202 protein-coding genes, 1 tRNA gene, 3 pseudogenes and 2 riboswitches (2 of these 208 only partly in view) are annotated in these 229837 nt (G+C 71.6%); of the genes and pseudogenes, 76 read left to right on the top strand and 130 right to left on the bottom strand.

The window, feature by feature from the left end; all coding sequences use genetic code 11:
- Positions 1-110 carry the end of a GNAT family N-acetyltransferase gene (locus tag J2N69_RS08365; RefSeq protein WP_230900170.1) on the top strand. Its footprint begins 352 nt before the window's first position, so 110 of the gene's 462 nt are visible here — the last part of the coding sequence; its start codon lies beyond the left edge, outside the window; the stop codon is at positions 108-110.
- Here J2N69_RS08365 and J2N69_RS08370 read toward each other — a convergent pair.
- The 4 genes from J2N69_RS08370 to J2N69_RS08385 form a co-directional block, all read right to left on the bottom strand.
- The gene (locus J2N69_RS08370) at positions 107-1105 is read right to left on the bottom strand and encodes a glycoside hydrolase family 6 protein (RefSeq protein ID WP_230900171.1); all 999 of its coding nucleotides are present in this window, start codon (positions 1103-1105) and stop codon (positions 107-109) included. The two genes, J2N69_RS08365 and J2N69_RS08370, sit on opposite strands and share 4 nt — an antisense overlap.
- Positions 1106-1317: 212 nt before the next feature.
- Positions 1318-2508: an MFS transporter gene (locus tag J2N69_RS08375; RefSeq protein ID WP_230900172.1), complete on the bottom strand. Its 1191-nt coding sequence runs from the start codon at positions 2506-2508 to the stop codon at positions 1318-1320.
- Between the two features lie 9 nt (positions 2509-2517).
- Positions 2518-3351 (bottom strand): uracil-DNA glycosylase, encoded by an 834-nt coding sequence (locus J2N69_RS08380; protein ID WP_230900173.1) that lies wholly within the window; start codon positions 3349-3351, stop codon positions 2518-2520.
- A gap of 57 nt (positions 3352-3408) precedes the next feature.
- On the bottom strand, positions 3409-4869 hold the full coding sequence (locus J2N69_RS08385) for a YfcC family protein (RefSeq protein WP_230904636.1): 1461 nt from the start codon (positions 4867-4869) through the stop codon (positions 3409-3411).
- Positions 4870-5162: 293 nt separating this feature from the next.
- Between J2N69_RS08385 and J2N69_RS08390 the strand changes: the two genes are divergently transcribed.
- On the top strand, positions 5163-5609 hold the full coding sequence (locus J2N69_RS08390) for an RNA-binding S4 domain-containing protein (RefSeq protein WP_230900174.1): 447 nt from the start codon (positions 5163-5165) through the stop codon (positions 5607-5609).
- 784 nt (positions 5610-6393) lie between these two features.
- Here J2N69_RS08390 and J2N69_RS08395 read toward each other — a convergent pair.
- Both J2N69_RS08395 and J2N69_RS08400 read right to left on the bottom strand, forming a co-directional pair.
- A complete protein-coding gene (locus J2N69_RS08395) occupies positions 6394-6819 on the bottom strand; it encodes a DoxX family protein (RefSeq protein ID WP_230900175.1) in 426 nt (141 codons plus the stop codon).
- Positions 6820-6948: 129 nt separating this feature from the next.
- Positions 6949-7653 (bottom strand): class I SAM-dependent methyltransferase, encoded by a 705-nt coding sequence (locus J2N69_RS08400; RefSeq protein WP_230904637.1) that lies wholly within the window; start codon positions 7651-7653, stop codon positions 6949-6951.
- 166 nt (positions 7654-7819) lie between these two features.
- Here J2N69_RS08400 and J2N69_RS08405 point away from each other — a divergent pair, with 166 nt between their 5' ends.
- Positions 7820-8080: a DUF6343 family protein gene (locus J2N69_RS08405; RefSeq protein WP_127912017.1), complete on the top strand. Its 261-nt coding sequence runs from the start codon at positions 7820-7822 to the stop codon at positions 8078-8080.
- Positions 8081-8121: 41 nt separating this feature from the next.
- Here J2N69_RS08405 and J2N69_RS08410 read toward each other — a convergent pair whose 3' ends face one another.
- From J2N69_RS08410 to J2N69_RS08420, 3 genes are all read right to left on the bottom strand, one after another.
- Positions 8122-8493 carry a tetratricopeptide repeat protein gene (locus J2N69_RS08410; protein WP_230900176.1) on the bottom strand — a complete coding sequence of 124 codons (372 nt, stop codon included), beginning with the start codon at positions 8491-8493 and terminating at the stop codon, positions 8122-8124.
- A 114-nt stretch (positions 8494-8607) separates the two neighbouring features.
- Positions 8608-9213, bottom strand: a complete 606-nt coding sequence (gene coaE / locus J2N69_RS08415; protein WP_230900177.1) for a dephospho-CoA kinase — start codon at positions 9211-9213, stop codon at positions 8608-8610.
- A 44-nt stretch (positions 9214-9257) separates the two neighbouring features.
- Entirely contained in the window at positions 9258-10196 is a 939-nt protein-coding gene (locus J2N69_RS08420; protein WP_230900178.1) for a PAC2 family protein, read from the bottom strand.
- 214 nt (positions 10197-10410) lie between these two features.
- On the opposite strand from J2N69_RS08420, the pseudogene J2N69_RS08425 reads away from it, so the two are divergent.
- A pseudogene (locus J2N69_RS08425) lies at positions 10411-11393 on the top strand (right-handed parallel beta-helix repeat-containing protein).
- Between the two features lie 123 nt (positions 11394-11516).
- On the opposite strand, the gene rpsA reads toward J2N69_RS08425, so the two are convergent.
- Positions 11517-13025, bottom strand: a complete 1509-nt coding sequence (gene rpsA, locus J2N69_RS08430) for a 30S ribosomal protein S1 (RefSeq protein ID WP_205040278.1) — start codon at positions 13023-13025, stop codon at positions 11517-11519.
- A gap of 342 nt (positions 13026-13367) precedes the next feature.
- Between rpsA and J2N69_RS08435 the strand changes: the two genes are divergently transcribed.
- Positions 13368-14189 carry a class I SAM-dependent methyltransferase gene (locus J2N69_RS08435; protein ID WP_230900179.1) on the top strand — a complete coding sequence of 274 codons (822 nt, stop codon included), beginning with the start codon at positions 13368-13370 and terminating at the stop codon, positions 14187-14189.
- Positions 14190-14193: 4 nt separating this feature from the next.
- Complete coding sequence (gene hrpB / locus J2N69_RS08440) at positions 14194-16734, top strand: ATP-dependent helicase HrpB (RefSeq protein WP_230900180.1); 2541 nt, start codon at positions 14194-14196, stop codon at positions 16732-16734.
- On the opposite strand, the gene J2N69_RS08445 is transcribed toward hrpB, so the two are convergent.
- The 5 genes from J2N69_RS08445 to polA all read right to left on the bottom strand — a co-directional run bounded on the left by J2N69_RS08445 (position 16731) and on the right by polA (position 24205).
- Complete coding sequence (locus J2N69_RS08445) at positions 16731-17729, bottom strand: cell envelope lipid trafficking protein PgfA (RefSeq protein ID WP_230900181.1); 999 nt, start codon at positions 17727-17729, stop codon at positions 16731-16733. The two genes, hrpB and J2N69_RS08445, sit on opposite strands and share 4 nt — an antisense overlap.
- 47 nt (positions 17730-17776) lie before the next feature.
- Positions 17777-17911: an SPW_0924 family protein gene (locus J2N69_RS08450; RefSeq protein WP_230900182.1), complete on the bottom strand. Its 135-nt coding sequence runs from the start codon at positions 17909-17911 to the stop codon at positions 17777-17779.
- A 188-nt stretch (positions 17912-18099) separates the two neighbouring features.
- Positions 18100-19875 (bottom strand): lytic transglycosylase domain-containing protein, encoded by a 1776-nt coding sequence (locus J2N69_RS08455; RefSeq protein ID WP_230900183.1) that lies wholly within the window; start codon positions 19873-19875, stop codon positions 18100-18102.
- 183 nt (positions 19876-20058) lie between these two features.
- Positions 20059-21054: a serine hydrolase gene (locus tag J2N69_RS08460; RefSeq protein WP_230900184.1), complete on the bottom strand. Its 996-nt coding sequence runs from the start codon at positions 21052-21054 to the stop codon at positions 20059-20061.
- A 487-nt stretch (positions 21055-21541) separates the two neighbouring features.
- The gene (gene polA / locus J2N69_RS08465) at positions 21542-24205 is read right to left on the bottom strand and encodes a DNA polymerase I (protein WP_230904638.1); all 2664 of its coding nucleotides are present in this window, start codon (positions 24203-24205) and stop codon (positions 21542-21544) included.
- 214 nt (positions 24206-24419) lie between these two features.
- Here polA and J2N69_RS08470 point away from each other — a divergent pair, with 214 nt between their 5' ends.
- The 8 genes from J2N69_RS08470 to J2N69_RS08505 all read left to right on the top strand — a co-directional run bounded on the left by J2N69_RS08470 (position 24420) and on the right by J2N69_RS08505 (position 34271).
- Positions 24420-26699, top strand: a complete 2280-nt coding sequence (locus J2N69_RS08470) for an FdhF/YdeP family oxidoreductase (RefSeq protein WP_230900185.1) — start codon at positions 24420-24422, stop codon at positions 26697-26699.
- An 80-nt stretch (positions 26700-26779) separates the two neighbouring features.
- The gene (locus J2N69_RS08475; protein ID WP_230900186.1) at positions 26780-27289 is read left to right on the top strand and encodes a PaaI family thioesterase; all 510 of its coding nucleotides are present in this window, start codon (positions 26780-26782) and stop codon (positions 27287-27289) included.
- Positions 27290-27446: 157 nt separating this feature from the next.
- A complete protein-coding gene (locus J2N69_RS08480; protein WP_230900187.1) occupies positions 27447-27620 on the top strand; it encodes a hypothetical protein in 174 nt (57 codons plus the stop codon).
- A gap of 911 nt (positions 27621-28531) precedes the next feature.
- A complete protein-coding gene (locus J2N69_RS08485; RefSeq protein WP_127911968.1) occupies positions 28532-29779 on the top strand; it encodes a branched-chain amino acid ABC transporter substrate-binding protein in 1248 nt (415 codons plus the stop codon).
- A gap of 171 nt (positions 29780-29950) precedes the next feature.
- A complete protein-coding gene (locus J2N69_RS08490) occupies positions 29951-30880 on the top strand; it encodes a branched-chain amino acid ABC transporter permease (protein ID WP_230900188.1) in 930 nt (309 codons plus the stop codon).
- 5 nt (positions 30881-30885) lie between these two features.
- Positions 30886-32730, top strand: a complete 1845-nt coding sequence (locus J2N69_RS08495) for a branched-chain amino acid ABC transporter permease (RefSeq protein WP_230900189.1) — start codon at positions 30886-30888, stop codon at positions 32728-32730.
- A 3-nt stretch (positions 32731-32733) separates the two neighbouring features.
- Positions 32734-33555 carry an ABC transporter ATP-binding protein gene (locus tag J2N69_RS08500; protein ID WP_230900190.1) on the top strand — a complete coding sequence of 274 codons (822 nt, stop codon included), beginning with the start codon at positions 32734-32736 and terminating at the stop codon, positions 33553-33555.
- Positions 33555-34271, top strand: coding sequence for an ABC transporter ATP-binding protein (locus J2N69_RS08505; protein ID WP_230900191.1), 717 nt, complete (start codon positions 33555-33557; stop codon positions 34269-34271). Before J2N69_RS08500 ends, J2N69_RS08505 begins: the two co-directional genes overlap by 1 nt.
- Before the next feature lie 96 nt (positions 34272-34367).
- On the opposite strand, the gene J2N69_RS08510 is transcribed toward J2N69_RS08505, so the two are convergent.
- A complete protein-coding gene (locus tag J2N69_RS08510) occupies positions 34368-35024 on the bottom strand; it encodes an ANTAR domain-containing response regulator (protein ID WP_127911964.1) in 657 nt (218 codons plus the stop codon).
- A gap of 100 nt (positions 35025-35124) precedes the next feature.
- Between J2N69_RS08510 and J2N69_RS08515 the strand changes: the two genes are divergently transcribed.
- A tRNA-Leu gene (locus J2N69_RS08515) sits at positions 35125-35199 on the top strand.
- A gap of 107 nt (positions 35200-35306) precedes the next feature.
- Positions 35307-36071, top strand: a complete 765-nt coding sequence (locus J2N69_RS08520; protein WP_230900192.1) for a transcriptional regulator — start codon at positions 35307-35309, stop codon at positions 36069-36071.
- A gap of 13 nt (positions 36072-36084) precedes the next feature.
- Here J2N69_RS08520 and pyk read toward each other — a convergent pair whose 3' ends face one another.
- Both pyk and J2N69_RS08530 read right to left on the bottom strand, forming a co-directional pair.
- Complete coding sequence (pyk, locus tag J2N69_RS08525) at positions 36085-37524, bottom strand: pyruvate kinase (RefSeq protein ID WP_230900193.1); 1440 nt, start codon at positions 37522-37524, stop codon at positions 36085-36087.
- A 131-nt stretch (positions 37525-37655) separates the two neighbouring features.
- Positions 37656-38384 (bottom strand): SIMPL domain-containing protein, encoded by a 729-nt coding sequence (locus J2N69_RS08530; RefSeq protein WP_230900194.1) that lies wholly within the window; start codon positions 38382-38384, stop codon positions 37656-37658.
- Positions 38385-38532: 148 nt separating this feature from the next.
- On the opposite strand from J2N69_RS08530, the gene J2N69_RS08535 reads away from it, so the two are divergent.
- Positions 38533-40335: a bifunctional metallophosphatase/5'-nucleotidase gene (locus tag J2N69_RS08535; RefSeq protein WP_230900195.1), complete on the top strand. Its 1803-nt coding sequence runs from the start codon at positions 38533-38535 to the stop codon at positions 40333-40335.
- 61 nt (positions 40336-40396) lie between these two features.
- Here the strand turns inward: J2N69_RS08535 and J2N69_RS08540 are convergent, their stop codons facing one another.
- The 6 genes from J2N69_RS08540 to J2N69_RS08565 form a co-directional block, all read right to left on the bottom strand.
- Positions 40397-41845, bottom strand: coding sequence for a lysine N(6)-hydroxylase/L-ornithine N(5)-oxygenase family protein (locus tag J2N69_RS08540; protein ID WP_230900196.1), 1449 nt, complete (start codon positions 41843-41845; stop codon positions 40397-40399).
- Complete coding sequence (locus J2N69_RS08545; RefSeq protein ID WP_230900197.1) at positions 41842-43398, bottom strand: pyridoxal phosphate-dependent decarboxylase family protein; 1557 nt, start codon at positions 43396-43398, stop codon at positions 41842-41844. The genes J2N69_RS08540 and J2N69_RS08545 overlap by 4 nt, the downstream gene beginning before the upstream one ends.
- Positions 43399-43606: 208 nt before the next feature.
- Positions 43607-44482: an NAD(P)H-binding protein gene (locus tag J2N69_RS08550; protein ID WP_230900198.1), complete on the bottom strand. Its 876-nt coding sequence runs from the start codon at positions 44480-44482 to the stop codon at positions 43607-43609.
- A gap of 147 nt (positions 44483-44629) precedes the next feature.
- On the bottom strand, positions 44630-47170 hold the full coding sequence (pepN, locus tag J2N69_RS08555) for an aminopeptidase N (RefSeq protein ID WP_230904639.1): 2541 nt from the start codon (positions 47168-47170) through the stop codon (positions 44630-44632).
- Between the two features lie 249 nt (positions 47171-47419).
- The gene (locus tag J2N69_RS08560) at positions 47420-47791 is read right to left on the bottom strand and encodes a chorismate mutase (RefSeq protein WP_230900199.1); all 372 of its coding nucleotides are present in this window, start codon (positions 47789-47791) and stop codon (positions 47420-47422) included.
- A 98-nt stretch (positions 47792-47889) separates the two neighbouring features.
- Complete coding sequence (locus J2N69_RS08565) at positions 47890-48792, bottom strand: helix-turn-helix domain-containing protein (RefSeq protein ID WP_230900200.1); 903 nt, start codon at positions 48790-48792, stop codon at positions 47890-47892.
- A gap of 143 nt (positions 48793-48935) precedes the next feature.
- Between J2N69_RS08565 and J2N69_RS08570 the strand changes: the two genes are divergently transcribed.
- Positions 48936-50690: a glycoside hydrolase family 35 protein gene (locus J2N69_RS08570; RefSeq protein WP_230900201.1), complete on the top strand. Its 1755-nt coding sequence runs from the start codon at positions 48936-48938 to the stop codon at positions 50688-50690.
- A gap of 27 nt (positions 50691-50717) precedes the next feature.
- Here J2N69_RS08570 and J2N69_RS08575 read toward each other — a convergent pair whose 3' ends face one another.
- Positions 50718-53813, bottom strand: a complete 3096-nt coding sequence (locus J2N69_RS08575) for an endo-alpha-N-acetylgalactosaminidase family protein (RefSeq protein WP_230900202.1) — start codon at positions 53811-53813, stop codon at positions 50718-50720.
- A 151-nt stretch (positions 53814-53964) separates the two neighbouring features.
- Complete coding sequence (locus J2N69_RS08580; RefSeq protein ID WP_230900203.1) at positions 53965-54762, bottom strand: S1 family peptidase; 798 nt, start codon at positions 54760-54762, stop codon at positions 53965-53967.
- Between the two features lie 249 nt (positions 54763-55011).
- Between J2N69_RS08580 and J2N69_RS08585 the strand changes: the two genes are divergently transcribed.
- Positions 55012-55905, top strand: coding sequence for a hypothetical protein (locus J2N69_RS08585; protein ID WP_127912903.1), 894 nt, complete (start codon positions 55012-55014; stop codon positions 55903-55905).
- 7 nt (positions 55906-55912) lie between these two features.
- Here the strand turns inward: J2N69_RS08585 and J2N69_RS08590 are convergent, their stop codons facing one another.
- The 10 genes from J2N69_RS08590 to J2N69_RS08635 form a co-directional block, all read right to left on the bottom strand.
- On the bottom strand, positions 55913-56764 hold the full coding sequence (locus J2N69_RS08590; protein ID WP_230900204.1) for a pentapeptide repeat-containing protein: 852 nt from the start codon (positions 56762-56764) through the stop codon (positions 55913-55915).
- A 116-nt stretch (positions 56765-56880) separates the two neighbouring features.
- Positions 56881-58491 (bottom strand): DEAD/DEAH box helicase, encoded by a 1611-nt coding sequence (locus J2N69_RS08595; RefSeq protein WP_230900205.1) that lies wholly within the window; start codon positions 58489-58491, stop codon positions 56881-56883.
- A 145-nt stretch (positions 58492-58636) separates the two neighbouring features.
- Positions 58637-58840: a cold-shock protein gene (locus J2N69_RS08600; RefSeq protein WP_030362889.1), complete on the bottom strand. Its 204-nt coding sequence runs from the start codon at positions 58838-58840 to the stop codon at positions 58637-58639.
- Between the two features lie 314 nt (positions 58841-59154).
- Positions 59155-59907, bottom strand: coding sequence for a VWA domain-containing protein (locus tag J2N69_RS08605; RefSeq protein WP_230900206.1), 753 nt, complete (start codon positions 59905-59907; stop codon positions 59155-59157).
- 128 nt (positions 59908-60035) lie between these two features.
- Positions 60036-60890, bottom strand: coding sequence for a carbohydrate ABC transporter permease (locus tag J2N69_RS08610; RefSeq protein ID WP_230900207.1), 855 nt, complete (start codon positions 60888-60890; stop codon positions 60036-60038).
- Positions 60887-61906 (bottom strand): carbohydrate ABC transporter permease, encoded by a 1020-nt coding sequence (locus J2N69_RS08615; RefSeq protein WP_230900208.1) that lies wholly within the window; start codon positions 61904-61906, stop codon positions 60887-60889. The genes J2N69_RS08610 and J2N69_RS08615 overlap by 4 nt, the downstream gene beginning before the upstream one ends.
- A gap of 65 nt (positions 61907-61971) precedes the next feature.
- On the bottom strand, positions 61972-63273 hold the full coding sequence (locus tag J2N69_RS08620; protein WP_230900209.1) for a sugar ABC transporter substrate-binding protein: 1302 nt from the start codon (positions 63271-63273) through the stop codon (positions 61972-61974).
- A gap of 296 nt (positions 63274-63569) precedes the next feature.
- The gene (locus J2N69_RS08625) at positions 63570-65030 is read right to left on the bottom strand and encodes a glutamate synthase subunit beta (RefSeq protein ID WP_230900210.1); all 1461 of its coding nucleotides are present in this window, start codon (positions 65028-65030) and stop codon (positions 63570-63572) included.
- Positions 65023-69591 (bottom strand): glutamate synthase large subunit, encoded by a 4569-nt coding sequence (gene gltB, locus J2N69_RS08630; RefSeq protein ID WP_230900211.1) that lies wholly within the window; start codon positions 69589-69591, stop codon positions 65023-65025. The genes J2N69_RS08625 and gltB overlap by 8 nt, the downstream gene beginning before the upstream one ends.
- A gap of 316 nt (positions 69592-69907) precedes the next feature.
- The gene (locus tag J2N69_RS08635; RefSeq protein WP_127912258.1) at positions 69908-70639 is read right to left on the bottom strand and encodes a VIT1/CCC1 transporter family protein; all 732 of its coding nucleotides are present in this window, start codon (positions 70637-70639) and stop codon (positions 69908-69910) included.
- Positions 70640-70906: 267 nt separating this feature from the next.
- On the opposite strand from J2N69_RS08635, the gene J2N69_RS08640 reads away from it, so the two are divergent.
- From J2N69_RS08640 to J2N69_RS08670, 7 genes and pseudogenes are all read left to right on the top strand, one after another.
- Entirely contained in the window at positions 70907-71914 is a 1008-nt protein-coding gene (locus J2N69_RS08640; protein WP_230900212.1) for an ADP-ribosylglycohydrolase family protein, read from the top strand.
- 77 nt (positions 71915-71991) lie between these two features.
- A complete protein-coding gene (locus tag J2N69_RS08645; RefSeq protein ID WP_408056688.1) occupies positions 71992-73257 on the top strand; it encodes an ADP-ribosylglycohydrolase family protein in 1266 nt (421 codons plus the stop codon).
- Positions 73196-74389, top strand: a pseudogene (locus J2N69_RS08650) (ADP-ribosylglycohydrolase family protein); the annotation flags it as partial. The gene J2N69_RS08645 and the pseudogene J2N69_RS08650, both read left to right, overlap by 62 nt.
- Positions 74390-74760: 371 nt before the next feature.
- Positions 74761-76083 (top strand): ADP-ribosylglycohydrolase family protein, encoded by a 1323-nt coding sequence (locus tag J2N69_RS08655; protein WP_230900213.1) that lies wholly within the window; start codon positions 74761-74763, stop codon positions 76081-76083.
- Positions 76080-77033 (top strand): ribokinase, encoded by a 954-nt coding sequence (rbsK, locus tag J2N69_RS08660; RefSeq protein ID WP_230900214.1) that lies wholly within the window; start codon positions 76080-76082, stop codon positions 77031-77033. Before J2N69_RS08655 ends, rbsK begins: the two co-directional genes overlap by 4 nt.
- Complete coding sequence (locus J2N69_RS08665; RefSeq protein WP_230900215.1) at positions 77030-78253, top strand: CaiB/BaiF CoA transferase family protein; 1224 nt, start codon at positions 77030-77032, stop codon at positions 78251-78253. The genes rbsK and J2N69_RS08665 overlap by 4 nt, the downstream gene beginning before the upstream one ends.
- Positions 78250-79092 carry an HpcH/HpaI aldolase/citrate lyase family protein gene (locus J2N69_RS08670; RefSeq protein ID WP_230900216.1) on the top strand — a complete coding sequence of 281 codons (843 nt, stop codon included), beginning with the start codon at positions 78250-78252 and terminating at the stop codon, positions 79090-79092. Before J2N69_RS08665 ends, J2N69_RS08670 begins: the two co-directional genes overlap by 4 nt.
- Before the next feature lie 65 nt (positions 79093-79157).
- Here J2N69_RS08670 and lgt read toward each other — a convergent pair whose 3' ends face one another.
- The 11 genes from lgt to hisI all read right to left on the bottom strand — a co-directional run bounded on the left by lgt (position 79158) and on the right by hisI (position 87936).
- On the bottom strand, positions 79158-80159 hold the full coding sequence (gene lgt, locus J2N69_RS08675) for a prolipoprotein diacylglyceryl transferase (RefSeq protein ID WP_230900217.1): 1002 nt from the start codon (positions 80157-80159) through the stop codon (positions 79158-79160).
- Between the two features lie 85 nt (positions 80160-80244).
- Positions 80245-81024, bottom strand: a complete 780-nt coding sequence (locus J2N69_RS08680) for a DsbA family protein (RefSeq protein WP_230900218.1) — start codon at positions 81022-81024, stop codon at positions 80245-80247.
- Between the two features lie 62 nt (positions 81025-81086).
- A complete protein-coding gene (trpA, locus tag J2N69_RS08685; protein ID WP_230900219.1) occupies positions 81087-81902 on the bottom strand; it encodes a tryptophan synthase subunit alpha in 816 nt (271 codons plus the stop codon).
- Entirely contained in the window at positions 81899-83185 is a 1287-nt protein-coding gene (trpB, locus tag J2N69_RS08690; protein ID WP_230900220.1) for a tryptophan synthase subunit beta, read from the bottom strand. Before trpB ends, trpA begins: the two co-directional genes overlap by 4 nt.
- 132 nt (positions 83186-83317) lie before the next feature.
- The gene (gene trpM / locus J2N69_RS36635) at positions 83318-83482 is read right to left on the bottom strand and encodes a tryptophan biosynthesis modulator TrpM (RefSeq protein ID WP_408056689.1); all 165 of its coding nucleotides are present in this window, start codon (positions 83480-83482) and stop codon (positions 83318-83320) included.
- 9 nt (positions 83483-83491) lie between these two features.
- Positions 83492-84301: an indole-3-glycerol phosphate synthase TrpC gene (gene trpC / locus J2N69_RS08695; protein ID WP_230900221.1), complete on the bottom strand. Its 810-nt coding sequence runs from the start codon at positions 84299-84301 to the stop codon at positions 83492-83494.
- A 142-nt stretch (positions 84302-84443) separates the two neighbouring features.
- Positions 84444-84887, bottom strand: coding sequence for a DUF2752 domain-containing protein (locus J2N69_RS08700; protein WP_408056690.1), 444 nt, complete (start codon positions 84885-84887; stop codon positions 84444-84446).
- A 101-nt stretch (positions 84888-84988) separates the two neighbouring features.
- Positions 84989-85216 carry an HGxxPAAW family protein gene (locus J2N69_RS08705; RefSeq protein WP_230900222.1) on the bottom strand — a complete coding sequence of 76 codons (228 nt, stop codon included), beginning with the start codon at positions 85214-85216 and terminating at the stop codon, positions 84989-84991.
- A gap of 107 nt (positions 85217-85323) precedes the next feature.
- Entirely contained in the window at positions 85324-86016 is a 693-nt protein-coding gene (locus J2N69_RS08710) for a TIGR02234 family membrane protein (protein WP_230900223.1), read from the bottom strand.
- 7 nt (positions 86017-86023) lie between these two features.
- Positions 86024-87538 carry an anthranilate synthase component I gene (locus J2N69_RS08715; protein WP_230900224.1) on the bottom strand — a complete coding sequence of 505 codons (1515 nt, stop codon included), beginning with the start codon at positions 87536-87538 and terminating at the stop codon, positions 86024-86026.
- 11 nt (positions 87539-87549) lie between these two features.
- Positions 87550-87936, bottom strand: coding sequence for a phosphoribosyl-AMP cyclohydrolase (gene hisI, locus J2N69_RS08720; RefSeq protein WP_127911668.1), 387 nt, complete (start codon positions 87934-87936; stop codon positions 87550-87552).
- Between the two features lie 82 nt (positions 87937-88018).
- Between hisI and J2N69_RS08725 the strand changes: the two genes are divergently transcribed.
- The gene (locus J2N69_RS08725; protein ID WP_127911669.1) at positions 88019-88654 is read left to right on the top strand and encodes a TIGR03085 family metal-binding protein; all 636 of its coding nucleotides are present in this window, start codon (positions 88019-88021) and stop codon (positions 88652-88654) included.
- Between the two features lie 19 nt (positions 88655-88673).
- Here the strand turns inward: J2N69_RS08725 and hisF are convergent, their stop codons facing one another.
- Genes hisF through hisD form a run of 8 tightly spaced genes read right to left on the bottom strand, consistent with a single transcriptional unit; the run spans position 88674 to position 94436 of the window.
- Positions 88674-89429, bottom strand: a complete 756-nt coding sequence (gene hisF / locus J2N69_RS08730; RefSeq protein ID WP_230900225.1) for an imidazole glycerol phosphate synthase subunit HisF — start codon at positions 89427-89429, stop codon at positions 88674-88676.
- On the bottom strand, positions 89426-89839 hold the full coding sequence (locus J2N69_RS08735; protein WP_230900226.1) for a RidA family protein: 414 nt from the start codon (positions 89837-89839) through the stop codon (positions 89426-89428). Before J2N69_RS08735 ends, hisF begins: the two co-directional genes overlap by 4 nt.
- The gene (gene priA / locus J2N69_RS08740) at positions 89836-90564 is read right to left on the bottom strand and encodes a bifunctional 1-(5-phosphoribosyl)-5-((5-phosphoribosylamino)methylideneamino)imidazole-4-carboxamide isomerase/phosphoribosylanthranilate isomerase PriA (RefSeq protein ID WP_205036957.1); all 729 of its coding nucleotides are present in this window, start codon (positions 90562-90564) and stop codon (positions 89836-89838) included. The genes J2N69_RS08735 and priA overlap by 4 nt, the downstream gene beginning before the upstream one ends.
- Positions 90561-91202: an imidazole glycerol phosphate synthase subunit HisH gene (gene hisH, locus J2N69_RS08745; protein ID WP_230900227.1), complete on the bottom strand. Its 642-nt coding sequence runs from the start codon at positions 91200-91202 to the stop codon at positions 90561-90563. Before hisH ends, priA begins: the two co-directional genes overlap by 4 nt.
- A 17-nt stretch (positions 91203-91219) precedes the next feature.
- A complete protein-coding gene (locus J2N69_RS08750; protein WP_167515933.1) occupies positions 91220-91384 on the bottom strand; it encodes a hypothetical protein in 165 nt (54 codons plus the stop codon).
- Positions 91385-91387: 3 nt separating this feature from the next.
- Positions 91388-91981: an imidazoleglycerol-phosphate dehydratase HisB gene (gene hisB, locus J2N69_RS08755; protein WP_127911671.1), complete on the bottom strand. Its 594-nt coding sequence runs from the start codon at positions 91979-91981 to the stop codon at positions 91388-91390.
- Positions 91978-93090: a histidinol-phosphate transaminase gene (locus J2N69_RS08760; RefSeq protein WP_230900228.1), complete on the bottom strand. Its 1113-nt coding sequence runs from the start codon at positions 93088-93090 to the stop codon at positions 91978-91980. Before J2N69_RS08760 ends, hisB begins: the two co-directional genes overlap by 4 nt.
- Positions 93087-94436 carry a histidinol dehydrogenase gene (gene hisD, locus J2N69_RS08765; RefSeq protein ID WP_230900229.1) on the bottom strand — a complete coding sequence of 450 codons (1350 nt, stop codon included), beginning with the start codon at positions 94434-94436 and terminating at the stop codon, positions 93087-93089. The genes J2N69_RS08760 and hisD overlap by 4 nt, the downstream gene beginning before the upstream one ends.
- A 223-nt stretch (positions 94437-94659) precedes the next feature.
- Between hisD and J2N69_RS08770 the strand changes: the two genes are divergently transcribed.
- From J2N69_RS08770 to ybaK, 4 genes are all read left to right on the top strand, one after another.
- The gene (locus tag J2N69_RS08770; RefSeq protein ID WP_230904642.1) at positions 94660-96174 is read left to right on the top strand and encodes an oxidoreductase; all 1515 of its coding nucleotides are present in this window, start codon (positions 94660-94662) and stop codon (positions 96172-96174) included.
- 220 nt (positions 96175-96394) lie between these two features.
- A complete protein-coding gene (locus J2N69_RS08775) occupies positions 96395-97366 on the top strand; it encodes a hypothetical protein (protein WP_230904643.1) in 972 nt (323 codons plus the stop codon).
- 2 nt (positions 97367-97368) lie between these two features.
- Positions 97369-98115 carry an LON peptidase substrate-binding domain-containing protein gene (locus J2N69_RS08780; protein ID WP_127911673.1) on the top strand — a complete coding sequence of 249 codons (747 nt, stop codon included), beginning with the start codon at positions 97369-97371 and terminating at the stop codon, positions 98113-98115.
- 21 nt (positions 98116-98136) lie between these two features.
- The gene (ybaK, locus tag J2N69_RS08785; protein ID WP_230904644.1) at positions 98137-98652 is read left to right on the top strand and encodes a Cys-tRNA(Pro) deacylase; all 516 of its coding nucleotides are present in this window, start codon (positions 98137-98139) and stop codon (positions 98650-98652) included.
- A 149-nt stretch (positions 98653-98801) separates the two neighbouring features.
- Here the strand turns inward: ybaK and J2N69_RS08790 are convergent, their stop codons facing one another.
- The 4 genes from J2N69_RS08790 to J2N69_RS08805 form a co-directional block, all read right to left on the bottom strand.
- The gene (locus J2N69_RS08790) at positions 98802-99473 is read right to left on the bottom strand and encodes a DUF2567 domain-containing protein (RefSeq protein WP_230900230.1); all 672 of its coding nucleotides are present in this window, start codon (positions 99471-99473) and stop codon (positions 98802-98804) included.
- Positions 99474-99560: 87 nt separating this feature from the next.
- Entirely contained in the window at positions 99561-100370 is an 810-nt protein-coding gene (locus J2N69_RS08795; protein WP_408056882.1) for an ABC transporter permease, read from the bottom strand.
- Between the two features lie 70 nt (positions 100371-100440).
- Positions 100441-101421, bottom strand: a complete 981-nt coding sequence (locus J2N69_RS08800) for an ABC transporter ATP-binding protein (protein WP_127911675.1) — start codon at positions 101419-101421, stop codon at positions 100441-100443.
- 117 nt (positions 101422-101538) lie between these two features.
- Entirely contained in the window at positions 101539-102786 is a 1248-nt protein-coding gene (locus tag J2N69_RS08805) for an NYN domain-containing protein (protein ID WP_230900231.1), read from the bottom strand.
- A gap of 360 nt (positions 102787-103146) precedes the next feature.
- On the opposite strand from J2N69_RS08805, the gene J2N69_RS08810 reads away from it, so the two are divergent.
- The gene (locus J2N69_RS08810) at positions 103147-103326 is read left to right on the top strand and encodes a hypothetical protein (protein ID WP_127913255.1); all 180 of its coding nucleotides are present in this window, start codon (positions 103147-103149) and stop codon (positions 103324-103326) included.
- Positions 103327-103413: 87 nt separating this feature from the next.
- Here J2N69_RS08810 and dnaE read toward each other — a convergent pair whose 3' ends face one another.
- The gene (gene dnaE, locus J2N69_RS08815) at positions 103414-106956 is read right to left on the bottom strand and encodes a DNA polymerase III subunit alpha (protein ID WP_230900232.1); all 3543 of its coding nucleotides are present in this window, start codon (positions 106954-106956) and stop codon (positions 103414-103416) included.
- A gap of 215 nt (positions 106957-107171) precedes the next feature.
- Between dnaE and J2N69_RS08820 the strand changes: the two genes are divergently transcribed.
- The 4 genes from J2N69_RS08820 (at position 107172) to J2N69_RS08835 (ending at position 111893) form a co-directional block, all read left to right on the top strand.
- Positions 107172-108500 (top strand): DUF2252 domain-containing protein, encoded by a 1329-nt coding sequence (locus J2N69_RS08820; protein WP_230900233.1) that lies wholly within the window; start codon positions 107172-107174, stop codon positions 108498-108500.
- A 79-nt stretch (positions 108501-108579) separates the two neighbouring features.
- Positions 108580-109266, top strand: coding sequence for a hypothetical protein (locus J2N69_RS08825; protein WP_230904646.1), 687 nt, complete (start codon positions 108580-108582; stop codon positions 109264-109266).
- Positions 109267-109310: 44 nt separating this feature from the next.
- Complete coding sequence (locus tag J2N69_RS08830) at positions 109311-110120, top strand: DsbA family protein (protein WP_230900234.1); 810 nt, start codon at positions 109311-109313, stop codon at positions 110118-110120.
- A gap of 108 nt (positions 110121-110228) precedes the next feature.
- Positions 110229-111893 (top strand): alkaline phosphatase D family protein, encoded by a 1665-nt coding sequence (locus J2N69_RS08835; protein ID WP_230900235.1) that lies wholly within the window; start codon positions 110229-110231, stop codon positions 111891-111893.
- A gap of 25 nt (positions 111894-111918) precedes the next feature.
- Here the strand turns inward: J2N69_RS08835 and J2N69_RS08840 are convergent, their stop codons facing one another.
- Positions 111919-112488, bottom strand: coding sequence for a dienelactone hydrolase family protein (locus J2N69_RS08840; RefSeq protein ID WP_230900236.1), 570 nt, complete (start codon positions 112486-112488; stop codon positions 111919-111921).
- Positions 112489-112592: 104 nt separating this feature from the next.
- Between J2N69_RS08840 and J2N69_RS08845 the strand changes: the two genes are divergently transcribed.
- Complete coding sequence (locus J2N69_RS08845; protein WP_230900237.1) at positions 112593-113684, top strand: mechanosensitive ion channel family protein; 1092 nt, start codon at positions 112593-112595, stop codon at positions 113682-113684.
- A gap of 21 nt (positions 113685-113705) precedes the next feature.
- Here the strand turns inward: J2N69_RS08845 and J2N69_RS08850 are convergent, their stop codons facing one another.
- The 5 genes from J2N69_RS08850 to J2N69_RS36820 form a co-directional block, all read right to left on the bottom strand.
- On the bottom strand, positions 113706-115292 hold the full coding sequence (locus tag J2N69_RS08850) for a Na+/H+ antiporter (RefSeq protein ID WP_230900238.1): 1587 nt from the start codon (positions 115290-115292) through the stop codon (positions 113706-113708).
- A gap of 465 nt (positions 115293-115757) precedes the next feature.
- Positions 115758-116225: a GNAT family N-acetyltransferase gene (locus tag J2N69_RS08855; RefSeq protein WP_230900239.1), complete on the bottom strand. Its 468-nt coding sequence runs from the start codon at positions 116223-116225 to the stop codon at positions 115758-115760.
- Positions 116222-117163 (bottom strand): RluA family pseudouridine synthase, encoded by a 942-nt coding sequence (locus tag J2N69_RS08860; RefSeq protein ID WP_230900240.1) that lies wholly within the window; start codon positions 117161-117163, stop codon positions 116222-116224. The genes J2N69_RS08855 and J2N69_RS08860 overlap by 4 nt, the downstream gene beginning before the upstream one ends.
- 63 nt (positions 117164-117226) lie before the next feature.
- Complete coding sequence (gene lspA, locus J2N69_RS08865) at positions 117227-117832, bottom strand: signal peptidase II (protein ID WP_230900241.1); 606 nt, start codon at positions 117830-117832, stop codon at positions 117227-117229.
- Between the two features lie 79 nt (positions 117833-117911).
- Entirely contained in the window at positions 117912-119120 is a 1209-nt protein-coding gene (locus tag J2N69_RS36820) for a TraR/DksA family transcriptional regulator (protein ID WP_230904647.1), read from the bottom strand.
- A gap of 1629 nt (positions 119121-120749) precedes the next feature.
- On the opposite strand from J2N69_RS36820, the gene ileS reads away from it, so the two are divergent.
- Positions 120750-123896, top strand: a complete 3147-nt coding sequence (ileS, locus tag J2N69_RS08880) for an isoleucine--tRNA ligase (RefSeq protein ID WP_230900242.1) — start codon at positions 120750-120752, stop codon at positions 123894-123896.
- 175 nt (positions 123897-124071) lie between these two features.
- Here ileS and J2N69_RS08885 read toward each other — a convergent pair whose 3' ends face one another.
- The 16 genes from J2N69_RS08885 to rsmH all read right to left on the bottom strand — a co-directional run bounded on the left by J2N69_RS08885 (position 124072) and on the right by rsmH (position 141819).
- The gene (locus J2N69_RS08885) at positions 124072-125178 is read right to left on the bottom strand and encodes a DivIVA domain-containing protein (RefSeq protein WP_230900243.1); all 1107 of its coding nucleotides are present in this window, start codon (positions 125176-125178) and stop codon (positions 124072-124074) included.
- A 55-nt stretch (positions 125179-125233) separates the two neighbouring features.
- Positions 125234-125518, bottom strand: a complete 285-nt coding sequence (locus J2N69_RS08890; RefSeq protein ID WP_055528652.1) for a YggT family protein — start codon at positions 125516-125518, stop codon at positions 125234-125236.
- Positions 125519-125601: 83 nt separating this feature from the next.
- Positions 125602-126228, bottom strand: a complete 627-nt coding sequence (locus J2N69_RS08895; RefSeq protein WP_127912137.1) for a cell division protein SepF — start codon at positions 126226-126228, stop codon at positions 125602-125604.
- 125 nt (positions 126229-126353) lie between these two features.
- Complete coding sequence (locus J2N69_RS08900; RefSeq protein WP_230900244.1) at positions 126354-127073, bottom strand: YggS family pyridoxal phosphate-dependent enzyme; 720 nt, start codon at positions 127071-127073, stop codon at positions 126354-126356.
- Positions 127074-127079: 6 nt separating this feature from the next.
- Positions 127080-127811: a peptidoglycan editing factor PgeF gene (gene pgeF / locus J2N69_RS08905; RefSeq protein ID WP_230900245.1), complete on the bottom strand. Its 732-nt coding sequence runs from the start codon at positions 127809-127811 to the stop codon at positions 127080-127082.
- 16 nt (positions 127812-127827) lie between these two features.
- Positions 127828-129072: a cell division protein FtsZ gene (gene ftsZ, locus J2N69_RS08910; RefSeq protein ID WP_230900246.1), complete on the bottom strand. Its 1245-nt coding sequence runs from the start codon at positions 129070-129072 to the stop codon at positions 127828-127830.
- A 275-nt stretch (positions 129073-129347) separates the two neighbouring features.
- Entirely contained in the window at positions 129348-130139 is a 792-nt protein-coding gene (locus J2N69_RS08915) for a cell division protein FtsQ/DivIB (RefSeq protein WP_230900247.1), read from the bottom strand.
- A 14-nt stretch (positions 130140-130153) separates the two neighbouring features.
- Positions 130154-131248, bottom strand: coding sequence for an undecaprenyldiphospho-muramoylpentapeptide beta-N-acetylglucosaminyltransferase (murG, locus tag J2N69_RS08920; protein ID WP_055565236.1), 1095 nt, complete (start codon positions 131246-131248; stop codon positions 130154-130156).
- 6 nt (positions 131249-131254) lie between these two features.
- On the bottom strand, positions 131255-132565 hold the full coding sequence (ftsW, locus tag J2N69_RS08925; protein WP_230900248.1) for a putative lipid II flippase FtsW: 1311 nt from the start codon (positions 132563-132565) through the stop codon (positions 131255-131257).
- Between the two features lie 44 nt (positions 132566-132609).
- The gene (murD, locus tag J2N69_RS08930; protein WP_230900249.1) at positions 132610-134049 is read right to left on the bottom strand and encodes a UDP-N-acetylmuramoyl-L-alanine--D-glutamate ligase; all 1440 of its coding nucleotides are present in this window, start codon (positions 134047-134049) and stop codon (positions 132610-132612) included.
- On the bottom strand, positions 134031-135101 hold the full coding sequence (gene mraY, locus J2N69_RS08935) for a phospho-N-acetylmuramoyl-pentapeptide-transferase (protein ID WP_030783859.1): 1071 nt from the start codon (positions 135099-135101) through the stop codon (positions 134031-134033). Before mraY ends, murD begins: the two co-directional genes overlap by 19 nt.
- On the bottom strand, positions 135098-136513 hold the full coding sequence (locus tag J2N69_RS08940) for a UDP-N-acetylmuramoyl-tripeptide--D-alanyl-D-alanine ligase (protein WP_230900250.1): 1416 nt from the start codon (positions 136511-136513) through the stop codon (positions 135098-135100). Before J2N69_RS08940 ends, mraY begins: the two co-directional genes overlap by 4 nt.
- A gap of 4 nt (positions 136514-136517) precedes the next feature.
- Positions 136518-138170 carry a UDP-N-acetylmuramoyl-L-alanyl-D-glutamate--2,6-diaminopimelate ligase gene (locus J2N69_RS08945; protein ID WP_230900251.1) on the bottom strand — a complete coding sequence of 551 codons (1653 nt, stop codon included), beginning with the start codon at positions 138168-138170 and terminating at the stop codon, positions 136518-136520.
- Between the two features lie 50 nt (positions 138171-138220).
- Positions 138221-140170 carry a peptidoglycan D,D-transpeptidase FtsI family protein gene (locus J2N69_RS08950; protein WP_230900252.1) on the bottom strand — a complete coding sequence of 650 codons (1950 nt, stop codon included), beginning with the start codon at positions 140168-140170 and terminating at the stop codon, positions 138221-138223.
- A 6-nt stretch (positions 140171-140176) separates the two neighbouring features.
- A complete protein-coding gene (locus J2N69_RS08955) occupies positions 140177-140794 on the bottom strand; it encodes a cell division protein FtsL (RefSeq protein WP_230900253.1) in 618 nt (205 codons plus the stop codon).
- Between the two features lie 65 nt (positions 140795-140859).
- Positions 140860-141819 carry a 16S rRNA (cytosine(1402)-N(4))-methyltransferase RsmH gene (gene rsmH, locus J2N69_RS08960; RefSeq protein ID WP_269075600.1) on the bottom strand — a complete coding sequence of 320 codons (960 nt, stop codon included), beginning with the start codon at positions 141817-141819 and terminating at the stop codon, positions 140860-140862.
- 358 nt (positions 141820-142177) lie between these two features.
- On the opposite strand from rsmH, the gene J2N69_RS08965 reads away from it, so the two are divergent.
- From J2N69_RS08965 to J2N69_RS08980, 4 genes are all read left to right on the top strand, one after another.
- Complete coding sequence (locus J2N69_RS08965) at positions 142178-142798, top strand: beta-class carbonic anhydrase (RefSeq protein WP_408056691.1); 621 nt, start codon at positions 142178-142180, stop codon at positions 142796-142798.
- 236 nt (positions 142799-143034) lie between these two features.
- Positions 143035-144054, top strand: coding sequence for an AAA family ATPase (locus J2N69_RS08970; protein ID WP_230900255.1), 1020 nt, complete (start codon positions 143035-143037; stop codon positions 144052-144054).
- Positions 144054-145421 (top strand): DUF58 domain-containing protein, encoded by a 1368-nt coding sequence (locus J2N69_RS08975; protein WP_230900256.1) that lies wholly within the window; start codon positions 144054-144056, stop codon positions 145419-145421. The genes J2N69_RS08970 and J2N69_RS08975 overlap by 1 nt, the downstream gene beginning before the upstream one ends.
- An 82-nt stretch (positions 145422-145503) precedes the next feature.
- Positions 145504-147921 (top strand): transglutaminase TgpA family protein, encoded by a 2418-nt coding sequence (locus J2N69_RS08980; RefSeq protein WP_230900257.1) that lies wholly within the window; start codon positions 145504-145506, stop codon positions 147919-147921.
- 96 nt (positions 147922-148017) lie between these two features.
- Here J2N69_RS08980 and J2N69_RS08985 read toward each other — a convergent pair whose 3' ends face one another.
- The 3 genes from J2N69_RS08985 to J2N69_RS08995 all read right to left on the bottom strand — a co-directional run bounded on the left by J2N69_RS08985 (position 148018) and on the right by J2N69_RS08995 (position 150179).
- Positions 148018-148434 (bottom strand): DUF3040 domain-containing protein, encoded by a 417-nt coding sequence (locus J2N69_RS08985; protein ID WP_230900258.1) that lies wholly within the window; start codon positions 148432-148434, stop codon positions 148018-148020.
- Between the two features lie 275 nt (positions 148435-148709).
- A complete protein-coding gene (locus tag J2N69_RS08990; protein WP_230900259.1) occupies positions 148710-149555 on the bottom strand; it encodes a class I SAM-dependent methyltransferase in 846 nt (281 codons plus the stop codon).
- 96 nt (positions 149556-149651) lie between these two features.
- Entirely contained in the window at positions 149652-150179 is a 528-nt protein-coding gene (locus J2N69_RS08995) for an SAV_6107 family HEPN domain-containing protein (protein WP_230900260.1), read from the bottom strand.
- Positions 150180-150346: 167 nt separating this feature from the next.
- On the opposite strand from J2N69_RS08995, the gene J2N69_RS09000 reads away from it, so the two are divergent.
- The 5 genes from J2N69_RS09000 (at position 150347) to J2N69_RS09020 (ending at position 156369) form a co-directional block, all read left to right on the top strand.
- Complete coding sequence (locus J2N69_RS09000; protein ID WP_230900261.1) at positions 150347-151135, top strand: ATP-binding cassette domain-containing protein; 789 nt, start codon at positions 150347-150349, stop codon at positions 151133-151135.
- Entirely contained in the window at positions 151107-153191 is a 2085-nt protein-coding gene (locus tag J2N69_RS09005) for a YhgE/Pip domain-containing protein (protein ID WP_230900262.1), read from the top strand. The genes J2N69_RS09000 and J2N69_RS09005 overlap by 29 nt, the downstream gene beginning before the upstream one ends.
- Before the next feature lie 47 nt (positions 153192-153238).
- On the top strand, positions 153239-153859 hold the full coding sequence (locus J2N69_RS09010; protein ID WP_230900263.1) for a TetR/AcrR family transcriptional regulator: 621 nt from the start codon (positions 153239-153241) through the stop codon (positions 153857-153859).
- A gap of 350 nt (positions 153860-154209) precedes the next feature.
- Positions 154210-154824 carry a DUF4126 domain-containing protein gene (locus J2N69_RS09015; RefSeq protein WP_230900264.1) on the top strand — a complete coding sequence of 205 codons (615 nt, stop codon included), beginning with the start codon at positions 154210-154212 and terminating at the stop codon, positions 154822-154824.
- Between the two features lie 45 nt (positions 154825-154869).
- On the top strand, positions 154870-156369 hold the full coding sequence (locus tag J2N69_RS09020; RefSeq protein WP_230900265.1) for a phytoene desaturase family protein: 1500 nt from the start codon (positions 154870-154872) through the stop codon (positions 156367-156369).
- Positions 156370-156396: 27 nt separating this feature from the next.
- Here the strand turns inward: J2N69_RS09020 and J2N69_RS09025 are convergent, their stop codons facing one another.
- The 5 genes from J2N69_RS09025 to J2N69_RS09045 all read right to left on the bottom strand — a co-directional run bounded on the left by J2N69_RS09025 (position 156397) and on the right by J2N69_RS09045 (position 160774).
- A complete protein-coding gene (locus tag J2N69_RS09025; RefSeq protein ID WP_230900266.1) occupies positions 156397-157293 on the bottom strand; it encodes a hypothetical protein in 897 nt (298 codons plus the stop codon).
- 52 nt (positions 157294-157345) lie between these two features.
- Complete coding sequence (gene metF, locus J2N69_RS09030) at positions 157346-158263, bottom strand: methylenetetrahydrofolate reductase [NAD(P)H] (protein ID WP_230900267.1); 918 nt, start codon at positions 158261-158263, stop codon at positions 157346-157348.
- A gap of 128 nt (positions 158264-158391) precedes the next feature.
- A complete protein-coding gene (gene thiE / locus J2N69_RS09035; protein WP_230900268.1) occupies positions 158392-159045 on the bottom strand; it encodes a thiamine phosphate synthase in 654 nt (217 codons plus the stop codon).
- A gap of 93 nt (positions 159046-159138) precedes the next feature.
- Positions 159139-159504, bottom strand: a complete 366-nt coding sequence (locus J2N69_RS09040) for an Rv2175c family DNA-binding protein (RefSeq protein ID WP_127910625.1) — start codon at positions 159502-159504, stop codon at positions 159139-159141.
- 106 nt (positions 159505-159610) lie between these two features.
- Complete coding sequence (locus J2N69_RS09045) at positions 159611-160774, bottom strand: NAD(P)/FAD-dependent oxidoreductase (RefSeq protein WP_230904649.1); 1164 nt, start codon at positions 160772-160774, stop codon at positions 159611-159613.
- 224 nt (positions 160775-160998) lie between these two features.
- A riboswitch (TPP riboswitch) is annotated at positions 160999-161112 on the top strand.
- Here J2N69_RS09045 and thiO point away from each other — a divergent pair.
- From thiO to J2N69_RS09075, 6 genes are all read left to right on the top strand, one after another.
- Complete coding sequence (gene thiO, locus J2N69_RS09050; protein ID WP_230900269.1) at positions 161110-162354, top strand: glycine oxidase ThiO; 1245 nt, start codon at positions 161110-161112, stop codon at positions 162352-162354. (Overlaps the previous riboswitch by 3 nt.)
- A 29-nt stretch (positions 162355-162383) precedes the next feature.
- Complete coding sequence (thiS, locus tag J2N69_RS09055; RefSeq protein WP_127910636.1) at positions 162384-162608, top strand: sulfur carrier protein ThiS; 225 nt, start codon at positions 162384-162386, stop codon at positions 162606-162608.
- Between the two features lie 7 nt (positions 162609-162615).
- Positions 162616-163410 carry a thiazole synthase gene (locus J2N69_RS09060; RefSeq protein WP_230900270.1) on the top strand — a complete coding sequence of 265 codons (795 nt, stop codon included), beginning with the start codon at positions 162616-162618 and terminating at the stop codon, positions 163408-163410.
- A gap of 92 nt (positions 163411-163502) precedes the next feature.
- Positions 163503-165470 carry a Stk1 family PASTA domain-containing Ser/Thr kinase gene (gene pknB / locus J2N69_RS09065; protein ID WP_230900271.1) on the top strand — a complete coding sequence of 656 codons (1968 nt, stop codon included), beginning with the start codon at positions 163503-163505 and terminating at the stop codon, positions 165468-165470.
- Between the two features lie 112 nt (positions 165471-165582).
- Entirely contained in the window at positions 165583-166482 is a 900-nt protein-coding gene (locus J2N69_RS09070) for a deoxyribonuclease IV (RefSeq protein ID WP_230900272.1), read from the top strand.
- 80 nt (positions 166483-166562) lie between these two features.
- A complete protein-coding gene (locus J2N69_RS09075) occupies positions 166563-167069 on the top strand; it encodes a DUF4396 domain-containing protein (RefSeq protein ID WP_230900273.1) in 507 nt (168 codons plus the stop codon).
- 25 nt (positions 167070-167094) lie between these two features.
- On the opposite strand, the gene J2N69_RS09080 is transcribed toward J2N69_RS09075, so the two are convergent.
- Entirely contained in the window at positions 167095-167727 is a 633-nt protein-coding gene (locus J2N69_RS09080; protein WP_230900274.1) for a sulfite oxidase-like oxidoreductase, read from the bottom strand.
- 163 nt (positions 167728-167890) lie between these two features.
- Here J2N69_RS09080 and bfr point away from each other — a divergent pair, with 163 nt between their 5' ends.
- Positions 167891-168370 carry a bacterioferritin gene (gene bfr / locus J2N69_RS09085; RefSeq protein ID WP_127910628.1) on the top strand — a complete coding sequence of 160 codons (480 nt, stop codon included), beginning with the start codon at positions 167891-167893 and terminating at the stop codon, positions 168368-168370.
- Positions 168371-168388: 18 nt separating this feature from the next.
- On the opposite strand, the gene J2N69_RS09090 is transcribed toward bfr, so the two are convergent.
- From J2N69_RS09090 to J2N69_RS09100, 3 genes are all read right to left on the bottom strand, one after another.
- Positions 168389-168622: a (2Fe-2S)-binding protein gene (locus J2N69_RS09090; protein WP_230900275.1), complete on the bottom strand. Its 234-nt coding sequence runs from the start codon at positions 168620-168622 to the stop codon at positions 168389-168391.
- 166 nt (positions 168623-168788) lie between these two features.
- A complete protein-coding gene (locus J2N69_RS09095) occupies positions 168789-170141 on the bottom strand; it encodes a class II 3-deoxy-7-phosphoheptulonate synthase (protein ID WP_127910630.1) in 1353 nt (450 codons plus the stop codon).
- A gap of 35 nt (positions 170142-170176) precedes the next feature.
- The gene (locus J2N69_RS09100; protein ID WP_230900276.1) at positions 170177-171106 is read right to left on the bottom strand and encodes an SRPBCC family protein; all 930 of its coding nucleotides are present in this window, start codon (positions 171104-171106) and stop codon (positions 170177-170179) included.
- A gap of 44 nt (positions 171107-171150) precedes the next feature.
- Between J2N69_RS09100 and J2N69_RS09105 the strand changes: the two genes are divergently transcribed.
- From J2N69_RS09105 to J2N69_RS09110, 3 genes are all read left to right on the top strand, one after another.
- Positions 171151-171744 carry a TetR/AcrR family transcriptional regulator gene (locus tag J2N69_RS09105; RefSeq protein WP_272595816.1) on the top strand — a complete coding sequence of 198 codons (594 nt, stop codon included), beginning with the start codon at positions 171151-171153 and terminating at the stop codon, positions 171742-171744.
- A gap of 10 nt (positions 171745-171754) precedes the next feature.
- Positions 171755-171811, top strand: a complete 57-nt coding sequence (locus J2N69_RS36640; protein WP_351162541.1) for a trp operon leader peptide — start codon at positions 171755-171757, stop codon at positions 171809-171811.
- Positions 171812-171919: 108 nt separating this feature from the next.
- Entirely contained in the window at positions 171920-173821 is a 1902-nt protein-coding gene (locus J2N69_RS09110) for an anthranilate synthase family protein (RefSeq protein WP_230900278.1), read from the top strand.
- Here J2N69_RS09110 and J2N69_RS09115 read toward each other — a convergent pair.
- From J2N69_RS09115 to J2N69_RS09135, 5 genes are all read right to left on the bottom strand, one after another.
- Positions 173764-174768: a 2-hydroxyacid dehydrogenase gene (locus J2N69_RS09115; RefSeq protein WP_230900279.1), complete on the bottom strand. Its 1005-nt coding sequence runs from the start codon at positions 174766-174768 to the stop codon at positions 173764-173766. The two genes, J2N69_RS09110 and J2N69_RS09115, sit on opposite strands and share 58 nt — an antisense overlap.
- A gap of 92 nt (positions 174769-174860) precedes the next feature.
- Complete coding sequence (locus J2N69_RS09120; RefSeq protein ID WP_127910633.1) at positions 174861-175898, bottom strand: 6-phosphofructokinase; 1038 nt, start codon at positions 175896-175898, stop codon at positions 174861-174863.
- A gap of 156 nt (positions 175899-176054) precedes the next feature.
- On the bottom strand, positions 176055-176801 hold the full coding sequence (locus J2N69_RS09125; protein ID WP_230900280.1) for a response regulator: 747 nt from the start codon (positions 176799-176801) through the stop codon (positions 176055-176057).
- Positions 176798-178048 carry a MacS family sensor histidine kinase gene (macS, locus tag J2N69_RS09130; protein ID WP_230900281.1) on the bottom strand — a complete coding sequence of 417 codons (1251 nt, stop codon included), beginning with the start codon at positions 178046-178048 and terminating at the stop codon, positions 176798-176800. The genes J2N69_RS09125 and macS overlap by 4 nt, the downstream gene beginning before the upstream one ends.
- Positions 178049-178101: 53 nt before the next feature.
- Entirely contained in the window at positions 178102-178809 is a 708-nt protein-coding gene (locus J2N69_RS09135) for a lysophospholipid acyltransferase family protein (protein WP_230900282.1), read from the bottom strand.
- Positions 178810-178967: 158 nt separating this feature from the next.
- Between J2N69_RS09135 and J2N69_RS09140 the strand changes: the two genes are divergently transcribed.
- Positions 178968-179747, top strand: coding sequence for an alpha/beta hydrolase (locus J2N69_RS09140; protein ID WP_127910635.1), 780 nt, complete (start codon positions 178968-178970; stop codon positions 179745-179747).
- Positions 179740-180438, top strand: coding sequence for a hypothetical protein (locus J2N69_RS09145; protein WP_230900283.1), 699 nt, complete (start codon positions 179740-179742; stop codon positions 180436-180438). The genes J2N69_RS09140 and J2N69_RS09145 overlap by 8 nt, the downstream gene beginning before the upstream one ends.
- Before the next feature lie 54 nt (positions 180439-180492).
- On the opposite strand, the gene J2N69_RS09150 is transcribed toward J2N69_RS09145, so the two are convergent.
- The 6 genes from J2N69_RS09150 to J2N69_RS09175 form a co-directional block, all read right to left on the bottom strand.
- Positions 180493-181257, bottom strand: a complete 765-nt coding sequence (locus J2N69_RS09150; RefSeq protein ID WP_230900284.1) for an endonuclease/exonuclease/phosphatase family protein — start codon at positions 181255-181257, stop codon at positions 180493-180495.
- A 78-nt stretch (positions 181258-181335) separates the two neighbouring features.
- Positions 181336-182289 (bottom strand): ROK family glucokinase, encoded by a 954-nt coding sequence (locus tag J2N69_RS09155; protein WP_127910639.1) that lies wholly within the window; start codon positions 182287-182289, stop codon positions 181336-181338.
- Between the two features lie 52 nt (positions 182290-182341).
- The gene (locus J2N69_RS09160; protein ID WP_230900285.1) at positions 182342-182836 is read right to left on the bottom strand and encodes a DUF5304 domain-containing protein; all 495 of its coding nucleotides are present in this window, start codon (positions 182834-182836) and stop codon (positions 182342-182344) included.
- Between the two features lie 34 nt (positions 182837-182870).
- Positions 182871-184034 (bottom strand): ArsA family ATPase, encoded by a 1164-nt coding sequence (locus tag J2N69_RS09165; protein ID WP_230900286.1) that lies wholly within the window; start codon positions 184032-184034, stop codon positions 182871-182873.
- 366 nt (positions 184035-184400) lie between these two features.
- Complete coding sequence (locus J2N69_RS09170; RefSeq protein ID WP_230900287.1) at positions 184401-184841, bottom strand: SRPBCC family protein; 441 nt, start codon at positions 184839-184841, stop codon at positions 184401-184403.
- 76 nt (positions 184842-184917) lie between these two features.
- Complete coding sequence (locus tag J2N69_RS09175; protein ID WP_230900288.1) at positions 184918-185688, bottom strand: metallophosphoesterase family protein; 771 nt, start codon at positions 185686-185688, stop codon at positions 184918-184920.
- A gap of 298 nt (positions 185689-185986) precedes the next feature.
- Between J2N69_RS09175 and J2N69_RS09180 the strand changes: the two genes are divergently transcribed.
- A complete protein-coding gene (locus J2N69_RS09180; protein WP_230900289.1) occupies positions 185987-187783 on the top strand; it encodes an AMP-dependent synthetase/ligase in 1797 nt (598 codons plus the stop codon).
- Positions 187784-188308: 525 nt separating this feature from the next.
- Here J2N69_RS09180 and J2N69_RS09185 read toward each other — a convergent pair.
- Positions 188309-189451, bottom strand: a complete 1143-nt coding sequence (locus J2N69_RS09185; protein WP_230900290.1) for a glycosyltransferase family 4 protein — start codon at positions 189449-189451, stop codon at positions 188309-188311.
- 128 nt (positions 189452-189579) lie between these two features.
- Here J2N69_RS09185 and J2N69_RS09190 point away from each other — a divergent pair, with 128 nt between their 5' ends.
- A complete protein-coding gene (locus J2N69_RS09190) occupies positions 189580-190815 on the top strand; it encodes a glycosyltransferase family 87 protein (RefSeq protein ID WP_230900291.1) in 1236 nt (411 codons plus the stop codon).
- Here J2N69_RS09190 and J2N69_RS09195 read toward each other — a convergent pair.
- From J2N69_RS09195 to J2N69_RS09215, 5 genes are all read right to left on the bottom strand, one after another.
- Positions 190772-191983: a hypothetical protein gene (locus J2N69_RS09195; protein ID WP_230900292.1), complete on the bottom strand. Its 1212-nt coding sequence runs from the start codon at positions 191981-191983 to the stop codon at positions 190772-190774. The genes J2N69_RS09190 and J2N69_RS09195 overlap by 44 nt on opposite strands.
- A 34-nt stretch (positions 191984-192017) precedes the next feature.
- A complete protein-coding gene (locus tag J2N69_RS09200) occupies positions 192018-193049 on the bottom strand; it encodes a C40 family peptidase (RefSeq protein WP_230900293.1) in 1032 nt (343 codons plus the stop codon).
- Positions 193050-193257: 208 nt separating this feature from the next.
- Complete coding sequence (locus tag J2N69_RS09205) at positions 193258-194304, bottom strand: C40 family peptidase (RefSeq protein WP_127910337.1); 1047 nt, start codon at positions 194302-194304, stop codon at positions 193258-193260.
- A 289-nt stretch (positions 194305-194593) separates the two neighbouring features.
- The gene (locus tag J2N69_RS09210) at positions 194594-195943 is read right to left on the bottom strand and encodes an NYN domain-containing protein (RefSeq protein WP_230900294.1); all 1350 of its coding nucleotides are present in this window, start codon (positions 195941-195943) and stop codon (positions 194594-194596) included.
- A gap of 34 nt (positions 195944-195977) precedes the next feature.
- Positions 195978-196217: a hypothetical protein gene (locus tag J2N69_RS09215; RefSeq protein WP_127910338.1), complete on the bottom strand. Its 240-nt coding sequence runs from the start codon at positions 196215-196217 to the stop codon at positions 195978-195980.
- Positions 196218-196374: 157 nt separating this feature from the next.
- Between J2N69_RS09215 and J2N69_RS09220 the strand changes: the two genes are divergently transcribed.
- The 3 genes and pseudogenes from J2N69_RS09220 to J2N69_RS09230 all read left to right on the top strand — a co-directional run.
- Complete coding sequence (locus J2N69_RS09220; RefSeq protein WP_230900295.1) at positions 196375-197109, top strand: rhomboid family intramembrane serine protease; 735 nt, start codon at positions 196375-196377, stop codon at positions 197107-197109.
- The gene (locus J2N69_RS09225; RefSeq protein WP_230900296.1) at positions 197106-197387 is read left to right on the top strand and encodes an Lrp/AsnC family transcriptional regulator; all 282 of its coding nucleotides are present in this window, start codon (positions 197106-197108) and stop codon (positions 197385-197387) included. The genes J2N69_RS09220 and J2N69_RS09225 overlap by 4 nt, the downstream gene beginning before the upstream one ends.
- Positions 197388-197393: 6 nt before the next feature.
- Positions 197394-197880, top strand: a pseudogene (locus tag J2N69_RS09230) (glycerate kinase); the annotation flags it as partial.
- On the opposite strand, the gene J2N69_RS09235 reads toward J2N69_RS09230, so the two are convergent.
- The 6 genes from J2N69_RS09235 to ctaE form a co-directional block, all read right to left on the bottom strand.
- Positions 197829-199220: an aminotransferase class V-fold PLP-dependent enzyme gene (locus J2N69_RS09235; RefSeq protein ID WP_230900297.1), complete on the bottom strand. Its 1392-nt coding sequence runs from the start codon at positions 199218-199220 to the stop codon at positions 197829-197831. The pseudogene J2N69_RS09230 and the gene J2N69_RS09235 overlap by 52 nt on opposite strands.
- A gap of 190 nt (positions 199221-199410) precedes the next feature.
- A riboswitch (SAM riboswitch) is annotated at positions 199411-199528 on the bottom strand.
- Between the two features lie 100 nt (positions 199529-199628).
- Complete coding sequence (gene trpD, locus J2N69_RS09240; protein ID WP_230900298.1) at positions 199629-200693, bottom strand: anthranilate phosphoribosyltransferase; 1065 nt, start codon at positions 200691-200693, stop codon at positions 199629-199631.
- Positions 200694-200856: 163 nt separating this feature from the next.
- Positions 200857-202488, bottom strand: a complete 1632-nt coding sequence (qcrB, locus tag J2N69_RS09245; RefSeq protein WP_230900299.1) for a cytochrome bc1 complex cytochrome b subunit — start codon at positions 202486-202488, stop codon at positions 200857-200859.
- Positions 202485-203546, bottom strand: coding sequence for a cytochrome bc1 complex Rieske iron-sulfur subunit (gene qcrA, locus J2N69_RS09250; protein ID WP_230900300.1), 1062 nt, complete (start codon positions 203544-203546; stop codon positions 202485-202487). Before qcrA ends, qcrB begins: the two co-directional genes overlap by 4 nt.
- Complete coding sequence (gene qcrC, locus J2N69_RS09255; RefSeq protein WP_127910342.1) at positions 203543-204352, bottom strand: cytochrome bc1 complex diheme cytochrome c subunit; 810 nt, start codon at positions 204350-204352, stop codon at positions 203543-203545. Before qcrC ends, qcrA begins: the two co-directional genes overlap by 4 nt.
- Positions 204353-204430: 78 nt before the next feature.
- A complete protein-coding gene (gene ctaE, locus J2N69_RS09260; RefSeq protein WP_055550073.1) occupies positions 204431-205051 on the bottom strand; it encodes an aa3-type cytochrome oxidase subunit III in 621 nt (206 codons plus the stop codon).
- Between the two features lie 190 nt (positions 205052-205241).
- Between ctaE and J2N69_RS09265 the strand changes: the two genes are divergently transcribed.
- Positions 205242-205643: a DNA-binding transcriptional response regulator gene (locus J2N69_RS09265; RefSeq protein ID WP_230900301.1), complete on the top strand. Its 402-nt coding sequence runs from the start codon at positions 205242-205244 to the stop codon at positions 205641-205643.
- Between the two features lie 111 nt (positions 205644-205754).
- On the opposite strand, the gene J2N69_RS09270 is transcribed toward J2N69_RS09265, so the two are convergent.
- The 4 genes from J2N69_RS09270 to ctaC all read right to left on the bottom strand — a co-directional run bounded on the left by J2N69_RS09270 (position 205755) and on the right by ctaC (position 210230).
- Positions 205755-206999 (bottom strand): L,D-transpeptidase, encoded by a 1245-nt coding sequence (locus J2N69_RS09270; protein WP_230900302.1) that lies wholly within the window; start codon positions 206997-206999, stop codon positions 205755-205757.
- Between the two features lie 134 nt (positions 207000-207133).
- Positions 207134-207532, bottom strand: coding sequence for a cytochrome c oxidase subunit 4 (locus J2N69_RS09275; RefSeq protein ID WP_127910345.1), 399 nt, complete (start codon positions 207530-207532; stop codon positions 207134-207136).
- Complete coding sequence (gene ctaD, locus J2N69_RS09280; protein WP_127910346.1) at positions 207529-209271, bottom strand: aa3-type cytochrome oxidase subunit I; 1743 nt, start codon at positions 209269-209271, stop codon at positions 207529-207531. The genes J2N69_RS09275 and ctaD overlap by 4 nt, the downstream gene beginning before the upstream one ends.
- Entirely contained in the window at positions 209268-210230 is a 963-nt protein-coding gene (gene ctaC, locus J2N69_RS09285) for an aa3-type cytochrome oxidase subunit II (protein ID WP_230900303.1), read from the bottom strand. Before ctaC ends, ctaD begins: the two co-directional genes overlap by 4 nt.
- A gap of 325 nt (positions 210231-210555) precedes the next feature.
- On the opposite strand from ctaC, the gene J2N69_RS09290 reads away from it, so the two are divergent.
- Positions 210556-211935, top strand: coding sequence for a cysteine desulfurase/sulfurtransferase TusA family protein (locus J2N69_RS09290; RefSeq protein WP_230900304.1), 1380 nt, complete (start codon positions 210556-210558; stop codon positions 211933-211935).
- Here the strand turns inward: J2N69_RS09290 and J2N69_RS09295 are convergent, their stop codons facing one another.
- Positions 211936-212910 carry a carbohydrate kinase family protein gene (locus J2N69_RS09295; RefSeq protein ID WP_230900305.1) on the bottom strand — a complete coding sequence of 325 codons (975 nt, stop codon included), beginning with the start codon at positions 212908-212910 and terminating at the stop codon, positions 211936-211938.
- A 160-nt stretch (positions 212911-213070) separates the two neighbouring features.
- Between J2N69_RS09295 and J2N69_RS09300 the strand changes: the two genes are divergently transcribed.
- Together J2N69_RS09300 and J2N69_RS09305 are read left to right on the top strand one after the other, a co-directional pair.
- Positions 213071-213271 carry a hypothetical protein gene (locus tag J2N69_RS09300; RefSeq protein ID WP_230900306.1) on the top strand — a complete coding sequence of 67 codons (201 nt, stop codon included), beginning with the start codon at positions 213071-213073 and terminating at the stop codon, positions 213269-213271.
- Between the two features lie 157 nt (positions 213272-213428).
- Positions 213429-214916, top strand: coding sequence for a hypothetical protein (locus J2N69_RS09305; RefSeq protein WP_230900307.1), 1488 nt, complete (start codon positions 213429-213431; stop codon positions 214914-214916).
- Positions 214917-214990: 74 nt separating this feature from the next.
- Here J2N69_RS09305 and J2N69_RS09310 read toward each other — a convergent pair whose 3' ends face one another.
- Positions 214991-215347: a HesB/IscA family protein gene (locus tag J2N69_RS09310; RefSeq protein ID WP_030933606.1), complete on the bottom strand. Its 357-nt coding sequence runs from the start codon at positions 215345-215347 to the stop codon at positions 214991-214993.
- A gap of 264 nt (positions 215348-215611) precedes the next feature.
- Between J2N69_RS09310 and nadA the strand changes: the two genes are divergently transcribed.
- Positions 215612-216820 (top strand): quinolinate synthase NadA, encoded by a 1209-nt coding sequence (gene nadA / locus J2N69_RS09315; protein ID WP_230900308.1) that lies wholly within the window; start codon positions 215612-215614, stop codon positions 216818-216820.
- Positions 216821-216887: 67 nt separating this feature from the next.
- Here nadA and J2N69_RS09320 read toward each other — a convergent pair whose 3' ends face one another.
- The 4 genes from J2N69_RS09320 to J2N69_RS09335 all read right to left on the bottom strand — a co-directional run bounded on the left by J2N69_RS09320 (position 216888) and on the right by J2N69_RS09335 (position 220279).
- On the bottom strand, positions 216888-217568 hold the full coding sequence (locus tag J2N69_RS09320; protein WP_230900309.1) for a response regulator: 681 nt from the start codon (positions 217566-217568) through the stop codon (positions 216888-216890).
- Positions 217565-218797 (bottom strand): sensor histidine kinase, encoded by a 1233-nt coding sequence (locus tag J2N69_RS09325; protein ID WP_230900310.1) that lies wholly within the window; start codon positions 218795-218797, stop codon positions 217565-217567. Before J2N69_RS09325 ends, J2N69_RS09320 begins: the two co-directional genes overlap by 4 nt.
- Positions 218798-219181: 384 nt before the next feature.
- Entirely contained in the window at positions 219182-219460 is a 279-nt protein-coding gene (pspAA, locus tag J2N69_RS09330; protein ID WP_230900311.1) for a PspA-associated protein PspAA, read from the bottom strand.
- Positions 219461-219481: 21 nt separating this feature from the next.
- Positions 219482-220279, bottom strand: a complete 798-nt coding sequence (locus tag J2N69_RS09335) for a PspA/IM30 family protein (protein WP_230900312.1) — start codon at positions 220277-220279, stop codon at positions 219482-219484.
- 303 nt (positions 220280-220582) lie between these two features.
- Between J2N69_RS09335 and J2N69_RS09340 the strand changes: the two genes are divergently transcribed.
- The 3 genes from J2N69_RS09340 to J2N69_RS09350 all read left to right on the top strand — a co-directional run bounded on the left by J2N69_RS09340 (position 220583) and on the right by J2N69_RS09350 (position 222634).
- Positions 220583-221209, top strand: a complete 627-nt coding sequence (locus J2N69_RS09340; RefSeq protein WP_127910354.1) for a DUF3043 domain-containing protein — start codon at positions 220583-220585, stop codon at positions 221207-221209.
- A 74-nt stretch (positions 221210-221283) separates the two neighbouring features.
- Entirely contained in the window at positions 221284-221991 is a 708-nt protein-coding gene (locus J2N69_RS09345) for a class I SAM-dependent methyltransferase (protein WP_230900313.1), read from the top strand.
- Positions 221992-222106: 115 nt separating this feature from the next.
- Complete coding sequence (locus J2N69_RS09350) at positions 222107-222634, top strand: hypothetical protein (RefSeq protein ID WP_230900314.1); 528 nt, start codon at positions 222107-222109, stop codon at positions 222632-222634.
- An 81-nt stretch (positions 222635-222715) separates the two neighbouring features.
- Here the strand turns inward: J2N69_RS09350 and J2N69_RS09355 are convergent, their stop codons facing one another.
- Entirely contained in the window at positions 222716-222931 is a 216-nt protein-coding gene (locus J2N69_RS09355) for a hypothetical protein (RefSeq protein ID WP_127910356.1), read from the bottom strand.
- Positions 222932-223033: 102 nt separating this feature from the next.
- Between J2N69_RS09355 and J2N69_RS09360 the strand changes: the two genes are divergently transcribed.
- Positions 223034-224278, top strand: a complete 1245-nt coding sequence (locus tag J2N69_RS09360; protein WP_230900315.1) for a bifunctional adenosylcobinamide kinase/adenosylcobinamide-phosphate guanylyltransferase — start codon at positions 223034-223036, stop codon at positions 224276-224278.
- A gap of 19 nt (positions 224279-224297) precedes the next feature.
- Here the strand turns inward: J2N69_RS09360 and J2N69_RS09365 are convergent, their stop codons facing one another.
- Positions 224298-225422, bottom strand: coding sequence for a class I SAM-dependent methyltransferase (locus J2N69_RS09365; protein ID WP_230900316.1), 1125 nt, complete (start codon positions 225420-225422; stop codon positions 224298-224300).
- A gap of 174 nt (positions 225423-225596) precedes the next feature.
- On the opposite strand from J2N69_RS09365, the gene cobT reads away from it, so the two are divergent.
- Genes cobT through J2N69_RS09380 form a run of 3 tightly spaced genes read left to right on the top strand, consistent with a single transcriptional unit; the run spans position 225597 to position 229236 of the window.
- Positions 225597-226697 carry a nicotinate-nucleotide--dimethylbenzimidazole phosphoribosyltransferase gene (gene cobT, locus J2N69_RS09370; protein WP_230900317.1) on the top strand — a complete coding sequence of 367 codons (1101 nt, stop codon included), beginning with the start codon at positions 225597-225599 and terminating at the stop codon, positions 226695-226697.
- Positions 226698-226750: 53 nt separating this feature from the next.
- The gene (locus tag J2N69_RS09375) at positions 226751-228517 is read left to right on the top strand and encodes a phosphatidylglycerol lysyltransferase domain-containing protein (RefSeq protein WP_230900318.1); all 1767 of its coding nucleotides are present in this window, start codon (positions 226751-226753) and stop codon (positions 228515-228517) included.
- Positions 228514-229236 carry a hypothetical protein gene (locus J2N69_RS09380; RefSeq protein ID WP_230900319.1) on the top strand — a complete coding sequence of 241 codons (723 nt, stop codon included), beginning with the start codon at positions 228514-228516 and terminating at the stop codon, positions 229234-229236. The genes J2N69_RS09375 and J2N69_RS09380 overlap by 4 nt, the downstream gene beginning before the upstream one ends.
- Here the strand turns inward: J2N69_RS09380 and J2N69_RS09385 are convergent.
- On the bottom strand, positions 229152-229837 hold the 3' portion of the coding sequence (locus tag J2N69_RS09385) for a hypothetical protein (RefSeq protein ID WP_230900320.1). Its footprint extends 103 nt past the window's final position; 686 of the gene's 789 nt are visible here — the last part of the coding sequence; its start codon lies beyond the right edge, outside the window; its stop codon occupies positions 229152-229154. The two genes, J2N69_RS09380 and J2N69_RS09385, sit on opposite strands and share 85 nt — an antisense overlap.

Here is a 229837-nt window from a genome sequence, read left to right on the forward strand (position 1 = left end):
CACGGCGGTTCTACGCACGCCATGGCTTCACCGAGGCCGAGCGGACCGACGGCTCCGGCAACGAGGAGCGGGAGCCCGACATCCGCTGCGTGTGGCGCCCCGCCGGCTAGCCGCGCGCCCTCTGGGCGAGCCCCAGCGCGTACTCGGGCCACCACTGTCCGGCCCGCGGGCCGCCCCGGCAGGTCCCGTCGGACTCGCCGGGGCGTTTGATCCACACGTACGCGTCGACCGCGGCGTCCCCGGTGACGGTGGTGGGCGGGGTGCCGAGCGCGCGGCCGGGCGGGTTGCACCAGGCCTCGACGCCTGTGTAGGGGCCGTTGCCGTTGCGGCTGCTGTCGATGACGAAGTGCTTGCCGCCGCCGAGCGCGGCGGCGAGGCGGTGTCCGTAGTCCTTGCTCTCCTGGTCCGTATGGAAGTTGGAGACGTTGAGCGCGAACCCGTCGGCCGCGTCGATCCCGGAGCTGCGCAACGGGGCGACCAGGCGGCTTTCGTCGGGAAACCAGCCGGCGTTGCCCGCGTCGAGGTACACCTTGGTGTCCGGCCGGCTCTTGAGGCGCTCGACGGCGTGGGCGAGCAGGGCGTACCGCTCGTCGGCGTCGGTGTCCCCGCAGCCCGCCACCATGTGGGCGACGGCGTCGGGCTCCAGGATCACGTGGGCGCCCGTGGTGCCGAGGCCCGCGGCGAAGTCGTCGATCCACGCGCGGTAGTGGGCGGCGTCGCGGGCGCCCCCGGAGGAGTACCCGTCGCAGTCGCGGTTCGGGATGAAGTAGGCGACGAGGAGCGCGGTGCGGTCCGCCCGCTCGGCCGCCTCCACCGTGGCCCGGACGGCCGCGCCCGGCTCGTCGCCGTTGACCCACACGGCTTGCGGGCGCCCGGCGATGCGCTCGATGAGCAGGGCGTCCTCGATACGTCCCTGCTGCCACCACTCGTCGGCCTGCCGGGCGGCGGCGCTGTCCGGGTCGACCCAGAAGACCGGGGCGTCCCCGGGCTCGGCCCGGGCCGCCTGTACGTCGCCGAAGGCCGCCGCGCCCAGGAGCAGGACGGCGGCGAGAACCCCTCGGAGGAGCGGGAAGCGGGCAAGGCGGCGGCAAGGCGGCTGGGACACCGGACGGCTCCAGGTGCTCGGCGCCGGTCCTGCCCGACGCGTTTCCCGGAGTGTGCGGGCGCGACGCCCCCTCACGGCGGCGTTCTCCGCCGAGGCCCGCGGAAAACCACCCTTACGGCGGCGTGTCCTGTACGGACACAGGACACGTGACCCATGGCCCATGGCCCATGACCAATGCCGCATGACACGGACGCAGCCTGCCTGTTCCGCCGTCAGGCCGGCTTGGCGGTGCGCATCCGCCCGTACGCGTAGACGCACCCCGCCAGCGCGAGGTCCGACAGCAGCATGAAGCCGATCGAGTACGAGTCCTTGGCGCTGTAGATGGCGCCCATGACCAGCGGCGGGAGGAACCCGCCGAGGCCGCCGACCGCGCCGACGATGCCGGTGACGGAGCCGACCTGCGGCTGCGGGGTGACCTGGGAGACGAGCGCGAAGACGCTGCCGCTCGCGGTGCCGAGACCGGCGGCCATGACGAGGAAGCAGATCGTGCCGGTCGGGTACAGCACCGGGTCGAAGGCCTGGACGACGGCGAAGAGCGCGACCACCGCGAGGGCGGCGGCGGTGACCGTGGCGGGGTGCATCCGGTCGGAGAGCCAGCCGCCGATGGGCCGGAAGACGACGGTGACGAGCGCGAACCCGGCCGCCTTGGTCCCGGCGTCGGTGGGCGACAGGTCGTACCAGGTCTTCAGATACGTGGGCAGGTACACCCCGAAGGCGACGATCCCGCCGAAGCCGATCGCGTACAGCGCCGACAGTTCCCAGGTGACCGGCAGCCGGCCCGCCCGCCCGAGCCGGGTGGCGAGCGGGTCGGCGGGCACGGGCCGGTCGGGGCGGTCGGTGATGAGCAGCGCGGCGAGCGCGGCGAAGGCGGCGAGCGCGATCGCCACGACGATGAACGGCAGGTTGTCGCCGTGTTCGGCGATGCGCGGCGTGAAGTAGCCGGAGAGCGCCACCCCGCCCATGCCCATGCCGAAGACGCCGAGCGCGAAGCCTCTGCGGGCGGGCGGGAACCAGGAGTTGACGAGCGGGATGCCGATGGCGAACGTCGTCCCGCCGAGCCCCAGCAGGAAGCCGACGCCGAGCATCGCGAGATAGTTGTTCCTGGCCGGGATGATCAGCAGGACCGGCACGATGGTCAGCGCCGAGACCAGGGGGAACATCAGCCGGGCGCCGTAGCGGTCGGTGAGCGCGCCGACCGGTACGCGGCCCAGCGAGCCGACGATCACCGGCACGGCTACCAGGAGCGACTGTTCGAAGGAGCTGAGCCCGAGCCGGTCCTTGAAGTCGCTGCCGAGCGGCGCCACCAGGTCCCAGGCCCAGAAGGTGAGCGTGAAGCCGACGGTCGCGACGGCCAGGTTGCGGTAGGCGGCGGCGGAGGGCTTGGCTGCTCGGGTCTGGTCCACACCCTCACGCTAGGAACCGGCGCCCGCCTCGGCCCGCCCTGCTGGGCCGTCCGGGTACAGGCCCGCTTCGAAGGCCGCAGCGCTCAGTACGTCCCGCAGCATCCCCGGTGTCAGGCGCCCCGTGAACGTGTTGCGCTGGCTGACGTGGAAGCAGCCGAAGACATCGAGCGCCTCCTGGCCGGGCCCGCCGCCCTCCAGGGTCACCCGCGCCCCGTGCCCGAACGCCGGGCGGGGCTTCGGCACCCGCCAGCCGGCCGCCGCGAAGGCCGGCAGCGCGGCCTGCCAGCCGAAGCCGCCGAGCACGACCACGGCCCGGAGCGTCGGGGCGAGCAGCTTCAACTCGCTCACCAGCCAGGACCGGCAGGTGTCGCGCTCGTCCGTGGTCGGCTTGTTCTCGGGCGGGGCGCAGTGCACGGGCGAGGTGATGCGGGTGCCGTACAGCGTCAGGCCGTCGTCGGCGCTCACGGCGGTGGGCCGCGAGGCGAGGCCGACGTCGTACAGCGCCGGGTAGAGGAACTCGCCCGAGCGGTCGCCGGTGAACATCCGCCCGGTGCGGTTGGCGCCGTGCGCGGCGGGCGCGAGGCCGATGAGCAGGAGCGAGGCGTCGTGCGGCCCGAAGCCGGGCACCGGGCGCCCCCAGTACGTCCAGTCGGCGAAGGCCGCGCGCTTGGTGCGGGCGACCTCCTCGCGCCAGTCGACGAGGCGGGGGCATGCGCGGCAGCCGGTGATCCGTTCGTCCAACTCGCCCAGCCCGCCCGGCGGCCCGCCCGGCTCATCCAGCTGGTTCAGTACGTGCAGCTCGTTACGTTCGTCCGGTGCATCCAGTCCGCTCAGGCCGTCCATGCCCTCCACCGTACGTAACCGTACGTACGTCGGGTCGGCGGCCCCGGGCCCGGCCCCTCACGCCATGGCCGCCCCCACCGCCACGAAGCCGCAGATCAGCAGGGCGAGAACGGCCAGCAGCGGCCACACGAACCGCAGATACCTGTCGTAGCCGACCTTGGCGAGCGCCACGCCGCCCATGGTCACCGCCGTCGTCGGCACCCACAGGTTCATCCAGCCGCTGGCCGCCTGCCAGGCCGTCACGACGACGGCGCGCGGGACCCCGGCGAAGTCGGCCAGCGGGGCGAGGATCGGCATGGCGAGCGTCGCGTGGCCGGAGGTGGAGGGGATCAGGAAGGCGAGCGGCAGGTTCACGAGGAAGACGATGACCGCGAAGAGCCACGACGAGGTCCCCTGCACCACGCCCTCGATGGAGTGCAGCACGGTGTCCGTGATCTTCGAGTTGTTCATGATCGTCGTGACACCGCGGGCCAGCAGGATGACCAGCGCGGGCGAGACGAAGTCGGCGGCGCCCTGGACGATCGTGGAGCTGAGCCGCTGCTCCCCCATGCGCGCGACGAGCCCGACGAGGACGGCGGCGCACAGGAACAGGGCCGCGAGCTGCGGAAAGGACCAGCCGAGTTCGAAGCCGTACGGGGTCGCGTCCGCGTCCCCGGTGAGGGCGCTCGACCAGGGCACCACCGAGAAGATCATGAACGTGAAGACGAGCGCCGTCGCGACCAGCACGGCCTTGTGCAGCCGGGTCAGCTCCGGCGCCTCGCTCGCGTCGGCCGCGGCCCGCCCGCGGTCCCGGTCGCCCGGCAGGAACCCCGACAGGGAACGCTCCGGGTCGCGCCGGACGCGGGCGGCGTAGCGGATGACGTACGCGACCGTCACCCCGGTCAGGACGATCCACATGGCGAAGCGCAGCACGATGCCGTCGCCGAGCGAGATGTCGGCGGCGGAGGAGGCGACGCCCGTCGCGAAGGGGTTCACCGTCGAGCACAGGACGCCGACGCCCGCGCCGAGGATGATCACGCCGACGGCGGTCATGCGGTCGTAGCCGAGGGCGAGCATCAGCGGCACGATCAGCCCGTAGAAGCCGAGTGTCTCCTCGGCGAAGCCCTCCACCGTCCCGAGCACGGAGAAGACGACCATGACCCCGGCGATGAGCAGCGCGCCGCGCTCGCGCAGCCGGTGTGCAAGCAGCCCGATGCCCCGGTCGAGCGCGCCGGTGGCGAAGACGACGGTGATGAAGGACCCGATGGCGAGCACGAAGAGGAACACGCCCGCACTGCCGTACAGCGCGCCGACGTTGTCGGGCGCGACCAGCGAGGTCGTCTTGTCCTGGATGCCGTAGAGGCCGTTGACGGGTGAGAGGAACAGGTCGTTGAGGCGGTCGACGAACGACTGTCCGGAGTCGACGCGGTGGTAGGTGCCCTGCATGGGCGCGCCGGAGTCGTTCCTGTCGTACTGCCCCGAAGGGACGAGGAAGGCGAGCAGCCAGACCGCGAGGGTGACGACGGCGAGGACGGTCAGCGCACTGGGGAAGGTGAACTTCCGCTTCCGATGCTCCCCCGGCTCCCTGGCGGGGCCTTCGGCCGGGTCCCCGCCGGCCGGCGTCTCGGTGGCACTCACGCGGTGCCGCCTTCCGTGGTGGTGGCTTCGCAAGGCGTCATGGTCCGCACCCCTGGGAGTCGTACGTCACGCCCGGACGGCTTCCGGACCTTTTACTGCGGTTGGTCCGGATTATCGGCGGCCGCAGTCAGCGGGTTCCGGACGGCTCGCCGGGAGACGGGCCTGTCGCGGTGGAGCCGGACTAAGGTCGGAGCATGGCTTCGCAGACTTCAGGAGGCGGCACGGACCGCGCCCCGGGCAGCGCTTCGGCGGGCGGCGCGCCCGCGAGCGAGGGTTCGGTGCGCGTCGACAGCTGGATCTGGTCGGTCCGTCTCGTCAAGACGCGCTCGATGGGCGCCGCCGCCTGCAAGGGCGGTCACGTCCGGGTCAACGGCGAGCGGGTCAAGCCCGCGTACGGCGTGAAGGTGGGCGACGAGGTGCGCCTGCGGCAGGCGGGCGGCCGGGAGCGGATCGTCGTCGTCAAGCGGGTACTGCGCAAGCGGGTCGGCGCGCCGGTCGCCGCCGAGGCCTACGTCGACAACAGCCCGCCGCCCCCGCCACGCGAGGCCGTCGCCCCGGCGGGCATCCGCGACCGGGGCGCGGGCCGCCCCACGAAGCGAGACCGCCGCGAGCTGGAACGGCTACGCGGGTTGGAGGGCTGACGGCGGCGAAGGCTGACCGCGGCGAGGGCTGGACCCAGCGGAGGTTGACCGCGGCGAGGGCTGGACCCGGCGGAGGTTGACCCTGGCGAACGCCGACCCCGACGGCTGACCGTGGCGGGGGTTGACCCCGGCGAATGCTGAGCGCGGCGGGGGGTGGCCCCGGCGAGGGCCAGCCCGGCGAAGGCGCCCGCGGCCAAGGCTGGACCCGGCGGAGGTAGCCCCGGCGAGGGCCGACCCCGGCGAAGGCTGACCGTGGCGGGGTTGACCTCGGCGAAGGGTGACCCCTACGAAGGCTGACCCCGGCGGAGGTTGACCCTGGCGAAGGCTGACCCCGGCGGAGGTTGACCCTGGCGAACGCCGACCCCGACGGCTGACCGTGGCGGGGGTTGGCCCCGGCGAGGGCCAGCCCGGCGAAGGCGCCCGCGGCCAAGGCTGGACCCGACGGAGGTAGCCCCGGCGAGGGCCGACCCCGGCGAAGGCTGACCGTGGCGGGGTTGACCTCGGCGAAGGGTGACCCCTACGAAGGCTGACCCCGGCGGGGGGTGACCCCTACGAAGGCTGACCCCGGCGAGGGCTGACCCCGGCGAAGGCCAGCCCCGGCGTCGGGCACGGCCGAGTGCGGAAGGGTGCCGCTGACGACCGGGGAGCACAGCGACCGCCAGGAACCACGGCGGGCCGACGACCGCCAGGAAGTACGGCGGGCCGACGGAACCTTTCCGCGATCCGCGACGCAGGCCGTGGATCGCAGGCCGCACGCCACGCGGCGCGCGCCGCGGCCCGGGGCTCACGGGCGCAGGCGGGCGACCAGCTTCGTCGTCTCCTCGCGGGTCGCCCAGGCGATCCAGGCCAGCGGGACGGTCAGGATCAGCGGCGTCGCGGCGTTCTCCCCGCCGAGCGCCGTGATCGTCACCACGAACGCGCCGGCCATCAGCCCGATGAACGCCGTCGCGGCGAGCGAGGAGAGCAGCGGCAGCAACAGCGCGACACCGCCGAGCAGTTCCAGCGCCCCGATCGTGTACATCCCCGGGGCGCCCCAGCCCAGCTTGTCGAAGGACTCGACGGCGGTCGGGTGCGCGATCAGCTTCGGGACACCACTCGCGACAGCGAAGAACACGGCGAGCACCACGCGGAGTGTGCGTAGGGTGATGCGGGCGCCACGGCTGCGAGACGCGGTACGAGCGGTGGCGGTGGCTGCGGCGGTGGCCGTCATGGCGTCTCCTCGGTGACGGGGGGGCGCGGGGCCGCCGCCCTGCTGGGCCACCGGCCTGCCGCGCCGCTGTGCTGTCACAGAGGTAGACGGAACCGCCACCCGGAACTCATCGCTCCCGCACGCCCCAACTCACCGCCCCCGCACCCCCACAGGCACCGCCCGCACCCAAGTACCGTCATCCGTGAGGTACTTGTCGACCTTCAGACCCGCCTCGGCGAGCGCCTCCTCGAACTGCTCCGGGGTGAGCGGGCGGGCCAGGAACGTCTGCGTCCACACGGCGTCCGGGAAGACGTACTCCGCGCGGACGCGGTTCACGCCGTCACCCATGGGCTCCGCCGAGACGATCCGGATGGTGCAGCCGCCCGGATCGACGCGTTCCCTCGGCAGGTCGGTGTGGTAGTCGGGCCCTTCCCGCTGGATCAGCACGCAGCCGTCGTCCGTGACATGGCTGCGGCAGACCCGCAGCATTCTGCGCCGCACGGCCACGTCGCCGGCGTGCACGAGGAACGACGCGAGCATCACCACGGGGAACTTCTCGTCGAGGTCGAGCGCCTCGATCGGGCTCCGTACCGTACGCACCCCGCCGTCGAGCGCGGCGACCCGCTCCAGCATCTCGGCGGACTCGTCCACGGCCGTCACACGGAAGCCTCGCTCCAGCAGCGGCCGGGTCACGCGGCCCGCACCGCAGCCCAGTTCGAGGATGTGCGCGCCGGGTGGCGCCGCCCCGGCGACGATCTCGGGCTCGTCCCGCACGGTGAGGCGCGCGTACAGCTCCACCGCGCAGCCGTCCGGCGTGATCGCGCCGGGCCCCGTCCCTTCGTACCCCTCACGCATCCGCACAGTCATGCCCCGCCAACGAAGCGGGACACGGAGCCGTTCCCTCCGCACCTCGCGGCTCGCCGACTACGGCGGGAAACCAGCCAGGGACTCCGTACCGGTGTCAGGGCGTCCGGCACGTTGCTGCCGCCCTCTCTATCCTGAAAGGAGGAGATGACCTCACATGCGCACAGGCAGTGAACCGCTGACAGCGCGCAGTCCCCTGCGGATGCGTTTCTGGTTCAGCGTCTGGGGCCTCGGCTGGGCCGCCTTCGGCACGGCCGCCTTCGCGCTGGCCGGGCGGACCGGGTGGGCGGTGGCGTGCGGGGTGCTGCTGCTCGTGGTCACGGCCGACCTCGCGTGGGTGGTACGCCGCATGCGCCAGGGCCCGCACTACCAGCCGGGCCGCGACATCCCGCCGTACGATCCACCGGACATCCCCTAGCCGGCCCGCCCCGCGACCGGCTTCGGCCCCAGGCGGCGGCGTCAGTCCTGCTGCTCGTCGAAGCGGGCCGCCGCCAGGTACTCCGGCTGCGGGTCCAGGGCGGCGGCGAGGCGGAAGTGGCGCCGCGCCTGCTCCGGGCGGGCGGCGCGTTCGTAGGTGCGGGCCAGCGCGAAGTGCGCGAACGCGTTGTCCGGTTCGCGCTCCAGGACGATGCTGAACTCCAGCTCCGCGGCGCGCAGTTGCGCGGCGGCGAAGAAGGCGCGGGCGCGCAGCAGCCGGGCCGCGGTGTTCTCGGGGTGGGCCGCGATGACCGTGTCGAGCAGCTTCACCGCGCCCCGCGGGTCCCGCGCGGCGAGGAGCTGCTCCGCCGCCCGGAAGTCGATGACGTGAGTCTCCGGGGTAATTTCGGGCACGCTGGACTCCTTCCCTCACTCCCCTGGATCAACGCCCGCCGCGACTGCGCCTATTCCGCCCCTGTTCCGCGCCGACAGCCCGCCGAGCGGGACCGACCGCCTGCCCGGCAGGGGCTAGTCCCGCGTACGCGCCCTGCGCACGAGGTCCGCCCAGACGTCGGCGACCCGTTCCTGGAGCCCTTCCAGGGGGCCGTTGTTGTCGATCACGATGTCGGCGATCTCCAGACGCTTCTCGCGGGTGGCCTGCGCCGCCATCCGCGCGCGGGCGTCCTCCTCGCTCATGCCGCGCAGCCGCACCAGGCGATCCAGCTGGGTCTCGGGGCTCGCGTCGACGACGACCACGACGTCGTACAGCGGGGCGAGGCCGTTCTCCGTGAGCAGCGGCACGTCGTGGACGACCACCGCCTCGGCGGGGGCGGAGCGTTCGAGTTCGGCGGAGCGGGCGCCGACCAGCGGGTGCACGATCGCGTTGAGGGCGGCGAGCTTGTCGGCGTCGGCGAAGACCAGCGCGCCGAGCCGGGGGCGGTCCAGCGAACCGTCCGCGGACAGGATCTCCCGCCCGAAGGCCTCGACGACCGCCGCGAGGCCCGCGGTCCCCGGCGCCACCACCTCGCGCGCGATCTTGTCGGCGTCGATCAGGACGGCACCGGACGCGACCAGGAGCCGCGAGACCTCACTCTTGCCGGCGCCGATTCCGCCGGTCAGACCAACCTTCAGCATGACGGGCAGCTTAAGGGGCTGCGGGCACGCGGCAGAAGCCGCCGTCAGGCGTCGCCCTCCCGCTCGGCCAGAAAGCGCTCGAACTCCCGGCCGATCTCGTCGGCGGAGGGGATGTCGGCCGGCTCGGCCAGCATGTTGCCGCGCTCCTGGGCACCCGCCGCCGCGTCGTACTGGTGCTCCAGTCCCTGGATCAGCGCGACCAGTTCCTCGTCGCCCTCCTGGATCTGCCGGTCGATCTCGGTCTGGGTGCGGTGCGCCTCTGTGCGCAGGCCGTGCGCGACGCCGGGCAGCACCAGGCCGGTGGCGGCGGTGATCGCCTCCAGGACCGTGAGGGCCGCGTCCGGGTAGGCGGAGCGCGCGATGTAGTGCGGGACGTGCGCGGCGACGCCCAGCACGTCGTGGCCCGCCTCCAGGAGGCGGTACTCGACGAGGGACGCGGCGCTGCCGGGCACCTGCGCCTCCTCGAAGGGACTGCGGTGGCCGGGGACCAGGTCGGTGCGGTTGCCGTGCGGGGTGAGACCCACGGGGCGGGTGTGCGGCACGCCCATGGGGATGCCGTGGAAGTTCACCGACAGGCGTACGCCGAGGCGCTCGACGATCTGCTGGACGGCGACGGCGAAGCGCTCCCACTCGACGTCCGGCTCGGGTCCGGAGAGCAGCAGGAAGGGCGCGCCCGTGGCGTCCTGCACGAGACGGACGTCGAGCGTCGGCACCTCGTAGTCCGTCCAGCGGTCGCGGCGGAAGGTGAGCAGCGGGCGGCGGGCGCGGTAGTCGACGAGCCGGTCGTGGTCGAATCTGGCCACCACCTGCCCGGGGAGGCTGTCCGTGAGCCGCTCGACGATCTGGTCGCCGGTTTCGCCCGCGTCGATGTATCCGTCGAAGTGGTAGAGCATGACCAGTCCGGCCGACTCCTGGGCGAGCGCCATGTCGACGACGGCGAGGCCCTTCGGCTCCCATGCGTACAAACCCTGCGGATCAAGCACTGTGACCGCTCCTCCTCGTGTTCGTAACGGAGAACGCACGCAGGGCCACGGGCATTCCCGCCACCACCGGCTTGCCGGCGGACCTTGACGGGGCACCTTGACGCGGACATGCCCCGCCTCTACGTTCGCACCGTTCACATGGACACCCTCCGTTCACGTACAAGAACCCTTGTTGTGCGAGACCCCCCCACCCCCCGACGGGAAGGCCACCCCCATGCGCACCCGACGCCCCCTGCTGACCGCCGCGCTCACGGCGGCGACCGCCGCCGCGACCCTGGCTACGGCCGTCTCCGCCGCCGCCGCACCCGGTGCCGCCGCGACGCCCGCGCGGACCATCGAGGTCTCCACCGCCGCCGAGCTCAAGGCGGCGCTGACCGACGCCTCGCCCGGCGACACGATCCACCTCGCCGACGGGACGTACACAGGCAACTTCAAGACCTCCGTGGCGGCGAGCGCCGGTGCCCGCGTCACGCTGACCGGCTCCGCGAAGGCGGTGCTCACGGCCGGCGGCGGCTACGGCCTGCACCTGAACGGCGCCGCGTACTGGACCGTGAAGGGCATCACCGTGACCGGCGGCCAGAAGGGCATCATGATCGACTCCGCGCGGGGCGTCGTCGTGGACGCCGTCACGGTGCACGGCCTCGACATGGAGGGCGTCCACTTCCGCACGTCGAGCCGCGACGGCGTGATCAAGAACTCGCGGATATACGACACCGGGAACGACGGCCGCGGCATGGGCGAGGGGGTGTACGTCGGCACCGCCAACACGCTCTCCGACAAGAGCGACAACGTCCAGATCCTCGGGAACACGATCGGTCCGGACGTGGGCGGCGAGGCGGTCGACCTGAAGGAGGGCACCACGGGCGGCAGGGTCGCGGGCAACACGTTCGACGGCAGGGGGATGACCGGCAACCACTACGACGACTCGTGGGTCGACGTGAAGGGCAACAACTACGTCATCGAGAACAACACCGGCAAGAACACCCTGAACAACGGCTACGAGACCCACACCCAGCAGTCCGGCTGGGGCTGCGGCACGGTCTTCCGCGGCAACAGGTCCACCCTCACGGGCGCGACGGGCGACAGCGCCTCGCCGTCAACGTGACCAACTACAGCGGCAGCTGCAGGACGACGGTCCACGCCGACAACACGGTGACGGGAGGCCGGGGCCTGACCAACATCCCGGTCACCCCGTAAGCCCGCCATGGGGGGACGCCCTGAAGGGGCCCGCCCCGGCAGCCGAGACGCACCGCGGGCCCGCACCCCCGAAGGGATGCGGGCCCGCAGTGTGGTTCAGCTACAACCGCCTAGAGGCGAGCGTCAGCTCTGGCCACCGGCCAGCTTCTCGCGCAGCGCGGCGAGCGCCTCGTCCGAAGCCAGGGCGCCGGAGTTGTCGTCCGACTCCGAGGAGTACGAACCGCCGCCGCCACCGGACGCGGCCGGAGCGGCGCCGGCCGGAGCCGCCGCACCCTCGGCCTCGGCCTGGGCGTCGGCCTCGCGGGACTTGATGACCTGGGCCTGGTGCTGCTCGAAGCGCTGCTGCGCCTCGGCGTACTGGGTCTCCCAGGCCTCGCGCTGGGTCTCGTAGCCCTCGAGCCAGTCGTTGGTCTCGGGGTCGAAGCCCTCGGGGTAGATGTAGTTGCCCTGGTCGTCGTAGGACGCGGCCATGCCGTACAGGGTCGGGTCGAACTCGACGGCCGACGGGTCGGCGCCGAAGGACTCGTTGGCCTGCTTCAGCGACAGCGAGATCCGGCGACGCTCGAGGTCGATGTCGATGACCTTGACGAAGATCTCGTCGTTGACCTGGACGACCTGCTCCGGGATCTCCACGTGACGCTCGGCCAGCTCGGAGATGTGGACCAGGCCCTCGATGCCCTCGTCGACGCGCACGAACGCACCGAACGGAACGAGCTTGGTGACCTTACCGGGAACGACCTGCCCGATCTGGTGCGTGCGGGCGAACTGCTGCCACGGGTCTTCCTGCGTCGCCTTGAGCGACAGGGAGACACGCTCGCGGTCCATGTCCACGTCGAGAACCTCGACGGTGACTTCCTGGCCGACCTCGACAACCTCGGAGGGGTGGTCGATGTGCTTCCAGGACAGCTCGGACACGTGGACGAGACCGTCGACGCCACCGAGGTCCACGAACGCACCGAAGTTGACGATCGAGGAAACGACGCCGGAGCGGACCTGGCCCTTCTGCAGGGTCGTGAGGAACGTCTGGCGGACCTCGCTCTGGGTCTGCTCGAGCCAGGCACGGCGGGACAGGACCACGTTGTTGCGGTTCTTGTCCAGCTCGATGATCTTGGCCTCGAGCTCCTTGCCCACGTAGGGCTGGAGGTCGCGGACGCGGCGCATCTCGACGAGGGAGGCCGGAAGGAAGCCACGGAGGCCGATGTCGAGGATGAGACCACCCTTGACGACCTCGATGACGGTACCGGTGACGATGCCGTCTTCTTCCTTGATCTTCTCGATCGTGCCCCAGGCACGCTCGTACTGAGCGCGCTTCTTGGACAGGATCAGACGGCCTTCCTTGTCCTCCTTCTGGAGAACCAGGGCCTCGATCTCGTCGCCGACCTTGACGACCTCGTTCGGGTCGACGTCGTGCTTGATCGAGAGCTCGCGGCTCGGGATGACGCCTTCGGTCTTGTAACCGATGTCGAGCAGGACCTCGTCCCGGTCGACCTTCACGATGACGCCGTCGACGATGTCGCCGTCGTTGAAATACTTGATCGTCTCGTCGATCGCGGCGAGGAAGGCTTCCTCGTTACCGATGTCGTTGACCGCTACCTGCGGGGTGGTGGCGGTGGTCTCGGTGCTGCTCGTCATGTGGGTTAGGGCTCCGGTACGGACATTGAAGTCGTAGGTACTGCAACGCCGGGAGCCGATTTCGCTCTGCAGAAGCCGGACAGCCTAGGAGGCGCGCTTCCGGCAAGGGAAGGCGTCTCGACAACCGAGGGGACATACAACAGACGCGAGCGCAGCCTGCTATGTCTGAGGAGCGCAGGCTCGCAGCGCAACTTGTAGCATACGGGGGCAGCCGGACAGGGTCAATGCGCGAAGGCGCACACCCGGGGCGGAACGCCGCATACCCGGCACAAAACCTGTCGTCTGAGGCCACACGGGCCGCACCGCGCCCCGCCTCGACGAGTTCGACGGAAGATTACGACGATGGAGCCGATCATCCAAGAGTCCGCACTGCCCGAGCCCGAGGCCACTCGCCGTGCCGCCAACGTCACGGAGAGCAGCCGCGCCAACCGCGGCTGGTGGGACAGGAACGCCGACGACTACCAGGTCGAGCACGGCACGTTCCTGGGGGACGACCGTTTCGTGTGGGGTCCCGAAGGGCTCGACGAGGTGGAGGCGGAACTGCTCGGTCCGCCCGAGGGCCTCAAGGGCAAGGACATCCTGGAGATCGGCGCCGGCGCCGCCCAGTGTTCGCGCTGGCTGCTGACCCAGGGCGCGCGCCCCGTGGCCCTCGACCTCTCCCACCGCCAGCTCCAGCACGCGCTGCGCATCGGCGGGGACGTCCCCTTGGTGCAGGCCGACGCCGGGGTCCTGCCCTTCAAGGACGGCTCCTTCGACCTCGCCTGCTCCGCCTACGGAGCGCTGCCCTTCGTCGCCGACCCGGTGCTCGTCCTCAAGGAGGTGCACCGCGTGCTGCGCCCCGGGGGCCGCTTCGTGTTCTCCGCGACGCATCCGATCCGCTGGGCCTTCCCCGACGAGCCGGGCCCCGAGGGGCTCTCCGTGGCGGCCTCCTACTTCGACCGCACCCCCTACGTGGAGCAGGACGAGCAGGGGAACGCCGTCTACGTGGAGCACCACAGGACGATTGGCGACCGGGTGCGCGACATCGTGGCGGGCGGCTTCCGCCTCGTCGACATCGTGGAGCCGGAGTGGCCCGCCTGGAACACCCAGGAGTGGGGCGGCTGGTCCCCGCTGCGCGGAAACCTGATCCCGGGGACGGCCATCTACGTATGCGTACGAGACTGAGCGTGTGATCCGTGACCTCGCCGCCCTGAACCTGCCCGTACGTGACGCGCTGCCCGGCCTCCGCGCCGCCCTGGAGGGGCCGGGCAGCGCGGTGCTGTGCGCGCCGCCCGGCACGGGCAAGACGACGCTGGTGCCCCTGGCGCTCGCGGGCCTGATCGAGGCGCCGGGCGCCTTCGCGGGCGTACGTCGTGTCGTCGTCGCCGAGCCGCGGCGCATCGCCGCGCGGGCCGCCGCGCGGCGGATGGCGTGGCTGCTCGGCGAGAAGGTGGGCGAGAGCGTCGGCTACACCGTGCGCGGGGAGCGCGTCGTGGGTCCACGCGCGCGCGTGGAGGTCGTCACGACGGGTGTGCTGCTCCAACGTCTGCAACGCGACCAGGAGCTGGCCGGTGTGGATGTCGTCGTCATCGACGAGTGCCATGAACGGCATCTGGACGCGGACACCGTGGCGGCCTTCCTGGTGGACGTGCGGGCGGCGCTGCGGCCCGAGCTGCGGCTGGTGGCCGCGTCCGCGACGACCGACGCGCAGGGGTGGGCGCGCGTCCTCGGGGGCGCGCCGGTGGTGGAGGCCCAAGGGATCGCGCACCCGGTCGAGGTGGTGTGGGCGCCGCCCGCGCGGCCGGTGCGGCCGCCGCACGGGATGCGCGTCGATCCCGCGCTGCTCACGCACGTGGCGTCGGTGGTGCGGCGGGCCCTGGCCGAGCGGGACGGTGACGTCCTGTGCTTCCTGCCGGGCGTCGGTGAGATCGCGCGCGTGGCCGGGCAGCTGGGCGGCCTCGGGGACGTGGAGGTGCTGCAGGTCCATGGGCGGGCTCCGGCGGATGTGCAGGACGCGGTGCTCGCGGGGTCGCCGGGGCGGCGGGTCGTGCTGGCCACGTCGGTGGCCGAGTCGTCGCTGACGGTGCCGGGCGTGCGAGTGGTCGTGGACTCGGGGCTGGCGCGCGAGCCGCGGGTCGACCACGCGCGCGGGCTGAGCGCGCTGGCGACGGTGCGGGCCTCGCAGGCGGCGGGACGGCAGCGGGCGGGGCGGGCCGGCCGTGAGGCGCCGGGGGCCGTGTACCGGTGCTGGGCCGAGGCCGAGGACGCGCGTCTGCCGCGCTTTCCCGCCCCGGAGATCAAGGTGGCGGACCTCGCCGCGTTCGCCCTGCAGACGGCCTGCTGGGGCGATCCGGACGCCTCCGGGCTCGCGCTGCTCGATCCGCCGCCGGGCGGCGCGATGGCGGCGGCGCGGGAGGTCCTGGCGGCGGTGGGGGCGGTCGACGCGGCCGGGCGGGTGACGGAGCGCGGCACGCGCATGGCGCGGGTGGGCCTGCATCCGCGCCTGGCCCGCGCCCTGCTGGACGCGGCGCCGCTCGTCGGCACCCGGCGGGCCGCGGAGGTGGTGGCGCTGCTGAGCGAGGAGCCGCCGCGGGAGTACGGCGACGACCTCGCCGCGGCCTGGCGGTCCGCTCGGCGGGGCCAGGACGGCTACGCGGCGCGCTGGCGTACGGAGGCGCGGCGCCTGACCTCTGCGGGGGTCAAGGACCAGGCGGCGGCACCCGGCTCCGGGGGTGAGGAGCGGGTCGCCGGGGTGGTCGCCGCCCTGGCGTTTCCCGAACGCGTGGCCCGGGCGGTCGGCGGCGGAACGTACCTGATGGCCAACGGCACCCGGGCCGAACTGCGCCCCGGCTCCGCGCTGACGGGGGCCGAGTGGATCGCCGTGGCCGTGGCCGACCGCCCGGTGGGCGCCGGGCACGCGCGCGTACTGCTCGGCGCGCAGATCGACGAGGACGCGGCACGCCGCGCCGCCGCGCCGCTGTGCTCCGAGCGGGACGAGGTGGCGTGGTCCGGCGGGGACCTGGTGGCGCGGCACGTCGAGCGCCTCGGGGCCGTCGAGCTGGCGGTGCGCCCCTTGCGGGACCCCGACCCCTCTCTCGTACGGGAAGCGCTGCTGGCCGGGTTGCGGGAGGAGGGGACCGGGCTGCTGAAGTGGTCACGGGGGGCGCGGGAGCTGCGGGAGCGGCTTGCCTTCCTGCGCCGGCACCTGGGTGAGCCGTGGCCCGACGTGTCGGAAAGCGCCCTTCACGCGCGCGTGGACGAGTGGTTGGAGCCCGAGCTGTCCAAGGCGCGGCGCCGGGCGGACCTCGGCCGCATCGACGCGGGGCAGGCGCTGGGGCGGCTGCTGCCGTGGGCCACGGGTGAGGCCGTGCGCCTGGACGAGCTGGCTCCGGAGCGGCTGGAGGTGCCGAGCGGGTCTAGGATTCGGATCGACTACTGCGACCCGGGGCAGCCCGTCCTCGCGGTGAAGCTCCAGGAAATGTTCGGGCTGGCGGAGACTCCCCGGATCGCCGCCGGGCAGGTGCCCGTGGTCGTCCACCTGCTGTCGCCCGCGGGGCGTCCCGCCGCCGTCACGGCCGATCTCGCCTCGTTCTGGCGGGAGGGCTACCGCGCGGTGCGGGCGGAGCTGCGCGGCCGGTATCCGAGGCATCCGTGGCCGCAGGACCCGGCGTCGGCCGAGCCGACCCGGTTCACCAAGGCGCGTCAGGCCCGGGAGGGCGGGGGCGCCTAGGCGGTGACGGGTTCCGGTTCGGGGCCGGTCGTGACCGTGGGCCCGGGGCCGTCCGGTCTGCGTCCGCGGGCCTCCAGCCAGAGGGAGAGGGCGAGCAGGAGCAGGCCGAGGCCGAGGAAGCCCCAGGGGAGGTAGGAGGTGAGCAGGAGCACCAGGACGCGCTGGGAGGTGACCAGGTCGACGGTGCTCTCGATGTAGTCCTCGCGCATCTTCACGTGTCCGGCGAAGACGGTGACCTTGTCGCGTCCGCCGAGGAGTGTGCCGCCGCGCAGTTCGTTCCGCTGGATCTCCTCGCCGTAGACGGGGGCGCCGGTGGTCGGCTCGACCCAGAACTTGCGGACGGTGGTGTACCAGCGGGTGGTGCCGGTCTTGGCGAGGGACTTCGGGGTGATGCCCTTGACCGGCATCGTCTTGGGGAAGGGGACCTTGGTCCAGGGGATGGTCTGTTCGAAGTAGTAGACGTGTACGCCGCGGAAGGTCCGGGTGCCCTTGTAGTGGATGGGTTTGGTGACGCGGGCCTGCGCGTCGAAGTACTCGTAGTCCCGCTTCTCCGTCAGGAAGGGCCACTTGAACTCGATGCCCTGGCGCCTGACCGGGTCCCCGTCGACCGACTCCCCGGTGGCGTGCACCGGTTCCTGGCTGTGGGCGTCGAAGATGTAGCGCTCGGGGACCTTGGAGACCATCTTGCCGTCGGAGTCCTGGACGTAGGAGAGGGCGTCCCAGACGACGACGTCGCGGTCAGCGCTCCTCTCGATCTCCTCCGAGGCCTCCACGTTGCCCTTGAGGGTCTGCACGATGGTGACTTTGTCGACTTTCCCGGCCTTCATCGTGCCGTAGTCGATGAGGGTGGGGTTCTTCGCCTCCAGGACGGTTTCCTGGTATTGGCCGGGCGGGATCTTCGCGAGGCGCGGGAAGGCGTACCAGCGCGTGAGCGGGGACATGGCCGCGCAGAACACGGCCAGGGCGAGCAGGACGAGGCTGGCCTTGCGGCGCATCGCGGCGACCCTCCCTACGTCTACGGGTGTGCGGGACAGTGCGGCTGCTACGGACGCTCGGGGACGGTGGTGAGCAGGGGTTCGGGGGACGTCTCGCCGGGCGGGGCGCCGATCGCCGTGATCGCCAGGACCAGGGCGAGCGCGAAGGCGAGACCGGTGGCGGCGGCGATGAGAGCACGCATGCGGGGCCTTTCGGGTCGACCTCGGCCTGAGCTGATAGGGCGTCAGGTCGGGCACCGTAGCAACGCGGGGGCGAGATGAGAACACGTCGCGCGGCACATCGGTCGCACGACCCCGTCGCACGACACAGGACCGCCCCCGCGCCGTCGTCGGCGCGGGGGCGGTCCTGGAGGGTTTGCGGGAGATCCGGTCAGGCGGTCGGCGTGGCCGCGGTGGTGGGAGCGCCCGGGGTGGTGGCCGGCGGAGTGGTGGAAGTCGGCGGGTCGGTCGGGGTGGTCGGGGTGGTGGGGGCCGTCACCTTCAGCTCCACCGTGACCGTGGCGCCGCCGGCCGTGACGACCCGCAGCAGATACGTGCCCGCCGCGTCGTCGGCGTACAGCTTCGGCAGCTTCAACAGGCCGTTCGCATCGGTCGTGAGGCCCTTGAGGACACGGACCGGCTTGCCGTTCGCGTCCTTGAAGTAGGGGCCCTTGTCGTTGGCCGAGGCGTCCGTCGCCGACGTCACCAGGGTGGCGGTGGTCGCCACACCCGCGGCCGCCCGGCCCTTGTACGTCGCCTTGAGCTCGACCTGGCCGGCGAACTCCTTGCCCGCCTCGCAGACCAGCGGCTCGGCGCTGGTCCTGACCAGGGCGTCGGCCTGGCGCGCGGTGACCTTCACCGCGTAGTCGAGGCCCGTCAGCTTGCGGCCCACGACCGTGGCGCGCACGGTGAACTGGCCCGTCTTCTCACCCGCCTTGAGCACGGGGGCGGTGGCCCGGCCCGCGGCGTTCGTGGTGACGACGACGCTCCTCGCGCCGCCCTCGAAGCGGGTGTCCGTGTCGCCGACGACCCGGAACTTCACCTTCACCTTGGCGACGCCGGAGCCCGACTTCGACGCCGTACGCACCTGCACGCGACCGGCGAAGGCGTCGCCCGCCGTCGCGGCCAGCGTGCCGGTGCCCGCGTCCTGCAGCCGCGCGACCTGCTCGGTGGGCGTGGGAGCGGGCTTGTCGCCGCCGTTCCCGGGGTTGCCGCCGTTGCCGGGGTGGCCGCCGTTTCCGGGGTGGCCGCCGTTGCCCGGCTTGTCGTTGGTGCGCGGCGGTTCGTAGGTGCCGGTCATGTCGCGGTTGCCGTCGCCACCGGGGCCCACCGGCCGCAGGACCGGGTTCCGCGTGCGGTCGTCGCTGCGGTCGTCCGGCAGGACGCCCTTGCCGTCGGGGACCTCGTGGGTGCCCTTGCGGTAGTACTCCAGCCACGACAGGACCGTGTTCAGGTACTCCGTCGAACGGTTGTAGCTCAGGATCGCCTTGTGCAGGTCGTCCTCGTCGGCCAGGTCGCGGTCGTTCGCGCAGAGGTAGTGGCCCGCGGCGAGCGCCGCGTCGTAGACGTTGTTGGGGTCCTTCTTGCCGTCGTTGTTGCCGTCCTGGCCCGAGGTGGCCCACGTCGACGGGATGAACTGCATGGGGCCGACCGCGCGGTCGTGCGTCGTGTCGCCGTCGAGCACCCCGCGGTCGGTGTCGGTGATCTTCGCGAAGCCGTCGCCGTTCAGGGGCGGACCGGTGATCGACTTGAGCGTCGTGCCGTTCGCGTCGACCCGGCCACCCCAGGCGTGGCCCGACTCGACCTTGCCGATGGCGGCGAGCAGTTGCCAGGGGACGTTGCAGCCGGGCTTGGTGTCGGCGAGCGTGGCCTCGGCCTTCTTGTACGCGTCGAGGACGGTGGCCGGCACGCCCGCCTCGGCCTCCTTGTCACCGCCGTTGGGCGGAAGGGGGTTGGGGCTCTTCAGGCGCGGCAGATCGGTGTAGTAGGGCGAGTCACCGGTCGCGGAGTCGCCCGGCGGCGTGTCCGCCGCTCCCGCCGTGCTGCCGTCGCGCGGAACGTCCGTCACGCCCGGGGCCTGCGACGCGGCGAGTGCCGCCACCGCCGCCGCGGCCACCGCGCTGGTCACCGCCCCCCTGCGCAGTCGCCTGCCGAATACCGGCGCCATGACCGAGCCACCCCTCCCCTATTGACGACTGTTGCGCGCCGACCCCACCTCCGTACACGCTCGTCTTCGTACGCGCGTGCTCCCCAGCGGGGCGGCTCTGGCGACACTACGACAACTTGCCGCACCCAGGCACCCGTGCGTGCCCGGTTTTTACCAGTTGGCCAGTACGCCGCGACAGGGCTGTTACGTCGTGGGGTTCTCCCCCTTGGGGCCGGGCTCCTCGCCCGGCCTCGTGAAGTCGCCCTCCGGCGGCGCCGATCCGTCCGGGACCTCGCTGATCTCGCTCTCCGGGGTGAAGCCCTGGGCAATGGCGCGGCCCCTGTGCAGAGCGCGGTGCACGGCGTGCGCGACGCGTTCCACGGTGCGCACTCCGTAGGCCATCGAGGGGTTTCCGTGGCTGAGGACGACGATGCGGTACGTGCGGCCGCCGCCCGTGAACACGCCGGCGCTGTGCACCCGCCAGCCGTGCGTGGTCCTCGGCAGCCAACCGTTCTTGAGGTGGGCGCGGATGCCGCGCGGCATGCCTGCGGGCACGCCCCACCGCTGGTCGCTCCGTACGTCGGCCATCTGCCGGAGCCCGTAGGCGCGGGCGTTCGGCCGCAGGAGCCCGCGGACGTCCGGGGCGTCGGTGAGCACGCCGAGCAGCCGCTGCTGGTCGGCGGCCGTGGTGCGGGTCAGGCCCCAATAGCCGTACGGGCCAAGGATGGTGGCGGTGGTGCCGACGCGGCGCAGGAAACGCGAGAGGTAGGGGCGGCCCAGGTTGCTCCAGAGCTGGCCGGCCGCGGGGTTGTCCGAGCGGGTGATCATGGGGCGGATTCGCCGGTGCTCCCAGGCGGTGAGGCCGCGGCCCCACTCCTGGGCGCGGCGCAACGCGCCCTCCATCATCAGCACCTTGGCGAGGCTCGCCGCGTCGTACTGGCGGTGGCTCGCGAGTTCGCAGACGAGGCCGGTACGGGTGTCGTGCACGGCGACGGAGACGCTGCCGGCCCTGGACGACAGCGCCGCCCGGATGTCCTGGGACACACGGGCGGCGAGGGAATGGTCGCGGTCGGCCGTGCAGAGGGCTGCGCCCTGCTGGTCACTGGCGTCCGCGGCGGCCGCGGGTATGGGGCTCAGCAGGGCCGTGGTGAGCGCTGCGGCGATCATGGACCGGCAGCGGGCTCGCAGGTGAGGGGCCATGGGCTCATCCTGGCGGGGCCGGGGGTGGGGGGCGCGGGGGCGGGGGCCACGTGGGTGAGGGGCCCTGCGGGGCTGGGGCGGGGGTTGTGCGGGCGGGGCGGTGGTTGCCGGGGGTGGTTGCGGTGGCGTCTTTGCTGCGGGTGGGTGGGGGTTGCTCGCGCAGTTCCCCGCGCCCCTTTGGGGCGCTGTGCCTCTCCGGGGAAGACCACAAGCCCCTCCACCCCGCCCCTTCAGGGGCGCGGGGAACTGCGCGGCCAGCCCCCACCGGACCGCACCAGACCCCGGACCCGCAACTCCCCACCCGCCCCTTTAGGGGCGCGGGGAACTGCGCGACAAGCCACCACCGGACCGCACCAGACCCCGACACCCCAACCCCCCACCCGCCCCCTCAGGGGCGCGGGGAACTGCGCGACAAGCCACCACCGGACCCGCAGCCGACGAGACACCGCCAACCCAAGCCGCACCCCACCGCCCCGCCCCCGGAAGGCTAATGCGCTGCGGATTCCCAGTTCGGGCCCACGCCCACCGAGACGTCCAGCGGCGCCCGCAGGGACACCGCGCCGGCCATTTCCCGGCGGACCAGCTCCTCCACCTTCTTCCGCTCCCCCGGAGCGATCTCCAGGACGATTTCGTCGTGGACCTGAAGCAGCATGCGGGAGTCGAGCTTCGCCTCCGTCAGCGCCCCGTGGACGTTCAGCATGGCGATCTTGACGATGTCCGCGGCCGTGCCCTGGATCGGGGCGTTCAGCGCCATCCGCTCGGCCATCTCGCGGCGCTGGCGGTTGTCGCTGTTGAGGTCCGGCAGATACCGCCGGCGGCCCAGCATCGTCTCCGTGTAGCCCGTGGCACGGGCTTCGTCGACCGCGCGGCGCAGATAGTCCCGTACGCCACCGAACCGCTCGAAGTACGTGTCCATCAGGGCCCGCGCCTCGCCCGCGTCGATGTTCAGCTGCTGGGAGAGGCCGAACGCCGACAGGCCGTACGCCAAGCCGTACGACATGGCCTTGATCTTGCGCCGCATCTCCGCGTCGACCTTCGAGCGGTCCACGGAGAACACCTGGGAGGCGACGGTGGTGTGCAGGTCCTCGCCGGAGGTGAACGCCTCCAGGAGGCCTTCGTCCTCGGAGAGGTGCGCCATCACGCGCAGCTCGATCTGGCTGTAGTCCGCCGTCATCAGCGACTCGAAGCCCTCGCCGACGACGAAGCCGCGGCGGATCGCGCGGCCCTCGTCCGTGCGGACCGGGATGTTCTGGAGATTGGGGTCGGTCGAGGAGAGACGGCCCGTGGCGGCCACCGTCTGGTTGAACGTGGTGTGGATGCGGCCGTCCGGGGCGATCGACTTGATCAGCCCCTCGACGGTCACGCGCAGCTTCGCCTGCTCGCGGTGGCGGAGCATGATGACCGGCAGTTCGTTCTCCGTCTGGGCGGCCAGCCAGGCCAGCGCGTCGGCGTCCGTGGTGTAACCGGTCTTGGTCTTCTTCGTCTTGGGGAGGTTCAGCTCACCGAAGAGGACTTCCTGGAGCTGCTTGGGCGAGCCGAGGTTGAACTCGTGGCCCGCCGCGGCGTGCGCCTCCTTCACCGCCTGCTGCACGGCGCCCGCGAACTGCTGCTCCATCGCCTCCAGATGGGCGCGGTCGGCCGCGATGCCGTGCCGCTCCAGGCGGGCCAGGAGCGTGGACGTGGGCAGCTCGACGTCCTGCATGAGGTCGCTCGCGCCGACCTCCCGCAGCTTCTCGCCGAAGGCGGTGCCGAGGTCCAGGACGGTGCGGGCCTGCGACATCAGGAAGTCCGCCTCGGCCCGCTCGTCCTCCTCCGTACCGAAGGCGAGCTGTCCGTCGGCGGCGGAGGCGGGCGCCAGCTCACGGCCCAGGTACTCCAGGGAGAGCGCGTCCAGCGCGAAGGAGCGGCGGCCCGGCTTGACGAGATAGGCGGCCAGGGCGGTGTCCATGGTGACGCCCTCCACCGACCAGCCGTGCTCGGGGAAGACCCGCATGACGGCCTTGGCGTTGTGCATCACCTTGGGCTTGGCGGGGTCGGCGATCCAGGTCGCGAACGCGTTCTCGTCGGCCTCGTCCAAGGCCGTCGGGTCGAACCAGGCGGCCGCTCCCCCGGCCGCGGCGAGCGCGACCTCGGTGACCGTGCCCGAACCGAGCTGCCAGGTGTCGACCGTGGCGACACCGAGCACCGCCTTGCCGTGCTCGGCCAGCCACGGGGCCAGCTCGCCCGCGCCGAGGACCGCGCCGTCCAGCTCGACGCCGGGCGCGACGGGGGTCTGCCCGGCCTCCTCGGCGCCCGGGTCGACGGCCAGCAGACGCTCGCGCAGCGAGGGGTTACGGATCTCCAGGGTGTCCAGGACCATGGCGAGCGCCGTGCGGTCGTACGGAGCGCGCTCCAGGTCGGCGACCGTCTTCGGCAGCTCGACGTCGCGCACCATCTCGGTCAGGCGGCGGTTGAGCTTGACCGCCTCCAGGTGATCGCGGAAGTTCTGCCCGGCCTTGCCCTTGACCTCCTCGGCGCGCTCGACGAGGTCGGCGAACGAACCGAACTGGTTGATCCACTTCGCGGCGGTCTTCTCGCCGACACCGGGGATGCCCGGGAGATTGTCCGACGGGTCGCCGCGCAGCGCCGCGAAGTCGGGGTACTGGCTGGGCGTGAGGCCGTACTTCTCGGCGACCTTCTCCGGCGTGAAGCGCGTCAGCTCCGAGACGCCCTTGGTCGGGTAGAGCACGGTGACGTGGTCGGTGATCAGCTGGAAGGAGTCGCGGTCACCGGTGACGATCAGGACCTCGAAGCCGGCCGCCTCCGCCTGGGTGGCGAGCGTCGCGATGACGTCGTCCGCCTCATAGCCGTCCACGGCGAAGCGCACCGCGTGCATCGCGTCGAGCATCTCGCCGATCAGCTCGACCTGGCCCTTGAACTCGTCCGGCGTCTTGGAGCGGTTCGCCTTGTAGTCGGGGAACTCCTGGGAGCGCCACGTCTTGCGCGAGACGTCGAAGGCCACCGCGAAGTGCGTGGGCGCCTCGTCACGCAGGGTGTTCGCCAGCATCGACGCGAAGCCGTAGATCGCGTTCGTCGGCTGGCCCGTGGCGGTCGTGAAATTCTCCGCGGGCAGCGCGAAGAACGCCCGGTACGCCAGGGAGTGCCCGTCCATGAGGAGCAGGCGCGGGCGCTGCTCACCGCCCGTCTTCGGGGCCTTGGCCGCCACGGTCTCGGACTTCTTCTTCGATGCTGTTTCTGCCACGTCCCCGATCCTGCCACGCCCCACTGACAGTCCCGTCCCGTCCCGCCCCTGCGCCCGGCATTGTCACCGGTGCGTGGGAGGATCGGAGACGTAGCTCACGTAGGTGCTCGAAGGGGAGCCGACCATGGCAAGCAAGCCGCCCAAGGGCGATCCGGTCCAGGACGCGCCGCAGGTCGAGCAGGCGCAGCACGCCGCCGCCGGGCTGCCCGCCATCGGCCACACGCTGCGAGTCGCGCAGCGGCAGATGGGGGTGCGCCGCACCGCGCTGACCCTGCTGCGGGTCAATCAGAAGGACGGCTTCGACTGCCCCGGCTGCGCCTGGCCCGAGCCGGAGCACCGCCACAAGGCGGAGTTCTGCGAGAACGGCGCGAAGGCGGTCGCCGAGGAAGCCACGCTGCGCCGCGTCACCCCCGACTTCTTCGCCGCGCACCCCGTCGCCGACCTCGCCACCCGCAGCGGGTACTGGCTGGGCCAGCAGGGCCGCCTCACCCACCCCATGTACCTGGCGGACGGCGCGCAGAAGTACGAACCCGTCTCCTGGGAGCGGGCCTTCGACATCGTCGCCGAGGAGCTGGCCGCACTCGACAGCCCGGACGAGGCCGTCTTCTACACCTCGGGCCGCACCAGCAACGAAGCGGCGTTCCTCTACCAGCTCTTCGCCCGCGAGCTGGGCACGAACAACCTCCCCGACTGCTCCAACATGTGCCACGAGTCGTCCGGCTCCGCCCTGACGGAGACGATCGGCATCGGCAAGGGCAGCGTCCTCCTGGAGGACCTCTACAAATCGGACCTGATCATCGTCGCCGGGCAGAACCCGGGCACGAACCACCCGCGCATGCTCTCCGCCCTGGAGAAGGCCAAGAACAACGGCGCGAAGATCATCACGGTCAATCCGCTGCCCGAAGCGGGCATGGAGCGCTTCAAGAACCCGCAGACCCCGCAGGGCATGCTCAAGGGCACCGCCCTCACCGACCTCTTCCTCCAGGTCCGCCTCGGCGGCGACCAAGCCCTCTTCCGCCTCCTCAACAAGCTGATCCTGGAGACCGAGGGCGCGGTCGACGAGGAGTTCGTCCGCGAACACACCCATGGGTACGAGGAGTTCGCCGCCGCCGCGCGGGACGCCGACTGGGACGAGACCCTTAAAGCCACGGGCCTGGACCGCGCGCGCATCGAGGAAGCCCTCGCCATGGTGCTCGCCTCCCGGCGCACCGTCGTGTGCTGGGCGATGGGCCTCACCCAGCACAAGCACTCCGTGCCGACGATCCGCGAGGTCGTCAACTTCCTGCTGCTGCGCGGCAACATCGGCCGCCCCGGCGCGGGCGTCTGCCCCGTGCGCGGCCACTCCAACGTGCAGGGCGACCGCACGATGGGCATCTTCGAGCGGCCCGCGCCCGCCTTCCTCGACGCCCTGGAGAAGGAGTTCGGCTTCGCGCCGCCCCGCCACCACGGCCTGGACGTCGTCCGCGCCATCCGCGCCCTGCGCGACGGCGAGGCGAAGGTCTTCTTCGCCATGGGCGGCAACTTCGTGTCGGCCTCCCCCGACACCGACGTCACCGAGGCGGCGATGCGCAAGGCCCGCCTGACAGTGCACGTCTCCACCAAGCTGAACCGCTCGCACGCCGTCACGGGCGCCCGCGCCCTGATCCTGCCGACGCTCGGCCGCACCGAACGCGACCGCCAGGCGGGCGGCGAGCAGTTCGTGACCGTCGAGGACTCCATGGGCATGGTCCACGCCTCCCGCGGCCGCCTGGCACCCGCGAGCGACCAGCTGCTCTCCGAGCCCGCCATCGTGTGCCGCCTGGCCCGCCGCGTCCTCGGCCCCGCCTCCCGCACCCCCTGGGAGGAGTTCGAGAAGGACTACGCCACCGTGCGCGACCGCATCGCGCGCGTCATCCCCGGCTTCGAGGACTTCAACGCGCGCGTGGCGCACCCCGGCGGCTTCGCCCTGCCGCACGCCCCGCGCGACGAGCGCCGCTTCCCCACCGCCACCGGCAAGGCCAACTTCACGGCAGCCCCCGTGGAATACCCGGCCGTCCCCAAGGGCCGGCTGCTGCTCCAGACGCTGCGCTCCCACGACCAGTACAACACCACCATCTACGGCCTCGACGACCGCTACCGCGGCATCAAGAACGGGCGCCGCGTCGTCCTGGTCAACCCCGAGGACGCCGCGGAGCTGGGCCTCGCCGACGGCACGTACGCCGACCTGGTCGGCGAGTGGCGGGACGGCGTGGAGCGCCGCGCGCCGGGCTTCCGCGTCGTGCACTACCCGACGGCCCGGGGCTGCGCCGCCGCGTACTACCCGGAGACCAACGTGCTGGTGCCGCTGGACGCCACCGCCGACACCAGCAACACCCCTGCCAGCAAGTCCGTTGTCGTACGCCTGGAACAATCCTCGCTCGACTGAGCGTTTGCTCAGCGGTAGACAGCGACAGACAGCGACAGCTGACGAGTGTGTCGACGGACGAACGAACGGAGCCGGGCCCCATGGGCGAGCAGCACAGCGTGAAGTTCCCGCAGGAGGTCATCGACGAGTACGCGGCACTCGGTGTCGACCTGGCCGCCCTGTTCTCCGCGGGGCACCTCGGCACCCGTATGGGCGTGCAGATCCGCGAGGCGTCGGCGGAGCGCGTCGTCGGCACCATGCCCGTCGAGGGCAACACCCAGCCGTACGGCCTGCTGCACGGCGGCGCCTCCGCGGTGCTCGCCGAGACCCTCGGCTCGGTCGGCGCGATGCTGCACGGCGGCGTCACCAAGCTCGCCGTCGGCGTCGACCTGAACTGCACGCACCACCGCGGCGCCCGCTCCGGCCTGGTCACGGGCGTGGCGACGCCGGTGCACCGGGGCCGCTCCACGGCCACGTACGAGATCGTGATCAGCGACGAGGAGGGCCGGCGGGTGTGCAGCGCCCGCCTGACGTGCATGCTGCGGGACGCCCCCGAGGGCGCCACGACCGGATCGGGCGCCGCGACGGGGTCGGATGGCGCGACCGGCTGACCTGACGCCGGGCGGACGCGCACGCACCGCAGAAGGGCGGGCGCACGCGCACCGCAGGAGAGGGGACGCCCACGCGTCACAGGGCACGGGCTCACGCGTGGCCGGAGGCGGCGCACACGCATTGTCGGGGTGCGTGCCTCCGGTCTAGCGTCGGCGCATGAGGCACCGGACACAGCACCGGGCACGGCTCCATGCGCTCGCCCTCGCTCTCCCGCGCGCCCCCGGCCCCGGCCGCGACACGCCGGACACCACCGGCCCCGCCCCCTCCTCCCGCACCTCCATCCCCTCACCCGCCGGGCTCCGCGGGCCCAGCGGCGGGCCACGGATGTGAACGCCATCGGTCCGGTCGAGCCGGGCGAGGACACCTACGGGCGCGAACCCACCCACGGCCGGAACGAAGCCGCCGCTTTGGAGGCGGCCTGGCGCGACCCCCGCCGGCTCCGCCACCGCCGCACGGCCCTCGCCACCGCCGCGGCCGTGCTCCTCGGCGCGGCCGGGCTGAGCCTCCACCTGACCCGCCCGCAGCCTCCGCCCCCGCCGCCCGCGCCACGCCCGCCCTGGCCGTCGCAGAGTGTCGCGGTGACGTACGCGGGCGAGATGTCGCGCCCGCGGGCAGGGCAGCGGGACTTCACCTTCGCCGTCACCTTCACCCAGGAGGCCGGCCCCCCGGTGTCCGTACGCCGGATCGCCCAGCCCTCGGCGGCGCTTTCGGTGCGCGCGTCCCCTGCCACCCCATTCACGTTGAAATCGGGAACACCCCGGAAGTTGATCATCACGATGCACATTCGCGAATGCGGAGAAGTGCCACGGAATGCTGGACTCCCATTCCTCGAAGTAACACTGCGTAATGCGCGTGCAAACGAGCGGCAGAGTTACATCCTGGGTCCGGAATACGCGAATGATCTTTCCGGGGCGCTGACCGCCGCATGCCCACGAACACGCGTGTCATGACCCAAACGCCTTTACACTCCTGCCGGTTGGCCTGGAGATTCTCAGCATGCGGATACGTCGAGATCCCCCGAACAAGGTCATATTCGGCCTCAAACGCCCCCTGCGTTCCACCCCGGAATACTCCGTGGCATAACAAGAGCGTCACAGCCTTGGTCTGACCACTCCACCTGGAACAAAGGCGCCCTTAGAGTCACGGCCAGTCACCGCGCCCACCGGATTCCCGTCAGTTCGGTTCCGCGCTCGACTCGGCATCCCAACAAGGGACAGCCGTGCCAGGGGAAAGGACTGATCGTGCGTCAACGTTCGCTCATAGCCATCACCGCTGCACTCACCGCGGGGGCTCTCACCCTCACCGCCTGTGGCTCGCGCGACGACAAGGACAAGGAGAACGCCGGGGGCGGCGGCACCACCGTGGTCATCGGCGTCGACGCGCCACTGACCGGTGACCTCTCCGCGCTGGGCCTCGGCATCCGCAACTCCGTCGACCTCGCCGTCAAGCAGGCCAACGCCAAGAAGTACGTCGACGGCATCACCTTCAAGATGCAGGCCGCCGACGACCAGGGACAGCCCTCCTCCGGCCAGACCAACGCCACCAAGTTCGTCGCCAACAAGGAGCTCCTCGGCGCCGTCGGCCCCCTGAACTCCTCCGTCGGCGAGTCCATGCAGAAGGTCTTCGACGACGCCAAACTCGTCCAGGTCTCCCCCGCCAACACCAACCCGGCCATGACCCAGGGCCCGGACTGGAACGGCGGCAAGAAGGTACGCCCCTACAAGGCCTACTTCCGTACGGCCACCACGGACGCCATCCAGGGCCCCTTCGCGGCGCAGTACCTGTACAACAAGGCCAAGAAGAAGAAGGTCTTCGTCATCGACGACAAGAAGACCTACGGCGCGGGCCTCGCCGCCACCTTCAAGGACGAGTTCACCAAGCTCGGCGGCAAGGTCGCCGGCACCGAACACGTCAACCCCGACACCAAGGACTTCGGCGCCGTCGCCACCAAGATCCGCAACTCCGACGCCGACGTCGTCTACTACGGCGGCGAATACCCCGCCGCAGGCCCCCTCAGCAAGCAGATGAAGAAGGCCGGAGCCAAGATCCCCCTCGTCGGCGGCGACGGCATCTACAGCGCCGACTACATCAAGCTCGCCGGCAAGGACGGCAAGGGCGACTACGCCACCTCCGTCGGCCAGCCCGTCGAACAGCTCCCCTCCGCCAAGGAGTTCATCGCCAACTACGAGAAGGCCGGCTACAAGGAAGCCTACGAGGCCTACGGCGGCTACTCGTACGACTCCGCCTGGGCGATCATCGAGGCCGTCAAGAAGGTCGTCGAGGACAACGACGGCGAACTGCCCTCCGACGCCCGTGCCAAGATCGTCGACGCCATGCAGGACGTCTCCTTCGACGGCGTGACCGGCAAGGTCTCCTTCGACGAATACGGCGACGCCACGAACAAGCAGCTCACCGTCTACCAGGTCAAGGACACCACCGACCCGACCAAGGGCTGGAAGCCCGTCGAGTCCGGCACCTACACCGGCTGACCCACCACCCGCAGCACGACACCGCCGCGCGGGGCGCTGCCCGACAGCGCCCCGCGCGGCGTCGCATCCGACACGGTGACGACCCGACCGTCGCAGCGGCGCCGTGTCCGTCGCGTCCGTCGCATCCGTCGCATTCGAAATCCGTCGCTCGAAAGACTCGGAGGACCTGCGGTGCACGAACTGCCGCAACAGCTGGTCAACGGCCTGCTACTGGGCTCCATGTACGGCCTGATCGCCATCGGCTACACCATGGTCTACGGCATCGTCCAGCTCATCAACTTCGCCCACGGCGAGATCTTCATGGTCGGCGGCTTCGGCGCCCTCACCGTCTGGCTCTGGCTCCCCGCCGGCACCACCATGTGGGCAGCCATCCCCCTCATGATCATCGGTGCCGTCATCGTCTCCACCACCATCGCGATCGGAGCCGAACGCTTCGCCTACCGGCCCCTGCGCGGCGCCCCCCGACTCGCACCCCTCATCACCGCCATCGGCCTCTCCCTCGCCCTCCAACAGGCGATCTGGGCCTGGTACCCCCACGCCAAGTCCTCCCGCACCTTCCCCGAGATCCCCGGCGACTCCATCCACATCGGCAGCGTCACCATCCAGCCCGGCGACCTCTTCCTCGTCGTCGCCGCCCCCCTCTGCATGTTCGCCCTCGGCTGGTTCGTCATGAAGACCCGCGTCGGCCGCGGCATGCAAGCCACCGCCCAAGACCCCGACACCGCCAAACTCATGGGCGTCAACACCGACCGCGTCATCGTCGTCGCCTTCGCCCTCGGAGCCGCCTTCGCCGGCATCGCCGCCATCGCCTACGGCTTCCGCTACGGCGAAGTCAACTTCCGCATGGGCTTCCTCTGGGGCCTCAAAGCCTTCACCGCCGCCGTCCTCGGCGGCATCGGCAACATCTACGGCGCCATGATCGGCGGCCTCGTCCTCGGCGTCGCCGAAGCCATGGCCACCGCCTACATGAACGACATCCCCGGCATGGACAAGCTCGGCGGCCAGTCCTGGGCCGATGTCTGGGCGTTCGTACTCCTCATCGTCGTCCTCCTCGTCAGGCCACAAGGCCTCCTCGGCGAGCGCGTCGCGGACAGGGCGTGACCACCATGACCACACACACCACAGCGGCCGACCACACCCGCCCCCACAAGGAAGACGCCCCCACAGGCCTCCTCCCCATCCCCACCGGCCCCGCCCGCGCCATGGCCACCGGCGGCGGCGCACTCACCGTCATCTCCGCCTTCCTCGCCTGGACCTGGACCGCCGCCTTCCCCGGCGACCTCACCGTCTACGGCTACCCCGGCGGCCTCCAATGGCTCGTCCTCATCACCGGCGCCCTCACCACCCTCCTCGGCCTCGCCTCCTACGGCATCAAAGGCCTACGCGCCCTCACCCCCGGCAACGCCGACGCCGCCCTCCGATACGCCGCCCTCGCCGCCTTCACCACCGCCTGGTACACACTCCTCGCGATCAGCACCGACCTCGGCGGCCTCGCCAACCTCGAACCCGGCGGCTGGATCGCCGCCATCGCCACCCTCACCGCCCTCACCGGCGCCCTCGCCCTCCCCTTCAACAGGCCACAGACCTACCCGGTCGACCCCGAGGACACCGGCTGGGAACAGACCCGACACCGCCTGCGCAACGGCCTCACCGTCTTCAAGGGAGCCTTCGCCGCGGACACCCCACCCCCACCGCGCACACTCCCCTCGTACATCGAAATCCTGATCATCGTCGCCGCCCTCGCCACCGGACTCCTCGTCTTCACCTACGGCATCGGCACCGAATACGACGAACTCTTCATCGGCTTCCTCATCTCCGTCGCCTTCGGCTTCGCCGCCCTCGCCAAAGCCGGACTCGTCGCCCACCTCTCCGCCTACACCGCACGCCACCGCAACACCACCCTCCTCGGCGCCTTCCTCGCCGCAGCCGCCTTCCCCTTCACCCAGAGCGACGACCAATACGCCACCATCGGCGTCTACATCCTCATCTTCGCCACCGTCGCCCTCGGCCTGAACATCGTCGTCGGCCTCGCCGGACTCCTCGACCTCGGATACGTCGCCTTCCTCGGCGTCGGCGCCTACGCCGCATCCATGGTCTCCGGCTCCCCCGCCTCCCCCTTCGACATCCACCTCCCGTTCTGGGCCGCCATCCTCGTCGGCGCAGGCGCCTCCCTCATCTTCGGCGTCCTCATCGGCGCCCCCACCCTGCGCCTACGCGGCGACTACCTCGCCATCGTCACCCTCGGCTTCGGAGAAATCTTCCGCCTCGTCGCCATGAACAGCGACGGCGCATCCGGACCCGACATCACCAACGGCTCCAACGGCATCTCCTCCATCCCCAACCTCAAAATCCTCGGCTTCGACTTCGGGCTCGAACACAGCATCCTCGGCTTTCCCATCGGCCGATTCGCCAACTACTTCTTCCTGATGCTGCTCATCACCCTCGTCGTCGTCCTCGTCTTCCGCCGCAGCGGAGACTCCCGCATCGGCCGCGCCTGGGTCGCCATCCGCGAAGACGAAACCGCCGCACTCGCCATGGGCATCAACGGCTTCCGCGTCAAACTCATCGCCTTCGCCCTCGGCGCCGCCCTCGCCGGCCTCGCAGGCACCGTCCAAGCACACGTCACCTACACCGTCACACCCGAGCAATACCAATTCGCCAACACCGTCCCGCCCAACTCCGCCTTCCTCCTCGCCGCCGTCGTCCTCGGCGGCATGGGCACCATCAGCGGACCCCTCGTCGGCGCAGCACTCCTCTACCTCATCCCCAACAAACTCGCCTTCCTCGGCGACTACCAACTCTTCGCCTTCGGACTCGCACTCGTCCTCCTCATGCGCTTCCGCCCCGAAGGCCTCATCCCCAACCGCCGCCGCCAACTCGAATTCCACGAAGCCGAACTCGAACCCGGCGAAACACCACCACCCACAGTCCTCAGCAAGACAGGGGCCTGACCCATGACCACCGACACCACCACAGCAGGCCAGGCCCCCGACACCCCGGCCGGACACACCGTCCTCGACGCCCGCAACGTCACCATGCGCTTCGGCGGCCTCACCGCCGTACGCTCCGTCGACCTCACCGTCAACAGCGGCGAAATCGTCGGACTCATCGGACCCAACGGCGCCGGCAAAACCACCTTCTTCAACTGCCTCACCGGCCTCTACACCCCCACCGAAGGCGAAGTCCGGTACAAAGGCGCCATCCTCCCCGCCAAATCCTTCAAGGTCACCGCCGCAGGCATCGCCCGCACCTTCCAGAACATCCGACTCTTCGCCAACATGACCGTCCTGGAAAACGTCCTCGTCGGCCGCCACACCCGCACCAAAGAAGGCCTCTGGTCAGCCCTCCTCCGCGGCCCCGGCTTCCACCGCGCCGAAGCCGCCTCCAAAGCACGCGCCATGGAACTCCTGGAGTTCGTCGGCCTCGCCGACAAAGCCGAACACCTCTCACGCAACCTCCCCTACGGAGAACAACGCAAGCTGGAGATCGCCCGCGCCCTCGCCAGCGAACCAGGACTCCTCCTCCTGGACGAACCCACCGCCGGCATGAACCCCCAAGAAACCCGCGCCACCGAAGAACTCGTCTTCGCCATCCGCGACATGGGCATCGCCGTCCTCGTCATCGAGCACGACATGCGCTTCATCTTCAACCTCTGCGACCGCGTGGCCGTCCTCGTCCAGGGCGAGAAACTCGTCGAAGGAAGCAGCGAAACGGTCCAGCAGGACGACCGCGTCATCGCCGCCTACCTCGGCGAACCCTTCGAGGAGAACAACTGATGACCGCACTCCTTGAGGTCGAAGACCTCCGCGTCGCCTACGGCAAGATCGAAGCCGTCAAAGGCATCTCCTTCACCGTCGAAGCCGGCAAAGTCGTCACCCTCATCGGCACCAACGGCGCAGGCAAAACCACCACACTCCGCACCCTGTCAGGCCTGCTCAAACCAGTCGGCGGCACCATCAAATTCAACGGCAAAACCCTGCGCAAATACCGCGCCGACCAAATCGTCGCCCTCGGCCTCGCCCACTCCCCCGAAGGCCGCCACATCTTCCCCCGCATGACCATCGAGAACAACCTCCGCCTCGGCGCCTACCTCCGCTCCGACAGAACAGGCATCGAAAAAGACATCAACCGCGCCTACGACCTCTTCCCCATCCTCGGAGAACGCAGGAAGCAGGCAGCGGGCACCCTTTCCGGCGGCGAACAACAAATGCTCGCCATGGGCCGCGCCCTCATGTCCCAGCCCAAACTCCTCATGCTCGACGAACCCTCCATGGGCCTCTCCCCGATCATGATGCAGAAGATCATGGCCACCATCGCCGAACTGAAATCCCAGGGCACCACCATCCTCCTCGTCGAACAGAACGCCCAGGCGGCGCTCTCCCTCGCCGACGAGGGCCACGTCATGGAAGTCGGCAAGATCGCCCTCTCCGGCACGGGCGGCGACCTGCTCCACGACGAATCCGTGCGCAAGGCGTACCTCGGCGAGGACTGACCGCCCGTTTTCCCACCCCCGCACACGACAGGGCCCGCACCCCCGGCTTCGGGGTGCGGGCCCTGTCGTACGTACGCGCCTGTGCCGGCTCCGGGGCTAACCCTTCGCCGCCTTCTTCTCCGCGGCGTCCTCGATGACCGCCTCCGCGACCTGCTGCATCGACAGCCGCCGGTCCATCGACGTCTTCTGAATCCACCGGAACGCGGCGGGCTCCGTCAGGCCGTACTCCGTCTGCAGAATCGACTTGGCCCGGTCCACCAGCTTCCGCGTCTCCAGCCGCTGCGAGAGGTCCGCGACCTCCTTCTCCAGCGTCTTCAGCTCCGTGAACCGCGAGACGGCCATCTCGATCGCCGGGACGACGTCACTCTTGCTGAACGGCTTCACCAGGTACGCCATCGCGCCCGCGTCCCTCGCCCGCTCGACGAGGTCGCGCTGGGAGAACGCGGTCAGCATCAGCACGGGGGCGATGGACTCCTCCGCGATCTTCTCGGCGGCGGAGATGCCGTCCAGGACGGGCATCTTCACGTCCAGGATCACGAGGTCGGGCCTGTGCTCACGGGCCAGCTCGACGGCCTTCTCGCCGTCACCGGCCTCGCCGACGACGCTGTAGCCCTCTTCCTCCAGCATCTCTTTGAGGTCGAGCCGGATCAGGGCCTCGTCCTCGGCGATGACGACGCGGGTCGTCAGCGGAGGCACGTGCGACTGGTCGTCGTCCGACGCTTCGGTGGGCTGTGGCGGCTCGGGGGCGGTCACGGGGGCTCCTCGATCAGGGCAGGGGTACAGCTCCCAAGAGCCTACCTAGCTACGGTATGGTGGTTGGGCAGCGGGTCGGGGTAAACCTTTGATTCGTTGGGCCCCGGTAGTCCAATTGGCAGCAGACGAAGGTCTCAAACACCTTACAGTGTGGGTTCGAGTCCCACCCGGGGCACTTTTCCTTAGTCTCCAAGGTCAACATCTGTAAGCGGATGTTCGCGTTCTCGTGAACATCCGCTTTTTGCTGTGCGCCGAGAGGTCTCCCCCGCACAGAGTGAGCGCATGTACGACATGGGCACACGACAACGGGCGCTGCATTTGGTCAACCAAGGCCGCAGCCTCAACTCCGTCAGCAAAGCGACCGGCATCTCCAGGGCCGCCATCCGGTCCTGGCAAAGCGCTATCGGACCACGTGGCTACGACCGCGGCCGTCCTTGTCCGCGGTGCTGTGCCGTTCCGGGTGAACCCGAGAATACGGCCGCCTATTCGTACCTCCTCGGTCTCTACCTCGGCGACGGCTGCATCAGCCTGCAACGGCGCGGGGTCTACTCACTTCGCATCGCGTGCGCTGACGCCTGGCCCGGCCTCATCGAAGCCTGCGCCGACGCCATCCGGGCCGTACGCCCGGAGAACAAGGTGTGCCGGGTCCAGAGCGTCGGGTGCCAGTACGTCACCTCCTGGAGCAAGCACTGGCCCTGCCTCTTCCCTCAGCACGGCCCCGGCAAGAAGCACGACCGGAAGATCGCCCTCGAACCGTGGCAGCAAGAGATCGTCGACGCCCACCCGTGGGAGTTCGTGCGGGGACTCGTCCACTCCGACGGGTGCCGCGTCACCAATTGGACGACCCGCGTCATCGCTGGTGAACGCAAGCGCTACGAGTATCCGCGCTACTTCTTCACCAACCTGTCCAGAGACATCGTCCAGCTCTTCACTGACACCCTCGACAAGCTCGGAGTCGACTGGAAGCAAGCCAACTCACGCAACATCTCCGTCGCCCGCAAAGCTTCCGTCGCCCTCATGGACGCCCACATCGGTCCGAAATATTGACGCCTCCCCCGCATCACTCCTCGGGGTTGTCGTCCTCCCCGATGTGGTGGACGCGGACCAAGTTCGTCGAGCCCGACACCCCCGGCGGAGAGCCGGCCGTGATCACCACGATGTCGCCCTTCTGGCAGCGGCCGATCTTCAGTAGCAGTTCGTCGACCTGGTCGACCATCGCGTCGGTGGAGTCGACGTGCGGACCGAGGAAGGTTTCCACGCCCCAGGTGAGGTTGAGCTGGGAGCGGGTCGCCGGGTCGGGGGTGAAGGCGAGGAGCGGGATGGGTGAGCGGTAGCGGGAGAGGCGGCGGACGGTGTCGCCGGACTGGGTGAAGGCGACGAGGAATTTCGCGCCGAGGAAGTCGCCCATTTCGGCGGCGGCGCGGGCGACGGCGCCGCCCTGGGTGCGGGGCTTGCTGCGTTCCGTCAGTGTGGGCAGGCCCTTGGCGAGGATGTCTTCTTCCGCCGCTTCGACGATGCGGCCCATCGTCTTGACCGTCTCGATGGGGTATTTGCCGACGCTGGTCTCGCCGGAGAGCATGACCGCGTCGGTGCCGTCGATGACGGCGTTGGCGACGTCGCTGGCCTCGGCCCTGGTGGGGCGGGAGTTGTCGATCATCGAGTCGAGCATTTGCGTGGCGACGATGACCGGTTTGGCGTTGCGTTTGGCGAGTTTGACGGCGCGCTTCTGGACGATGGGGACTTGTTCGAGGGGCATTTCGACGCCGAGGTCGCCGCGGGCGACCATGATGCCGTCGAAGGCGGCGACGATGTCCTCGATGTTGTCGACGGCTTGGGGTTTTTCGACTTTGGCGATGACGGGGAGGCGGCGGCCTTCTTCGTCCATGATGCGGTGGACGTCTTCGATGTCGCGTCCGCTGCGGACGAAGGAGAGGGCGATGACGTCGAAGCCGGTGCGCAGGGCCCAGCGGAGATCTTCTTCGTCCTTGTCGGAGAGTGCGGGGACGGAGACGGCGACGCCGGGGAGGTTGAGGCCTTTGTGGTCGGAGACCAGGCCGCCTTCGAGGACGGTGGTGGCGACGCGGGGGCCGATGACGCGGGTGACCTGAAGGGTTACTTTGCCGTCGTCGACGAGGATGCGTTCGCCCGAGGTGACGTCCTGGGCGAGGCCGCGGTAGGTGGTGCCGCAGCTCTGGCGGTCGCCTTGGGCGCCTTCTTCGACGGTGATGGTGAATTCGTCGCCGCGTTCAAGGAGTACGGGGCCTTCGTGGAAGCGGCCGAGGCGGATCTTCGGGCCTTGAAGGTCGGCGAGGATGCCGATGCTGCGGCCGGTCTCTTCGGAGGCCTTGCGCACGCGCTGGTAGCGCTCCTCGTGTTCGGCGTGGGTGCCGTGGCTGAGGTTGAAGCGGGCCACGTCCATTCCGGCTTCGACCAATGCCTTGATCTGGTCGTACGAGTGGGTGGCGGGTCCCAGGGTGCAGACGATTTTGGCTCGGCGCATGGTTCGAGCCTAGGGCTTACCGGTCAGTAGGGAATGGGGCCCGCGTGACTACTCAACAACCTTTGGATGAAGGGGTGTTGACAAGTGTTGAAGTGTGCGGGTGGTTGCTCTGATGAGCGGTTTTTCGGCTGTCAGGGGTTCAGTCGTGGGGGTGTCATGGTGAAGCGGGCGTTGACTTGGGCGTAGACGTGCTGGCGTTGGGGTTCGAGGTCGAGGGGTGCGGGTTCTGTGGGCAGGTCGGGGGCTCCGCCGTAGGCGGCGGTGCGCATGAGGGCGGGGCCGCTGTGGCCGTAGGTGGGGGTGTTCTCGGCGTCGAGGTCGGCGAGTTCGACGAGGGCGGCGAGGTGGGTGCCGAGGGCTTCGGCGTATTCGCGGGCGCGTTGGACGGCTTCGCGGACGGCTTGTTGTCTGGCGTGGCGGTGGGTGGGTGAGTCGGGGCGCAGGGCCCACCAGGGGCCTTCGATGTGGGTGAGGTCGAGGTCGGCGAGGCGGCTGGTGAGTTCGCCGAGTGCGGTGAAGTCGGTGAGTTCGGCGGTGATGTGGACGCGGCCGTGGTAGGCGCGGACGCGTTCGCCGCGGCCGTGTTTGGTGAGGTGGGGGGTGATGGAGAAGGCGCCGGTCTCGAGTCGTTCGACGGTGTCGCCGTAGCTCTTGATGAGGTCGAGGGTGGTGGTGTTGCGGCGGGTGAGGTCGTCGAGGGCGTGGCGGCGGTCGGTTCCGCGGGCGTTGACGGTGATGCCGATGCGGGCGATCTCGGGGTCGACTTCGAGGTGTGCTTCGCCGCGGACGGCGAGGCGGGGGGCGTCGGGGGTTCCGTAGGGGGTGTGGGGGGCGGTGGGGGGTGTGGCGGTGGTGTCCATGGGCTCACTGTCGCACCGTGCCGGGTTGTCCGTCAGCTGTGGGCGCGCCGTGAAGGTCATCGGATCGCAACCTGGGGGGTCTGTTGCGGGTGGGGGCGCGGGGGTCAGAATCTACGCGCGTTACTACGGTCGACCGAGGAGTACAGAAATGCCGCTGAACCGCAGGAAGTTCCTGGGCACGTCCGCCGTCTCCGGCGTGGGCGTGGCGCTCACGGGTGGCGCTGTGGCGCCGTCCGTGGCCGAGGCGAAGGGGAGGCGCGGTCGACGGGAGAAGCGGTATGCGTTCACGGTGCTCGGTACGACGGACTTGCACGGCAATGTCTTCAACTGGGATTACTTCACGGACAAGGAGTTCGACGACAAGGATCACAACGATGTGGGCCTGGCGAAGATCTCGACGCTGGTGAACGAGGTCCGTGCGGAGAAGGGCCGCCGGAACACGTTGCTGATCGACGCGGGTGACACCATCCAGGGCACGCAGTTGTCGTATTACTACGCGAAGGTCGATCCGATCACGGCTGCTCGTGGTCCGGTGCATCCGATGGCGCAGGCGATGAACGCGATCGGTTATGACGCGGCGGCGCTCGGTAATCACGAGTTCAATTACGGCATTCCGGTGTTGCGCAAGTTCGAGGAGCAGTGTGACTTTCCGCTGCTGGGGGCGAACGCGTTGGATGCGAAGACGCAGCGGCCGGCGTTTCCGCCGTATGTCATGAAGCGGTTGCGTACTCCGCATGGTCGTGATGTGCGGGTGGCGGTGCTGGGTCTGACGAATCCGGGTATCGCGATCTGGGACAAGGCGAATGTCCAGGGGAAGATGACGTTCCCGGGTCTGGAGGAGCAGGCGGCGAAGTGGGTGCCGAGGCTGCGGTCGATGGGTGCGGATGTGGTGATCGTGTCTGCGCATTCGGGTTCCAGTGGTACGTCGTCGTACGGGGATCAGTTGCCGTATGTGGAGAACGCGGCGGGGCTGGTGGCGGAGCAGGTGCCGGGGATCGACGCGATTCTGGTGGGGCACGCGCACACGGAGATTCCCGAGTATTTCGTGGAGAACAAGGCGACGGGCAAGAAGGTCGTGCTGTCCGAGCCGTTGAAGTGGGGGCAGCGGCTGACGTTGTTCGACTTCGATCTGGTGTGGGCGAAGGGCCGTTGGACGGTGGAGAAGGTGGGGGCGAAGGTCCTGAACTCCAATACGGCCGCGGAGGACAAGAAGATCACGCGTTTGCTGGCCGATGAGCACAAGAAGGTCGTGGCGTACGTCAACCAGGTCATCGGCACGTCCACGGAGGCGATGAGCACGGCCGAGGGCCCGTACAAGGATGTCGCGATCATCGATCTGATCAACCGGGTGCAGCAGGAGACGGTGGCGCGGGCCCTGGTGGGCGGGGCGTATGCGGGGCTGCCGGTGTTGTCGCAGGCGTCGTGTTTCTCGCGGACGGCGCGGATACCGGCGGGTGAGGTGACGCTCAAGGACGCGGCGGGGTTGTATCCGTTCGAGAACACCTTGGAGGCGCGGATTCTCACGGGTGCGCAGTTGAAGGAGTACCTGGAGTTCTCGGCGCGCTATTACGTGCGGACGCCGGCGGGTGCTCCGGTGGACCCGGCGAAGATGACGAACGCGGAGAAGATCCCGGATTACAACTATGACGCGGTGTATGGCGTGACGTATGAGATCGACATCGCGCAGCCGGTGGGTTCGCGCATCGTGAAGCTGGCCTTCGAGGGCAAGGAGATCGACCCGAAGGCTCAGTTCGTGCTGGCGGTGAACAATTACCGGGCCAGTGGTGGGGGGAATTTCCCGCATGTGGCGGGTGCGAAGCAGGTGTGGGCGAACTCGGAGGAGATCCGTAACACGATCATCGGCTGGGTGAAGGCGGAGGGGACGGTCGATCCGGCGCGGTTCGCCTCGGTGGGCTGGAGGCTGACGCGGGAGGGTGTGCCGGTGTTCTGAGCCGTGTCTTCTGTGCCACCCCGGTGGGTGTCTGTCGCGGGCCGGGGTGGCCTGGTGGGGGTCAGTTCTTGAGGCGTACGAGGTTGCCGCGCTGTTCCCCCACGCGGGGGGTGGGTTGGCCGGGGCCGGTGGGGGTGTGGAGGCCGAAGGTGGTGAACGCGGTGCGGTGGGGCAGGGGGTAGGGGTCCTTGCCGGTGAGGGCGTTGAGGATGGTGGCGCTGCGCCAGGCGGCGAGGCCGAGGTCGGGGGTGCCGACGCCGTGGGTGTGGCGTTCGGCGTTCTGTACGTAGATGTGGGCGCCGGTGGCGGTGATGGAGGGGTCGAGGACGAGGCGGTAGTGCTCGTCGACGCGGGGCCGGGCGGAGGAGTCCTTGCGGATGTAGGGGTCGAGGCCGGCGAGAAGCCGTTCGGTGGGGCGTTCGCGGTAGCCGGTGGCGAGGACGACGGCGTCGGTGGTGAGGCGGGAGCGGGTGCCCTGCTGGATGTGTTCGAGGTGGAGTTCGACGCGGGTGCTGGCGACGCGGCCGGCGGTGCGGACGCGGACGCCGGGGGTGAGGACGGCGTCGGGCCAGCCGCCGTGCAGGGTGCGGCGGTACAGCTCGTCGTGGATGGCGGCGATGGTGTCGGCGTCGATGCCTTTGTGGAGTTGCCACTGGTGGGGGACGAGGTCGTCGCGGACGGTTTCGGGCAGGGCGTGGAAGTAGCGGGTGTAGTCGGGTGTGAAGTGTTCGAGGCCCAGTTTGGAGTACTCCATGGGTGCGAAGGCCTCGGTGCGGGCGAGCCAGTGGAGTTTCTCGTGTCCGGTGGGGCGGGCGCGCAGCAGGTCGAGGAAGACTTCGGCGCCGGATTGTCCTGAGCCGATGACGGTGATGTGTTCGGCGGCGAGCAGGCGTTCGCGGTGGTCGAGGTAGTCCGCGGAGTGGATGACGGGGACGGTGGGGGCTTCGGCGAGGGGTTTGAGGGGTTCGGGGATGTAGGGGGTGGTGCCGACGCCGAGGGCGATGTTCCTGGTGTAGGTGCGGCCGAGGGCTTCGGCTTCGCCGTTGGTGTCGAGTTGGGTGTGGTCGACTTCGAAGAGGTCGCGTTCGGGGTTCCAGCGGACGGCGTCGACCTGGTGGCCGAAGTGGAGTCCGGTGAGGTGTTCGCTGACCCAGCGGCAGTAGGCGTCGTATTCGGCGCGGTGGATGTGGAAGCGCTCGGCGAAGTAGAAGGGGAAGAGCCGTTCGCGGCTTTTGAGGTAGCTGAGGAAGGACCAGGGGCTGGCGGGGTCGGCGAGGGTGACGAGGTCGGCGAGGAAGGGGACTTGGAGGGTGGCGCCTTCGATGAGGAGGCCGGGGTGCCAGTGGAAGCCGGGGCGTTGTTCGTAGAAGACGGTGTCGAGTTCGGCGAGGGGGTCGGCGAGGGCGGCGAGGGAGAGGTTGAAGGGGCCGATGCCGATGCCGACGAGGTCGCGGGGGTTTTCGGGGGTGCTGCGTGGTGTGGGGCCGGGGTGGTCGGGCGTGCCGGTCATCGGGGGGTGGTTCCTTCCAGGAGGTCGGGGGTGGGGGTGGGGTGCGGGGGCCCGGGGGTGGCGTGTTGGTTCACCGGTTCGTTCACCCGTTCCTTCTCCTCTTCGCTCGCCTCTCCGCTCGCCTCTCCGCTCGCTTCTTCACTCGCCTCTTCGCTCGCTTCTTCACTCGCCTCTTCGCTCGCCTTAGTGACGAGTTCGAGGAGGGTGGCGAGGTCGGTGGGGCGGGTGTGGGGGTTGAGGAGGGTGGCCTTGAGCCATCTGCGGCCGGCGAGGTCGGCGCGGCCGAGGACGGCGGTGCCGTCGGTGAGCAGCCGCCTTCGTACGTGGGCGAGGCGGGTGTCGTCGGCCTCGGTGGGCCGGAACAGGACGGTGCTGAGGGCGGGGGTGTCGTACAGCTCGAAGCCGGGGTGGGCTTCGATGTGGGCGGCGAACTGGCGTGCCTGCTCGCAGACTTGGTCGACGAGTGCGCCGAGTCCGGTGCGGCCGAGTGCCTTGAGGGTGACGGCGATCTTGAGGATGTCGGGGCGGCGGGTGGTGCGCAGGGAGCGGCCGAGGAGGTCGGGCAGGCCGGCGTCGGTGTCGTCGTCGGCGTTGAGGTAGTCGGCGCGGTGGGTGAGCGCGGCGAGGTCGTGGGGGTCGCGTACGGCAAGCAGTCCGGCGGCGGCGGGTTGCCAGCCGAGTTTGTGCAGGTCGAGGGTGACGGTGTGGGCGCGCTCGATGCCGTGCAGGAGGTGTTTGCGTACGTCGCTGAAGAGGAGGCCGCCGCCGTACGCGGCGTCGATGTGCAGGCGGGCGCGGTGGGCGGCGCAGACGTCGGCGATGTCGTCGAGGGGGTCGATGAGGCCGGCGTCGGTGGTGCCTGCTGTGGCGGCGACGAGGAAGGTCGTGTGGGGGCCGCCGAGTTCGTTGAGGGCTTCGTCGAGGGCGGCCGGGTCGAGGGTGCCGGCGGGGGCGGGCACGGTGACGGGTCCCGGCAGGCCGAGGAGCCAGGCGCCGCGGATGAGGGAGTGGTGGGCGTTCTCGCCGACGAGGAGGCGCAGGGGGCCGCGGGGGGCGGCGGCTTCGCGGGCGAGGAGGAGGGCGAGTTGGTTGGACTCGGTGCCGCCGGTGGTGACGAGGGCGTCCGCGGCGGGGTGGATCTCGGCGGCGAGTGCGCGGGTCACGAGGGCTTCGAGGGCGGAGGCGGCGGGTGCCTGGTCCCAGGAGTCCATGGAGGGGTTGAGTGCGGAGGCGGCGAGGTCGGCGGCGGCCGCGACGGCGAGCGGCGGGCAGTGCAGGTGGGCGGCGCAGAGCGGGTCGGCGGGGTCGGCGGCGCCTTCGGTGAGCGCGTGGACGAGGGTGCGCAGGGCCGCTTCGGGGCCCGTGCCGTGCTCGGGCAGGACGGGGTCGGCGGCGGCGCGGACGCGGTCGCCGACGGCGGTGGGGCCGCCACGGGGGAGCGGGCCGCCGCGGGCGGCCGCCCCGTCACGCAGGGCGTCGAGCGCGGCGGCGAGCAACGGCCGCAGGGCGTCGGGGCCTTGGACGCCTCCGGCGAGGGGCGGCGGGGTGCTCATGGGCGTGTCCTTCGGGTGCGCGCGTACGGGAACACCAGCCTGTACGCCGTGTGGGCGCCACGCCGGGGAGCGTGGCGATCCGAACCCGAAAGGGGTACTGCTGTGCGGAGAGGGTGTGTGGGTGGGGTGGGGGTGCTAGGTGGGCAACGGGGGGTTGGGGCTTGGCAGCCGCGCCGACCGCGCAAGCGCTGTGCCGGGCCCCGTGGGCTCAGGGGCGGAAGGCGGCCTTGTGGTCGGTGGCCCATTGGGGGAATGTGCGGGTTTTCTTCCCGGTGATGTTCTCCACCGTGGTGGTGATCTCCGGTTCGGTGCCGACGGCCTCGGCGAAGGAGGCGAGGAGGGCGGGGAGTATGTCCGGTGCGACGTGCGGGAAGAGGTCGGGGCCGACTTCCCGCGGCGGTATGTCGACGAAGCGCGGGGTGCGGCCGAGTGCGGCGCCGATGGCGTGGATCTGCTGCTCCGTGGTCACGGCCTCGGGGCCGGTGAGGCGGTGGACGGTGCCCTGGTGGCCGTCGTCGAGGAGGGTGCGGGTGGCGACCGCGGCGATGTCGGCCTCGTGGATGGGGGCGGTGACCGCGCCGCCGAAGGGGCCGCGGACGGTGTCGCCGGTGCGGATCTGCGGTGCCCACTGGAAGGCGTTGGTGGCGAAGGCGTTGGGCCGCAGGAAGGTGTGGCCGAGGCCGCTCTCCGTCACGCGTGCTTCGAGTTCGGCGTGGGCGGCGTAGATGGGGTGGGTGGGGTCGGCGCCGTCCTGGATGATGCCGGAGGAGAGGACGGTGACGTGGCGGACGCCGCCCGTGCGGGCCGCTTCGAGTAGGGCGGCGGTGTGCGCGCCCGCGGCCTGGAGGTGCAGGAAGAGGCCCGAGGCGCCTTCGAAGAGCGGCGTGAGGTCGGCGGGGCTGGGCCGGTCGCCGGAGAGGTCGAGGCGGCTGACGTCGACCGCGTCGGGGAGCCCGGCGCGTTCGGGGGCGCGGGTCAGGGCGCGTACGGGGGCGCCTTCGGCGGCGAGTTGGTCCACGAGGGCGCGGCCCACGTTTCCGGTGGCTCCGGTCACGACGACGGTAGGGGGCGTGGTGGGGGGCACAGGGGGCTCCTTCTGGTCCGGGTGGCGCGGCCGATCCGGCGGGTCCGGCCCGGCTCTGGTGCGAGCCCAGGCCGGTCCCGCCGGGCGCCGGATCGTCGTTTGGGACCAGGGGGCGTAGGCCGCGGGACCTACGTCCCGCGGCCCGGATCAGCCCTTGCCGGCGCCTTGGCGTACGCGCAACGCCCGTGCCAGGTCGTCGAGTTGGTCGGTGAACCGGCGGCGCAGCGCGGGGATCGGGTCCGCGTCGCGCAGGCACCGCTCGCCCAGCCGGAGCGTCTCGGCGTCCACGAAGGGTGCGGGGAAGGCCGACAGGCCCACCACGTCGGCGATCGCGGGGCCGCGCCGGGCGGCCACGGCGACGGCGTCCTCGTAGTAGCGCGGGACGTACTCCCTGACGAGTTCGGCCTGTTCGGGCTGCCAGAAGCCCTGCGCGGTGGCCCTGAGGAGGTAGTTGGACAGCTCGTCGGAGGCGAACATCGCGTCCCAGGCGGCCCGCTTGGCCGCGGCGTCCGGCAGGGCGGCCCGGCAGCGGGCGGCGCCCTCCTGGCCGGTGGCGCTCGGGTCCCGCGCCAGTTCGGCGGCGATGGCCGTCTCGTCGGTGGCGTCGAGCACGGCGAGCCGGGCCAGGACGCGCCAGCGCAGCTCGGGGTCGAGTTCGGGGCCGCCGGGCACGGTGCCCTCGGTGAGCCACGCCTGGAGGGGCCCCGGCTGGGTGGCGACGTCGATGGCGGTGCGGACGGCGGTGAGGCGCAGCCCCGGGTTGGAGCCGTCCTCGGTGCGCCGGATCAGGTCGCGGCAGAGTTCGCCGAGGGCGGCGAGGGCGGCGGGCCGCTCCTCGGGGGTGGTGTAGCGGTCGGCGATGTGGTCGGTGGCGAAGGCGAGGACGCCTTGGACGATGGCGAGGTCGGTCTCTTCGGGGAAGTGGGCGAGGGCGGTGGTGAGGTAGGAGCCGCCGTCGAGTTCGCCGTCGCGGACCATGTCGCGCAGGCAGTTCCACAGGACGGCGCGGGTGAGGGCGTCCGGTACGCCGGAGATGCCGCGCAGCACGGTCTCCTCGGAGACGTCGTCGAGGCGGATCTTGGCGTAGGTGAGGTCCTGGTCGTTGGGGACGATCAGGGCGGGGCGGCCGCCGTCGCGGGCGGTGGCGGGGCCGGTGGCCGGGACGTCGGTCTCGTACCGCTCGCGCAGGACGAGGACGGCGGCGTCGGCGAGGTCGCGGTCGTAGACGCCGACGGCGACGCGGTGGGGGCGGCCGGGCCCGTGGGGGGCCGTGCCGCCGTCGAGCGTGAACGTCCACTCGCGTCCGGCGTGGACGACCTTGGAGGTGAGGGTGTCGACGCCGGTGGTGCGCAGCCAGGCCTCGGCCCAGCGGTGCACGTCGCGGTCGGTGCCCTGGGCGAGGGAGTCGATGAAGTCGGCGAGGGTGGCGTTGGCGAACTTGTGCCGCGCGAAGTGGGTGTTGATGCCGGCGAGGAAGTCCTTCTCGCCGAGCCAGGCGACGAGTTGGCGCAGGGCGCTGGCGCCCTTGGCGTACGAGATGCCGTCGAAGTTGAGCAGTGCGGAGGCGGTGTCGGGGACGGCGTCGGGGGCGGGGGCGACGGGGTGGGTGGAGGGGCGCTGGTCGGCGTCGTACCCCCAGGACTTGCGGGCGACGCCGAAGGCGGTCCACGGGTCCTTGAAGCGGGTGGCTTCGGCGATGGTCTGGTAGCCCATGTACTCGGCGAAGGACTCGTTCAGCCAGATGTCGTCCCACCAGGTGAGGGTGACGAGGTCGCCGAACCACATGTGGGCCATCTCGTGGGCGATGACCATGGCGCGGGCCTGGCGTTCGGTGTCGGTGACGGCGGAGCGGAAGACGTATTCGTCGCGGAAGGTGACGAGGCCGGGGTTCTCCATGGCGCCGGCGTTGAACTCGGGGACGAACGCCTGGTCGTAGGAGTCGAAGGGGTAGGGCTCCTCGAACTTCTCGTGGTAGCGGTCGAAGCAGGCCCGGGTGATGTCGAGGATCTCTTCGGCGTCGGCGTCCAGGTACGGCGCGAGGGAGCGGCGGCAGTGGAGGCCGAGGGGCAGCCCGCGGTGTTCGGCGCGCACCGAGTGGTAGGGGCCGGCGGCGACGGCGACGAGGTAGGTGGAGATAAGCGGGGTGGGGGCGGCCCGCCAGGTGCCGCCGCCGAGGTGTTCGGTGATGCCGTTGGCGAGGACGGTCCACCCTTCGGGGGCGGTGACGGTCAGCTCGAAGACGGCCTTCAGGTCGGGCTGGTCGAAGGCGGCGAAGACGCGCTGCACGTCCTGCAGGAACATCTGGCTGTACGTGTACGTCTCGCCGTCGCTGGGGTCGGTGAAGCGGTGCATGCCCTCGCCGGTGCGGGAGTAGCGCATCGCGGCGTCCACGCGCAGCTCGTGCTCGCCCTTGGTGAGCCCGTCGAGCGTGAGGCGGTTGTCGACGAGGCCGGCCGGGGAAAGTGGCTGCCCGTCGAGGGTGACGGAGCGCAGCTCGGCGGGTTGCAGCTCGACGAAGGTGGTGCCGTCGGTGCGGGCGCTGAACCGGATGACGGTGCGCGAGTCGAAGGTCTCACCGGCGGGGTCGGCCGCCTTGGTCAGGTCGAGCTCGACGGTGTACCGGTGGACGTCGATGAGCTGGGCTCGGGTCTGCGCTTCGTCGCGCGTCAGTACGGGCATGGGGCCCATGCTGCCCGATGGCGGCGGCATCGGTGAAGGTCAGGGGCGTGTGCGCTGCGCGGGTGCGGGTCGTGGCGGCCGTCGAGGCGCGCGCGGGCCGTGGGGGGGGTGTGCGGGCCGTGAATGGGCGTGCGGGTCGCCGGGGCCGTGCGAGCCGTGAGGGGCGTGCGAGCCGCCGGAGGCCGTGTGGGCCGTCGAGGCGCGTGCGGGCCGCCGGGGCCCGTGGTAGGCGTGCGGGCCGGAGGGGTCGTGCGGGTCTCAGGACGACTTGGCGATCGTCTCGTGGTGGCGGATCACCTCGGCGATGATGAAGTTGAGCAGTTTCTCGGCGAACGCGGGGTCGAGCTTGGCGCTCTCGGCGAGTTCGCGGAGCCGGGCGATCTGGCGGGCCTCGCGGGCCGGGTCGGCGGGCGGCAGCTGGTGGTTGGCCTTGAGGTGGCCGACCTGCTGGGTGCACTTGAAGCGTTCGGCGAGCATGTGGACGACGGCGGCGTCGATGTTGTCGATGCTGTCGCGCAGGCGGGACAGCTCGGCGCGCACGGCCTCGTCCGCGCCCTCGGCGGCGCTCGCGCCGTTCACGCCATTCACGCCGCTGTCTCCGTTCGCGTCACTGGTGTGGCTGGTGGTCATGGTCCATGAGCCTACGTTGCCGGTTCGGCGCGGCGGAGGGGTGGAGGAGAGGCGGAGGAGCCCAGGCCTGGGTACGGCCCTACCGCCCAGCTCCCCCCTCACGAGCCCGCCCCTCCCCCGGTCGACGACCGCAGGATCGGTGGATCGTCCGGGTCCGGTACCTGCTGGGACCAGCCGCCGGGCACCGCGCGGCCCTGCTGTTCGCGGAAGCGGACGGGGGCCGTGCCGACGCGGCGGGTGAAGAGGCGGGAGAAGTAGGCGGGGTCGTCGTAGCCCACGCGGCGGGCGACGGCGGCGACGGGCAGCTCCGTGGCGGCGAGGAGTTCCTTGGCGCGGCCGAGGCGGATGCCGAGGAGGTAGTCCTTGGGGCTGCATCCGGCGCCGCGCCGCACGGCGGTACGCAGCTCGGCGGGGGTCATGCCGTGCCGGGCGGCGTGTTCGGCGACGGACAGGGGGCGGAAGGCGTCGCGGGCCAGGGCCTGGAGGACGGGGTCGCCGTCGGGGGCGATGTCGGCGCGGGCGCGGCGCAGGGCGACGAGGAGTTCGTGGACGGCGGCGCCGGTCTCGACTTCCAGGAGGGGGTTGCCGCGCCGGGCCGCGCGGGCGATGCGGCCGACGGCGGCGCGGGCGCCCGCCGCGTCGGAGAGGGGGACGACGGGTCGGGTGGGTTCGATGTAGCCGAGTTCGGTGTACGTGGCGGTGGCGGGGCCGGTGAAGTCGACGAAGCACTCGTCCCAGCCGGTGTCGGGGTCGGGCCCGTAGTGGTGGCGCACGCCCGGCGTGAGCCAGATCAGGGCGGGCGCGGTCACCGTCGTACGCCGTCCGTCGGGGCCGCGGAACCAGCCGCCGCCCGCGCTGATGACGACGGCGACGTGGTGGTCGAGGGTGCGGGGGCCGACGGTCGGCAGGAGGCCATGCTGGAGGCCGACGCCGAGGCAGGCCAGGCCGAGCTTGTGGTGGACCGGGCTGGGAGTGAAATACCGCATCCACGTGTGGTACATCCGCGTGCCCCTTCCGGTGCGGGCCGGGTCCGGGGCCCGGCCACGGTGTCTCGCTGCGTCCAACCGGACCCGATCTTTGTCCATGGACCCCGCCGCCCGCCAGAGGTGATCGTGGGCGGGCGGCGGGTGAGCGGAAGGACGCGATGGACGGGTTCGGGGTCGGCGAGGACGAGTTCGAGGTGGACGGGCGGCCGGTGCGTCTGCTCTCCGGCGCGCTGCACTACTTCCGGGTGCACGAGGAGCAGTGGGGGCACCGCCTGAAGATGCTGCGGGCGATGGGGCTCAACTGCGTGGAGACATACGCCCCGTGGAACCTGCACGAGCCGCGGCCCGGCGTGTTCCGTGACGTGGAGGCGCTCGGCCGTTTCCTGGACGCGGCGCACGCGGCGGGCCTGTGGGCGATCGTGCGGCCGGGCCCGTACATCTGCGCGGAGTGGGAGAACGGCGGGCTGCCGCACTGGCTGACGGGTCCGCTCGGGGCACGCGCGCGTACCCGTGACGGGGAGTATCTGGCGCATGTGGAGCGCTGGTTCCACCGGTTGCTGCGGGAGGTCGTGCCGCGTCAGCACGGCGGCGCGGACGGCGGTCCCGTGATCATGGTGCAGGTCGAGAACGAGTACGGGAGCTACGGCTCGGACCAGGTGTACCTGCGCCGTCTGGCCGACCTGCTGCGCGGCGAGGGTGTGCGGGTGCCGCTGTTCACCTCGGACGGGCCCGAGGACCACATGCTGACCGGCGGTTCGCTCCCCGGAGTCCTGGCGACGGCCAACTTCGGCTCGGCGGCGCGCTCCGGGTTCGGGACGCTGCGGGCGCACCGCTCCAAGGGTCCGTTGATGTGCATGGAGTTCTGGTGCGGCTGGTTCGACCACTGGGGCGCGGATCATGTCGTACGGGACGCCGACGACGCGGCGGCGGCGCTGCGGGAGATCCTGGAGTGCGGGGCGTCGGTGAACCTGTACATGGCGCACGGCGGTACGAACTTCGCGGGTTGGGCGGGGGCCAACCGGGGTGGCGCGCTGCACGACGGGCCGCTGGAGCCGGACGTCACGTCGTACGACTATGACGCGCCCATCGACGAGTACGGCCGCCCCACGGCGAAGTTCTGGCGCTTCCGCGAGGTCCTGGCCCCGTACGCGAGCGGGCCCCTGCCCGAGCCGCCCCCGCCCCTGCCCGTGCTCGGCTCCCCCGCCACGGCGGCGCTCCGGGAGTGGGCTCCGCTGGGCACGGTCCTGGAGTGCCTCGGCACCCCGGAGTCCGAACACGCCGTGCCGCCCACCTTCGAGGAGCTGGACGTGGACCGGGGTCTGGTGCGTTACGCGCTGACGGTGCCGGGCCCGCGCGGGCCCTACCCGTTGCGGGTGCGCGGGCTGCGGGACCTGGCGGTGGTGTACGTGGACGGGGAGCGGGCCGGGGTCCTGACGGAGGACGAGCCCGTGCTGGAGTCCCCGGTGGCGGGGCACGCGCGCGTGGAGCTGTGGGTGGAGTCGCTGGGGCGGGTCAACTACGGGCCGCGCTCGGGTGAGTCCAAGGGCATCTGCGGGGGTGTCCTGCACGAGCGGCAGTATCTGCACGGGGTGCGGGCGCGGGGGCTGCGGCTCGACGCGTTCGACGGGGCGTCGGCGGTGCGGCAGGTGCCGGTGGCCGGTGCCGGGGAAGGGCGGCCTGGCCTGTACCGGGGCACGGTCGAGGTCGCCGGCCCCGGTGACGCCACCCTCGCGCTGCCCGGCTGGACGCGGGGTTTCGTCTGGGTCAACGGCTTCAACCTGGGCCGGTACTGGTCCCGCGGCCCGCAGCGGTCGCTGTACGTGCCGGGGCCGGTGCTGCGCGAGGGCGGGAACGAGGTGTGGGTGCTGGAGCTGGAGGGGGCGGCCCCGGAGGCCACGGTCACGCTGTCCTGAGACCCGCGTGGGGCCGCCCTCGCCCGCTCAGTCCTCGGTCACGGAGGTCACCTGGAAGGCGTCGAGCACGAACTCGGCCTCGCCGTCGTCGCCGGTCTTGCGCAGGCCCACCCAGGCCTCGCCGTCGGCGGGGGCGGTGAACTCGTAGGCGAGCGTGGTGGGTTCGGTGGCGACGGGGAGTTCCTTGCGGTCCGTCTCGCGGGGTGCGGGTTCGTCGACGGCGGTGATCCAGGCGTACTGGCCCGCCTTCTCGTTCTCGTACCGGAAGGAGACGCGGTAGCGCCTGCCGGGTGTGAAGCGGACGGTGTGCGGCATTGTGCGGTACACGAGGCCGGTGTTCTCGCCGCGTGACTTCAGGGAGTTGCCGCCGTCGATGACGTCGTCGACGGCCTTCCCGTTCCAGCCGCGCTGTGTGTACGGGGCGTGGCGCTGGGCGATGTGGGTGCGCGGGTCGGTGGCGCCCCCCGCGTCGCCCTTCACGAAGGGGCCCCAGCCCTGCGGGACGTGCTCGAAGTCCTCGTGGACGAGGGTGCCGCGGGGCCGCTTCGGCACAGGGTGGGCCGCGACCACCCGTACGTTGTCGAAGCGCACGCGCGCGTGGCCCGCCGCGGCGCGCAGCGTCAGCTCGGCGGTGCCGCCGCCCTCGGGGACGGTGAAGCGGGTGAACATGCGCTGGAAGCGGGTGCCGTGCTTGCGGTCGGCGGCGACGTAGTTGGTGGCGGTGGAGGTCTTGGTGTGGTTGGCGGCGGTGACGCCGTCGGCGGTGCGCACCTCCAGGGACGCCGTGCGCCGCTCCCCCGCCCGCTCGCCGACCTCGACCTGCACGGACGCCACGTACGCACCGGCCTTGAGGCGGGCGAGGCGCTGTCCGACGGAGGCGGCGCCGCCCGCGCCGATGACCAGTTCGTAGTCGCCGAGGGCGCTGCGCTGCACGGTGGCGGGCCCGCTGACCCGCCATCCCTTCAGGGAGCCGGAGTGGAAGCCCGGGTCGTGCAGCGGTGTGCCCTGGCCCCACTTCGGGTCGGGCAGGGCGGCGGCGCGCTCGCGGTAGAGGACGTAGGGCTGCTTCGGCTCGGCGTTAAGGGTGACCTTGCCGCCGCGCACGGGGACGTATGACGCGAAGACCCTGCCCTGGTCGGTGAGCCGGTACAGGGCGACGCGGGAGCGGCCCGCCCACGCGCGCGGGAGGCGCCAGGTGCTGGTTCCGCCGGAGGGGTTGTAGTGGTAGAGCTTGGCGGGATCGGTGGCCTTGCGGGGCTCCCAGGGCAGGAGGTAGCGGCCCGCTTCGTAGACGACGCGTCCGTCGGTGGTGATGCGCCGCTTGCCTTCGTGGGCGTCGGAGACGGTGGTCCGGGTGGGGCCGAGGAAGGTGATCTCGTGCTCGTCCCATGTCTTGATGGGGTAGGCCTGGAGGTACTTGGCGGGCAGGGAGTGGGTCCAGATGAGGTCGTAGAAGGCGTGCCAGTCGGTTTTGCCGATCCAGCCGGTGAAGTTGCCCATGCGGGCGATGCTGAGGAGGGTCGGCCACTTGTCGGCGAAGACGTCCTTCTGGTGGTTGCGGACGAAGCGGATCAGGCGGGAGTTGATGCCGCGTGAGGTGTCGCCGCCGTAGTCGGTCTCGGTGGCCCAGTGCGACCAGACCGCCGAGCGTTCGAAGCCGTGGCCCCATTCGGTGGTGATGGTCCAGCCCTGGTCGCGCAGGGCCCGCTGGAGGCGGTCGGAGGTCCAGCCGGACTCGCGGAAGACGTCGATGTAGAGGGTGTTGAGGGCCGGGTCGGTCTCGGCGCGCAGGTCGGCGAAGCGCCGGATGATGTCTCCGGAGACCAGGTCGCGGCGCTGGTCGATGCGGTAGCTCTGGTCGAGCCAGTCCCACTGCTTGTTGTTCTTGTCGACGAGTTTCTCGGAGAAGGCGCGGGCGACGGGGTAGGACTCGGTGGCGTTGACGTGCACGCCGAAGTCGCTGTGCCACTTCCTGCCCTCGTGGACGAGGGTGTTGAGGTCGTCGAGGCCGCCCGCGCGGGTGTTGTGGTTGCCCGCGTAGTCGGGGTGGGCGGAGTCGTGGCCTTCGGACTGGTAGCCCTTGAGGAGGGTGTACTGGCGCAGGCCGTCGGTGGCGAGGTGGATGCGCTTGACGTCGTCGAGGGTGGCGAGGAAGGGGTTGGTGGCCTGGGAGGCGAAGTTGAAGGGGATGTGCGGGATGACCCGCAGGTGCTGTTCGTCGGCGCCGAGCGGGGTGACCATGATGTCGCGGAAGGCGATCGCGGCGTCCTGCCAGTCGACCTTGCCGTCGCCGTTGCGGTCGCCGGTGATGACGACGGTGGCGTAGGGCAGGGGTTCGGTGGCGGCCACGGGCGCGGTCGCGGCCCGGTGGGTCCACTGTCCCGGGGTCAGCCGCACCTCAACGCGGCCGCCGGTCCTGACCGTCTCGTGCCACAGCCGGCCGTTGTCCCAGGTGGTCCCGGCCGCGCTGGTGGGCTTGTCGTAGACGGTGTTCGTCTCGATGGCGCCGCCGAGCCGGTCGTGGGCGACGACGGCGTACGCGCAGCCGGTGGCCGCCGCGGCGGGCGTGTCCTTCTCCGGCCGGATCAGGGTGTCGCCACTCTTGGCCTTGTCGAGCTGCACCTTGGCGGCCAGGAGGGCGGCGCCGGGCTGGTCGTCGCCTACGGCGAGCAGGGTGAGGCCGGGGATGCGCAGGGTGCCGACGCGCAGGGCGTCCGTGTCGGCGATCCGCGTGACGCGCCAGTGGACGTGGCGTCCCTCGACGGCGATCTCGACGTCGATGCGGGTGCCGCCCTCGAAGGCGAGTGCGTACGTGATGCGGGCGTCGTGCGCCGAGGCGGTCACCTGGGGGGTGTGCGCGGTCTCGTCGATCAGGACCGTGGTGGCGGTGTCCGTGGCTCCGTGCAGGACGGCGCCGCTCGCGCGGTCGGTGTACGCGATGACGTGCGGGAAAGCGGTGGCGACGCGTACGTCCAACTGGCGTGAGCGCAGGGTCACTTCGGGCGACGCAGGTGTTGCGGCGTACGCGGCCGGGCCCGCTTTGAGGGCGGCTCCCACCCCGGCGAGCGCACCGGTGGCGACGACGGCTCTGCGGCTCGGCCCTGACCTGTCTGACGGCGGCATGCGGCACCCCTCCACGGGACGGAATCGGTGCCGATCACGATGCGCCGGGGTGTGCGGGGGCGCCTATGGACAAAGCGGGGACAGGTGTTGGACTTAGCTGCGGATGGCGGGGCGCCCGGGCCCGGGCGCCCCGCACCGGGTCAGCGGGACGTCACAGACCCGCCGCCGCCTTCTCTATGTCCGCGGCGAACGTCGACACCTCGGTGTAGACGCCGGGGAACTTCGGCCGGGCGCAGCCGTTGCCCCAGCTGACTATGCCGACCTGTATGAACGCGCCGGCCTCGTCCTTGCGGAACATGGGGCCGCCGGAGTCGCCCTGGCAGGTGTCGATGCCGCCCTGGGCGAGGTTGCCCGCGCAGATCTCCTCACCGGGCGTGAGGTCGGCGCCGTACGCGGCCTTGCAGTCGGCGTCGCTGACGAACGGGACGGTCGCCTTGAGGAGGTAGCGCTGCTGGGCGCCGCCTTCCCGGTCGGCGCCCCAGCCCGCCACGGTGAAGTCGCCCTTGTTGTACCTGGTGTCCTTGGCGATCTTCAGCGTGGGCAGGTCGATGGGCTTGGCCAGCTTGATGAGCGCCCAGTCCTTGCCCTTGCCGTTGTAGCCGGGGGCCTGGAGGACCTTGGTGGACTTCACCTTGATCGCGGCGGAGCTCCGGAGGTCCACGACGCCGGCGGTGGCGGTGATGCTGGTGTTGTTGCCGGAGCCGTCGACGCAGTGGGCCGCGGTCAGCACGATGTTCTTGGCGTACAGGGAGCCGCCGCAGCCCATCGACAGACGGACCATGAACGGGAACTCACCCTGCTTGGCGGGGGTCCCTCCGACGACACGCTCGCCCGGCTGGGGACCCGGGGCGGGGGCGGCGGACGCGGCCACGGGCTGCAGGCTCAGGGCGGCGAGCGCGATCGTGCCGAGGGTGGCGGCTCTCTTGACTCCACGCAGCTTGGTCTTCAATTGTCTGCCCTTCGTGGGGGGTTGATGAGGGGAGCGCGCGCGAGGGCAGGCCCTTGCCGCCCGTTTCGACCGCCCGGATGGCATGAGCCCGACAAAGCGTTGCTGCGGATTATGGAGATCGGTGTCCGCTCAGGACAAGGGGCGGTTTCCGGCCATCGCTCGCCGTGCGGTCCGCTCCCGGTGCCCGCGGCCCGCTTACAGTGGAGCCGGGTTCCACTGTCCCGATGGCTGACATCAGGGGGTACGGACATGACGGTCGGCGGCGGCCCTGTCGTGCACGGCTACCCCCACCTGGAGACCGTGCGCGCCGCCCTCACCGCGCTGTACCGACGCCTCTCGTACGACACCGTTCGCACCTTCGACACCAGCGTCGCCCCCGCCGACGTGGCCTTCGGCGACCAGGACGACCTGCACCTGGGGGTGCAGCGGGTGGCCCGCGAGATGGTGCGGCACCTGCGCCTGCCCGACGCCCGCGTGATCGTCAGCTTCCGCGGGATGGAACACGCCGCGAACGTCGAACTGACCGCGGGGCCCGAGTACTTCATCGAGCTGAACGACCGCTTCCGCACCCACCGGCGCGACATCGGCGCGGCCCTCGCCCACGAGGTCATGCACGTGTACCTGCACCGGCTCGACCTGTCGTTCCCCGGCACCCGCGACAACGAGATCCTCACCGACACCGCCGCCGCGTACCTCGGCGCCGGCTGGCTGCTGCTTGACGCCTACCGCGAGGACGGCGTCTCCTCGCAGAAGCTCGGCTATCTCACCCCGGAGGAGTTCGGCTACGTCCTCGCCAAGCGGGCGCTGGCCTTCGGCGAGGCGCCGGAGACGTGGTTCACCAGCGCCCAGGCGTACACGGCGTACACCAAGGGCCTCGCCCAGGCCCGCCGCGACGAGCAGCAGCCGCCGCTGACGGCCGCCGGATGGGCCGGCAGGCGGCGGTACGCGAAGGACCGGCGGTACGCACGCGAGCACGGGACGGGCCCCGGGGACGGGACGTACGCGTTCTCCTCCGACGGGCTCGGGGCGCTGCGGGTGTCGTTCCCCTGCCCCACCTGCCTCCAGCGGATTCGGGTGCCGGCGCGGGGACGGGTACGGGCGCGGTGCGCGCTGTGCCGCACGGTCCTGGAGTGCGACGCCTAGCCGTGGCTCAGGGCGCGGACCAGTGGCCGGGGCGGGTGAGCGTGCCGGGGAGCTTCGTGCGGGCGTCTCCCCGGGCGGCGTTCACCTGCGTCTGCGTCAGGAAGAGCGCGCCGGTGAGATCGGCGCCCCGCAGGTCCGCGTCGCGCAGGTCGGCGCCGATCAGGTCGGCCGTCCTCAGGTCGGCGTCGCGCAGGTCGGCGGCGATGAGGTAGGCGCCGCGCAGGTTCGCGCCCCTGAGGTCGGCGCCCTTGAGCCGGGCGCCGAAGAGGTCCGCCCCTCGGCGGTCCTTCTTCTTGCCGCCGACGCCCTTGCGCACGAGTTCGCTGGTGCGCAGGAGGAGGACGTTGACGTCCTGGCGGTGCGCCGCGACGTCGGTCCCGGTGATGGCCTCGGGGGTGCCCTGGGCCAGCTCCTCGGTCCGGGCGAGGCACGTGCGCAGGTCGGAGCGGATCGGCTTGGTCTGCGGCAGTGTGAGCGCCTCGGTCAGGTACCAGAGGAGTTCGTGGAGTTGCCGCATGACCGGGAAGACCTCGAACATCTGCTGGGCGGTGGCCGGGTCCGAGCGCCAGTCGCGGCCGCCGAAGGTGTCCTGCGAGACGTGCTGGCCCGCGCCGAAGCAGTCGTACACGGTGCAGCCCCGGTAGCCCTCGGCCGGAAGCTCGCGGTGGATGCCGCAGCGGAAGTCCGCCTGGAGGTTGCCGCACGGCTTGCCCGCGGCCTTGTTCCGCGCGAAGTCGGAGGACGCGGAGAAGGCGAGGGCCACACAGCAGAGGCCGAAGCAGTTGCCGCAGTCGGCACGCAGGGCGGCGCGGTCGTCCTGCAACAGGGGCAACGCGACGCGTTCGCGCTCCGGTGGCATCGGGCGGGCTCCTTGAGAACTTCCTCGTACGGTACGGCTCACCATTGTCCCGCAGGGCTTCGGGCCGAACGGCGGGGGTGGGGAGACCGGGGACGGGCCCTGGCCTCCCCGGGGTGTCACGCCGCGCTGCGGCGGCCTCCCTGGGCGCCGCCACCGGAGCGGCCGCGGCGTGCGCGCCCCGCCCCGGCCCCGCCCCCGGCGGAACCGGCACCGTCACGGGACGGACCGCCCTGCCCCTGCCGGGGCACCCTGCGCTGCTGTCCGCCCTGCCCGGAGGCCGCGCCGCCCCCGCCACCGCCGCCGCGCGGCCGGCGGCGGCGCTGCGAGGTCTGGGCGGGCTGCTGCGGCTGCGGCGTCTCGATGACCACCGGCACGCCGGAGGGCTCCCGGGCGCCGGTGATGCGGACCAGTTCCTCGTCGGAGGAGGTGATCCGCGCCGTGCGGGGGTTGATCTCGGCGTCGGACATCAGCCGCGTCATCTCCCGCTTCTCCTCGGGGAGCACGAGGGTGACGACGCTGCCGGACTCGCCCGCCCGCGCGGTGCGCCCGCCGCGGTGGAGGTAGTCCTTGTGGTCGGCCGGCGGGTCGATGTTCACGACCAGGTCGAGGTCGTCGACGTGGATGCCGCGCGCCGCCACGTTCGTCGCGATCAACGCGGTGACCTGGCCGGTCTTGAACTGGTCCAGCGTGCGGTTGCGCTGCGGCTGCGAGCGGCCGCCGTGCAGGCCGGAGGCGCGGACGCCGTTGGCGAGGAGCCGCTTGGTGAAGCGGTCCACGGCGCGCTTGGTGTCCAGGAACATGATCACGCGGCCCTCGCGGGCCGCGATCCGCATGGCGACGGCCTTCTTGTCCGTCTCGTCGGCGACGTAGAGGACGTGGTGCTCCATCGTCGTGACCGCGCCCGCGGACGGGTCGACGGAGTGCACGACGGGGTCGCTCAGGAACATCCGGACGAGCCGGTCGATGTTCTTGTCCAGCGTCGCCGAGAACAGCATGGTCTGGCCGCCCTGCTCGACCTGCTTGAGCAGCGCCGTGACCTGCGGCATGAAGCCCATGTCGGCCATCTGGTCGGCCTCGTCGAGGACCGTGACGCGCACCCGTGAGAGGTCGCAGTCGCCGCGCTCGATCAGGTCCTTGAGGCGGCCGGGGGTGGCGACCAGGACCTCGGCGCCGCGGCGCAGCGTGCCCGACTGCTTGGTGATCGACATGCCGCCGACGACGGTGGCCATGCGGAGGTTCACCGACGTCGCGTACGGCGTGAGGGAGTCCGTGACCTGCTGGGCCAGCTCGCGGGTGGGGACGAGGACCATGGCGAGCGGCGACTTCGGCTCGGCGCGGTGCCCGGCGGTGCGGGCCAGCAGCGCGAGGCCGAAGGCGAGGGTCTTGCCGGAGCCGGTGCGGCCGCGGCCGAGGATGTCGCGTCCCGCGAGGGAGTTGGGGAGGGTCGCGGCCTGGATCGGGAAGGGCTCGGTGACGCCCTGGGCGGCCAGCGTCTTCAGCAGGGCCTCGGGCATGTCCAGGTCACCGAAGGCCTCGACGGCGGGCAGCGCGGGCGTGAGGCTCTCGGGCAGTGCGAACTCGCCGCCCTGCGCCGGCTTCGGCTTACGGCTTCCGGGCTTCTTCGCGGAATGTGCGGAGCCCTTCGCCTGGCCGGCCGGCCTGCCCTTTCCTGCTGCGTTCGCGGGCCGCTTGCGGGCGGGTCGTGCCGGGCCTTCGGAGCGGTTCATGCAGTAATGCCTTCCTGGTCGCTGGACTTTCCGGACCTCTGAGCCTGGGGGCGGCTCGTGGGCCCGTAGGGCCCGATGACAGCGCAAGCCGAGGCCCGCACCTTCCGGTGCGGGCCTCGGCTGTGAGGTTCGCGCGCTGCGACGATCAGGCAGGAACGATGTTCTCGGCCTGCAGGCCCTTCTGGCCCTGGGTCACCTCGAAGGAAACCTTCTGGCCCTCGAGGAGCTCACGGAAGCCCGAGGACGCGATGTTGGAGTAGTGGGCGAAGACGTCGGGGCCGCCGCCGTCCTGCTCGATGAAGCCGAAGCCCTTTTCCGAATTGAACCACTTAACGGTGCCGGTTGCCATGTCAATCTCCTCAACAGGGGCAGTGAATGGAGAATCGCGGAATTGCCAATCTCCAGCGCTGCAATGACCCCCATACCGGAGAGAACCGGAAAAACAATAATGCGCCCTCGGAGCATTCCCGTCAGGCGCACATAAAGTCCATGGGTACCAAAACTGCAACACGTCAACTTTAACACGTCTGGCGGAGTCGTTGTTCCCGGGCCGGGGAGACCTGCGCCACCCGCCCCCCTGCCCCCCTGCCCCCCTGCCCCCTGGCGAGGACTCCGCCATGTCCCGCGCCGACGCCTTGAGCGAGCTGACCGACGCCGACCTCGCTAGGCCGCGATCCCGGCCGCCCGGGCCGCCGCGAGCCATGCCGGGAACTCCCCCACCAGCCGGTCGTACAGCTCCTCGTCCGGCAGGTCCAGCGGGTCGTTCCCGGCGTGGAAGAAGCCCGCGTTGTCGACCGGGCGCTTGGCCGGCACGGCCAGTTCGTCGAGCTTGCGCAGATAGTCGAACTGCTTGCTCGTCGGATCGCCGAAGCCGATGAACTGCCAGAACAGGGGCAGTCTCGCCGCCTTGCACAGGTAGCGCTCGGCGGCGAGTCTGTTGATCGGTCCGCCGTCGGTCTGGAAGATCACCAGGGCGGGCGGGGCGGAGCCGCCGTCGGCGTGGTCGACGTAATGGTCGATGACGGCGTCCATCGCCAGGTGGTAGCTGGTCTTCCCCATGTGCCCGAGCCCGGCCACGATCGCGTCGATCCGGCCGCGGTGGTCGTCGAGCGCGATCTCCGTCACCGCGTCGACCTCCGTGGAGAAGAAGACGGTGGGCACGGTCCCGTCGTCGTCGAGGTGCGCGCAGAGGCCGAGCACCCGGTCCGCGAGGGCCTGGACGCTGCCGTCCCGGTAGTACGGCCGCATGGACCCCGAGTAGTCGACGACGAGGTAGACCGCCGCGCGGGCGCCCTGAAGGCCGTGTTTGCGCAGGGACACCCCGGCGCTCTGGTAGAGGCTGACGAGCGCGGGCGCCGACTCCTCCACCTTGCGCAGACTGATCGCGGAACCCCTGCCGGTCGTCGTCGAGTCCATGCGCCGCTCCGTTCTCCCCGGCGGACCGCCACCGCGGCGGCCCGCAGCGGCCGAGGGTACGCGCCCGCTCCCTTCTGCCTTGGCCCTCGAACGCCTCCCCGAGTACTGCCCCTGGGCGGCCTGCGCGCTCAGCCCTTGACCGCGCCCGCGGCCAGGCCCGAGCCCAGCTTCCGGTGGACGATCACGAAGAAGATCATCACCGGTAGCGTGACCAGCGTGGAGCTGGCCATGACCGGGCCCCAGGACGTCGAGTTCTCCCCGAAGAACTGGTAGATGCCGACGGCCGCCGTGTACTTGTCGCTGCCCTTCATGAAGGTGTACGCGAAGACGAACTCGTTCCACGCCGTGATGAACGCGAAGATCGACGTGGCGACGAGCCCCGGCGCGACCAGCGGCAGCAGCACGGACCAGAACATGCGCGGCCAGGACGCCCCGTCGATGTACGCGGCCTCCTCGACCTCCTTGGGGACGGTGGCGACGAAGCCGCGCAGCGTCCAGATGGCGAAGGGAAGCGAGAGGGCGATGTAGACGATGCTCAGCCCCAGCAGGGAGTTGAGCATCTCGTAGTCCCGCATCTGGATGAAGAGCGGGATGACCAGCGCCTCCAGCGGCACCATCTGCACGATCAGGATCATGATCAGTACGGAGGTGCGGAAGCGGAACTTGAAGCGGGCCACCGCGATGGCCGCGAAGAGCGACAGCAGCGCGGCGGCGGCGATCGTGGCGAGGCCGACGAGCGCCGAGTTCAGCAGGTACGTGCCGAAGTTGCCCTTGTCGAAGACGAACTCGAAGTGTTCGAGGCTGAGGCCGCTGGGCAGCACGTCCGAGCCGCGGGTGAGCGCCTTCGGGTCGAGGGCGGTGGAGATCATCCAGTAGACGGGGAAGAGAGTGAAGACGAGGAGCGCGGCGACGGCGACCGGCAGGCCGACGCGGCTCGCGAGGGTGGTGCGGGTGTGCGTGCGGGTACGGGTGCGGGCGGTCACAGTTCCTCCTCCCCTTGCCGGAAGAGCGTACGGATGTAGACGACGGTGATGATCAGCAGCAGCACGGTGAGCAGCACCGCGGCGGCGGCGCCCGCGCCGTAGTCGTTCTTGGCGAACGCCTCGATGTAGGAGTAGACGCCGAGGTTGTAGACCTCGGGGTTGGAGCCGTCGCCGCCCGGCATCAGGTAGATCTGGGTGAAGACCTTGAAGTCCCAGATGGTGGAGAGGATGGTCACCACCAGGAAGACCGGCTTGATCGTCGGCACGGTGATGTTCCAGAACCGCTGCCAGGCGTTGGCGCCGTCCAGCTCCCCCGCCTCGTACAGCTCCTTGGGGATCGTCATGAGTCCCGCGAGGACGGTGATGGCGACGAACGGGAAGCCGTGGTGGATGACGTTGAGGGTGGCGATGGCGTAGAACGGGCCGCGCTCGGTGAACCAGTTGGTGGTCTCCGGGTCGATCAGGCCGACCGATCCGGCGAGCTGGCTGACCATGCCGTCCTGCGGCTGGAAGAGCCAGATCCATACGTACGTTCCCGTCACCGCGGGCATGGCCCAGGCGGCGAGGATCGCGATCGAGCAGATCAGCCGCCAGGTCGGTCCGAGGCGGTTGAGGAGCAGCGCCACGAGCGTGCCGAGGGCGACGGTCAGGCCGACGCAGGCGACGGCGAAGAAGACGGTGTTGGGCAGGACGGTCCGCCACAGCAGGTCGCTGCCGAGCAGGTCGCTGTAGTGGTCGAAGCCGGTGAACGTCCCTACGCCGCCGCCGAATTTGACCTCGTAGTCCTGGAGGGAGAGCTTGCCGACCTGGATCAGCGGCCAGAGCAGGAGCCCCGCGAGGACGAGGAGGGAGGGGGTGAGGAGGAGCCAGGGGCGGGTGAGGGTGACCCATTTCTTGCGGCGGCGGGCGGCCTCGGCGCCGCCGTCGGACCCCGCGGGGTCGCGGCGGACCGTGGCCTCGGGTCCGCCGCCGCCCTCGCCGACGAGCGTGTCCTTCACGACAGTCGCGTCCTTCACAGTCGCGCGTCCTTACCAGTCGTGTCTTTTCCGGCCGTGCCTTTCACGGTGCCGGGCCGCCTTCGTCACTTGTCCTTGGCGAAGATCGCGTCCATGTCCTCGGCGGCCTTGTCGGCCGCTTCTTGGACGGACGCCTTGCCGGTGAGGATCGACTGGACCATGCGCGGGATGACCTTGGAGGCCTGGATCTCGCCGTACGCCTTGGTCTTGGGGACCGTGGCGCCGGCCTCCAGCATCTGCGTGGCGAACGGCTCGACCAGCGGGTCCTTCTTCGCCGCGATCTTCTCCAGCTCGGAGTTCTGGCCGGGGAAGTAGTTCGTCTGCTCGGCCCACTTGGCGGCGAACTGACCGGTGGTGAGCATCTTCACGAACTCCCAGGCGAGTTCCTTCTTGTCCGTGTTGAACGTGGACAGGTAGGAGCCGCCGAGGAAGGACTTGCTCATGCCGCCGTTCTCGCCCGGGAGCGGCACGGCGCCGAGCTTGCCCTTGACGGACGGGTTCTTGTCGACGATCGCCTTCGGGGTCCAGTTGCCGCCGATGGACATCCCGATCTCGCTCTTGTTCCAGGCCTCGCCGACCTCCTTCTCCGTCCAGGTGCTGACCTTGGCCGGGGAGACCTTGTCCTTGGTGGCGAGGCCCGTGTAGAACTCGATGCCCTTGACGGCCTCGGGCGAGTTGATGCCGGACTTCCACTTCCCGCCGGACTCGGTGGCCAGTTCGCCGCCCGCGCCCCACACGAAGGGGGCCGCGAACATCTCGGCGCCGCCCGCCACCGGGAAGGCGACCAGGTTCGGCTCCTTCTCCTTGAGCGTCTTCGCGGCCGTCCGCAGCTCCTGCCACGTGGTCGGGGGCTTGATGTCGTGCTTGGCGAAGAGGTCCTTGCGGTAGACGAGCGAGCGGACGCCCGCGTACCAGGGCATGCCGTACTGCTTGCCGTCGAGCGTGCCCGCGTCCTTCAGGCCCTCGACCAGGTCGTCGCCGAGCCGCGACTTCTTCACCTCGTCGGTGACGTCGACGAGCGCGTCGGTCTCGGCGAACTGCGGCACCCAGGTCGTGCCGACCTCGGCCACGTCGGGCACCTGGTCCTCGCCGCCCTCGATGGCGGTGGTGAACTTCTTCTGGGCGGTGGCCCACTGCTGGTACTCGACCTTGATCTTGGCGCCGGTCTTCTTCTCGAAGGCGTCCCCGGCCTCCTTGAAGAAGGGCCGCGCGTCGGGGTTGGTCCCCTCCATGATCCACACGGTGAGGGTCTTGCCCTTGCCGTCGGTGGCCTTGCCGCCGTCGTCACCGTCGTCGCCGCCGCATGCCGTGGCGGTCAGTCCGAGACTCATGGCGACAGCAACAGCCGCGATGACACGTCGCTTCATGCCGGCCCCCTCCAGGTTCCGATTGGTGGGAGCGATTGTGGTCACACCGGACCGAGGCGGTCTAGACCCATTGGTATAAGCGGCCGAACCGTAATGACGGTTGCGAGTGACGCAACATACGCTCATAGCATTGCGTCACTTGCAACGCAGGGGTATCGGGGAGCGGCACCTCGGCACATGCCACGGCGCCCGCCCAGGTCCGGTCGGGGACGAGGCGGGCGCCGCTTCAGTTCCGTACGTCGTTGTACGGGACGTATGAGGGGTCGTACGGCAAGGGCCGTACGGAGGGGGCGGGGCTAGACCGTCAGGGCGCGGTCCGTGGGGCGGATCGGGGCCGGGAGGTCGCTGACGCCGGTGAGGAAGCGGTCGACGCCGCGGGCCGCCGAGCGGCCTTCCGCGATCGCCCAGACGATGAGCGACTGGCCGCGGCCCGCGTCGCCGGCGACGAAGACACCGGGGACGTTGGTCTGGAAGTCGGCGTCACGCGCGATGTTGCCGCGCTCGTCCAGCTCCAGGGCGAACTGGTCCACCAGGCCGTTCTCGCGGTCCGTGCCGGTGAAGCCCATCGCGAGGGTGACCAGCTGGGCGGGGATCTTCCGCTCGGTGCCCGGCTTCTGGGTCAGCTTGCCGTCGATGAACTCGACCTCGACGAGGTGAAGGAACTGGACGTTGCCGTCCTCGTCGCCCTCGAAGTGCGTGGTCGAGACGGAGTAGACCCGCTCGCCGCCCTCCTCGTGCGCGGAGGTGACCTTGTACAGCATGGGGAAGGTCGGCCACGGCTGGTGCGGCGCCCGGTCCTCGCCCGGCTTCGGCATGATCTCCAGCTGGGTGACCGAGGCGGCGCCCTGGCGGTGGGCGGTACCCACGCAGTCCGCGCCGGTGTCGCCGCCGCCGATGACGACGACGTGCTTGCCCTCGGCGGTGATGGGGGGCGCCACGAAGTCGCCCTCCTGCACCTTGTTCGCGAGCGGCAGGTACTCCATGGCGAAGTGGATGCCGTTCAGGTCACGGCCCGGGACGGGCAGGTCACGGGAGATGGTGGCGCCCGCGGCGATGACGACGGCGTCGTACCGCTTGCGCAGCTTCATCGCGTCGATGTCCCGGCCGATCTCCACGCCGGTACGGAACTTGGTGCCCTCCGCCCGCATCTGCTCGATGCGGCGGTTGATGTGCCGCTTCTCCATCTTGAACTCGGGGATGCCGTAGCGCAGCAGGCCGCCGATGCGGTCGGCGCGCTCGTAGACGGCGACGGTGTGACCGGCGCGGGTCAGCTGCTGGGCGGCGGCGAGGCCCGCCGGGCCGGAGCCGATGACGGCGACCGTCTTGCCGGAGAGCCGCTCGGGCGCCTGCGGCGCCACGTCGCCGGTCTCCCACGCCTTGTCGATGATGGAGACCTCGACGTTCTTGATGGTGACGGCCGGCTGGTTGATGCCGAGGACGCACGCCGACTCGCACGGGGCCGGGCACAGGCGGCCCGTGAACTCCGGGAAGTTGTTCGTGGCGTGCAGCCGCTCCTGCGCGGCCTGCCAGTCCTCGCGGTAGGCGTAGTCGTTCCACTCGGGGATGAGGTTCCCGAGCGGACAGCCGTTGTGGCAGAACGGGATGCCGCAGTCCATGCAGCGCGAGGCCTGCTGCGAGATGATCGGGAGGAGCGAGCCGGGGACGTAGACCTCGTTCCAGTCGCGGACGCGCTCGCCGACCGGGCGGGTCTTGGCGACCTCGCGGCCGTGGTTCAAAAAGCCCTTGGGATCAGCCATTGGTCGCCGCCTCCATCATCTTCTCGGTGATCTCGGTCTCGGAGAGACCGGCTCGCTCGGCGGCGTCCTTGGCGGCGAGCACTGCCTTGTACGTGCTGGGGATGATCTTGCTGAAGCGGCCCACCGCCACGTCCCACTCGGCGAGCAGCTTCTCGGCGACGGTCGAGCCCGTCTCCTCCTGGTGGCGGCGCACCACGTCGTGCAGCCACTGCTTGTCGGTGTCGGACAGTTCCTCGACGGCGCCGAGGTTGCCCGCGTTGACGTTGTCGCGGTCCAGGTCGATGACGTACGCGATGCCACCGGACATGCCGGCCGCGAAGTTGCGCCCGGTCTCGCCGAGGACGACGGCGTGGCCGCCGGTCATGTACTCGCAGCCGTGGTCGCCCACGCCCTCGGAGACCACGGTGGCACCCGAGTTGCGGACGCAGAAGCGCTCGCCGGTGCGCCCCCGCAGGAACAGCTCGCCGCCGGTCGCGCCGTACGCGATGGTGTTGCCGGCGATCGTCGAGTACTCGGCGAGGTGGTCGGCGCCGCGGTCCGGGCGGACGATGATGCGGCCGCCGGAGAGGCCCTTGCCGACGTAGTCGTTGGCGTCGCCCTCCAGGCGCAGGGTGACACCGCGCGGCACGAACGCGCCGAACGACTGGCCCGCCGAGCCGGTGAAGGTGATGTCGATGGTGTCGTCGGGCAGACCGGCGCCGCCGAACTTCTTCGTCACCTCGTGGCCGAGCATGGTGCCGACCGTGCGGTTGATGTTGCGGATGGCGACCTGGGCGCGCACGGGCTGCGCGTCGGCGGCGGTGGAGGCGGCGAGCGCGTCGGCGGAGAGCTTGATCAGCTCGTTGTCGAGCGCCTTCTCCAGGCCGTGGTCCTGGACGGTGACCTGGTGGCGCACGGCGCCCGCGGGCAGCGCGGGCACGTGGAAGAGCGGCTCCAGGTCCAGGCCCTGCGCCTTCCAGTGCTTGACGGCCTTGTCGGTGTCGAGCAGCTCGGCGTGGCCGACGGCCTCCTCGATGGAGCGGAAGCCCAGCTCGGCGAGGAGTTCGCGGACCTCCTCGGCGATGAACTCGAAGAAGTTCACGACGTACTCGGCCTTGCCGGAGAACCGTTCGCGCAGCGCCGGGTTCTGCGTGGCGATGCCGACCGGGCAGGTGTCGAGGTGGCAGACGCGCATCATGACGCAGCCGGAGACGACGAGCGGCGCGGTCGCGAAACCGAACTCCTCGGCGCCGAGCAGCGCGGCGATGATGACGTCCCGGCCGGTCTTCAGCTGGCCGTCGGTCTGTACGACGATGCGGTCGCGCAGGCCGTTGAGCAGCAGCGTCTGCTGGGTCTCGGCGAGGCCCAGCTCCCAGGGGCCGCCCGCGTGCTTGAGGGAGGTCAGCGGGGAGGCGCCGGTACCGCCGTCGTGGCCGGAGATGAGGACGACGTCCGCGTGGGCCTTGGAGACGCCCGCGGCGACCGTGCCGACGCCGACCTCGGAGACCAGCTTCACGTGGATACGGGCCTGCGGGTTGGCGTTCTTGAGGTCGTGGATGAGCTGGGCGAGGTCCTCGATGGAGTAGATGTCGTGGTGCGGCGGCGGCGAGATGAGGCCGACGCCGGGCGTCGAGTGCCGCGTCTTGGCGACCCACGGGTAGACCTTGTGGCCGGGCAGCTGGCCGCCCTCGCCGGGCTTGGCGCCCTGGGCCATCTTGATCTGGATGTCGTCGGCGTTGACGAGGTACTCGCTGGTGACGCCGAAGCGGCCGGAGGCGACCTGCTTGATGGAGGAGCGGCGCGCCGGGTCGTACAGGCGCTCGGCGTCCTCGCCGCCCTCACCGGTGTTGGACTTGCCGCCCAGCTGGTTCATGGCGATGGCGAGGGTCTCGTGCGCCTCCTTGGAGATGGAGCCGTACGACATGGCGCCGGTCGAGAACCGCTTGACGATCTCGGAGGCGGGCTCGACCTCGTCGAGGGGGATCGAGGGGCGGTCCGACTTGAAGCCGAAGAGGCCGCGCAGGGTCATGAGCCGCTCGGACTGCTCGTTCACGCGGCCGGTGTACTGCTTGAAGATGTCGTAGCGGCGGCTGCGCGTGGAGTGCTGGAGGCGGAAGACCGTCTCGGGGTCGAACAGGTGCGGCTCGCCCTCGCGGCGCCACTGGTACTCGCCGCCGATGTCCAGCGCGCGGTGCGCGGAGGGCACGCCCGAGGCGGGGTAGGCCTTGGCGTGGCGGGCGGCGACCTCCTGGGCGATGACGTCGAGTCCGGCGCCGCCGATCTTCGTCGTCGTACCGCTGAAGTACCGCTCCACGAAGGCCTGGTCGAGACCGATGGCCTCGAAGACCTGGGCGCCGCGGTAGGAGGCGACGGTGGAGATGCCCATCTTGGACATGACCTTCAGGACGCCCTTGCCGAGGGCGTAGATGAGGTTGCGGATGGCCTGCTCGGGCTCGATGCCGGGCAGGAACGTCCCCGCGCGGACGAGGTCCTCGACGGACTCCATCGCGAGGTAGGGGTTGACGGCCGCGGCGCCGTAGCCGATGAGGAGGGCCACGTGGTGGACCTCGCGGACGTCGCCCGCCTCGACCAGCAGGCCCACCTGGGTGCGCTGCTTGGTGCGGATGAGGTGGTGGTGGACGGCGGAGGTGAGCAGCAGCGAGGGGATCGGCGCGTGCTCGGCGTCGGAGTGCCGGTCGGAGAGGACGATCAGGCGGGCGCCGGCCTCGATGGCGGCGTCGGCCTCGGCGCAGATCTCGTCGATGCGGGCGGCGAGGGCGTCGCCGCCGCCGCTGACGCGGTAGAGGCCGGAGAGGGTCGCGGCCTTCATGCCGGGCATGTCGCCGTCGGCGTTGATGTGGATGAGCTTGGCCAGCTCGTCGTTGTCGATCACCGGGAAGGGCAGGGTGACGCTGCGGCAGGACGCGGCGGTCGGCTCCAGGAGGTTGCCCTGGGGGCCCAGGCTGCTGTGCAGCGAGGTGACGAGTTCTTCGCGGATGGCGTCCAGCGGCGGGTTGGTGACCTGCGCGAACAGCTGCGTGAAGTAGTCGAAGATGAGGCGCGGGCGCTCGGACAGGGCCGCGATGGGGGTGTCGGTGCCCATGGAGCCGAGCGGCTCGCCGCCGGTCTTGGCCATCGGCGCGAGGATGATGCGCAGCTCTTCCTCGGTGTAGCCGAAGGTCTGCTGGCGGCGCGTGACGGAGGCGTGCGTGTGCACGATGTGCTCACGCTCGGGCAGATCGGACAGCTCGATCTCGCCGGTCTCCAGCCACTCCTGGTACGGGTTCTCGGCGGCGAGGGCGGCCTTGATCTCGTCGTCCTCGACGATGCGGTGCTCGGCGGTGTCGACGAGGAACATCCTGCCGGGCTGGAGACGGCCCTTGCGGACGACCTTCGCGGGGTCGATGTCGAGGACGCCGACCTCGGAGCCGAGGACGACGAGGCCGTCGTCGGTGACCCAGTAGCGGCCGGGGCGCAGGCCGTTGCGGTCGAGGACCGCGCCGACCTGGGTGCCGTCGGTGAAGGTGACGCAGGCCGGGCCGTCCCAGGGCTCCATCATCGTGGAGTGGTACTGGTAGAAGGCGCGCCGGGCCGGGTCCATGGAGGTGTGGTTCTCCCAGGCCTCCGGGATCATCATCAGCACGGAGTGCGGCAGGGAGCGGCCGCCGAGGTGGAGGAGTTCGAGGACCTCGTCGAAGGACGCGGAGTCGGAGGCGTCCGGCGTACAGATCGGGAAGATCCGGTCCAGCTTCTCGGCCCCGAACAGGTCGGAGGCGAGCTGGGACTCGCGGGCGCGCATCCAGTTGCGGTTGCCCTTGACGGTGTTGATCTCGCCGTTGTGCGCGACGAAGCGGTACGGGTGTGCGAGCGGCCAGCTCGGGAACGTGTTCGTCGAGAAGCGGGAGTGGACGAGCGCGACGGCCGTGGCGAAGCGGCGGTCGGACAGGTCGGGGAAGAACGGCTCCAGCTGGCCGGTGGTCAGCATGCCCTTGTAGACGAGGGTGCGGGCGGAGAGCGAGGGGAAGTACGTCCCGGCCTCGCGCTCGGCGCGCTTGCGCAGCACGAACGCCTTGCGGTCCAGCTCCAGGCCGGTGTGCTCGCCGTCGGCGACGAAGAGCTGCCGGAAGACCGGCATCGTCGAGCGGGCGGTGGCGCCGAGCAGCTCGGGGGCGACGGGGACGTCGCGCCAGCCGAGGACGGTGAGGCCCTCTTCGGAGGCGATCGTCTCGATCTGTGAGACGGCGGCGTCGGTGGTGCCGGCGGTGTCGACCGGCAGGAAGGCGATACCGACGGCGTAGGCGCCGGCCGCGGGCAGCTGGAATCCGGCCACCTCGCGCAGGAACGCGTCGGGCACCTGGAGCAGGATGCCGGCGCCGTCACCCGAGTCGGGCTCGGAGCCGGTGGCGCCGCGGTGTTCGAGGTTGCGCAGTACCGTCAGCGCCTGTTCGACCAGCTCATGGCTGGCAACACCGGTCAGGGTGGCCACGAAACCGACACCGCAGGCGTCGTGTTCGTTACGGGGGTCGTACATCCCCTGGGGGGCGGGGCGACCGTCCATGGGCGACCAGGCGTGGGTACGCATCGGCACTCCCGTCGTCGTCGAGGCAACTACATGTGGCGAGGGACGACGTTGGCCCTGGCGAAATTTCGTGCAGGTTACATGATGGAGCGCTTCTCGAAAAGCGGATAGCTCATTCCACCATGTGGACACTGCTCGCGGAGTGGGGAGCGGTTCGAGGGGGACCTTGGGGGCCGCTGCGGACAGATCCATGGCCGAGGACCCGGAGCGCCGCGAGCCTCATTGCCCACAGCGCTTACGGCTCATGCCCCATGGCAATCGATTCGAAACCGCCGAGTAACGGCTATTTATGCGAGGTCCCGCATAGACCTGCACGGCGTCATCCTACGGCCGTGCCGAACAGGCTGCCCAGGGCGTACGTCACACCGGCCGCCGCCCCGCCGAGCGCGAGCTGCCGCAGTCCGCTGAACCACCAGGACCGCGCGGTCACCTTGGCGACCACCGCGCCGCAGGCGAAGAGACCGATCAGCGCGAGCAGCAGGGCGGGCCACAGCACGGTGGCACCGAGCAGATACGGCAGTACGGGGAGCAGGGCGCCCAGCGCGAACGAGCCGAAGGACGACACCGCGGCGACGGTCGGCGACGGCAGGTCGCCCGGGTCGATGCCCAGTTCCTCGCGGGCATGGATCTCCAGGGCCTGCTCGGGGTCCTTGGAGAGCTGGCGGGCGACCTCGCGGGCCAGCTGCGGCTCGACCCCGCGGGACACGTACAACGCGGCGAGTTCCCGCTCCTCGTCCTTGGGGTGCTTGCGCAACTCCCGCCGCTCGATGTCCAGTTCGGCCTGGACCAGCTCGCGCTGCGAGGCGACGGAGGTGTACTCGCCCGCCGCCATGGAGAAGGCGCCCGCGGCGAGCCCCGCGAGGCCGGTGATGACGATGGTCTGCTGCGAGACCGAGCCGCCCGCGACACCCGTCATCAGCGCCAGGTTGGAGACGAGTCCGTCCATGGCGCCGAAGACGGCGGGACGCAGCCAGCCGCCGTTGACATCACGGTGGGTGTGGTTGTCGCGGTGCGCCTCGTGCAGCGCCGCTTCGGTCTCGATGATCGCCATGGTATGGACCCCCTCAATGCTTGGACAGCGTCCAAAGTACGCGCGAAAAAAATCTCCCGCCAGCAAGGAAGGCCGTACTTACCTGCGCAAACGCGCTTCGGCGGGGGTCTCGCGGGGCTGTCCGGACGCTGCCGGAAAGGAGGCGCGAAGGGGTGATCTGAGCCCGTGCGTGCTCGTGTGAGCGCCCCGCGTGGCAGAGATGGACCAAGCACCGCATCCAGTGGTCCGCGCGACGTACCGGCGGTCCGCGCAACAGGGAGGCACGGCATGGCATCCAGCGCATGCGTTCCCTCGGCCCCGACACCCGGCGACGCCGCCGGGCTCCGCGAACGGGCGCGCGGCGCGCTGCTCGGCCTGGCGGTCGGCGACGCGCTCGGCGCACCCGCGGAGAACATGAAGCCGTCCGAGATCCGGGCCCGTTGGGGCCGCATCACCGGATACGTCGCCGAACACCCGGCGGGCACGGACGACACGGAGTACGCGATCTTCTCGGGGCTGCTGCTCGCCCGGCACGGTTCGGCGCTGACCGTCGCCCACGTCGAGGCCGCCTGGCACCAGTGGCTCGCCGACCTGGACGAGGGCCCCTTCCGGGGCGCCGGCTTCAGCGAGCGCGGCACGCTGGAGAACCTCCGCCGCGGTCTCGCCGCCCCCATCTCGGCCCAGCACCGGCACGCCTGGAGCGACGGCCTGGCGATGCGGGCCGCGCCGTTCGGCGTCTTCGCGGCGGGGCGTCCCGCCGAGGCGGCCCGGCTCATCGCGATCGACGGCTCGGTCAGCCATGACGGCGAGGGCATCTACGGCGGCCAGGCGGTCGCGGCGGGCGTCGCGGCGGCGATGGCGGGCGCGCGGGTGGACGCCGTCGTGACGGCGGCGCTCTCCGTCATCCCGGACGACTGCTGGACGTCGAGGTCGCTGCGGCGGGCGGTCGCGGTCGCCCACCGCGGCGAGCGCGCGGTCCGCTCCGCGGTGGTGATCGGCGGCTACCCCTGGACCGACCTCGCCCCGGAGGCGGTGGGGCTCGCCTTCGGGGCGTACGCGGCGGCACGCGGCGACTTCCGCTGCGCGGTGCTGTCCGCGGTGAACATGGGGCGGGACGCCGATACGACGGCGGCGGTCGCGGGGGCGCTCGCCGGGGCGACGTGCGGGGCCCCCTCGATCCCCGAGCCGTGGGCCCAGGCCATCGGGCCCGCGCGGGGCAGCTGCCTTCCCTCGATGCGGGGGCATCACGTCCTGGACGTGGCGGAGCTGCTGCTTCCGGCCGGGGAGTCCTCGTGAGCGTCGACAAGCCCGTCGCTTCGCGGCGGATTCCTCCCACCCACCCTGCACCAGCCGGCGAACCGAAAGACCATCCGGTGCCCGCTCCCGCCGCACCCGCTGTGGGCCGCGCCTCTCCCGCTGCGCCCACGGCGCCGGGTGCCGACCAAGCGGGCCCCCGCATCGAAGGCCTGCTGCTGGGCCTCGCCGCAGGCGACGCCGCCGGGTGGCCCGCGGCCCGGCACCGGGCCGCCCGCATGCCCGAGTGGACCCGCCGCCTCACCCGCGAACTGGACACCTTCGCCGAGCAGAACGCCACGACCACCCTCCCCGTCCCCATCGCCCTGAACCAGCCCCCCGAACCCCTGCGCCTCGGCCCCTCCGACGACGCCGAATGGGCGGCCTTCACCGCCGAGTCCCTGCTCCGCGCGGCGGACGGCACCCTCGACCCCGGCCTGCCCCCGGACCGCCGGGTCCGCGCCGCCCTGGACCTCGCCTGGTCCACGCTGGCCGCCGAGGTCGCCGCCGCCGCGGCCCGCGCCCCGGAGGTGGAGTCCGCCGTACTCCCCCTGCGCGCCCGCATCTCCGTCCGCGCGGGCCTCGGCAACCTCGCCGCCGGGCTGCGGCCGCCCGCCACCGGCCACGACAACCCGCACTTCTTCGACGACGCCGCCTGCGTACGCGCCTGCGTGCTCGCCCTGGTCCACCCCGGTGACCCCGAACAGGCTGCCGCGCTGGCCGAGTTCGACGCCCGCTACACCCAGGACGGCGACGGCGTCCACGGTGCCCGCGCGATGGCCGCGGCGATCGCGGTGGCGCTCGGTGCGGCGGACGTCGAACAGGCGGTGGACGCCGCGCTCGCCCAGCTCCCCGAGCACACCGAGATCGGCCGCAACGCCCGCCACGCCGTGAAGCTCGCCCAGGCCGCCGCGTGCGCCTTCGACCTCGTACCGCTCCTGGAACACCAGATCGTCGACCACGTGTACAGCTACGGCATCGCCGCCGCCGAGACCGTTCCGGTGGCGCTCGCCCTGGCCACCGCCGCGCGCGGCCGCGTCTGCGAGGCCGTGCCCGCGGCCGCCTGCCTGTCCCGGGTCGCGGACTCGGCGCCCGCCCTCGCCGGGGCGCTGACCGGCGCGTTCGGCACGGCGGCGGCGATCCCCGAGACGTGGCGCGAGACCTGCCGGACGCTGTCCGGCTGCACGCTCCCCCGCCTCGCCGGCACCGACCTGGTGGAACTCGCCGGGCACCTGGCACACACGGAACTTGCCGCTCCAGGTGGACAATTCCGACATGAAGCCCATGCAGCCCACGCAGCCGACACAGCTCACGCAGCGCACGCAGCGCACGCGGCCGACAAGTAGCGCGGTCGGGCTGGCGGACCGCATCACCGGCAGCCTCGTCGGCGCGGCCGTCGGCGACGCCCTCGGCGGACCCGTCGAGGGGTACGCGCCCGAGCAGATCGCCGAGCGCCACGGCGGCCGCGTGCGCGGCATCGTCGGCCCCTGGAACGGCGACGAGTGGCGCACCGCCCGCCCCATCGCGCCGTACCACAAGGGTGACGGCCACGTCACCGACGACACCTTGCTGACGCACGCGCTCGTACGGGTGTACGGCACCGTCCGCGATCACCTCGACGCGTACGCCATCGCCGACCACCTGGTGCCCGACCTGATGACGACGCCGCGCTGGATTCCGGAGCTGGCGGCCGAGGCCCTGCCCCTGCACCGGATCTTCCTCGCCGAGAAGTGGCTCGTCGCCCGCCTCCACTACGGCCACGTCGACCCGCGCGAGGCGGGCACCGGCAACATCGTCAACTGCGGCGCCGCGATGTACATGGCGCCGGTGGGCCTGGTCAACGCCGCGAACCCGGAGGGTGCGTATGCCGAGGCCCTCGACATCGCGGGCGCCCACCAGTCCTCGTACGGCCGCGAGGCCGCGGGCGTCTTCGCGGCGGCGGTGGCGGCCGCCTGCACGCCCGGCGCCACGCCGGAATCGGTGGTCGAGGCATGCCTCGCCCTGGCGAAGGACGGCACGCGCGCGGCGATCGAGGCGGTGACGGACGTGGCCGCGCGGCACCGGGACTTCGAGGCGGCCCTGGCGCCCGTCCGCGCCGCCGTCGCCCCCTTCGACACGGTCGGCCCCGACTACCGCGCCCCGTCCCTCGGCGCCCGCCGCCCCTCCCGCCTGCACGCCATCGAGGAGCTGCCGGTGGCCCTGGCCATGCTCCTGGTCGGCGAGGGCGACTACCGCCGCACGGTCCTCGGCGCCGTCAACTACGGCCGCGACTGCGACTCCATCGCGACGATGAGCGGCGCGATCGTGGGCGCGCTGCGCGGGGAGGCGGCGGTCCCGCGCGACTGGGCGAAGACGGTGGCGCAGGCGAGCCGCCTCGATCTGCACGCCCCCGCGACGGCGCTGACCGAGGTCGCCCGGGAGATCTTCGACCGGGACGTCACCCGCCGCCGTGCCCACGAAGCGGCCTTCACGTCCCTGACGGCCACGGAAGCGGCATCCGGTGCGTGCGCCCGGCCGACCGCCCAGGTCCGGTCGGCCGGGACGCGGGCGCGGGCGGGCGCGAGGGCCGAGACTCCGGTCGACGCCCGCTCCGGGGAAGCCGCACGAGTCGCCGTCCGAGGCGCGGATGTCGACGTCACGGGAGCCACGGCAGTCACGACCTTCACGGCAGCCACGAACACCATGGCACCCCCCGAAGCCACAACTGCCGCGCCAGCCCCAGAAGCCACAACAGCCACAGCAGTCACCAACCCCACCCCCGTCACAACCCCCACCCCACCCACGAAGCCACCACCGACCGCCCAGACCCCGAGCCCCCCGCCGCCCCCTCCCACTCCCCCAACCACCCCATGATCCGCCTCACCTGGGTCCACCCGGAGGACCTCCTCGGGCACGAACTCCGGCAGGCAGCGCACGAGGGCCGGGACGTCTCCTCCGTACGCGCCCGCTGGCTCGCGGCGGGCGGCCACCCGGCGCCGCCGCGCGCGGGCGCCTCCCCGGCCCCCGCCCCGCCTCACCTCCGTACCCTCGCCGAACAGCTCCTGGACGAGCTGGGCCCCGCCACCCCCGCGCAGCCGCCCCCCGCCCCCACCGGCCCCGCACCGCCCGCCCCCACGGACCTCCGCGACCGCCTCCACGCCGCCTGGCTCGGCAGGGCCGCGGGCTGTCTGCTCGGCAAGCCGGTGGAGAAGCTGCCCCTCGACGGCATCCGCAGCATCGCCAGGGCGACGGGCAACTGGCCGCTGACGACCTGGTTCACGGAGCGAGGACTCCCGCCCGCGCTCAAGGCGGCGTACCCGTGGAACAAGCGTTCCGCGCCCACCTCCCTCGCCGAGAACATCGACGGCATGCCCGAGGACGACGACCTCAACTACCCCCTGCTGAACCTCGTCCTCCTCCAGCGCCACGGCAGGTCCTTCACCACCGAGGACGTCGCGCGGCTCTGGCTGGACGAGCTGCCGGCCGGGCGCACGTTCACCGCCGAGCGCGTCGCCTACCGCAACCTCCTCCAGGGCATCGAGCCCCCGCACACCGCCACCCACCGCAACCCCTTCCGCGAGTGGATCGGCGCGCTGATCCGGGCCGACATGCACGGCTGGACCAACCCCGGCGCCCCGGAGGCCGCGGCCGAACAGGCGTACCGGGACGCCGCGTTGACGCACACGGCGGACGGTGTCCACGGCGCCGTGTTCGCCGCCGCCACCATCGCCGCGGCGGCGGCCGGGGACACCGACGTCCACCGCTGCCTCCGCACCGGCCTGGCGGCCGTCCCCCGGAACTCCCCGCTCCGCGAAGCCGTCCGCCACGGCATCCACCTCGCCACCGCCACCACGGACTTCGACACCGTCGTGGACCAACTGCACGCCGGCTACCCCACCCACCACTGGGTGCACGTCGTCCCCAACGCCGCCCTGCTCGCCGCCGCCCTCACCCACGCCGACGGCGACTTCACCGGCTCCATCACGCGCGCCGTCTCCGGCGGCTGGGACACCGACTCCAACGGCGCGACCGCCGGGTCCATCGCGGGCCTGCTGGCCGGGCACCCGGCCGCGCTGCCCGCCCGCTGGACGGCACCGCTCAAGAACCGGCTCGCCACGTCCGTGGGCGGCTTCGACGGCATCGGCTTCGACACCCTCGCAGAACTCACCGCCCGGGAGGCACACCGCTCATGACACCGACACCCGCGACACCGACGCCCCACATCGCCGTCCTCGGCAGCGCCAACATGGACCTCGTCGCGTACGTCGCCGAGGCCCCGCGGCGCGGCGAGACCGTGACGGGCCGTGAGTTCCGTACGGTCCCCGGCGGCAAAGGCGCCAACCAGGCCATCGCCGCGGCCCGCGCCGGCGCCACCGTCTCAATGATCGGCGCGGTCGGCGCCGATACCTTCGGCGCGCAGCTGCGCTCCTCGCTCGAACACTCCGGCGTCGACACGGACCTGCTGCGCAGGGTCGACACCCCGACCGGCACCGCGCACATCGTCGTCGACGACGAGGGCGGCAACGCGATCGTCGTCGTCCCCGGCGCCAACGGCACCGTCAAGGGCCTCACCCCCGGCGACGAGGCCGTGATCGCCTCCGCCGACGCCCTGCTGCTGCAACTGGAGATTCCGCTCAAGGGGGTCCTCACCGCCGCGCGGGCGGCGCGGCGCCACGGGGTGCGCACGGTCCTCACCCCGGCCCCCGCGCAACCGCTCCCCGACGAACTCCTCGCCGCCACCGACCTGTTGCTGCCCAACGAACACGAGGCCGCCGCACTCACCGGCATCACAAACGACCCGCCGGCCGCCGCCCGCACGCTTCTGGCCCAGGTCCCCGAGGTCGTCATCACCCTCGGCTCACAGGGCAGTCTGTACGCGGCTCGCGGCGCCGAACCGGTGACGGTGCCCGCGTCCCGGGTCACGGCGGTCGACACGACCGGCGCGGGCGACACCTTCGCCGGGACCCTGGCCGTGGCGCTCGCCGAAGGCAAGTCCGTGCCCGAGGCACTCCACTGGGCGTCCTCGGCGGCCGCGCTCTCCGTACAGCGCCCGGGGGCGTCCGCCTCCATGCCGTGCCGCAAGGAGATCGACGCCCAGGCGGCGGAAGCGACCGCCCGCACGACGGACGGCACCCCCTCATGACAGAGCCGCAGCCGCCCACCACACCGCCGTCCACGGCCGCACCCCTCACCGGCCTGCGCGTCCTGGACCTGGCCACCCTCTTCGCGGGCCCCCTCGCCGCCACGATGCTCGGCGACTTCGGCGCGGAGGTCATCAAGGTCGAACACCCGAGCCGCCCCGACCCCTCCCGAGGCCACGGCCCGTCGAAGGACGGCGTCGGCCTGTGGTGGAAGCTGCTCGGCCGCAACAAGCGCACGATGACCCTGGACCTCTCCACGCCCGGCGGCCGCGACACGCTCCTGCGCCTGGCCGCCACCGCCGACGTCGTCGTGGAGAACTTCCGCCCCGGCACCCTGGAGAAGTGGGGCCTCGGCTGGGACGAGCTGAGCGCGGCCAACCCCCGCCTGGTCCTGACCCGCGTCACGGGCTTCGGCCAGTTCGGCCCGTACGCCCGCCGCCCCGGCTTCGGCACGCTCGCCGAGGCCATGAGCGGTTTCGCCGCGATCACCGGTGCCCCCGACGGGCCCCCGACGCTGCCGCCCTTCGGCCTCGCCGACTCGATCGCGGGTCTGGCGACGGCGTACGCGGTGCTGACGGCCCTCGCCGCGCGTGATCGCACGGGCCGGGGGCAGGTGGTGGACATGGCGATCATCGAGCCGATCCTCACGGTCCTCGGCCCCCAGCCGCTCTGGTACGACCAGCTGGGCTTCGTCCAGCCCCGCACCGGGAACCGCTCCACGAACAACGCGCCCCGCAACACCTACCGCACCGCCGACGGCCGCTGGGTCGCCGTCTCCACCTCGGCGCAGTCCGTCGCGGAGCGCGTGCTGCGCCTGGTCGGCCGCCCGGAGCTGATCGCCGAGCCGTGGTTCGCCTCGGGCGCGGAGCGCGCCGCCCACGCCGATGTCCTCGACGAGGCGGTCGGCGGCTGGATCGCCCGCCACACCCGCGCCGAGGTCATCGAGGCCTTCGAGAAGGCACAGGCGGCGGTCGCCCCCATCCAGGACGTACGCGACGTCATGACCGACCCGCAGTATGCCGCCCTCGGCACGCTCACCACGGTCGAGGACCCGGAACTGGGCCCGCTGCGCATGCAGAACGTGCTCTTCCGCCTCTCCGAGACCCCCGGCGCGATCGGCTGGCCGGGCCGCCCGCACGGCGCCGACACGGACGCGGTCCTCACCGAACTCGGTCTGACGGAACGGGAGATCGCCACCCTCCGCAAAGAGGGCGCCCTGTGACCACCGCCCACCCCCTGACCTGGCTCTACGCCCCCGGCGACCGGCCCGAGGTGGTGGCCAAGGCCCTGCGCGCGGGCGCCGACGTGGTGATCGTCGACCTGGAGGACGCGGTCGCCCCCGACCGCAAGGAGTACGCGCGGGCGGCGACGGCGGAACTCCTCTCGGAGCCGCGTCCGTCCCCCGTCCCCGTCCACGTCCGGGTGAACGCCCTGGGCACGCCCCTCGCCGACGCCGACCTCCGCGCCATCGCCCCGCTCCCCGGCGTGGCGGGGCTGCGCCTGCCGAAGGTCACCTCCCGCGCCGACGTCATCCGCGTCGCGGAACGCGCGGTCCCCGCCGACGGCGGCTCCCCCAGCCTGCACGCCCTCGTCGAGTCGGCGCTCGGCCTGGAGCACGCCTTCGCCATCGCCACCGCGCACCCGGCACTGCACGGCCTCTCCCTCGGCGAGGCGGACCTCCGCGCCGACCTCGGCGTACGGGAGGACCGGGGCCTGGACTGGGCGCGCTCCCGCGTGGTGGTGGCCGCGCGGGCGGCGGGCCTACCCCCGCCCAGCCAGTCGGTCCACCCCGACATCCGTGACCTCGACGGCCTGGCCGCGTCCTGCGCCCGGGGCCGCGCCCTCGGCTTCCTCGGCCGCGCGGCGATCCATCCCCGGCAGCTCCCGGTGATCGAACAGGCCTACCTTCCCACCGCCGAGGAGATCGAACAGGCCGAGGAGATCACCAAGGCGGCGGCGACGGACGAGGGCGCCCTGGCCCTGCCGGACGGACGCTTCGTCGACCGGGCGGTGGTGGAGGGCGCGCAGCGGATGCTGTCCCTGGCGAGACGTCCGCGCTAGCCGAAAGCGATGGGGCCGCCGGATCAACCGATCCGGCGGCCCCATCGACGTACGACCAGAGGGTGTCAGCCCTTCTTGGCGGACTCGGCGGACTCGGCCTCGTCCTTGGGGGCCGCCCCGCCCTTGGTGAGCTGCACGGAACCGCCGTCACCCGCACGGTCCTCGTCGCTGCCACCCTTGCCGGAGGCCACCTCGCCGGAGGCCACATCCCCGGAACCCACAGCGTCGGAAGCCACGTCAGCGGAGTCCACCGCACCCGGTTCCACGACCTCCTCGCGCCCGGGCCGCTTCTTCGCCGACAGCACGAAGTAGACGACGGCCAGCACGAAGACCACGATCGCGGTCCAGACGTTGAGCCGCAGACCGAGCACGTGGTGCGCGTCGTCGACCCGCATGTACTCGATCCAGCCGCGCCCGGCGCAGTACGAGGCGACGTACAGCGCGAACGCCCGGCCGTGCCCGAGCTTGAAGCGGCGGTCGGCCCAGATGACGAGGAGGGCGACGCCGACGCACCACAGGGATTCGTAGAGGAACGTGGGGTGGTAGGTGCCGGGGACCCGGCCGTCATCCGCCGAGGTGATCTTCAGCGCCCACGGCACGTCCGTGGCCCTGCCGTACAGCTCCTGGTTGAACCAGTTGCCCCAGCGGCCGATGGCCTGCGCGAGGGCGATGCCGGGGGCCAGGGCGTCGGCCCAGGCCGGCAGCGGGATGCCCCGGCGGCGGCAGCCGATCCACGCGCCGACCGCGCCGAGCGCGATCGCGCCCCAGATGCCGAGGCCGCCTTCCCAGATCTTGAAGGCGTCGACCCAGTTCCGGCCCTCGCTGAAGTACAGCTGGTAGTCCGTGATCACGTGGTAGAGGCGCCCGCCGACCAGGCCGAACGGCACGGCCCACACGGCGATGTCGGCCACGGTGCCGGGCCGGCCCCCGCGGGCGACCCACCGCTTGTTGCCGAGCCAGACGGCCACGAAGACGCCGATGATGATGCAGAACGCGTAGCCGCGCAGCGGAATGGGTCCGAGTTCGACCACACCGCGGGACGGGCTGGGAATGTAGGCAAGGTCCATGGCAGGTCCGACGCTACCGTGCCGGGCGGCGAGGTCGGCAACCAGCCCGGCTACGGGTCCATAACGGGCATGCCCCTTGGGGGCACTAGCTCCGGTGGGCGTCCTCCACCATCTTCCGCAGCTTCTGCGGGGTCAGCGGGTTCCGCTCGTCGCCGAAGACGCTCTTCCCGTCGAGCAGCACGGTCGGCGTGCCCTGGAGCTTCGCGTCCTGGAAGGCCTTGTTCGACTTGGCGACCCAGCTGTCGTGTCTGCCGTCCTCGACGCACTTCTTGAAGGGGTCCGTGACGAGACCGTCCACCTGGCCGGCGAGCTCGATCAGCTTGCCGTTGTCCCCGTACGCGTCCTCGGTCTCCGGGGGCTGGTTCTTGAAGAGCACGTCGTGGTACGCCGGGAACTTGCCGGCGTCCTGGGCGCACGCCGCGGCGTTGGCCGCGCGCAGGGAGCCGCTGCCGCCCATGTTCCCGTCGATGAGGGTGGCCAGGTGGTACTCGACCTTGAGCCGGCCCTTCCCGGCGAGGTCGTTGATCGTCGAGCGGTAGGTGTCCTCGAACTGCTTGCAGGCCGGGCAGCGGAAGTCCTCCCAGATGGTGAGGGTCGCCTTGGCGCTGTCCTTGCCGAGGGGGATCGTCAGCCGGTCCTCGCCGGCGGCCCCCGCGGGGACGGCCACCGGGCCCGAGGTGTCGCTCTTGTCGTCGCCGGAATTGGCGGCGAGCAGCCCCACGACGGCGGCCAGGCCGAGGACGCCGACCACCGCGGCGCCCACGATCAGCGCTCGGCGCCGCTTGTCGCGGGCCTTCTGTCGCTCTCGCTCTTCCGTCAGCCGCTCACGGGCCGATCGCTTTGCCTCACGGTTCTTCTCACTCACACCCCGCCAACGAACCGGGGAGGCACGAGCGTGCCTCCCCGGTCCAGGACCACCCGTACGAGTTACGCCTTGCCGCGGACCCCGTCCGCCAGCTCGGCCGCCAGCGCGCGCACGGCGGCGAGCCCGGCGGTCTCGTCCGCGGCGTCCAGCATCCGCTGCACGAAGGCGGAGCCGACGATCACCCCGTCGGCGAAGCCCGCGACCTCGGCGGCCTGGCGGGCGTTGGAGACGCCGAGGCCCACGCAGACCGGCAGGTCGGTGGTGGCCTTGGTGCGCCGCACCAGATCCTGGGCCTGCTCGCCGACGGACTCGCGGGTACCCGTGACGCCCATCAGCGACGCCGCGTACACGAAGCCGGAGCCCGCCGCCGTGATCGTGGCGAGCCGCTCGTCCTTGCTGCTCGGCGCGACGACGAAGACCGTCGCCAGGTCGTGCTTCTCGGCGTGCTCCCTCCACAGGCCGGACTCCTGGACGGGCAGGTCGGGCAGGATGCACCCGGCGCCGCCCGCCTCGGCCAGCTCGGCGGTGAAGCGCTCCACGCCGTAGCGGTCGATCGGGTTCCAGTACGTCATGACGAGCACCGGCTTGCCGGTCGCCTCGTGGGCCTCGCGGACGGTGCGCATCACGTCGCGGATCTTGAGGCCGCCGCGCAGGGCGATGTCGTCGGCGGTCTGGATGACCGGCCCGTCGAGCACCGGGTCGCTGTGCGGCAGCCCGACCTCGACCACGTCCGCGCCGCCGTCGAAGACGGCCTTGACGGCCGCGATGCCGCCGTCGACGGTGGGGAAGCCGGCGGGCAGGTACGCGATGAGCGCGGCGCGCCCCTCGGCCCGGGCTACCGCCAGGGTGTCGCTCAACAGCCGGATGTTGCCGCTCACTTGGCGTCCCCCTTGATCTCTGCACCGGTGGCGGACGCGTCCGCCTCGACGGTGGCGTCCGTGTCGTACAGGCCGAAGTAGCGTGCGGCCGTGTCCATGTCCTTGTCGCCGCGCCCGGAGAGGTTGACGACGATCAGCCCGTCCTTGCCCAGTTCCCTGCCGACGTCGAGCGCCCCGGCGAGCGCGTGGGCGCTCTCGATGGCCGGGATGATGCCCTCGGTGCGGGACAGCAGGCGCAGCGCCTGCATGGCGGCGTCGTCGGTGACGGCGCGGTACTCGCCGCGGCCGCTGTCCTTGAGGTAGGCGTGCTCGGGGCCGATGCCGGGGTAGTCCAGGCCCGCCGAGATCGAGTAGGGCTCGGTGATCTGGCCCTCCTCGTCCTGGAGGACGTAGGAGCGGGAGCCGTGCAGGATGCCCGGCTCCCCCGCGGTCAGCGTGGCCGCGTGCTCGCCGGTCTCGACGCCGTGCCCGGCGGGTTCGCAGCCGATGAGGCGCACCTCCGCGTCCGGGATGAAGGCGTGGAAGAGGCCGATGGCGTTGGAGCCGCCGCCCACGCAGGCGACGGCGGCGTCGGGCAGCCGTCCGGCGCGCTCCAGGATCTGGCGGCGGGCCTCGACGCCGATGACGCGGTGGAAGTCGCGGACCATGGCGGGGAAGGGGTGCGGTCCGGCGACGGTGCCGAAGAGGTAGTGGGTGCGGTCCACGTTGGCGACCCAGTCGCGGAACGCCTCGTTGATGGCGTCCTTCAGGGTGCGGCTGCCGGACTTCACGGCGATGACCTCGGCGCCGAGCATGCGCATGCGGGCGACGTTCAGCGCCTGGCGCTGGGTGTCGATCTCGCCCATGTAGATGGTGCATTCGAGGCCGAAGAGCGCGCAGGCCGTGGCCGTGGCGACGCCGTGCTGGCCCGCGCCGGTCTCGGCGATGACGCGGGTCTTGCCCATGCGCTTGGTGAGCAGGGCCTGGCCGAGCACGTTGTTGATCTTGTGTGAGCCGGTGTGGTTCAGGTCCTCGCGCTTGAGGAAGACGCGGGCGCCGCCGGCGTGCTCCGCGAAGCGGGGCACCTCGGTGAGGCTGCTGGGGCGGCCCGTGTAGTGGACGAGCAGGTCGTCCAGCTCGGCGGCGAAGGCGGGGTCGCTCTTGGCCTTGTCGTACTCGACGGCGACCTCGTCGACGGCGGCGACCAGGGCCTCCGGGATGAACTTGCCGCCGAAGGCGCCGAAGTAGCCTTCGGTGCTGGGGACTTGGCCCTCGGGGTCGGGGATGAAGTATTCGCTGGGCATGCGGAATCCTCGCTAGGACTGGCGTTGACGTCTGGCACGCGTGCGCCCTGGCGCCGTTGCTGGTCGGGATTGATCGCGACTGCGGCCCGTCGTGGGCTTGTCGCGCAGTTCCCCGCGCCCCTTACGGGGCTTTCAGCTCGCGGCGGCGGCCAAGGCGCCGCCGTGCCATCGCATCCCGGGGATCTGGCCCGGCTCCGAACCGATGTGGTACCGCACCCGCCTGCCCCGCACACGCCGCGCGGGCGCCCGGCAGCCGCGGGGGCGGCAGCCGGGTGCGAGGCGGGCGGAGATGGCCATGGGGTGCGGTCAGCCCCGTCCGTGCCGCAGGGCGGGGTGCGCGCCCGCGGCGACCAGGTCGGAGACCGCGGCCTTGGGGTCGCGGCCGGTCACCAGGGACTCGCCCACGAGGACCGCGTCGGCGCCGGCGTTGGCGTACGCGATCAGGTCGTGCGGGCCGCGGACACCGGACTCGGCGATCTTGACGACGCTGTCCGGCAGCTCGGGGGCGATCCGCTCGAACACGGAGCGGTCGACCTTGAGGGTCTTCAGGTCGCGGGCGTTGACCCCGACGACCCGGGCGCCCGCGTCGACGGCGCGCTCGGCCTCCTCCTCGTCGTGCACCTCGACGATCGGCGTGAGGCCGATCGACTCGGCGCGCTCGATGAGGGACTCCAGGGCGGCCTGGTCCAGGGCGGCCACGATCAGCAGCGCGAGGTCGGCGCCGTACGCGCGGGCCTCCCACAGCTGGTACGAGGTGACGATGAAGTCCTTGCGCAGCACCGGGACGTCGACCTTGGCGCGGACGGCCTCCAGGTCGGCGAGCGAGCCGCCGAAGCGGCGCTCCTCGGTGAGCACGGAGATGACGGCGGCGCCGCCCGCCTCGTAGTCGGCGGCGAGTCCGGCGGGGTCCGCGATCGCGGCGAGCGCGCCCTTGGAGGGGCTGGAGCGCTTGACCTCACAGATGACCTTGACGCCGTCGCCGCGCAGGGCGGCCGCGCCGTCCTTGGCCGCGGGGGCCTTGGCCGCGCGTTCCTTGAGCTCGTCGAGGCTGACGCGCGCCTGCCGCTCCGCGAGGTCGGCACGGACTCCGTCGATGATCTCGTCGAGCACACTCACGCGAGCGGACCCCTTCCCTGACGGTTGAAGCTGACGTTCAAGCTGGTCACTGCGATGGTATCCGCAGGAGGGCGAAGGCCCCGCATCCGGTTGACGCCCGTCCCACGACCTGGACATGCGTCACCCCCGCCGGCCTGCGCGTTCAGGGATGCAGCCATGACCCGAACGGCAGATTGCGTACGAGGGTGAAGACCGCGATCACGGCGCCGACGGCCCACAGCTGCGCCGGACGCAGCTCGATCCCCGGGGGCCGTCCGCGCGCCACGCGGACCACCCAGACGGCCCACACCACCGCGAAGAGGGCGTACCCGGCGACGGCGAGCGCGTTGGCGCCGAGGGCCGTGGTGAGGTCGCCGTGGACGACGGCGTGGGCGCTGCGCAGCCCGCCGCAGCCGGGGCAGTAGATCCCGGTGAGGCGCAGGAGCGGGCAGGCTGGGTAGTGGCCGGGTTCGTTGGGGTCGACGGCGCCGACGTACGCGAAGGCACCGGCGACGGCGGCGAGCACACCGGCCGGCACGAGCAGGCGGGCCGGGAGCGGGGGCGCGTCCTTGCGGGTGGTCCCGGCGCTCGAAGGTTCGGCTCTCACGCGTGCATTGTGCCTCGCGCGGGGGCCTGCCGCCCGGTGGCCGGACAGCGCGAGAGGCGGCCCCGGCACCTGCCGGACCGCCTCTCTCCGTACGGGGAAGGTCAGCTCTCGGAGCGCACGACCCGGCGCTGCTGACTCTTGTCCTGGCCGAGGCCCATGGCGCGCATGACGGCGCCGACGAGACCGCCGACCACGATGAGGGCCATGCCCGCCCAGAACCCGGGCACGTTGGCCATCACCATGAAGGCACCCGCGACGCAGAAACCGATGAAGGCGATGATGACACCGGTCCAGGCGGCCGGGGTGTGTCCGTGGCTGCTGCCCGCCATGACTTGCTCCTCGTTGCTGTATGCGTGGTGGTGGGGCGAGAGACCCACCGCGAGTCGGACGCTCGCTGTCATTGTCCCGTACCGGCGCGTATGCCCTGAGCGCGGGGTCACGCTTCGCGCGTCGGGTCCTCGCCGCGGTCCAGGGCCTTCCACAGTTCCTCGGGCCGCTCCGGGTCCGGGGCACGGCGCGCCTTGCGGGGGCTCGGCGAGCCGTCGCGTTCGTAGCGTCCCGACATGGCGGGCCAGGAGCGACCGTACGTGAGGGCGAGCAGGCCCGCGAGCAGGAGGAGGACGCCCGCGGCGGCCGCGGCGTAGGGCCAGCCGGTGTGGCTGAGGCCGCCGATGGTGGCGGCGGCGTCGCCGGACGCGGTGGCGGCCTTCTCGTCGAGGGCGGCGCCGTCACCCGCGCCGAGCAGCGCGGCGACCACGGTGCCCGCGCCGCTCAGCGTGAGCAGCAGGGAGACCAGGAGGCGTCCGGTGCGGCGGACGGCGAAGATCGCGACGAGGGCGGCGAGGCCCACTATCGCGAGGGCCGCGGGTACGCCCGTGACGTCGCCGCCGCTGGCGGTCAGGGGCAGGTCGCCGCCGGCCACCGACGCGGTGCCGCGGGCCCAGGTCTGCCGGGAGGCGAGCAGCGCGAGGGCCGCGCCCACGGCGCCGAGCAGCAGCGCGGCGGCGATGCTGCGCCTGCTGCCGCGCTGTTCCTTGGTCTCGACAGGCCCGGTGGGCTCTGCCGGTTCTGCGGGCTCTGCGGGCTCGGGCTGGGTGTCGGTCCGGGGCGGTGGTACTGCGGAAGTCACCTGTCCACTATCCCTCACGTGTCCCGCACGGCTTCCCGGGGGCGTGCATCCGGTTGGCCGTGTGGATGGCGCGCAGCACGGCGGCGGCCTTGTTGCGGCACTCGGTGTCCTCGGCGACGGGGTCGGAGTCGGCGACGACACCGGCTCCGGCCTGCACGTACGCCGTGCCGTCGCGCAGGAGGGCGGTGCGGATGGCGATGGCGGTGTCGGAGTCGCCCGCGAAGTCGAGGTAGCCGACGCAGCCGCCGTACAGGCCGCGCCGGGAGGGCTCCAGTTCGTCGATGATCTGCATGGCGCGGGGTTTGGGGGCGCCGGAGAGGGTGCCCGCGGGGAAGCAGGCGGTGAGCACGTCGAAGGCGGTGCGGCCCTGGGCGACCTGGCCGGTGACCGTCGAGACGATGTGCATGACGTGGGAGTACTTCTCGACGGACATGAAGTCCACGACCTCGACGGAGCCCGGCTCACAGACGCGGCCCAGGTCGTTGCGGCCGAGGTCGACGAGCATCAGGTGCTCGGCGCGCTCCTTGGGGTCGGCGAGCAGCTCCTCGGCGAGCGCTTGGTCCTCCCGCGGGGTGGCGCCGCGGTGGCGGGTGCCGGCGATGGGGTGGACCATGGCGTGCCCGTCCTCGACCTTGACGAGGGCTTCGGGGCTGGAGCCGACGACGTCGAAGCCGTCGAGGCGCAGGAGGTACATGTACGGCGAGGGGTTGGTGGCCCGCAGCACGCGGTACACGTCCAGCGCGCTCGCCTCGCACGGGGTCTCGAAGCGCTGCGAGGGCACGACCTGGAAGGCCTCGCCGGCCCGGATGCGCTCCTTGATGTCCTCGACGGCCTCCTGGTACTGCTCGCCGCCCCACAGCGCGGTGTACTCGGGCAGCTCGGAGGGGGGCAGGGCGGCCGGGGGCTGGGCGACGGGGCGCGAGAGGTCTGCCTCCATGGCGTCGAGCCGGGCGACGGCGTCGGCGTACGCCTCGTCGACGCCGGTGTCGAGGTCGTTGTGGTTGATGGCGTTGGCGATCAGCAGGACCGAGCCGTCCCAGTGGTCCAGGACGGCGAGGTCGCTGGTGAGCAGCATGGTCAGCTCGGGGAGCCTCAGGTCGTCCCGCTCGCCGGGGCCGATCTTCTCCAGGCGGCGCACGATGTCGTAGCCGAGGTAGCCGACCATGCCGCCGGTGAAGGGCGGCAGCTGTCCTGCCAGGTCGCGCGGGGTGTGCAGGAGGTCGACGGTGGCGCGCAGCGCGGCGAGGGGGTCGCCGGAGGTGGGGGCGCCGACGGGCGGGGTGCCCAGCCAGTGGGCCTCGCCGTCCTGGACGGTGAGGGTGGCGGCGCTGCGGACGCCGACGAAGGAGTACCGGGACCAGCTGCGGCCGTTCTCGGCGGACTCCAGGAGGAAGGTGCCGGGACGTTCGGCGGCGAGCTTGCGGTAGAGGCCGACGGGGGTGTCGCCGTCCGCGAGGAGCTTGCGGCTGACGGGGATCACGCGGCGGTCGGTCGCGAGCTTGCGGAAGGTCTCCAGGTCCATGGCAGCAGACCCTACTGACCGGGAGCCGGTACGCCGCTCAAGGGCAGCACGTCGGAGTCGAAGCAGGTGCGGGTGCCGGTGTGGCAGGCCGCGCCGACCTGGTCGACCTGGACGAGGACGGTGTCCGCGTCGCAGTCGAGGGCCACCTCCTTGACGTGCTGGACGTGTCCGGAGGTGTCGCCCTTGACCCAGTACTCCTGGCGGCTGCGGGACCAGTAGGTGCAGCGCCCGGTGGTGAGGGTGCGGTGCAGCGCCTCGTCGTCCATCCAGCCGAGCATGAGCACCTCGCCGGTGTCGTACTGCTGGGCGATGGCGGGGAGGAGGCCGTCGGGGCTGCGCTTGAGGCGCGCGGCGATCTCCGGGTCGAGGCCGCTGCTGGGCGGGGGCACGCTGGTCATGCGCCCATTGTGCCGCGCCGGCGCGGTGGTCCCGGCGGTGGTCCACTGTCCGGACCGGCCGACGGGTCGTAGGCTGGCTGGCATGTCGACCCATGCGAAGCGTGAACGACTTCTTCTCGCCGACCTGTTGGAGGCGCAGGGCCCCGAGGCCCCCACCCTCTGCGAGGGCTGGCGGACCCGGGACCTCGCGGCCCACCTGGTGGTGCGCGAGCGCCGCGCGGACGCGGCGGGCGGGCTCCTGATCAAGCAGCTGGCGGGGCGCCTGGAGCGGGTGCAGGCCGAGTTCGCCGCGAAGCCCTACGAAGAGCTGATCCAGCTGATCAGGACGGGCCCGCCGCGCTTCTCGCCCTTCTCGCTCAAGCAGATCGACGAGGCGTCGAACACCGTCGAGTTCTACATCCACGCCGAGGACGTACGCCGGGCCCAGCCCGACTGGACGCCGCGCGCCCTGGACCCGGTCTTCTCGGACGCCCTGTGGTCCAGCCTGGAACGCTCGGCCCGTCTGGTGGGCCGCAAGTCCCCGGTGGGCCTGGTCCTGCGCCGCCCGGACGGCCGGACGGCGGTGGCCCACAAGGGCACGCCGGTGGTGACGGCGACGGGCGAGCCGTCCGAGCTGCTGCTGTTCGCGTACGGCAGGCAGGAGGCGGCCGACGTCTCCCTGGAGGGCGACAAGGACGCGATCGCCGCCCTCCACGAGACGAAGCAGCTGGGGCTCTGAGGGAGCCCTCGCCACCCGTTTACCTCACCGGATGACCGGCCTCCCGCAACGTCCCCTTCACCTCGCCGATCCGCAGATCACCGAAGTGGAAGACCGACGCGGCGAGCACCGCGTCCGCGCCCGCCGCGATGGCGGGCGGGAAGTGCTCCAGGCGGCCCGCGCCCCCGGAGGCGATCACCGGGACCGTGACGTGCTTGCGGACGGCTTCGATCATCTCGATGTCGTAGCCGTCCTTCGTGCCGTCGGCGTCCATCGAGTTGAGCAGGATCTCGCCCGCGCCCAGCTCCGCCGCCTCGTGCGCCCATTCGACGGCGTCGATGCCGGCGGACGTGCGGCCGCCGTGGGTCGTCACCTCGAAGGAGCCGGAGGGGGTGCGGCGCGCGTCCACGGAGAGGACGAGGACCTGGCGGCCGAAGCGCTCGACGATCTCGCGGATCAGGTCGGGGCGGGCGATCGCCGCCGTGTTGACGCCGACCTTGTCCGCGCCCGCGCGCAGCAGCTTGTCGACGTCCTCGGCGGTGCGGACGCCGCCGCCGACCGTGAGCGGGATGAAGACCTGCTCGGCGGTGCGGCGGACCACGTCGTACGTCGTCTCGCGGTTGCCCGAGGACGCGGTGATGTCCAGGAAGGTCAGCTCGTCGGCGCCCTCGGCGTCGTACACCTTGGCCATCTCGACGGGGTCGCCCGCGTCGCGCAGGTTCTGGAAGTTGACGCCCTTGACGACGCGGCCGTTGTCCACGTCGAGGCAGGGGATCACGCGTACGGAGAGGGTCATGCCGTGCCTCCCTGGGCGGCGCGCGGACCGTACGCCTCCACCTCGACCTCGACGACCAGGCTGGGGTCGATGAAGCCGGAGACGATCAGCATGGAGGCGGCCGGGCGGACGTCGTCGAAGAGTTCCTTGTGGGCGCGGCCCACGTCGTCCACGTCACGCGCGTGCGTGAGGTACATGCGGGTGCGCACGACGTGCTCGCGGCCGAGGCCGAGCTTCTTGAGCGCGTCGAAGGCGACCTGGAAGGCGTTGACGGTCTGGTCGTACGGGGTGCCCGCCTCGATGGCGCCGTTCACCACGGAGGTGCAGCCGGAGACCAGGACGAGGCCGTTGGGCAGCTCGACGGCGCGGGAGTAGCCGATGGCCTCCTCCCAGGGGCCGCCCGTGTTCACCCGGCGCACGGCGTCGCTCATGACGAGGCCACCGCGGCGAGCGCCTCTTCGAGGGTGAACGCCTTGGCGTACAGCGCCTTGCCGACGATCGCGCCCTCGACGCCGAGCGGGACCAGCTCGGAGATGGCGCGCAGGTCGTCCAGCGAGGAGACGCCGCCGGAGGCGACCACGGGGCGGTCCGTCGCCGCGCAGACGTTGCGCAGCAGCTCCAGGTTGGGGCCCTGGAGCGTGCCGTCCTTGGCGATGTCGGTGACCACGTAGCGCGCGCAGCCCTCGGCGTTCAGGCGCTCCAGGGTCTCGTAGAGGTCGCCGCCGTCGCGGGTCCAGCCGCGGCCGCGCAGCGTCGTGCCGCGTACGTCGAGGCCGACCGCGATCTTGTCGCCGTGCTCGGCGATGACCTTGGCGACCCACTCGGGGGTCTCCAGGGCGGCGGTGCCGAGGTTGACGCGGGTGCAGCCGGTGGCGAGCGCGGCGGCCAGCGAGGCGTCGTCGCGGATGCCGCCGGACAGCTCGACCTTGATGTCCATGGCTCCCGCGACCTCGGAGATCAGCTCGCGGTTGTCACCGGTGCCGAACGCCGCGTCCAGGTCGACCAGGTGCAGCCACTCGGCGCCCGACCGCTGCCAGGCGAGGGCGGCCTCCAGCGGGGAGCCGTAGGAGGTCTCCGAGCCGGACTCGCCGTGGACGAGGCGTACGGCCTGGCCGTCGCGGACGTCGACGGCGGGAAGGAGTTCGAGGGTGCTCACAGGGTTCCGATCCAGTTGGTGAGGAGCTGGGCGCCGGCGTCGCCGGACTTCTCGGGGTGGAACTGGGTGGCGCTCAGCGCGCCGTTCTCGACGGCCGCCACGAAGGGCTCGCCGTGCGTGGACCAGGTGACGTGCGGGGCACGCATCGCCGGGTTCGCGACTTCGAGGGACCAGTGGTGCACGGCGTAGGAGTGCACGAAGTAGAAGCGGGCGTCGTCGTCCAGGCCCTGGAAGAGCGTGGACCCGGCGGGGGCCTGGACGGTGTTCCAGCCCATGTGCGGGACGATCTCGGCCTTCAGCGGCTCGACCGTGCCGGGCCACTCGTCCAGGCCCTCGGTCTCGACGCCGTGTTCGATGCCGCGGGCGAAGAGGATCTGCATGCCGACGCAGATGCCCATCACGGGACGACCGCCGGCCAGGCGGCGGCCGACGATCCAGTGGCCGCGCGCTTCCTCAAGGCCCTTCATGCAGGCGGCGAACGCGCCGACGCCCGGCACGAGCAGGCCGTCGGCGTTCATGGCCGTGTCGTAGTCGCGCGTTATCTCCACGTCGGCGCCCGCGCGGGCGAGGGCGCGCTCGGCGGAGCGGACGTTGCCGAAGCCGTAGTCGAAGACGACGACCTTCTTGGGAGTGCTCATCTGGCGTTCCCCTCCCGTCAGTTCCAGTAGTCGAGCCGCAGGATGCCCGCGGCCAGGCACATCGCGGCGCCGATGGACACCAGCGTGATCAGGCTCTTGGGCATCCCCTGCTTGACGAAGGAGATGACGCCGCCGAGCAGGAAGAGGCCGACGACGATGAGGATGGTGGTGAGACCGGTCATCGGTTACAGCGCGCCCTTCGTGGACGGGAGGATGCCGGCCGCGCGCGGGTCGCGCTCGGACGCGTACCGCAGGGCGCGGGCGAGGGCCTTGAACTGGCACTCCACGATGTGGTGGGCGTTGCGCCCGTACGGCACGTGGACGTGCAGGGCGATCTGCGCCTGCGCGACGAAGGACTCCAGGATGTGCCGGGTCATCGTCGTGTCGTACTCGCCGATCATCGGCGCCATCTTCTCGGGCTCGGTGTGCACGAGGTAGGGGCGGCCGGAGAGGTCGACGGTGACCTGGGCCAGCGACTCGTCGAGCGGGACCGTGCAGTTGCCGAAGCGGTAGATGCCCACCTTGTCGCCGAGGGCCTGCTTGAAGGCGGCGCCGAGCGCGAGCGCGGTGTCCTCGATGGTGTGGTGGGAGTCGATGTGCAGGTCGCCCTCGGTCTTGACCGTGAGGTCGAACAGGCCGTGGCGGCCGAGCTGGTCGAGCATGTGGTCGTAGAAGCCGACGCCGGTCGACACGTCGACCTTGCCGGTGCCGTCGAGGTCGATCTCGACGACGACCGAGGTCTCCTTGGTGGTCCGCTCGACCCGTCCTACGCGGTTCATGCGTGTCGCTCCTTCTTCAGTTCGCGCACCGCATCGAGGAACGCGTCGTTTTCGTCGGGGGTTCCCGCGGTGACCCGCAGCCATCCCGGTACGCCGTTGTCCCGGACCAGGACGCCCCGGTCGAGAATCCTGGTCCACACCTCATGCGCGTCGGCAAAGCGCCCGAACTGCACGAAGTTCGCGTCGGAGTCCGTCACCTCGTAGCCCAGCGCGCGCAGCTCGGTGACGAGGCGGTCGCGCTCGGCCTTGAGCTGGTCCACGTACTTCAGGAGCGTGTCGGTGTGCTCCAGGGCGGCGAGGGCGGTGGCCTGCGTGACGGCCGACAGGTGGTACGGCAGGCGCACCAGCTGTACGGCGTCGACGACCGCCGGGTGGGCGGCAAGGTAGCCGAGGCGCAGCCCGGCGGCGCCGAAGGCCTTCGACATGGTCCGGGAGATGACGAGGTTCGGGCGCCCCTCGATCAGCGGGAGCAGCGAGTCGCCGTGGCTGAACTCGACGTACGCCTCGTCGACCACCACGATGGACGGCTTCGCGGCCTGCGCCGCTTCGTACAGCGCGAGGACGGTCTCGGCGGGGACGGCGTTGCCCGTGGGGTTGTTGGGGGTGGTGATGAAGACGACGTCCGGCTGGTGCTCGGCGATGGCCTTGGCCGCCGCCTCCATGTCGACCGTGAAGTCGTCGTGGCGCGGCCCGGAGATCCAGGCCGTGCCGGTGCCGCGCGCGATCAGGCCGTGCATCGAGTACGAGGGCTCGAAGCCGATGGCCGTCCTGCCGGGGCCGCCGAAGGTCTGCAGGAGCTGCTGGATGACCTCGTTGGAGCCGTTGGCCGCCCAGACGTGGGCGAGGGACAGCGCGTGGCCCGTGGTGCGGGTGAGGTAGCGCGCCAATTCGGTGCGCAGCTCCACCGCGTCCCGGTCGGGGTAGCGGTTGAGGCCGCGGGCGGCCTCGCGGACCCGCTCGGCGATGCGCTCGACGAGCGGCTCGGGGAGCGGGTAGGGGTTTTCGTTGGTGTTCAGGCGGACGGGTACGTCGAGCTGGGGCGCGCCGTAGGGAGACTTGCCGCGCAGCTCGTCGCGGACGGGGAGATCGTCGATGCGGACGTCGCTCACTGGCCCGGCACCTTCCACCCGCTGTGCCAGTCTTGTTCGCCTTCGGGAAAACGCGCCTTCACGGCCGCCCCGTGCGCCGGCAGGTCCTCGGCCTCGGCGAGCGTCACCACGTGGTGGGCGACGTCGGCGAGCGCCTCGCGGGTGTAGTCGACGATGTGGATGCCGCGCAGGAACGACTGGACGGACAGGCCCGAGGAGTGGCAGGCGCAGCCGCCGGTCGGCAGGACGTGGTTGGAGCCCGCGCAGTAGTCGCCGAGGGAGACGGGAGCCCAGGGGCCGACGAAGATCGCGCCCGCGTTCTTGACGCGCTCGGCGACGGCGGCGGCGTCGGCGGTCTGGATCTCCAGGTGCTCGGCGCCGTACGCGTCGACGACCCGCAGGCCTTCCTCCAGACCGTCGACCAGGACGATCGCGGACTGGCGGCCCTTCAGCGCCGGGAGGATGCGGTCCTCGACGTGCTTGGTCGCGGCGACCTGCGGCTGAAGCTCCTTCGCGACCGCGTCGGCGAGCGCCACGGAGTCGGTGACGAGCACGGCGGCCGCGAGCGGGTCGTGCTCGGCCTGGCTGATCAGGTCGGACGCGACGTGCGCCGGGTCGGCGGTGTCGTCGGCGAGGACGGCGATCTCGGTCGGGCCCGCCTCGGTGTCGATGCCGATGCGGCCGGTGAAATAGCGCTTGGCGGCGGCGACCCAGATGTTGCCGGGGCCGGTCACCATGTTGGCGGGGGCGCAGGTCTCGGTGCCGTACGCGAACATCGCGACGGCCTGGGCGCCGCCGACCGCGTACACCTCGTCGATGCCGAGGAGCGCGCAGGCGGCGAGGATCGTCGGGTGCGGCAGTCCGCCGAAGTCGGCCTGCGGCGGGGACGCCAGCGCCATCGACCCGACGCCCGCCTCCTGCGCCGGAACGGCGTTCATGATCACTGAGGAGGGGTAGACGGAGCGGCCGCCGGGGGCGTAGAGCCCGACGCGCTCGACCGGCACCCACTTCTCGGTCACCTTGCCGCCGGGGACGACCTGCACGGTGTGCGGGGCGCGGCGCTGGGCGGAGTGGACGAGGCGGGCGCGGCGGATCGACTCCTCCAGGGCCTCGCGCACGAGGGGGTCGAGACCGGCCAGTGCCTCCTTGAGGGCGGCGGCGGGCACCCGGACCTGGTCGAGGCGTACTCCGTCGAACTTCTCGGCGTACTCGATCAGCGCCGCGTCGCCACGATGATGCACGTCCTCGCAGATGGGCCGCACCTTCTCCAGGGCGGCCGCGACGTCGAAGTCGGCACGGGGCAGCAGGGCGCGCAGGGCGGGGCCCTCGGGGAGGGCGTCGCCGCGCAGATCGATTCGAGAGATCACATGGCCAATTCTCTCAGACCTTCTTTCGACCTCGGTCCGCCGTATCACTGGCTGATATGGATCTCGCACGACCTCCTTCACCCCACGCGTTCAGCCGGTCACACAGCGGGCATGAAACGGGTGTACGACGCACGGGTGCGGGCGGAGGGAGGTGGCAGGGGCAGTGGTCGACGACGAGGGCACCGCGGAGCCGCCGGACGGACTGACCGCCGCGGAGATCGGCATGTGGCAGGCGTTCCGCAACGGCAGCCTGTACGACCTCAGGTCGGGGGACGCCGCGGCGGACGATCCGCACGGCGGGCACCCCTGGGGTCCCGAGCGCAGCGTGCGGGCGCGCATCGTGTGCTGGCTGCTGCTCGACGGGCCGCCCGCGCTGGCGGGCCGGGTCTCCGCGCTGAAGCTGGCGGGCGTGCAGATCACCGACGTGCTCGATCTCGCGGGCGGGACCATCGCCCCGTACACCGAGATGCAGCACTGCCGCTTCGAGAAGGAGGTCCTCCTCCCCGAGTCACGGTTCGCCACGCTGCGCCTGGTCGACTGCTCGGTCCCGCGCATCGAGGCGGCCCGGCTGCACACGGAGGGCGACCTGCACCTGCCGCGCTGCCGGGTCCACAACGGCATCCGCCTCACCGACGCCCAGATCGGCACCGACCTGCTCCTGAACCAGGCGGTGGTCTACCGCGACCGGCGCGGCCGCTCGATCACCGGCGACGGCCTCACCGTGGGGCAGGACCTCCAGGCGGAGATGATGGAGTCGCACGGCGAGTTGAGCCTGCGCGGCGCGAAGGTCGGCGTGTCGCTGAGCCTGCGCGGCAGCAGGCTCATCAACCAGTACGGGCGGTACGCGCTCAACGCCCCGCAGCTGACCGTCGAACGCACGCTGTACCTGACGCCCGCCGCCGTCGGCAACCCGCTGCAGACCAGCGGCATGACGCCGGCGCGCGGCACCCGCGTGCAGCGCTTCGAGTGCGAGGGCGGCATCCGGCTCGACGACGGCCGCTTCGGCGACGCCATCGACTTCGCCGCGGCCCGCTTCGCGCTCCAGAACGACCAGGAGATCTCGCTGCGCCGCGTCCAGACGCCCGAGCTGCGCTTCCTCGGCGAGGCGCCGCGGCGCGGCAAGGTCGTGCTCTCCGGCGCCAAGGTCGTCAACCTCATCGACCGGGCGACCAGCTGGCCGGGCCCCGGCGGCCTCCAGATGGGCGGCTTCACCTACGAGAACCTCGTCCCGCTGGGCAGCTTCACGCTGGACCAGCGGCTGGCCTGGGTGGCGGCCGCGACCGCCGAGTACAACCCCGAGCCGTACGAGAAGCTGGCCGCCGTCCTGCGCAACGGCGGGGAGGACGCCGACGCCCGCGAGGTCCTCCTCGCCAAGCAGCGCAGACGCCGCGAGACGCTGCCGCTGGCGGCGAAGCTGTGGGGGTTCGCACAGGACTGGACGGTCGCGTACGGCTACCGGCCCGGCCGGGCGGCGGTCTGGATGGCCGTGCTGTGGGCGGTCAGCGCCGTGGCGTTCTCGCACGCCGACCATCCGGCGATCAAACCGGGCGAACACCCGAACTGGGACCCGGCGCTCTTCTCCCTCGACCTGCTGCTGCCCGTGATCAACCTCGGCCAGGACGGCTTCTGGCAGCTGCGCGGCGGCTGGCAGTGGTTCTCGACGGCGCTGATCCTGCTCGGCTGGGTCCTGGCGACGACGGTGGCGGCGGGCGCGACCCGGCTGCTGCGGCGCAACTGAGGCGTGTCCCGCACCGCGCCGCCGGGCCGCCGCGCGCCGCAGAAACCCGCCGCCGAACCGTTATCCGGCCGCGGGCAACCTTCCCCGTCCATGGACCGTCCTCCCAGCGCAACCATCAATTCCGCAACCACGACGGTGACCGGCCGCCCTCCGCGCGAGCGGCGCCGGTTGAGGCGTAAAGGAGGGCACGGTGCTGCGTGCCTTCATCCGTACCGCCCGCATGGTCCGGCACACCCCGCGGCTCGCCGCCGGGCTGCCGCCGGACGCGGACGTACTCCTCGACGTGCCCGACGAGCGGCTCGCCCCCGCGCTGGTCGCCGCGGGGCGCGGGGACCACGGCCCGGCCGCCAAACTCCTCGCCACCACCCGCGAGGCCGCCGAGTGGGAGAACCGCGACCGCTACACCACACGGCTCGCCGCCTTCGCCCGCTCCCGCCCCGAATGGTTCGACGCCTGGCTGGACGCCTCCCCGCACGACCCGGACGCCCTGCTCGTCAAGGCCGAGCTGGCGGTCGTCCGCGGCTGGGAGTCACCGGCCCGCGCCGAACTGCTGCGCGAGGTGAGCCCGCTGCTGACCGCCGCCGCCGAGGCCGACCCGCGCGACCCGGTGCCCTGGCGGATAGCCCTCGACCACGCCCGCGGCACCCACGCCACGCACACCGTCTTCGAACAGCTGTGGGAGGAGGCGGTGCGCCGCTCCTCGTACCACTACGGCTGCCACGCCTCCGCCCTCCAGTACCTGTCGGCGGCCTGGTACGGCTCGCACCGCGAGTGCTTCGACTTCGCCGAGCGCGCCGCGTCGGACGCGCTGCCCGGCTCACTGATCCAGGTCCTCCCCGCCCGGGCCGCCTTCGCCTACCTCACCAGTCCCACCGGCAGCGTGCCGCGCGAGCGCCTGGACGCGGCGGCCGACCTCGCCATCGGCCTGTCCCGGGAGTACGCGGCCGGCGACCCCTGGCCCGCCGAGGTCCGCAACCTCCTCGCCTACGTCCTGGTCCGCCTGGAGCGCTGGGACGACGCCCTGGAACAGCTGCGGCTGATCGGCCCGTACGCGACGTCCTTCCCCTGGGACCGGCTGGCGGACGATCCGCTGGGCCAGTTCCTGGAGCTGCGCGACGGCGTACGCATCGAAGTGGCGTCGATGACCCCGCTGCGGCCGCCGCGCGGACGCGAGGGCTCCGGCGAGCATTAGGCTTGCCGGTCGTGACCATCCGGCTTCCGCTCTTCCCGCTCAACTCGGTGCTGTTCCCGGGCCTCGTGCTGCCGCTGAACGTCTTCGAGGAGCGATATCGCGCCATGATGCGCGAGCTGCTCAAGTCCCCCGAGGAGGAGCAGCGCCAGTTCGCCGTCGTCGCCATCCGCGACGGCCTGGAGGTGGCGCCGAGCGCGCCCGGCCTCCCCGACCAGACGGCGCTGCCCGAGCACGGCCCCGCCGCGGGCTTCGGCGACGACCCGCTCAAGGCCTTCCACTCCGTGGGCTGCGTGGCGGACGCGGCGACGATCAGGGAGCGCGCCGACGGCGGCTTCGAGGTCCTCGCCACCGGCACCACGCGGGTGCGCATCCTCTCCGTCGACGCCTCGGGGCCCTTCCTCACCGCCGAGGTGGAGGAGGTGCCGGAGGAGCCGGGCGAGGGGGCGGGCACGCTCGCGGAAGGTGTCCTGCGCGCCTTCAGGGCCTACCAGAAGCGGCTGGCGGGGGCACGGGAACGCTCGCTGGCGACGGGGGCGGAGTTGCCGGACGAGCCGTCCGTGGTGTCGTACCTGGTCGCCGCGGCGGCCGTCCTGGACACCCCGACCAAGCAGCGGCTCCTGGAGGCGCCGGACACCGCGGCGCGGCTGCGGGACGAGCTGACCTTGCTGCGCGCCGAGACCGCGATCATCCGTAACCTGCCCTCGCTGCCCGCGACGGAGCTGACGCGCGGGACGACCAGCCTCAACTGACGCATGCAAAGGCGCGACACCTTGGCGAAGAAGCAGAAGAAGCAGGAGAAGCACGGGAAGCAGGCGGCCGGGACCCCGGCGACGGTGGCGCTGACCGCCGCGGGCGCCGCGTTCACGGTGCACTCCTACGAACACGACCCGGCCCATCCCTCGTACGGCGAGGAGGCCGCCGAGGCGATGGGCGTCTCCCCCGACCGGGTCTTCAAGACGCTGGTCGCGGAGGTCGACGGCGAGCTGACCGTCGCCGTCGTGCCGGTCGCCGGTTCCCTGGACCTGAAGGCGCTGGCCGCCGCCGTCTCCGGCAAGCGGGCGGTGATGGCCGACCCGGCGGCCGCCGAGCGCACCACGGGCTATGTGCGGGGCGGCATCTCCCCGCTCGGCCAGCGCAAGAGGCTGCGCACGGTGCTGGACGCCTCGGCGTCGGCGCACGCCACGATCTGCGTCTCGGCGGGCCGCCGGGGCCTGGAGGTCGAGCTGGCGCCGGGCGACCTGGCGAAACTCACGGAAGCGGTGCTGGCCCCCATCGGCCGCGCCTGACGTTCGCGTGACCGCGCGGACGGCGTGAAAGCTCCCTCGACAGGCGCCCGGGGCGGGACTAGTAACCCAGGGCATGTCGAAGAAGACGCGCAAGCGGAAGTGGCGGGTGCGCAAACGCAAGGCCAACCACGGCAGGCGGCCCGCCTAGCTCAGGGCCCCGTGCCCTCGGGGTGGGCCTCGCCGCGGGGCTCTCCGTAGGGCATGGGGTACGGCTCCGGGTCCCGGGGGCCGAAGAGCCCGGTGAGGCCGAGGTGCACGGCCAGCGCGGCCACCGGCCAGGCGAGGAGGGTGCCCTTGGCCTTCAGGTCGAGGGGCGCGTCGAAGACGACTCCCTTGCCGACCGCCTTGGCGTGCGCGACCACGTCCGTCTCGGGGCCGAGCCAGATCCCGGCCCGCCAGGCCAGCAGCGCGCCCAGCAGGCTGCCGAGGGCGAGCCCCGCGACGAGCGGGACGCCGCCGCTCTTGCGCAGCAGGAAGACGACCACGCCGCTGACGAGACCGAAGCCGAGCGCGAGCAGAGTGAACGTTCCGTCGACACCGATCGCCTGCTCGCCCTCGGTGTCCTTGAGGAACACCGTCCGACCGTCCGAGATGAGCGGCACGCGCGGGGAGAGCCACAGCCACAGCAGCCCGAGCAGGACGCCGCTGACGGCCACCGCGACCATGACCGCCACGGCCTGGAGCACTTCGTTCTTCATGCCGGGCCCGTCCTCCTCGTATCCGTACGGAGACGTCGCTCCCGCCGGGTGCGGGGCTGTGTGCCAGGGGTCGTTCGAGGGCTGGTGGTGCGGCGGTTGGGAGGGTGTCAGCGGTGCGGTCACCCCCACATCGTGCCAGGCCCACCCGTCTCCCGGCCGCCGCCCCTCAACGAAGCGCTGCGCGCTCCCCCTTTTTGCCGGTGCGGCGCGTCACCGGACGGCCGCCCGGCGGTACGCCCAGGTGGCGACGGCGAGCGAGGCCACGCCGACCCCGGCGCAGACCGCCAGATCCAGGACGACGACCGCCCAGTCGGGGTCCGGGTCGAACGTACGGGCGAAAGCCTCCACTCCGTACGTGGAAGGCAGCAGGTCACGCGCGTACTGCAGCACCGTCGGCATCCGTTCGGCCGGGAGCACGCCGAGCAGCAGCGCCGCCGACATGCCCATCTGGCCGAGCAGCGTGGCCAGTTCGGGCCGCGGCGCCAGCAGCCCGAGCGCGGCGCCGAGCCCCGCGAGGGCGGCGCCGGCGAGCGGGATCACCGCGGCGAGCACCCACAGGTGGGTGAGCGGCAGCCCGAAGAGCCCGCACCCGACGATCGCCGTGACGACGGTGCCGGGCACCGTGAACGAGGCGTACGCGGCCGCGGCGCCCAGCACCACGGCGGCGGGCGGCACGGGCAGGGTGGCGTAGTGGTCGAGCCCGCCGTCGGCGCGGAGCTGCCCGAAGTACTGCGCGAGGAGGTTCAGGGCGACGAACGCGACGACGAGCACGGACGACCCCGCGACCACGGCACGCGCCTCGCCGCCGCCGTCGACGACGCCACGCATCAGGATCATGATGCCGACGGACTGGAAGGTCGCCACGAAGAGCAGCGGTATCCGCGCGACCCGGGCGCGCGACAGCTGGGCGCGGTAGACGGCCGAGAGCGCCGGGAAGAGCTGGGCGCGGGGCCCGAGGGGCGCCGGGCCGTCGGCTTCCTGTTCCGCGCGCAGGCTCTCGGCCCGCACGGCGGCTTCCAGAGGAACCGCGCTCACCGCACGTCCTTCCTGCTCAGGTACCTGTTTGTTCGCTCACCGCTCGTACCGGCCGTCACGCCTTGACCAGCCCCCGCCCGCTTCCGCCCAGCGCGAGGTAGACGTCCTCCAGGCTGGGGGTGGCCAGGGTGAAGTCGTCCAGCGCGGCGAAGGCGGCCCCGCCGGTCACCGCGGCCACGGCCGCGCGTGCCTCGTCCGGCGCAAGCCGCAGGGACCAGCGCCGCCCCGACTCGACGGCGGAGGAGCGCAGCGCGGCCACCTCCGGGACGTCCAGGGGCGCCCGCTCCCGCCACACCAACTCCACGCGCACCTCGTCGGCGACCTTCTCCTTGAGTCCGGCCGGGCTGTCGCAGGCGATGACCTTGCCCTGGTCGAGCACGGCCACCCGGTCGAGCACGGTCTCCGCCTCGATGACGTTGTGCGTGACGAGCAGCACGGTCGTGCCGCGCTCGGCCCGGCGCCAGTCGATCGCCGCCCACACGGCGCGGCGGGCGACGGGGTCCATGCCGGTGGTCGGTTCGTCGAGGACCAGCAGCGGCCGCTCCCCCACCAGCGCGGTGGCGAAGCAGGCGAGCCGCCGCTGGCCGCCGGAGAGCTTCTTCAGCGGGCGCGAGGCCAGCGCGGTGAGCCCCAGCTCCTCCAGGACCGCGTCCCGCTCGGCCCGCGCCCGGCGCACGTCGAGGCCGCGCAGCCGCCCGGTCGTCTCGACGGCGAGCGACACGGTCAGCTCGTCGAGCGCGGTGGACTCCTGTCCGAGGTAGGCGAGAATCCGCGCGGCCCGCTCGGGGTGGCGCACGATGTCGTGCCCGAGGATGTCGACCCCGCCGCTGTCGGGCCGCATGAGCCCGGTCAGCTGGCGTACGAGGGTGGACTTGCCGGCGCCGTTGGGGCCGAGCAGGCCGAAGATCTCGCCGCGGCGCACCGTCAGGCAGATGCCGTCGGTGGCGCGGATCTCGGGCGTCGCGGGCCTGCCACGCCTGCCGCGGGCGGCGGGATAGGTCTTGACCAGGTCGCGCACCGCGCAGACGGCCTCGATGCCGTGTTCCTGACGGAGTCCCTGTCGGACTGCCGGTGCCGGGCGCGTACTCACGAAGGACGAGACTACGGGGTCCGCGGGTGCGGATGACGCCCGGGGCGCCCCGTACGCCCCGTATCAGTCACCTGCCCGGTCCCCCGCGGGCGCGTGCTCGGCGGCCGTCCGCACGTCGATCTCCCGCCAGAAACCGGCCCGGATCGCGTACCGGTCGTGCTCGTCGATCTGGTCGTCCTTGTGGGCGAGCAGGCCGAACCGCGCGGCGTAGCGCAGCAGCTCGCCGTCGATGCGGTGCGGGATGCGGGGGTACATCGTCGACAGCTTCTGGAGGTTGTGCTGCTCGGGGAGGCGCGCCATCCAGCGCCGGGCGAACACCTGCCCGACCTCGTACGGGTCGCCGCCGACCGTGGTGATGTCCTCCTCGCGGTCGGCCCACCGCTGCTCGGCCGTCGTCAGCTGGGCGAGGGTGGGCAGCGCGGCGGCCTCGGGGCCCTCGGGGGCGCCGCCGGGCCGCTCGACCCAGCCCTTGTCGGAGGACCAGCGCAGCGTGGCGTTGGTGGGGTGCGGGGCGGCGTGGGTGGCGGGGCCGCGCAGGGCGGCCAGGTCCTTGGGGGTGGGCACGGTCTTGCCGGAGGGGGCGCGGTGCTCGCCGGGCTCGCGGCCGTTGGCCGTGGGCGCGTCGGTGTGCCGGGCGGGCGGGGCGGTCTCCTCCTCGGCGCGCTGGGCCGCGGCGGCGAGCGCGGACTCCGGGAGCGGCGCGGAGAGGATCGCGGCGATCTCGGGGCGCGGGGCGGGCGGCGGGGCGCAGATGCCGGTGAGTTCCTTGGGGCGTACGGCCTTGGTGATCCACGCGCGGTCGAGCACGCGCCGCTCGTCGGCCTCGGCGACCAGGTCCTCGGACTGGTTGTAGTCGCCGTCGGCGGCCTGCACGGCCCACAGGTGGACGGCGACGCCGTGCTCCTTGGCGGCCATCATGCCGGGCAGCAGATCCCCGTCCCCGGTGACCAGCACGATGTCGGAGCAGGCGCGGTTGCGGGCCAGCTCGGTCAGCTCGGCGTGCATGGCGGCGTCCACGCCCTTCTGCGCCCAGCGCCCGTCGCTGCGGGTCAGGGCGCCGAGCCGGACCGTCACGCGGGGCATCACGCGCAGCCGCCGGTGCTCGGGCTGCGGTACGCGGTCGGGGGCGCCGTCGAACCAGTAGATGCGCAGCAGCTGGCGCTCGGTCTCGCACTCCGCGCGCTCGCGCAGGCCGTGGATCAGGGCGGTGTGATCGACGGTGATCCGGGACCTGGACGGTTCGCCCGCGAGGAGACTCGCGGCGGCACCCAGCAGATACCCGGCGTCCACCAGGACGATGCAGCGGTCCACGCGATCCACCCTCTTTCCCTGGAGGTTCTCCCGGCCTTCGGCGGCAGTTCCTGAAAAGTGCCCGGAGGTTCCTGGACGTTCCCTCGAAGGCCCACGGACACACCCTGTTACGGGAACGAATCAGGGGTGCGCGTGCGGGGCCGCGTCGGGTCTGCTTCGAGTCTGCCCGACCTGGCGGAGGTTAACGGGCGGAACTCGATCTTCGGCGTGGCGTATCACCGCTTCCCGCACGGGCAGCCCGTGTTTTCCGCGTCGGCGCCCCTTATCACACACGGTGATTCTCCGAAATGCGCGGCTTGTCGGCATATGTGAGTCTGGTCGCGTCATGGCCCCCGGATTCCCCTCAGGAGGAAGATCACCATGGCCAAGAACAAGAATCGCAAGCAGGGCAGCCAGGAGAATCGCGGCTCGGCGGCCGAGCGGGCATCGGAGCAGGCCAAGTCGGCCGCCGCCGAGGCCCAGTCGCCCATGGAGTCGCACGCGCAGGGCAGCCCCGCTGATGTTGCCCGTAAGCAGCAGCGCCGCTTCGGCCACAATTGACGCACATCGTGAGGCACGGCCGAGGGGCGCACCCCGTGCGGGTGCGCCCCTCGTATGCGTTCATCCGCCGTGGCGGGCGGGCCCCGCTCAGCCCGCCAGGCAGGACGGGCCGAGCAGCACCTTCAGGTCGCCGAAGAGCGCCGGGTCCGGCTTCACGCGGTGCCGGTCGAGCCGCAGCACCGTGGTCTTCTGCGCCCCTTGCAGCTTGATCCGCACCTCGCTGTTGCCGCGGTGGTGGCTGAGGACCTCGCCGAGCCGGTGGACCATCGGCGGACTCACCTTGACGGTCGGGATGGTGATGATCACGGGTGCGTTGGCGCCCGCGTTCGACAGGTCGGGGACCTGCAGCTCCATCGCGACGAGCCGCGGCACGTCCTCGCGCTTGTCGAGGCGGCCCTTGACGAAGACCACGGCGTCCTCGACGAGCTGGGTCGACACCAGCTGGTAGGTCGCGGGGAAGAACATGCACTCGATGGAGCCGGCGAGATCCTCGACGGTGGCGATCGCCCAGGCGTTGCCCTGCTTGGTCATCTTGCGCTGGAGGCCGGAGATGATGCCGCCGATGGTGACCACCGAGCCGTCGGAGAAGTCCCCGCCGGTGAGCTGGCCGATGCCCGCGTCAGCCTTGTCGGAGAGCACGTGCTCCAGGCCGAAGAGCGGGTGGTCGGAGACGTACAGGCCGAGCATTTCGCGCTCCTGGGCGAGCAGGTACGTCTTCTCCCACTCGTCCTCGGAGAACTCCACGTCGAGACCGAAGCCCGGCTCGTCGCCGCCGGTCTCGTCGCCCATGCCCCCGAAAAGATCGAACTGGCCCTCGGCCTCCTTGCGCTTCACCGCGACCACGTTGTCGATCATCGGCTCGTACTGCGCGGTCAGGCCCTTGCGGGTGTGGCCCATGGTGTCGAACGCGCCCGCCTTGATGAGCGACTCCGTGGTGCGCTTGTTGCAGGCGGCCGCCTCGACCTTGTCGAGGTAGTCGGGGAAGGAGGTGAACTTCCCCTTGGCCTTGCGCGAACGGATGATCGACTCCACCACGTTCGTACCGACGTTGCGGACCGCCTCCAGGCCGAAGAGGATCACGTCGTCGCCCTGGGCGGCGAAGTTGTGCACGGACTCGTTCACGTTCGGCGGGAGGACCTTGATGCCCATGCGGCGGCACTCGTTGAGGTAGACGGCCGACTTGTCCTTGTCGTCCTTCACCGAGGTGAGCAGCGCGGCCATGTACTCGGCCGGGTAGTTCGCCTTCAGGTAGGCGGTCCAGTAGGTGACCAGGCCGTACGCGGAGGAGTGCGCCTTGTTGAAGGCGTAGCCGGCGAAGGGGACCAGGACGTCCCACAGGGCCTGGATGGCCTCGTCGGAGTAGCCGTTCTTCCGGGCGCCCGCCTGGAAGAGGACGAAGTTCTTCTCCAGCTCCTCGGGCTTCTTCTTGCCCATCACGCGGCGCAGGATGTCGGCTTCGCCGAGGCTGTAGCCCGCGACGATCTGGGCGGCCTTCTGCACCTGCTCCTGGTACACGATGAGGCCGTAGGTGAGGCCGAGCGTCTCCTTCAGGGGCTCTTCGAGCTCCGGGTGGATCGGCGTGATCTCCTGGCGGCCGTTCTTGCGCTCGGCGTAGTTCGTGTGCGAGTTCATGCCCATCGGGCCCGGCCGGTACAGGGCCGAGACGGCGGAAATGTCCTCGAAGTTGTCGGGCTGCATCTGGCGCAGCAGGGAGCGCATCGGGCCGCCGTCGAACTGGAAGACGCCGAGCGTGTCACCGCGGCAGAGCAGTTCGAAGGTCTTCGGGTCGTCGAGCGGGAGGGAGAGCATCTCCAGCTCGATGCCCTTGTTGGCCTTCACCATCTTGACGGCGTCGTCCATGATGGTGAGGTTGCGCAGGCCCAGGAAGTCCATCTTGAGCAGGCCGAGCGACTCGCACTGGGGGTAGTCCCACTGCGTGATGGTGACGCCGTCGGTGTGGCGCACCCAGATCGGGGCGTGGTCGACGATCGGCTCGCTGGACATGATCACGCCGGCCGCGTGCACACCCATCTGCCGGACCAGGCCCTCCACGCCCTTGGCGGTGTCGATGACCTTCTTGACGTCCGGTTCGTTCTCGTACATCCCCCGGATCTCGCCCGCCTCGCTGTAGCGCGGGTGCGAGGGGTTGGTGATGCCGTCGAGGTCGATGCCCTTGCCGAGGACGTCGGCGGGCATGGCCTTGGTGAGGCGGTCGCCCATCGCGTACGGATATCCGAGCACGCGCGCGGAGTCCTTGATGGCGTTCTTCGCCTTGATCTTTCCGTACGTGCCGATCATGGCGACCTTGTCGGCGCCGTATTTCTCCGTCACGTACCTGATCACCTCGACGCGCCTGCGCTCGTCGAAGTCGATGTCGACGTCAGGCATGGAGACGCGCTCGGGGTTGAGGAACCGCTCGAAGATCAGACCGTGCGTGATCGGGTCGAGGTCGGTGATGCCCATGGCGTACGCGACGATCGAGCCGGCCGCGGAGCCTCGGCCGGGGCCCACCGCGATGCCGTTGTTCTTGGCCCACATGATGAAGTCGGCGACGACCAGGAAGTACCCCGGGAACCCCATCTGGATGATGATGTCCATCTCGTACTCGGCCTGCTTCTGGCGGTCCTCGGGGACGCCGCCCGGATAGCGGCGCTCCATGCCGCGGCGGACCTCCTCCTGGAACCAGGTGACCTCGGTGAAGCCCTCCGGGATGTCGAACTTCGGCATCAGGTCGCGCTTCTCGAACATCCCGGTGGTGTCGATCTGCTCGGCGACCAGGAGCGTGTTGCGGCAGCCCTCCTGCCAGGCGTCCGAGGAGTCGATCGCGTACATCTCGTCGGTCGACTTCAGGTAGTAACCGGTGCCGTCGAAGCGGAAGCGGTCCGGGTCGGAGAGGTTCTTGCCGGTCTGGATGCAGAGCAGGGCGTCGTGGGCGGTCGACTCGTGCGCGTACGTGTAGTGCGAGTCGTTCGTCACCAGGGGCGGGATGCCGAGCTTCTTGCCGATGTCCAGGAGGCCGTCGCGGACCCGGCGCTCGATCTCGATGCCGTGGTCCATCAGCTCCAGGAAGTACCGGTCCTTGCCGAAGATGTCCTGGTACTCCGCGGCCGACTTCAGCGCCTCGTCGTACTGGCCCAGACGCAGCCGGGTCTGCAGCTCACCCGAGGGGCAGCCGGTGGAGGCGATGAGCCCCTCCGACCACTGGGAGATCGTCTCCTTGTCCATGCGGGGCCACTTCTGGAGCCAGCCCTCGGCGTACGCGTCCGAGGAGAGGCGGAAGAGGTTGTGCAGGCCCGTCTTGTTCGCCGCCCAGATCGTCTTGTGGGTGTAACCACCGGAACCGGAGACGTCGTCACGCTTCTGGTGCGGCTGGCCCCACTGGATCTTGCGCTTGTTGCGCCGCGACTCCGGCGCCACATACGCCTCGATCCCGATGATCGGCGTCACGCCCGCCTTCTGCGCGGAGTGGAAGAAGTCGTACGCGCCGTGGAGGTTGCCGTGGTCGGACATGGCGATGTGCGTCATGCCCATCTCATTGCACGCCTTGAACATGTCCTTGAGCCGCGCGGCACCGTCAAGCAGCGAGTACTGGGTGTGCACGTGCAGGTGCGTGAAGGGCGGCTTGGTCACGGTGGGAGGCCTCCGGAGAACGGTTGGTGACAGGCTGCGGGCAGTCTGGGGGGGACAGCGACGAAGTCTAATCCGGGGCGCTGACAGCGGGTGGGCACTCGGGAGTACGGTCGTGCGTTGGAAGAGGCGGAGCGCCTGCCCGGTACGGGCGGAATCTCCGCCCCCACCCGCCCACCCCTGTCCCGTACGACCCTGTAACCAGGAGGCACCCAGCGATGTCCGTCCCGCAGCCCACGGCCGATCAGCGCGGCGAGGAGATCCTCGCCGTCTTCGGCACCGCGTTCGGCGAGCTGCTTGCCGCGGACCCCGCCGCGTTCCGCGTGAAGTTCCGCAAGATGGCCTCCTCCGCCTTCGCGTTCTACCGCGGCACGGCCTGCCTGTTCTACGCCGACCTGGCGCGCGAGCAGCACGGCGGGCCGTACCTGGACGAGCGCACGGGCCGGGTGTGGATTCACGGCGACCTCCACGCCGAGAACTTCGGCACGTACATGGACGCCCAGGGCCGCCTGATCTTCAACGTGAACGACTTCGACGAGGCCTACGTCGGCCCCTTCACCTGGGACCTGAAGCGCTTCGCCGCCTCCGTGGCCCTGATCGGCTACTCGAAGGCGCTGAGCGACGGGCAGATCTCCGACCTCGTGCGGACCTACGCCGCGGCGTACCGCGAGCGCGTCCACGACCTCGCGACCGGCGCCAAGAGCGACGAGGTGCCGCCCTTCACGCTGGACACCGCCGAGGGCCCCCTCCTGGACGCGCTGCGCGACGCGCGCTCCCTGACCCGCTTCGGGCTGCTCGACTCGATGACCGAGATCCGCGACTTCGAGCGCCGCTTCGCGCCGGGCGGCGGCTCCATCGAGCTGGACGCCGCCACGCGCTACAAGGTCCTCGCGGCCTTCGACGGCTATCTGGAGACGCTTCCGGAGTCCTCCCTCACCCGCCCCGACTCCTACCGCGTGAAGGACGTGGTGGGCCGGCGCGGCATCGGCATCGGCTCGGCGGGCCTGCCGTCGTACAACATCCTCCTGGAGGGCAACAGCGACGCCCTGGAGAACGACGTCGTGATCTACCTCAAGCAGGCGCAGACCCCGGCGGTCTCGCGGCACATCACGGACCCCGCGGTGCGCGGCTACTTCCAGCACGAGGGGCACCGCACGGTCATCTCGCAGCGCGCCCTGCAGGCGCACGCCGACCCGTGGCTGGGCTGGACCGAGCTGGACGGCGCGGGCCAGCTGGTCGCCGAGGTCTCGCCGTACGCGGTGGACCTGGACTGGTCGGACATCGACGACCTGGAGGAGATCTCGGCGGTCGTCGCGGACCTCGGCCGGGCCACCGCGACGATGCACGCAGCGGCGGACGACGAGAGCGGCCACTCGGACCTGGTGCCGTTCTCCACGGAGCGCGCCATCGACGCCGCGATCGCGGGCGACGAGGCCGGCTTCGGGGAGCTGCTCGTGGACTTCGCGCACACCTACGGCGCACGCGCGCGTGCCGACCACCAGATCTTCGTCGACCTGTTCCGCAACGGCCGCATCCCGGGCCTGTAGGCGCCCTGGAGGGCCGAAGGGGAACTCTTGGGCACCCTTTAGGGGTCTCCTACAGGAACCCATGGCACACTCCTCCGCGATGGACATATCCGGGACCCAGCTCAGAGCCGTGCGCGCGGCGCTGTTCACGGCACTCGTCGTGACGCTCTCCGCCGCGTCGCACGTGCTGCTGTCCCGGGTCCCCCTGCCGCTGACCACCGTCGCGGCGATCGCCACCGCCGTCTTCGTCCTCGCGTACGCGCTGGCGGGCCGCGAGCGCGGTTACGGACGGATCGCCGCCCTGCTGATCCCGCTGGAGCTGGCGGCCGACACGGTGTTCACCGCCGGCCAGCACGTCTGTTACGGCGAGGCGGGGGGCCCGGTCGCGGGACCGCTGCGCTCCGTCGGCTTCGACATGCTGTGCGGCGGTACGCCGGTCGGCACTCCGCTGGCCCGCATGACCGCCGACGGCCACGGCGGCGCCGCGGCGCTGCTCGCCGACGCCGACCCGGGCGCCGCCTGGCTGCTGCTCGGGGCGCACGTGGGCGTCGGGCTCCTGGCTGCGGCCTGGCTGCGGCGCGGGGAACAAGCCCTGGCCCAGCTGTTGCGCGCGGTCGCCGCGGCGACGTTCCGTCCGCTGCTCATCGCGGTCGCCTCGGTGACCGCCACGCACACACCCGTACGCCGCCTGCCGCGCCCCGAGCGCCGGGCGCGCGTCACGCGCACGCGCCTGCTGGTGCACTTCGTGGGACGGCGTGGACCACCGCGCTCGGCTGCCTTCGCCTGAGCACGACACCCCCACGCAGTCACCCACACGGAGAAGAAGAGACCATGAGCAAGCGCAACAGCCAGGCCGCCAAGTCCGCCGCCCGCGAGCGGATTCGCCTCCAGCAGGAGGCCGAGCGCAAGCGCGAGAAGCGCAGGCGCGCGGCGATCGTCGGCGTCTCGATCGTCGGCGTCATCGCGATCGCGGGCGGCGTCGGCTACGCCGTGATGCAGGCCAACAAGCCGAGCGACCCCACGAAGTGGGAGAAGGCCGCCGACGCGAAGGTGGTCGCCCCGGCCAACACCTCGGGCAAGAACGGCACCACGCTCACCCTCGGCAAGTCCTCCCTCAAGAACACCGTGCACCTCTACGAGGACCCGCGCTGCCCCGGCTGCGCCGTCATGGAGCAGTCCATCGGCGAGACGGTCAACAAGGGCATGAAGGACGGCGACTACAAGCTGTCCTTCACCATCGGCACGTTCCTCGACAACAACCTCGGCGGCGAAGGCTCGAAGAACGCGCTGAGCGCGCTCGGCGCCGCCCTGGACGTCAGCCCGGACGCATTCCTGGAGTACAAGACCGCCCTGTACTCCGCGAAGTTCCACCCGGCGGAGTCCAGCGACACGTTCGCCGAGGACGACGAACTGCTCAAGGTGGCCGACACGGTCGACGCGCTCAAGGACAACAAGAAGTTCGAGAGTGCCGTCAAGAAGGGCACCTACGACGCCTGGGCCGTGAAGATGAGTGACTCCTTCCAGGACGCCGAGGGCGTGCAGTCCACCCCGACGATCAAGGTCAACGGCAAGGTGATCGAGACGCCGAAGACCCCGGAGGCCTGGAAGGCGGCGCTGAAGACGGCGGGCGTCACGAAGTAGTCCACCAGCCCTTCCTCAGCGGCACATCAGCCGTTTCTCACCGAAGAGCGGGCCGACTTTCCCGGTTGGCCCGCTCTTCGGCGGTACTGGTCAGTAATGTGATCACTCGTGACCAGTCGTCTCCCTGCCGCACCCATAGGTGCCTCAACTCCCAGTCGCCGCACGGTCGTCAAGGCCGCCGCCGCCACTGCCGCACTGGCGGCCCCGCTCGCCGCCGCGCCCCTCGCCCACGCCGCCGAGGGCCCCGCCTTCCTGCACGGTGTCGCGTCCGGCGACCCGCTGCCCGACGGTGTCCTGCTGTGGACCCGTGTGACCCCGACGCCCGACGCCGTGCCAGGTTCGGGCAAGGGCCCCGATGTGACGGTGCGTTGGGAGGTGGCCGAAGACAGGGGTTTCTCCCGGACCGTCAGCAGCGGGAGCACCACCGCGCGTGCGGCCTCCGACCACACCGTCAAGGCCGACGTAAGGGGCTTGCGCCCTGCGACCACCTATTACTTCCGCTTCTCCGTGGGGGACGCCTCCCCGGTGCACTCCCCCGTGGGCCGCACCCGCACCACCCCCGCGTACGACGCCACCGCGCACGGCGTCCGGTTCGGCGTGGTTTCCTGCGCCAACTGGGAGGCGGGGTACTTCTCGGCGTACCGCCATCTCGCGGACCGCACCGAACTCGACGCGGTGCTGCACCTCGGGGACTACATATACGAGTACCGCAGCGGCGAGTACCCGGCCGCCGCGAACGTCGTACGTCAGCACGAGCCCCGGCACGAGATCGTCACGCTCGCCGATTACCGCGTCCGGCACGGTGTGCACAAGACCGACCCCGACGCGCAGGCGATGCACGCCGCGCACCCGGTCATCGCGATCTGGGACGACCACGAGTTCGCGGACAACACGTGGTCGGGCGGGGCGGGCAACCACAGCGCGACCGAGGGCCCTTGGGCGGGGCGCATGGCCGCGGCCAAGCAGGCGTACTTCGAGTGGATGCCGGTGCGCCCCTCGACCGAGGGCACGGTCCACCGCCGCATCCGCTTCGGCGGGCTGGCCGATCTGCACCTGCTCGACCTGCGGTCCTTCCGCTCCCAGCAGGCGGGCACCGGCAGCGGCGCGGTGGACGACCCGGACCGTACGCTGACCGGCCGCGCGCAGCTCGACTGGCTGAAGTCGGGCCTCACGTCCTCGGGCGCCGCCTGGAAGCTGGTCGGCACCTCGGTGATGATCTCGCCGGTCGCCTTCGGTTCCCTCCCCGCCCATCTCCTCGCGCCTCTCGCGGAGTTGGTCGGCCTGCCCAAGGAGGGTCTCGCCATCAACACCGACCAGTGGGACGGCTACACCGACGACCGCAAGGAACTCCTCGCCCACCTGCGGGACAACAAGATCCAGGACACCGTCTTCCTGACCGGTGACATCCACATGGCGTGGGCGAACAACGTGCCGGCCAGGGCGGCGACGTATCCCCTGTCGCCCTCGGTCGCCACGGAGTTCGTGGTCACCTCGGTGAGTTCGGACAACCTCGACGACATGCTCGACGTCGCCCCGCACACCGTCTCCCTCGCGGCCGTGGCGGCTCTCAAGACGGCCAACCGCCATGTGAAGTGGCTGGACATGGACTCGCACGGCTACGGCGTCCTCGACGTCACCGCCGAGCGCGCGCAGATGGACTACTACACGCTCTCCGACCGGACCGACCCCGAGGCGACCTCGTCCTGGGTCCGTTCCTACCGCACGCTCAGCGGCACGCAGAAGGTGGAGCGGGTGCACGAACCGGTGCGCTGAGCGCCCGGGGGTGCGCCGGAGGCCGTCAGAGCGTCTCCAGGAACCCGAGCGCCGTGCGCCACGCCGACTCCGCGGCCTCGGCGTCGTAGTCGTCGAGACCCGGGTCGGTGAAGAGGTGCCCGGCGCCCGCGTAGCGGTAGACCTCGACGTCGGCCCCGGCGCGCCCCATCTGGAGGTACCAGGCGCTCAGCCAGTCGTCGGACTCGAACGGGTCGGGCTCCGCCACGTGCAGCTGCACCGGCAGCTCGTCCACGGACGCGTTCTCCGCGATGTCGGAGGTGCCGTGCAGGAGCAGCAGGCCGCGCGCCTTCTCGTCGCCGAGCGCGAGGGTCTGCGCGGTCGCGGCGCCGAGGGAGAAGCCCGCGTAGACGAGACCTCGCTCGGAGTAGGGGGCGGCGGCCAGGACCGCCCTCTTCAGGAGTTCGTCCTTGCCCAGCTCGTCCTGAAAGGCCATGCCTTCCTCGACGGTGTCGAAGGTGCGCCCCTCGAAGAGGTCGGGGGTCCACACCGTGTGCCCCGCGGCGCGCAGCCGGTCGGCGGCCTCGTGCACCGCGGGCCGCAGCCCGTACGTCGAGTGGAAAAGCATGATGTTCATGGGGTTCATCGTGCCATCTGGGCCGGGTACCCCGTTTTCTCTGTCATGAACCTGGCACCCCCTGCCTGCGGAGGTACGGAGGCGGTACCCCTACCCTCGGAGCCATGGAGAACGTACTGCGTCCGTTGATCGTGATCGGCGGCTCGGTCGTGCTCACGGTGGTGATCGGCTGGCTGGTCGACTTCGCCATGCGCCGGGCCGACGAACAGCATCACGAGACCCCGCTGTGGGGTCTGCTGCGCCGCTGCCGCGTGCCCTTCCACGTCGTGCTGTGTGCCGCCCTGCTGAGAGCCTCCTACGGAGAGGCGGAGCTGGCCAAGGACAACTCACAGGCCATCGGGCGCATCCTGTCCCTGGTGCTCATAGGGTCCACGGCCTGGCTGGTGGTGCGGATCGCCGCGGCGATAGTGGAGTCCTCGTACGCCCGCTACGCCGCGGTCCACCGCGATCCGGCCCGCGTCCGCAGGGTCCGTACGCAGGTGACGCTCATCCAGCGGGTGGTCAGCGCGATCGTGGGTGTCGTGGCGGTCGCGGCGATGCTGCTGACCTTCCCCGCCATGCAGGCCGCCGGGACCTCGCTGCTGGCCTCGGCCGGCATCCTCGGCATCGTGGCCGGTGTCGCGGCCCAGTCCACCCTCGGCAACCTCTTCGCGGGACTGCAGATCGCCTTCGGCGACATGGTGCGGATAGGAGACACCGTCGTCGTGGACGGCGAGTGGGGCACCGTGGAGGAGATCACCCTCACATTCCTGGCCGTCCGCACCTGGGACGAGCGCCGGATCACGATGCCCGTGTCGTATTTCACGTCCCGGCCCTTCGAGAACTGGTCCCGCGGCGGCGCGCAGATGACCGGCACGGTCTTCTTCCACCTGGACCACTCCGCGCCGGTCCACCAGATGCGCGACAAGCTCCGGGACATCCTGCGCGACTGCGCGGCGTGGGACGGCAGGGACTGGGGCCTCGCCGTCACGGACACGACGCCGAGCACGATGCAGGTCCGCGCCCTGGTCACCGCCAAGGACGCGGACGACATCTGGACGGTCAGGGTGACGGTGCGCGAACAGATGGTCCAGTGGCTGACGGAACACCATCCGTACGCGCTGCCGCGGATCACCACGGCCTGGGCGGAGCCGTCACCGAACGGCCACGGCCCGCGCCCCCTGGTGCAGGAGATGCCGCGCACCGGACGCGGCTGAGCCCCCGGGCCGTCCGCCGTCTCAGCGCAGACTGCGTACGTCGAGGTGGTGCAGCACCCGGTCGACGATCTCCGGATCGGCGCCGGGCTCGCTGCGCGCCGCGAGGACCTCGTGGCGGGCGGCCGACATCATCTCCCGCTGGATGCGCTGGACGGCCTTCAGGCGGTCCACGCGCCTGGCGTACCGCTCGCGCCGCTCCGCGTCGACGATGTCGGGGCTGATCCTGGCCCCGATGTCGAAGGCGCCGCGCTGCAGCCGCTCGGAGACCTCCTCCGGCAGCTCCTCGACCTCCTCGATCTCCTTGAGGCGGCGCTTGGCGGCCTTGGCGGCGCGCATCGCGAGATCGCGCTCCAGCTCCCGCTCCGCGCCGGCGTCGGCCTGCACCCGCAACTTCCTCACCAGCCAGGGCAGCGTGAGCCCCTGCACGACGAGGGTCGCCATGATGACGCAGAAGGCGATGAAGATGATCTCGTCACGGGCCGGGAACGGCGACCCGTCGTCCGTCTTGAGCGGGATGGCGAGCGCGAGCGCCACGGACGCCACGCCGCGCATACCGGCCCACCACATGACGACGGTCTCGCGCCAGCTGGTCGGGATGTCCTCGTCGTAGTCCCGGCGCTTGTGCAGCCGCTTGGCGAGCCACGTCGCGGGGAGCAGCCACAGCAGCCGTACGCCGACGACGACCCCGACGACCGCCGCGCCCCAGCCGAACATCTCCCACTCGCGGCCGCTCGCGATGCCGAAGACGTTGTGCAGTTCGAGCCCGATGAGCCCGAACGCGGCGCCGGTCACCAGGGTGTCGACGATCTGCCAGAACGTCTGTCCGGTGATGCGGCCGAGCACGTCGTCGGCGTCGACGGCGTTCTCCGCGAGGAAGAGCGCGGTGGTGAGGACGGCGAGCACGCCGGAGCCGAGCATCTCCTCGGCCAGCACATAGCTGACGAAGGGCACGAGCAGCGTCAGGCCGGTCTGGAGCGTGGCATCGCCGAGCAGCACCATGAGCTTGTTGGTGAGCCAGCCGAGGACCAGCCCGACGAGCACGGCCACCACGGCGGACAGCACCAGCCGGCCCGCGGCGGAGGGCCAGGAGAACGTCCCGCTCACCGCCGCCGCGATCGCCACGTGGTACAGCACGATCGCGGTGACGTCGTTGAAGAGCCCCTCCCCCTCCAGGATCGACACGAGCCTGCGGGGCAGCCCGAGCGAACCGGCGACGGCGGTCGCGGCGACGGGGTCGGGCGGCGCGACGAGCGCTCCGAGCGCGACGGCGGCGGCGATCGGCAGCCCGGGGACCAGGGCGTTGGCCATGGCGGCGACCGCGGCCGTGGTGACGAACACCAGGGCCACGGCGAGCAGGAAGATGGGGCGCCGGTTGGCCGCGAACTGCCGCCACGACGTGCGCTGCACGGAGGCGTAGAGCAGGGGCGGCAGGACCAGCGGCAGGATGTAGTCCGGCGGGATCTCCACATTGGGCACGAACGGCAGGAGGGCCATGCCGATACCGGCCAGCGTCATCAGCACCGGCGCGGGCAGCCCGAGCCGGTCCCCCAGCGGCACCGTGACAACGGCTCCCAGCAGCAAGACGAGCAGCAGCGCCAGCTGATCCACGGTGCGCCCTCCGACGGTCGAAACTCCACGATCAAGACCTCAACCCTGCCACGCGCCCGTCGCGAACCGGACGACCAGACCCTGTTCCGCGGGACGCGGCGGGTGGGGTGGGCGGTGTTGGGGGGAGCGTGCGGGGGCGGGGGGGTGCGGGCGCGCCGCAGGGAGGCGAGCAGGAGGGCACGCGGGCACGTGACCCGGTGGGGGGCACGAGAGCAGGCGAGGCGCGTCCCCCGGCGGGGCGCGAGTGCAGACGGGCACGTCCGCTTGGGGCACGGGGGCATGAGAACACGCGGGGCATGGTCCCGGGTGGGGAGCGAGCGGCTCCGGGGCACGTCCACGCCAGCGGCACAAGAAGACCCGGGGCACAGCCCATGCCGGATGCAACGAGGCCACCCGGGGCGCGTACCCAGGGAGGCGAGCACGAGGGCACGTGCCCCGGTGGGGGGGCACGGGCGCACCCGGAAGCTAGCGCAGCGTCTTCCGCATGGCTCGGTGCGGGATGCCGGCGTCCTGGAACTCCGGTCCGTACGCCTCGTACCCCAGACGCTCGTAGAACCCGAGGGCATGCGTCTGGGCGTGCAGGTCCACCGCCGTCAGGCCACGCGCGCGTGCCGCGTCCTCTATGGCCCCGACCAGGGCCGCCCCGACGCCGAGCCCGCGCGCGGCCCGCGTCACCGCGAGTCGGCCGAGCGCGCCCACCGTGGCGTCCCCGCCGTTCTTCGCGGCGGCCGCGGCGCCGGTCAGAAGCCGCCCGGTGCCCAGCGGAACGCCGTCCTCGCCCATCGCCAGCACATGCGTCGCCCCGGCGTCGTACTCGTCGTACTCAACCTCTTCGGGGACCTGCTGCTCGGCCACGAAGACGTCCTTGCGGACCGCGAAGCAGGCCGCCAAGTCGGCCGGGTCCCGAGCGACCCGGATCGTCACATCGCTCACGAACTCTCCGCCCGCACCCGGTCGAGCGCCTGCTGGAGGTCGTCGGGGTACTGGCTCTCGAACTCCACCCACTGGCCGTCACCGGGGTGCTCGAAGCCGAGCCGGACCGCGTGCAGCCACTGCCGCGTGAGGCCGAGCCGCTTGCCGAGCGTCGGGTCCGCGCCGTACGTCAGGTCGCCCACGCAGGGGTGCCGGTGCGCCGCCATGTGGACGCGGATCTGGTGGGTGCGCCCCGTCTCCAGCTTGATGTCGAGCAGGGAGGCGGCCCGGAAGGCCTCGATGAGGTCGTAGTGCGTCACGGAGGGCTTGCCCTCGGCCGTGACCGCCCACTTGTAGTCGTGGTTGGGGTGCCGGCCGATGGGCGCGTCGATCGTGCCGCTCATCGGGTCGGGGTGGCCCTGCACCAGCGCGTTGTAGCGCTTGTCGACCGTGCGCTCCTTGAACTGGCGCTTCAGCGACGTGTACGCGCGCTCCGACTTGGCGACCACCATGAGGCCGGAGGTGCCCACGTCCAGGCGGTGGACGATGCCCTGGCGCTCGGCGGCGCCGGACGTGGAGACGCGGAAACCGGCCGCCGCGAGGCCGCCGATCACGGTCGTCCCGGTCCAGCCGGGGCTCGGGTGCGCGGCCACGCCGACCGGCTTGACGATCACGACGATGTCGTCGTCGTCATGCACGATCTCCATGCCCTCGACGGGCTCGGCCACGACCTGCACCGGAGCGGGTGCCTGCGGCATCTCCACTTCCAGCCAGGCGCCGCCGTGCACCCGCTCGGACTTGCCGACCACCGAGCCGTCGACCGCGACCTTCCCCGCCGCGGCGAGCTCGGCGGCCTTCGTGCGGGAGAAACCGAACATGCGGGAGATGGCGGCGTCGACGCGCTCGCCCTCCAGGCCGTCCGGCACGGGCAGGGTGCGGATCTCGGGAATCGTACTCACCCATTGAGTATGCAGGAGCCCACTGACACTCCCCGACCACAGGTCTCGCCGCCGGGCCCGGCCTCAGTCCTTGTGGACGGTGCCGTCGGGGTCGAGTCCGCGGAAGGACAGCAGCACGATCAGGATGCCGCCGCAGACGATCGCCGAGTCCGCGAGGTTGAAGACCGCGAAGCCCTTGGGGGCGATGAAGTCGACCACCGCGCCCTCGAAGACGCCGGGCGTGCGGAAGATCCGGTCGGTGAGATTGCCCAGCGCACCGCCGAGCAGCAGACCGAGCGCGATCGCCCACGGCAGGCTGTAGAGCTTGCGGGCGAGGCGGGCGATCACCACGATGACGGCGGCCGCGATGCACGTGAAGATGATCGTGAAGGCCTCGCCGAACCCGAAGGCGGCGCCCGCGTTCCGGATCGCGTTGAAGCGCAGCCAGTCGCCGATGACGTCGATCGGCTCGTGGTGCTCCAGCTTCGCGACCACGATCATCTTGCTGATCAGGTCGAAGGCGTACGCGATGGCGGCGACGACGAACAGCACGGCGATCTTGCGCCTGCCCTTGGGCTGCTGCCCGTCCTCGCCGGTGGCGTCACCGGGGACCGACCCGGACCGCTCCGGCTCGCCCCCGTCCGCCTCAGGGTTGTCCGGCGTACCGATGATGCGCTCCGCCTCTGCCACGTGAGTCCCTCGACCTAGGTACCTGACTAGGGGACGAGGGTACGGCACACACGTACGGGCCCCGGCGTTCAGGCCGTGCTCAGGAGCGCCGTTCCTGCTTCTGCTTGCACTCCACGCACAGCGTGGCGCGTGGGAAGGCCTGCATGCGCGCCTTGCCGATGGCGTTGCCGCAGTTCTCGCAGAGCCCGTACGTCCCCGCGTCGAGCCGCTCCAGGGCGCGCTCGGTCTGCACGAGCATCTCGCGCGCGTTGGCGGCCAGGGCCATCTCGTGCTCGCGCGTGATGTTCTTCGTGCCGGTGTCCGCCTCGTCGTCGCCCGCGCCGTCCCCGGAGTCGCGCATCAGCCCGGCGAGGGCCTGCTCGGACGCCGAGATCTCGGTGGTCAGCCTCAGCGCCTCGCTCTCCAGCTCTGTACGGGCCTCCGCGACCTCGTCCGGCGTCCAGGGGTCCTCGCCCGGCCGGACCGCGAGCTCACCGGGCTCGACCGCGGCGGCACGCGCCTTGGGCACCGCCGTCGGCTCGGCCGCCGCGGTCGCCGTGCCCGGAGTCTTCTTCGCAACCACTGTCGTGGCTCCCGTCGTCTCCGCGGCCTCAGCCGCACCTTCGGCCGCGGACGCGACCGTCTTCTTCGCCGTGCTCTTCTTCGCGGGGCTCTTTCCCGGGCTCTTTCCGGGGCTCCTCGCGGGGCTCCTCTCGGGGCTCTTCTCGGCTGGTGCTTCCACCTCCGGGGCCGCGCCTTCCTCAGTGCCCGCGTCGCCCACGAGATCCGCCTCCCCCGCAAGGTCCGCGTCCCCCGCGGTGGGTGCTTTCCGCAGAGGGGTCGTCTCCTCCATCGCCGCCCTTCCTGCCTGCTCGGCCGTCGTGGCGACGCTCTCGGAGGCCTCGCCCGCCCCCATCCCCGGAGCGGACGCCTCCGAGGCTCCCGCCCCCTTGGCAGAGGCTTTCTTGCCCACCGCCTTCTCGACGGAAGCCTCCTCGGGGGAAGCATTCTTCGAGACGGCCTTCTCAGCGGCGGTCACCTTGCCGGCAGCCGCCGCGGCAGGGGGCTTCTTACCAGGGGCGTTCTTGGCGGCGTCCTCCTTGGCGGCGGTCCCCGCGGCGGCACTCTTCTTGGCGGCGCCTTCCTTGGCGGTGCCCTCCTTGGCGGCCTCCCCCTTGGCGGTGCCCTCCTTAGCGGCACTCTTCTTGGCGGCGCCCTTCTTGGCGGTGGTCTCCTTGGCGGCCTCCTCCTTGGCGGCGCTCTCCTTAGTGGCGCCCTCCTTGTCCTTGGCGGCGCCCTCCTTGGCCATGGCCTTCTCGTCCGGGCCCTCCTTGGCCATGGCCTTCTCGTCCGGGCCCTTCTCGGACGGGATCTGCTTCGCGGCGGCCTTCACATCCGGGGCCTTCTCGGGCGGGGCCTTCTCATGCGGGCTCTTCTTCGCGGCTGTCTTCTCTACCGGGGCCTTCTCTGCCGGAATCTTCTTCGCGGCGGCCTTCTTCGCGGCAGTCTTCTTCGCCACGGCCTCCTCCGGCACAGCCTTAAGCGGCACGCTCCCGCTGGCCACGGCCTTCTTAACCCCGGCCTTCTTAGCCGCAGCCTTCTTAACCGCAGCCTTCTCGGCCGCAGCTCCCTCGGCCACGGCCTTCTTCGCCACAGCCTTCTTCGCCACAGCCTTCTTGGCCGCAGCCTTCTTAGCCACAGCTCCCTCAGGCGCCCCCTCGGCCACGGTCTCCTTAGCCGCAGCTTTCTTAACTGCAGCTTTCTTGGCCGCAGCCTTCTCGGCCGCAGCTCCCTCGGGCCCCCCCTCGGCTACGGCCTTCTTCGCCGCCGTCTTCTTGGCCACAACGCCCTCGGGTGCCCCCTCAGCCACGGCCTTCCTAACCGCATCCTTCTTGGCCGCAGCCTTCTTCCCCACAGCTGCCTTCTCCGCCGAGACCTTCTTGGCCGCCGTCTTCTTGGCCACGGCCTTGACCGCCGTCTTCTTAGCCGCCGCCTTCTTCGCCGCCGTCTTCTTCGCCGCAGTCTTCTTGACCGCAGCCCCCTCCCCCGCGCCCTTCTTCCCCGCAGTCCTCTTCCCCTCAGCCGCCTTCCCCGCGGTCCCCTGCCTCACCGCCGCCTCCGCCGCCTCCGCCCGCACCGCCCGCGCCTCCTCCCCCGACATCGCCCCCGGGCCCGCATGGACCTCCCCCGCCCCCTCCACCGCACGCGGGCCACCGGCCACATACGCCCCGCCCCTGCCCCCGCCCCCGCTCTTCCCGCCGCTCACATCCCTGGCCGTCGCCACGGCCGCGCCGGTGGATCTGCCGGACGCCGACTGCTGTACGGCGGTCTTCTTCGCCACCATGGCCGCGGCCCCTTCACATATTGTGATCTTGCACGCGAATCGTGCTGGGACGATAAATCGACTCCAGGCCCGCGGCAACGGGGCACGCCGCCCGATTCGCCCGCCACGCCGGTCCCGCGCGACGAGTCTGCAAGCGTTGTGCCCAACTCCCTGCCGGGTAATCCGTGAGCCGACGCACGCCGGAAGCCCCACGCTCCGGCATGTCGCCATTCGGGTCAGTCCCCGCCCCCGTACCCGGCGCCTCCGAGGCCGCGCGAAAACCGTTCGGCCACCCCTCCCGAGCGCCGTACACTGAACGGCAGCGAGAAGCGTGGATGGGGACGAGTAGCGGCGTACGCAGCCATGAGCGACCCGGGGACGGTGTGAGCCCGGGGGCGAGCGCGACGTGAAGATCACCCCGGAGCCGCCGGAAGAAAGCCGAAGCCTTCGAGCCGAGGCGAGTAGACCCGGTATCGCGACCCCAATGAGGGGGCTCACCGGCGCGGAACACCGTTCCGGGGGGCCAAGGAGGGTGGTACCGCGGGAGCGCGCCGCACCAGGCGCACACGGCTCTCGTCCCTCCGACGGAAGGCAGCACATCCGCCGGAGGAGCACGTGAATACGCCGCCGCAGTACCGCCAGGTACCCGCCCAGGTCGACCTGCCCGCCCTTGAGCACGCCGTGCTCGACTTCTGGCAAGAGCAGAAGATCTTCGCCAAGAGCCTGGAGCAGTCCGAGGGCCGCCCCGAGTGGGTGTTCTACGAAGGCCCGCCCACCGCCAACGGCATGCCGGGCGCCCACCACATCGAGGCCCGCGTCTTCAAGGACGTCTTCCCGCGCTTCCGCACCATGCGCGGCTACCACGTGGCCCGCAAGGCCGGCTGGGACTGCCACGGCCTGCCCGTGGAGCTGGCGGTCGAGAAGGAGCTGGGCTTCAACGGCAAGAAGGACATCGAGGCGTACGGCATCGCCGCGTTCAACGCCAAGTGCCGCGAGTCCGTGACCCGCCACACCGACGCCTTCGCCGAGCTGACGACCCGCATGGGGTACTGGGTCGACCTCGACGACGCGTACCGCACGATGAACCCCGAGTACGTCGACTCGGTCTGGTGGTCCCTGAAGGAGATCTTCAACAAGGACCTGCTCGTCCAGGACCACCGCGTCGCCCCCTGGTGCCCGCGCTGCGGCACGGGCCTGTCCGACCACGAGCTGGCGCAGGGCTATGAGACGGTCGTCGACCCTTCCGTCTACGTCCGTTTCCCCCTCACCTCCGGTCCCCTCGCGGGCGAGGCCGCCCTCCTGGTCTGGACGACGACGCCCTGGACGCTCGTCTCCAACACCGCCGTCGCCGCCCACCCCGACGTGACCTACGTGGTCGCGACGGACGGCGAGCAGAAGCTCGTCGTCGCCCAGCCGCTCGTCGAGAAGGCCCTCGGCGAGGGGTGGGAGACGACCGGCGAGACCTTCACCGGCGCCGAGATGGAGCGCTGGACGTACCAACGCCCCTTCGAGCTGGTGGAGTTTCCGGCTCCGGCCCACTTCGTGGTCAACGCCGAGTACGTCACCACCGAGGACGGCACCGGTCTGGTCCACCAGTCCCCCGCCTTCGGTGAGGACGACCTCAAGGTCTGCCGCGCGTACGGCCTGCCGGTCGTCAACCCGGTCCGCCCGGACGGCACCTTCGAGGAGGACCTCCCGCTCGTGGGCGGCGTCTTCTTCAAGAAGGCGGACGAGAGCCTCACCAAGGACCTCGACGACCGCGGCCTGCTCTTCAAGCACATCGCGTACGAGCACAGCTACCCGCACTGCTGGCGCTGCCACACGGCCCTCCTCTACTACGCCCAGCCGTCCTGGTACATCCGCACGACGGCCATCAAGGACAAGCTCCTCCAGGAGAACGAGAAGACGAACTGGTTCCCGGAGTCGGTCAAGCACGGCCGCTTCGGCGACTGGCTGAACAACAACGTCGACTGGGCCCTCTCCCGCAACCGCTACTGGGGCACCCCGCTGCCCATCTGGCGCTGCGAGGAGGACCACCTCACCTGCGTCGGCTCGCGCGCGGAGCTCTCCGACCTGACCGGCACCGACCAGTCGGAGCTGGACCCGCACCGCCCGTTCATCGACGAGATCACCTTCACCTGCCCCCAGGAGGGCTGCGCGGCCACGGCCACGCGCGTGCCGGAGGTCATCGACGCCTGGTACGACTCGGGTTCGATGCCGTTCGCGCAGTGGGGCTACCCGTACAAGAACAAGGAACTCTTCGAGAGCCGCTACCCCGCGCAGTTCATCTCGGAGGCCATCGACCAGACCCGCGGCTGGTTCTACACCCTGATGGCCGTCGGCACCCTGGTCTTCGACAAGTCGTCCTACGAGAACGTGGTCTGCCTCGGCCACATCCTCGCCGAGGACGGCCGCAAGATGTCCAAGCACCTGGGCAACATCCTCCAGCCCATCCCGCTCATGGACCAGCACGGCGCCGACGCGGTGCGCTGGTTCATGGCGGCCGGCGGCTCCCCGTGGGCGGCCCGGCGCGTGGGCCACGGCACCATCCAGGAGGTCGTCCGCAAGACCCTCCTCACGTACTGGAACACGGTCGCCTTCCAGGCCCTGTACGCCCGTACGTCGAAGTGGGCCCCCAGCGACGCCGACCCGGCGCCCGCCGACCGCCCGCTCCTGGACCGCTGGCTGCTCAGCGAGCTGCACGCGCTGACCGACCAGGTCACCCAGGCCCTGGAGGGCTACGACACGCAGCGCGCGGGCAAGCTCCTGTCCGTCTTCGTGGACAACCTCTCCAACTGGTACGTACGCCGTTCCCGTCGCCGCTTCTGGCAGGGCGACAAGGCGGCCCTGCGCACCCTGCACGAGGTCGTCGAGACGGTCACGCGCCTGATGGCCCCGCTGACGCCGTTCATCACGGAGCGTGTCTGGCAGGACCTCGTCGTGCCCGTGACCCCGGACGCCCCGGAGTCCGTGCACCTCTCCTCCTGGCCGGAGGCGGACCTCTCCGCCATCGACCCGGAGCTGTCCCGGCAGATGGTTTTGGTACGCCGCCTGGTCGAGCTGGGCCGTGCCACGCGTGCGGAGTCGGGCGTCAAGACCCGCCAGCCGCTGTCCCGCGCGCTCGTCGCGGCCTCCGGCTTCGACACGCTCGGCCCGGAGCTGCACGCCCAGATCACGGAGGAGCTGAACGTCTCCTCCCTGGCGTCACTCTCCGAAGTCGGCGGTTCCCTGGTCGACACCACCGCCAAGGCCAACTTCCGGGCGCTCGGCAAGCGGTTCGGCAAGGGCGTCCAGGCGGTCGCCAAGGCCGTCGCGGAGGCCGACGCCGCCGCCCTGTCGCTGGCGCTGCGCGAGGGCACGGCCTCGGTCGAGGTCGACGGCGAGACGGTGACGCTGGCCCCGGACGAGGTCATCATCACGGAGACCCCGCGCGAGGGCTGGTCGGTGGCGTCCGACTCCGGTGCCACGGTCGCCCTGGACCTGGAGATCACTCAGGAGCTGCGCCGCGCGGGCCTGGCCCGTGACGCGATCCGCCTGATCCAGGAGGCCCGCAAGAACAGCGGCCTGGACGTGGCGGACCGGATCGCCCTGCGCTGGACGTCCACGGACCCGGAGGTGCTCACCGCGCTCTCCGACCACGCCGGACTCATCTCCGACGAGGTGCTCGCCACGGACTTCGCCCAGGGCGAGGCGGACGACACCTTCGGGCAGCCGTTCACCGACGACTCCCTGAAGCTGACGTTCCGCCTCCGCAAGGCGTAAGCGCGCACCAGCACACGGCCGAAGGCCCGGTCCCGCCAAGAAATCTTGGCGGGACCGGGCCTTCGGCGTTGCGTGCCCCCGGACGCACAACCGTACGCACAAAAGGGCCGGGCCCCCAGAGAATCTGGGGGCCCGGCCCTGAACGATGCCGACGCCTAAGGCGTGGTCACGCCCGTCAGTTGTCGTCCTCGTCGATGAGGAAGCCACGCATCGGCGACGGAGCCTGCTGCATCGGCTGCTGGCCCTGCGGCCGCACCGGCGCCATCGGCTGCGTCATGGCCGGCGACATCTGCTGCTGGCCGCCGTAGGACGGGGCGCCGCCCTGCTGGTTGCCGCCGCCCATCGACTGGCTGCCGCCGTAGGACGGGGCACCCGCACCGGCCGGAGCCATCGACGGCGCCGGGGACGGCGGCAGCGAGGCGGTGGCCGGCGTACGCGGCGGGGCCAGCGAGTCGTCGGCCTGGGTCTCCAGCTGGCGCAGCTGCGACTCCAGGTAGGACTTCAGACGCGTGCGGTACTCGCGCTCGAAGCCGCGCAGGTCCTCGACCTTGCGCTCCAGCGTGGCGCGGGCGGACTCCAGGGAGCCCATCGCGACGCGGTGCTTCTCCTGCGCGTCCCGCTCCAGGGCGTCGGCCTTGGCACGGGCGTCCCGCTCGAGACCCTCGGCGCGCGAACGGGCCTCGCCGACGATCTTGTTGGCCTCGGAACGGGCCTCCGCGATCGCCTGGTCGGCGGTCTGCTGCGCAAGGGACAGCACACGAGCGGCGCTGTCGCCACCGGGGCCCTGACCGGGCTGCGGCATCTGCGGGCCATGGCCACCCATGGGACCGCCCATGGGGCCACCCATCGGGCCCTGACCCATCGGGCCCGGACCCTGCGGACCGCCCTGCGGTCCATGCCCCTGGCCGTGACCGCTGGGGCCTGCGGGCAGCTGCGGTGCGCCGCCGGGCAGCTGCGGCGGGCCACCCATGGGGCCACCCATCTGCTGCTGCGGCGGGACCGGCTGCGGTCCCGATATAGCGGCGGGCACCGGAGCACCCGGACCTCGCTGGTCCTGCGGCCCGTCGGGACCCTTGCGCATACCGCCCTGCTGCTGGTTCTGAGCAGCGGCGCGAGTGGCGGCGGCCAGCTTGGCGCGCAGGTCCTCGTTCTCGCGGAGCAGGCGAGTCAGTTCGGCTTCGACCTCATCGAGGAAGGCATCGACCTCGTCCTCGTCATAGCCTTCTCGGAGGCGGACGGTTGTGAACTGCTTGTTCCGCACGTCCTCGGGGGTCAACGGCATCTCTTCACCTCAACGTAGTCGTCGGCATTCGGCAAGAACGTAGCTGACATCGAGCTCACAGCCGGCTCACGACGGAGATCAGGATGTAGACGATGATCATCAGTACGAAGAAGGACAGGTCGAGCGCCACGCCCCCGAGACGCAGCGGCGGAATGAACCGCCGCAGAAGCTTGAGCGGTGGATCAGTGACAGTGTAGGTGGCCTCCAGAACGACCACCATCGCCTTGCCGGGTTGCCATGAGCGGGCGAACTGGAAGACGTAGTCCATGACCAGCCGGAAGATCAGCACGATGAGGAAGCACATCAGCGCGATGTAAAGCACCTGCAAGACCACGCTCATGTCCGCGGTTCCCTCTCCCCTGTTCGTCGTGCTTCGTCGTTCCGGTACTGCGTCTTGCTTGCGACTACTGCGTCACTTGCGTCTCAGCTCTGGTTGAAGAACCCGCCCTCTGCGATGCGAGCCTTGTCCTCCGCCGTTACATCGACGTTAGCAGGCGACAACAGGAACACCTTCTGCGTCACGCGCTCAATGCTGCCATGCAGACCGAAGACCAGACCGGCCGCAAAGTCGACAAGTCGCTTCGCGTCCGTGTCATCCATCTCGGTCAGATTCATGATCACCGGAGTGCCCTCACGGAAGTGTTCCCCGATGGTACGGGCCTCGTTGTAGGTCCGGGGGTGCAATGTGGTGATGCGGTAGGGCTCCCGCTCGGACACGACCTTGGGCATGATCACCGGTGCGTTCTTCTCCAGGCTCTGGCGTTCAGGTGTGATGGATGCCACGGGGGCGATTCGTGCCGGACGTCCGGATTCCGCGGCGAGCGAAGCGGAATGGGCCACCGGTTCACGGGGAGCGGGCGGCTGCACCACTCTTACCGATTCGTCCCGTTGGGGCTGGTGGGACTGGTGTGGCGGTTCATGCCGCCTGCGGTCGCGCTCGGGCTCCGGCTCGGGTTCGAACTCGTCGTCGGGGTCGAACCCCGGACCGTCGTACCCGTCGTCCTCCACGAGGCCGAGGTAGACCGCCATCTTGCGCATCGCGCCGGCCATGCTCTGAGTCCTCCGCTCTGTGGTGGATCGGCTGTCGTCACCAACTGCCCGCGATCCACGAGGTATCCCCGCCTCAACAGCGAGAATGACCATATTTTCTGCTGTGGTCCGACTTCCTGGCGACGTTACCCGAGCCCGGGTCGGACTCCGAGTACCGCCGTACCGACGCGCACATGTGTCGCTCCGGCCGCCACGGCCTGTTCGAGGTCCGCACTCATCCCTGCTGACACCATGTTCGCAGCCGGATGAGTCGCGCGCATGAGGGTTGCGAATTCCATCAGCCGCTCGAACGCCGCCTGTTGCCGTCCCGCGTACGGACCGGTGAGCGGCGCGACGGTCATCAGACCGTCGAGACGCAGTCCCGGCGCCCCGGCCACGAGGTCGGCCAACTCCGCGATTCCACCGGGGCCGACGCCCCCGCGCTCCCCGCGTCCGTTCTCCTCGGCGTCCAGCGCGACCTGGATCAGGCAGCCGAGTTCGCGCTCCGCGCGCACCGCGGCCGCCGAAAGGGCCGTGACGAGCTTGGGGCGGTCCACGGACTGCACCATATCGGCATAACCGACCACGGAACGGACCTTATTGGTCTGCAGCTGACCGACAAAGTGCCATGCAAGAGGGAGATCCGTGCACTGGGCGGCCTTCGGTGCCGCGTCCTGGTCGCGGTTCTCCGCGACGTGCCGCACACCGAGTTCCGACAAGATCCGCACGTCGCTCGCCGGGTAGGTCTTGGTGACCACGATCAGGGTCACCTCTTCCCGCTTGCGCCCGGCCGCCGCGCACGCCGCGGCGATGCGCTCCTCGACCTTCGCGAGGTTCGCCGCGAGTTGAGTCCTACGGTCCGTCATTCCTTATCAGTCCAGCCAGACATAGCCCGCGAGACGACCGGTCGTGCGGTCGCGGCGGTACGAGAAGTGGTCACTCGACTCCAGCGTGCACACCGGCGAGTGCTCCCGGTCGTGCACCCCGAGCCGTTCGAGCTGCGCGTGCACCCCCGCGGTCACGTCGACCGCCGGCGTACCCCAACTCGTCTCGGCGTACGCCGCGGGCTCGACGGCGGCCACATCGGCGCGCATCGCCTCGGGTACTTCGTAACAACGCCCGCAGACGGCGGGGCCGGTGCGGGCGACGATGCGTCCGGGGTCGGCGCCGAGCTGCACCATGGCCTCGACGGCGGCGGGCACGACGCCCGCCACCATGCCCGGGCGCCCGGCGTGCGCCGCGGCCGCGACCCCGGCGACCGCATCGGCGAGCAGGACCGGCGTGCAGTCGGCGGTCAGAACGGCGAGCGCGAGCCCCTTACGGGCCGTCACCACCGCGTCGACCGCGGGGATCTCGGCGTCGGAGCCCCAGGGCCCGTCGACCACGGCGACGTCACGGCCGTGCACCTGGTTCATCCAGACGACCCGGTCCGGGGCGACACCGAGGGACTCGGCGGCCAGCGCGCGGTTCTTCCGCACGGCCCCGGGCTCGTCGCCGACCGCGCCGCCGAGATTGAGCTCTTCGTACGGAACGGCGCTCACCCCGCCCCACCTGTCGGTGAAGGCGAAGTGCGCGCCGCTCGCGGTGCTGTGCTTGCTTATCACTTCGAGAAGTCCGGGATCACTTCAGGAAGTCCGGTACGTCCAGCTCTTCGGCCTGGCTGTCCTGGTAGGGCCGGGCCGGCGGGACCTGCGGCGGCGTCACCGGCGTGGCCGGGGCCTCGCTCGCCGGGGCCGACGTCTCCGCGGGCTCCGGAGTCGCGGGCTCCTCGCGCGAGGTGACGCTGCCGAGGCCGCCGAAGGCCGGGCGGGACGGTTCGGCGGCGGGACGCGAGGACGGGCCCGGGGTCGGCGCCGGCTCGTCGCGCTTGGCGCTCGTGGAGGCCGAGCCGAGGACGTTGTCCCGCTTGGACGGCGGCTGGCCGCCGTCGAAGCCCGCCGCGATGACGGTGACCCTGACCTCGTCGCCGAGCGCGTCGTCGATGACCGCGCCGAAGATGATGTTGGCCTCGGGGTGCGCGGCCTCGCTGACCAGCTGGGCCGCTTCGTTGATCTCGAAGAGGCCGAGGTCCGAGCCACCGGAGATGGAGAGCAGCACGCCGCGGGCGCCGTCGATGGACGCCTCCAGGAGCGGCGAGGAGATCGCCATCTCGGCGGCGGCGACCGCCCGGTCGTCGCCGCGGGCGGAGCCGATGCCCATGAGCGCCGAACCGGCCTCGGACATGACCGACTTGACGTCGGCGAAGTCGAGGTTGATCAGGCCGGGCGTGGTGATGAGGTCGGTGATGCCCTGGACACCGGAGAGCAGGACCTGGTCCGCCGACTTGAAGGCGTCAAGGACGGAGACCTGGCGGTCCGAGATGGACAGCAGCCGGTCGTTGGGGATGACGATGAGGGTGTCGACCTCTTCGCGCAGCTCCGCGATGCCGTCCTCGGCCTGGTTGGCGCGGCGGCGGCCCTCGAAGGTGAACGGCCGGGTGACCACGCCGATGGTGAGGGCGCCGAGCGAGCGCGCGATGTTGGCGACGACGGGTGCGCCGCCGGTGCCGGTGCCACCGCCTTCGCCGGCGGTGACGAAGACCATGTCGGCCCCCTTGAGGACCTCCTCGATCTCCTCGCGGTGGTCCTCTGCGGCCTTGCGGCCGACGGCCGGGTTGGCGCCGGCGCCGAGGCCGCGGGTGAGTTCCCGGCCGACGTCGAGCTTGACGTCGGCGTCGCTCATCAACAGGGCTTGCGCGTCGGTGTTGATGGCGATGAACTCGACGCCCTTGAGACCGACCTCGATCATCCGGTTGATGGCATTGACACCACCGCCGCCGACACCGATGACTTTGATGACTGCGAGGTAGTTCTGCGGTGCTGCCACGTCGAAGGCCTCTCGCCTCGAGTTACGTGTCGCCGTTTCGCATCGATGCGATGCGGCGACTGATGCCGAATGGGACGGTCCGAACGCCGACCCGAACCCTAACGCTGAAGTTTAGGGTTACCAGTGTGTCTGTTCCCTGGACTCTTCCGAACAGGACACTAAGTCGACAAGTGGCGCACGTTCAACGAACACGCCGAACCTCCCGTTTTTCTTTTCACCCTATGTGATCAGCCGTAGCGATGCCGAACCAGGGTGCTGGCCTGCGGCGATACGCGTCAACTCCCTGATGACGCAGGGGCGGTGGGGACGCTCACATCGAAGTGCCGAGCCTTGGGTGTCGCTTTCATCAGCGCGGTGAGGGTAGTGGCTTTCGTACGCCCCTTCTCACCGCTGCCCCAGACGACGGTACGGCCACCGCTCAACTCCACCGTGATGGAGTCGTACGAGCGGACCTTGACCTTCCGGGTGTCATCGGCGACGGCTTCGGGCAGGTCACCGGCGACCCGGACCGCTTCGCGCAGCAGCCGGTCGGTGCCGAACCGGCGCAGGCTCGCGGCGCCGTTCTCCCGATCCGGCGTCAATTCGAGGCGCGGGACGCCCGCGGGCGCGCGCTCGACCGTGGCGAATCGCACTCCCTCGGCGTCCACTTCGACGAACTTTCCGCCCTTCTCGATGAGGAGGACCGGCTTGCGTTCCGTCACTTTGAGCCCGATTTCGTGCGGCCAGGACCGTTCGGCCTCAACCGAGTCAATTCGGGGCAATTTCGAGCGGAGGCGCTCCTCGATGGCGTCCGTGTCGACCGAAATCAGTGGTGTCCCGAGGGGTGCGTCCGCCGCGTCGAGCACCTCCCGCGCGGTGAGCACCCGGGTGCCCGACGTCTGGACGCGCTCCAGCCGCAGCCACTGCGAGCCGTAGAACACCCAGACGCCCCCGGCCGCCAGGAGCACGGCGAGGGCCAGGGCCAGGACCAGGGTGCGCGAACGGACCCGCGGGACGCGGGGGGTGCGCTGCGGGCGGGGCGGGCCGGACGTGCGCTGCTGCCGTTCGGCGGTGGTCGGTCCGGCCACGGTCCCCTGCCTTCTCACGCGTTGCGGCGTGACGCAATCGCCTCGTACACCATGCCGACGAGCAGCTCGTCGGCGTCCCGGCGGCCGAACTCCGAGGCGGCGCGGGACATCTCGTACAGCCGGTGCGGATCGGCCAGTACGGGCAGGACGTTGCCCTGGACCCACTCGGGCGTCAGTTCCGCGTCGTCGACCAGCAGTCCACCGCCGGCCTTGACCACCGGCTGGGCGTTGAGCCGCTGTTCGCCGTTGCCGATCGGCAGCGGGACGTACGCGGCCGGGAGCCCGACGGCGGAGAGTTCGGCGACGGTCATCGCGCCCGCGCGGCAGAGCATCATGTCGGCAGCGGCGTACGCGAGGTCCATCCGGTCCACGTACGGTACCGGGATGTAGGGGGGCATTCCCGGCATCTGCTGCACCTGCGGCAATTCGTTCTTCGGGCCGACCGCGTGCAGGATCTGGATGCCCGCGCGCTGGAGCACCGGCGCGACCTGCTGGACGACCTCGTTGAGCCGCCGGGCGCCCTGCGAGCCGCCGGAGACGAGCAGCGTCGGCAGGTTGGGGTCGAGGCCGAAGGCGGCGCGCGCCTCCGGGCGGACCCGGGCCCGGTCGAGCGTGGCGATCGTGTGGCGCAGCGGGATGCCGATGTAGCGGGAGTTGCGCAGCTTGCTGTCGGGGGTGGCGACGGCCACCCCGTGGGCGTACCGCGAACCGATCTTGTTGGCGAGCCCGGGCCGCGCGTTGGCCTCGTGCACCACGATCGGCGTTCCGGTCCGCTTGGCCGCGAGGTAGCCGGGCAGGGCGACGTAGCCGCCGAAGCCGACGACGCAGTCCGCCTTCGTGCGCTCCAGGATCTGCTCGGCCGCCTTGATGGTGCCGCGCAGCCGCCCTGGGACGGTGATCAGTTCAGGGGTGGGCTTGCGCGGCAGCGGGACGGCCGGGATCAGCGCGAGTTCGTAGCCCCGCTCGGGTACGAGCCGGGTCTCGAGTCCACGCTCCGTGCCCAGGGCCGTGATGCCCACGGTCGGGTCCTGCCTCCGCAGGGCGTCCGCGAGGGCGAGCGCGGGCTCGATGTGGCCGGCGGTCCCCCCGCCGGCGAGTACGACATGCACCGAAATTCACCGCTCTCCGGACGAACGCGCCTTGACGCGCCGTCGCATCGTGTTCCATCTCACCCGAGGTTGCCGCATGGCCAGGGCCGCCTTCGCAGCGGGGTCCGATCGCGCGAAGGCGATGAGGAGCCCGATGGCGAACATGGTCGGCAACAGGGCCGAACCCCCGTAGGAGAACAGCGGGAGCGGGACACCGGCGATCGGCAGCAGACCGAGCACCGCACCGACATTGATCACGGCCTGCGCCGTGATCCAGGTGGTCACGCCTCCCGCGGCATACCTCACGAAGGGGTCCTCCGTGCGTCCGGCCACGCGGATACCCGCATAGCCTAGAGCCGCGAACAGGGCGAGCACCGACAGTGTCCCCGCCAGGCCGAGTTCCTCCCCGGTGATGGCGAAGATGAAGTCGGTGTGCGGTTCAGGGAGTTGACCCCATTTTTCCACACTCGCGCCCAGGCCGGAACCGAAGAATCCGCCAGAGGCGAGGGCATAAATGCCGTGTACCGCCTGCCAGCACTGGTCGCCGGGCCCCGGATCGGTGGCGCCGATGCAGGCGAGCCTGGCCATCCGGTTGGGGCTCGTCTTGATGAGAATCACACCGATCAGGGCGGCGACCCCGAGCACACCGGCGAACAGCCGGGTGGGGGCGCCCGCGAGCCACAAGAGGCCGAAGAGGATCGCGGTGAGAATGATCGCGGTGCCCATGTCGCCGCCGAGCATGATGAGCCCGAGCAGCATGAAGGCGACCGGCACGAGCGGCACCAGCATGTGCTTCCACTGGGTCAGCAGCCGCTTGTCGTGTTTGCGCGCGAGCAGGTCGGCGCCCCACAGCACGAGGGCGAGCTTGCCGAACTCACTGGGCTGGAGCTGGAACGGGCCGCCCAGGTAGATCCAGTTCTGGTTGCCGTTGACGCTGCGCCCTATCCCCGGGATCTGTACGAGGACCATCAGGAAGACGGTCACCGCGAGCATCGGGTAGGCCAGCGCGCGGTGGAGCTTGATGGGCATCCGCGTGGCCAGCAGGAGCAGGATCGCGCCCAGGACGGCGGCGACGAACTGCTTGCGGAAGAAGTACGACGCGGGCAGATCCAGCTGGAGCGCCTGGATCATCGAGGCCGAGTAGACCATCACCAGGCCGAGCACGGTGATCAGCAGACTGCTGCCGAAGATCAGGTAATACGCCGTGAGCGGACGGTCCCAGGCCCGGCGGACCCGGTTGACGAGCCGCCGGAGCCCGCTCTCGCCCGGAGGGTGGGAGGTACCTCTGGCGCGTACCGGAGCCGGTCGTTTGGCGACCCGCACGGAAGACCTGGCCACGTTCCCTCCCAAGGGTGTGCCCGGCGCCGCCGGACGAAGGCCGGTCAGGCGCGCGTGGAGCCGAGTTCGCGAACGGCGTCCGCGAACGCTTCACCACGCTTGTTGTAGTTGGTGAACATGTCCATCGACGCACAGGCCGGGGCCATCAGCACGGTGTCCCCCGGCTGAGCCAGCTCCGCCGCCCGCCGTACCGCCTCGGACATCGCCCCAGTGTCGGTCCGGTCGAGGTCGACGACCGGGACCTCGGGGGCGTGTCGCGCCAGGGCTTCGCGGATCAGCGCGCGGTCGGCGCCGATGAGGACGACGCCGCGCAGCCGCTTCGCCGCGCCCGTGACGAGTCCGTCGAAGGTGGCGCCCTTGGCGAGGCCGCCCGCGATCCACACGATCGACTCGTACGCCGCCAACGACGCCTGGGCGGCGTGGGTGTTGGTGGCCTTGGAGTCGTCGACGTAGGCGACCTCCGCGACGTCGGCGACGTGCTCGATGCGGTGGGCGTCCGGGCGGAAGGCGCGCAGGCCGTCACGGACGGCCGTCGCCTGGACGCCGAAGGCGCGGGCGAGGGCCGCCGCGGCCAGCGCGTTGGCGATGTTGTGCGGCGCGGGCGGCTGGACGTCGGAGATCTCGGCCAGCTCCTGGGCCTGCTTCTGGCGGTCCGGCACGAAGGCACGGTCGACCAGGATGCCGTCCACGACGCCCAGTTGCGAGGGGGCGGGCGCGTTCAGCGTGAAGCCGATGGCCCGGCAGCCCTCTTCGACGTCGGCCTCGCGGACCAGGTCCTCGGTGGCCTTGTCGGCGACGTTGTAGACGCAGGCGACGTGATTGCCCTCGTAAATACGCCCCTTGTCGGCGGCGTACGCCTCCATGGAGCCGTGCCAGTCCAGGTGGTCCGGCGCGAGGTTGAGGACCGTCGCGGAGTGGGCGCGCACGGACGGCGCCCAGTGCAGCTGGTAGGAGGACAGTTCGACGGCGAGCACGTCGTACGCGTCGTCGCCTTCGAGGATGACGTCGACGATCGGGGTGCCGATGTTGCCGACGGCGGCCGTGCGCAGCCCCGCCGCCTGAAGGATCGAGGCGAGCATCTGCGTGGTCGTCGTCTTGCCGTTGGTGCCCGTCACGGCGAGCCAGGGCGCCGCGTCCGGGCCGCGCAGCCGCCAGGCGACCTCGACGTCCCCGATGACGTCCACGCCCGCCTCGGCGGCCGCGGCGAACAGCGGCGAGGTGGGCTTCCACCCCGGCGAGGTCACGACGAGGTCGGTGCCGGGCGGCAGGCTCTCGGCGTCACCCAGGCGTACGGCGATGTCCTCGGCCCGCAGCCGGGCGGCGCGCTCCTCGTGCGCCGCCCCCGAGCCGCCGTCCACGACGGTCACCGACGCGCCGAGGCCGGCCAGGGCGCGGGCGGCGCTGATGCCGCTCACGCCGAGACCGGCGACGGTGATGTTCCTGCCCTGCCAGTCGGAGGCGAAGGTCACTTTTCGGCTGCCCATCCCGCGTAGAAGAGACCGAGGCCGACGATCACGCACATGCCCTGGATGATCCAGAAGCGGACCACCACAAGGACCTCGGACCACCCCTTGAGTTCGAAGTGGTGCTGGAGTGGCGCCATCCGGAAGACGCGCTTGCCGGTCAGCTTGAACGAGCCGACCTGGATGACGACCGACATGGTGATCATCACGAAGAGGCCGCCGAGCAGCGCGAGCAGCAGCTCCGTACGGGAGCAGATCGCGAGGCCCGCGAGCGCGCCGCCGAGGGCGAGCGAACCGGTGTCACCCATGAAGATCTTCGCGGGCGAGGTGTTCCACCACAGGAAGCCGAAGCAGGCGCCCATCAGCGCGGAGGCCACGACCGCGAGGTCGAGCGGGTCCCTGACCTCGAAGCACGCCTGCGGGTTGGTCAGCGTCGTCGCGTTGGCGCAGGACTCCTGGTACTGCCAGACACCGATGAAGGTGTAGGCGCCGAAGACCATCACGGAGGCGCCGGTGGCGAGGCCGTCCAGACCGTCGGTGAGGTTCACGCCGTTCGACATCGCGAGGATCATGAACAGCGCCCAGACCACGAACAGGACCGGGCCGATCGACCAGCCGAAGTCCGTGACGAACGACAGCTTGGTGGAGGCCGGCGTCTGGTTGCGGTTGTCCGGCCAGTTCAGCGCGAGCACGGCGAAACCGATGCCGACGATCAGCTGGCCGGCCATCTTCGCCTTGGCGCGCAGACCGAGCGAACGCTGCTTGACGATCTTGATGTAGTCGTCGAGGAAGCCGACGAGGCCCATGCCCGCCATCAGGAAGAGCACCAGCAGGCCGGAGAGCGTGGTCTCCGTACCCGTGATGATCTTCGTGAGGAAGTACGCGATGAGCGTGGCCAGGATGAAGGCGATACCGCCCATGGTCGGCGTACCGCGCTTGCTGTGGTGCTCGCGCGGGCCGTCGTCCCGGATGAACTGGCCATAGCCCTTGCGGGCCAGGAGCTTGATCAGCAGCGGGGTGCCGACCAGGGTCAGGAAGAGCCCGATCACACCCGCGAAGAGGATCTGCCTCATCGGCCGGAGACCTGCCCCTCAGAAGACACCGCGGCGTCGTCGAGCAGCGCCGTGGCGACCCGCTCGAGACCGACCGACCTGGACGCCTTCACCAGCACGACGTCTCCCGGGCGCAGCTCGCTGCGCAGCAGGTCGATCGCCGCCTGTGCGTCGGACACGTGCACCGACTCCTCACCCCACGAACCCTCGTTGTATGCGCCCAGTTGGAGCCAGGACGCTTCCCTGCCCCCGACTGCCACGAGCTTGCTCACGTTGAGCCGGACGGCAAGGCGTCCGACCGCGTCGTGCTCGGTGAGACTGTCGTCCCCCAGCTCGGCCATCTGACCGAGCACCGCCCACGTACGACGTCCCTTGCCCATGGCCACGAGCGCGCGCAGAGCGGCTCGCATGGACTCGGGGTTCGCGTTGTAGGCGTCGTTGACGACCGTCACACCGTCCGGGCGCTCGGTGACCTCCATACGCCAGCGGGACAGCGTGCCCGCCTCGGAGAGCGCGAGGGCGATCTCGTCGACGGACATGCCCAGCTCATGGGCGACGGCGGCCGCGGCAAGCGCGTTCGACACGTGGTGCTCACCGTACAGCCGCAAGGTCACGTCGCTGCACCCGGAGGGTGTGTGCAGCGTAAAAGCAGGCTGTCCGTTCTCCGTGAGTCGGACATTCTCGGCACGTACGTCGGCGTCCTCGGCCTCTCCGAAGAGGATCACGCGCGCCTTCGTGCGCGAGGCCATGGCGCGTACGAGCGGGTCGTCGGCGTTGAGGACGGCCGCGCCGTCCGCGGGCAGCGCCTCGACCAGCTCACCCTTCGCTTGTGCGATCTGCTCGCGGCCGCCGAACTCGCCGATGTGGGCGGTGCCGACGTTCAGGACGAGGCCGATCTTCGGCGGAGTGAGTCGGGTGAGGTAGCGGATATGGCCGATTCCGCGCGCTCCCATCTCCAGGACGAGGAACCGCGTCTCGTCCGTGGCGCTGAGCGCGGTCAGCGGCAGGCCGATCTCGTTGTTGAGAGAGCCCGGCGTGAAGACCGTGGGCGCGTGGCGTCGCAGCACCTGCGCGAGCAGGTCCTTGGAGCTGGTCTTGCCGACCGAGCCGGTCAGGGCGACCAGGGTCGCGCCGAGCCGCTCCACGACGTGGCGCGCGAGGGCGCCGAGCGCCGTCTGGACGTCGTCCACGACGATGGCGGGCACGCCGACCGGCCGCGAGGCGAGGACGGCCGCGGCGCCTGCCGCGACGACGTCCGCCGCGTAGTCGTGGCCGTCGGCGCGCTCGCCGACGAAGGCGACGAAGAGGCTGCCGGGCTCCACCTCACGGGAGTCCCGGACGACGGGTCCGGTGACCTGAACGGCCGAATCCGGTATGTCGTACGTCTGCCCGCCGACGACGCTGGCGATCTCGGCGAGGGAGAGGGCGATCACAACTTCATCCCTGGGTTTGCTGGATAGCTTCGCGAAGCACCTGGCGGTCGTCGAAGGGACGCACCACCCCGGCGATGTCCTGCCCCTGCTCGTGGCCCTTGCCCGCGACGAGGACGGTGTCGCCCGGTCGCGCGCGGAGGACGGCCGCGCGGATGGCGGCGGCACGGTCCTCGAAGACGGCGACGTCGCCGCGTTCGTGGGCCGGCACCTCGGCGGCACCGGCGAGCATCGTGGCGAGGATCGCGAGGGGGTCCTCGCCACGGGGGTTGTCGGAGGTCAGTACGGCGGTGTCGGCGAGGCGGGCCGCGGCCGCGCCCATCGGCATCCGCTTGGTCTTGTCGCGGTCGCCGCCGCAGCCGAGCACGATGTGCAGCTTGCCCTCGGTGACCTTGCGCAGGGCGCGCAGGACCGATTCGACGGCGTCCGTCTTATGGGCGTAGTCGACGACGGCGAGGTAGGGCTGGCCCGCGTCGACGCGCTCCAGGCGGCCCGGCACGCCCGGTACCGCGGCGACGCCGTCGGCGGCCTGCTGCGGGTCGATCCCTGCGACGGCCAGCGAGACGATGGCGGCGAGGGTGTTGGCGACGTTGAAGGGGCCCGCCAGCGGCGACTTCGCCGTGACGCGCTCGCCCTTGGGGCCGACCACGACGAACGTCGAGTCGAGCGGCCCGACCAGGACGTCCTCGGCGCGCCAGTCGGCATCCGGGTGCCCCTCGGCGGAGAACGTGGTGACGGGCACCTCGGACTCCGTGACGAGCCGACGCCCGTACTCGTCGTCGAAGTTGACCACGCCGAGCCGCGAGCGCCGCTTGGTGAACAGCTGCGCCTTGGCCTGGAAGTAGTCCTCCATGCCGGAGTGGAACTCCATGTGCTCCGGGCTGAGGTTGTTGAAGACGGCGACGTCGAAGACGCAGCCGTCCACGCGCCCGAGCACCAGGGCGTGGCTGGAGACCTCCATGGCGACCGCCTCGACGCCGCGCTCGCGCATCACCGCGAACAGCGCCTGGAGGTCGGTGGCTTCGGGGGTGGTGCGCTCCGACTTGATGCGCGTCTCGCCGATGCGCATCTCGACCGTGCCGATGAGGCCGGTCGCGCGCAGGCCCTTGAGGCCGCCCTCGACGAGGTACGCGGTCGTGGTCTTGCCGGAGGTGCCGGTGATGCCGATCTGGAGGAGGTCGCGGCCGGGGTGGCCGTAGACCGTCGCCGCGAGTTCGCCCATCTCGTCGCGCGGGCTGTCCACGACCAGGACCGGGAGGCCGGTCGCGGCCGCGCGTTCGGCGCCGGTCGGGTCGGTGAGGATCGCCGCGGCGCCGAGGTCGGCGGCCTGCGCGACGAAGTCGGCGCCGTGCATGCGGGCGCCGGGCAGCGCGGCGTAGATGTCACCGGGGCGGACCGCGCGGGAGTCGTGCGTGATGCCCGTGATCTCCGCGTCGCCCTGGACGGCGACACCCAGCTGGTCCGCCAGGTCCGTCAGGGAGGTCGCGGAGACCTGGTCCGGCCGCGGCGGCCCCGGGTATGTCACGGGAGCGCCCTTCTGGGTGGTTTGGGACTGATCAGCGTGTGGCACGGCGGTGAGCGTACCGGGCGCACCCGGCTCAGGGCGAAGTGAGGGGCGTGGCGGGGGGTGGTTCCCGGGGTCGGGGGTGATCGTTGTCACGAGTGGTTCCTGGAAGGTTTCAGGGCGCGAAAGGGCCGGGCGGCCGGGCCCTAGGGCTCGAAGGTGACGGGGAGGCGGGCCGGACCGCTTCCCGTGGGCGGGACCTGGAGGGTCTTCAGGGCGAACTCCATCACCTCCTTGTAGATGGGGCCGCAGATCTGGCCGCCGAAGTAACTGCCCTTGGTGGCGTTCTGGATGGCGCAGTAGACGGTGACGCGCGGCTTGTCGGCCGGCGCGAAGCCGGCGAAGGACGAGGTGTAGCCCTTGTAGCGGCCGGTCGCGGGATCAACCCGGTTGGCCGTACCGGTCTTGCCCGCGACGCGGTAGCCGGGGATGCGGGCCTTGGTGCCGGTGCCCTCTTCGTCGTCGACGACGGACTCCAGCATCTGCGACACGGTCTTCGCCGTCTTCTCGCTCACCACCCGCGTCTTCTTCGGCTCGGGCGCGGGCGTGAAGCTGCCGTCGGGCCCCTTCGTGCCGCGTACGAGTGTGGGTTCGACGCGTACGCCGCCGTTGGCGATCGTCGAGTAGACCGAGGCCGCCTGCATCGCGTTGATGGAGACGCCCTGGCCGAACGGGATCGTGAACTGCTGGGAGGTGGACCACTTGGCGGGGGGCGCGAGGATGCCGGACGTCTCGCCGGGGAAGCCGAGGCCGGTCTCCTTGCCGAGGCCGAACTTGCGCAGGTAGGAGTAGAGGACCTTGTTGGCCTGGTCCTGTGTCTTGCCCAGCTGGCCGGTGGCGAGGATCGTGCCGATGTTCGAGGACTTGGCGAGCACGCCGTTGAGCGTCAGGTGCCACGTCGGGTGGTCGATGTCGTCCTGGAAGAGGCGGTCGCCGCGGTGCAGCCGGTTGGGCACCGTGACCCGGGTGCCCGGCGTGGCCGCGTTCTCCTCCAGGACCGCCGCCATCGACATGACCTTGGCGGTGGAGCCGGGCTCGAAGGCGTCCTGGAGCGCGGCGTTGCCGAGCGCCGTGCCATCGGCCTCCGCGAGGTCGTTCGGGTCGAAGCCGGGGGCGTTGGCCATCGCGAGGACCTCGCCGGTCCGCGTGTCCTGCACTATCACGTAGCCGCGGTCGGCCTTGGACTTCTCGACCTGCTCCGTGATGGCGTTCTGCGCGGCCCACTGGATGTCGCGGTCGATGGTGAGTTCGACGTCGGAGCCGGGCACCGCGGGAGTCTCCGTGGAGCCCGCGGTCGGCACCTGCCGACCGCCGGACTGGGCGTAGCGGATCTTGCCGTCCTCGCCGGCCAGCTGCTTGTCGAGCTGGCGCTCCAGGCCGCCGCCGCCCTTGCCGTCGGAGTTGACCCAGCCCAGTATCCCGGCGGCCAAATCGTGGTTGGGGTAGACCCGCTTGCTGCTCGGGTCCGCGAGGACACCGGCGAGCACGTTCGGGGAGTTGGGGTCGGTGCCCGCCTTCTCGGCGAGCGCGCCCCGCAGGTCCTTGATCTGTTTCCACACCTGCGGGGTCTGGCGGCGCGCGAGCAGGACGTAACGGGTGTCGGGCGTGCTGAGCTTCTTGGTCAGCTCGGCGACGCTCTTGCCGAGGATCGGCGCGAGGAGCGCCGCCGCCTGCTCGGGCGCGTCCTGGGTCCTCGTCTCCTTCGGCGTGAAGAGCGTGGGGTCGGCCGTGATGTCGTACGCGTCCACGCTGGCGGCCAGTTCGACGCCGGCGCGGTCGGTGATGCGGCCGCGCTCGGCCGTCAGGGTGTGCGTGAAGTAGCGGTTTTTCTCCGCCTTGGCCGTGTACACGCTCGCGTCGACGGCCTGCACCTGGAGGAGCCGCACGACGAAGGCCAGCATCACCAGGGTCAGGCCCAGGCTGACCATGCGCAGCCGTGGGCGGGGGCTGCCCAGGCGGATGGTGCGGGGTCTGGCCTTGGTGCCGGGGCGGCGCGCGGCGGGGCGCCCCGCCGATGCCGGGCGCCGGGGTGCGCCGGGGCGTGCGGGCCGCGAAGGCCCTGGCACCCGGCGCCGCGGGGGTTCCCTGTCGGACACGTAACGTCACCTGCCGGAGGTCGTCGGGGGGCCGGGCTGGGCGGGGTGGGGCGTCGCGGGCGGCACGGCCGCGGATGGCGCGCTCGCGAGGGGCACGGGGGTGGGCGGCACGCTCTGGGGCGGCGCGGGCGGGAGCGGCACGGACGCGGGCCCCGGAGCGGTGGCGGCCGGGGCCGAGGCTGCGGCCGGGGGCGGCGCGGAGATCGGGACGGAGGCCACCGGGGACGCCGCTTCCTGGGGGCGCAGTGCCGAGGGCCGGGCGGCCGCGGCGCCGGGCACACCGCGCACGGTGCCGTCGGGGTCGAGGAAGGCCGGGTCGCCGCCGGGGACCATGCCGAGCTTGTCGGCGCGCCGCTGGAGGGCGTCGGGCGCGGCATAGCCGTCCACGTCGCGCTGGAGCTGCTGCTTCTCCTCGGTGAGGTCCTTCGTCTGCCGCTTGAGTTCGCTCACCTGGAACGAGCCTTCGTTGAGCGAGGAGTTCAGGATGAGCAGCGTGATCAGGCCACCGCCGAGGAGCAGCACGACGAGGAGCACGAAGGGGGTGCGCGCGGCCTGGTTGCGGCCATGCGGGAGCAGTTGGGCGAGGCGGGCGGCCCTCCCCCGCAGCTCGGGCTTCTTGCTCATGGAGCCTCCTCGCGTGACTCAGCTCGGCGGACGGTGCTCACGGGCCCTGCGGCCGCGGCCTGGCCTTAGCTCACGTCCTCCCGGACGCGTTCGGCGCCCCGCAGCCGCGCCGGGGCGGCCCTGCGGTTCTCGGCGACTTCTTCCTCGGTGGGCAGTTCGGCGCCGCGGGTCAGCAGTTTCAGGCGCGGCTGGTAGCGCTCGGGGACGACGGGCAGGCCGGGCGGCGCCGTGTTCGCGGCGCCGGCCGCGAACACCTGCTTCACCAGGCGGTCTTCCAGGGAGTGGTACGACAGGACGGCGATCCGGCCGCCGACGGCGAGCGCCTTCACGGCCGCGGGGATCGCCCGCTCCAGGACGCTCAGCTCGCCGTTGACCTCGATGCGCAGGGCCTGGAAGGTGCGCTTGGCGGGGTTGCCGCCGGTGCGCTTGGCGGCCTGCGGCAGGGAGTCGCGGATCAGCTCGACGAGCCGCGCGCTGTTGCTGAACGGCTCCTTCTCGCGCTCCCGCACGACGGCGCTGACGATGCGCTTGGCCTGCTTCTCCTCGCCGTACTGGCGCAGAATCCGCACCAGTTCGCCGGGCGCGTACGTGTTGAGGACCTCGGCGGCGCTGATACCGGTCGTCTGGTCCATGCGCATGTCCAGGGGCGCGTCCTGGGCGTACGCGAAGCCGCGGTCCGCCTCGTCGAGCTGCATGGAGGAGACGCCGAGGTCGAAGAGGACGCCTTGGACGCGGGGGATGTCCAGCCGGTCGAGCACGTCGGGCAGTTCGTCGTAGACGGCGTGCACCAGGGTGGCCCGGTCGCCGTAGGGGGCGAGCCGTTCGCCGGACAGGCGCAGGGCTTCCTTGTCCCGGTCCAGGGCGACGAGGCGTGCGGCGGGGAAGGTGGCGAGGAGGGCTTCGCTGTGGCCGCCGAGGCCGAGGGTGCAGTCGACGACGACCGCGCCCGGTTCGGCGAGGGCGGGGGCCAACATGTCCAGGCACCGCTGGAGCATCACCGGGACGTGTCGGCTGTTGTCGGTCAAGGGGCCCTCTCAGGTCCGGCGCGGCGTTCGTACGCACTGCCGGGTCCCCGCCCGCTCCGTGAAGGGGAATGGTCCGCCGGCGCCGGGGAAGTGGCGTCAGCCGACCGGGAGCGGGAGGAGGCCGAGCCGTACGTACGCGCCGCGCACGTGGGGGATTCCTGGGAATCTCCGGGATGTGCGGTCCAGCGGGGAGCAGGTCACGTCTCCCGCTTCGCGTCACTTTAGTCCACGGTGTCTCCCGGTCAATCAACCGGCCTGCGCGTCGCGGACCGGTCCGGAAGACGGGGCCGAATCCCCCGTGACCACCCGTTCGGCCGCAGCCGCCACGCCCCTGTGGGGTACCTCACAACAAGAGTCTTTGGCGATCTTTGTCCCTTCTCACAGCGAGCCGTACCCATCGGTGGCCACTAACGTCAGCACCATGTCGACTTCCGCATCCCTTTCGGGCCACACCCCCGCAGAGCCGATCGGCGACAAAGCCGTCGGCTCCGTCACCGACCGCCTGGTCGAGGCGAACACGAAGTACGCCGCCGCGTTCACCGATCCCGGTATGGACGCCCGCCCCGTCCTCAAGGTCGCCGTCGTCGCCTGCATGGACGCCCGGCTCGACCTGCACGCCGCGCTCGGCCTGGAGCTGGGCGACTGCCACACCATCCGCAACGCGGGCGGCGTCGTCACCGACGACGTCATCCGCTCCCTGACCATCAGCCAGCGTGCGCTCGGCACCCGCAGCGTGGTCCTCATCCACCACACCGGCTGCGGTCTGGAGTCCCTCACCGAGGAGTTCCGCCAGGACCTGGAGAACGAGGTCGGGCAGCGGCCGACGTGGGCGGTGGAGTCCTTCCGCGACGTCGAGCAGGACGTCCGCCAGTCGATGCAGCGCGTACGGACCTCGCCGTTCCTGCTGCACACCGACGACATCCGCGGCTTCGTCTTCGACGTGCAGACGGGTCTGCTGCGGGAGATCGAGTCCGCGTAATCGACCCTGCGTGACGGACAAAAGGTCGTAAGACCCGACAAATCGGCGCCAGTTATCCACAGGCGAGTGACACGACCCGGTATGCCCAACAACAATGCGGGGATGGCACCACGCACACCGATCACGCGTGGTGCCGGTGAATTCGGGGTGGACCGGGTCGTGCGCTTGGGCGGCGGCCCGGAAATGGGGTACCCCCCGCTCCTCAGGAGCGCGGGGGAAGGGCCGAGGAGGGCCGGGTGACCACGTATGACGATCGAGCGAGCCTCACAGATCTGACCACCACAGCGGAGCGTGTCCGCGGGTCGGTGGAGGGTGTGATCGAGGGCAAGCCGGAGGTCGTACGGCTCTCGCTGACCGTGCTCCTCGCCGAGGGGCACCTGCTCATCGAGGATGTGCCGGGCGTGGGCAAGACCATGCTCGCCAAGGCGCTGGCGCGGTCCATCGACTGCTCGGTGCGGCGCATCCAGTTCACACCGGACCTGCTGCCCTCGGACATCACCGGGGTCTCCATCTTCGACCAGCAGCGCAGGGACTTCGAGTTCAAGCCGGGCGCCATCTTCGCCCAGATCGTGATCGGCGACGAGATCAACCGCGCCTCTCCGAAGACGCAGTCCGCACTCCTTGAGTCCATGGAGGAGCGCCAGGTCACCATCGACGGGCAGACCTACGAACTGCCCAGCCCCTTCATGGTGGTGGCCACGCAGAACCCCGTGGAGATGGAGGGGACCTACCCCCTGCCCGAGGCGCAGCGCGACCGCTTCATGGCGCGCGTCTCGATCGGCTATCCGGCCCCGGAGGCCGAGCTCCAGATGCTCGACGTGCACGGCGGCGTCTCCCCCCTGGACGACCTCCAGCCGGTGGCGCACGCGCACGACATCGTCAAGCTCATCGACGCGGTCCGCGCGGTCCACGTCGCCGAGACCGTCCGGCGGTACGCGGTGGACCTCGTCGCCGCGACGCGCAGTCACCCGGACCTGAGACTCGGGGCCTCCCCGCGCGCGACGCTGCATCTGCTGCGCGCCGCCAAGGCCTCCGCGGCGCTCAGCGGCCGGGAGTTCGCCCTGCCGGACGACGTACAGGCGCTGGCCGTCGCGGTCCTCGCGCACCGCCTGCTGCCCACCGCGCAGGCCCAGCTGAACCGCCGCACGGCCGAGTCGGTCGTCCTGGAGATCCTCCAGCACACCCCCGTCCCCGCCGCCGCCCAGCCGGGCGGCGGTTTCTTCGCCCCGCAGCCGCCCGGCGCGCGGAGGCTGTGATGACCGCCGGGGGGATGCCCGCGGGCTCCGCCGAGGGCGACAAAGGCGGGCTGCGCACGGCGCTCGCGGGCCTGACCACCCGCGGCCGCTCCTTCCTGGCGGCGGGCATCGCCGCCGCCGTCTGCGCCTACGTCCTCGGCCAGGCCGACCTGCTGCGCGTCGGGTTACTGCTCGCCGTGCTGCCGCTGGTCTGCACCGTGGTCCTCTTCCGCACCCGGTACCGCGTCGCGGGCAGCCGCAGGCTCTCCCCCGCGCGCGTGCCGGCCGGTGCGGAGGCCCGCGTCCACCTGCGCATGGACAACGTCTCGCGGCTGCCCACGGGCCTGCTGATGCTCCAGGACCGGGTGCCCTACGTCCTCGGGCCCCGGCCCCGGTTCGTGCTCGACCGGGTCGAGGCGGGCGGCCGCCGCGAGGTGTCCTACCGCGTCCGCTCCGACCTGCGGGGACGGTATCCGCTGGGGCCGCTGCAACTGCGTCTGACGGACCCGTTCGGGATGTGCGAGCTGACCCGCTCCTTCTCGACGTACGACACCCTGACGGTCATCCCGCGCGTGGAGGCGCTGCCCCCGGTGCGGCTCACGGGCGAGGCGAAGGGGTACGGCGACGGCCGCCACCGCTCGGTGGCGCTCGCCGGCGAGGACGACGTCATCCCGCGCGGGTACCGCCACGGCGACGACCTGCGCCGGGTCCACTGGCGCTCCACCGCGCGCTACGGCGAGCTGATGGTCCGCCGCGAGGAGCAGCCGCAGCGCGCCCGCTGCACGGTGCTCCTGGACACCCGGGGCACCGGCTTCCGGGGCGCCGGACCCGACTCGGCGTTCGAGTGGGCCGTGTCCGGCGCGGCCTCCACCCTGGTGCACATGCTCGAACGGGGCTTCTCGGTCAGGCTGTTGACCGACGTCGGCACCTCGGTGCCGGGCGAGGGCTCCGACGGCTTCGCGGGGGCCAGCCAGGAGTCGGCGGACGCGGCCGGGCTGATGATGGACACCCTCGCGGTGATCGGCCACTCGGACGGCACCGGCCTCTCCCGCGCCTACGACGTCCTGCGCGGCGGCAGCGAAGGCCTCTTGGTCGCCTTCCTCGGCGACCTCGACGAGGAGCAGGCGGCGGTGGTCGCCAAGATGCGCCGGCGCAGCGGCGCCGCGGTCGCCTTCGTCCTGGACAGCGCGGTGTGGGCGCAGGGCCCCGGCGGGGTCCCGGCCGGACCCGGTGACATACGGGTGCAGACGCTGCGCGCGGCGGGCTGGACGGCCCTCGCCGTGCCGCCGGGGGCGAGCCTCACGGACCTGTGGCGCCAGGCCGACCACGCGCGCACGACCGCGGGCCCGGTGCCCGTGACGGGGACCACGACCGGGGGCTGGGCATGAGGACGCGGTACGGATCGCCGGGCCTCCCGCGCGCGGGAGGCCCGGCCGCACGGCACGGGTGTACGACAGTGGGGGGACGGTCATGAGCGGACGCGCGCGGCTCGCGCTGTGTGCCACCGCGGCGACACTGATGGCGTCGTGCGCGCTGCTGCCGCTCGTCGACCCGGCGTCGTGGTTCCTCCAGGCCGTCATCCTGCTGGCGGTGCAGAGCGGTGTCGGCGCGCTGGCCCGGCGGATGCCGCTGGCCAGGGCGCTCACCGTGGCCGTGCAGGCGCTGGCGTCGCTGCTGCTGCTCACCCTGGTCTTCGCCCGCGAGCAGGCCCTCGCGGGCCTCCTGCCGGGCCCCGACGTGTTCCGGCGGTTCGCGGTGCTCCTGGAGGCGGGCGCCGAGGACGTCGGGCGGTACGCGATCCCGGCGCCGCTCAGTGACGGCATCCGGCTGATGCTGGTCGGCGGCGTCCTGGTGATCGGGCTCGCGGTGGACGCCCTCGCCGTGACGTTCCGTGCCGCGGCCCCGGCCGGGCTGCCGCTGCTCGCGCTGTACTCGGTCGCGGCGGGCCTCTCCGGGGACGGTGCGGGCTGGCTGTGGTTCCTGCTCGCCTCGGCCGGTTATCTGCTGCTGCTCCTGGCGGAGGGCAGGGACCGGCTCTCCCAGTGGGGCCGGGTGTTCGGCGGGCCGGCGCGCGCTCCGGGGCGGGTCTCCGGGGGCCTGGACAGCGGCGGGGTGATCGCCCCGGTCCGCACGGGACGGCGCATCGGCGCCCTCGCCCTGGGCATCGCCCTGGTGGTGCCGCTCGCCCTGCCGGCCCTGGACGGCGGCCTGCTGGGCGGCTCCGGTGGCCCCGGTGGAGGCGGTTCGGGCGGCGGCGGGACGATCTCCGCCGTGAACCCCCTGGTCGCGCTCCAGGACAGCCTGAACCAGCCGGAGGACCGCGAGGTCATCTCGTACCGCACGAACGCCCGACGGACTGACGACCTGTATCTCCGGATCGTCTCGCTCGACCAGTTCGACGGCACCACCTGGAAGACCACCGTCCGGCGCATCGGGGACGTGCCCTCTCCCCTGCCGACCCCACAGGGGCTGCTCCCCGACGTCCGCAGGACCGAGATCCAGACGAACATCTCCGCCGCCGAGGGCTACGCGCAGAACTGGCTGCCGATGCCCTTCCCGGCCAGCCAGGTGGAGATCGGCGGCCGCTGGCGGTACGAGCCGGTGGGCCGCGCCCTCGTCGGCGACCGGGGCCAGACCACGCGCGGCGCGAGTTACCAGGTCAAGAGCCTGGTCGTGGAGCCCACGGCCAAGCAGCTGGCGAACGCGCCCTCGCCCCCCGCGGAGCTGCGGAAAGAGTTCACCAAGGTGCCGGACTCGCTGCCGGGGCTGGTCGCGGACACGGCCCGCCGGGTCACCAAGGGCTCCGCGAACCCCTACGAGCAGGCGGTCAAGCTCCAGGACTACTTCGCCTCCGACGGCGGGTTCACGTACAACACGCAGGTGCGGGCGGGCAGCGGGCCCGCGGCGATCGAGAAGTTCCTGAGGCAGAAGGAAGGGTTCTGCGTCCACTTCTCCTTCGCGATGGCCTCCATGGCGCGCACGCTCGGCATCCCGGCGCGCGTCGCGGTGGGCTTCACGCCGGGTTCCGCGCAGGCCGACGGCACGATGTCGGTCGGGCTGCGGGACGCGCACGCCTGGCCCGAGTTGTACTTCGAGGGCGTGGGCTGGACCCGTTTCGAGCCGACGCCGAGCCGGGGCACGGTGCCCGAGTACACCCGCTCCGACGTTCCCTCGGGGGACGCGAGCGATCCGGACACCCCGGAGCCGTCCCGGTCCGCGGAGCCGTCCGCGGCGCCCTCGGCGTCCGACTCCTGCCCGCCCGACCTGCGCAGGCAGGGCGGCTGCGCGAGCGCCGCGCCCGAGGTCGCGGCCGGGTCGGGCGGTGACGGGCCGCCCCTCGGGATGATCGTCCTGGTGGTCCTGGCGGCGCTGCTCGTCGTCGCCGTGCCCCTGCTGCCGATGCTGTGGCGGACCCGGTTGCGGTCGGCGCGGCTGGGCCCCGGTGGCCGTACGCCGACGGACGCCGTCGCGCGGACCATGGCCGCCTGGCTGGAAGTGATCGACACGGCCTGGGACCACGACATTGAGCCGGACGAGTCACAGACCCCCCGCTCGGCCGCCGCGCGGATCGTCCGCATCGGCCGGCTGCCGTCCGGCCCCGCGGAGGCCGTCCACCGGGTGGCGACCGCCGTGGAGCAGGTGCTGTACGCCCCGAGCCCGCGGCTTCCGGCGACAGGACTGGCGGAGGACGTCCGGCGGATACGGGAAGGGCTGCACGCCACGTCGACCCGTTCCGCCCGGCTGCGGGCGACGCTCGCGCCGCGTTCGGCCGCACGGGTGGTGTGGGCGGTCTCGGACCGCTGGACGGCGTTCAGCGATCGCTGGAGTGAGCGGGCCGCCAAGCGGTGGACGGCGCTGACGCGCAGGCTGCCGCGCCGCGCCGCGTAGGAAGGGTGAGGACATATGTGTAAGGGGTGACCGCCTGGCGGTCACCCCTTACACACACTCATCAAGTCAGTTTGCTCGCCCTTGCCGGGCCGAAGCTCACTGACCGCCCTGCTGTTCGTCGCGGCGGCGCTGCCACCGCTGCTCGATGCGGTCCATGACGGAACGACGCTGCCTCGTCTGTCTGCTGCGGATATGGGGCCCGTCCTGCGCGGCGGCCGCGCCGGCGGGCTGCTCGCCCGGCTTCGGGGCCTTGCGCCAACCGGTGACGGCGAGCACCGCGCAGCCCAGCATGACGAGAAACCCCACCACGCTGATCCAGATCTGCTGGGCGACCATTCCGGCCATGAGAAGGGCGATGCCCACCAGGAAGCCCACGACCGCTTGGTAGACCCGCTTCCGGGTGTACGTACGCAGCCCGCTTCCCTCAAGCGCTGTCGCGAACTTGGGATCTTCGGCGTACAGCGCTCGCTCCATCTGCTCGAGCATGCGCTGCTCGTGCTCCGAGAGCGGCACGGAGTCCTCCTCATCGTGCAGTCGCCGGGGCGACCGGGGGTCCCCTTCAGGATAGGCAGGGAATCGCCCCCGTGAAACCCGCCCCTCTGCGCCAACTTCGCCAAACCGGACCTTCACAGCGCTCCGGCTCGCTGAAGCGTGCATTCCCCAGCGGCCGAACCGTCATGCCGAACGGTGTCCTTCGATCATACGGCGCCAGTACTCCGTTCGGGGGTCCTGTGGCGTACTCCATGTGCGGCTGCGCCCCTGATCAGCGAGGCGGCCACGCCCGCACCTCAGGCCGCCGCGCCACCTTGCGGCCCGCGTGCCTCACCGAGCACATGCAGCTGGGTGGCCACGGAGTGGAAGGCGGGCAGTTCGGCGGCGGCTGCCTCCAGCTTGAGCAGGGCGTCCAGGGCGCCCGGCTCCGTGTCCACGAGGACGCCGGGGACGAGGTCCGCGAAGACCCGCACACCGTGCACGGCGTCGACGCGCACGCCCGCCGCCTCGACCAGCTCGGTGAGCTGCTCGGCGGTGAACCGGCGCGGCACGGGGTCGCCCGCGCCCCAGCGGCCCGCCGGGTCGGTCAGCGCCGTCTGGGCCTCCTTGAAGTGGCCGGCGAGGGCGCGCGCGAGCACGGCGCCGCCGAGTCCGGCGCCGAGCAGGCTGAGCACTCCGGAGGGGCGCAGCGCGTCGACGGCGAGGCGTACGCCCTCGGCCGGATCGTCCACGTACTCCAGGACGCCGTGGCACAGGACGGCGTCGAAGCCGCCGCGCTCGACGACGTCGAAGAGGCCGAGCACGTCGCCCTGGACGCCGCGCACGCGGTTGGCGACCCCGGCCTCGGCGGCCCTGCGCTCCAGGGCGAACAGGGCGTTGGGGCTGGGGTCGACGACGGTGACGCGGTGGCCGAGCTGGGCGACGGGCACCGCGAAGTTGCCGCTGCCGCCTCCGGTGTCGAGCACGTCGAGTTCGGTGCGCGACTGGCGGCCCGTGACCTCGACGCGGCGGTCGAGGGCCTCCTTCAGGACGTCCCAGACCACGGCGGTACGGAGCGAGGCGCGGGGACGGGGGGAGTCCGAGCGCGGCGACGCCGTCTGAGCGTGGTGGTGGGAGGCGGGCGGGCGCATCGGGTCCGACACGGCAGTTGACTCCTCGGCGCGTGGGGTGCGATCTCCCCCACCCTATTGCCTGCCGCGCGGTGCCCGGGCACCCGTCCCGGGGCGCGGACGCGCCGGTCAGCTCGCGTCCGGCGGCTCCTGCCTCGCCTGGGGCAGCACGGGCTGGAGCACCAGCATCCGCTCGACCAGGCGCAGGAACATCGCCACGTCACGGAGGAGGTCGTCGGCGTCGCGGGCGGTGGCGGCCCCTTGGATGCCCGCCTCGGCGCGGGCCCGGCGGGCGGCCCCGGAGGCGAACAGCGCGCTCCACTCGGTCAGTTCGGGGGCTATCTCGGGCAGGACTTCCCAGGCGCTGCGGATGCGCTGCCTGCGGCGCGGGGTCGTCTCGGGGCGCCCGCGCGCGGCCAGGACGGCGGCCGCGGTGCGCAGGGCGGCGAGGTGGGCGGTGGCATAGCGCTCGTTCGGGGCGTCCAGACGGGCGGCCTCGTCGATCCCGGCGTGGGCCTGGGCGAGCAGTTCGAGTGCGGCGGGCGGAGCGGTCGCGCGGCGCAGGACGGGGTGGACATCGCTCGCCGGGCCGGCGGTCGAGGGTGCAGGGCCGACGGCGCGGTGCCGACGTGCGGCTGCTGCGGAAGTGCTGGCCATGACGAACCTCCTGTCGTCGTGTGACGGCACGGTGGCCGTATGCACCCATCGTGGGGCACGCCACTGACAATCGGCTCTGACCTGCGCCTTTGCCTCGATCGCGGGTTCGGGCCTATTTTTGAACTGACTGGTCAGTTCAAAAGAGGTCCACCAGAGGGGCGGGGACTGTGCACGATGACCGGACCGACGGCGCGCCCGGAGCCGCCGTCACCGCCGAAGGGCTCGGGCTCAAGGGGCCGCGCGGCTGGGCGTTCCGCGGCGTCACCTTCGAGGCGGAGCCCGGGTCGCTGATCGCACTGGAGGGCCCGTCGGGGTCGGGCCGCACCTGTCTGCTGCTCGCTTTGACGGGACGTATGCGCGCCACCGAGGGCCACGCGCGCGTGGGGCGCCACCAACTGCCCGAGCACCTCGCGGCGGTGCGCCGGATCAGCGGGCTCGGGCCCGTGCCGGGCGTCACCGACCTCGAACCGGCCCTGACCGTCGCGGAGCACCTGCACGAACGGGCGCTGCTGGAGCGGCGGTTCGGCGGGCCGCTGCGGGGACTGCTGAGGCCGCGCGCCGAGCGGGCGGCCGAGACGCGGTCGCGCGTCGAGGCCGCGCTGGCCGCCGCGGGGCTGGACCTGGAGTCGCTGCCCAAGGGGCGGCGGACCTCCGTACGCGACCTGGAACGGCTGGAGGCCCTGCGCCTGTCCGTGGCGCTGGCGCTGATCGGCCGGCCGCGCGTCCTCGGCGTCGACGACACCGACCTCAAGCTTTCGGACGCCGAACGGACCGAGGCCTGGGGGCTGTTGCACTCCCTCGCCGAGAGCGGGACCACCGTCGTGGCGGTGTGCAGCGAGGCGCCGAAGGGCGCGGTCGTGGTGCGCACCGGCGGCCGGGAAACGGACCAGGAACCGCACCGCACCGACGACGACAAGGAGACGGCGGATGCGCTCGCCGAAGCTCGCCGCGCTTGAACTCAGGCGCTTCGGCAGGGGAAGGCTGCCGCGCGCCGCGCTCGTGGCGCTCCTGGTCCTGCCCCTGCTGTACGGCGCGCTGTACCTGTGCTCCTTCTGGGACCCGTACGGCCGTCTGGACCGCATCCCCGTGGCGCTCGTCAACGAGGACAAGGGGGCCGCCACGCAGGGCAAGAAGCTCACGGCGGGCGACTCCCTCGTCGAGAAACTGCGCGACAGCAAGACCTTCGAGTGGCACGAGGTCACGGACGCCGAGGCGCGCAGGGGTGTCGAGGACGGCACCTACTACCTGTCGCTGACCATGCCGCCGGACTTCAGCAAGCGCATCGCGTCGAGTTCGGGGGACTCTCCGGAGACGGGCGCTCTGCGGGTGCGCACGAACGACGCCAACAACTACATCGTCGGGCAGATCTCGCGGACGGTCTTCTCCGAGGTCCGCAGGGCCGCGTCCACGAAGGCCTCGCGCTCCTTCCTCGACAAGATCTTCATCTCCTTCTCCGACATCCACGACAAGACGCAGAAGGCCGCCGAGGGCGCCGACAAGCTCGACGGCGGCATCGGCAAGGCGAAGAAGGGCACGACGGACCTCGCGAAGGGCCTCGGGGACGCCAAGGACGGCAGTGGCGACCTGGCCGCGGGCGTGAAGAAGCTCCACAAGGGCGCGGGCGACCTGAAGAGCGGCGCCAAGCGGGTGGCGGAGGGCACGCAGAGGCTCGCCGACAAGGTCAACGGCACCGCGGAGAAGGTACGGCCCTTCCTCAAGGACGACGGCAAGACCATCGGGGACACGGCCCAGCTGGTCGCCGACTCCTCCAAGGCGATGCGCCGCAACCTCGGCACCTGGGTCAAGCTCGCCCCGAAAGCCGCGGCGGGCGCCGAGAAGGGCTCCAAGGTCATCGGGAAGCTCTACACGGACCGCTGCGAGCAGGCCCCCGCCCCCGACCCGGCCTGCCCGCAGCTCAAGGAGGCCAAGAAGGCCGCCGAGAACGTGTCGGCCATCGCCGACGACATGAACGAGGTGATCAAGGACCAGAACAGCGACGTCAAGAAGCTCGACAAGCATCTGGCCGATCTCCAGAAGAAGTCGCAGGCGCTCGCCGACCGCGCCCCGCACCTCGACGACGACCTGGAGAAGGCCGTCACCCAGATCAACACCCTCGACAAGGGCGCGGACAAGGTCGCCGACGGCGCCAGGAAGCTGCACACGGGCCTCGGCACCGCCAAGGCGGGGGCGAGCGACCTGGACACGGGCATCGCCAAGCTGGAGACGGGTGCGAGCGACCTCAAGGGCGGCATGTTCAAGCTGGCCGACGGCTCCGCGAAGCTGTCCGGCGGCCTGCACGACGGCGTCAAGAAGATCCCCGACTACGGCAAGAAGGACCGCGACGACCGCACCGGCGTCATGGCCGACCCCGTGCGGCTCGCCTCGCAGTCACTGCACAAGGCGCCCAACTACGGCACGGGCTTCGCGCCCTACTTCATCCCGCTCTCCTTGTGGGTCGGCGCGATGGTGGCGTACATGCTGATCCCGCCGCTCAACCGGCGCGCGCTCGCCGCGGGCGCCTCCGCGTGGCGCATCGCGCTGGCCGGCTGGCTGCCGGTGGCGGCCCTCGGGGTGCTCCAGACGGTGGCCCTCATGTCCGTCCTGCACTGGGGCCTCGGCCTCCAGATGGCCAGGGCGGCCGGTACGGTCGCGTTCCTCTTCCTGGTCACGGCGTGCTTCGCGGCCATCGTGCAGTGGCTCAACGCCCGCTTCGGGGCGGCCGGGCGCATCCTCGTCCTCGCGCTGCTCATGCTCCAGCTGACGTCGGCGGGCGGCACCTATCCCGTGCAGACGAGCCCCGGCTTCTTCGGCGCGGTCCACCCCTACCTGCCGATGAGCCACGTCGTGGACGCCCTGCGCAGGCTGATCACGGGTGGCGGCCTGGCGCCCGTATGGCTGGCCTGCGCGGTCCTGGCGGCCTTCACGGCGGGCGCCCTCGCGCTCACCGCGCTCTCCGCGCACCGCAAGCAGGTGTGGACCCTGGACCGGCTGCACCCGGAGCTGAGCCTGTGAGCACGTCAGGGCCGGGCCGCCCGGCGGGACCTGTGAGAATCAAGGCCATGGACAGCAGCGCAGTCAGCACCCGGCGCGAGGCCACCCGGCAGAAGCTCTACGAGGCAGCCGTCACCCTCATCGCGGAGCAGGGTTTCTCCGCGACGACGGTCGACGAGATCGCCGAACGGGCCGGGGTCGCGAAAGGCACCGTCTATTACAACTTCGCGAGCAAATCGGTCCTCTTCGAAGAGCTGCTGCGGCACGGCGTCGGCCTGCTCACCGCCTCCCTGAAGGACGCGGCCGAGGCGACGGACAAGAACGGCGGCAGCAAGGTCGACGCCCTGGACGCGATGATCAGGGCCGGTCTCGTCTTCATCAACCGCTATCCGGCCTTCACCCAGCTGTACGTCGCCGAGCTGTGGCGCACGAACCGCGCCTGGCAGTCCACCCTCCTGGTGGTCAGGCAGCAGGCCGTCGCGGTCGTCGAGGACGTGCTGCGCGGCGGCGTCGAGAACGGCGAGCTGAGCGACGAGATCGACATCCCCCTGACGGCGGCGGCCCTCGTCGGCATGGTGCTGGTGGCCGCCCTCGACTGGCAGGCCTTCCAGCCGGAGCGCTCCCTGGACGACGTGCACGCGGCCCTGTCGCGGCTGTTGCAGGGCCGGGTGAGCGGCACGCGCGCGTAGCGGCCGGTACGCCCACATGACAGCGCCGGTCCGGTGCCCCTTGTTCTCCAGGCGGCACCGGACCGGCGCTTTCTTGTCCCCCGTGCGACCCCCGTATGGTCGTTCCCCCGAGTCGCCCCCGTACCTCGCTCCCGCCTGGCGGCGGAAGGAGCGGCCAAGGACGCTGCGCCGTTCCGCCGCCCCGTGTCGGCGGTACCGGCGCCGCGTCCTTCTCCGTGCCCCACACTCTTCCGTCTCCGCAGGTCGTGGCCCATCCGCGCGCGTACTCATCTCACCGGCTAGGTACGGATACTCAGGCATGCGGGCTCGCCCCCAGGCCGCCCGGCCCCCGAGTGGTTACGATCGCGTCCGTGTCCGTACTCCCCCTGGTGTTCACCAGCGGCTGGGCGAGCGGGATCAACGCGTACGCCGTTGTCCTGCTGCTCGGCGTCTTCGGCGCGACCGGGATCAGCGACGAGGTCCCCGAGGCCCTCCAGCGGCCGGACGTGCTGATCGCGGCCGGTGTGCTCTTCGTCTGCGAGGCCGTCGCCGACAAGATCCCGTACGTCGACTCGGTCTGGGACTCGGTGCACACCGTGATCCGGCCGGTCTCCGGGGCCGTGGTGGGGGCGCTCCTCGCGGGGCAGAGCGGCTCCCTCTCCGACCTCGCGGCGGGCGCCGTGGGCGGGTCGACGGCGCTGGCCAGCCACGCGGTGAAGGCCGGGACGCGGATGGCGATCAACACCTCGCCGGAGCCGTTCAGCAACATCGTGATGAGCACCGCCGAGGACCTCGGGGTCGGCGGGATCATCTCCTTCGCGATGTTCTACCCGGAGGCCGCGGCGATCATCGCGGCCGTGCTCCTGCTGCTCGGCCTCTTCCTGCTGTTCTTCCTGGTCTCCCGCATCCGCAGGTTCTTGCGGCGCAGGGCGCAGCGGCGCGAGGAGAAGCGGCTGGCGGGGCGGACGGGGCCGCCCCCGCTCTGAGGGCCTGCGGTGTGACTGTCAGTGGCGGCCGATAAAGTCCCTGGCATGGCACGGATTGTGGTGATCGGCGCCGGGATGGGCGCCATGACGGCCGCCGCCCGGCTGGCCGTCGCGGGCCACCGGGTGGTGGTGTACGAACGCGGGCGGACGTACGGCGGCGCGCTCGGCCGCGTCGAGCGGGACGGCTTCGCCTTCGACACCGGACCGGGACTGCTCCCGCTCCCCGCGGTCTACCGCGACCTGTTCGTCAAGACCGGCAAGGAGCCCCTGGAGCAGTGCGCCGAGCTCTCCCAGGTGGAGCCCGCCGTGCGCCATGTCTTCGCCGACGGCACCACGACGGACCTGCCGAACGCGTCGCGCGCGGGCGTGGGCGAGGCCCTGGACGCGGCGCTCGGCGACGGCGCGGGCGCCCGCTGGGCGGCGTTCATGAACCGCGCCAGGGAGACCTGGGACCGCACCCGCCGCCCCCTGCTGGAAGAGCCGCTGTACCCCAACTGGGAGGTGCTCGGCGCCCGCGAGCCGTACCCCGCGGTGCCCCACAAGCGCCTGCTGCGCCGCGAGCGCCGGGCGGCCACGCTCAGTGAGATCGGCGCGCTGGAGCTGGGGGGCGACGCCCGGCTGGCCGCGCTCCTGGAGCACTCCGCCCTCGCGCACGGCCTCGACCCGCGCGCCACCCCGGCGAGCGCGGCCGTCCTGCCGTACATGGAGCAGACCTTCGGCACCTGGTCGGTGCGGGGCGGTCTGCGCGCGCTGGCCACGGCGGTGTACGAGCGGTGCCTGGCCCGCCGGGTCGAGTTCGTGTTCGACGCCGCGGTGGTCCGGATCGTCGAGAAGGACGGCCGGGCGGCGGGCGTGGAGCTGGCCGACGGCACGACGGCCGATGCGGACTTCGTGGTGGCCGGCGTGGCACCCACCGCCCTGAGCAGGCTGACGTCCGGTGTGAACATACGGTCGCAGGGTGATGTGCCCGCGCGCACCGGGATGCCCAGCCGCCTGACGGTCCTGCTGGCCCTCTCCGGGGCCCGCCCCGAAGGCACCCCGCACCGGACGGTGCTGCACTCGGCCGACCGTCAGGACGAGCTGGACCGCCTCTTCGGAGAGCGGCCCGGGCTGCCCGCCTCCCCCACGGTCACGGTGCTGCGCCCCGACGACCCGGAGCTGACCCCCGACGGCGCACACGAAGCGGTGACGCTCACGGTCACGGTGCCGGCACACCTGGAGGTCTCCCCGGCCGACGTGGAGCGGGTGATCTCCCGTGCCGAGGCCGCGATCCCCGGGCTGCGCGAGCGCCTCCTGTGGCATGAGGCGCGCACCCCCGCGGACATCGCGGAGGCCACCGGCGCCGAGGGCGGCGCGGTCCCGGCCCCGGCGCTCGCCGCGGCCGGCGGCTCGCTCCTGCACCCGGCCAACAGCACGCGTCTGCCGGGTCTCTTCGCGGTCGGCGGCTGGTCGCACCCCGGCGGCGGTCTGCCCCACGCCGGCATGTCGGGCGCGCTGGTCGCCGGACTGATCGTCGAGGGGCCGGAGTTCCGCGGCTCGCAGTGAGACCGCGAAGGGTCAGCGGGCAGCGGGTCAGTACCGGTACTGCTGTTCGTTGTGGCCCGGGTCGTAGCCGGAGTCGTGGCCGGAACCGTGGCCGCCGCTGTGGCCGTCGGGGTGCCCGCCCTGGTACGGGTAGGGCTGTTCGGCCGGGAGTTCACCGCCGTACTGCTCGTCGGTGGTGCGCTGGTGCGGCACCCAGACGCCGCCGGGCGGGGTGTCGTTGTACACCTCGCCGAGGCCGCCGTAGGTGTCGCCGCCGTACGGGGCGTACTGCTGCTGGTCGCCGTAGGTGTCGTAGCTCTGCCGGGCGCCGTAGGTCTGGGTGCCGACGTACGGGTCGGAGTACGCGGCGTACTGCTGGTGGCCGGTCTCGTCGTAGCCGTAGCTCTGCTGGTCGAAGCCGGTGTAGGCCGCGGCGTCGTAGCCCTGGCCGCCCTCGCCCTGGAAGGCGTCGCCCGCGGCCGGTGGGGCGTACGGGGCGTCGGTGTAGACGCCGTACTGCCCGGTGTCGTCGGGCAGCGGCTCCGTTTCGTAGACCCCGGGGGCGTGCGCGGGTGGCGGCGGGGTCTGCTCGAACTCCAGGTCGGACACCTGGAGCGTCGGCTCCTGCGCGGCGGCCGCGCCCACTGCCGCGCCCTGGGCCGGCTTCCTGCGGCGCTTGCTCAGGTTGGGCTTGCCGCCGAGCGCCCAGCCGGTGGAGAAGCCCCGGCGGAACGACAGCGTCACGTACGTCTGGCCGACGGCGAAGGCGATGGCACCGGCCCCGATCACCGGGACCGACCCCATCACCACACCGACGACGACGCCCAGGAACCCCACGAACGCCAGCACGCGCCAGCGCAGCCTCGCCTTGTACTGCAACAGCACCTCGCCGAGCAGCCACAGCGCGACGAACCCGAACGCGATGTAGAGGACCGTCCAGCCCATGTACGCCCCACTCCCCTACGGCCGCCGCCCGTGGGTACGGGGGTACTGCCGTTCAAGCCTGCTGATGCAGACCAAGATTCTCGTAGATCTCGAGCGTCGCCGTGGAGTTGTTGAGCGTGATGAAGTGCAATCCCGGCACGCCTTCGGCCAGCAACCGCGCGCAGAACTCCGTCGCGAACTCGATGCCAATGGAGCGTACAGCGGCGGGATCGTCTTTGACCGCGAGGATGCGCTCTTTCAGCGCGGTCGGGAAGACGGCGTTGCTGAGCTGGGGCAGCCGGTCGAGCTGGCGGACGTTGGTGACCGGCATCATCTCGGGGATGATCGGCGTCGCGCAGCCGGCCGCCTCGACGCGGTCGCGCAGCCGCAGGTACTCCTCCGGGTCGAAGAACATCTGCGTGATCGCGTAGTCCGCGCCGGCCCGGCACTTGTCGATGAAGTGCCGGGTGTCGGACTCCCAGTCGGGCGACCGCGGGTGCATCGCGGGAAAGGCCGCGACACCCACGCAGAAGTCGCCGGACTCCTTGATGAGTTCGACCAGCTCGGAGGCGTAGGTGAGGCCCTCGGGGTGCGCGACCCACTCGCCGAGCGGGTCGCCCGGCGGGTCGCCGCGGACCGCCAGCATGTTCCGGATACCGGCGTCCGCGTACTGCCCGATGATGTTGCGCAGCTCGGCCACGGAGTGGTCCACGGCGGTCAGGTGGGCGACGGGCGTCAGCGTGGTGTCGGCGACGATCTGCTGGGTCTCCTTGACCGTGCCGGTACGCGTCGAACCGCCCGCTCCGTAGGTGACGGAGACGAAGTCCGGGGCGACCGCCTCGACCCGGCGCAGCGCGTTCCACAGATTCCGCTCGCCCTTCGGCGTCTTCGGCGCGGAGAACTCGAACGAGTACGTCGTCTTGCCGGTCGCGAGCATGTCGCGCACGGTGCGCGCGCGGTCAGTCCTGGTGGAAGCTGTGCCTGAGGCCATACCGGCAGGTTAGCCAGGCCCTGGCGCTCCCCCAACCGGACCAGTGGATTTCATCCCATTCGCCGGTTTCTTGTCCACGGATCGGACATCGCCCGGCGGGTACGGCAGGCGGGTACGCCCGGCGGGTGTCAGTCGGCCGTACGCAGCCGCTTGGCGAACTCCGCCGCCACGGCGCCCGGGTCGTCGGCCTCGGTGATCGCCCGGACGACGACCACCCGGCGCGCACCCGCTTCCAGCACCTCGTCGAGGTTGCCCGCGTCGATGCCGCCGATGGCGAACCAGGGGCGGTCCGTGCCGAGGGAGGCCGTGTGGCGGACCAGGCCGAGGCCGGGGGCGTGGCGGCCCGGCTTGGTGGGCGTGGGCCAGCAGGGGCCCGTGCAGAAGTAGTCCACGCCGTCCTGGGCGGCGGCCGCGGCGGCCTCGGACTCGGCGTGCGTGGAGCGGCCGATGAGGACGTCATCGCCGAGGATGGCGCGGGCCGCGGGGACCGGCAGATCGCCCTGGCCCAGGTGCAGCACGTCGGCACCGATGGCGTGCGCGACGTCCGCGCGGTCGTTCACCGCGAGGAGCTTGCCGTGCCGCCGCGCGGCGTCGGCGAAGACCTGGAGGTGCTCCAGCTCCTCGCCGGCCTCCATGCCCTTGTCGCGCAGCTGCACGATGTCGACGCCGCCCGCGAGGACGGCGTCGAGGAACTCGGGGAGGTCTCCCTGACGCTTGCGGGCGTCCACGCAGAGGTAGAGCCGGGCGTCGGCGAGCTGGGCGCGCGGGTGGTCGGCGGCCATGGAGAAGTCCCCCCGGTGTCGATGGGCGTGCGGGCCGCGCGTGACGCGACCCGCATCCCGAACGGTGTGTTCAGTCAGACGACGGGCGCCTGCTCAGACGGCGAGCGCCTGGGCGCGGCGCTTCACCTCCGTGCCGCGATTCTCGCTCAGCGCCTGCGCGGGAGTGCCGGGCAGGGTCGGGTCGGGGGTGAAGAGCCACTCGAGCATCTCTTCGTCGTTGAAGCCGTCGTCCCTCAGGAGCGTCAAGGTGCCGACGAGGCCCTTGACGATCTTGTCGCCGTCGATGAAGGCGGCCGGCACCTGAAGTGTCCGGTTCTCACCACGGCGTACGGCGATCAGCTGGCCGTCCTTGACCAGCTGGCGCACACGCGTCACCTCGACGTCGAGCATTTCCGCGATGTCGGGGAGGTGGAGCCAGGCGGGGACGAGAGCGTCGGTCTTTGCGTCAATCTCGGTCACGGGACCAGCGTATCTCTGGCCGGGGGCCTGTAGCGGACGGCACCGCGCTCGGGGGTGCGGGTCAGTGGGGGCTGGGCGCGCAGTTCCCCGCGCCCCCTGCGGGACGCTAGAGCGCCGCCTTCTTCAGCGGTACCGACGGGTCCGCCGCCGACGTCGGGTCGAGGTGGGTGCCCGCTTCGATCAGTTTGCGGCCCTGGGCCAGGTCCCTGGGGCGGCCCACCGCGAGGACCGCCGCCAGGGCGCCGTCCCGCAGCCAGCACACCGACCACGCGGCGCCCGTGGGGTCGCCGCGCCACACCAGTTCGTCGTCCGGCGTGTGATGGCCCGCGTACTGCACGAAGCGGCCGAACTGCTCCGACCAGAAGTACGGAACCGGGTCGTACGCCACGGGCTCCTCGCCGATGATGTCCGCCGCGACCGTGCGCGGGCCCTGGAGGGCGTTGTCCCAGTGGTGGACGAGCAGACGTTCGCCGTACCGGCCCGAGGGGAACGAGGCGCAGTCGCCGACCGCGTACACGTCGGGCGCCGAGGCGCGCAGGTGGTCGTCGGCCACGACCTCCCGGTGGGCGCCCAGCTCGATGCCCGAGCCGGCCAGCCAGGCCGTCGCGGGGTGTGCGCCGATGCCGACGACGACCGCGCCGGCGGGCAGCCGGGTCCCGTCGGCCAGGACCACCGCGCCCGGCTCGACGTGCTCCACGCGCGCGTGGAGGCGCAGCACGGCTCCGCAGTCCGCGTACCAAGCCGCCATGGGGGCGGCGACCTCTTCGGGCAGCGCCCCCGCGAGCGGCCGGCCGGCGGCCTCGACCACCGTGACGGCACAGCCCGCCTCGCGCGCGGCCGTGGCGAACTCGGCGCCGATCCAGCCGGCCCCCACCACCACGATGTCGTGCTGCGCTGCGAGCACCGGCCGCAGCCGCGCCGCGTCGTCCAGGGTGCGCAGGAGGTGGACGCCGGGGACGCCCTCGGCACCGGGCAGCCGGATCGGTTCGGCGCCGGTCGCCAGGACCAGGACGTCGTAGGGGACCGGGCCCGCGGCCGTGTCCAGCTCGTGGTCCGTGGGCCGCACCCCGGTGACCTCGCGGCCCAGGTGGAGCCCGATGCCGAGCGCCTCGAAGTCGATGTCGAAGGCGGAGCCCTCCGCCTTGCCGAGCAGCACCGCCTTGGACAGCGGCGGCCTGTCGTACGGCTGATGGGGTTCCGCGCCGAGCACGGTGACCGGACCGGCGAACCCCTGTTCGCGCAGGGCCACGGCGGTCTGCACCCCGGCCATCCCGGCACCGACGATGACGACGTGCCGCTCCCCCTGCTCACCGCGCCGCCGCGCCGGCCCCTGCTGCTCGCTCTGCGTCTGCTGCTCGCTCACCCGATCACTGTAGGGCGGCGGGCAGCGGCGTCCTCAGAGGCGGGCGGGGAGATCTCTGACACACCGTCACCGCCCGTGCGCCGGGTGGCTCCCCTACTGCCGCGCGGGGCGACGGGCTAGGGTGGCCGGTGCAGAGCACTCGCGGGAGCCCGGACGCACCGGGCTGAGAGGGAGGCTGGGACGGCCTCCGACCGTACGAACCTGATCCGGGTCATGCCGGCGAAGGGAGGGGCTGGACGCCCATGCAGCCACGTACACCACCCTGTACAGCACCGGCGGAGTCGCAGACTCCGGCGGACGTCCTCGTCGTGGGGGGCGGCATCATCGGCCTGGTCACGGCCTGGCGGAGCGCTCAGCGCGGGCTCTCCGTCGCCGTCGTGGACCCCGAGCCCGGCGGTGGCGCGGCGCAGGTCGCGGCGGGCATGCTGGCCGCCGTCACCGAACTGCACCACGGCGAACAGACGCTGCTCGCGCTCAACCTCGAATCCGCGCGGCGCTATCCAGACTTCGCCGCCGAACTGGCCACGGCGAGCGGCCGTGATGTGGGTGATCTCGGCTATCGCGCGTGCGGCACGCTCGCCGTCGCGCTCGACTCCGACGACCGCGCCCACCTGCGCGAACTCCACGCCCTCCAGCGCCGCTCCGGCCTGGAGTCGGAGTGGCTGAGCGGGCGCGAGTGCCGCCGCCTGGAGCCGATGCTCGCACCGGGCGTGCGGGGCGGCCTGCGGGTCGACGGCGACCACCAGATCGACCCGCGCCGCCTCGCGGCGGCCCTCCTCGTGGCCTGCGAGCGGGCCGGCGTGACCTTCCACCGCGCCTGGGCCGAGCGGCTCTCCGTCGTACGCGACCGGGCCCGCGGAGTCGTCCTCGGCGACGGCACCGAGCTGCACGCGGGTCAGGTCGTGCTGGCGGCGGGCAGCCTCAGCGGGCGCCTCGCGGGCGTCCCCGAGGCCGTCCTGCCGTCCGTCCGGCCGGTGAAGGGGCAGGTGCTTCGCCTGACGGTGCCGAAGGCGTACGCGCCGTTCCTGAGCCGCACCGTGCGCGCGGTCGTGCGCGGCGGCGCCGTCTACCTCGTACCGCGTGAGAACGGCGAGCTGGTCGTCGGCGCCACCAGCGAGGAGCTGGGCTGGGACACCACGGTCACCGCGGGCGGCGTCTACGAACTCCTGCGCGACGCCCACGAGCTGGTCCCCGGCATCACCGAACTGCCGCTCACCGAGACCCGCGCGGGTCTGCGCCCCGGCTCCCCCGACAACGCGCCCCTGCTCGGCCCGACGCGGCTGCCCGGGCTGCAACTGGCCACCGGGCACTACCGCAACGGCGTCCTGCTGACGCCCCTGACCGGTGACGTCATGGCGCACGCGCTGACCACGGGTGAGCTGCCCGACGAGGCACGCCCCTTCACCCCGCGCCGCTTCACCGAGCCGCCCCTCGTACCCCCTACGCAGCCCTTCGCCACGCAGTCGTTCACGGAGCAGCCCGCATGAGCACGCCGACCACGCCGAGTACACCGGATATGCCGCACACGCCGAGTGCGCCCTTCGCCGTCTCCGTCAACGGAGAGGTCCGTGACGTGGCCTCGGGCACCACGCTCGGCGCCCTCGTCGCCACCCTCACCGCCGCACACTCCGGTGTCGCCGCCGCCCTCAACGAAACCGTCGTCCCGCGCGCGCGGTGGGCCGACACCGTGCTCGCCGCGGGCGACCGCGTCGAAGTGCTCACCGCCGTCCAGGGAGGCTGATCGGACCATGGCAGACGACCCCTTCGTCCTCGGCGGGCTCACGCTCTCCTCGCGCCTGATCATGGGCACGGGCGGGGCGCCCAGCCTCGACGTCCTGGAACGCTCCCTCGTCGCGTCGGGCACCGAACTGACCACGGTCGCCATGCGACGCCTGGACCCCGGCGTGCAGGGCTCGGTGCTCTCCGTCCTCGACCGGCTGGGCATCCGCGTCCTGCCGAACACCGCGGGCTGTTACACCGCCGGGGAGGCCGTGCTCACCGCCCGCCTCGCGCGCGAGGCGCTCGGCACGGACCTGGTGAAGCTGGAGGTGATCGCGGACGAGCGGACGCTGCTGCCCGACCCGATCGAACTCCTGGACGCCGCCGAGACCCTCGTCGACGACGGCTTCACGGTCCTTCCGTACACGAACGACGACCCGGTCCTCGCCCGCAAGCTCCAGGACGTGGGGTGCGCGGCGATCATGCCGCTCGGCTCCCCCATCGGCTCGGGGCTCGGCATCCGCAACCCGCACAACTTCCAGCTGATCGTCGAGCACGCGCGCGTGCCGGTCATCCTGGACGCGGGGGCGGGCACGGCCTCCGACGCCACGCTCGCGATGGAGCTGGGGTGCGCGGGGGTGATGCTCGCCTCGGCCGTGACGCGGGCGCAGGAGCCGGTCCTGATGGCGGAGGCCATGCGGCACGGCGTCGAGGCGGGCCGCCTCGCGTACCGCGCCGGGCGCATCCCGCGCCGCCACTTCGCGGAGGCCTCGTCCCCCGCGGAGGGCATGGCACGGCTGGACCCGGAGCGGCCCGCCTTCTGAGGCCGTGCGGGGGCGCCCGCCGCCTGTCACAGCTCGGCTGCAGTACGCCCTGGCGGGACGGGGTGTCGGTGGCGGCTCGTAGACTCCCCTGCGTGGACACGACCCTTCAGGACCCCCTCGTCGGGCAGCTGCTCGACAGCCGCTACCGGATCGAGGGGCGCATCGCGGTCGGCGGGATGGCCACGGTCTACCGGGCCGTGGACACCCGCCTCGACCGCGTGCTCGCGCTCAAGGTGATGCACCCCACGCTGGCGGCCGACGCCTCCTTCGTGGAGCGCTTCATCCGCGAGGCGAAGTCGGTCGCCCGCCTCTCGCATCCGAACGTGGTCGGTGTCTTCGACCAGGGCACCGACGGGGCGTACGTCTACCTGGCGATGGAGTACGTGGCGGGCTGCACGCTGCGCGACGTCCTGCGCGAGCGCGGCGCGCTCCAGCCGCGGGCGGCGCTCGACATCCTGGAGCCGGTCCTCGCCGCGCTCGGCGCCGCGCACCGCGCCGGGTTCGTGCACCGCGACATGAAGCCCGAGAACGTCCTGATAGGGGACGACGGCCGGGTCAAGGTCGCCGACTTCGGGCTCGTCCGCGCGGTGGACACCGTCACGAACACGACCGGCACCGTCCTCGGCACGGTCTCCTACCTCGCTCCCGAGCAGATCGAGCACGGCACGGCGGACACGCGCGTGGACGTGTACGCGTGCGGCGTCGTGCTCTACGAAATGCTGACCGGCGCCAAGCCGCACTCCGGGGACTCCCCCGCCCAGGTGCTCTACCAGCACCTCAACGAAGACGTGCCGGCCCCGTCGACGGCCGTCCCGGGGCTCGCCTTCGTCCTCGACGAGCTGGTCGCCTCCGCCACCGCCCGCACCCCCGACGTCCGCCCGCACGACGCGGTGGCCCTCCTCGCCCAGCTGCGCGAGGCGCGGGCCGCCCTCAGCGAGGAGCAGCTGGACGCGGTGCCGCCCCAGGCGCGCGCGGCGGAGCACGGCGAGCACGACAACTCCGAGGACCGTACGAGCGTGATCCCGCGCGCGGCGCACTCCGCGCAGCTCCCGCTGCCCGCGCCGGACGGCGACGGCGGAGGCGAAGGCCAGGACGCGCTGAACCGCACGAGTGTCCTGGCGCCCCCGCCGCCCGCGCCGCCCGCCCGGGCACGGTCCGGGCGCGGCCGGTTCGACCCGCGCCGCCGCACGGTCGCGGTGGTCGCCGCGGTGCTGCTGGCCCTCGGCCTCGGCGCGGGCGTCTGGTACATCAACTCCGGGCAGTTCACGGAGGTGCCGCCGCTCCTGGCGAAGACCGAGGCGCAGGCCAAGAAGCGCCTGGAGGAGGCCGGTCTCGACGTCAAGGACGTCAAGCGCGAGTACAGCGACACCGACAAGCGCGGCACGGTCATGGGGACCGATCCGGCGCCGGGCGAGCGCATCCGGCAGAACGACCAGGTGACGCTGACCATCTCGCGGGGCCCGGAGAAGGTGAAGGTGCCGGACGTCAAGGGCATTCCGCTGGCCGAGGCGAAGAAGGAGCTGAAGAACGCCGGCCTGGCCCCCGGCATGGTCACCAAGGCCTTCAGCGACGACATCGCGAAGGGCTCCGTGGTGAGCACCGACCCGCGGGCCGGGTTCACGCGCAAGGCCGACTCGGCCGTCGCCCTCGTCGTCAGCAAGGGCCGTGAGGTCGAGGTCCCGGACGTCGTGGGCGAGTCCGAGGCCGACGCCGTCGCGGACCTGGAGGACGCCGGACTCAAGGTGAAGATCAAGTCGGCCCGCGTCACCTCGGACGAGGACAAGGGCGCCGTCGCCAGGCAGGACCCCATGGAGGGCGAGTCCCTCGCCGAGGGGGACACGGTCACGCTGACGATCTCCAAGGGCCCGCCGATGGTCGAGGTCCCGGACGTGACCGGAATGAGCGTCGACGACGCCGTGGCGAAGCTGGAGGCGAAGGGCTTCTCGGTGGAGAAGGACCGCGGTCTGCTCGGCCTCTTCGGGGACACGGTGAAGGACCAGTCGGTGGACGGCGGCGACGAGGCCCCCAAGGGGTCGACGATCACCATCGAGATCCGCTGACCCCGGCTCCCCGGGGTAGCCCCGGGGAGCCCGTGGGGGCCTTCGGTCCCATGACCAATCCCACCCCGCGGTGGTGCCCGCCCGGCCCCGGCCGCGTGCCACCCTTGATGGCGTGAGCAGCAACAAGTCCCCCCGTACGGCGTCCTCGGGCGCCGCGTCCCGCAACCCCGTCGGCGCCCACGTCCCCGTGGCCGGCGGCCTCGCCTCCGTCGGACTGTCGTACGCCCGTGACCTCGGCGCCGAGGCCGTCCAGGTCTTCGTCGCCAACCCGCGCGGCTGGGCGACCCCGCCCGGCAATCCGAAGCAGGACGAGGAGTTCCGCGCGGCCTGCGCCGCCGGGAACATCCCCGCGTACGTGCACGCGCCCTACCTGATCAACTTCGGCTCGCACACCGAGGCGACCGCCGAGAAGTCCGTGGACTCCTTGCGGCACTCGCTGCGCCGGGGCCGCGAGATCGGCGCGCTCGGGGTCGTCGTGCACACCGGTTCGGCGACCGGCGGCCGCGACCGGGGGGTCGCCCTCAAGCAGGTGCGCGAGCTGGTGCTGCCGCTGCTGGACGAGCTGACGCACGACGACGACCCGTTCCTGCTCCTGGAGTCGACGGCGGGCCAGGGCGCCTCGCTCTGCTCCCGGACCTGGGACTTCGGCCCGTACTTCGAGGCGCTGGACGCCCATCCCAAGCTGGGCATCTGCCTCGACACGTGCCACATCTTCGCGGCCGGCCACGACCTCACGGGCCCGAGCGGCATGAAGCAGACCCTGGACCTCCTCGTGGACACGGTCGGCGAAGGCCGCCTGAAGCTCGTGCACGCCAATGACTCCAAGGACGTCGCCGGCGCCCACAAGGACCGCCACGAGAACATCGGCACCGGCCACATCGGCGAGGAGCCGTTCCGCGAGCTGATGCTCCACCCCGCCACCGAGGGCGTGCCGCTGGTCATCGAGACACCGGGCGGCAAGGACGGGCACGCGGCGGACGTGGCGCGGCTGAAGGGGCTGCGGAGCGCCTAGGAAACACTTGAAGAGTACCCCCGGGGGGTATACGGTTCCTGTCAGGCGGCAGGAACCGTTGTCCGACGTTGGGGGCTCTCATGCAGCACGACACACACGCCGAGCACGCACACCACGGCCATGACCACGGCCACCACGGCGGAACCGGCAAGGTCAGCTGGCGCACGGCCGCACAGGCCACCCTCCACTGCCTCACCGGTTGCGCCATCGGCGAGGTGCTCGGCATGGTCATCGGCACCGCGCTCGGCTGGGGCAACGTACCGACGATGGCTCTGGCGATCGCCCTGGCCTTCGTCTTCGGCTATGCCCTGACGCTGCGCGGCATCCTCAAGGCGGGCGTCGACTTCAAGACAGCGTTCCGGGTCGCGCTCGCCGCCGACACCCTCTCCATCGCCGTGATGGAACTGATCGACAACGGCGTGATCGCCCTGTGGCCGGGCGGGATGGACGCACACCTGTCGGACCCGATGTTCTGGTCGATCCTCGCCATCGCGCTGGCCGCCGCGTTCGTGGTCACGACCCCGGTGAACAAGTGGCTGATCGGCCGCGGCAAGGGCCATGCCGTCGTCCATCAGTACCACCACTGACCAGCGGCGACGCCGGGAAAACGGGCTAGAGCTCGGGGCCGTCCCCGGGCTCTTCCTGGTAGGAGTAGCGCTGCTCCCGCCAGGGGTCGCCGACGTTGTGGTAGCCGCGCTCCTCCCAGAAGCCGCGGCGGTCGGCGGTCATGTACTCGACGCCGCGGACCCACTTGGGACCCTTCCACGCGTACAGGTGCGGGACCACGAGCCGCAGCGGGAACCCGTGCTCGGCGGTGAGCAGTTCACCGCCTTTGTGGGTGGCGAAAATCGTGCGGTCGGAGGCGAAGTCGGCCATCCGCAGATTGGAGCTGAAGCCGTACTCGGCCCAGACCATGACGTGGGTGGCGTCGGCGGCGGGCGGCGCGAGTTCCAGGAGCGTACGAGCCGCGACTCCGCCCCACTCGGCGCCCAGCATGCTGAACTTCGTCACGCAGTGCAGATCGCCGACCACCGTGGTGTACGGCAGGGCGGAGAACTCCTCGTGGGTCCAGCAGTGCTTCTCGCCGTCCGCGGTGGCCCCGAAGACCCTGAACTCCCAGCGCTCCGGGCGGAACTTCGGCACCGGACCGTAGTGCGTCACCGGCCAGCCGCGCTGCAGCCGCTGACCCGGCGGAAGCTCCGGCTCCGCTGCCTGTCGAGATGCGCGTTCCGCCGGCTGACCCATGACTCCATCCTGACAGACGGGGAACAGTAGGCGTGACCAGACGAAGTCTGACAGATGCGGATTCGGGCAACTCCTACTAAGCGTGCACTTACTGGACGGCCTCCGAACACCGGTGCAAGGATGCCCGCTACCTGCCCAGTCACCGTTGGAAGGAGCCTTTGCGATGCAGGGCGACCCCGAGGTCATCGAATTTCTCAATGAGCAGCTGACCGCCGAGCTGACGGCGATCAACCAGTACTTTCTCCACGCCAAGATGCAGGAGAACTTCGGCTGGACGAAGCTCGCCAAGTACACCCGGGCCGAGTCGTTCGACGAGATGAAGCACGCGGAGGTGCTGACCGACCGGATTCTCTTCCTCGACGGCCTGCCCAACTATCAGCGGCTCTTCCACGTGCGCGTGGGCCAGACCGTCACCGAGATGTTCCAGGCGGACCGGCAGGTCGAGGTGGAGGCGATCGACCGCCTCAAGCGCGGGATCGAGGTGATGCGCGCCAAGGGCGACATCACGTCGGCGAACATCTTCGAGTCGATCCTCGCGGACGAGGAGCACCACATCGACTATCTCGACACGCAGCTGGAGCTGGTCGAGAAGCTGGGTGAGCCGCTCTACCTCGCGCAGCTCATCGAGCAGCCGGAGGGCTAGCCGGCGCCCCCGAGCGGGCTAGGCGGCCTCGTCCAGGGCGGCGAGCACCGGCTCGCCCTGGTCCGCCAGCTCCCGGCGCGGGCACGCGCCCCGGCCGAGCAGTGCCTGGATGCGTCGTACGCACGAACCGCAGTCCGTGCCCGCCTTGCAGGCCGACGCTATCTGGCGGGGGGTGCAGGCACCGTCCGCCGCGTGCTTCTTCACCTGTGCCTCGGTGACCCCGAAGCAGTTGCAGACGTACACGCGGCTCACCTCCCGGAGAAAAGGCAGGACGGACAGGACTCATCGGTGGCGCCGTCCCGATTGATCGGTGAGGCTAACCTAACCTTACCCAGGTCCTCGGGCCCACGAAAGCCCCCGTACGCCGGTGGGGCGCGGATCACAGATCCGCGCCCCACTCGTACGTACTGCCGAAGATCTACTGGTCGCGGTACATCTCCGCCACCAGGAACGCCAGGTCGAGCGACTGGCTGCGGTTGAGCCGCGGGTCGCAGGCCGTCTCGTAGCGCTGGTGGAGGTCGTCGACGAAGATCTCGTCGCCGCCGCCCACGCACTCCGTGACGTCGTCACCGGTCAGCTCGACGTGGATGCCGCCCGGGTGCGTGCCGAGGGCCTTGTGGACCTCGAAGAAGCCCTTGACCTCGTCGAGCACGTCGTCGAAGCGGCGGGTCTTGTGGCCGGAGGCCGCCTCGTAGGTGTTGCCGTGCATCGGGTCGGTGATCCAGGCGACGGTCGCGCCGGACGCGGTGACCTTCTCGACCAGCTCGGGCAGCTTGTCGCGGACCTTGTCGGCGCCCATGCGGACGATGAAGGTCAGCCGGCCGGGCTCGCGGTCGGGGTCGAGGCGCTCGATGTACTGGAGCGCCTCCTCGGCCGTCGTCGTCGGGCCGAGCTTGACGCCGATCGGGTTGCGGATCTGCGAGGCGAACTCGATGTGCGCGTGGTCCAGCTGACGGGTGCGCTCACCGATCCAGACCATGTGGCCCGAGGTGTCGTACAGCCGGCCGGTGCGGGAGTCGACGCGGGTGAGCGCGCCTTCGTAGTCGAGCAGCAGCGCCTCGTGGGAGGCGTAGAACTCGACGGTCTTGAACTCCTCCGGGTCGGTGCCGCAGGCCCGCATGAAGTGCAGGGCGTTGTCGATCTCGCGGGCCAGCTGCTCGTACCGCTGGCCGGAGGGGGAGGACTTCACGAAGTCCTGGTTCCAGGCGTGCACCTGGCGCAGGTCGGCGTAGCCGCCGGTGGTGAAGGCGCGCACCAGGTTGAGCGTGGAGGCGGAGGCGTGGTACATCCGCTTCAGGCGCTCCGGGTCCGGGATGCGGGCCTCTTCGGTGAAGTCGAAGCCGTTGACGGAGTCGCCGCGGTAGGTCGGCAGGGTCACGCCGTCGCGGGTCTCGGTCGGCTTGGAGCGCGGCTTGGAGTACTGCCCCGCGATGCGGCCCACCTTCACGACGGGCACGGAGGCCGCGTACGTGAGGACGGCGCCCATCTGGAGCAGCGTCTTCAGCTTGTTGCGGATGTGGTCGGCCGAGACGGCGTCGAAGGCCTCGGCGCAGTCGCCGCCCTGGAGCAGGAACGCCTCTCCCTTGGCGACAGAGGCCAGTCGGGCGCGCAGCTGGTCGCACTCGCCCGCGAAGACGAGCGGGGGATACGACGCGAGGTCCGCGATCACATCGCGCAGAGCCTCGGCATCGGGGTACTCGGGCTGCTGCGCCGCGGGCAGGTTTCGCCAGGTGTTGCCACCGGTTGCGGTGGTCTTAGCGTTCACGGTCACCTCGTCAACATTACGGGGTCGGGCGCGGCGTCCATTCACCCGCTCACCAAGTGAGACGGAGCAGACACGGAAGAGCGCGGGACCGCCGCCGCCCGCTCGCCGGCGCTCGGGGCCGCGAGGGAGAGCCCGCGGTGGACGCGGCGCAGCATCAGACGGGCCATGAAGGGGTGGGCGAGCCGGACGGCGCCCCAGTAGAGCCGTGCGTACGTGGTGTCCGCTCGCACGGCTGTGCTCAGGGTGACGTGCCGCTCGTCGACCAGGATCGAGGCGCGGGCCGTCAGCCCCGCCGTGTTCACGTCCATCAGCAGCTCGCCGCCCTCGCGGGCGACGACCGGGAAGGCGTCGCGCAGGACGCCGGTCCACGCGCCGGGGTCGCGGGGCAGGCCGGCGCGCATGTCCATGCGGTACGCGTCCTGGTAGCCGGGGCCCGCCACGGAAGCCCGGAGCAGGCGCGCCTCCGGTGGCACCTCGACGGTTTGGGGCCTGGGCCACCAGAGCCTGTTGAGCAGGCGGAGCCGGGGCGACCAGCGCACGGGCCGGGCACAGCCGCCCGTCACCGCGCGCTCGACGTTGTCGAACAGCTCTTCCACCATCGAGTCGTGCACGGGCCGGACGGCCGTCGGCCACAGGAGCCGGTCGAGCCCGCGCTGCCGCGTTTCCAGGACGTGGCGCACGAGGCAGCGCCCCTCCCCGCGCGGCTCGACCGTGAGCTCGTGGAATCCCTCGCCCGGCGCGGTGATGGCGAAGCGGACCCGGCGGCCCGGTTCGTACTCCGTGACGGCGTACCGGACCGGGCCGTGGCCGCCGGTCGCGCCCACGCCCAGGGGGCGGTCGAAGGTCATCGGGGCCCACTGCGGGGCCGGGAAGATCGGGTCGTCCTCGGCGGAGAGCCGGTCGATGAGCGCGCCGACCACCTCCGCCGGGGCCTCGAAGAGCCGCTCGTGTTCGTTGCGCACGACACCCATGCCGTACCTCCATACGCTGGCGTATGGTCACCGTACGGTACCGTATGGCCATGGTGCAACGGCAGCGGAAGACGACTCCGGCGAAGCCCCGGCTGACCGCCGACGACTGGGCGGACGCGGCGCTGACGGCGATCGGCGAGGGAGGCCTCGCGGCCGTCGCCGTGGAGCCGCTCGCGGTCCGCCTCGGCACCACCAAGGGCAGCTTCTACTGGCACTTCGCCAACCGTGACGCGCTCATCGAGGCGGCCCTGGACCGCTGGGCACAGCTCCACACCGAGGGGATGATCAGCCACGTGGAGGCCGAGCCGGACGTCCGCAAGCGCATCCGGCTGCTCTTCGCGGAGGCGATCACCGCCGCCGCGTCCGGTTCCCTGGAGGTCACCCTGCTGGCGACGGCCGAGCACCCGAAGGTGGCGGCGGCTCTGCGGAAGGTCACCGAGCGCCGCCTGGCCTATGTCGCCGAGCTGTTCGCCGGGCTCGGCTTCCCGGAGGCGGAGGCGCGCCGCCGCGGCCTGCTGGCGTACAGCGTCTACCTGGGCCACACCCAGCTCGGCCACGCGGTGCCGTCGGTGGTGCCGGCGGGTGAGGAGCTCGGCGCGTATCTCGATGAGGGCCTCGACCTGCTGATGATGCGCTAGGGTGCCGCACATGCACGCGCAGACGACTCGAAACTGGTGGTGGCCCGCTCATCCGGCGGCCCACTGACTGCGCGTACCCACAGACTCGCGAAGGCCGCCCGAGGGGCGGCCTTCTGTGTTTCCCGGACTTCCCGGGGCCGGGCCGTTCCTCTCCGAGTGAGAAGGAACAGCACCCATGCCCCACCACGACCGCCTGTCGGACCTCCTCTCCGACGACCGCCCGTTCGCCCTGCTGCGCCGCCGCACGCCGGGCCGCGACCACGGCACGGTCGAGGTCCTCATCGGCCCGACGGGCACCTACGACCGCCTCGCCGACATCCCCGAGGGCCTCGCGCTCGTGCCGTTCCGGCAGATCAGGGAGCGCGGCTTCGACGTCCGCGACGACGGCACGCCCCTGACCGTCCTCACCCCCGAGGAGACGTACGAACTCCCGCTCGACGCGGCTCTTTCGGTGCTACCCGCGCACGAGGTGCGGGTCGAGGGCGGCGCCTTCGACGTGGACGACGCGGCGTACGCCGACATCGTGGGGCGCGTCCTGCGCGAGGAGATCGGCCGGGGCGAGGGCGCCAACTTCGTGATCCGCCGTACGTACGAGGGCGAGATCCCGGACTTCGGCAGGGCGGACGCCCTCGCGCTCTTCCGGCGGCTGCTGGTGGGCGAGCGGGGTGCCTACTGGACGTACGTCGTGCACACCGGGGACCGCACGCTCGTCGGGGCCAGTCCCGAGGTGCATGTGCGGATGTCCGGCGGGACCGTCGTCATGAACCCCATCAGCGGGACCTACCGCTACCCGGCCGACGGGCCGACCCCCGACGGCCTGCTCGCCTTCCTCGCCGACGGCAAGGAGATCGAGGAGCTGTCGATGGTCGTCGACGAGGAACTCAAGATGATGTGCACCGTCGGCGACATGGGCGGGGTCGTGATCGGGCCGCGGCTGAAGGAGATGGCCCATCTCGCGCACACCGAGTACGAGCTGCGGGGCAGGTCGTCGCTGGACGTGCGCGAGGTGCTGAAGGAGACGATGTTCGCGGCGACCGTGACCGGCTCGCCCGTGCAGAACGCCTGCCGGGTCATCGGGCGGTACGAGGCCGGTGGGCGGGGCTATTACGCGGGCGCCCTCGCGCTCGTCGGCCGGGACAGCGGCGGCGCGCAGACCCTGGACTCCCCCATCCTCATCCGCACCGCCGACATCTCCGCGGCCGGCAGGCTCCGCGTGCCGGTCGGCGCGACGCTGGTGCGCGGCTCCGACCCGGCGGGTGAGGTCGCGGAGACGCATGCGAAGGCGGCGGGCGTGCTGGCCGCGCTGGGGGTGCGGCCCGGGCGCCCGCGCGAGGAGCACGCGCGGGCCGCGCTCGCCGACGATCCGCGCGTGCGGGCGGCCCTGGACGTGCGGCGGGAGCGGCTCGCGCCGTTCTGGCTGCGGATGCGGGAGCCGGTCCGTGAGCTGGGCGGGCACGCGCTCGTCGTGGACGGCGAGGACACGTTCACCGCGATGCTCGCGCACGTCCTGCGCTCCTGCGGGCTCCAGGTGTCCGTGCGGCGGTACGACGAGGCGGGACTGCGGGAGGCCGTGCTCGCGCACGAGGGGCCGGTCGTGCTCGGGCCCGGCCCCGGTGACCCGGCCGACCTCACCGACCCTAAGATGCGGTTCCTGCGCGCGCTGACGGCGGAGGTGATCGGCGCCCATGAGCACGGCGTGCTCGGCGTCTGCCTCGGACACGAGCTGATCGCGGCGGAGCTGGGCCTGGAGATCGTACGGAAGGACGTGCCGTACCAGGGCGCGCAGACGGGCATCGACCTGTTCGGCCGTGCCGAGACCGTCGGGTTCTACAACAGCTTCGTGGCACGCTGCGACGACGAGTCGGCGGCAGAGCTGGCCGCGCACGGCATCGAGGTCAGCAGGGACGGGGCGAGCGGCGAGGTGCACGCGGTGCGCGGGCCTTCCTTCGCGGGCGTGCAGTTCCATCCGGAGTCGGTGCTGACGCTGCGCGGGGACCGGATCGTGCGGGAACTGCTCGGTCAGGTCCTGGCGACGGCGGGGACGAGGACGTTCTCGGAGCGGCGGCCCTCCGTGTAGTCCAGGACGTTTCGCACCGTGGTCTCGATGATCTGGGCGACCGCGTCCACGGTGTAGTACGCCTGGTGGGACGTGACGACCACGTTCGGGAACGTGACGAGGCGGGCCAGGGTGTCGTCCGCGACGACCTCCAGGGACTTGTCGAGGAAGAACAGGCCCGCCTCGGCCTCGTACACGTCCAGGCCGACGCCGGTGAACCGTCCCGCGCGCAGCTCCACGACGAGCGCCTCGGTGTCGATCAGGCCGCCGCGGCTGGAATTGACGAGGATCGCGTCGTCCTTCATCGTCCGCAGCGCGTCGGCGTCGATGAGGTGCTGTGTCGACGGGAGCAGCGGGACGTGCAGGCTGACCAGATCGGCCTCGGCGAGGAGCCGGTCCTTCTCGACGTACTTCATGCCCAGCTCGACGCAGGCGGGGTTCGGCACGGCGTCCCAGCCGAGCAGGCGCATGCCGAAGCCGTGCGCGATCCGCGTGAACGCCTCGCCGATCCTGCCGGTGCCGAGGACGCCGACGGTGCGGCCGCGCAGGTCGCGGCCCATCAGCCCGTCGAGGCGGAAGTCGAAGTCGCGGGTGCGGTTGCTGGCGCGGACGATCCGGCGGTTGACGGCCATAGCGAGCGTCCAGGCGAACTCCGCCACGGAGTACGGCGAGTACGACGAGACGCGGGCGACGGTGAGGCCGAGGCGCTCGGCGACCTGGAGGTCGATGTTGTTGAAGCCGGTGGAGCGCTGGGCGATCAGCTGCGTGCCGCCGGCGGCGAGGGTCTGCAGCACGCGGTTGTTCAAGGTCGCGTTGACGCTGGAGGAGATGATCTCGTAGCCGGCGGCGATGGGGGCGGTGTCCTCGTTCAGGAACACGTCGAGGCAGCGGACGTCGTGGTGTCCCTCGAAGGCCTTCTCGATCAGCGGCTTTTCGTCGGACTGCACGCCAAATGCGAGTATTTCCATGGGTGTGAGTCTATTGACCGGTTTCCGGGACGGCACCCGGGGGGCCGTCCCGTCGCGTTCCGGCTGTCCGCGCGGGTCAGCCGGCGACCGGTTCAGCCGAAGAAGACGCCGACTTCCGCGTACAGCGCCGGGTCCACCGTCTTGAGGCGGGCCGTGGCCTCCGCGATCGGTACGCGGACGATGTCCGTGCCCTTGAGGGCGACCATCTTGCCGAAGTCCCCGTCCCGCACCGCGTCGATCGCGTGCAGCCCGAAGCGGGTGGCGAGCCAGCGGTCGAAGGCGCTGGGCGTGCCGCCGCGCTGGACGTGCCCGAGGACGGTCGTCCTCGCCTCCTTGCCGGTGCGCCCCTCGATCTCCTTGGCGAGCCACTCGCCGACCCCGGAGAGGCGGACGTGCCCGAAGGAGTCCTGCGTACCGTCCTTGAGCACCATCTCGCCGTCCTTGGGCATCGCCCCTTCGGCGACGACGACGATCGGGGCGTACGACGCCTTGAAGCGCGAGGTGACCCAGGCGCACACCTGGTCGACGTCGAAGCGCTGTTCCGGGATGAGGATGACGTTCGCGCCGCCCGCGAGGCCCGAGTGCAGGGCGATCCAGCCCGCGTGACGGCCCATCACCTCGACGACGAGGACGCGCATGTGGGACTCGGCGGTGGTGTGCAGGCGGTCGATCGCCTCGGTGGCGATGCCGACCGCCGTGTCGAAGCCGAAGGTGTAGTCGGTGGCGGAGAGGTCGTTGTCAATGGTCTTGGGGACGCCGACGACCGGGACGCCGTACTCGTCGGTGAGACGGGCGGCGACGCCGAGGGTGTCCTCGCCGCCGATGGCGATGAGGGAGTCGACCTCGTGCTTGGCGAGGTTCTCCTTGATGCGGCGCACGCCGTTCTCCACCGTGAACGGGTTGGTGCGCGAGGAGCCGAGGATGGTGCCGCCTCGCGGCAGGATGCCGCGGACCGCGGGGATGTCGAGCGGGACGGTGTCGCCCTCCAGCGGGCCGCGCCAGCCGTCCCGGAAGCCGACGAAGTCGTAGCCGTACTCCTGGACGCCCTTGCGGACGACGCCACGGATGACGGCGTTGAGCCCGGGGCAGTCGCCGCCTCCGGTCAGTACGCCAATTTTCTTGGCCCCCATGGAAAAGTCCCTTCGCCTCGGTGACCTGACCTGACGCGCGTCACGCTAATGGTGACCCAGGTCACTCCGGGACAGGGCGTACGGACAATTCCCTTGCGGGGGACTGGAGTTGATCACGGGTGTTCACTCGTACGAGTGATGCGAGGGGGCGAGGGGTCAGGCGTCGTCCGCCCTGTCGATGCCGCGCTCGATCGCGTACCGCACGAGCTCCACCCTGTTGTGCAGTTGGAGCTTGCCCAGGGTGTTCTGGACGTGGTTCTGCACCGTGCGGTGGGAGATGACCAGGCGCTCGGCGATCTGTTTGTAGCTCAGCCCCTTGGCGACCAGCCGCAGCACCTCCGTCTCGCGGTCGGTGAGCTGCGGGGCCTTCGGGTCGTCCGGGGTGCCCGCGGCGGGCTCGCCGGCCAGGCGGCGGTACTCCCCGAGGACCAGGCCGGCGAGGCCCGGCGTGAAGACCGCGTCGCCCTCGGCCGTGCGACGCACCGCGTCGATCAGCTCTTCCGTCGACGCCGACTTCAGGAGATAGCCGGTGGCGCCGGACTTGACGGCCTCCAGGACATCGGCGTGCTCGCCGCTCGCGGAGAGGACCAGGACGCGCAGTGCGGGGTTGGCGGCGACCACCTCCTTGCAGACCTGGACGCCCGGCTTCAGCGGGAGGTTCAGGTCGAGGACGAGGACGTCGGGCACGGCGGCCTGGGCGCGGCGGACCGCCTGCTCGCCGTCCCCGGCGGTGGCGACCACGTCGAGCCCCGCCTCGGCGAGGTCACGGGCGACCGCGTCGCGCCACATGGGGTGGTCGTCGACGACCATGACCTTGACGGGGTGTGCGCCCCCGCCGGCCTCGGTGACCGGTTCCCGCCGGTCCGCCTGGCTCTGCCGCTCCACCTGGCTCTGCTCGCTCATCGTGCCTTTCCCGCCTTCCCCCGTGCGTCCCGCGCCGCTTCGCGCGGGACTCTCATTTCCACTTCCGTGCCCTGGCCCGGCACCGAGATCAGCTCGGCCGTGCCCCCGATGTCCCGCAGCCGCCCGCGGATCGACAGGGCGACACCGAGGCGCCCCTCCCCCTCGGCCTCGGCGAGCCGGCCCTCGGGGATGCCCGGTCCGTCGTCCCTGACCGTCACGATCACCTCGCCCGACTCGTCCTCGACCAGAATCCAGGCGTGCGCCTCGGTCCCGGCGTGCCTGCGGACATTGTCCAGTGCGGCACTGACAGCGGCCGCCAGCTCCCTCGCGACGGGCGGCGCGAGAAGCACCGGGGCCCCCGGTTCGGAGAGGGTCACCTTCGACCCGGCGTGCGGGGCGAGGAGCGAGCGCAGATCGCGGGGCGCCGTGTCGTCGGCGGCGCCGGTCTCGTCGTCCGGTTCCTCGACGGCCCGTACGAGCGCGCCTTGCGAGGCGTCCTCCGAGGCGCGCGAGGCGGGCACCATGCCGCCCGCCACCAGCGTGCGCAGCGCCACCTCCTGCTCGCCCGCCAGCCGCCCCAGCTCCGCGGCCTCGCCGCCCATCGCGGTGCCGCGCCGCTGCACCATGGCGAGGACCTGGAGGACGCTGTCGTGGATGTCGCGGGCGAGCCGTTCGCGCTCGCGCGTCGCCGCCTCGATCTCCAGGGCGCGGGCCAGGGTGCGCTCGGAGGCGCGGGCCACCTCCACCACGTATCCGATGGCGATGGAGGCGATGCAGACCAGCAGGACGTTGTGGATGGTGTCGCGGCTGAAGGCGCCGCGCTGCACCACGTTGGCGACGCCCACCAGCAGCGACGCGAAAGCGGCCCAGCGCCAGCCGCCCTTGATGGCGTACGCGAGGACGGCGCCGGCGGTCCATATGGACGGCAGCGTCGGGCCGCCGTCGACGATCCGCTGGTGCGCGTCGGCGACAGGGGTGAGCAGGATGCCCACGAGGGCGACGGCCAGATCGACGACGAGGAACCAGGTGGCACAGCTCGCGGCGTTCGCCACGCAGCGCAGCGTGCCCAGCGTCCAGCCGGCGAGCACCACGTAGTAGGCGATGGCCACCCAGGGGCGGTGCAGTTCCTCGTGCGCCGCCGCGAAGAGCCCGATCGCGTACAGCATCGTCAGGACGCGGTAGCCGGTGAGGGCGCGCCAGAGCGGCTGCTCGACCGACATCCTCATGACACGCTCGCGTTTGGCCATGCCCCCCAGCTCCCCCGGCTCCCCCGGTCCCCGCCCGCGGTGTTCCCCTGCTGCTACTGCTGCTGCTTCTCGCCCGCCTTGGCGGCCTTCGCGGCCTCGCTGAGCTGGCGCTTGGCGGCCGTCGCGTACACGTCGACGTACTCCTGGCCGGAGAGCTTCATGATCTCGTACATGACCTCGTCGGTCAGCGCCCGCAGCACGAAGCGGTCCTGCTCCATGCCCTGGTAGCGGCGGAAGTCGAGCGGCTTGCCGATGCGGATGCCGGGCCGCATCAGCTTCGGCATGACCTTGCCGGGCGGCTGGATCTTCTCCGTGTCGATCATGGCGACCGGGATGACCGGAGCGCCGGTGGCGAGCGCCACGCGCGCGAGGCCGCCCGGTTTGCCGCGGTACAGGCGCCCGTCGGGCGAGCGCGTGCCCTCGGGGTAGATGCCGAACAACTCGCCGCGCTCCAGTACCTCGATGCCGCTCTTGATGGCCGCCTCGCCCGCGCCGCGCGCCCCTGACCGGTCCACCGGCAGCTGGCCGACGCCCTTGAAGAAGGCGGCCGTCAGCTTGCCCTTCACACCGGGCGAGGTGAAGTACTCCGCCTTGGCGATGAAGGTGACCTTGCGGTCGAGGACCGCGGGGAGGAAGAAGGAGTCCGAGAACGAGAGGTGGTTGCTCGCGAGAATCGCGGGGCCTTCGGCGGGGACGTTCTCAAGGCCCTCCACCCAGGGCCTGAAGCCGAGCTTCAGCGGCCCTCCGATGGCAACCTTCATTGCGCCGTAGATCAAACCGAGTGCCTCCTGTTTCTGTGGATCAGACCTTAACCCGCGGTACGGCCAATGGGCCCGACGACCCTGGTCGGTGTCAGTCCGGTCGCGTACGGTGAGGTACTCCCTACCCCCCTTGCCACGTCTCACGAAGGAGACCGAAGGTGCCGGTCCTCCCCGGAGCCGAGCCGTACCGCCACGAAGGCGGCGAGGTCGGCGTCCTGCTCTGCCACGGCTTCACCGGATCGCCGCAGTCGCTGCGCCCCTGGGCGGAGTATCTGGCGGGGCGCGGCCTGACCGTCTCGCTGCCGCTGCTGCCCGGACACGGCACCCGCTGGGAGGACATGCAGGTCACCGGCTGGCAGGACTGGTACGCGGAGGTGGACCGCGAGCTGCGCGGCCTCCTGGAGCGGTGCGCGCGGGTCTTCGTCTTCGGGCTCTCCATGGGCGGCACGCTCACGCTGCGCCTCGCGGCCCGGCACGGCGACGCGATCAGCGGCATCGTCCTGGTCAACCCGGCGAACAAGCTGCACGGCCTGTCGCCCTACGCCCTGCCGGTCGCCCGTCACCTCGTACGCACCACGAAGGGCATCGCCAGCGACATCGCCAAGCCGGGTTCGGTGGAGATCGGCTACGACCGGGTGCCGCTGCACGCCGCGCACTCCATGCGCGTCTTCTTCCGCATGGTCGACGCCGAACTGCCTCAGGTGACCCAGCCGTTGCTGCTGCTCCACAGCCCGCGGGACCACGTGGTGCCGCCCGCCGACTCGGCCCGCATCCTCAGCCGCGTCTCGTCGACGGACGTCACGGAGATCCTGCTGGAACAGAGTTACCACGTGGCGACGTTGGACCACGACGCGGACCGGATCTTCGAGGAGAGTCACGCGTTCATCGGCCGGCTCGCTCCCAGCGTCGGTAAGGAAGGGACGGCCACCGGTGGCTGAGCACGAGGCGGACCGAGACGAGAGCCGCGACGAGAGCCGCGAGCCCGGAAACGACTCCGAGAAGAACCCGGAGAGAAACCCGGAGAAGAGCCCCGAGAAGCACAAGGCGGCGCCCGCGGACGGGCTGCCGCTGGACGAGGACGCCGCCTGGCAGGCGATCGTCGCGGGGTACGGCGAGGAGCCCGCGGACCCGCCGGGCGCCAAGCCCTTCAAGTCGGTCGAGGACCTGGCGCTCCTGGAAGCGGAGTCGAACGGCCCGGTGGACGGCCCCCCGAGCGGCCTCGGCAAGGACCCCGAGGGGGACGCGAAGGGCTCCGGCGACGCGGGACCCGGCGCCGGGAAGCCGCTCGGCAGCTCCGTCTCCTTCGCGCCCGGCGTCGGCGGCCCCCGCGACTACACCGCTCCGGAGCCCTCCGAGGACGACTTCGACGCGGACGACGAGGGGCACTTCGTGCCTCCGGAGCCGCCTCCGCTGCCCGAGGCCGACGTGACGGCGAGGTTCGCCTGGCTCGCCGTGCTCGGCGGCCCGCTCCTCATCCTGCTCGCCGTGCTGCTGGGCTGGCAGATGACGTGGTGGCTGACCACGCTCGGCATCGGCGGCTTCCTCGGCGGCTTCGCCACGCTCGTCGCGCGGATGAGCAGCGGGGACGACGAGGAGGACGACGACCCGGGGCGCGGCGCGGTGGTCTGAGGCCCCGCGCCTGAGGGGCTTTGGGCTGAGATCCCCGCGCCCGAGGCCCCGCGCCTACCGGGCGGGCGGCACCCGCAGGGCGGCCAGCACCGGCAGATGGTCCGTGGCCGCCCTCAGGTCCGCCTCGCTCACCCCGGGCAGGCCCAGCGGCACCCCGCAGCCGAGGACCTCCACGCCCGGCGTGACGAACAGCGCGTCGATGCGCTGGTGCGGATCGTCCGGCGTCGAGGTGTGCTCGCCGCCCCACGGTTCGGCCGTCCAGCAGTCCCGTAGCTCGGCCGCGAGCCTGCGGAACGTACGCCCCTGGGGCCGTTCGTTGAGGTCTCCGCCCGCGACGGCGTGCTCCACGCCCAGCTCCGCGAGCCGGTCGAGGAGCATGCCGCCCTGCGCGTACCGCTCGTCGGCCTGGAGGCTGAGGTGGCAGCTCAGGACGCCGAGGCGGGCACCCCCGAAGCGGACGACGGCGGTCGCGAAGCCGCGCCGGTGCAGCCCCGGGGTGAGGGGCAGCAGCACGTCCTCGGTCCGCTCGACGCGGGCGCGCAGCGAGCAGAGCAGCGCGGGCCCGGCCGCGGTGCCGCCGCCGGAGAGGATCACCAGGTCGGCGGCGCGCGCGAGGCGGGCCAGCTTCTTGCGCCAGCGGAAGAAGCGCGGCGCCTCCTGGACCAGGACGAGGTCGGGGGCGCAGGCGGCGATGACCCGGGCGAGCGCGGCGGTGTCGTCGCGCATCGAGCGGATGTTGTAGCTGAGCACGCGGACGACCGCCGAACCGTCGGCTTCGGTGCGGGAGTCGGGGAGCGTACCCAGGGGACTCGTCGACATGGCGCTCAAGATACGACAGTGCCCGCCGCTGCCTCGCGGGGCAGCGGCGGGCACTGGTGTACGGACCGGGCGAGCCGGTCACATGACGGGGTCGGGCTCCCGCGCCAGGTCGGCGGCGCCGACGAGGCCCGCCTTGTTGCCGAGCTGGGCGGCGATGACCTGGGCCTCGGGGCGCCAGGCGGCGCCGACGAGCCAGCGCTTGAAGGACTTGCGGATCGGGTCGAGGACCAGCTCGCCCTCGTCCGAGAGGCCGCCGCCGACGATGAACGCGGACGGGTCGAAGAGCGAGGCCAGGTCGGCGAGGCCGGCACCGGCCCAGCGGGCCAGCTCGCGGTAGGAGTCGATGGCGACGGCGTCGCCCTGCCGCGCGGCCATGGAGATGTGCTTGCCCTCGATGCCCTCGGGGGTGCCGTCACCCAGCGAGAGCAGGAACTCGGCGTTCTCCGGCGTCGCGTTGGCGCGCTGGCGGGCGTAGCGCACGAGGGCGCGCCCGGAGGCGTACTGCTCCCAGCAGCCCTGGCTGCCGCAGCCGCAGAGCAGGCCGTCCGGGACCATCCGGATGTGGCCGAACTCGGCCGCCACGCCGAAGTGGCCGCGGCGCAGCTTGTTGCCGATGATGATGCCGCCGCCGAGGCCGGTGCCGAGGGTGATGCAGATGACGTTGCGGTGGCCCTTGCCGCCGCCGAACTTGTACTCGCCCCAGGCGGCGGCGTTGGCGTCGTTCTCCACGACGACCGGGAGGCCGACGCGCTTTTCGACCTCGTCCTTGAGCGGCTCCTGCCGCCAGTCGATGTTCGGCGCGAAGTAGACCGTGGAGCGCTGGCGGTTGACGTACCCGGCGGCACCGATGCCCACGCCGACGATCTCGTGACCGGCCCGCGCGCCTTCCACGGCGGAGGCGATCGCGTCGACAATGGCCTCGGAAGTACCAGGGGTCGGCACCTTGAAGGTCGAGAGGATGTTGCCGTCCTCGTCGACCACTCCGGCCGCGATCTTGGTGCCGCCGATGTCGACGCCGATGGTGAGTCCCATGAATCCCTCAGTTCGATCGAGCCCCGCTAAGGCCCACCGTACCCGAGGGGGGTCAGTCGAGATCGATGTGTTCCCCGGTGGCGGGGCCGTCGTCGCGGCGGTCGGGGCCCTTGCCCTCGCCGTGCGGCGCGTCGCCGTCCGAGGTGTCGCCGCGGGTCCACCGGCTCTCCTGCTTCTCGACCGCCGAGCGGTAGGCGGCGAGCAGCTCGGAACCGGCCGCCGCCAGGTGGTCGAAGACGTCGGGGTTGCGCTCGATGACCGGTTCGACCACGGCCTTGGCCTGCTGGACGACCTGCTTCACGGTCTGTTCGACGGCGCCCTGACCGAGCGCGCCGAGCAGCGGCGTCTGGAGTCCGGAGAGCTTGTCGGAGACGGCGTCGACGAGCTTGCGCAGCTCCTCGGCGGCCGAGCCGGGCTGCGGCCCGTACTGGGCGCGGCGGCGGGCCTGCTCCGCCGCGAGGTCCTCGGCGCACGCCTGCTCCCAGGCGTCGGCGTCGACGTGGGCTTCAGAGGCTTCGGGGCCTTCGCGCCCCGTGGCATCGCTCATGTCTCTCGACGTTACCCGAATGGCGGTGGCCCGTTCACCGTGCGCGGGGCCACAGATCGGTGTCGGGGGCGAAGCGCACCCTCAGCTCGCCCTCGCGCAGCCCGGCTCCGGCGACGGTGCAGCGGCGCAGGGCGGACGGCAGGGTGACGATGCGGCGGGCGGGCCCGGCGGTGATGACCAGCTCGTCGCCGCGCCGTATCAGCCCCAGCTCCTCGCGTACGACGCCGGGGAGCGGGATGTGCCATACGTAGGCGTGGCTCTCCTCGCCGGCGGGCGCCGCGGTGACGGGCCACTGGACGGGCGCGGGGGGCTCGGCGGGGGCGGGCGGCAGGCCGAGGGCGGTGAGGTCGTCGGCGCCGCGGGGGTCGTGGCCGAGGTGGCGGACCCTGACGACGTGGTCGTGGGCCGTCTCCCACGCGGCCAGCGTCTTGTGCTGCTGGGCGCTGAGCGCGGCCAGCCAGGTGTCGGCGGAGGCGTCGGGCAGCAGGCGGTTGGCGACCAGGCAGTCGGTGCGCAGGCCCTGGAGGGCGAGTCCGGTGGCGGCGGCTTCGAGGGCGTCGGCGCCCGCGGGGCCCGGCTCCGCGACCAGGCGCACGGTGGTGGTGGGTGCCTCGATCACGGCCTGGGCGGCGGCGAGGTCGTCCTCCCAGCGGGCGGCGGTCTCGTACAGCCAGGCGGCCGGCATGGGGACGCCCGCGAGGCGGCCGAGCATGGGGCGCAGGGCGCGGGCGGCCTGCCGTTCGGGCGGCAGCAGCTTGCGCAGGTAGCGGCGCAGCTGCTCGGGGAGCGCGAGGACGGACAGGGCCTTGGGGGCGGGTGGCAGGTCGACGACCACGGTGTCGTACGTGGCGTCGCGGGCGGCGTCGCGCAAGGCGCGCAGCAGGGCCAGTTCCTCGGCTCCGGGCAGCGGGGTCAGCTCCTCGGCGTCGAGCCGCTCGGCGCCGAGGAGGTCGAGGGCGGAGGCGGCACGTTCCTGCAGGGCGGCCAGGTCCTCGCGGAAGCGGACGTCGCCGGCCAGGCGGCGGGTGGTGAGGCCGGGGTGCGCGTCCGGGCCGCCGAGTGCCGTGCCGAGGGTGTCGGTGCGGTCGGCGCTGATCACGAGCGTCCGGTGGCCGGAGCGGGCGGCGGCGAGCGCGGTGGCCGCGGCGACGGTGGTTCGGCCGGAGCCGCCGGGGCCGGTGATGAGGTGGGTGCGCATGGGGGTGAACGGTACGGGAGGCGCGGGGCGGGGCGGGGGGCGCCCACTCGCCGTGGGGGGGCTCGGAAGTTTGCGGCTGCGGGTGCTTCGTGGTTGGGCGCGCAGTTCCCCGCGCTCCCTGCGGGGGCTGGTGCCTCGGAGGTGGCTGCGGGTGCTCGTGGTTGCTCGCGCAGTTCCCCGCGCCCCTAGGGCGGGTGGGGGGTGCTGCCTCTGTGTCGGCCGGGCGTGCTTCGTGGTTGCTCGCGCAGTTCCCCGCGCCCCTAGGCGGGTGGGGGTGCTGTCTCTGTGTCGGTCGGCCGTGCGTTGTGGTTGGGCGCGCAGTTCCTCGGGCCCCTGCGGGGGCGGGGGTGCGGCCCGGTTTCGCGGTCAGGCTGTGGCTGACTCCACGCGCTTCTTCAAGCCTGCCAGGGCGCGGTCGATGATGACCTTTTCCGCCTTGCGCTTGATCATGCCGAGCATGGGGATCTTGACGTCGACCGTGAGGCGGTAGGTGACCTCCGTGCCCGTGCCCGCGGGCTTCAGGAGGTAGGAGCCGTCCAGGGAGCGCAGCATCTGGGACTTGACGAGGGTCCAGCTGACCTCGTTGTCGCCGGTCCAGGTGTAGCCGAGGGTCTGGTCGTCCTTGATCGCGCCGGCGTCCATGACGAGGCGGACCTCCTTGGCGCGGCCCTGCTCGTCGGTGGCGAGGACCTGGGCCTCCTTCACCTCTCCCGTCCAGTCGGGGTAGCGAGCGAAGTCGGCGATCACTCCCATGACCTCGGCCGGAGCCGCCTCGATCATGATGCTCGAGCTGGTGTGTTCCGCCATCGCTGTGGCTCCTCCAGATGCGGTCCGGGTCCGGTACGGGACGTCTGCCGCGTGAAGGCTACCGCGCGGCGCGAGGTCACCACTCCAGGGCCCATGGCCTTCCGGACCCCGCGAAGTGGCCGACGTTCACGCACTCCGTGGCGCCCACCCGCATCCGCTGGACCAGCGGCTGGTGGACGTGGCCGAAGAGGGCGTACCGGGGGCGGGTCCCGCGGATGGCGTCGAGCAGGGCGCGGCTGCCGCGCTCGAAGCGGCGGGCCACGGTGTCGTAGAGGAGTTCGGGGACGTCCGGGGGGATGTGGGTGCACAGGACGTCGACCTCGCCGACGGCCTCGATCTTGGCGGCGTACTCCTCGTCGCTGATCTCGTAGGGCGTGCGCATGGGGGTGCGCAGACCGCCGCCGACGAAGCCGAAGACGCGGCCGCCGATCTCGACGCGCTCGCCGTCGAGGACGGTGGTGCCGGGACCGGCGTATTCACGCCACAGAGCCGGCATGTCCACATTGCCGTACGTGGCGTACGTCGGCGTCGGGAAGGCGGCGAAGAGTTCGGCGTACTGCTTGCGGACCGCCGCCTCGATCGCCGGACCGCGGTCGACGCCGGCCCACAGCCGCCTGCCGAACTCCCTGGCCTCCTCGAAGCGGCGGGCGGTGCGCAGCTCCACGATCCTGCTCGCGTTCCGCGCGCCGAAGAGGTCGGGGAAGATGCCGCGCGAGTGGTCGGCGTAGTCGAGGAAGAGGACGAGGTCGCCGAGGCAGACGAGCGCGTCGGCGCCGTCCCCCGCGCGGGCGAGATCCGCCGCGTTGCCGTGCACGTCACTGACCACGTTGACCCGGAAAGCTGGCATGCCGATCACCCTAGGACGGGCGCGGGGCGGACGGTAGGGGCCAGGTCACCGGCCGGACCTGCGGTTACTTCCGAGTCGGTGAGGCAGTGGCGTACTGTGCGGTTCAGACCAACGGCGACGTGTGACGCACCGAACATCTGGGGCCGCCCCCCTACCGAACAAGCCATACCGGTGGGTAACGTCCGGGCAGTCCAGTAGTGCTCAGCCCCCCACTCGACTGAGCACCTGCCCGATCTTGGACCGCACCGTCGCAGCACACAACGTCGTGGCGCCGGCGCCCTATGTAGGAGCAGCAGTCTTGCGCGAGTTCAGCCTTCCGGCCCTGTACGAGGTCCCTGCGGACGGCAATCTGACCGACATCGTCCGGAGAAACGCCGCGCAGCACCCGGAGGTCGCCGTCATCGGCCGCAAGGTCGACGGCAGCTGGCAGGACGTCACCGCCAAGGCCTTCCTCGCCGATGTGCGCGCCACCGCCAAGGGCCTGATCGCCGCCGGCGTGCGCCCCGGCGACCGCGTCGGCCTGATGTCCCGCACCCGCTACGAGTGGACACTCCTCGACTTCGCCATCTGGAGCGCGGGCGCGGTGACCGTGCCGGTGTACGAGACCAGCTCCGCCGAGCAGATCCAGTGGATTCTCGGCGACTCCGGCGCCGTGGCCTGCGTCGTCGAACTGGACGCGCACGCCGCCGCCGTGGAGTCCGTGCGCGAGAGGCTGCCCGCCCTCGCCCACGTCTGGCAGATCGACAAGGGCGGCGTGGACGACCTCCAGCGCACGGGCGCCGACGTCTCCGACGAGACGGTCGACGAGCGCGGCGCCGCCGCCAAGGCCGACGACCCGGCCACCATCGTCTACACCTCCGGCACCACGGGCCGCCCCAAGGGCTGCGTCCTCACGCACCGCAGCTTCTTCGCCGAGTGCGGCAACGTGGTGGAGCGGCTCAAGCCCCTCTTCCGTACGGGCGAGTGCTCGGTCCTGCTCTTCCTGCCGGTCGCGCACGTCTTCGGACGCCTGGTCGAGGTCGCCGCGCTGATGGCGCCGATCAAGCTGGGCCACGCGCCGGACATCAAGAACCTCACGGACGAACTGGCCGCGTTCAAGCCGACCCTGATCCTGGGCGTTCCGCGCGTCTTCGAGAAGGTCTACAACGCGGCGCGCGCCAAGGCCCAGGCCGACGGCAAGGGCAAGATCTTCGACAAGGCCGCGGACACCGCGATCGCCTACAGCCGGGCGCTCGACACGCCCTCGGGCCCGTCGCTCGGCCTGCGGATCAAGTACAAGATCTTCGACAAGCTGGTCTACAGCAAGCTGCGCGCGGTCCTCGGCGGCCGCGGCGAGCACGCGATCTCCGGCGGCGCCCCGCTCGGCGAGCGTCTCGGCCACTTCTTCCGCGGCATCGGCTTCACCGTCCTGGAGGGGTACGGCCTCACCGAGTCCTGCGCGGCCACCGCCTTCAACCCCTGGGACCGGCAGAAGATCGGTACGGTCGGCCAGCCGCTGCCGGGTTCGGTCGTACGCATCGCCGACGACGGCGAGGTGCTGCTCCACGGCGAGCACCTGTTCTCGGGCTACTGGAACAACGAGGGTGCCACGGAAGAGGCGTTGGCCGACGGCTGGTTCCACACGGGCGACATCGGCACCCTCGACGAGGACGGCTACCTGCGCATCACCGGCCGCAAGAAGGAGATCATCGTCACGGCGGGCGGCAAGAACGTCGCCCCGGCCGTGATCGAGGACCGCATCCGCGCGCACGCGCTGATCGCCGAGTGCATGGTCGTCGGCGACGGCCGCCCCTTCGTGGGCGCGCTCGTCACGGTCGACGACGAGTTCCTGGGCCGCTGGGCCGCGGAGCGGGGCAAGCCGGCCGGGTCGACGGCGGCGTCCCTCCGTGACGACGCGGATCTGCTGGCGGCGATCCAGGTCGCGGTGGACGACGGCAACGCGGCGGTCTCCAAGGCGGAGTCCGTACGGAAGTTCCGCGTCCTCGCCTCGCAGTTCACGGAGGAGTCGGGGCATCTGACGCCGTCGCTGAAGCTGAAGCGGAATGTGGTGGCGAAGGATTACGCAGACGAGATCGAGGCGATTTACCGCGGGTAGCGTGAGCGGGGGCGCCCACTCGGCGTGGGGGCCGCTGTCTCTTGGCGGCACTCGGTCGTACGTGGGTTCCTCGCGCCCATTCGGCGTGGGGGGCCGCTGTCTCTTGGCGGCTCTCGGTCGTACGTGGTTCCTCCCGCCCACACCCCGTGGGAGGGGCTTGTTTCTTCGCGGCTCTCGGTCGTACATGGTTCCTCGCGCCCACACGCCGTGGCAGCCACTGTCTCTTGGCGGCACTCGGTCGTACGTGGTTGCTCGCGCAGTTCCCCGCGCCCCTGAGGCAGGGGCTGCGCCCCGCCTCGCCGGGAAAGCGGGCGCAGCCCGCCTTTCAGGGGCGCGGGGAACTGCGCGACCAGCCCACACCGACCCGCAGACACCCCACAACCCCAGCCCACCACCCCCCAGGGGCGCGGGGAACTGCGCGACCAGCCCGTGGCGGCCCGCAGACACCCGACGACCCCTGCGCACCACCCCAGTGGCGCGGGGACCGCAGTCGCCCGGCAGGGCCCCGCGGCGGTGCCTTAGGGGCTACAGCAGCTCCCGGAGCCGCTCGGCCAGCAGGTCCCAGCGCCACTTCTCCTCCACCCACGCGCGCCCCCGCTCCCCCATCCGCGCCCGCAGCTCCGCGTCCCCCAGCAGCGTGACGATCCGCTCCGCCGCCTCCTCGGGCACACCGCCCCGCACGACCCACCCCGTCTCGCCGTCGAGGACGGCGTCCGGCGCCCCGCCGGAGTCGCCGGAGACGACCGGCAGCCCCGTGGCGGACGCCTCCAGGTAGACGATGCCGAGCCCCTCGACGTCCAGCCCCCCGCGCCGCGTCCGGCACGGCATCGCGAAGACGTCACCGGCGCCGTAGTGCGCGGGCAGCTCCTCCCACGGCACCGCCCCGGTGAAGCGGACGGAGTCCTCGACACCGGTCTCGGCGGCCAGCTTGCGCAGGTCGCTCTCGTAAGGCCCGCCGCCGACCACCAGCAGCACCGCCTCCGGCTCCCGCGCCAGGATCGCCGGCATGGCGCGGATCAGCGTGTCCTGCCCCTTGCGCGGCACAAGCCGGGAGACGCAGACCACCACGGGCCGGTCCGTCAGGCCGAGCCGCGCCCGCACCACGTCGCCGCCGGACCCCGGATGGAACGTCTTCTCGTCCACGCCGGGCGGCAGTTGCACCATCCGCCCGGCCGCCGCGGGCGTCAGCGCGGCGGCGATCCGCGAGCGCGTGTACTCGCCGAGGTAGGTGATCGTGTCCGTCGACTCGCCGATCCTGCGCAGCAGTTGGCGCGAGGCGGGCAGCTGCGCCCACCCCGCCTCGTGGCCGTGCGTGGTGGCGACGAGCCGCGTCGTCCCCGCCTTGCGCAGCGCGGGCGCCATGAGCCCCAGCGGGGCCGCCGCCCCGAACCACACCGACGTACAGCCGTGTTCCCGCAGAAGCGAGACCGCGCGGCGGGTGACGCGCGGGGTCGGCAGCAGCATCGTCGTGGGGTCGCGTACGACCTGGAAGGGCTGGGCGGCGTCGAAGGCCGCGGTGGCCTCGGCGCCCTCGCGGCCGCGCTTCCAGGTGGAGGCGTAGACGACGATCTGCTCGGGGTCCAGGCGCAGCGCCATGTTGTGCAGGAACGCCTGGATGCCACCGGGCCTGGGCGGGAAGTCGTTCGTGACGATCAGGGTCTTGTGCATCGCGCCCGACAGTACCCAAAGCGGTCCCTGCCCACCGAATGGCCCAGCCTCTTCGCCCCGCTCCGGCACGCCCGGCATCATGGCTCCCCGAATCACGATGAAGCATGCGAAAAGGGGGCGAGGAACGCATGGCGCGCATCCTGACCGTCTGGGTCCTCACCAGGGCCCTCCTGCTGCTCTGCGTCTTCCACGTGCTCACCGCCCCCGGCCCGGACGTCACGAGCGACGTCTCCGTCATCTACCAGGGCTGGTACGAAATCCTGCGCACCGGCACCTTCCCGCTCGACGACGTCACCTGGCAGTACCCGCCCGCCGCCGCCCTCGCGGTCCTCTCCCCCGCCCTCCTGCCCTTCCTCGACTACGCCTCGGCCTTCTTCGTCCTCGCCTTCCTCGCCGACGCGGCGGTCGGCGGGATGCTCCTGTACGCGGGGCGGCGGCCCGGCACGTCGTATCGGGGCCTGTGGGTGTGGGTCGTCGGCGTACCGCTGCTCGGCCCGACCGTCTACGCCCGCTACGACGTGATGGTCACGGCCGTCGCGGTCGCCGCCCTGCTCGCCGGGGCCCGGCATCCGCGGACCCTGGGGGTGCTCGCCGGGTTCGGGGCGCTGCTCAAGGTGTGGCCGGTGCTGCTGCTGGCCGGTGTGCCGCGCGGGCGGGCGACGCGGCGGTCCTGGGCCGCGGCCGCGGGCACGGCGTTCGGCGTCACGCTGGTGTTCCTCGTGGCGATGCCGGGCGCGCTCGCGTTCCTCACCTTCCAGCGTGAGCGCGGCACGGAGGTGGAGTCCCTCGGCGCCCTGGTCTTCCACGTCGGACGGCACCTCGGCTGGCGCGGCGACGTCCGGCTCAACTACGGCTCGGTGGAGTTCCTCGGCCCGTACGTCCCGCTGGTCAGCACGGCGGCGCAGTTGCTCTCGGCGGCGGCCCTGTGCTGGCTCCTGGCGTGGCGGCTGCGCGTGCGGGCCTGGTCGGCGAGCACCCTCGCGGACACGGCCTTCGTGGCGGTGCTGCTCTTCACCGCCACGAGCCGGGTGATCAGCCCGCAGTACATGCTGTGGTTGGTCGGAGCCGCCGCCGTCTGCCTGGCGTTCCGCGCGAGCCCCATGGAGCTTCCGGCCCGGCTGGTGCTCGCCGCCACGTTCGTGACCTTCCTGGAGTTCCCGGTGTGGTTCTCGCACGTGGTGGCCAGCGACCCGCTGGGCGTGACCCTGCTGCTCGTACGCAACGGCCTGCTGGTGGCGGCGGCCCTGTCGGCGTGCCGCGCCCTGTGGCGGCAGACAGTGGCCGAGCGCGAGCAGGAACCCGTGCCGGGGCCGGCGCCGGTCAGCCCAGCTCCGAGCGGAGATACGTGCGCCAGCGCGCCGTGAACTCCTCCGGCGTCGTGCGCAGGACGTCCCGCAGCGCGTCCTCGACCGCGCCCGCCCGCTTCCCGTGGCCGCCGACGGCACGGTAGAAGTCCGTCAGCCTCCGCTCGCCCCACCGGTCCGCGATCATCCGGCAGGCCAGCCAGCCGCCTTCGTACGCCCGCGCGAGCCGCCCGGCGTCCGTCCCGAAGCCGAACTCGTCGTCGCCCGGCAGTTCGCGCGGCAGCTCTCCGCCCCGCACCGCGCGCCCCAGTTCGGGCGCGGCCTGGGCGGCGGTGCGCCCGGTGCCGCGGTAGCCCACCCAGTCCGCGAAGCCCTCGGAGAGCCAGAGCGGGGTGGCCGGGGAGGTGCGCGTACGGGTCGCCACGTGGGTCGTCTCGTGGGTCAGGACGACCTGCTTGCCGAAGTCCCCGAGGACGCCGTACGCCTCGGGGTTGACGATGATCCGGTCGGCGGGGGCCCGCCCCGGACCGCCCGCCTCCCCCGTGGTGACCGCCGCTATCCCCCGGTACCCGGAGGCGGGCGCCCCGAGGAGGCCCGCCATGCCCTTCAGGGAGCGCGGTACGAGGACGACGACCTTCCCCGGCCACTCTCCCGGCCAGGCGTCGCGCACCGCGGGCACCGCCCGGTCGGCGAGCGCGCGGTGGGCGCGCAGCTCCCTGGCGCCGCGGCCGACGCCGAGGACGAGGCTGTCCGCGCCCCGCTCGGCGCGCACCCTGCCCTGGTCCCACAGCTGTTCGCCCGCCTTCTTCGCGGGCCGCTCGGCGGTGACGTACCACTGTCCGTCGTGCCGCTCCAGGGAGAGCGTGCGCTCCGCGGTGAGCGGGGCGCGGTCGTAACCCTCGACGCGGTAGCGGAGTTCGGCGCGCGCCGTGGCCCGTGACCCGGAGCGCTCCAGGCCGGAGAGGCGGTACTCCCAGGTCTCCAGCGGGATCGCGCGGACGTTCGCGAAGAGGTCCGGCGCGCCCGAGCGGCCGTGCGCCGGGCGCTCGGTCCGCTCGTACGCCCGCTCGTTCCCGGTGAGGACGGCGTGCGCCCGGCGGTCAAGGAGCCGGCGCACGTCGCCCGCGGCGGTGTCGGGGACGGGATCGGCGCCGCAGCCGGCGAGCAGCGCGAGGCAGAGCGCCGAGCAGAGCGCCACCACCCACGACCCACGCCTGCGACCAGCCACCTTCCCGATCGTACGGGGGCGGTGGCGGTGCCGGTCAGACCCGTGTGACGGACGACACCGGCATCATGCCGACGGGGTCGTAGCGGACCTGAGCGCCGGGGTAGGGGGCGTGCACCACCTGGCCGTCGCCCATGTACATCCCGATGTGGCTGGCGTCGTCGCGGTAGGTGACGAGGTCGCCGGGCTGCGCCTCGGCCAGCGGCACCTGCCGTCCGGCGTACCGCTGGGCCTGCGAGGTCCGCGGCAGACCGACCCCGGCCTGGGCGTACGACCACTGGGTGAGGCCCGAGCAGTCGAAGCCGGAGGGGCCGTTGGCGCCCCACACGTAGGGGCGGCCGACGGCGGAGCGGGCGGCGGCGATGGCGGCGGCGGCCCGCGAGGAGGAGGGGGCCGCGGCCTTCGGCTCCGGTGGCTCGGCGCGCGATCCGGAGCGCGAGGACCTCTCGTACGCCTCGCGGTCCTTGCTCGGCAGCGAGTTGAGCAGTCGGCGGGCCTGCGCCAGCTTGTGTTCGACGGCGCGCTTGTGGCGGGCGACGAGAGCGCGGCTCTTCTCCAGCTCGGCGAGCTTGTGCCCGGCTTCGGTGCGCTGCTGCGCGAGGCCGCGCTGGGCCCGCCGCAATTCGGTGAGCTGCCCCGCGTGCCGGGTGCTGACGCGGTCCAGGGCCGTGGCCTTGTCGAGGTAGCCGTCCGGGTCGGAGGAGAGCATCAGTTGGAGCGAGGGGTCGATGCCGCCTTCGCGGTACTGCGCCCCGGCGAGCGCGCCGAGCCGGCCGCGCATCCGGTTGATCCGCTCCTGGCCGCGCGCGACGCTGTCCCGGGCCCGCTCGACCTGCGCGCGCAGCCGGTCCGCGCGCTCGTCGGCCTCGTTGAACGCCTCGGTCGCCTTCTCTGCCTGCTCGTACAGCCGGTCCACCTGGGCCCGGACCTCGGACGGCTTGTCCTGCGGCGCGGCGCCCACAGGCGTGGTTCCGAGGGCGGCGGCCGCGGTGACCGCTGCCGCCGAGAGGACGGTGACGCGCGTGCCCCGGTCGATGCCGGGCTGTGCGGGACGGCGATGGAACCCCACGGGTGGCCGCTCTCCCTTCCGTTGACGGGCCCCCGGCTCTCCGGGGGAAGCGCGCCGACAGTAGCCGTGCGGCCAGGGAGGGGCCAACGACCCGGATGGGTGCGGACAGCCCGACGCCCCGCCTCAGACGCAGGTCATCAGCGGGGCGTGCGGTCAGCGGGGGTTGCCGGAATTCGCCCGTTTGGGCGGTGTCCGGTCCGTGTTGACGTCAGGCGACGCGGACGCCGAACTGGAAGTCGCCCAGGTACTCCATGGCCTCGTAGCGCACCACGGCGCCGGGCTTGGGGGCGTGCAGCACCTGGCCGTTGCCCGCGTAGAGGCCGACGTGCGCGAGGTTGTTGAAGAACACCAGGTCGCCGGGCTTGAGCTCGCCGCGGCCGATGCGGGTGCCGTCGTTCTGCTGGGTGTACGTGGTCCGGGTGATGGAGACGTCGGCCTGGGCGTAGGCCCACTGGGTCAGCCCGGAGCAGTCGTAGGAGTTGGGGCCGGTGCCGCCGGAGACGTACGGCTTGCCGAGCTGGGTGGCGGCGGCGTTCAGGGCGGCGGCGCCGCGGCTGGAGGCCGGGGCCTCCTTGCCGAGGTCCGCGGGCTTGTCGGCGGCGCGGTCGGCGGCACGGCTCGCGCGCTGCTTCTCCTTGGCGGCCAGGTCCGCCTTCTCCTTGGCCGTCAGGGTGTTGAGGAGCTTCTGCGCCTCGCCGAGCTTGGCCTGGACCTCGCGCTTCTTCTTGCCGAGTTCCGTCCGGGTGTCGGCGAGGTCGTCGAGCTTGCCCGCGGCCTCCTTGCGCTGCTGCGCGAGGTCCCGCTGCTTCTTCTGGATCTTCTTGAGCGCGTCGACCTGCTGGCTGCTCAGCTGGTCCAGGGTGGACGCCTTGTCGAGGTAGTCGTCCGGGTCGGAGGAGAGGAAGAGCTGCAGGGAGGGGTCGATGCCGCCGGAGCGGTACTGGGCGCTGGCCATCGAACCGAGGCCCTCGCGCAGCTCGTTGAGGTCCTCCTGGCCGTCGGCGACCTTGTCCTGGAGAGCGTCGATCTGCTTCTCCAGCTTCTCCTGCTTCTCCTTGGCGCCGTTGTACTTGTCGGTGGCGCGCTCCGCGTCCTCGTAGAGCTTGTCGACCTTGGACTTGACCTCGTCCTTGCCCGGCTTCGGCGCGGCCTGGGCGGCGCCCTGCGAGGTGAGGGCCACGGCAGCGGCGGCGGTCGCGGTGAGCACGGTCACGCGGGTGCGGCTCGGCTGCTTGGGTCGACGGTGGGACGCCACGCGGGCGGCTCCTTCTTCCTCCGGCCGCCTACCAGGACGCGGTGGGCGGGTACCACCGCCGCCACCCCGGATGGGTGATCAACCGAGCGGGGGTTCGAGTGGTGACCTTAGTGACCTTCTTGTGATCAGTTCAAATCTCATCAGTAAAAAATCGGTCGCCAAGCGCATTCTTTACCGGTAACGCACAGCCGGTGATGATCTTCTGACGCTACGTCGCGCGACCGCACCCTCAATCCGGGCATACGGAACAGGAGTTATGGGAGCCCCTTTAGTCCCGCGAAAGCCCCTTCTAGCCCCGCGAAAGCCGCTTCAGGAGGACCGCCGAGGCCACCGGCCGCGCCCCCGCCTTCGCAATCCCGTCGGCGACCTCGCGGTCGGTCGAGACGACGACCACGGGGCGGCCCGGCGGCTCCGCGCGCACCAGCTGACGGATCAACTCATCGGCGGTCACGCCCGGTTTGGAGAAGAGCACCCGCACCCCGCGCGGCGGCGCGAGCAGCACCGGAGCCGCCAGCTCCGCGCCGTCGAAGACGCAGGTGACCTCGGCGCCCGACTGGCGGGCCAGCTGCGAGAGCGAGCCGAGCAGCCGCAGCCGCTGCTTCTCCAGCGGCATGGTCGGATAGCCGGTCTTGGTGACGTTGTAGCCGTCGACGACCAGATGCGCCTGCGGCAGGGCGAGCAGCTGGTCGAGGATGGCCGGGTCGTTCTCCGACAGGGCGCGGGCGGCGATGTCCTTCGGCGACATCCGGCCGGGCTCCACGGCGTCGACGGTCTCGGCGGGGCGTACGGAGACGGGGGGCAGCGCCAGTTCGCGGCGCAGCCCCTGGGCCGCCTCCAGGACCGTGTCGAGCAGCAGCCGCACCCGCATGTCCTCCACGCTGCGGCCCTCGCGCGCCGCCCTGCGGCTGGCCTCCAGCGCGGCCTCGGTCTCGCCGAGGCGGGCCTTGAGCCGCCGCGCCTCGCTCTCGGCGGCGGAGACCTGGGCCTGGCTCTCGGCGCGCACGGCCTCCGTCTCGGCGGCCGCCTTGCGCAGCGCCGCCTCCCCGCGCTTGACGTCGCTGAGCGCCCCGCGCAGCTTGCGGTGCATCGATTCGGCTTCCCTGCGGGCCGCTTCCAGCTCCGCGCGCAGCCGCTCGGTCTCCGCCTTGGTCTGGCCGCGGGCCGCCGCCAGCTCCGCGCGCAGCCGCTCCAGCTCGGCCCTGGTCTCCTCGTCGGCGCGCTCGGCGTCGGCCCGCTGGGCCTCCTCGCCCGCGGCGGCCACCAGCTTCACCCAGCCCGCCGGGCGCAGCACGTAGGCCGCGGCCGCCACGTCCAGGGGGTCGGCGGCCGGCGGCGGGGCGCCCGCGTCCAGCGCGCCCGCCAGCTCGGGCTGGGCCTCACGCAGCCGGTCGCCGATGCGCTGCCGGAAGAGGGTGTCGCCCTCCAGCGCCGCGGCCATGGCGTTGCCCGCGAACTTCGCGCGCCGGGTGGGCGTGAAGCGGGCGTACTGCCGCAGCTGGGCGGGGAGCTCGGCCGGGGTCAGGCCGCCGAAGCCGTCCGAGGCGATCTGGACGACCCGTCGGCGTACCCCGTCGGGCAGCGGACGGTCGAGCACCTCAGCGGTGCCGTCGTCCGGCTCCCCGCCTGCGCTCTCCACCATCCGTCACCCCACTAGCTGTGCGGGCCCCGCTCCCTCAGGAGTCGGTGCCCGGCCTGTCCACGAGTTCCACCTGGTCCACCGCGTTGCACCAGCGGCAGCGCACCGACTCGATGGTCTCACTGACCACCTCGCGTTCCTCGACCTTCGCCTCACCGGCCAGGTCGAGATGCACATACTCGACGACCTTCGACGTGCGGGTCACGTCGAAACGCGTGAGGTTGCCGCACAGCGTGCAGCGCCACCGGGTGGTGTCCGTCGGCAGGGGAACCGTCATCGTGGCTCTTCGCTTTCTTCGGTGACCGTGGCGCTCCGGCGCTTTCTCCGCGGCGCGTATCGCCCCGTAACCCTAGCCTGCACGGCTCGCGATGCGGCGGGGTCCGTCGCGGCATGGCGGTCTGTGCGGGTAGCTCCCATTACGTCATGCTCTGTTCATGATCCACGCAAAGGGTACGCACGCGGTCCGGCTGCCGCGGGGCCAGTCGGCCCCGGTGACGTACGGACTGATCGCCGTCTGCTGCCTGGTCTTCGTGATCTCCCCGGTGTCCGGGCTCAACCCGTCCTACGGCACGGGCGACGAGCTGCTGGCCGCGCAGCAGACCTACTTCGAGCGCTGGGGCGTGGTGCCCGCCGAGCTGTTCAGCGGCGTCCCGCGCGCCGCCCTCGGCCCGTTCACCGCGCTGTTCGTGCACGGCAGCTGGGTGCACCTGCTCGGGAACATGCTGTTCCTGTACGTCTTCGGGGCCATGGTCGAGGAACGCATGGGGCACCTCCACTACGCGCTCTTCTACGTCGCCTGCGGCTATCTGGCCCTGCTCGCCTACGCCGCGGCGCACGCGGACTCCGGCCAGACGCTCGTGGGTGCCTCCGGGGCGATCTCCGCCGTCCTCGGCGCCTGCCTCTATCTCTTCCCCAGGGCCCGCGTCACGAGCCTCTTCCCGTTCCTCTTCTTCCTGCCGCTGCGCCTTCCCGCGTGGGTGGTGCTGCCGTTCTGGGTGGCGCTCCAGTGGCTCGCGGCGGGGCAGGGCGGCAAGGGCACCGGGGTGGCGTACCTGGCGCATCTGGTGGGCTTCTCGCTCGGTTTCCTGTACGCGTGGGGGTGGTGTGTGCGGAGGACTAAAGTGAAGAGCACAGCAGTTCCGGCCACCGAGGGAGACAGCCAGCCGTGATCACCGCGATCGTGCTCATCAAGACCAGCGTGGACCGGATTCCGGAGATCGCCGAGTCGATCGCCGCGCTCGACTCCGTCAGCGAGGTCTTCTCCGTGACGGGCACGTACGACCTGATCGCGATGGTGCGGGTGCTGCGCCACGACGACCTCGCGGACGTCATCCCCGGCAGGATCAGCAAGATCCCGGGCGTGGAGGCGACCGACACGCACGTGGCGTTCCGCACGTACTCGCAGCACGACCTGGAGGCGGCGTTCGCGATCGGCCTCGACTCGTAGGCACGCCCGGGCGCCACCACCACGTACGGCGTCGGCGAGCTGATCCGCGCCGCCCTCGACGCGGGCGCCCGCCGCGTCCTGGTCGGCTTCGAACTGCCGCGCGGACGGCGCACGTTGACCCGGCTGAGCCGCACCGACACGAGCGGCCTGGACCCCCGCCTCGCGGAGACCGACATCCGCGTGTCCCCAGAAGGGCGCCACCGCCCCGCAGGCCGAGGAGCTGGCGGCGGCCCTGGAGCGCTGGGCGTACGTCCTCACGCGCGACCTGCGCGTCACCGCCGGCCTCTTCGGCGGCCCCGGCACCGGCGTGGACGCCTACAGCGCGATCCTGCCCGCCCCCGTCTCGCCGACCGAGGCGCTCGGCCGGGGCGGCGAGTTCCTCACCGACGCGACCGAGCGGGCTCCACGGATGATCCAGCTGGGGTCACGGCTGCCGGCCGGTCAGGCGGCGGCGCTGGTGTCCGGCACGCAACGGCCGTCCTCGGTGCGGTAGTTCCACCGCGCGCCGTCGGCCACCAGCTCCTTGACGGCGCGCACGAACCGCTCGACGTGCTCGTCGGGGGTGCCCGCGCCGAAGCTCACACGGATCGCGTTCAGCGACTTCTCGCCGGGCGCGGCCTCGGGGGCACCGCACTCACCCGGCTCGTCGGACTCGCCGCCGAGGAGGGTGCGCACCAGCGGGTGGGCACAGAACAGGCCGTCGCGTACGCCGATGCCGTACTCGGCGGAGAGCGCGGCGGCGAAGTGCGAGCTGTTCCAGCCGTCGACGACGAAGGAGATGACGCCGACGCGCGGCGCGTCGTCACCGAAGAGGGAGAGCACCCGCACGGCGGGCACCTCGGCGAGCCCCTCGCGCACCGTGCGGATCAGGTGCTGCTCACGGGCGACCAGCTCGTCGAAGCCGGCCTCGGTGAGCGCCTTGCAGGCGGCGGCGATGGAGTACACGCCGATGACGTTCGGCGACCCGGCCTCGTGCCGGGCGGCGGTGTCGTGCCACTCCACGTCCACGCCGCCGCCCGCCTCCTTGGGGCGTCGCGTCACCTTCCGCGAGGCGCCGCCGCCCGCGAGGTAGGGCTCGGCCTCCCGCAGCCAGTCGGAGCGGCCCGCGAGCACGCCCGAGCCGAAGGGCGCGTACAGCTTGTGCCCGGAGAAGGCGACCCAGTCGACGTCCAACTCCCGTACGGAGACCGGGTGGTGGGGTGCGAGCTGCGCGGCGTCGAGCACGATCCGGGCGCCGTGCGCGTGCGCGGCGGCGGCCAGCTCCCGCACCGGCCACAGCTCCCCGGTGACGTTGGACGCGCCGGTGACGCACACCAGGGCCGGGCCGTAGGGGTCGCGGTCGGCGAGGGCGCGCTCCAGCGTGTGCACGGCCTCGTCGGGCGTGCGCGGCGCGTCGAGGTAGGTGACGCGGGCGTCCCGCCACGGCAGGAGCGAGGCGTGGTGCTCGGTCTCGAAGACGAAGACCTCGCAACCGGCGGGCAGGGCGGCGGCGAGGAGGTTCAGCGAGTCGGTGGTGGAGCGGGTGAAGACGACCTGGTCGCCCTGGCGGCAGTCGAGGAACTCGGCGACGGTCACGCGGGAGTTCTCGAAGAGGTCGGTGGAGAGCTGCGAGAGGTACCCGGCGCCGCGGTGCACGCTGCCGTAGTACGGGGCGTAGGCGGCCACGTCGTCCCAGACCCGCTGGAGCGCGGGGGCACTCGCCGCGTAGTCGAGCGCGGCGTACGTCACCTCGCCGCCGGTGACCAGCGGCACGGTGACGTCGCGGCCGAGGACGGCGAGCGGGGCACAGACGGACGAGTCGGCGGCAACGGCGGGAACGGCGGACACGGACATGGCGAACTCCCGTAAGAGGCAAGTGAGTTCACTGCGCCGACACGCGTACGACAGAGGTACGGCGGTGCAGTGATGAAAAGAGAAAGGTGTGCGGAAGAGGGGCGCCGAGGCCCTAACACATTCGCTTGCTCACGAGACTGCTCCCTTGAGGACCAGGACCCCAGGGCTGTGACATTCACCGATGTCCAGGGGTCCGCGCTTGCCATACGCCTCGCTGCGTACGGCCTGGTCTTCACCCGGGGCACCCCGCCACGGACGGAGGGTTGCCGGACAGCGGGCCGGGGCCGTAGTCGCTGTCACTCATGACCTGCCCAGCATCCTGCCACACGATCTTCGACGCGCAAGGCGCAGTCCAGAATCCGGACTGCGCCGTACGTCACACGGGTGAACGGGAGGCGGGCGGAAGGCTCAGCGGTTGCTGGCCGCCACCCACCGCTGCAGGGCCTGCTTCGCGGCCCCGGAGTCGATCGAGTGGGCCGCCCGCGCCATGCCCGCGCGGATCTGCTCGGTCAGCGGCGCGTCGGTCGGGGCGAGGGCGACCAGCGCCGCCGCGGAGTTCAGCAGCACGGCGTCGCGCACCGGCCCGCTCTCGCCGTCGAGCAGCCGCCGGGCGACCTCGGCGTTGTACGAGGCGTCGGCGCCCCGCAGCGCCTCGACGGGCACCAGGTCGATCCCGACGTCGCGGGGGTCGAAGGCCTCCTCGCGCACCTGCCCGTCCCGCACGATCCACACCCGTGAGGTGGCCGTGGTCGTCAGCTCGTCGAGCCCGTCGTCGCCGCGGAAGACGAGGGAGGAGTTGCCGCGCTCGGCGAAGACGCCGGCCACGATGGGGGCCATCCGGGCGTCGGCGACCCCGACCGCCTGGGCCCGCACCCTGGCCGGGTTGGTGAGCGGGCCGAGGAGGTTGAAGACGGTCCGGATGCCGAGCTGGCTGCGCGCGGCGCCCGCGTGCCGCAGCGCGGGGTGGAACTTCACGGCGAAGCAGAAGGTGATGCCCGCCTCCTGGGCGACCTCGACGACCCGCTCCGGCGTGAGCTGGAGGTTGACGCCGAGCTTCTCCAGCACGTCCGACGCCCCGCTGGCCGACGACGCGGCGCGGTTGCCGTGCTTGACGACCCGCGCGCCGGTGCCCGCGATGACGATCGCGGACATCGTGGAGATGTTGACGGTCTTGGCGCCGTCACCGCCGGTGCCGACGATGTCGACCGTCTCGCCGGGCACCTCGATCACGTTGGCGTGCTCGTACATCGCCCGTACGAGCCCGGTGATCTCCTGCACGGTCTCGCCCTTGGCCCGCAACGCGACGACGAATGCGGCGATCTGCGCGTCGGTGGCCTCGCCGCGCATGATGCGGTCCATGGCCCACGCCGTGTCGTCGGCGCTCTGGTCCCGGCCTTCGAGCAGGCCGTTCAGGACGTCGGGCCAGGAACGGCCCGCCGCGGTCGTGCCTCCTGCGGGGGTCACAGCGCTCATGGCCGCTCCTGGTGTTCGTCTGCCTGGGGAGGAAAGTGCCCGACACGTCGGGTGGGTCCACCCTATCCAGCCGCCGGGACGGCAAAGAGCCCCGTCCATGAACTGGACGGGGCTCTCACCGTGGCGACCATCAGGAGGTCAGGGCTCGTAGAGCCTCAGGTGATCAGTGGTGGCCGTGGCCGCTGGTGATCTCCTTGTACTCCTCGGCGGTGGGCTTGGGGATCTGGTTGTCCTCCCCGTAGTAGCCCTTGGAGAGCTTGGCCCGGAGCTTCTGCGAACCGGACACCTTGCGCTCGACGCCGTTCTCGTCGACCGTCGGGCCGATCTCGAGCGGCTTGTACTGCTCGTGCGCGGTGAGCGTGTGCAGCTGCCCCTGGTCGAGCGGCTCGTGGATCTCGATGAACTCACCGTGCGGCAGGCGCTTGATGATGCCCGACTCGCGGCCGTGCAGCACCTTGTCCCTGTCGCGCCGCTGGAGGCCCAGGCAGATCCGCTTGGTGATGATGAAGGCGATGACCGGTCCGACGAAGAAGAAGATCCGGACGAACCAGGTGATCGCGTTCAGCGACAGGTGGAAGTGCGTCGCGAAGATGTCGTTGCCGCCACCGAGCAGCATGATCATGTACGCGGTGACCCAGGCGACACCGAAGGCCGTACGGGTCGGGGCGTTGCGCGGGCGGTCCAGGATGTGGTGCTCGCGCTTGTCCCCGGTGACCCAGGACTCGATGAACGGGTAGACCGCGATCGCCGCGAGCATCAGCGGGAAGATCACCAGCGGGATGAAGACGCCGAGGACCAGCGTGTGACCCCAGAGGTTGATCTCCCAGCCCGGCATGACACGGATCAGACCCTCGGCGAAGCCCATGTACCAGTCGGGCTGGGCGCCGGTGGACACCTGGTCCGGACGGTAGGGGCCGAGCGCCCAGATCGGGTTGATCGAGGCGATCGCCGCGATGGCCGCGATGACACCGAAGACCAGGAAGAAGAAGCCTCCGGCCTTGGCCATGTACACGGGCAGCAGCGGCATGCCGACGACGTTCTTGTTGCTCTTGCCGGGGCCCGCGAACTGCGTGTGCTTGTGGTAGAAGACCAGGATCAGGTGCGCCACCATCAGGCCCAGCATGATGCCCGGCAGCAGCAGGATGTGGATCGAGTAGAACCGCGCGACGAAGTCGCCGCCCGGGAACTCCCCGCCGAACAGGAACATCGACAGGTACGTGCCGACGACCGGGACGGACAGGATCGCACCCTGCATGAAGCGCACACCGGTGCCGGAGAGCAGGTCGTCCGGGAGCGAGTAACCGGTGAAACCGGTGAACATGCCGAGGACGAACAGCAGGAAGCCGAAGAGCCAGTTGACCTCACGCGGCTTGCGGAAGGCGCCCGTGAAGAACACGCGCATCATGTGCACGAACATGCCGGCGATGAAGATCAGCGCCGCCCAGTGGTGGATCTGCCGGATGAGCAGACCACCGCGCACATCGAAGGAGATGTGCATGGTCGAGTTGAACGCCTCGGACATCAGCTGGCCCTGCATCGGGACGTAGCTGCCGTGGTACTCCACCTCGTTCATCGACGGGTGGAAGAACAGCGTCAGATACACACCCGTGAGGATGATGATGATGAAGCTGTACATGCAGATCTCGCCGAGCATGAAGGACCAGTGGTCCGGGAAGATCTTGCGCATGTTGGCCTTGGCCAGGGAGTAGATCCCAAGGCGGCCGTCGGCCCAGTCGGCCACCCGCTCGCCGGCGGGTGCCTTCTTGTTCGAGTTGTTCGGAGGTGTGGTACTCATCCGCGCTCCCAGAAGGCAGGACCGACGGGCTCTTCGAAGTCGCCGAGCGCCTCGAGGTAGCCCTCCTCGTTCACGCCGATGCGCAGCTGCGGCAGCGGGTGACCGGCCGGGCCGAAGATGACTCGGGCACCGTCGGAGAGGTCGAAGGTGGACTGGTGGCACGGGCAGAGGACGTGGTGCGTCTGCTGCTCGTACAGGGAGATCGGGCAGCCCACGTGGGTGCAGATCTTGGAGTAGGCCACGACGCCTTCGTGCGACCACTCCAGCTCGCGCTTGTCCTTGATGTCCTCCGGCTGAATCCGGACGATCATCAGGGCGGCCTTGGCGATCTGGGTCTGGAAGTCGTGGTCGTGCTCCGACATGCCCTCGGGCATGGCGAACGTCAGCGAACCGACCTGCACGTCCGAGGGACGCAGCGGCTCGTGCGTGTTCATGTTGACGAGCTTCTTGCCCTTGGCCCACTTGGTGTGCCGGAGCTTGTCCTCGGGCAGCGGACCGAGGTCGCGCAGGAGGACGACGCCGGAGAGCGGGACCAGGGCGAGCGCGCCGAACATCGTGTTGCGGATCAGCTTGCGCCGGCCGAACTGCGACTCCTCGGCACCGGCCCGGAAGTCGGCCATGACCTTGGCCTTGACCTCGGCCGGGGCCTCGATGGCGTGCCGCTCGTCGGCGACCTCCACGTCGGACATCAGGGTGCGGGCCCAGTGGACCGCGCCCGCGCCGATGCAGAAGAGCGCCAGACCCAGGGTCAGACCGAGGGCGAAGTTGAGACCGCTGATGTGCCCGATCGGCCAGACGAAGATGCTCTTGTCCGCCGGGATGGTCACGAACGCGGCGATGAAGCCGACGGTGGCCAGCATCGACAGCGTGAACAGGAACGCGACGGCACGCTCGGAACGCCGGGCGGCCTTCTCGTCGATGTCCTGGATGCGGTGCTTGTGGGGCGGAAGGCCCGGGTCGGCGAACGGGTTGTCGTCCGGGACCACCACCGAGCCGTGCTGGGGCTCGGTCTCCTGCTTGGAGGGCAGGTTCTCTTCTGGAATCTCTTGGCTACTCATGACTTCTTGGCCTTTGCGGTCCGAGCGGCGACCCACACGGCGACCGCGATCAGCGAGCCGAGACCGAAGATCCAGCCGAAGAGGCCTTCACTGACCGGCCCCAGGCCACCCAGCTTGAGACCGCCAGGGCTCTGGGTCTTCTCGCCGTTGACCGCGTCGAGGTACGCGATGATCTCCTTCTTCTCCTTCTCCGGCATCGTCGTGTCGGGGAAGGACGGCATGTTCTGCGGGCCGGTCTGCATGGCCTCGTAGATGTGCTTCGGAGAGACACCTTCGAGCGACGGCGCGAACTTGCCGTGCGTCAGCGCGCCACCTTCACCGGTGAAGTTGTGGCACTGGGCGCAGTTGGTGCGGAACAGCTCGCCACCCTTGGCGATGTCCGCTCCCTTGGGGCTGTACTGCTTCTCGGTCGGGACCGAGGGACCGGCGCCGAGCGACGCGATGTACGCCGCCAGCTGGTCGATCTGGGCCTGGGTGTAGATGACCTTCTTCTTGGGCGCCTGGGCACCCTGCTGCTGGAGCGGCATGCGCCCGGTGCCGACCTGGAAGTCGACCGCCGCGGCACCCACGCCCGTCAGCGGCGGACCGTCGGAGGACCCCTGACCGCCGGTTCCGTGGCAGCTGGAGCAGCCCACGGCGTAGAGCTTCTTGCCCTCGTCGATGGCGAGAGACTGGGCGGTTTCATCGGCTTGCGCCTTGTCCGCCGGCGCGAACGCGGCGTACAGCCCCCCGGTGGCCGCCAGCGCGAGGAGTAGGACGACGACCGCCGCCAGCGGATGGCGTCGTCGTGCGGAGAGCTTTTTCACGGATTACCCCGGTGTCAGGATCTTCTGCGTCGATGCTTCTGGAATATGTCGGTACGTCGCGTGAGCGACCTCCGCCGATTACTTGATCATGTAGATCGTGGCGAAGAGGCCGATCCAGACCACATCGACGAAGTGCCAGTAGTAGGACACGACGATGGCTGCGGTCGCCTGTTCATGGGTGAACTTCCTGGCCGCATAGGTGCGGCCGAGGACCAGCAGGAAGGCGATCAGGCCGCCTGTCACATGCAGTCCGTGGAAGCCGGTGGTCAGGTAGAAGACCGAGCCGTAGGGGTCGGACGAGAGCGAGAGGCCCTCGTGCTTGACCAGCTCGGTGTACTCGTACACCTGACCGCCGATGAAGATCGCACCCATGATGAAGGTGACGATGAACCACATCCGGAGCTTCTTCACGTCGCCACGCTCGGCGGCGAAGACGCCGAGCTGACACGTGAGGGAGGAGAGCACCAGGATGGTGGTGTTCGTCGCCGAGAACGGGAAGTTAAGGGCCGAGGCCATTTCCTTCCAGTGATCAGGACCTGTCACCGATCGCAGGGTGAAGTACATCGCGAAGAGGGCCGCGAAGAACATCAGCTCGGAACTCAGCCAGATGATGGTTCCGACGCTGGTGAGGTTCGGTCGATTGACCGGCGGGTGCGCGTGCCCGGTATCTACTGTCGTTGCTGTCGCCACGACCGACATTATGTCGGTCGCTTATCCCGCCCTCACCCCGGGGGGTGCTGTTCGGAGTGTCTGTGGGGTGTGTCCTGCCCGTATGGCCCATCGGAGGCCTGTCCGAACCGCTGTTGACGGGGTGTCGGGAGGAGTAGCATCCGCGCATCGGTTCCCGATCCCACGACGGCACAGCTCAGCTCGATGATCTGGAGGAACAATGCAGCCGACCGCGACGGTGCTGGTCTACAGCGACAACGCGAGCACCCGCGAGCAGGTCCGGTTGGCCGCCGGACGCAGGCCGGCGGCGGACGTTCCCGAGGTGGAGTTCATCGAGTGCGCGACCCTGCCCGCCGTCCTCAAGGAGCTGGACGGGGGCGGCGTCGACGTCTGTGTGCTCGACGGTGAGGCGAAGCCCGCGGGCGGCATGGGCGTGTGCCGTCAGATCAAGGACGAGATCTTCCGCGCGCCGCCCGTGCTGCTGCTCATCGGGCGCCCGCAGGACGCCTGGCTGGCCACCTGGAGCCGCGCGGAAGCGGCGGTGACCCTTCCGGTCGACCCGGTGGAGTTCGCGGACGCCCTGGCCGCCCTGCTGCGCAGCAAGCGGGCCGTGGGGGCCTGACGGGTCCCGCGGAGCGCACAGCGGGCCCGGCGCCTCGGCGCGGGGCCCTCCGCGCCGTTCTGTGCCGTCCTGTGGCTCCTGTGCCGTCCTGTGCCGCTCCGGGGCTCCGGGCTAGACGTGCGGCCGCAGTCGGGCCGCGTCGAGCGCCGAGGGGCCTTCCTCGGCGCCGGAAAGCAGCGCGCTGCCCTTGCGCCACGTCTTCCAGCTCATGTTCCAGTCGCCGAGGCCGTTGCCGAAGGTGGGCATGTCCTCCCCGGCGCTGTTGATCACCCGCACCAGGTCGCCCTGCCGCACGGTCTCGTAGAACCAGGCGGCGTTGCCCGTGTTCATGCCGATGCAGCCGTGGCTGGTGTTGGCGTACCCCTGCGAGCCGACCGACCAGGGCGCGGCGTGCACGTACTCGCCGGAGTCGGTGACCCGCGTCGCGTAGTAGACCTGCTTGTCGTAGAAGTCCGAGGCGCCGATGCTGGCACTGGTCATGCGTACGGAGTACTCCTTGCCGAGCACGACCTTGACGCCGTTGCGGGTGGAGTAGCCGGGCTTGCCCGTGGTCACCGGGATCGAGTTGATCTCCTCGCCGTTGCGGTAGACCGTCATCCAGTGGGACGAGGCGTCCGTCACCGCCTCGATCCGGTCGCCGGTGGTGAACTTCAGCGGCTTGGTCTCGGCGCCCCAGAGCCGGTCGCCGACCTTGATGCCGCCCAGGTTGCTGGAGACGTCGACCGTGGCGTGGGTGGGCCAGTACTCCTTGGGGCGGTAGTGCAGCGTCTCGCTGTCCACCCAGTGCCAGGCGCCCTCGACCGCGGGCACCGAGCGCACCTTCAGGGAGCGTTCGACGGTCGCCCGGGCCTCCTTGCCCTTCACCGGGGCGCTGAGCGAGGCGATGACGGGCTGTCCGACGCCGTACTTGCCCGCCTCGGGGCCGAAGGTCACCTTCAGCCGCTTCTTCTTCCCCGGGGCGCCGGTGTCGAAGGTCAGGACCTTGCGGCCCGGTGCCCCCTCGTCGTCCTCGGTGCTCACCCGCACCGTGTAGTGGGCGCCGGCCGCCAGGGGCGCGGTGCTGTGCCAGCGCGAGCCGTCGGCGGAGAGTTCGCCCGCCAGGTACCGCCCCATCGCGTCCGTCGCCGTCACATCGGTGATGCGCGCGTCGTCGCCCTGGGCGGTGACCTCCAGGGGCTTGTCCGGGTCCGCCTTCTTGCTGCCGACAGGGCCGTTGAAGGCGACGTGGCCGGCCGCGTCGTACGGCTTCGCCGAGAGCGGGTGGCTGTCGGAGCCGCAGGCCGTGGCCCCCGCGCCGAGGGCGGCCACCAGCGTCGTGCAGCTCAGTACCGTGCGGATTCGCGGTGAGTGGCTCATGAACTCACGGTATGGACGTTCACCCGGTCCGGCGCGGTGAATGACCCGTCCGGGTGTCAAGCGCGACACGCCGAGGGGCCCGGACTCTCCTGACGGAGTGTCCGGGCCCCTCGGTACGGCTTCGAACTACAGAATCACTGGGTCTGGTTCTCGCCGCGGTAGTACTCGAAGACCCAGCCCCACAGACCGATGAGCAGCAGGGGGGCGGAGAAGTACAGCAGCCACCAGCCGATGGCGATGCTCATGAAGGCGAGCGCGCCACCGACGGCCAGCGAGAGCGGCTGCCAGCTGTGCGGGCTGAAGAAGCCCACCTCGCCGGCCTCGTCCGCGACGTCGGCCTCCTTGTCGTCCTGTGCGGAGGCGTCGACCCGCCGGGCCGTGAAGGCCAGGTAGTAGCCGATCATGATGCACAGGCCGAAGGCCAGGAAGAGCGCCGTGGTACCGGCCGGCTCCTTCGACCACACGCCATAGACGATCGCCATGGCGAGGACGAAGACGCTCAGCCAGATGAACATCTTGCCCTGGATCTTCACTTCGCGGCCTCCTTGTCGCCGCCGAACAGCGCGGTGTCCTTCTGCCCGTCGTTCTCGAGCTGGCCGAGGGCGGCGATGTCCGGGTGGTGCAGGTCGAAGGCCGGCGATTCACTGCGGATGCGCGGCAACGTGAGGAAGTTGTGCCGCGGCGGCGGGCAGGACGTCGCCCACTCCAGCGAACGGCCGTAGCCCCACGGGTCGTCGACCTCGATCTTCTTGCCGTACTTCGCCGTCTTCCAGATGTTGTAGAAGAACGGCAGGATCGACAGACCGAGCAGGAACGAGCTGATGGTCGAGATCGTGTTCAGCGCGGTGAAGCCGTCGGCGTCGAGGTAGTCCGCGTAACGACGCGGCATGCCCTCGGCGCCCAGCCAGTGCTGGACCAGGAACGTGCCGTGGAAGCCCACGAACAGCGTCCAGAAGGTGATCTTGCCCAGGCGCTCGTCCAGCATCTTGCCGGTGAACTTCGGCCACCAGAAGTGGAAGCCGGAGAACATCGCGAAGACGACGGTGCCGAAGACCACGTAGTGGAAGTGCGCCACCACGAAGTACGAGTCCGAGACGTGGAAGTCCATCGGCGGCGAGGCCAGGATGACGCCCGTCAGACCACCGAAGGTGAAGGTGATCAGGAAGCCGACCGCCCAGAGCATCGGGGTCTCGAAACTCAAGGACCCCTTCCACATCGTGCCGATCCAGTTGAAGAACTTCACGCCTGTTGGTACGGCGATCAGGAACGTCATGAAGGAGAAGAACGGCAACAGCACGCCGCCTGTGACGTACATGTGGTGCGCCCACACCGTCACGGACAGACCCGCGATGGCGATGGTCGCGCCGATCAGGCCCATGTAGCCGAACATCGGCTTGCGGGAGAAGACCGGGATGACCTCGGAGATGATGCCGAAGAACGGCAGCGCGATGATGTACACCTCTGGGTGGCCGAAGAACCAGAAGAGGTGTTGCCACAGCAGGGCGCCGCCGTTGGCCGCGTCGAAGATGTGGGCACCGAACTTGCGGTCCGCCTCCAGGGCGAACAGCGCGGCGGCCAGGACCGGGAAGGCCAGCAGCACGAGGACGGCCGTCAGCAGCACGTTCCAGGTGAAGATCGGCATGCGGAACATGGTCATGCCCGGCGCGCGCATGCAGATGATCGTGGTGATGAAGTTGACCGAGCCGAGGATCGTGCCGAAGCCGGAGAAGGCCAGACCCATGATCCACATGTCGCCGCCGATACCCGGCGAGTGCACGGCGTCCGACAGCGGCGCGTACGCGAACCAGCCGAAGTCGGCCGCGCCGTTCGGCGTGAGGAAACCGCCGACCGCGATGAGCGAGCCGAACAGGTAGAGCCAGTAGGCGAACATGTTCAGCCGCGGGAAGGCGACGTCGGGCGCGCCGATCTGCAGCGGCATGATCCAGTTCGCGAAACCGGCGAACAGCGGCGTCGCGAACATCAGCAGCATGATCGTGCCGTGCATCGTGAACGCCTGGTTGAACTGCTCGTTCGACATGATCTGCGAGCCCGGGCGGGCGAGTTCGGCGCGCATGAAGAGCGCCATCACTCCGCCGATGCAGAAGAACGCGAACGACGTGACCAGATAGAGCGTGCCGATCGTCTTGTGGTCAGTGGTGGTCATCCACTTGACGACGAGGTTTCCCGGCTGCTTGCGCCGGACCGGCAGCTCGTTCTCGTACGAGTCCGTTGGTGCTGCCGCGGCACCCTGGGGTTCGTTGAGGATGCTCACAGGTTGTTCGTCTCCCGGTTCTTCTCGTGGGGCGTCTGCTCGATGCCGGCCGGGATGTAACCCTTCTGGTTCTTCTTCGCCAGGTCCTCGAGGTGCTGCTTGTAGCGCTCGGGAGAGACGACCTTGACGTTGAAGAGCATCCGGGAGTGGTCGACGCCGCAGAGCTCGGCGCACTTGCCCATGAAGGTGCCCTCCTTGTTGGGGGTCACCTCGAAGGCGTTGGTGTGGCCCGGAATGACGTCCTGCTTCATGAGGAACGGCACCACCCAGAAGGAGTGGATGACGTCACGCGAAGTCAGGACGAAGCGGACCTTCTCGCCCTTGGGCAGCCAGAGGGTCGGGCCCGGGTTGCCGTTCTGGGGGTTCCGGTCGCCGGGCACGCCGACGTCGTAGACGCCGTTGGCCTTCGCCGGGAAGTCGTCGCGGAACTTGTCCGGGATGGCTTCCAGGTCCTTGGACGTCCTGGCGTTGGCGTTGCCGGCGCCCGGGACGTTCTCGACGTAGTTGAAGCCCCAGCTCCACTGGTAGCCGACCACGTTGATCGTGTGGGCCGGCTTGTCTTCGAGCTCCAGGAGCTTCGACTCGTCACGTGCCGTGAAGTAGAAGAGCACGGAGACGATGATGAGGGGGACGACCGTGTACAGCGCCTCGATGGGCATGTTGTAGCGGGTCTGGAGAGGGACTTCCACCTTGGTGCGGCTGCGCCGGTGGAAGATGACGCTCCACAGGATCAGACCCCAGACCAGCACGCCCGTGGCGAGCGCTGCCGCCCACGAGCCCTGCCAGAGGGAGAGAATCCGCGGAGCCTCTTCCGTTACCGGGGTGGGCATTCCAAGGCGGGGGAAATCCTTGTATGTGCAACCGGTGGCGGTCGCCAGGATCAGGCCCGCAGTCAGCACCTGCGGCAGCTTCCGCCGCATCGGGCGCCGCGACGAGCGGTCGGAGCCGTTGGGACTCACGTAGCGCCTTCCCGAGAGTCTCGCCCGCGCGGTCGGCTGCGGCCTTCACGCTGGTCGGTCGCCGCCCTGCGTCGGGCAGGGGTTTGGATGTTTATGCGGACCAAACCCTACTGGACGCATTTTGGGGTCGCGCGGGGAGGGTGCCTAACGCGCCGCGGGTCACTCCGAAGGGTGGGGTGGGCGCCCCCCGGCGCTTTCTGACGGGGGGTTGGGGCGCCTGCGGGGGTGACGGAATCTGTCGGTCCGCGGGTGCGGCTCGGTGAGGGCCGGGCGCGCAGTTCCCCGCGCCCCTTCGGGGCGCTCCTGAGGGGACTAGCGTGGAGGCGTGCCCTATTTCGACGCTGCCTCCTCCGCTCCCCTTCATCCCGTTGCCCGGCAGGCCCTGGCGGCCTCGCTCGACGAGGGGTGGGCCGATCCTGCGCGGCTTTACCGCGAAGGGCGGCGGGCCCGGATGCTGCTGGACGCGGCGCGGGAGGCCGCCGCCGATGCCGTGGGGTGCCGGGCCGACGAGCTGGTGTTCACCTCGTCCGGTACGCGCGCCGTGCACTCCGGGACCGCGGGGGCGCTCGCCGGGCGGCGCCGCGCCGGACGCCACCTGATCGTGTCGGCGGTCGAACACTCGTCGGTGCTCCATTCGGCCGGGGCGCACGAGGCCGCGGGCGGGGAGGTCACCGAGGTGCCGGTGGACCGGGGCGGGGCCGTGGACCCGCGGGCGTACGCCGCCGCGCTGCGCGAGGACACCGCGCTCGCCTGTCTGCAGTCCGCCAACCACGAGGTGGGCACCGAGCAGCCGGTGGCCGAGGTGGCGGCGGCCTGCCGGGCGGCCGGGGTGCCGCTCCTGGTGGACGCGGCGCAGTCGCTGCCCTGGGGGCCGGTCGACGGGGACTGGTCGGTGCTGACCGGCAGCGCCCATAAGTGGGGCGGGCCGGCGGGGGTCGGACTTCTCGTCGTACGCAAGGGGGTGCGGTTCGCCGTGCAAGGTCCCGCCGACGAGCGGGAGTCGGGGCGCGCCGCCGGGTTCGAGAACATCCCGGCCGTCGTGGCGGCGGCCGCCTCGCTGCGGGCGGTGCGGGCCGAGGCCGCCGCGGAGGGCGCGCGGCTGCGGGAGCTGACGGAGCGGATCAGGGCGCGGGTGCCCGCGCTGGTGCCGGACGTGGAGGTGGTGGGCGATCCCGTGCGGCGGCTTCCGCACCTCGTCACCTTCTCCTGTCTCTATGTCGACGGGGAGACCCTGCTGCACGAGCTGGACCGGGCGGGGTTCTCCGTCTCCTCCGGTTCGTCGTGCACCAGCTCGACGCTGACCCCGAGCCATGTGCTCAAGGCCATGGGCGTGCTGAGCGAGGGAAACGTCCGGATCTCGCTGCCGCTCGGCACCGAGGCAGCGGAGGTGGAGCGGTTCCTGGACGTGCTGCCCGGCGCCGTCGCCGGGGTCCGGGAGAAGCTGGGCGCCCCGGTGGCGACGGAGGCCCGTACGGAAGGCGCGTCGCTCGTCGTCGACGCGCTCGGCAAGCGGTGCCCGCTGCCCGTGATCGAGCTGGCGAAGGTCATCGGGGACGTCCCGGTCGGCGGCACGGTGACCGTGCTCGCGGACGACGAGGCGGCGCGGCTCGACATCCCGGCGTGGTGCCAGATGCGCGAGCACGAGTACGTGGGTGAGCGGCCGGCGGACCGGGGCAGCGCGTACGTGGTCCGCCGGCTCTCGTGATCAGCCGAGGTGCGCGCGGACCTCGGTGGCGGCCTCATGGCCGTACGCCTTGGTGAAGCGGTCCATGAAGTCGCTGCGGCGCAGCTCGTACTCCTGGGTGCCGACGGTCTCGATGACCAGGGTGGCGAGCATGCAGCCCACCTGCGCGGCGCGCTCCAGGGAGACACCCCAGGCGAGGCCCGACAGGAAGCCCGCGCGGAACGCGTCGCCCACGCCGGTCGGCTCGACCTTGGCCTCCTCGGCCGGGACGGCGACCTCGATCGGGTCCTGACCGGTGGCCTCGATGCGTACGCCGCCGGGGCCGAGGGTCGTGACGCGGTGGCCGACGCGCGAGAGGATCTCGGCGTCGCTCCAGCCGGTCTTGGACTCGATGAGGCCCTTCTCGTACTCGTTGGAGAACAGGTAGGTGGCGCCGTCGAGGAGGGTGCGGATCTCCTCGCCCTCCATGCGGGCGATCTGCTGCGAGAAGTCCGCGGCGAAGGGGATCGCGCGGGTGCGGCACTCCTCGGTGTGCCGGAGCATCGCCTCGGGGTCGTCGGCGCCGATGAGGACGAGGTCGAGTCCGCCCACGCGGTCGGCGACCGTCTTCAGCTCGATGAGGCGGGCCTCGCTCATCGCGCCCGTGTAGAAGGAGCCGATCTGGTTGTGGTCGGCGTCGGTGGTGCAGACGAAGCGGGCGGTGTGCAGCGTCTCGGAGATCCGGACCGAGGAGGTGTCCACGCCGTGCCGGTCGAGCCAGGCGCGGTACTCGTCGAAGTCGGCGCCCGCGGCGCCGACCAGGATCGGGCGGGTGCCGAGCTGCCCCATGCCGAAGGTGATGTTGGCGGCCACGCCTCCCCTGCGGACGTCGAGGTTGTCGACCAGGAACGAGAGGGAGACCGTGTGCAGCTGATCGGCGACCAGCTGGTCGGCGAAGCGGCCGGGGAAGGTCATCAGGTGGTCGGTGGCGATGGAGCCGGTGACTGCGATACGCACGGCTGAATGCTCCTGTGGAGGAGAGGCGGGGTTGACGGTTCACGCTATCGGGTCGAGCCACCCTGCCTGAAGTGGCAAAACTACCCGATAGTAGGTCTTTTTTCGTGAGCGGCCCGATGCGTACGGTGCCGTTATGGCCGTTATCTCGAAGGATGTCGTCATGAAGCGTGCGTACAGGCTTTCCACGGAAGCCCCCGAGAGCATGGAGACGCTGCGCGGCGACTGCGCCCGCATGGCTCCGCACTGGGTGGTGCCCGCCGCGGCCGCCACCGCTCCGGTGCCGCCGTCCCTGATCCACGGCGTCACCGTGCCGCCCGCCTCCGCGCGGCTCCTCGCCGAAATGTCCGAGTACGGCGACTGAGGGAGGCCGGCCCCGGGGCCCCGGCGCACGCCGGGGGAACCGTCCGCTCCCCCGCCGCGTCCCATCGCTGTCCCCCGTCACGGGGAACACGTACTACGTAGCCCGAAGCCCGGCCGTGGGCTTCCGGGGACAGCAGCGCAGTCGAAGGAGCGATGCGGTGAGCACCGAGCGATCCGTCCATGAGGCGGCCGAGCCGCAGCGGAGGCGTGCGCGCCTCGCCGTCGCCTCGGTCGCGGCCACCGTGCTGTTGATCGGCGGCGGTGGCGCGTACTTCGCGACGACCGCGTCCGGCAGCGGGAGCGGTGGCGGTGGCGGCCAGGGCAGCGACGGCGCCCCGGCGGGAGACGGCGGCCCCCCGCCGCCGCTCGCGCTGGACGGCTACGAGGCCGGCGGCGGTGACGGCGGCGGCACCGCCGGCATCGCGCCCGGCGAGCCCGACCCGAACGGCGTGACGTACCAGGCGACCGGCGAGCTGCCCGAGGGGCCGAAGGCGGCGTACGTCCATCACGCGCGCGGCGAGGTGACCCGGGCCGAGGTGCGCGCGCTGGCCGAGGCGCTCGGCCTCTCCGGTACGCCGACGGTGCGGGACGGCGTCTGGCGGGTGGAGCAGGACAAGGACGGCTCGGGCCCCTCGCTCCAGGTGAACAAGCAGGCGCCCGGGACCTGGACGTTCGCCCGGCACGGCCTGGGCGGTACGGACGACTGCCCCAAGGGCAAGCCCTGTTCGAGCAGCTCCACGGCGCCCCATGGCGAGCTGGGCGACGCCGTCGGGGAGAAGGCCGCCAAGGCCGCCGCGGCGCCGGTCCTCAAGGCGCTCGGCCAGGACGACGCGAAGCTGGACGCCCGCCAACTGATGGGCGCCGTACGGGTGGTGAACGCCGACCCGAAGGTGGGCGGCCTGCCGACCTATGGCTGGTCGACCGGCATCCAGGTCGGGTCGGACGGCCAAGTGGTGGGCGGCAGCGGTCAGTTGAAGGCGCCCGTGAAGGGTGACCGGTACCCCGTGATCAGCGCCCGCCAGACCCTGGACCGGCTGAACTCGTCCGCCGGTGGCGGGCACGTCGGCATCGGCGGCTGCGCGACCCCGGTGCCGCACACCGACGACAGCACGAAGACGGAGGGCGGCGGCGGTGCGAAGCAGGCACCCTGCGAGCCCTCGTCCGCGCCGGCGAAGCCGCGGCCGGTGGCGGTGCACGGCGCCACCTTCGGGCTCGCCACGCACCACGTGGACGGCAGGCAGACGCTGGTGCCGTCCTGGCTGTTCGAGGTGAAGCCGCAGGGCGCGCGGGAGGCGTTCACGGTGACGCATCCGGCGGTGGCCCCCGAGTACCTGAGGTCGCCGGGGACTTCCGGCACTCCGGCGCCCCCCGAGGAGCCGGGCGAGAAGCGCTCGGCGCGCGTCGAGTCCTACAGCGCGGACGGCACGTCGTTGACGGTGCACTTCTGGGGCAGCGCCTGCGCCGAGTACACCGCGTCCGCGCGCGAGAAGGGCGACCGCGTGACCGTCACGGTGACGGAGACCAAGCAGAAGGACCAGGTCTGCGTCATGGTCGCCAAGGAACTCTCGAAGACCGTCGCCCTGGACAAGCCGCTGGGCGAGCGCAAGGTCGTGGACACCACGGGCGAGACGGTACGGCGGAAGTGACGCACGAAGACGTACGAAGGCGGCGGCCCCCGAGCTTCGGGGGCCGCCGCCTTCGTACGTCTGTCCCTACAGGCTTAGCTGAAGGAGTCGCCGCAGGCGCAGGAGCCCGTGGCGTTGGGGTTGTCGATCGTGAAGCCCTGCTTCTCGATGGTGTCGACGAAGTCGATGGAGGCGCCGCCCAGGTAGGGAGCGCTCATCCGGTCGGTGACGACCTTCACGCCGTCGAAGTCCTTGACGACGTCGCCGTCGAGCGAGCGCTCGTCGAAGAACAGCTGGTAGCGCAGGCCCGAGCAGCCGCCGGGCTGGACGGCGACGCGCAGCGCCAGGTCGTCCCGGCCTTCCTGCTCCAGCAGGCCCTTCACCTTGGCCGCGGCGGCGTCCGACAGGAGGATGCCGTCGCTCACGGTGGTGGTCTCGTCCGATACGGACATCTGCTTCTCTCCCGGGTTGTACGGAGACTGCTTGCCGACGGTTGCAACCGGCGGGGCCGCGGATTCATTCCGGGCCGAGCGCTTACGTCTTACCCCTTCATGCTCGCACATGGTTTTTCTCGGGGCACCAGCCTGCGGCACGGGGGTCCGGCGAATGCGTCACATCGACACTATGGCCATCGTCAAACTGACGTGAACCAGTTATGATAGATAGCGTCAATTAGACGAAAACTCGTCTGCAGAAGAGAAAGGGTAGGTGTCGTCGTGACCACCGCCCAGTCCCCCGGGGACCTCGTGGAGCTTGATGTCCAGCCCACGCCGCTCGCCCTGCTGCTGCTCGGCCGCGAGGCCGACCCCAGGAGCGAGCGCGGCGTCGAGTGCCCCGGCGACCTGCCGTCCCCCTCCGACCCGGACCTGGTGGAGCGCGCCCGGGCCGCCAAGGAGAAGCTGGGGGACAAGGTCTTCGTCCTCGGCCATCACTACCAGCGCGACGAGGTCATCCAGTTCGCGGATGTGACCGGTGACTCCTTCAAGCTGGCGCGCGACGCCGCCGCCCGGCCCGACGCCGAGTACATCGTCTTCTGCGGTGTGCACTTCATGGCCGAGTCCGCGGACATCCTGACGACGGACGACCAGAAGGTCGTCCTTCCCGACCTGGCCGCCGGCTGCTCGATGGCCGACATGGCCACCGCCGAGCAGGTCGCCGAGTGCTGGGACGTGCTGACCGAGGCCGGCATCGCCGAGCAGGTCGTCCCCGTCTCGTACATGAACTCCTCGGCCGACATCAAGGCGTTCACCGGCAAGCACGGCGGCACGATCTGTACGTCGTCGAACGCCAAGCGCGCGCTGGAGTGGGCCTACGACCAGGGCGAGCCCGGGTCGACAAAGGTGCTCTTCCTGCCCGACCAGCACCTGGGCCGCAACACCGCCGTGCGCGACATGGGCTTCTCGCTCGACGACTGCGTGGTCTACAACCCGCACAAGCCGAACGGCGGCCTCACCGCCGAGCAGCTGCGCGACGCGAAGATGATCCTGTGGCGCGGGCACTGCTCGGTGCACGGGCGCTTCTCGCTGGAGTCGGTCGAGGACGTCCGCGCGCGGATACCGGGCGTGAACGTCCTGGTGCACCCGGAGTGCAAGCACGAGGTGGTGGCCGCCGCCGACTACGTGGGCTCCACCGAGCACATCATCAAGACCCTGGAGGCCGCGCCCGCCGGGTCGAAGTGGGCCATCGGCACCGAGCTGAACCTCGTGCGCCGTCTGGCGAACCGTTTCGCCGCGGAGGACAAGGAGATCGTCTTCCTCGACAAGACGGTCTGCTTCTGCTCGACCATGAACCGCATCGACCTGCCGCACCTGGTCTGGACGCTGGAGTCGCTGGCGGAGGGCAACCTCGTCAACCAGATCGAGGTGGACCGGGAGACCGAGCAGTTCGCGAAGCTGGCGCTGGAGCGGATGCTGGCGCTGCCGTAGCGTCGCCGTCCGTCCGCGAGGTAAGGGGCGTCCGCCATAGCGGGCGCCCCTTACGTCACCCCCTACGTCACTCCGCCCGCGGGCGTACCAGGCCCGATTCGTAGGCGATGACGACCAGTTGGGCGCGGTCGCGGGCGCCCAGCTTCGCCATCGCGCGGTTCACATGGGTCTTCACCGTGAGCGGGCTGACTTCGAGGCGCTCGGCGATCTCGTCGTTCGAGTGGCCGCCGGCGACCTGGACGAGGACCTCGCGCTCGCGGGTGGTGAGCGCGTTCAGCCGCTCGCCGTGCACCGGCGCCTCGCCGTCCGGACCCTCGCCCTGCGCCAGGAACTTGGCGATCAGCCCCTTGGTCGCCACCGGGGAGAGCAGCGCCTCGCCCGCCGCCGCGATGCGGATGGCGCCGAGCAGCTCGTCGGGCTCCGCGCCCTTGCCGAGGAACCCGGAGGCGCCCGCGCGCAGCGACTGCACCACGTACTCGTCGACCTCGAAGGTCGTCAGCATCACCACGCGTACGTGGGCCAGGGTCGGGTCGGCGCTGATCTGCCGGGTGGCGGCCAGGCCGTCCGTGCCGGGCATGCGGATGTCCATCAGGACCACATCGGCCCGCTCCGACCTGGCCAGCCGCACCGCCTGAGCGCCGTCGGACGCCTCGCCGACCACCTCCATGTCGGGCTCGGAGTCGACGAGCACCTTGAACGCGCTGCGCAGCAACGCCTGGTCGTCGGCGAGCAGTACGCGGATCGTCACGCGGTCCCTCCCTTTGCCGTGATGACGGGCAGGATCGCATGGACGCGGAAGCCGCCGCCGTAGCGGGGGGCGGCCGTGCAGCTGCCGCCGAGGGCTGTGACGCGCTCGCGCATGCCGAGCAGGCCGTGGCCGCCGCCGTCGGTGTCCGGCTCCGGGGCGCCGTCGCCGGCCTTGCCGTGGCCCGGGCCGTCGTCGATGACGGTGACCTCGACGTTCGGGCCGACGCGGACGACGCTGACCTCGGCCTTGGCGTCGCGCCCCGCGTGCTTCTGTACGTTGGTCAGCGCCTCCTGGATGATCCGGAACGCGGCGAGGTCGACGGCCGCGGGCAGGTCGAGGCCGACCTGGCCGAGCGCGACCTCGACGGGCAGGCCGGCGTTGCGGAACGTCTCGACCAGCTCGTCGAGGCGGTGCAGGCCGGGGGCGGGTTCGGTGGGCGCCTCGGGGTCGCCGGTCTGCCGCAACAGGCCGACGGTGGCGCGCAGTTCGCCCAGCGCGGAGCGGCTGGCGTCACGGACGTGCGCGAGGGCCTCCTTCGCCTGGTCGGGCCGCTTGTCCATGACGTGTGCGGCGACGCCCGCCTGGACGTTGACCAGGGCGATGTGGTGGGCGACCACGTCGTGCAGATCGCGGGCGATGCGCAGCCGCTCCTCGGCGACGCGGCGCCTGGCCTCTTCCTCGCGGGTGCGTTCCGCCCGCTCGGCGCGCTCCCTTATGGCGTCCACGAAGGCGCGGCGGCTGCGCACCGCGTCGCCCGCGGCGGCGGCCATGCCGGTCCAGGCGAAGATGCCGATGTTCTCCTGCGCGTACCAGGGCAGCGGTCCGGAGAGCATCGCGACGCCGGTGAGGCCCGCCATGGTGACCACACCGATCCGCCAGGTCGTGGAGCGGTCGGTGGTGGCGGCCACGGTGAAGAGCGCGATGACCGCGCACATCACGACGGGCGCGCGGGGCTGGCCGGTGAGCAGCTCCGTGAGGGAGGCGGCGCAGGTGGCGGCGAGCACCGTCCAGGGGGCGCGGCGCCGGAAGACCAGCGCGAGGGCGCCGACGGCCATCAGTAGCAGGCTCGGCAGGCCGGGGGTGCGGGTGCCCCAGGTGGGGCCGTGCTCGCCGTAGGGCTCGGCGAAGGAGCCGATGACCATGCAGACGAGGACGGCGGAGGCGAGCGCCGCGTCGACCGCCAGCGGGTGTGTGCGGGCCCAGCCGCGGCCTCGTACGAGAGTGGTCACGGGGCAAACGGTACGGGGCCTTGGCGGGGGCCTGAGCGGTTTGTGGGGGTGGCCCCTGGTGGCCTCCGGCCGGGGTGGGGCGTTTTGTGGGCTTTGGGGGCTTGTGCGGGTGTCGTGTGGCTGGTCGCGCCGTTCCCCGCGCCCCTTGCGGGGCGCCTCATGCGGCCTCGGGGTTTTCTGCGGGTGTTCTGTGGCTGAGCGCGCCGTTCCCCGCGCCCCTTGCGGGGCGCCTCATGTGGCCTCGGGGTTTTCTGCGGGTGTTCTGTGGCTGGGCGCGCCGTTCCCCGCGCCCCTTGCGGGGCGCCTCATGTGGCCTCGGGGTTTTCTGCGGGTGTTCTGTGGCTGGGCGCGCAGTTCCTCGCGCCCCTTGGGGGGAGCTGGTGGTCAGCCGGGGATGAGGCCGTCGTCGGAGAGCATGGTGCGGACGTCGTCCAGGCTGGCGTCCGGGGCGGGGAGGATCAGTTCGGAGGGTTCCAGGGCGTCGTCGGGGAGGGGCTCGCCCAGCTCCCGGACCTTGTCCAGGAGCGCGTGGAGCGTGCGGCGGAACCCGGCGGCGTCGCCGCTCTCCATCTCCTCGAGCAGTTCGTCGTCGAACTTGTTGAGCTCGGCGAAGTGGCTGTCGGCCAGCTTCACCTGGCCCTCCCCCATGATCCGTACGATCATGTCGCCCTCCTCGGACGTGAGCTACTGCTTGTCGAAGCGCGGGGTGTCCTGCGGCTGCTGCTGCGTCTGGGGACGGCCCTCGCCGCCTTCGATCGCCTGCTGACCGCTGCTGGAGCCCCCCGCGAGCTCCGCCTTCATGCGCTGGAGTTCCAGCTCTACATCAGTACCACCGGAGAGGCGATCCAGCTCGGACTGGATGTCGTCCTTGGCGAGGCCGGAAGAGTCGTCGAGGGCACCGGAGGCGAGCAGTTCGTCGATCGCGCCGGCCCGCGCCTGGAGCTGCGCGGTCTTGTCCTCGGCGCGCTGGATCGCCATGCCGACGTCGCCCATCTCCTCGGAGATGCCGGAGAAGGCCTCACCGATGCGGGTCTGCGCCTGCGCGGCGGTGTACGTGGCCTTGATCGTCTCCTTCTTCGTACGGAAGGCGTCGACCTTGGCCTGGAGGCGCTGCGCCGCGAGGGTGAGCTTCTCCTCCTCGCCCTGGAGCGTCTGGTGCTGCGTCTCCAGGTCCGTCACCTGCTGCTGGAGCGCGGCCCGGCGGGAGAGCGCTTCGCGGGCCAGGTCCTCACGGCCGAGGGCGAGAGCCTTGCGGCCCTGGTCCTCGAGCGTGGACGACTGCTTGTTGAGCTGGGCCAGCTGCAGTTCCAGACGCTTGCGGGAGGTTGCCACGTCGGCGACGCCGCGGCGCACCTTCTGCAGCAGCTCCAGCTGTTTCTGGTACGAGTAATCGAGGGTTTCGCGCGGGTCCTCGGCCCGGTCAAGGGCCTTGTTCGCCTTCGCGCGGAAGATCATCCCCATACGCTTCATGACACCGCTCATGGGCTTCGCGCGCCCCCTTCTGACGGACTTCCAGCTCCAGGTACTGCTCAGAACCCACAGTACGGGCCCTGCATCCATTACCGCACTGTTCGCGGGCGGATGCGCTCATCCCCAAGGACGACTGCGTCCGGCCCTGCTCCGGCGTAAGGAGTAGGTGCTCCCCCGTCAACCGACCCCGAGCCGACCCCACACCGGCCCCCGGCCGGACTCCGAGTCGGCTGGGATACCGCCTGCTACGTCCCCTTAGGCACATAAATCAAGACGCCCGGCGTTGCCGGATCGTTCCCCGTCGGGCGGCGGTCCATGCCCCCGCACCACGTACCCTTGGATTTTGTGTTCCGTAGCCGATCCAAGGAAGAGAAGGCCCCGGCCGCGCAGGCGCCGGTGACCGACTCCAAGCAGCCCCGTGACCCGCAGGCCCCGAAGGGCCGCCCCACCCCCAAGCGCGCCATGGCACAGTCGCAGCGCCGCAGCGTGACCAATACGCCGACCACGCGCAAGGAGGCGGCGAAGCGGCAGCGCGACGAGCGCCGCGCGCAGATGGCGAAGCAGCGCGAGGCACTGGCCAGCGGTGACGAGCGGTACCTGCCCGCCCGTGACAAGGGTCCGGTGCGCAAGTTCGCGCGCGACTTCGTGGACTCGCGCTTCTGCATCGCCGAGTTCTTCCTGCCGCTCGCGGTGATCATCCTCGTCCTGAGCATGGTCCGCGTGCCGCAGTTGCAGAACATCGCGCTGCTGCTCTGGCTCATCGTGATCGTGCTGATCGTGCTGGACTCGGTCGCCACCGCGTTCCGCCTGAAGAAGCGCCTGGCCGAGCGCTTCCCGAACGACAACAAGAAGGGCGCCGTCGCCTACGCCCTGATGCGTACGCTCCAGATGCGCCGGCTGCGGCTGCCGAAGCCCCAGGTCAAGCGCGGAGAGCGGCCCTGAGCGCATTCACCGGCGGGGCCAGGGCCTGGCTGGAGAAGCTGGGCGGACTGCGCGACGCCGTACGGCAGGAGCTGGTGGCCCGGCAGCTCGACGAGCAGATAGTGGCGCGCTTCCCCGTGGGGCAGCGGCTGCGGGTGCTCGACGTGGGCATGGGCCAGGGCACCCAGGCGCTGCGGCTGGCCCGTGCCGGACACAAGGTGACCGGGGTCGAGCAGGACCCCACGATGATCGCCGCCGCCCATGAGGCGCTCGCCCGGGAGCCCGAGGGCATCCAGGGGCGGGTGCGCATCGTCGAGGGCGACGGCCACCAGACCGGGGCGCACTTCACACCCGGCAGCTTCGACGTGGTGCTCTGCCACGGCGTACTGATGTACGTGGAGGAGCCCGACGCCCTGCTCGCGGGCCTGGGCCGGATGCTGGCCCCCGGCGGGCTGCTCTCCCTCCTCGTCCGGAACGCGGACGCGCTGGCCATGCGGCCGGGGCTCGACGGGGACTGGAGCGGCGCCCTCGCCGCCTTCGACACCGTCACGTACCGCAACCGCCTGGGCCTCGACGTGCGGGCCGACCGGCTCGACGCGCTGTCGGCGACGCTGGCGGGGATCGCGGCGCCGCTCCAGGCCTGGTACGGCGTGCGGATCTTCACGGACAACGCCCCCGACGGCGCGCCGCTGCCCCCGCAAGAGGAGCTGGAAGCACTACTGGCCGCCGAGGAGCGGGCCGGGCGTACCGACCCTTACCGGCGGGTCGCCGCGCTGCTTCATCTGTGCGGGGTACGGGACTAGCGGAAGCGGCACCCGGACCACGGGACCCGGGCCACGCGCCACGCGCCACGGGTCCCGGACTTTTGACGTGGAAAATCCGGCGGCGGTGCCGTCGGCGGGGAGAAGTGAGCGACGCATGGCCATGGTGGGCCTCTTCTGGATCGCCCAGGGCGATGTGTACGTGGGCGCGAAGCCGTCCGGGCCGGCCCCCGGGGTGCGGCTGACCCCGGAGGGCGTGGTGGCCCTCGGCGACGGGCAGTCCGGTCTGCGGCTGTGGGAGGACGTGCGCGCCCTGACGGTGACGGACGTCCCCATGAAGTCCCTGCTGCGGAAGATCGGCGCAGTCAGGAACCTGGCCGTGGGGACGGTGATGAACCTGGCCGTGCCCATGGTCACCGGCCCGACGGAGGAGACCCCGCCGCTGATGACGCTGCGCGTGGCGTCGGCCGGCGGCGACCTGGACCTGCTGGCGTACTCCGCCGCGGCCGTCGGCTACCTGCCGGCCGAGGTCGACCTCTCCCGCGCCCTGCTGTCACGCCTGACGGAGGGCGCGGCGACGATGTCCACGACGCTCGCCGCGATGTCGGAGTGGGGCCGCACCTGGGAGGGCGGAACGCCGCGGGCCGCGGAGCGGGAGAAGCTGCTCCGGGAGTGGGTGGGCTAGCGCCCGGTCGGTTCGGAGACGTGAAGAGTGGGGCGGCGGCCGGAGTTCCGGTCGCCGCCTCACCCGTATCCGCCCGTGCCGCTACGCCGGGTCCTGCGCGTGCAGGCTCATCGGGCCGTAGATCTTGTCCGTGTCCTCGAAGAGACTGACCTGATCGGCGCCGCCCTCGGCCAGCTCTTTCCAGTACTCACCGATCCAGGACTCGGCGTCCCCCTGGGTGGTGAACTCCTCCGGGGTCAGCGCGGGCTGGACCTCCGTCCCGTCCGCCTTCTCGAACCGCCACGTCCATGCTGCCATCGTCAGCCTCCCGAGGGTCCCTGAGCGGCTTGGAAGCCGCCTGAATCCGCTTGAAGCCTAGCCGGGCGCGCGGCGCCGGACCCGACGCGGGAGGATCTTCGTGTGGAACTGACTCTGCTCGGCACCGGTGCCCCCGAGGGGCTGCCCCTCCCCGACTGCCCCTGCGCGGTCTGCGCGACCGCCCTCGGCGAGGCGGCGCGCGCGGCCACCGCGCTCCTCGTGGACGGCGTCCTGCTGCTCGACCTCACACCCGGCGCGGCCCTCGCGGCGGCCCGCGCGGGGCACTCGCTCGGCGGTGTGCGCCAGGTCCTGCTCTCCCATCCGCACGACGGGCCCGCCGTGGAGGTCCCGGCCGGTCTGCCGCAGCCCGGGCGGGTCGCCGACGGGCGGGAGCTGGCGACGCTGACCGGCCACCGGGTGCGCGCGGTGGCGCTGGACGCGCCCGGTTCGGGGTACGAGGTGACGGGGCCGGACGGCGAACGGCTGCTCTACCTGCCGCCGGGCGGCGCCCCCGCGGGGCTCGCCGACGGCAACGGCAACGGCTTCGGCCTCGGCTTCACCGGGGCGGACGGCGGGCGGGCCGCGTACGAGATGGTCCTCGCCGATGTCCTCGGGCGCCCCGACGGGCTCGCCCGGCTGCGCGCGGCCGGGGCCGTCGGGCCCACCACCGATGTCATCGCCGTCCACATCGGCCACGGGGCGCCGCCGGGCGGGGAGTTGACGCGGCGGCTCGCGGCGGCGGGCGCGCGGGCCGTGCCGGACGGGACGACGCTGGTCGTCGGCGCCTACGAGGACGTACCCGACGTGCCGCGCCGCACCCTCGTCCTCGGCGGCGCCCGCTCGGGCAAGTCGGTGGAGGCCGAGCGGCGCCTTGAGGCCTTCCCCGAAGTGCTGTACGTCGCGACCGGCGGGGCCAGGAACGGCGACGCCGAGTGGGCGGACCGGGTGAACCTGCACCGCGAGCGGCGTCCCGGTTCGTGGCGGACGGCGGAGACCTGCGACCTGGTGCCGCTGCTGGCCGACGACGGGCCGCCGCTGCTCATCGACTGCCTGTCGCTGTGGCTGACCCACGTCATGGACGAGGTGAACGCGTGGGACGACGCCGAGTGGGCGGGCGGCGGCGAGCGGCGGCTGAGGGGGCGGGTCGCCGAGCTGGCGGACGCGGTGCGCGCCACCCGGCGCACGGTGGTCGCCGTCTCGAACGAGGTCGGTTCCGGCATCGTGCCCGCGACCGCGTCGGGCCGCCGCTACCGCGACGAACTGGGCCGTCTCAACGCGGCGTTCGCCGCCGAGTGCGAGCACGTGCTGCTCGTCGTGGCGGGACAGGCGCTGCCCCTGCGCGGCTGACCCGGCCCTGCCCTTCGCGTCAGCCGTCCTCGCCCCTGCGCGCGATGACCCGGTAGGTGTTGGAGAAGCCGACGCGGGTGAGCAGCGGGGCCAGAAGCCGGTCGAGGAGCTGGGCGAGGGTGAGCACCGGTACGGCGGCCCACCACGCGGCGCGGCGGATCGTGAGGCCGAGCCGGGGCGCGGGCCTGGCGCGCCAGGGGACGTCGGCCCGGGGCAGGCAGCGGTCGAGGAAGAGCGCGAGCGCCCCGCTCAGGTCGGCGGGCACATGGGAGGCGCGGCGTTCGGCGCGCACGACCGTGAAGCCGAGTCCCGCCAGCTCCGCGCGGAGATTGGCGAGCGGCACGAGGTGCAGGTGCCGTGGCTGGGAGTACGACGGCCACCACTTGCCGAGCAGCGTGGCGTAGCGGCAGCCGGGGTCGGGGGCCTCGATCATCAGGTGGCCGCCGGGGCGCAGCACGGTCCGCGCGGCCCGCAGCTCCGCGCGCGGGTCGGGGCTGCGCTCCAGCTGGTGGAAGAGGCTCAGGGCGTCGTAGCGGCCGGCGAGCCGGTCCGCGAGCCCGGTGAGGGTGCCGCGGTGGCCCTCCTCGATCCGGCCGCGGCGCACGGCGACCTCGATGCCCTTGCCGGGGTCGAGTCCGTCGAAGGAGGTGTACGGGAGGAGCTGCTTGGCCAGCGCCGGGAAGAGGGCCCGGCCGGTGCCGACGTCGAGCCAGCACTCGGGTTCGTCGAACGCGCGCAGCGCGCGGGCGCGGGCGAGGTGGCGCCGGTCGGTGGGTCCGGCGCCGAGGAGTCTGCCGAGCGCTCTGCCGCCGGTGCCGCCGATCCCCCCGAGGCCGCCGAGCCCGCCCGGTCCCGCCAGGCCGCCGAGGCCCTCCCGGTGGCAGAGGTCGCGGTGGTAGAAGGCGAGGCCTTCGGTGGTGAGGCGGGGGTTCTGGAAGCAGTGGCCGCAGGTCACGCACTGGTCGAGCCGGAAGGTGCCCGGCTTGTGCTGGACCAGGTCGGTGGTGCGCAGCCGGAGGCGCAGCCGCGGGGAGCCGCACCAGGGGCAGTCGGGGCGGCGGGGCTCGTGGAACCGCTCGGTGCCCTGGGCGAGGGCGGCGAGGTAGGCGGAGCGTCGGTCGGTGACCCGCGGGGCCACGTCCATGGGCGTCCTCCTGAAGGGGCGGCTTGGGTGGATTGGGTCCGGCAATGACGTTATGTGCCCAATGGGGTACATGCCGTAACCGTCCGGGGGTCCGCCACGTGGCGCGGGCGACCCTCGGCGTGACCCTCAGGGCGTTCGAACACCGGCGCCCGGCCTGCCGGTACTGTTCGGCGAATGAGCTCGCTGAATCTCGACGACTTCACCGACCTGATCGAGCGGCCCGACGGCGGGGTGCGCCGCGACGCCGAGGAGCGCAGGGAGCGGCAGACCCTGCCGCCCGGAGCCCTGGGCCGCCTCGACGAACTGGGCGAATGGCTGTCGGCGGCCCAGTCCGCGGTGCCGGTCCGGCCCATCGAGCGGCCGCGCGTGGTGCTGTTCGCCGGGGACCACGGGGTCGCCGAGCTGGGGGTCTCGGCGCGGCCCGCGGGAAGCGCCGCCGCTCTCGTACGGGCCGTGCTTGCCGGGGAGAGCCCGGCGGCGGTGCTCGCGCGCCGCCTCGACGTGCCCGTACGCGTCGTGGACATGGCGCTCGACTGCGACCCGGCCGAGCTGCCCGCGGAGGTCGCCGGGTACCGGGTGCGGCGCGGTTCGGGCCGTATCGACATCGAGGACGCGCTGAGCGCCGAGGAGGCCGAGCGGGCGATGCGCGCGGGCATGGCGGTCGCCGACGAGGAGGCGGACTCCGGTACCGATGTGATCGTGCTCGGTGATGTGAGCGTCGGCGGCACGACGCCCGCCGCGACGCTGATCGCCGCGCTCTGCGGCACCGACGCGTCCGTGGTGACCGGGCGGGGCGGCGAGGCCATCGACGACCTGGCGTGGATGCGCAAGTGCGCGGCGGTGCGGGACGCCCTGCGGCGGGCCCGGCCGGTCCTCGGCGACCAGCTGGAACTGCTCGCGGCGGTGGGCGGCGCCGACCTGGCCGCGATGACCGGCTTCCTGCTGCAGTGCGCGGTGCGGCGTACGCCGGTGATCCTCGACGGCGTGGTCGCGGCGGCGGCGGCGCTGGTGGCCCAGCGGATCGCCTTCCGGGCACCGGACTGGTGGCTCGCGGGCCACGACAGCGGCGAGCCCGCGCAGGCCAAGGCGCTGGACCGGATGGCCCTCGAACCCCTTCTCGACCACGGCCTCAAGACCGGCGAAGGCACCGGAGCCCTGCTCGCCCTGCCCCTGGTCCAGGCCGCCGCGGCCCTGTCGGCGGAACTACCGGAACGTACCGCCGCCACGGACCCCGCGGCGGAAGCCGACGAGACGGAAGCGGAGCCCGCGCAGTAGGTGTCAGGCGGCGCGGAACGGCCACGGCGATCTTGCCCATATGATCCCTTTTCATGGGAGTTGAGCAGGTCGTCGCCGAACAGCGGAAGCCACGGACCGTCACAGAGCGCCGCGCCGCCGGTTTCACCGTCTGGTACCTCCGCGCCGTCACGTTCATCAACTTCCTCAGCGCGGTCTGGGTCTCCCTGGGGCAGGACCTGCGGCAGCACAACACGGAGGACTACTTCACCCCGTACCTGCTGACCGCGGGCTTCGCGTCCGGGGCGTTCACGATGTTCCTGGCGATCACGATGCGGCGCCGCAAGCGTGCCGCGTGGATTCTCAACCTCGTGCTCAGCGGGCTCTTCCTGCTGCTCTTCGCCTTCGTCATGGGCTTCCCGGAGGTCCGGCGGTACGCGCAGAACTGGATCTCCCTCGCCCTGACCGCCGCCTTCGTCGCGGCGCTGGTCGTCGGGCGCCGCGAGTTCTACGCCAAGGGCGACCGGTCCAACCCGAAGCTGGCGTCGGCCGTCGCGGCCGGCGGGCTCCTGGTGACCTCGCTGATCGCCGCGCTGCTGGTCACCGTCACCAACCGCGCCCACGACGACGCCCGTTCCACCTTCCTCGACCGGTGGCGCTACGGCACCATGCGCCTGGTCTCGCTGGCCGCCGACGACCGGCGCTTCGAAGGCATCACCACGCCCGGCTGGGTCAACGTCTCCATCAACGTCCTGAGCGCCCTGCTGCTCTGCGCCGTCCTGTACGCGGCGTTCCGCTCCCGCAGGGCCGTCGACCCGCTCACCGAGGAGGACGAGGAGCGGCTGCGCGCGCTGCTCGCCCGGCACGGCGACCGCGACTCGCTCGGCTACTTCGCGCTGCGCCGCGAGAAGAGCGTCGTGTGGTCGCCGACCGGCAAGGCGGCGGTCGCGTACCGCGTCGTCAGCGGCGTCTCCCTGGCCTCCGGCGACCCCATCGGCGACCCGGAGGCCTGGCCCGGGGCGATCGAGCCGTGGCTCGCCGAGGCCCGCGAGCACGGCTGGCTCCCGGCCGTGATGGGCGCGAGCGAGGAGGCGGGCACGATCTACGCCCGGCACGGCCTGGACGCCCTGGAGCTGGGCGACGAAGCCATCGTGGAGACCGCCGAGTTCCGCCTGGAGGGGCGGGCCATGCGCACCGTCCGCCAGGCGTACAACCGCGTCAAACGGGCCGGGTACACCGTCCGCGTCCGCCGCCACGAGGACATCCCGCCCGACGAGATGGCGGAGCTGCTGCGCCGTGCCGACGACTGGCGCGACGGGGCCACCGAACGCGGCTTCTCGATGGCGCTCGGGCGGCTCGGCGACCCCGCGGACGGGCGGTGCGTGATGCTGGAGTGCACGGACGCCGACGGGGAGCTGCGGGCGCTGCTCTCCTTCGTGCCGTGGGGGCTCCACGGGCTCTCCCTGGACCTGATGCGGCGCGACCGCGACTCCGAGAACGGCCTGGTGGAGTTCATGGTCATCGAACTGCTCCAGCGCGCCCCCGAGATCCAGATCACGCAGGTCTCGCTCAACTTCGCGATGTTCCGTTCGGTCTTCGAACGTGGCTCGCGGCTCGGCGCGGGACCGGTCCTGCGCCTGTGGCGGTCGCTGCTCGGCTTCTTCTCCCGGTGGTGGCAGATCGAGTCCCTCTACCGCGCCAACGCCAAGTACCGGCCGATCTGGGAACCCCGTTTCCTCCTCTTCGAGAAGAGCGGGGACCTGCCACGCATCGGCATCGCCGCCGCCCGCGCGGAGGGCTTCCTGGAGGCGCCGGGCCTGCCGAAGCTGCTGCACCGCAAACATCTGGAGTCGAGACGATGAGCACCCTGGCCCGCCGCGCCCGCGCCGAGTGGAGACCGCTGTTCTCCGCCGTGCGCGACGGGCTCGCCGCCCGCCGTTGGCGCGCCGTGCCCATGACGCTCGCGGCGGTCTGCCTCACCGCCCTCTTCCAGTACGTGCAGAACCAGCCCTGGGGCTATCAGTTCGTGCAGAACATCGGCTCCGTGCGCGCCGAGGACCCGTTGTGGCTCGCCCTGGTGCGCACCCCGCTCTCCCTCTTCGTGCCCGCGCTGGACCTGCCCGTGTGGGGCGCGCTCGCGCAGATCCTGCTGGTCTTCGGGATCGCCGAGATCTGCCTCGGCTGGTGGCGCACGCTCCTCGTCGGGTACGCGGCCACGCTCGCCGGCACGCTCTACGCGCGCGTGGGCATCGAGCTGGGCCCCGGCCACCCCATCGGGCTCCCCGCCTCCGACGCGCGCGTCGTCGACACCGGCCCGTCCGCCGCCGTCGTGGGCCTCGCGGTGTACGTGTGCTGGCGGCACCGGGCGTACGTCACGGGCGCCCTGGTCGCCGCCCTGATGGTCGTCGAGGTCGTCGTCAAGGACAACCTCGCGGGCAAGGAGCACCTGGCGGCGATCGCGGCGGTGCTGGTGCTGTGCGCGGTCACCGTCCGGCGTCACCGGGGCGGTGGCCGGCGCTCCGGGGCGTCCGCTTCGGGGAGCGGCTTCGGGTCGGGCGAGAAGCCGCCGATCCAGTCCTGAAACCGGCGGCGCGGCCTCGCCCAGCGGCGGTCGTGGTGGAAGGCCCGCAGGCCCGCACGCGCGCGTGCCCGGTGGCGGTTGCGGTAGAAGCGCCGTGCCCACGCCGATCCCGGCCGGGCCAGACGGACGGCGCCGATCAGCGCGACGAAGGGGATCACCATGCCGATCAGGGCCATGCGCAGCTTGCCCTTGAAGAGCGCGATCAGGGCGAAGGCGCAGTTGACGCCGATGTTCAGCGCGAGCAGGGCGCGGTTCTGGCGCTCGACGGTCGTCAGGTCGTTGACCCCGAACGGCGTGAAGCCGGTGAGCACCAGGACCACCAGGGCGGCCGTGAGCATCACGACCTCCACGCTCTTGCGGCCCTGTTCGGTCCAGTAGACGTCGTCGAGGTGCAGGATCAGCGCGAACTCGTCGAGCACGAGTCCGGCGCCGGTCCCGAAGATGACCGCGGCGTACAGCGGCCCGGCGCCGTGCCGCCCGGTGGCCACCGCCCAGAATCCGCCGACCAGCATGAGGAAGATGCCGGGGACGACGTGGTGGACATGGACGCCGCCCGAACTGATGTTCCGGAAGGGTCCCTTGCCGGCCCGGATGAGCCGCG

The sequence above is a fragment of the Streptomyces huasconensis genome (assembly GCF_021028635.1).
Lineage (GTDB): Bacteria > Actinomycetota > Actinomycetes > Streptomycetales > Streptomycetaceae > Streptomyces > Streptomyces huasconensis.

Bases quoted from the DNA above. Each gene is read 5' to 3' on its own strand.
- J2N69_RS08380 (WP_230900173.1), bottom strand. From the start codon at position 3,351: ATGGACGGCCTGAGCGGACTGGATGCACCGGACGAACGTAACGAGCTG.
- J2N69_RS08390 (WP_230900174.1), top strand. From the start codon at position 5,163: ATGGCTTCGCAGACTTCAGGAGGCGGCACGGACCGCGCCCCGGGCAGC.
- J2N69_RS08395 (WP_230900175.1), bottom strand. From the start codon at position 6,819: ATGACGGCCACCGCCGCAGCCACCGCCACCGCTCGTACCGCGTCTCGC.
- J2N69_RS08400 (WP_230904637.1), bottom strand. From the start codon at position 7,653: ATGCGTGAGGGGTACGAAGGGACGGGGCCCGGCGCGATCACGCCGGAC.
- J2N69_RS08405 (WP_127912017.1), top strand. From the start codon at position 7,820: ATGCGCACAGGCAGTGAACCGCTGACAGCGCGCAGTCCCCTGCGGATG.
- coaE (WP_230900177.1), bottom strand. From the start codon at position 9,213: ATGCTGAAGGTTGGTCTGACCGGCGGAATCGGCGCCGGCAAGAGTGAG.
- rpsA (WP_205040278.1), bottom strand. From the start codon at position 13,025: ATGACGAGCAGCACCGAGACCACCGCCACCACCCCGCAGGTAGCGGTC.
- J2N69_RS08435 (WP_230900179.1), top strand. From the start codon at position 13,368: ATGGAGCCGATCATCCAAGAGTCCGCACTGCCCGAGCCCGAGGCCACT.
- J2N69_RS08445 (WP_230900181.1), bottom strand. From the start codon at position 17,729: ATGCGCCGCAAGGCCAGCCTCGTCCTGCTCGCCCTGGCCGTGTTCTGC.
- J2N69_RS08450 (WP_230900182.1), bottom strand. From the start codon at position 17,911: ATGCGTGCTCTCATCGCCGCCGCCACCGGTCTCGCCTTCGCGCTCGCC.
- J2N69_RS08455 (WP_230900183.1), bottom strand. From the start codon at position 19,875: ATGGCGCCGGTATTCGGCAGGCGACTGCGCAGGGGGGCGGTGACCAGC.
- J2N69_RS08460 (WP_230900184.1), bottom strand. From the start codon at position 21,054: ATGGCCCCTCACCTGCGAGCCCGCTGCCGGTCCATGATCGCCGCAGCG.
- polA (WP_230904638.1), bottom strand. From the start codon at position 24,205: ATGGACGGGCACTCCCTGGCGTACCGGGCGTTCTTCGCGCTGCCCGCG.
- J2N69_RS08470 (WP_230900185.1), top strand. From the start codon at position 24,420: ATGGCAAGCAAGCCGCCCAAGGGCGATCCGGTCCAGGACGCGCCGCAG.
- J2N69_RS08475 (WP_230900186.1), top strand. From the start codon at position 26,780: ATGGGCGAGCAGCACAGCGTGAAGTTCCCGCAGGAGGTCATCGACGAG.
- J2N69_RS08480 (WP_230900187.1), top strand. From the start codon at position 27,447: ATGAGGCACCGGACACAGCACCGGGCACGGCTCCATGCGCTCGCCCTC.
- J2N69_RS08495 (WP_230900189.1), top strand. From the start codon at position 30,886: ATGACCACACACACCACAGCGGCCGACCACACCCGCCCCCACAAGGAA.
- J2N69_RS08500 (WP_230900190.1), top strand. From the start codon at position 32,734: ATGACCACCGACACCACCACAGCAGGCCAGGCCCCCGACACCCCGGCC.
- J2N69_RS08505 (WP_230900191.1), top strand. From the start codon at position 33,555: ATGACCGCACTCCTTGAGGTCGAAGACCTCCGCGTCGCCTACGGCAAG.
- J2N69_RS08520 (WP_230900192.1), top strand. From the start codon at position 35,307: ATGTACGACATGGGCACACGACAACGGGCGCTGCATTTGGTCAACCAA.
- pyk (WP_230900193.1), bottom strand. From the start codon at position 37,524: ATGCGCCGAGCCAAAATCGTCTGCACCCTGGGACCCGCCACCCACTCG.
- J2N69_RS08530 (WP_230900194.1), bottom strand. From the start codon at position 38,384: ATGGACACCACCGCCACACCCCCCACCGCCCCCCACACCCCCTACGGA.
- J2N69_RS08535 (WP_230900195.1), top strand. From the start codon at position 38,533: ATGCCGCTGAACCGCAGGAAGTTCCTGGGCACGTCCGCCGTCTCCGGC.
- J2N69_RS08540 (WP_230900196.1), bottom strand. From the start codon at position 41,845: ATGACCGGCACGCCCGACCACCCCGGCCCCACACCACGCAGCACCCCC.
- J2N69_RS08545 (WP_230900197.1), bottom strand. From the start codon at position 43,398: ATGAGCACCCCGCCGCCCCTCGCCGGAGGCGTCCAAGGCCCCGACGCC.
- pepN (WP_230904639.1), bottom strand. From the start codon at position 47,170: ATGGGCCCCATGCCCGTACTGACGCGCGACGAAGCGCAGACCCGAGCC.
- J2N69_RS08560 (WP_230900199.1), bottom strand. From the start codon at position 47,791: ATGACCACCAGCCACACCAGTGACGCGAACGGAGACAGCGGCGTGAAT.
- J2N69_RS08565 (WP_230900200.1), bottom strand. From the start codon at position 48,792: ATGTACCACACGTGGATGCGGTATTTCACTCCCAGCCCGGTCCACCAC.
- J2N69_RS08570 (WP_230900201.1), top strand. From the start codon at position 48,936: ATGGACGGGTTCGGGGTCGGCGAGGACGAGTTCGAGGTGGACGGGCGG.
- J2N69_RS08575 (WP_230900202.1), bottom strand. From the start codon at position 53,813: ATGCCGCCGTCAGACAGGTCAGGGCCGAGCCGCAGAGCCGTCGTCGCC.
- J2N69_RS08585 (WP_127912903.1), top strand. From the start codon at position 55,012: ATGACGGTCGGCGGCGGCCCTGTCGTGCACGGCTACCCCCACCTGGAG.
- J2N69_RS08590 (WP_230900204.1), bottom strand. From the start codon at position 56,764: ATGCCACCGGAGCGCGAACGCGTCGCGTTGCCCCTGTTGCAGGACGAC.
- J2N69_RS08595 (WP_230900205.1), bottom strand. From the start codon at position 58,491: ATGAACCGCTCCGAAGGCCCGGCACGACCCGCCCGCAAGCGGCCCGCG.
- J2N69_RS08600 (WP_030362889.1), bottom strand. From the start codon at position 58,840: ATGGCAACCGGCACCGTTAAGTGGTTCAATTCGGAAAAGGGCTTCGGC.
- J2N69_RS08605 (WP_230900206.1), bottom strand. From the start codon at position 59,907: ATGGACTCGACGACGACCGGCAGGGGTTCCGCGATCAGTCTGCGCAAG.
- J2N69_RS08620 (WP_230900209.1), bottom strand. From the start codon at position 63,273: ATGAAGCGACGTGTCATCGCGGCTGTTGCTGTCGCCATGAGTCTCGGA.
- J2N69_RS08625 (WP_230900210.1), bottom strand. From the start codon at position 65,030: ATGGCTGATCCCAAGGGCTTTTTGAACCACGGCCGCGAGGTCGCCAAG.
- gltB (WP_230900211.1), bottom strand. From the start codon at position 69,591: ATGCGTACCCACGCCTGGTCGCCCATGGACGGTCGCCCCGCCCCCCAG.
- J2N69_RS08635 (WP_127912258.1), bottom strand. From the start codon at position 70,639: ATGGCGATCATCGAGACCGAAGCGGCGCTGCACGAGGCGCACCGCGAC.
- J2N69_RS08640 (WP_230900212.1), top strand. From the start codon at position 70,907: ATGGCATCCAGCGCATGCGTTCCCTCGGCCCCGACACCCGGCGACGCC.
- J2N69_RS08655 (WP_230900213.1), top strand. From the start codon at position 74,761: ATGATCCGCCTCACCTGGGTCCACCCGGAGGACCTCCTCGGGCACGAA.
- rbsK (WP_230900214.1), top strand. From the start codon at position 76,080: ATGACACCGACACCCGCGACACCGACGCCCCACATCGCCGTCCTCGGC.
- J2N69_RS08665 (WP_230900215.1), top strand. From the start codon at position 77,030: ATGACAGAGCCGCAGCCGCCCACCACACCGCCGTCCACGGCCGCACCC.
- lgt (WP_230900217.1), bottom strand. From the start codon at position 80,159: ATGGACCTTGCCTACATTCCCAGCCCGTCCCGCGGTGTGGTCGAACTC.
- trpB (WP_230900220.1), bottom strand. From the start codon at position 83,185: ATGCCCAGCGAATACTTCATCCCCGACCCCGAGGGCCAAGTCCCCAGC.
- trpM (WP_408056689.1), bottom strand. From the start codon at position 83,482: ATGGCCATCTCCGCCCGCCTCGCACCCGGCTGCCGCCCCCGCGGCTGC.
- J2N69_RS08705 (WP_230900222.1), bottom strand. From the start codon at position 85,216: ATGGCGGGCAGCAGCCACGGACACACCCCGGCCGCCTGGACCGGTGTC.
- J2N69_RS08715 (WP_230900224.1), bottom strand. From the start codon at position 87,538: ATGGACCTGGAGACCTTCCGCAAGCTCGCGACCGACCGCCGCGTGATC.
- hisI (WP_127911668.1), bottom strand. From the start codon at position 87,936: ATGACCAGCGTGCCCCCGCCCAGCAGCGGCCTCGACCCGGAGATCGCC.
- J2N69_RS08725 (WP_127911669.1), top strand. From the start codon at position 88,019: ATGTCGACCCATGCGAAGCGTGAACGACTTCTTCTCGCCGACCTGTTG.
- hisF (WP_230900225.1), bottom strand. From the start codon at position 89,429: ATGACCCTCTCCGTACGCGTGATCCCCTGCCTCGACGTGGACAACGGC.
- J2N69_RS08735 (WP_230900226.1), bottom strand. From the start codon at position 89,839: ATGAGCGACGCCGTGCGCCGGGTGAACACGGGCGGCCCCTGGGAGGAG.
- hisH (WP_230900227.1), bottom strand. From the start codon at position 91,202: ATGAGCACTCCCAAGAAGGTCGTCGTCTTCGACTACGGCTTCGGCAAC.
- J2N69_RS08750 (WP_167515933.1), bottom strand. From the start codon at position 91,384: ATGACCGGTCTCACCACCATCCTCATCGTCGTCGGCCTCTTCCTGCTC.
- hisB (WP_127911671.1), bottom strand. From the start codon at position 91,981: ATGAACCGCGTAGGACGGGTCGAGCGGACCACCAAGGAGACCTCGGTC.
- J2N69_RS08770 (WP_230904642.1), top strand. From the start codon at position 94,660: ATGTGGCAGGCGTTCCGCAACGGCAGCCTGTACGACCTCAGGTCGGGG.
- J2N69_RS08775 (WP_230904643.1), top strand. From the start codon at position 96,395: ATGGTCCGGCACACCCCGCGGCTCGCCGCCGGGCTGCCGCCGGACGCG.
- J2N69_RS08810 (WP_127913255.1), top strand. From the start codon at position 103,147: ATGGCCAAGAACAAGAATCGCAAGCAGGGCAGCCAGGAGAATCGCGGC.
- J2N69_RS08820 (WP_230900233.1), top strand. From the start codon at position 107,172: ATGTCCGTCCCGCAGCCCACGGCCGATCAGCGCGGCGAGGAGATCCTC.
- J2N69_RS08825 (WP_230904646.1), top strand. From the start codon at position 108,580: ATGGACATATCCGGGACCCAGCTCAGAGCCGTGCGCGCGGCGCTGTTC.
- J2N69_RS08830 (WP_230900234.1), top strand. From the start codon at position 109,311: ATGAGCAAGCGCAACAGCCAGGCCGCCAAGTCCGCCGCCCGCGAGCGG.
- J2N69_RS08840 (WP_230900236.1), bottom strand. From the start codon at position 112,488: ATGAACATCATGCTTTTCCACTCGACGTACGGGCTGCGGCCCGCGGTG.
- J2N69_RS08845 (WP_230900237.1), top strand. From the start codon at position 112,593: ATGGAGAACGTACTGCGTCCGTTGATCGTGATCGGCGGCTCGGTCGTG.
- J2N69_RS36820 (WP_230904647.1), bottom strand. From the start codon at position 119,120: ATGGCCAAGGAGGGCGCCGCCAAGGACAAGGAGGGCGCCACTAAGGAG.
- J2N69_RS08885 (WP_230900243.1), bottom strand. From the start codon at position 125,178: ATGCCGTTGACCCCCGAGGACGTGCGGAACAAGCAGTTCACAACCGTC.
- J2N69_RS08890 (WP_055528652.1), bottom strand. From the start codon at position 125,518: ATGAGCGTGGTCTTGCAGGTGCTTTACATCGCGCTGATGTGCTTCCTC.
- J2N69_RS08895 (WP_127912137.1), bottom strand. From the start codon at position 126,228: ATGGCCGGCGCGATGCGCAAGATGGCGGTCTACCTCGGCCTCGTGGAG.
- J2N69_RS08900 (WP_230900244.1), bottom strand. From the start codon at position 127,073: ATGACGGACCGTAGGACTCAACTCGCGGCGAACCTCGCGAAGGTCGAG.
- murD (WP_230900249.1), bottom strand. From the start codon at position 134,049: ATGGGCAGCCGAAAAGTGACCTTCGCCTCCGACTGGCAGGGCAGGAAC.
- mraY (WP_030783859.1), bottom strand. From the start codon at position 135,101: ATGAGGCAGATCCTCTTCGCGGGTGTGATCGGGCTCTTCCTGACCCTG.
- J2N69_RS08955 (WP_230900253.1), bottom strand. From the start codon at position 140,794: ATGAGCAAGAAGCCCGAGCTGCGGGGGAGGGCCGCCCGCCTCGCCCAA.
- J2N69_RS08975 (WP_230900256.1), top strand. From the start codon at position 144,054: ATGACCGCCGGGGGGATGCCCGCGGGCTCCGCCGAGGGCGACAAAGGC.
- J2N69_RS08980 (WP_230900257.1), top strand. From the start codon at position 145,504: ATGAGCGGACGCGCGCGGCTCGCGCTGTGTGCCACCGCGGCGACACTG.
- J2N69_RS08995 (WP_230900260.1), bottom strand. From the start codon at position 150,179: ATGGCCAGCACTTCCGCAGCAGCCGCACGTCGGCACCGCGCCGTCGGC.
- J2N69_RS09005 (WP_230900262.1), top strand. From the start codon at position 151,107: ATGCGCTCGCCGAAGCTCGCCGCGCTTGAACTCAGGCGCTTCGGCAGG.
- J2N69_RS09010 (WP_230900263.1), top strand. From the start codon at position 153,239: ATGGACAGCAGCGCAGTCAGCACCCGGCGCGAGGCCACCCGGCAGAAG.
- J2N69_RS09020 (WP_230900265.1), top strand. From the start codon at position 154,870: ATGGCACGGATTGTGGTGATCGGCGCCGGGATGGGCGCCATGACGGCC.
- J2N69_RS09025 (WP_230900266.1), bottom strand. From the start codon at position 157,293: ATGGGCTGGACGGTCCTCTACATCGCGTTCGGGTTCGTCGCGCTGTGG.
- metF (WP_230900267.1), bottom strand. From the start codon at position 158,263: ATGGCCTCAGGCACAGCTTCCACCAGGACTGACCGCGCGCGCACCGTG.
- thiE (WP_230900268.1), bottom strand. From the start codon at position 159,045: ATGGCCGCCGACCACCCGCGCGCCCAGCTCGCCGACGCCCGGCTCTAC.
- J2N69_RS09045 (WP_230904649.1), bottom strand. From the start codon at position 160,774: ATGGCCGGGGTGCAGACCGCCGTGGCCCTGCGCGAACAGGGGTTCGCC.
- thiO (WP_230900269.1), top strand. From the start codon at position 161,110: ATGCAGCCACGTACACCACCCTGTACAGCACCGGCGGAGTCGCAGACT.
- thiS (WP_127910636.1), top strand. From the start codon at position 162,384: ATGCCGCACACGCCGAGTGCGCCCTTCGCCGTCTCCGTCAACGGAGAG.
- J2N69_RS09060 (WP_230900270.1), top strand. From the start codon at position 162,616: ATGGCAGACGACCCCTTCGTCCTCGGCGGGCTCACGCTCTCCTCGCGC.
- J2N69_RS09075 (WP_230900273.1), top strand. From the start codon at position 166,563: ATGCAGCACGACACACACGCCGAGCACGCACACCACGGCCATGACCAC.
- J2N69_RS09080 (WP_230900274.1), bottom strand. From the start codon at position 167,727: ATGGGTCAGCCGGCGGAACGCGCATCTCGACAGGCAGCGGAGCCGGAG.
- bfr (WP_127910628.1), top strand. From the start codon at position 167,891: ATGCAGGGCGACCCCGAGGTCATCGAATTTCTCAATGAGCAGCTGACC.
- J2N69_RS09100 (WP_230900276.1), bottom strand. From the start codon at position 171,106: ATGGGTGTCGTGCGCAACGAACACGAGCGGCTCTTCGAGGCCCCGGCG.
- J2N69_RS09105 (WP_272595816.1), top strand. From the start codon at position 171,151: ATGGCCATGGTGCAACGGCAGCGGAAGACGACTCCGGCGAAGCCCCGG.
- J2N69_RS09110 (WP_230900278.1), top strand. From the start codon at position 171,920: ATGCCCCACCACGACCGCCTGTCGGACCTCCTCTCCGACGACCGCCCG.
- J2N69_RS09115 (WP_230900279.1), bottom strand. From the start codon at position 174,768: ATGGAAATACTCGCATTTGGCGTGCAGTCCGACGAAAAGCCGCTGATC.
- J2N69_RS09120 (WP_127910633.1), bottom strand. From the start codon at position 175,898: ATGGGGGCCAAGAAAATTGGCGTACTGACCGGAGGCGGCGACTGCCCC.
- J2N69_RS09125 (WP_230900280.1), bottom strand. From the start codon at position 176,801: ATGAGCGAGCAGAGCCAGGTGGAGCGGCAGAGCCAGGCGGACCGGCGG.
- macS (WP_230900281.1), bottom strand. From the start codon at position 178,048: ATGGCCAAACGCGAGCGTGTCATGAGGATGTCGGTCGAGCAGCCGCTC.
- J2N69_RS09135 (WP_230900282.1), bottom strand. From the start codon at position 178,809: ATGAAGGTTGCCATCGGAGGGCCGCTGAAGCTCGGCTTCAGGCCCTGG.
- J2N69_RS09150 (WP_230900284.1), bottom strand. From the start codon at position 181,257: ATGTCGACGAGTCCCCTGGGTACGCTCCCCGACTCCCGCACCGAAGCC.
- J2N69_RS09155 (WP_127910639.1), bottom strand. From the start codon at position 182,289: ATGGGACTCACCATCGGCGTCGACATCGGCGGCACCAAGATCGCGGCC.
- J2N69_RS09160 (WP_230900285.1), bottom strand. From the start codon at position 182,836: ATGAGCGATGCCACGGGGCGCGAAGGCCCCGAAGCCTCTGAAGCCCAC.
- J2N69_RS09165 (WP_230900286.1), bottom strand. From the start codon at position 184,034: ATGCGCACCCACCTCATCACCGGCCCCGGCGGCTCCGGCCGAACCACC.
- J2N69_RS09170 (WP_230900287.1), bottom strand. From the start codon at position 184,841: ATGGCGGAACACACCAGCTCGAGCATCATGATCGAGGCGGCTCCGGCC.
- J2N69_RS09175 (WP_230900288.1), bottom strand. From the start codon at position 185,688: ATGCCAGCTTTCCGGGTCAACGTGGTCAGTGACGTGCACGGCAACGCG.
- J2N69_RS09185 (WP_230900290.1), bottom strand. From the start codon at position 189,451: ATGCACAAGACCCTGATCGTCACGAACGACTTCCCGCCCAGGCCCGGT.
- J2N69_RS09190 (WP_230900291.1), top strand. From the start codon at position 189,580: ATGGCGCGCATCCTGACCGTCTGGGTCCTCACCAGGGCCCTCCTGCTG.
- J2N69_RS09210 (WP_230900294.1), bottom strand. From the start codon at position 195,943: ATGGTGGAGAGCGCAGGCGGGGAGCCGGACGACGGCACCGCTGAGGTG.
- J2N69_RS09215 (WP_127910338.1), bottom strand. From the start codon at position 196,217: ATGACGGTTCCCCTGCCGACGGACACCACCCGGTGGCGCTGCACGCTG.
- J2N69_RS09220 (WP_230900295.1), top strand. From the start codon at position 196,375: ATGATCCACGCAAAGGGTACGCACGCGGTCCGGCTGCCGCGGGGCCAG.
- J2N69_RS09235 (WP_230900297.1), bottom strand. From the start codon at position 199,220: ATGTCCGTGTCCGCCGTTCCCGCCGTTGCCGCCGACTCGTCCGTCTGT.
- trpD (WP_230900298.1), bottom strand. From the start codon at position 200,693: ATGAGCGCTGTGACCCCCGCAGGAGGCACGACCGCGGCGGGCCGTTCC.
- qcrB (WP_230900299.1), bottom strand. From the start codon at position 202,488: ATGAGTACCACACCTCCGAACAACTCGAACAAGAAGGCACCCGCCGGC.
- qcrA (WP_230900300.1), bottom strand. From the start codon at position 203,546: ATGAGTAGCCAAGAGATTCCAGAAGAGAACCTGCCCTCCAAGCAGGAG.
- ctaE (WP_055550073.1), bottom strand. From the start codon at position 205,051: ATGTCGGTCGTGGCGACAGCAACGACAGTAGATACCGGGCACGCGCAC.
- J2N69_RS09265 (WP_230900301.1), top strand. From the start codon at position 205,242: ATGCAGCCGACCGCGACGGTGCTGGTCTACAGCGACAACGCGAGCACC.
- J2N69_RS09270 (WP_230900302.1), bottom strand. From the start codon at position 206,999: ATGAGCCACTCACCGCGAATCCGCACGGTACTGAGCTGCACGACGCTG.
- J2N69_RS09300 (WP_230900306.1), top strand. From the start codon at position 213,071: ATGAAGCGTGCGTACAGGCTTTCCACGGAAGCCCCCGAGAGCATGGAG.
- J2N69_RS09310 (WP_030933606.1), bottom strand. From the start codon at position 215,347: ATGTCCGTATCGGACGAGACCACCACCGTGAGCGACGGCATCCTCCTG.
- pspAA (WP_230900311.1), bottom strand. From the start codon at position 219,460: ATGATCGTACGGATCATGGGGGAGGGCCAGGTGAAGCTGGCCGACAGC.
- J2N69_RS09335 (WP_230900312.1), bottom strand. From the start codon at position 220,279: ATGAGCGGTGTCATGAAGCGTATGGGGATGATCTTCCGCGCGAAGGCG.
- J2N69_RS09340 (WP_127910354.1), top strand. From the start codon at position 220,583: ATGCCCCCGCACCACGTACCCTTGGATTTTGTGTTCCGTAGCCGATCC.
- J2N69_RS09350 (WP_230900314.1), top strand. From the start codon at position 222,107: ATGGCCATGGTGGGCCTCTTCTGGATCGCCCAGGGCGATGTGTACGTG.
- J2N69_RS09355 (WP_127910356.1), bottom strand. From the start codon at position 222,931: ATGGCAGCATGGACGTGGCGGTTCGAGAAGGCGGACGGGACGGAGGTC.
- J2N69_RS09365 (WP_230900316.1), bottom strand. From the start codon at position 225,422: ATGGACGTGGCCCCGCGGGTCACCGACCGACGCTCCGCCTACCTCGCC.
- cobT (WP_230900317.1), top strand. From the start codon at position 225,597: ATGAGCTCGCTGAATCTCGACGACTTCACCGACCTGATCGAGCGGCCC.
- J2N69_RS09375 (WP_230900318.1), top strand. From the start codon at position 226,751: ATGGGAGTTGAGCAGGTCGTCGCCGAACAGCGGAAGCCACGGACCGTC.
- J2N69_RS09380 (WP_230900319.1), top strand. From the start codon at position 228,514: ATGAGCACCCTGGCCCGCCGCGCCCGCGCCGAGTGGAGACCGCTGTTC.